The 163983-nt window shown below is 43.7% G+C and carries 137 protein-coding genes and 8 pseudogenes; 92 read left to right on the top strand and 53 right to left on the bottom strand.

All coding sequences use genetic code 11. The features are described 5' to 3' along the window. Positions 1-74: 74 nt before the first annotated feature. The 10 genes and pseudogenes from R8O11_RS09355 to R8O11_RS09310 all read left to right on the top strand — a co-directional run. A pseudogene (locus tag R8O11_RS09355) lies at positions 75-4469 on the top strand (RTX toxin); the annotation flags it as partial. Continuing rightward, complete coding sequence (locus R8O11_RS09350; RefSeq protein WP_225496828.1) at positions 4466-6637, top strand: type I secretion system permease/ATPase; 2172 nt, start codon at positions 4466-4468, stop codon at positions 6635-6637. The pseudogene R8O11_RS09355 and the gene R8O11_RS09350, both read left to right, overlap by 4 nt. Then, a complete protein-coding gene (locus R8O11_RS09345) occupies positions 6634-7947 on the top strand; it encodes an HlyD family type I secretion periplasmic adaptor subunit (protein ID WP_021033865.1) in 1314 nt (437 codons plus the stop codon). The genes R8O11_RS09350 and R8O11_RS09345 overlap by 4 nt, the downstream gene beginning before the upstream one ends. 15 nt (positions 7948-7962) lie before the next feature. Next, positions 7963-9276 (top strand): TolC family outer membrane protein, encoded by a 1314-nt coding sequence (locus R8O11_RS09340; RefSeq protein ID WP_064368370.1) that lies wholly within the window; start codon positions 7963-7965, stop codon positions 9274-9276. Then, complete coding sequence (locus R8O11_RS09335; protein WP_054574113.1) at positions 9269-9889, top strand: OmpA family protein; 621 nt, start codon at positions 9269-9271, stop codon at positions 9887-9889. The genes R8O11_RS09340 and R8O11_RS09335 overlap by 8 nt, the downstream gene beginning before the upstream one ends. After that, complete coding sequence (locus R8O11_RS09330) at positions 9879-10721, top strand: hypothetical protein (RefSeq protein WP_054574114.1); 843 nt, start codon at positions 9879-9881, stop codon at positions 10719-10721. The genes R8O11_RS09335 and R8O11_RS09330 overlap by 11 nt, the downstream gene beginning before the upstream one ends. 178 nt (positions 10722-10899) lie before the next feature. Continuing rightward, positions 10900-11673 (top strand): DeoR/GlpR family DNA-binding transcription regulator, encoded by a 774-nt coding sequence (locus R8O11_RS09325; RefSeq protein WP_025766712.1) that lies wholly within the window; start codon positions 10900-10902, stop codon positions 11671-11673. Between the two features lie 11 nt (positions 11674-11684). Beyond that, complete coding sequence (locus R8O11_RS09320) at positions 11685-12725, top strand: oxidoreductase (protein ID WP_005377752.1); 1041 nt, start codon at positions 11685-11687, stop codon at positions 12723-12725. Continuing rightward, the gene (locus R8O11_RS09315) at positions 12722-13192 is read left to right on the top strand and encodes a heme-degrading domain-containing protein (RefSeq protein WP_053306491.1); all 471 of its coding nucleotides are present in this window, start codon (positions 12722-12724) and stop codon (positions 13190-13192) included. The genes R8O11_RS09320 and R8O11_RS09315 overlap by 4 nt, the downstream gene beginning before the upstream one ends. 184 nt (positions 13193-13376) lie before the next feature. Next, positions 13377-14954 (top strand): sensor domain-containing diguanylate cyclase, encoded by a 1578-nt coding sequence (locus R8O11_RS09310; RefSeq protein ID WP_258483793.1) that lies wholly within the window; start codon positions 13377-13379, stop codon positions 14952-14954. Between the two features lie 51 nt (positions 14955-15005). Here the strand turns inward: R8O11_RS09310 and R8O11_RS09305 are convergent, their stop codons facing one another. Further along, entirely contained in the window at positions 15006-15563 is a 558-nt protein-coding gene (locus R8O11_RS09305) for a DUF3750 domain-containing protein (protein WP_258483792.1), read from the bottom strand. A 479-nt stretch (positions 15564-16042) separates the two neighbouring features. On the opposite strand from R8O11_RS09305, the gene R8O11_RS09300 reads away from it, so the two are divergent. From R8O11_RS09300 to R8O11_RS09280, 5 genes are all read left to right on the top strand, one after another. Next, positions 16043-16405, top strand: coding sequence for a hypothetical protein (locus R8O11_RS09300; protein ID WP_053350584.1), 363 nt, complete (start codon positions 16043-16045; stop codon positions 16403-16405). A gap of 35 nt (positions 16406-16440) precedes the next feature. Further along, complete coding sequence (locus R8O11_RS09295; protein WP_053350583.1) at positions 16441-16905, top strand: GNAT family N-acetyltransferase; 465 nt, start codon at positions 16441-16443, stop codon at positions 16903-16905. Positions 16906-17142: 237 nt separating this feature from the next. Next, positions 17143-18561 carry an SLC13 family permease gene (locus R8O11_RS09290; RefSeq protein WP_017634015.1) on the top strand — a complete coding sequence of 473 codons (1419 nt, stop codon included), beginning with the start codon at positions 17143-17145 and terminating at the stop codon, positions 18559-18561. Positions 18562-18564: 3 nt separating this feature from the next. Then, positions 18565-19902, top strand: coding sequence for an ATP-binding protein (locus R8O11_RS09285; RefSeq protein ID WP_005389108.1), 1338 nt, complete (start codon positions 18565-18567; stop codon positions 19900-19902). Next, a complete protein-coding gene (locus R8O11_RS09280; RefSeq protein ID WP_005377744.1) occupies positions 19889-20362 on the top strand; it encodes a response regulator in 474 nt (157 codons plus the stop codon). The genes R8O11_RS09285 and R8O11_RS09280 overlap by 14 nt, the downstream gene beginning before the upstream one ends. A 107-nt stretch (positions 20363-20469) precedes the next feature. On the opposite strand, the gene R8O11_RS09275 is transcribed toward R8O11_RS09280, so the two are convergent. After that, positions 20470-22173, bottom strand: coding sequence for a putative bifunctional diguanylate cyclase/phosphodiesterase (locus R8O11_RS09275; protein ID WP_005377743.1), 1704 nt, complete (start codon positions 22171-22173; stop codon positions 20470-20472). A 487-nt stretch (positions 22174-22660) separates the two neighbouring features. Between R8O11_RS09275 and R8O11_RS09270 the strand changes: the two genes are divergently transcribed. The 4 genes from R8O11_RS09270 to R8O11_RS09255 all read left to right on the top strand — a co-directional run bounded on the left by R8O11_RS09270 (position 22661) and on the right by R8O11_RS09255 (position 27365). Further along, positions 22661-23878, top strand: coding sequence for an HD-GYP domain-containing protein (locus R8O11_RS09270; protein ID WP_258482026.1), 1218 nt, complete (start codon positions 22661-22663; stop codon positions 23876-23878). A gap of 202 nt (positions 23879-24080) precedes the next feature. Beyond that, positions 24081-24704 carry a LysE family translocator gene (locus R8O11_RS09265; protein ID WP_025766704.1) on the top strand — a complete coding sequence of 208 codons (624 nt, stop codon included), beginning with the start codon at positions 24081-24083 and terminating at the stop codon, positions 24702-24704. 212 nt (positions 24705-24916) lie between these two features. After that, positions 24917-26461: a YjjI family glycine radical enzyme gene (locus tag R8O11_RS09260; RefSeq protein ID WP_053303108.1), complete on the top strand. Its 1545-nt coding sequence runs from the start codon at positions 24917-24919 to the stop codon at positions 26459-26461. 22 nt (positions 26462-26483) lie between these two features. After that, the gene (locus tag R8O11_RS09255; RefSeq protein WP_318194091.1) at positions 26484-27365 is read left to right on the top strand and encodes a YjjW family glycine radical enzyme activase; all 882 of its coding nucleotides are present in this window, start codon (positions 26484-26486) and stop codon (positions 27363-27365) included. A gap of 19 nt (positions 27366-27384) precedes the next feature. Here R8O11_RS09255 and R8O11_RS09250 read toward each other — a convergent pair whose 3' ends face one another. Further along, a complete protein-coding gene (locus R8O11_RS09250) occupies positions 27385-28323 on the bottom strand; it encodes a LysR family transcriptional regulator (protein ID WP_005377737.1) in 939 nt (312 codons plus the stop codon). A gap of 411 nt (positions 28324-28734) precedes the next feature. Between R8O11_RS09250 and R8O11_RS09245 the strand changes: the two genes are divergently transcribed. Both R8O11_RS09245 and R8O11_RS09240 read left to right on the top strand, forming a co-directional pair. Further along, on the top strand, positions 28735-29505 hold the full coding sequence (locus R8O11_RS09245; RefSeq protein WP_005377734.1) for a TerC family protein: 771 nt from the start codon (positions 28735-28737) through the stop codon (positions 29503-29505). A gap of 160 nt (positions 29506-29665) precedes the next feature. Then, the gene (locus R8O11_RS09240; RefSeq protein WP_005377733.1) at positions 29666-30268 is read left to right on the top strand and encodes a 2OG-Fe(II) oxygenase; all 603 of its coding nucleotides are present in this window, start codon (positions 29666-29668) and stop codon (positions 30266-30268) included. A 54-nt stretch (positions 30269-30322) separates the two neighbouring features. On the opposite strand, the gene R8O11_RS09235 is transcribed toward R8O11_RS09240, so the two are convergent. Beyond that, positions 30323-31588 (bottom strand): HD domain-containing phosphohydrolase, encoded by a 1266-nt coding sequence (locus R8O11_RS09235; protein WP_318194090.1) that lies wholly within the window; start codon positions 31586-31588, stop codon positions 30323-30325. A 629-nt stretch (positions 31589-32217) separates the two neighbouring features. Between R8O11_RS09235 and R8O11_RS09230 the strand changes: the two genes are divergently transcribed. From R8O11_RS09230 to R8O11_RS09195, 8 genes are all read left to right on the top strand, one after another. Further along, entirely contained in the window at positions 32218-33411 is a 1194-nt protein-coding gene (locus R8O11_RS09230) for an iron-containing alcohol dehydrogenase (protein WP_318194089.1), read from the top strand. Between the two features lie 161 nt (positions 33412-33572). Then, positions 33573-34778, top strand: coding sequence for an aromatic amino acid transport family protein (locus R8O11_RS09225; RefSeq protein ID WP_033905238.1), 1206 nt, complete (start codon positions 33573-33575; stop codon positions 34776-34778). 274 nt (positions 34779-35052) lie between these two features. After that, positions 35053-36177 carry an HD-GYP domain-containing protein gene (locus tag R8O11_RS09220; protein ID WP_054574122.1) on the top strand — a complete coding sequence of 375 codons (1125 nt, stop codon included), beginning with the start codon at positions 35053-35055 and terminating at the stop codon, positions 36175-36177. Between the two features lie 87 nt (positions 36178-36264). Beyond that, the gene (locus R8O11_RS09215; protein ID WP_005377723.1) at positions 36265-36483 is read left to right on the top strand and encodes a hypothetical protein; all 219 of its coding nucleotides are present in this window, start codon (positions 36265-36267) and stop codon (positions 36481-36483) included. Positions 36484-36807: 324 nt separating this feature from the next. Then, positions 36808-37572 (top strand): ABC transporter ATP-binding protein, encoded by a 765-nt coding sequence (locus R8O11_RS09210; protein ID WP_136977068.1) that lies wholly within the window; start codon positions 36808-36810, stop codon positions 37570-37572. Positions 37573-37583: 11 nt separating this feature from the next. Continuing rightward, a complete protein-coding gene (locus R8O11_RS09205; protein WP_005377718.1) occupies positions 37584-38468 on the top strand; it encodes an iron-siderophore ABC transporter substrate-binding protein in 885 nt (294 codons plus the stop codon). Continuing rightward, positions 38465-40441, top strand: a complete 1977-nt coding sequence (fhuB, locus tag R8O11_RS09200; RefSeq protein ID WP_136977069.1) for a Fe(3+)-hydroxamate ABC transporter permease FhuB — start codon at positions 38465-38467, stop codon at positions 40439-40441. Before R8O11_RS09205 ends, fhuB begins: the two co-directional genes overlap by 4 nt. Positions 40442-40641: 200 nt before the next feature. Next, on the top strand, positions 40642-42864 hold the full coding sequence (locus tag R8O11_RS09195) for a TonB-dependent siderophore receptor (protein ID WP_136977070.1): 2223 nt from the start codon (positions 40642-40644) through the stop codon (positions 42862-42864). A 42-nt stretch (positions 42865-42906) separates the two neighbouring features. Here the strand turns inward: R8O11_RS09195 and R8O11_RS09190 are convergent, their stop codons facing one another. The 6 genes from R8O11_RS09190 to R8O11_RS09165 all read right to left on the bottom strand — a co-directional run bounded on the left by R8O11_RS09190 (position 42907) and on the right by R8O11_RS09165 (position 50840). Continuing rightward, positions 42907-43455, bottom strand: coding sequence for a hypothetical protein (locus tag R8O11_RS09190; protein ID WP_085569861.1), 549 nt, complete (start codon positions 43453-43455; stop codon positions 42907-42909). A 250-nt stretch (positions 43456-43705) separates the two neighbouring features. Beyond that, positions 43706-45481: an ABC transporter transmembrane domain-containing protein gene (locus tag R8O11_RS09185; protein ID WP_136977071.1), complete on the bottom strand. Its 1776-nt coding sequence runs from the start codon at positions 45479-45481 to the stop codon at positions 43706-43708. Between the two features lie 3 nt (positions 45482-45484). Next, positions 45485-47224: an ABC transporter transmembrane domain-containing protein gene (locus tag R8O11_RS09180; RefSeq protein WP_136977072.1), complete on the bottom strand. Its 1740-nt coding sequence runs from the start codon at positions 47222-47224 to the stop codon at positions 45485-45487. Between the two features lie 271 nt (positions 47225-47495). Next, positions 47496-47987 carry a type II secretion system protein gene (locus R8O11_RS09175; protein WP_005389069.1) on the bottom strand — a complete coding sequence of 164 codons (492 nt, stop codon included), beginning with the start codon at positions 47985-47987 and terminating at the stop codon, positions 47496-47498. Between the two features lie 204 nt (positions 47988-48191). Next, complete coding sequence (locus R8O11_RS09170; RefSeq protein WP_213874456.1) at positions 48192-49535, bottom strand: sodium/glutamate symporter; 1344 nt, start codon at positions 49533-49535, stop codon at positions 48192-48194. Between the two features lie 426 nt (positions 49536-49961). Continuing rightward, complete coding sequence (locus R8O11_RS09165) at positions 49962-50840, bottom strand: LysR family transcriptional regulator (RefSeq protein WP_182039594.1); 879 nt, start codon at positions 50838-50840, stop codon at positions 49962-49964. 103 nt (positions 50841-50943) lie between these two features. On the opposite strand from R8O11_RS09165, the gene R8O11_RS09160 reads away from it, so the two are divergent. Further along, positions 50944-51231 (top strand): putative quinol monooxygenase, encoded by a 288-nt coding sequence (locus R8O11_RS09160; protein ID WP_025766691.1) that lies wholly within the window; start codon positions 50944-50946, stop codon positions 51229-51231. 11 nt (positions 51232-51242) lie between these two features. Next, positions 51243-52220: a Gfo/Idh/MocA family protein gene (locus R8O11_RS09155; protein WP_132936645.1), complete on the top strand. Its 978-nt coding sequence runs from the start codon at positions 51243-51245 to the stop codon at positions 52218-52220. An 84-nt stretch (positions 52221-52304) separates the two neighbouring features. Here the strand turns inward: R8O11_RS09155 and R8O11_RS09150 are convergent, their stop codons facing one another. After that, entirely contained in the window at positions 52305-52991 is a 687-nt protein-coding gene (locus R8O11_RS09150; protein WP_005377694.1) for a DNA-3-methyladenine glycosylase I, read from the bottom strand. Between the two features lie 86 nt (positions 52992-53077). On the opposite strand from R8O11_RS09150, the gene R8O11_RS09145 reads away from it, so the two are divergent. Then, the gene (locus tag R8O11_RS09145; RefSeq protein ID WP_005377692.1) at positions 53078-53272 is read left to right on the top strand and encodes a hypothetical protein; all 195 of its coding nucleotides are present in this window, start codon (positions 53078-53080) and stop codon (positions 53270-53272) included. 85 nt (positions 53273-53357) lie between these two features. Here R8O11_RS09145 and R8O11_RS09140 read toward each other — a convergent pair whose 3' ends face one another. Genes R8O11_RS09140 through R8O11_RS09130 form a run of 3 tightly spaced genes read right to left on the bottom strand, consistent with a single transcriptional unit; the run spans position 53358 to position 58820 of the window. After that, a complete protein-coding gene (locus R8O11_RS09140) occupies positions 53358-56168 on the bottom strand; it encodes an Hsp70 family protein (RefSeq protein WP_269334079.1) in 2811 nt (936 codons plus the stop codon). A gap of 55 nt (positions 56169-56223) precedes the next feature. Then, positions 56224-58188, bottom strand: coding sequence for an Hsp70 family protein (locus tag R8O11_RS09135; protein WP_213889363.1), 1965 nt, complete (start codon positions 58186-58188; stop codon positions 56224-56226). After that, positions 58188-58820 carry a DUF2760 domain-containing protein gene (locus R8O11_RS09130; RefSeq protein ID WP_017634945.1) on the bottom strand — a complete coding sequence of 211 codons (633 nt, stop codon included), beginning with the start codon at positions 58818-58820 and terminating at the stop codon, positions 58188-58190. Before R8O11_RS09130 ends, R8O11_RS09135 begins: the two co-directional genes overlap by 1 nt. A gap of 291 nt (positions 58821-59111) precedes the next feature. Here R8O11_RS09130 and R8O11_RS09125 point away from each other — a divergent pair, with 291 nt between their 5' ends. Together R8O11_RS09125 and R8O11_RS09120 are read left to right on the top strand one after the other, a co-directional pair. After that, positions 59112-60653: a sensor domain-containing diguanylate cyclase gene (locus tag R8O11_RS09125; protein ID WP_005377686.1), complete on the top strand. Its 1542-nt coding sequence runs from the start codon at positions 59112-59114 to the stop codon at positions 60651-60653. A gap of 83 nt (positions 60654-60736) precedes the next feature. After that, on the top strand, positions 60737-61267 hold the full coding sequence (locus R8O11_RS09120; protein ID WP_033905248.1) for a 3'-5' exonuclease: 531 nt from the start codon (positions 60737-60739) through the stop codon (positions 61265-61267). Positions 61268-61508: 241 nt separating this feature from the next. Here the strand turns inward: R8O11_RS09120 and R8O11_RS09115 are convergent, their stop codons facing one another. The 3 genes from R8O11_RS09115 to R8O11_RS09105 form a co-directional block, all read right to left on the bottom strand. Continuing rightward, a complete protein-coding gene (locus tag R8O11_RS09115; protein WP_017820644.1) occupies positions 61509-61949 on the bottom strand; it encodes a TerB family tellurite resistance protein in 441 nt (146 codons plus the stop codon). 189 nt (positions 61950-62138) lie between these two features. Continuing rightward, the gene (locus R8O11_RS09110; RefSeq protein WP_269334077.1) at positions 62139-64079 is read right to left on the bottom strand and encodes an alkaline phosphatase D family protein; all 1941 of its coding nucleotides are present in this window, start codon (positions 64077-64079) and stop codon (positions 62139-62141) included. 9 nt (positions 64080-64088) lie between these two features. Beyond that, on the bottom strand, positions 64089-64439 hold the full coding sequence (locus tag R8O11_RS09105) for a hypothetical protein (protein WP_005377676.1): 351 nt from the start codon (positions 64437-64439) through the stop codon (positions 64089-64091). Between the two features lie 235 nt (positions 64440-64674). Here R8O11_RS09105 and R8O11_RS09100 point away from each other — a divergent pair, with 235 nt between their 5' ends. Both R8O11_RS09100 and R8O11_RS09095 read left to right on the top strand, forming a co-directional pair. Beyond that, entirely contained in the window at positions 64675-65979 is a 1305-nt protein-coding gene (locus R8O11_RS09100; RefSeq protein WP_161445195.1) for a MipA/OmpV family protein, read from the top strand. Between the two features lie 164 nt (positions 65980-66143). Then, entirely contained in the window at positions 66144-66431 is a 288-nt protein-coding gene (locus R8O11_RS09095; protein ID WP_005389458.1) for a hypothetical protein, read from the top strand. A 94-nt stretch (positions 66432-66525) separates the two neighbouring features. Here R8O11_RS09095 and R8O11_RS09090 read toward each other — a convergent pair whose 3' ends face one another. Continuing rightward, positions 66526-67110: an FMN-dependent NADH-azoreductase gene (locus tag R8O11_RS09090; RefSeq protein WP_017634939.1), complete on the bottom strand. Its 585-nt coding sequence runs from the start codon at positions 67108-67110 to the stop codon at positions 66526-66528. Between the two features lie 185 nt (positions 67111-67295). Between R8O11_RS09090 and hrpA the strand changes: the two genes are divergently transcribed. The 5 genes from hrpA (at position 67296) to R8O11_RS09065 (ending at position 75118) form a co-directional block, all read left to right on the top strand. Then, a complete protein-coding gene (gene hrpA, locus R8O11_RS09085) occupies positions 67296-71282 on the top strand; it encodes an ATP-dependent RNA helicase HrpA (RefSeq protein WP_170893799.1) in 3987 nt (1328 codons plus the stop codon). 182 nt (positions 71283-71464) lie between these two features. Continuing rightward, positions 71465-71944, top strand: a complete 480-nt coding sequence (locus R8O11_RS09080) for an outer membrane beta-barrel protein (protein ID WP_021033871.1) — start codon at positions 71465-71467, stop codon at positions 71942-71944. Between the two features lie 199 nt (positions 71945-72143). Continuing rightward, on the top strand, positions 72144-72659 hold the full coding sequence (locus R8O11_RS09075; protein ID WP_005377661.1) for an outer membrane beta-barrel protein: 516 nt from the start codon (positions 72144-72146) through the stop codon (positions 72657-72659). Positions 72660-73021: 362 nt separating this feature from the next. Next, positions 73022-74602, top strand: a complete 1581-nt coding sequence (locus tag R8O11_RS09070) for a BCCT family transporter (protein ID WP_005377659.1) — start codon at positions 73022-73024, stop codon at positions 74600-74602. A 126-nt stretch (positions 74603-74728) separates the two neighbouring features. Further along, on the top strand, positions 74729-75118 hold the full coding sequence (locus R8O11_RS09065) for an ATP-binding protein (protein ID WP_005377656.1): 390 nt from the start codon (positions 74729-74731) through the stop codon (positions 75116-75118). A gap of 19 nt (positions 75119-75137) precedes the next feature. Here the strand turns inward: R8O11_RS09065 and R8O11_RS09060 are convergent, their stop codons facing one another. The 16 genes from R8O11_RS09060 to R8O11_RS08985 all read right to left on the bottom strand — a co-directional run bounded on the left by R8O11_RS09060 (position 75138) and on the right by R8O11_RS08985 (position 93547). Continuing rightward, on the bottom strand, positions 75138-75776 hold the full coding sequence (locus R8O11_RS09060) for a sugar transferase (RefSeq protein ID WP_005377654.1): 639 nt from the start codon (positions 75774-75776) through the stop codon (positions 75138-75140). Between the two features lie 10 nt (positions 75777-75786). Next, a complete protein-coding gene (locus R8O11_RS09055) occupies positions 75787-76977 on the bottom strand; it encodes a glycosyltransferase family 2 protein (RefSeq protein ID WP_054574132.1) in 1191 nt (396 codons plus the stop codon). Continuing rightward, positions 76970-78088 carry a glycosyltransferase gene (locus R8O11_RS09050; RefSeq protein WP_054579476.1) on the bottom strand — a complete coding sequence of 373 codons (1119 nt, stop codon included), beginning with the start codon at positions 78086-78088 and terminating at the stop codon, positions 76970-76972. Before R8O11_RS09050 ends, R8O11_RS09055 begins: the two co-directional genes overlap by 8 nt. Before the next feature lie 221 nt (positions 78089-78309). Further along, positions 78310-79743, bottom strand: coding sequence for a GumC family protein (locus R8O11_RS09045; protein WP_005377649.1), 1434 nt, complete (start codon positions 79741-79743; stop codon positions 78310-78312). Next, positions 79740-80864: a glycosyltransferase gene (locus R8O11_RS09040; protein WP_136977081.1), complete on the bottom strand. Its 1125-nt coding sequence runs from the start codon at positions 80862-80864 to the stop codon at positions 79740-79742. The genes R8O11_RS09045 and R8O11_RS09040 overlap by 4 nt, the downstream gene beginning before the upstream one ends. A gap of 115 nt (positions 80865-80979) precedes the next feature. Continuing rightward, entirely contained in the window at positions 80980-82344 is a 1365-nt protein-coding gene (locus tag R8O11_RS09035; RefSeq protein WP_005377645.1) for an O-antigen ligase family protein, read from the bottom strand. Beyond that, positions 82341-83771 (bottom strand): lipopolysaccharide biosynthesis protein, encoded by a 1431-nt coding sequence (locus tag R8O11_RS09030; protein WP_017820656.1) that lies wholly within the window; start codon positions 83769-83771, stop codon positions 82341-82343. Before R8O11_RS09030 ends, R8O11_RS09035 begins: the two co-directional genes overlap by 4 nt. After that, complete coding sequence (locus R8O11_RS09025) at positions 83764-84936, bottom strand: glycosyltransferase (protein WP_269334072.1); 1173 nt, start codon at positions 84934-84936, stop codon at positions 83764-83766. Before R8O11_RS09025 ends, R8O11_RS09030 begins: the two co-directional genes overlap by 8 nt. A gap of 11 nt (positions 84937-84947) precedes the next feature. Next, positions 84948-86132 (bottom strand): glycosyltransferase, encoded by a 1185-nt coding sequence (locus tag R8O11_RS09020; protein WP_025766676.1) that lies wholly within the window; start codon positions 86130-86132, stop codon positions 84948-84950. A 144-nt stretch (positions 86133-86276) separates the two neighbouring features. After that, positions 86277-87347 (bottom strand): glycosyltransferase family 4 protein, encoded by a 1071-nt coding sequence (locus tag R8O11_RS09015; RefSeq protein WP_258508884.1) that lies wholly within the window; start codon positions 87345-87347, stop codon positions 86277-86279. After that, positions 87322-88848, bottom strand: a complete 1527-nt coding sequence (locus tag R8O11_RS09010) for a sigma-54-dependent transcriptional regulator (protein ID WP_269334071.1) — start codon at positions 88846-88848, stop codon at positions 87322-87324. Before R8O11_RS09010 ends, R8O11_RS09015 begins: the two co-directional genes overlap by 26 nt. Positions 88849-89156: 308 nt before the next feature. Further along, positions 89157-89537, bottom strand: coding sequence for an Hpt domain-containing protein (locus tag R8O11_RS09005; RefSeq protein ID WP_005377636.1), 381 nt, complete (start codon positions 89535-89537; stop codon positions 89157-89159). A gap of 11 nt (positions 89538-89548) precedes the next feature. Beyond that, positions 89549-90235 (bottom strand): AAA family ATPase, encoded by a 687-nt coding sequence (locus R8O11_RS09000; protein ID WP_005377635.1) that lies wholly within the window; start codon positions 90233-90235, stop codon positions 89549-89551. Continuing rightward, positions 90235-92337, bottom strand: a complete 2103-nt coding sequence (locus R8O11_RS08995) for an SLBB domain-containing protein (protein ID WP_318148406.1) — start codon at positions 92335-92337, stop codon at positions 90235-90237. Before R8O11_RS08995 ends, R8O11_RS09000 begins: the two co-directional genes overlap by 1 nt. Further along, entirely contained in the window at positions 92334-93200 is an 867-nt protein-coding gene (locus tag R8O11_RS08990) for an OmpA family protein (RefSeq protein WP_017634930.1), read from the bottom strand. The genes R8O11_RS08995 and R8O11_RS08990 overlap by 4 nt, the downstream gene beginning before the upstream one ends. A 26-nt stretch (positions 93201-93226) precedes the next feature. Then, positions 93227-93547, bottom strand: a complete 321-nt coding sequence (locus R8O11_RS08985; RefSeq protein ID WP_017634929.1) for an STAS domain-containing protein — start codon at positions 93545-93547, stop codon at positions 93227-93229. A gap of 423 nt (positions 93548-93970) precedes the next feature. Here R8O11_RS08985 and R8O11_RS08980 point away from each other — a divergent pair, with 423 nt between their 5' ends. Beyond that, entirely contained in the window at positions 93971-94816 is an 846-nt protein-coding gene (locus R8O11_RS08980; RefSeq protein WP_017634928.1) for a DNA ligase, read from the top strand. A 15-nt stretch (positions 94817-94831) separates the two neighbouring features. Here R8O11_RS08980 and R8O11_RS08975 read toward each other — a convergent pair whose 3' ends face one another. Next, the gene (locus tag R8O11_RS08975) at positions 94832-95830 is read right to left on the bottom strand and encodes a DUF3080 domain-containing protein (RefSeq protein WP_053303081.1); all 999 of its coding nucleotides are present in this window, start codon (positions 95828-95830) and stop codon (positions 94832-94834) included. A gap of 133 nt (positions 95831-95963) precedes the next feature. Then, positions 95964-97334 carry an MATE family efflux transporter gene (locus R8O11_RS08970; protein ID WP_053303080.1) on the bottom strand — a complete coding sequence of 457 codons (1371 nt, stop codon included), beginning with the start codon at positions 97332-97334 and terminating at the stop codon, positions 95964-95966. Between the two features lie 392 nt (positions 97335-97726). On the opposite strand from R8O11_RS08970, the gene R8O11_RS08965 reads away from it, so the two are divergent. Then, positions 97727-98338, top strand: coding sequence for a riboflavin synthase (locus R8O11_RS08965; RefSeq protein WP_005377625.1), 612 nt, complete (start codon positions 97727-97729; stop codon positions 98336-98338). A 75-nt stretch (positions 98339-98413) separates the two neighbouring features. Here R8O11_RS08965 and R8O11_RS08960 read toward each other — a convergent pair whose 3' ends face one another. Further along, on the bottom strand, positions 98414-98608 hold the full coding sequence (locus R8O11_RS08960) for a CPXCG motif-containing cysteine-rich protein (RefSeq protein WP_047102257.1): 195 nt from the start codon (positions 98606-98608) through the stop codon (positions 98414-98416). 253 nt (positions 98609-98861) lie between these two features. Further along, on the bottom strand, positions 98862-99728 hold the full coding sequence (locus tag R8O11_RS08955; RefSeq protein WP_047102259.1) for a fructosamine kinase family protein: 867 nt from the start codon (positions 99726-99728) through the stop codon (positions 98862-98864). A 224-nt stretch (positions 99729-99952) separates the two neighbouring features. On the opposite strand from R8O11_RS08955, the gene R8O11_RS08950 reads away from it, so the two are divergent. The 3 genes from R8O11_RS08950 (at position 99953) to R8O11_RS08940 (ending at position 102424) form a co-directional block, all read left to right on the top strand. After that, the gene (locus tag R8O11_RS08950) at positions 99953-100927 is read left to right on the top strand and encodes a response regulator (protein ID WP_042523017.1); all 975 of its coding nucleotides are present in this window, start codon (positions 99953-99955) and stop codon (positions 100925-100927) included. Then, the gene (locus R8O11_RS08945; protein WP_005377621.1) at positions 100927-101889 is read left to right on the top strand and encodes a GGDEF domain-containing protein; all 963 of its coding nucleotides are present in this window, start codon (positions 100927-100929) and stop codon (positions 101887-101889) included. The genes R8O11_RS08950 and R8O11_RS08945 overlap by 1 nt, the downstream gene beginning before the upstream one ends. Before the next feature lie 190 nt (positions 101890-102079). Next, on the top strand, positions 102080-102424 hold the full coding sequence (locus tag R8O11_RS08940; protein ID WP_005377620.1) for a DUF3802 family protein: 345 nt from the start codon (positions 102080-102082) through the stop codon (positions 102422-102424). A gap of 44 nt (positions 102425-102468) precedes the next feature. Here R8O11_RS08940 and R8O11_RS08935 read toward each other — a convergent pair whose 3' ends face one another. Then, complete coding sequence (locus R8O11_RS08935; RefSeq protein ID WP_005377619.1) at positions 102469-102963, bottom strand: NlpC/P60 family protein; 495 nt, start codon at positions 102961-102963, stop codon at positions 102469-102471. A gap of 134 nt (positions 102964-103097) precedes the next feature. Between R8O11_RS08935 and R8O11_RS08930 the strand changes: the two genes are divergently transcribed. From R8O11_RS08930 to R8O11_RS08915, 4 genes are all read left to right on the top strand, one after another. Continuing rightward, a complete protein-coding gene (locus R8O11_RS08930) occupies positions 103098-105116 on the top strand; it encodes a methyl-accepting chemotaxis protein (RefSeq protein ID WP_017820668.1) in 2019 nt (672 codons plus the stop codon). A 270-nt stretch (positions 105117-105386) separates the two neighbouring features. After that, positions 105387-105800, top strand: a complete 414-nt coding sequence (locus R8O11_RS08925; RefSeq protein WP_025766662.1) for an NUDIX hydrolase — start codon at positions 105387-105389, stop codon at positions 105798-105800. Between the two features lie 210 nt (positions 105801-106010). After that, the gene (locus tag R8O11_RS08920; protein WP_025766661.1) at positions 106011-106391 is read left to right on the top strand and encodes a hypothetical protein; all 381 of its coding nucleotides are present in this window, start codon (positions 106011-106013) and stop codon (positions 106389-106391) included. A 48-nt stretch (positions 106392-106439) separates the two neighbouring features. Beyond that, complete coding sequence (locus R8O11_RS08915; RefSeq protein ID WP_318194088.1) at positions 106440-106658, top strand: hypothetical protein; 219 nt, start codon at positions 106440-106442, stop codon at positions 106656-106658. 103 nt (positions 106659-106761) lie between these two features. Here R8O11_RS08915 and R8O11_RS08910 read toward each other — a convergent pair whose 3' ends face one another. Continuing rightward, a complete protein-coding gene (locus tag R8O11_RS08910; protein WP_031777247.1) occupies positions 106762-107577 on the bottom strand; it encodes a sterol desaturase family protein in 816 nt (271 codons plus the stop codon). Positions 107578-107717: 140 nt separating this feature from the next. Here R8O11_RS08910 and R8O11_RS08905 point away from each other — a divergent pair, with 140 nt between their 5' ends. Continuing rightward, positions 107718-108467, top strand: a complete 750-nt coding sequence (locus R8O11_RS08905; RefSeq protein ID WP_053350551.1) for a tRNA-uridine aminocarboxypropyltransferase — start codon at positions 107718-107720, stop codon at positions 108465-108467. A 175-nt stretch (positions 108468-108642) separates the two neighbouring features. Continuing rightward, the gene (gene nagK / locus R8O11_RS08900; RefSeq protein WP_005377586.1) at positions 108643-109551 is read left to right on the top strand and encodes an N-acetylglucosamine kinase; all 909 of its coding nucleotides are present in this window, start codon (positions 108643-108645) and stop codon (positions 109549-109551) included. A gap of 185 nt (positions 109552-109736) precedes the next feature. Here the strand turns inward: nagK and R8O11_RS08895 are convergent, their stop codons facing one another. The 6 genes from R8O11_RS08895 to R8O11_RS08870 form a co-directional block, all read right to left on the bottom strand. Next, positions 109737-110003: a DUF2960 domain-containing protein gene (locus R8O11_RS08895; RefSeq protein WP_005377584.1), complete on the bottom strand. Its 267-nt coding sequence runs from the start codon at positions 110001-110003 to the stop codon at positions 109737-109739. Between the two features lie 74 nt (positions 110004-110077). Further along, on the bottom strand, positions 110078-111856 hold the full coding sequence (locus tag R8O11_RS08890; RefSeq protein ID WP_191116138.1) for a bifunctional molybdopterin-guanine dinucleotide biosynthesis adaptor protein MobB/molybdopterin molybdotransferase MoeA: 1779 nt from the start codon (positions 111854-111856) through the stop codon (positions 110078-110080). Then, on the bottom strand, positions 111853-112440 hold the full coding sequence (gene mobA / locus R8O11_RS08885; protein ID WP_005377572.1) for a molybdenum cofactor guanylyltransferase MobA: 588 nt from the start codon (positions 112438-112440) through the stop codon (positions 111853-111855). Before mobA ends, R8O11_RS08890 begins: the two co-directional genes overlap by 4 nt. Beyond that, positions 112418-113137, bottom strand: a complete 720-nt coding sequence (locus R8O11_RS08880) for an energy-coupling factor ABC transporter ATP-binding protein (RefSeq protein WP_025766658.1) — start codon at positions 113135-113137, stop codon at positions 112418-112420. Before R8O11_RS08880 ends, mobA begins: the two co-directional genes overlap by 23 nt. Before the next feature lie 50 nt (positions 113138-113187). Continuing rightward, on the bottom strand, positions 113188-113886 hold the full coding sequence (locus R8O11_RS08875) for an ABC transporter permease (protein ID WP_005389524.1): 699 nt from the start codon (positions 113884-113886) through the stop codon (positions 113188-113190). Between the two features lie 6 nt (positions 113887-113892). Continuing rightward, positions 113893-114711 (bottom strand): substrate-binding domain-containing protein, encoded by an 819-nt coding sequence (locus R8O11_RS08870; RefSeq protein ID WP_005389522.1) that lies wholly within the window; start codon positions 114709-114711, stop codon positions 113893-113895. Between the two features lie 334 nt (positions 114712-115045). On the opposite strand from R8O11_RS08870, the gene R8O11_RS08865 reads away from it, so the two are divergent. From R8O11_RS08865 to R8O11_RS08855, 3 genes are all read left to right on the top strand, one after another. Further along, positions 115046-116497, top strand: a complete 1452-nt coding sequence (locus R8O11_RS08865) for a sigma-54-dependent transcriptional regulator (protein ID WP_064353911.1) — start codon at positions 115046-115048, stop codon at positions 116495-116497. Further along, positions 116487-118526, top strand: a complete 2040-nt coding sequence (locus R8O11_RS08860; protein ID WP_005389520.1) for a cache domain-containing protein — start codon at positions 116487-116489, stop codon at positions 118524-118526. The genes R8O11_RS08865 and R8O11_RS08860 overlap by 11 nt, the downstream gene beginning before the upstream one ends. Before the next feature lie 217 nt (positions 118527-118743). After that, positions 118744-120336: an ABC-F family ATPase gene (locus R8O11_RS08855; protein WP_025766654.1), complete on the top strand. Its 1593-nt coding sequence runs from the start codon at positions 118744-118746 to the stop codon at positions 120334-120336. A 240-nt stretch (positions 120337-120576) separates the two neighbouring features. Here R8O11_RS08855 and R8O11_RS08850 read toward each other — a convergent pair whose 3' ends face one another. After that, positions 120577-121401: a formate dehydrogenase accessory sulfurtransferase FdhD gene (locus R8O11_RS08850; protein WP_318194087.1), complete on the bottom strand. Its 825-nt coding sequence runs from the start codon at positions 121399-121401 to the stop codon at positions 120577-120579. A 323-nt stretch (positions 121402-121724) separates the two neighbouring features. On the opposite strand from R8O11_RS08850, the gene R8O11_RS08845 reads away from it, so the two are divergent. The 32 genes and pseudogenes from R8O11_RS08845 (at position 121725) to R8O11_RS08695 (ending at position 153758) form a co-directional block, all read left to right on the top strand. Continuing rightward, positions 121725-122189, top strand: coding sequence for a DUF3305 domain-containing protein (locus R8O11_RS08845; RefSeq protein WP_017634910.1), 465 nt, complete (start codon positions 121725-121727; stop codon positions 122187-122189). Continuing rightward, entirely contained in the window at positions 122179-122808 is a 630-nt protein-coding gene (locus R8O11_RS08840) for a DUF3306 domain-containing protein (protein WP_258474870.1), read from the top strand. Before R8O11_RS08845 ends, R8O11_RS08840 begins: the two co-directional genes overlap by 11 nt. Before the next feature lie 308 nt (positions 122809-123116). Continuing rightward, positions 123117-124778: a 4Fe-4S dicluster domain-containing protein gene (locus tag R8O11_RS08835; RefSeq protein ID WP_017634908.1), complete on the top strand. Its 1662-nt coding sequence runs from the start codon at positions 123117-123119 to the stop codon at positions 124776-124778. A 9-nt stretch (positions 124779-124787) separates the two neighbouring features. Then, positions 124788-125414 carry a molecular chaperone gene (locus tag R8O11_RS08830; RefSeq protein ID WP_203346072.1) on the top strand — a complete coding sequence of 209 codons (627 nt, stop codon included), beginning with the start codon at positions 124788-124790 and terminating at the stop codon, positions 125412-125414. Between the two features lie 73 nt (positions 125415-125487). Then, complete coding sequence (locus tag R8O11_RS08825) at positions 125488-125688, top strand: twin-arginine translocation signal domain-containing protein (protein ID WP_005396171.1); 201 nt, start codon at positions 125488-125490, stop codon at positions 125686-125688. A gap of 10 nt (positions 125689-125698) precedes the next feature. Next, positions 125699-128554 (top strand): formate dehydrogenase subunit alpha, encoded by a 2856-nt coding sequence (locus tag R8O11_RS08820; protein ID WP_005377539.1) that lies wholly within the window; start codon positions 125699-125701, stop codon positions 128552-128554. Positions 128555-128565: 11 nt separating this feature from the next. Next, positions 128566-129174: a formate dehydrogenase FDH3 subunit beta gene (gene fdh3B / locus R8O11_RS08815; protein ID WP_005377536.1), complete on the top strand. Its 609-nt coding sequence runs from the start codon at positions 128566-128568 to the stop codon at positions 129172-129174. Positions 129175-129188: 14 nt separating this feature from the next. Continuing rightward, the gene (locus R8O11_RS08810; RefSeq protein ID WP_318111346.1) at positions 129189-130241 is read left to right on the top strand and encodes a formate dehydrogenase subunit gamma; all 1053 of its coding nucleotides are present in this window, start codon (positions 129189-129191) and stop codon (positions 130239-130241) included. Continuing rightward, a complete protein-coding gene (locus R8O11_RS08805; protein ID WP_012841836.1) occupies positions 130225-130641 on the top strand; it encodes a membrane protein in 417 nt (138 codons plus the stop codon). Before R8O11_RS08810 ends, R8O11_RS08805 begins: the two co-directional genes overlap by 17 nt. 422 nt (positions 130642-131063) lie before the next feature. After that, complete coding sequence (locus R8O11_RS08800; protein ID WP_318194086.1) at positions 131064-135461, top strand: RHS repeat-associated core domain-containing protein; 4398 nt, start codon at positions 131064-131066, stop codon at positions 135459-135461. After that, entirely contained in the window at positions 135454-136356 is a 903-nt protein-coding gene (locus tag R8O11_RS08795) for an immunity 49 family protein (protein WP_033905276.1), read from the top strand. Before R8O11_RS08800 ends, R8O11_RS08795 begins: the two co-directional genes overlap by 8 nt. Before the next feature lie 66 nt (positions 136357-136422). Continuing rightward, positions 136423-137468: pseudogene (locus R8O11_RS08790) on the top strand (type IV secretion protein Rhs); the annotation flags it as partial. Next, positions 137458-138360: an immunity 49 family protein gene (locus R8O11_RS08785; RefSeq protein ID WP_318194085.1), complete on the top strand. Its 903-nt coding sequence runs from the start codon at positions 137458-137460 to the stop codon at positions 138358-138360. The pseudogene R8O11_RS08790 and the gene R8O11_RS08785, both read left to right, overlap by 11 nt. Positions 138361-138388: 28 nt before the next feature. Continuing rightward, positions 138389-138865 (top strand): annotated as a pseudogene (locus R8O11_RS08780) (type IV secretion protein Rhs); the annotation flags it as partial. Then, the gene (locus R8O11_RS08775) at positions 138858-139757 is read left to right on the top strand and encodes an immunity 49 family protein (protein WP_033905282.1); all 900 of its coding nucleotides are present in this window, start codon (positions 138858-138860) and stop codon (positions 139755-139757) included. The pseudogene R8O11_RS08780 and the gene R8O11_RS08775, both read left to right, overlap by 8 nt. Positions 139758-139823: 66 nt before the next feature. Then, positions 139824-140769 (top strand): annotated as a pseudogene (locus R8O11_RS08770) (type IV secretion protein Rhs); the annotation flags it as partial. Position 140770: 1 nt separating this feature from the next. Next, positions 140771-141661, top strand: coding sequence for an immunity 49 family protein (locus R8O11_RS08765; protein ID WP_033905285.1), 891 nt, complete (start codon positions 140771-140773; stop codon positions 141659-141661). Between the two features lie 175 nt (positions 141662-141836). Next, positions 141837-142347 (top strand): annotated as a pseudogene (locus tag R8O11_RS08760) (type IV secretion protein Rhs); the annotation flags it as partial. Positions 142348-142363: 16 nt separating this feature from the next. Beyond that, on the top strand, positions 142364-143245 hold the full coding sequence (locus R8O11_RS08755; RefSeq protein ID WP_206971530.1) for an immunity 49 family protein: 882 nt from the start codon (positions 142364-142366) through the stop codon (positions 143243-143245). A 168-nt stretch (positions 143246-143413) separates the two neighbouring features. After that, positions 143414-144316, top strand: a complete 903-nt coding sequence (locus tag R8O11_RS08750) for an immunity 49 family protein (RefSeq protein ID WP_318194084.1) — start codon at positions 143414-143416, stop codon at positions 144314-144316. 28 nt (positions 144317-144344) lie between these two features. Continuing rightward, positions 144345-144741: pseudogene (locus R8O11_RS31800) on the top strand (hypothetical protein); the annotation flags it as partial. A 17-nt stretch (positions 144742-144758) separates the two neighbouring features. Continuing rightward, complete coding sequence (locus tag R8O11_RS08745) at positions 144759-145658, top strand: immunity 49 family protein (protein ID WP_033905289.1); 900 nt, start codon at positions 144759-144761, stop codon at positions 145656-145658. A 168-nt stretch (positions 145659-145826) separates the two neighbouring features. Continuing rightward, positions 145827-146729: an immunity 49 family protein gene (locus R8O11_RS08740; RefSeq protein ID WP_033905290.1), complete on the top strand. Its 903-nt coding sequence runs from the start codon at positions 145827-145829 to the stop codon at positions 146727-146729. A 63-nt stretch (positions 146730-146792) separates the two neighbouring features. Then, positions 146793-147006: pseudogene (locus tag R8O11_RS08735) on the top strand (hypothetical protein); the annotation flags it as partial. Between the two features lie 196 nt (positions 147007-147202). Further along, positions 147203-147421, top strand: a complete 219-nt coding sequence (locus R8O11_RS08730; protein WP_033905291.1) for a hypothetical protein — start codon at positions 147203-147205, stop codon at positions 147419-147421. 673 nt (positions 147422-148094) lie between these two features. Beyond that, the gene (locus R8O11_RS08725) at positions 148095-148994 is read left to right on the top strand and encodes an immunity 49 family protein (RefSeq protein WP_206971531.1); all 900 of its coding nucleotides are present in this window, start codon (positions 148095-148097) and stop codon (positions 148992-148994) included. A gap of 75 nt (positions 148995-149069) precedes the next feature. Then, positions 149070-149324: a hypothetical protein gene (locus tag R8O11_RS08720; RefSeq protein ID WP_226084321.1), complete on the top strand. Its 255-nt coding sequence runs from the start codon at positions 149070-149072 to the stop codon at positions 149322-149324. A 429-nt stretch (positions 149325-149753) separates the two neighbouring features. Beyond that, positions 149754-150308, top strand: coding sequence for an imm11 family protein (locus tag R8O11_RS08715; protein WP_033905294.1), 555 nt, complete (start codon positions 149754-149756; stop codon positions 150306-150308). Between the two features lie 88 nt (positions 150309-150396). After that, positions 150397-151289: pseudogene (locus R8O11_RS08710) on the top strand (type IV secretion protein Rhs); the annotation flags it as partial. Then, positions 151290-151541, top strand: a complete 252-nt coding sequence (locus R8O11_RS08705; protein ID WP_033905296.1) for a hypothetical protein — start codon at positions 151290-151292, stop codon at positions 151539-151541. Continuing rightward, positions 151517-152095, top strand: coding sequence for an ankyrin repeat domain-containing protein (locus R8O11_RS08700; RefSeq protein ID WP_225452442.1), 579 nt, complete (start codon positions 151517-151519; stop codon positions 152093-152095). Before R8O11_RS08705 ends, R8O11_RS08700 begins: the two co-directional genes overlap by 25 nt. Before the next feature lie 442 nt (positions 152096-152537). Next, positions 152538-153758, top strand: coding sequence for an ammonium transporter (locus tag R8O11_RS08695; protein ID WP_318194083.1), 1221 nt, complete (start codon positions 152538-152540; stop codon positions 153756-153758). Positions 153759-153790: 32 nt separating this feature from the next. On the opposite strand, the gene R8O11_RS08690 is transcribed toward R8O11_RS08695, so the two are convergent. After that, positions 153791-153964 carry a hypothetical protein gene (locus R8O11_RS08690; RefSeq protein ID WP_005377524.1) on the bottom strand — a complete coding sequence of 58 codons (174 nt, stop codon included), beginning with the start codon at positions 153962-153964 and terminating at the stop codon, positions 153791-153793. 118 nt (positions 153965-154082) lie between these two features. On the opposite strand from R8O11_RS08690, the gene cobB reads away from it, so the two are divergent. Beyond that, a complete protein-coding gene (cobB, locus tag R8O11_RS08685; RefSeq protein ID WP_005377522.1) occupies positions 154083-154814 on the top strand; it encodes a Sir2 family NAD+-dependent deacetylase in 732 nt (243 codons plus the stop codon). A gap of 88 nt (positions 154815-154902) precedes the next feature. Here the strand turns inward: cobB and R8O11_RS08680 are convergent, their stop codons facing one another. The 5 genes from R8O11_RS08680 to potA form a co-directional block, all read right to left on the bottom strand. After that, positions 154903-155940 carry an extracellular solute-binding protein gene (locus R8O11_RS08680; RefSeq protein WP_005377521.1) on the bottom strand — a complete coding sequence of 346 codons (1038 nt, stop codon included), beginning with the start codon at positions 155938-155940 and terminating at the stop codon, positions 154903-154905. Between the two features lie 249 nt (positions 155941-156189). Beyond that, positions 156190-157221, bottom strand: a complete 1032-nt coding sequence (locus R8O11_RS08675) for an extracellular solute-binding protein (RefSeq protein WP_064377376.1) — start codon at positions 157219-157221, stop codon at positions 156190-156192. Positions 157222-157323: 102 nt separating this feature from the next. After that, positions 157324-158094, bottom strand: coding sequence for a spermidine/putrescine ABC transporter permease PotC (potC, locus tag R8O11_RS08670; protein WP_005389180.1), 771 nt, complete (start codon positions 158092-158094; stop codon positions 157324-157326). After that, on the bottom strand, positions 158094-158954 hold the full coding sequence (gene potB, locus R8O11_RS08665; RefSeq protein ID WP_005377512.1) for a spermidine/putrescine ABC transporter permease PotB: 861 nt from the start codon (positions 158952-158954) through the stop codon (positions 158094-158096). Before potB ends, potC begins: the two co-directional genes overlap by 1 nt. Further along, the gene (gene potA / locus R8O11_RS08660; protein WP_064377378.1) at positions 158935-160050 is read right to left on the bottom strand and encodes a spermidine/putrescine ABC transporter ATP-binding protein PotA; all 1116 of its coding nucleotides are present in this window, start codon (positions 160048-160050) and stop codon (positions 158935-158937) included. The genes potB and potA overlap by 20 nt, the downstream gene beginning before the upstream one ends. Before the next feature lie 400 nt (positions 160051-160450). Here potA and R8O11_RS08655 point away from each other — a divergent pair, with 400 nt between their 5' ends. The 4 genes from R8O11_RS08655 (at position 160451) to ttcA (ending at position 163846) form a co-directional block, all read left to right on the top strand. Then, positions 160451-161248 (top strand): hypothetical protein, encoded by a 798-nt coding sequence (locus R8O11_RS08655; RefSeq protein ID WP_318194082.1) that lies wholly within the window; start codon positions 160451-160453, stop codon positions 161246-161248. Beyond that, the gene (locus R8O11_RS08650; RefSeq protein WP_017634900.1) at positions 161241-162077 is read left to right on the top strand and encodes a glucosaminidase domain-containing protein; all 837 of its coding nucleotides are present in this window, start codon (positions 161241-161243) and stop codon (positions 162075-162077) included. The genes R8O11_RS08655 and R8O11_RS08650 overlap by 8 nt, the downstream gene beginning before the upstream one ends. A 13-nt stretch (positions 162078-162090) precedes the next feature. Beyond that, a complete protein-coding gene (locus R8O11_RS08645; protein WP_025766641.1) occupies positions 162091-162753 on the top strand; it encodes a DUF2987 domain-containing protein in 663 nt (220 codons plus the stop codon). A gap of 199 nt (positions 162754-162952) precedes the next feature. Next, complete coding sequence (gene ttcA, locus R8O11_RS08640; protein ID WP_005377502.1) at positions 162953-163846, top strand: tRNA 2-thiocytidine(32) synthetase TtcA; 894 nt, start codon at positions 162953-162955, stop codon at positions 163844-163846. Positions 163847-163983 lie beyond the last annotated feature (137 nt).

The raw sequence follows: 163983 nt of genomic DNA, 5'->3' as shown, positions 1-163983 counted from the left end.
TGTGACTGAAGCATAGGAGTTCCCTCCAATCGTTGCCTACTTTAAGTATAACAACAGTTAAAGGGAACATAGCCTTTGTATTACAAGGCAATAACACGTTAAATGTTAACGTTTTACCGGTTGCAGATTTGCCAGAGTGGTCTAATGATTCGGACTTTTCTTATCAAAGTGTTGAAGATTCCGCTGAATCACTTTCGCTCAATATTGTCGCTGAAAAGTTTGACCAAGACGGTTCTGAAACGCTCCACTACCAAATTTCGAATATTCCAGATGGACTTATATTAACACTTAACGGAAGTGCTATTGAGGAAGGGAAAGCGTACAGCCAATCCGAGTTAGATCAAATTGAAATCACATCTAACGAAAACTTAGCCGGAAGATTTACTTTTGATGTAACGGCAGTAACGACTGAGTCGGGTAGTGTGTTTGCCGATGAGCAAGATAAAACAGCGGAGATCACTGAGCAAGTTGTTATCGATATATCTCCAGATGCCGATGTGCCTACGCTGACCGTTAAAAACATTCAGGGGCTTGAAGACCAAGCGATTGACTTAAAAGATTACATCCTAGGGCGGCTCACTGACACAGATGGCTCGGAGTCTCTTTCTTATCGCATAGAAGTTCAAGATGGTTGGACATTGCCTGTCGGAGCTGGGATTACGCTTATCGGTATTAATACCTACCTAGTGACCTCCAATGCTTTAGCCAATTCGGAGGCGTTACTTCAACCAAAATCGGATATCAGCTCATTTACTGAATCTCTATCCCTTCAAGTAACCGCCATTTCAACAGAGTCGACTATTGATGGCTTAGCACCTCTTAATGAAACCGCCGAGAGCCAATCTGCAACCATTGGCATTAAGCTAAAAGGCGTGGTCGATGAACCAATTGTCCTAGATGGTGGACAGGGGAATTGGCAATATGATCAAGCGACTAAAGTAATTAGTAATCTCTCTACGTTAGACGAAGATAACCTGATACAACTGGATTTTATCATCCAGACATCAGACGACGATCTATCAGAAGAAATTAATATCTTGCTTCAGAACATCCCTTTGGGAACACAACTGACAGATGTAAATGGTGACCCTATTGTTCTTCCAATTGCTTACGTGGACCCAATAACGGGGCCAGTTTATCAGGTCTCAAACGCTGTTCTTGAAAACACTTACCTCAAAACAGAGCAAGATTTTAGTGGAACACTGAGCATGGATGTTATCGTCGTTTCAACAGAGCCGGATGGTGATTCTGCTGAAACCCCTCTTAAAGTGGAAATGGAAATCTCACCTATTGTTGATCAAACTGACGGTCAAGAATTACAAAGCAATGGTATTGAGGACAATTTCATCACACTAAATCTTGAGCCTGTCGTTAATCAAGATATAGATTCTAGTGAGTCCTTGACAGGATACACCATTGTATCCATTCCAGATGGCTTAACGCTTTACTTTGATGGTAATGCAGTAGAGGAAAGTAACTTACCGTTAGAACTCAATGAACTACTTGATGGTAGCTCGGCAACATTATCTGAGTTGTTAAACAGTGGACGAATCACTGTAAAAGCTAATGAAGACCTAAGTGGGACATTTAGCCTGGAAGTTCAGTACGAAGTGACAGACACGTCTCCGACGATGGAGACTGATGTAAAGGCAATCAATGGCTCTTTGAGCGTCGTGGTTTCTGGCAAAGTGGATATTGGTAATGAAGATATTGACAAAACACGTTTAGAAGGCGCGACTGAAGTATTCACAAGTACGGATGGGTCTGCTGTCGACGTGAGTGGAGGCATTACATTTACAGAAGCGGATATTGATGGTTCAGAGTATCTCGATTACATCGTTTTACAGATACCGCAGGGTCAAGACCTCATTGTTACTCATCCGAATGGTGCTTCTCAAGATGCCGATGGGAACTGGCTGATTCCAATGGAAGGAATCACAAGTGATAGCGTGTTGGAAACCGCTCAAGATTTGCTTGCTAGCGCATCGATTTATAGCCCATCTAATACAGAGATACTTGATGTGAATGTGTTAGCGTATGTTCGAGATGGAACGGATGCTCAATACATCACAGGTCAGTTCCAAATTCAAATTACTGGCCATGAAGGAGATGGAGACCAGTGTGCTGATCCTGGTGAACCAGGAAGCGTTCAAAGTGGGGATATTGTAGGTAAAGAAGGTGAAGATGTCTCAATTGGGGCGTTTTTAAACCCTGATGTAGCGAGTAGTGATGGTAACTTAGTTTCCTTCTTTGTCGCTGCAGATTCTTTACCTGAAGGAGTCGAGCTTACTGGCGAAGGTGTGATACCTGCTTATGATAATGCGGGCAATCTGTTGGGTTATTCAATTTCTAGCGCTGGATTGTCTTCCTTGACGCTTACTGGCGTGGATGAGGACTTTGCTGGTTGCATTACTTTCAATTTAGAAGTAACAGAAACGGCCCCATGCGATGGTGACTCGAAAACAACCTCTCAGACCATTACGGTACAAATCTCTCCTGTTGTCGATGATATCGCGATAGCACCAAGCCAAGTTACGGTTCAAGAAGATACTATAACCAACCTGAATCTTGCTCTTGTATTGGGCGATAGTGAAGGACCAATGCAGTCCATTACTGGAGAAGGTGACGCAGCGACTGGCCTTGAAAGTGTCAATTGGGTTTCTTTATCGGTGTCTGACGAGAATGCGCGGTTTACTGCCGTGGACCCGAGCCTACTCATTGACAACGGTGATGGAACATGGGTAGTGACAGATGTTACGCGTCTAAACGAAATTCAGTTAATCCCACCTGAAAACTACAGTGGAGAGCTTGTTATTTCCGTTGACGCAAACATTACTGATGAAGTCACGGGAAGTTGTTTAAGTACTGACAGTGCGAAAGATACTCAAACTAAATCAACAGAAGTTACCGTTACCATTGCCCCAGTGGTTGATAAAGCGGTTCTGGAAACAGAAGACGTAGTTGGTAATGAAGATAATTATATTTATTTAGGAAACTTATCTGCATCATTAATCGATCAAGATGGTTCTGAGTCGATGTCTTTGGTCATGACAGGAGTGCCAGACGGAGCCGTGTTGGTTTGGGACAATAATGGGACGTTCGAATTACTCCCTGATAACGGTTCAACGGATGGTGAGAGCAAGGAGTGGCAGCTAACTCAAGCACAACTTGATAAGGTTTACTTTCTACCGCCACTAGATTTTAGTGGGGATATTTCATTAACACTGCAAGCTATTACCCAAGAGTCTGGATCAAACGACTATAACTATACCACTTCTCAGTTCAACGTCGGCGTAAAACCGATTGGCGATGATGTATCGTTGAATACAACCTCTAACACGTTCACTGGAGATGAAGGTGATTCCATTTCGATTGACTTTTTAGCGAGCGGTTTTGAAACAAATAGCAACGAATATATAGAAGTGTCGATGTTGATCAAAGCAAGCTCTGAACCCTCTGCATTGGAAGGCTTAGGTAGGATTCGTATTGGAACTCAATTCTCATCCTTTACCTTCGATGACGCGGGCAATGCCGTGGCGACGGTATTAGTGCGAGCAAATGAAGTGTCAGGTTTGGAGTTCGTTCCGAAGGATGCATTTGGAACGATGGATGTTGCTCTCAATGTTAGAACGTTTGATCAAGCGATAGTGTCAGAGACACTCGAAACCGATTTTGGAGATGTGCAAACTACCGATCTAACCATTGTTGTTACCCCTGAAGCTGATGAGCCAACACTAACGGCCGATTATCAGTCTATTGTGTCTGAAGCGTCTGGGAGTATTCCTTTGGGGTTGAGCATGAATTTAGTCAATCCTGCACCCGAAGAGTTTGGAAGTGTGGAGATTCGCGGATTACCAACAGATCTAGAGTTGAGTCATGGTGAAAGATTGAACGGCATTTATACTGTTGATCAAGAGGATGTCGCTGATCTTTCCATCGTTGGCGGGTTTAGCGGTGCAAGTGATTTTACGTTGTCGATAAAACCGATTGCAACACTGGGTGCTACAGTCGCAGAAGGTGCTGTTCAGACAGTCAATGTTACCTTAGTGGAAGAAGGGGGCCAAACATTACTTGCGACAGATGCTAATGATTTGCTTATTGGAGGAAGTGGCAGCGATGTATTCCAGTTTGACAGTTCAGGGCTCGGTAACGAGTTAAAGCCCTCGTACGATGTGATCAACGATTTCCAAATATCCGTTATTGGTGATGATAATGACATAATTGACATCGCCTCGATAATCACCGCTACCTCGATAACAGAAGTCGATAATAAGCTCGATTTAACAGAGAATGATGATGGCGTAACGCTTCACATAAAACCAGAAGAGACGGGGAAAAAACAACAGATTCTTATGCAGGGCGTCACTCTCGATCAGCTTTACAAAGGTGACTCGACCGGCGTAGCCGAAGAAAATGTCTTACAGAAGATGATTGATGACAACAACTTGCTAGTAGGTGGTATGTCATGAAGCATCACTCATCCTCATCAAGTGAGCTGACTAACGATCCTTGGGGGCAATCGTTAACTTGGTTGATGCGTTATTTTGAGGTTAGACACCATACAAAAAAGGTGCTTTCTGGATTACCTCTTGTTGAGGGTAGATTGGATAGTGACTTATTCATCAGAGCCGCTGAGCGAGCCGATCTTGAACTCACATTAATCGATTTAAAATCCACCGCAATGTTGAGCTTTCCATTGGTGGTAATCAATAGGAAGACGTTACAACCCGCTATTATATCTGAGCGACATAACAGCGATTATCAAGTCACGTTATTTAGTGAAGATCAAGGTGAAACGCAATACGTCACGAGCGAGGAGCTGCATAATCAATTCCAGCCTCAAGCATGGCAAGTTTCTATGCGTCCAGAGCTGGACAAACGGATAAGTTCTATTCAAGCGGATTATAATGAACATTGGCTTTTCGCCGTAGTGAAAGAAATGTCTCCGTGGTACCGAGATCTTTTGATTGCCTCTTTCCTTATCAATACGCTAGCGCTAGTTATTCCGCTTTTCACTATGAACGTTTACGATCGTGTAGTGCCTAATCAAGCTTTCAGTACATTATGGGTTTTGGTCGCTGGTGTCTCCGTCATCATTATTTTTGATTGGCTATTGCGTAAAGCAAGGGGAGTTGTCACTGATACCGCGGGTAAGTACATCGATAACAAGCTTTCTTCGATACTTTTTTCTAAAGTTATGGGGATGAAACTTGAACACCGTCCTGCATCAGTCGGTGCATTCGCTCGACAACTACAAGATTTTGATAGTGTTCGCGATTTTTTTACTTCAGCATCTCTTGTGACCTTAGTTGATCTCCCATTTACGTTATTATTTTTAGTCTTAATAGGTTGGCTAGGTGGGGCAATGATGTTCATACCTATTGCCGTCATGTTTACCCTGCTGATCCTTGGCTTTGCGGTAAAAGCAAAAATAGAACAATCACATACGGAAAGTGCTGCACTATCCATGAAGCGACAAGCTCACTTGTTTGATTCATTGTCCTCTTTAAAAGAGATTAAGCAAAATAACGCTACGGGAGAAGCACAAAAGCGTTGGGAGCAAACGGTATCCATGCTTTCTGATTGGCAAAATCAATCGCGAAACTATTCGAATATCGTTGCTTACTCCATTCAATCTAGCCAGCAGATAATTACCGTAATGTTACTTGTAATAGGCGTGTACAGAATTTCTGAGGGATTGCTCAGCATGGGGGGGCTCATTGCTATTGTCATGCTTAGCGGTCGTGCTGCAGGGGCGATTAACCAGTTAGCTATGCTGTTACTTCGCTATCAACAGACAAAAACAGCGGTTGAAGGCTTAAATTCTATCATGTCTTTACCTCAGGAGGTGCAACGCAGTCAGGTCATTACGTCTGCCGAATTTACAGGGAATATACGTTTAGAAAACGTGAGCTTCCAATACCCAGATGTTGATATGCCATGTTTGAGAGATATTAATCTTACTATCAAGCAAGGCGAACGCGTTGGCGTTATTGGTAGTGCAGGAGCAGGAAAGTCTACACTCCTTTCTATTATTACCAATCAACTCAGTACCTTACAGGGTAGCGTTTATTTTGATGACATTGACAGTCAGCTTTGGCCCGCCGAATTGATAAGAGAGAAAACGGGTTGGGTTGGCCAAGATTCGCATCTTATATACGGCAGCATTATGGAAAACATAGTATTAGGACATCATGTTATTGATCAAGAACGTTTACGCCGTGCGATAGAATTATCGGGTTTGAACCAGTACATGAGTCGCCTTCCTCATGGTCTAGAAACGCAAGTCGGAGAAGGAGGGCGTTATTTGTCGGGGGGGCAAAGGCAAGCTGTAGCGATTTCAAGAGCTTTTTATCGAAACCCAGCAGCATTAATTTTAGACGAGCCAACCAGTTCCTTAGACCAGCCAGCTGAGAATGCATTGTTTAATGCTCTCAAATCGTTGCCGCACTCGACGACGATGATTATTAGCTCTCATAAACATTCCTTATTATCGCTTTGTGATCGAATTGTTGTGCTTGATAAAGGCACAATTTTGAGGGAAGGAGCGCCCCAAGAAATTTTTGCTAAACAACAGTCTAACGCGAAGACGAACAGAGTACGCGCAGTATCAATTGTACGCGAAGGAGGTCAATGATGAGCACAGTTCGTTGGAGTAATGCTCATTTAGCAAACCGTTCGAGAACGTTGATTTGGTTGTCTGCCGCGTTAGTGCTGAGTGTGATTATTTGGGCCTCGTGGGCGAGGTTAGACGAAGTGGTTGTCGGCGAAGGAAAAGTTGTTCCTACTTTGTCTGTTCAGACGATTCAGAGCTTAGAGGGAGGCATTCTAAAGGAGTTACTTGTCATGCCTGGTGAAAGCGTCACTAAGGGGCAAACCATCGCCATTCTGGATGATACAAGGTTTAAGTCGACCTATTCGGAGACCTCTGAACAAGTTGAATCTTTGCTCGCCAGAAAGCAGAGGCTTCAAATTGAATTAGAAACGGTAAAAGTGAATAGCCTCCAACTGGATTGGAAACAACAAGTGAGTATCGAGCCTCAGCCATTTGATATTTCGATGACCGGCCACTCTGCCTATCTGAATGCCAAAGCAAACTATCTTGAGCGGTTGAGCCAACTGGAGTCTGAGCTGGAGGAGGCTAAATTGCGAATTGAGCAACAATCGCAAGCTTATCTAGATACCTTGAATACCATTCAAACACTAAAAAGCAGTCTGGTTATTGTCTCGAAAGAGCGAGATATGTTGAGAGAGGTGGTTTCTAGTGGCGCGGTGGCTGAAGTGGAATTATTAAAACTGAATAGAGACGTTATAAAGCTCAAAGGAGACATCGCGAGTTCACAAGCTGCTGCCCAAAAGCAAAGGGCTGTGTATTCTGAATCCATCGCAGATTATCGTGGTACTGCGCTTGCTTTTAGGGCAGAGGCACAAGGGCAGCTCAATGAAGTTGTGACGCAACTAGCGCAGCTCAATGAAAGTCGTCAGGCGATTGCGGATCAGTTGAATCGAACGCAGTTACTTTCTCCGGTCGATGGAACCATCAAAGATGTTTTTGTCAGAACCATCGGAGGTGTGGTTAAGCCGGGTGAGCCTATTTTAGAAATAGTCCCTCGTAATAGCACGTTAATCGTTGAAGCGAGAATTTCTCCTCAGAATATCGCCTTCATAAGGCCTGGCCTGCCGGCAACGGTAAAGTTGTCTGCCTATGACTTTGTCATTTACGGAGGCCTAGAAGGAGAAGTGACCTACGTAAGCGCCGATGCACTTCAAAATGAAGAGGGCAATGCCTACTACCGTGCCAACGTTACTTTCAAGGTTGATGATAAGTTTACGATCATCCCGGGAATGCAGGTTGTGGTAGACATTCTTACAGGAGAAAAAACAGTACTGAATTATTGGTTAAAACCTATATTACGTGCGAAAGAGAATTCGCTCAGAGAAAGATAGACATAAGGATATAAGATGCGGCTTAAATCAACGTTATTGGTCTTGTTTGCAGTATCATCGTCGCCAAACGCTTTGACTTTAGAGGAGTCAGTTACGTTATCTCTCGATAGCTCCCCCAGTTTGCTTGCTCGCTATTCTCGCTATGAGTCGATGGTACGAGACCGAAATGCCATAAATGGTTCATTTCTTCCTCAGGTTAATTTGTATGCAGCAGCAGGGTACGAAGGTACTCGATATAACAACGGAAACTACATCGACAGTGAAGATAGAACATTAGAAAGAACGGAGATGGGCGTAAGAATCTCCCAACTGTTATTTGATGGATTTAAAACAAGTGCTGATGTTGATCGCTTATCTTACGAGGCTGAAGCTGAACGCTTGGGCTTATTGGCATCTGCGGAAAATGTCGCATTAGATACTGTCAGAGCGTATGTGGATGTTTTACATGCCCGAGAGTTGATGAAACTGACAGAAAGAAACCTAAGTGAACACCAAGAGATCTACCGTTTCATTCTAGATAAAAAAGAAAAAGGTTTAACCAGCAACTCCGATTTAGCACAGGTTTCTTCGCGTGTCGCGACAACACAGTCCTCATTGATTGCCGCCCAAAACAATCTTTCCGATGCTAGAACAAGATTTGTACGTTTGGTTGGTCGAGCGCCGCAAAACTTAGTTGAGCCTGTTTACCCGCAGGAATTGCTTCCGAATAAGCTTGACGAAGCACTCAAACAAGCGGTTAGGCTGCACCCATCCATACAGTCGGCGATGAAAGATTTAGAGGCGGCTCGACATGAAGTAAAAAGAGAAAAGGGGGATTACTACCCAGAGCTCAAGCTAGAGCTGTCAGCCAACAAAACAGACAACGTGGATAATATTGAAGGCATTAACGAAGATGCAAAGGTTATGCTGACGGTCAACTACGATCTTTTTAACGGCTTTTCTACAGACTCCCGAGTGGAGTCATCAGCCTGGCGAGTAGAGGAGGCGAGGGCTATTCGAGCAAATGCAGAACTAGATGCGAATGAAGGTGTAAGGCTGGCATGGGACGCACATACATTGCTTCAACAGCAAATGGAGTTTTTAAAAGTCAACGTTGATGCGGCGAAAGTAACTGAATTAGGGTACATCCAGCAGTTCAATGTAGGGCGACGCAGTTTGTTAGATGTATTAGATGCCAAAGTTGAAACGTTTGTTGCGAGACGGAACTATACCCGAACAAAGTACGATCATTTGGTTGCCACTTACCGTTTATTCAACTCGATGGGGATTCTGACTTATGCGTTGCGAGTTGAGTATCCAGAGAACTGGAAGGAGAACAATAATGGATAAATTCGCAGTGACGAGTCTTCTAGTTTTTATGTTAGCAGGCTGTGCTGAATCACCGAATACGACGTTGACCACTTACCAGTACAACGACCTTAAAGACAATGATAGTGATGGCGTGATAAACCAACGAGATAACTGCGCAGATACGCCAAAAGGTGTCGTTGTTGACAGTGAAGGCTGTGCGAATTGGGTCAACGACTCGCAGACACACCTGATCAGTTTTTTCTTTGCGATGGATGAGCATCAGGTAACGTCATCTCATGATATGCCGCTAAGCGAGTTGAAAGCATTGCTTCAGAGTAACCCAAATGCGCAAGTCATACTGATAGGAGACACAAGCCCTGAAGCGTCACTCGAATACAACAAAGCGTTGGCAAAGAAAAGAACGGCAGCTATACGAGAATTGCTAGTGAGAAACGGCATTCAAGACAATCGAATTGAAGAGCAAGAGTTTTATCAGAATACGGCATTGACGGTACAACTAAAAAAACGGGAAAGGCGCACAATTGCTGTTGTAAACACGAAAGCTGAAAGTACTGAACAAGCGTGGACTATATTTAGTTCGGACAGCGAGTTGACACCTAATTCGAAGTTGGAGTTGAATTATGAAAATTAAAGTCTTGCCTTTCCTTGCTCTAACTTCATGTTTGATTTCACCGCTGGCATTTTCTGACTCTGAGGCTCGAACATCGATTTTTGTCGAACCAGAGATACTAGAAACGATAGAAACATTGATAGATGAGCCAAATGTAAATGTAGCGCTTGCATCTCAGTCTGGTGGTTTTAACGACATGCTAAATGACGGAACCTCTATTGCGATCACATCTAAGAAATGGTCAGATGAAAACATCTCCCGATTTCAACGAGAAAGAGGCCACAGGCCTACACGTTTGTTTTTAATGGCAAACGCTATTGTCGTAATCAATAGTCAAAAGAGTACGGTAGATAGTTTTTCCGTTAGTGAATTGAAACGCTGTGATGCAAATACGTATGCTTTCGGGGAGATGCGTTTAAGTAACCCAGATGTGAGCTCTAATGGTTGTCAATCATCGATTCAAATGCTTGATGAAGACCGATTGAAACGGGCTTTAAGCGACGACTTGTCAGCCAAAGCTTATATGCGATACTCCGATTTTAAATACTCAGAACAGTGGTCGAGCTACAAGGCTCTCTCTGTTCATCATAATGATGACTCATGCTCTTTGAGCACAGATTGTATCTATTCTCTTCGCTATCCATTTTCCGTGGTCTATTACGTTTATATAAATAAACAATTCGACACTAATCAGAAGATCAAAAAATCAAAGCTATTTGAACTCCTTACAACCGACCACAATACACAACAAGTACGAAATGCTGGGTTTATTCCACTACCAAAAGCGCTTATTAAAAGAAATAGAGTGAAGTTAGGGCTAGATGAGCCAGTTGTTTTAAATGGGTATAAATAAACTTCATACGCCTAACTATGTGGGCTTGAGTGAACGTACCGTCCTAGGAAGTTTTGCCTTGCTGCTCATTTATCTTTGGTTAACCTTTGGTCAATTGAGTTGGTTGTAAGTGGTTTTGTTGGTAATTTTTCTATTATTGTGGCAAGTTTACTTAAAACCACTTAAGTGAATTTAAGTTATGACACAAGAAGAAAGACTCGTAGCACTCAGAGCGAAGCTGGAGCAGCAAAACAAAGTAACGTTGTCTGAAGTTTGTGAGTACTTTGGTATCTCGCGAGATTCAGCTCGTCGAGACTTAGTTAAGTTGAGTCAGCAACCTGGGTTACAAAGAATACGAGGTGGTGTCATGCTTGCGCCGATCTCTTCCCATACCGAGGCATACGCGAGTCGACCCGTGAGTGACGTTAAACATCGACTAGCTCAAGCTGCCGCAGCGTTGTTGGATGAGCGCGACCATCTTGTTATTGATACCAGCACCATTTTGTCTCTGCTCCCACTCTATGCAGGAAAAGCACATTGTGGAGAAAACAAGCTCAACGTCGTCACTAACAGCATTGATGTACTGACCGCTGCTGAAACAAACGACACAATGGACGTTTATTTCTTAGGCGGACACTTTGACCCTTATGCCAGAGCAGTTTTAGGGGCGCAAGCAGAGCAGCAAATGCAGCAGTATCACGTGAACAAAGCGTTCATTGGCGTGTGTGCATTGACATCCCGAGGGCTGACAACAAATAGTTTGTTAGAAGCTACAATGAAACAAGCGATGATTGCTCAAGCTCAGCAGGTCATCGTCGTTTGTGAATCCCGAAAAATTGGTAGCGACAATTTCCACCACGTATGTGATTTGTCAAAGATCGACATCATTATTACCGATCATCCCCCTCAATCAGATTTTCAACAACTCCTCGATCACAATGATATTGAATGTATTGTTGTGTCACCGAAATAAGGAATCTTAGAATGGCTTACGATCCCGTAAAAACCGCTGTGATTGGTTACGGATATTCAGCAAAAACGTTTCATTTACCCTTCATTAAAGCGCTACCAAATTTAACGCTGAGCGCGATAAGCTCTCGTCAACAGGAGGCGGTTCAAAATGATTGGCCAGATGCCAAGTGGTTTTCTGATGCGAATACTTTACTCGATGATAGTGATGCAGAACTCGTAATCATTACTGCGCCAAATGACGTACATTACGAACTTGCAAAGCGTGCGTTGAACAATGGGAAACACGTCATCGTCGAGAAACCGTTTGTTACTCGTATAGAAGACGGTAATGAACTTATCGCCTTGGCGGAAGAGAAAGGTCTAGTGCTGAGCGTTTTTCACAATAGACGTTGGGATGGAGACTTTCTCACGGTTAAATCTCTTATCGAACAAGGTAAGTTAGGTGATATAAAGCTGTTTGAGTCACACTTTGACCGTTACCGCCCTGAAGTTCGTCAACGATGGCGAGAGCTAGCTCAAGATGGTGGTGGTATTCTATTCGACCTTGCTCCTCATCTTCTCGATCAAGCATTGGTGTTGTTTGGCTTGCCAGATGCGATAGACGCACAATGTCGAATGATGCGTCCGGGCGCGACGACGATTGATTATTACAACTTGATACTTCATTACCCTGAGCATATTGTGCACTTGCATTCAAACTTGTATAGCCCAGAGCCGAATCTCCGATACAAAGTATTGGGTACGGAAGCTAAATATGAAAAGTTCGGATTAGATCCTCAAGAGGGCTACTTAAAAGAAGGCCGTTTGCCGGAAAACGATGCTTGGTCGGAAGAAGATGAGGCGTTATACGGCGTCCGTTACGACGAAGACGGTGCGCAAACTATCAAAACGGAGAGAGGCGCGTACCAAGCTTACTTTGTTGGTGTGGCAGACGCCATTCGTTTGGGCACTGATAACCCGGTTCCTGCCGCTCAAGCAGTACAGAATATCGCTCTGATTGAGATGGCATTGGAAAGCAGTAAAACGGGTAAAACGATTCAGGTGAAACCATGAGTTTGACGCTTGAACTCGTGGCCCTGCAAGAGCATGAACTTCAGTTGGCGGAATTTAATCACCATATTGCGTGGTCTATCGGCCTCGCTCTAAAAGAAGAGGCTGAAGCTCGCGGCGCGGCTGTTGCTATTGAGGTTTACGGCTTTGGACAAACGCTATTTCAATACGCGATGGCAGGAACCTGCGCTGATCATGTAGATTGGGTCCGTAGGAAGCGAAACTCAGTATTAAGGTATGGCCACAGCTCTTACTATCTTTCTCTGTACAACAAGCAAAAGCAACGTGATTTCGAAAATCAGCCTCATCTCGATGCTCGTGAGTACTGTGCTCATGGTGGCGCGTTCCCAATTCGGCTTTCTGGGTCTGGTTTGGTTGGGGTTGTGACGGTATCGGGTTTACCGCAGTTAGATGATCATCAGCTAGTTGTGGATATATTAAAAACGATGACAGAGACAAAACCCTCTTAAACGCCAAATATGAAAGTAGCACGGTTCTTTATCGTGCTACTGAATTCTCTTTTTAGCTCAGAAAGTGTTCTTTAATGTGAGCAAATATTAACATTGATCCCAACTTACTACCTGAAAATAAAATCAATTTCATATAACCTATACGCTCATTTATATAGAAAGCCTTCAAAGTTGGCCATTGGCAATGTCTTTTAGAAGAAAAGAAAAACTCAATCTTAGAAATCTTATTGTCACCCTATGTGTGTTCAGTGTGCTTGTCACTTTGATCAACGCATTCTACTCGATTTATCGTGTTCAAAGGGATCTCATCATCAATAACACGTTAGAATCAAACCGTGTTTACGCCCAAAAAATGTCTGAAATGACAGACTCTTTCATAGAAAGCTCAATGTCGCAGCTAAAATACAGTGCGAACGTGCTAAAAGACAAGATGCATGACGCTCAGCTTCTTGATAAAGAGGCTGAGAGATTAAGAACGCAAACCAAATCATTTAACTCTGTGGTTGTCGTTAATGCAAAAGGGGTTATTATTTCTGTATCCCCTGAAACACTTCAGGTGAAAGGTGTAAGGTTAGTGGGTGAAAGAAAACGCCAGTCTTTAAACGCTCAAGCACCGGTTGTTACTGAACCATTTATATCGCCCGCTGGAAATTACTTGTTAACCATCTCATACCCTATATTTTCTCAATCTAATGAATATTTAGGTTATATCGGCGGCACTATTTATCTAGAAAAAGAAAATATTCTCGCAGAGTTACTCAGCCAGCACGCATACAAAGATGGTTCTTTCCTTTACGTTGTCGATGAGAGTAACACTCTGATTTATCACCCAGATCAATCGAGAGTTGGTGAAGTAATCGACGATAATGAGGCAATCAAAGCGGTGACGATGGGGCAGAGCGGTAACAAAGAAATTGTTAACTCTCGCGGCGTCGAAATGCTTGCTGGTTATGCACCAGTAAAGTCATCAGGATGGGGAATTGTTGCTCAGCGCCCGAAATCGATGACGTTATCTGTGCTAGATGAACAGATGTGGAATGTTTTCCTTAAGTCGATTCCAATTGGTTTATTAACTTTGTTGCTAATTTGGTTCTTGTCCCTTCTTATTTCTAGACCACTTTGGCAGTTAGCTGGTGCTGTGCGAGGTGTCGAAGAACATTCATCCTCTATCGAGGATCTCAAACTGGTTAAGTCTTGGTATTTTGAGGTCTCACATTTGAAGCTTAGCTTTCTTAAAGCATTTGGTATCGTGTCAAAAACCATTGATAAGCTGCAACTGGATACATTAACAGATTCGATGACTGGATTATTGAATCGACGTGGATTAGATAAAGTTCTTGGTTTGTTTAAGCAGGAAAATACCGCGTTCTCTGTTTTGGCGCTGGATATTGACCACTTTAAGAGCGTAAACGATAATTATGGCCATGACGTGGGTGATAATTTACTTAGAGAGTTTGCGCAGTTAATGAAAGACCAAGCTCGCTCTAATGATCACCTGTGTCGTTCTGGCGGTGAAGAGTTTATGATGTTTTTGGAAAAAACAGACGTAAACCACGCTATGGATGTTGCAGAGCGTATTAGACACAACGTGGAACAACATGACTTCCAGGTGGTTGGTAAGGTCACGGTTTCGTTGGGCGTTTCTCACTGGAAAGGCAATGACACACCAATTGAAGCAGTAATGAAAGACGCCGATAATGCACTTTATAAAGCGAAACATAATGGAAGAAATAGAACGGAGTTGGGTGACGACGCACAATAGATATTGCGCTTTATGCTGAACATAAAACGAGCCAGTGACTAACCTTTGCTGTTAATCGCTGGCGTAACCGCTACCAATTGCGCGAAACGGCAAGTTCAGCTCTAATTCTGGAATTTGTTTACCCACCCAAGCCGGAAATGTATTGCTATTTGGCCCTGGAAACAGCGTATATTCTTCAGCCCAAGGGTATTGGTTAATCACACTTTGTATTTTAGGGATAAGCTGGCGGGCCTTTTCACCTTGTATGGAGAGGATCTTTTCTGGTTTTGCACCATACCAATATCGATCTGGCGTCCCAGTTTGGTACTGATATAGAGCGGGTTGTCCGTGATTCACTCTCCAGCCGACTACTTCATACACTGTATATTCGTTCGCATTTTCAGGCTTTATTGCAAACCATGTATGAACGGCAAACCAGCCTCGCCAACCAAACGCGTCTGCGGCGTAAAACTCAATCACAGCATGCTTAACATTAGAAGGGTCGGGTGCGATACCCGCAGGTTCTCTGCTAGCAGTACGCCAATCTCCTTGAGTGCATCCACCCAGCATAACCGCGATTGACATGAACCCAATTTTTACAAGGTGAGTAAAGTTGAGAAGGTCTTTCATTTATTGCTCCTAGACCAACCGATGTTGGTAACGCTCTACTGATTTTAGCTATAAAAACGTGGCAAGCCTGATTGTTGAAATCCTCTCCTTATTAAAAGAGAGAGGGAAGTTAGTGCCATAATTCCAGTTCATACGTAATAATAAGGTAAGCCGATTTGTAACATGTGGCATAGACGATGCCGTATTTCTCGAACGATTCGTCTAGTTGCGTATGAAAAAGTAAGAGGTTGTATGTATTCCTTACACGGCCACATAAATTAAAAGCATTAAAAAACAGAGGTTTACAGTGGGTTTTGACTGATTGAGTGAGTTTGGGACCCTCACATTGCCTCACATTTGCTTGTTTTGGGCGGAATTTTCATCGCTCATCTTTTTGCGCGTTTAGAGTCAGCGTTCAGCTATGGCACAATAGGCGCTCACAGAACAAGTGCTGTTTGGTAATGCAAATAGCAGAAAAATAACTAGAAATAGAATAATTAATGTTTAAATCAAAAAGTATACTCGCATTAAGCGTGTTCGCATTTGGCTGTTTTGCCAATCAAGATAGCGAACCAACGTCCGTTGTGCTGAACTATGGTGATTCCTCCATCAGTACTGATATTCAAGCCAATCGAAAATTTCATGTTGTCCGAGACAATGAAAGTGAGCACGTAGAATTTTCCGGCGGAATCACAAAGGAGTATTCCGATTATATTGTGAATATTCATATCATAAGAAAAAGCAATATACGCAGATCAAGCCGTGAGCTGAATACTACCGTATTGATGAACAGTGATCAGATTGGGAAGCCTTTAGTGATTGGCATTGAAAATGATGAGTTCACTAGTATCACTTTGCGTTAATGCTTAGTATTTATTGAATAGGAATGAGGAAATTGATGCTCTCAATACGCTGTTATCGCACCGAGGATGCCCCAACACTGTGGGCACTCTTTTACCATACTGTGCGAATCATTAATCGTCGCGATTATACGGAATCACAAGTTTCCGCTTGGGCACCATCAGATTTTGACCTCGATGTGTGGCAACGAAAAATGGACGATATTCAACCATACGTCGCGGAGATAGAAGGGCAGGTCGTTGGCTATTGTGATTTGCAAGGTGACGGTTTGATTGATCATTTCTTTTGCCATCATGAATACCAAGGACAAGGTGTTGGTCGTGATTTGATGTCTTTTCTTTGTTCACAGGCAAAAGTACAGGGGATAAAACGACTGTATTCTGAAGTGAGTATTACCGCCCGACCTTTTTACGAGAAAATGGGTTTCACAGTTAAGTCTCGACAACGTGTTGAGGTTAGGGGAGAAACCTTAACTAACTTTATGATGGAAAAGTATATTTAACTTAAATAGTGAGCTTGAACACAGATATAAAATGTTTTCCAATGTGAAAACGAGTTCATTGATCTCGCACCAACGTTTTGTTTGAAAACAGTGTACATAATCTTCTCTGGAACGCCATTACCGCATTTCGTCTCTGAAGGCTTAAAAACAGTCTGAAAGTTTTGGTTTTGCGGCGGGTAATAGCGTTCCAAACGCCAAATGTGTCTGGCTAACCATCTCAGGAAGAGAAGTAGTACTATGCGCCCTTATCTCAAATACGTTGTTCCAACATTGATACCATTGCTTGTTTGGTTAATGCCTCTCTCTGCGTTCCCATTTGATGGCATTACTATCGTCCAGCAAAGAGTGATTGCAATCTTCTTGCTTGCCGCACTTTGCTGGGTATTCGAGCCAATTCCAATCTACGCCACTTCGGTTGTGATCATTGTCCTAGAGCTATTGCTTGTATCAAATAAAGGTATTGTGCTCTTTCGTTTGCAAGAAGGGCAGCCACATTTTGGTGAGCTATTACAATACAACGAGATAATGGCGACCTTCGCTAGTCCGATTATCATGCTCTTCCTCGGCGGTTTCTTTTTGGCTATGGCGGCGACAAAGTACAGGTTAGATGTCAACTTAGCCCGAGTGTTACTCAAACCATTTGGACAAAAACCAAAGTTCGTTATGCTGGGGTTGATGCTGATCACCGCTGTTTTTTCCATGTTTATGTCAAACACCGCAACAACAGCGATGATGTTGTCCATTTTAACCCCTGTGATAGCGGTTTTCGGGCCTAAAGACCCAGGTCGAATTGCATTCGCCTTGTGTATTCCTGTTGCAGCCAACATTGGTGGCATTGGTACTCCAATCGGCACGCCACCGAATGCCATCGCCCTAAAGTATTTGGTTGGTGACAACTTAATTACGTTTGGTGAATGGATGGTATTTGGTGTGCCATTCGTTATTGTGATGATGGCGTTAGCCTGGTTTCTGATTGGCTTTTTGTATAAAGCCGAACAAACCACCATCGATCTGAACATTAAAAGCAAGTTTTTGAAAACACCCAAAGCAATAATGGTTTACGTCACCTTTGCCGGCACGATTATTCTTTGGTTGATGGGTTCTGCACATGGAATGAATTCTTACACAGTAGCATTAATTCCGGTCGCAGTGTTCTCATTGACGGGCATCATTAACAAAGAAGACTTGAAGAAAATCTCTTGGGATGTGCTTTGGTTGGTGTCAGGCGGTATTGCTCTGGGCCTTGCTCTAGATAAAACCGGGCTTGCGAAGCTGGTGGTACACAGCATTCCGTTTGATCAGTTCTCGCCATATGTTGTCTTGTTTGGTGCGGCTTTCTTGTGCTTGTTAATGGCAAACTTTATGTCGCATACAGCCACCGCAAACTTGCTGATGCCGATAATGGCTGCGCTGGGTACTTCTATGGCTTCGCTAACGCCTCTCGGCGGTGAAGTTACTCTGATCTTGGTCGTGACATTTGCCGCTTCACTCGGTATGTCGTTACCAATCAGTACGCCACCAAACGCGTTAGCTCATGCAACAGGGCATGTCGAGAGCGGCCAAATGGCTCGTATCGGTGCCGTGCTAGGCGTGATTGGCGTATTACTCAGTTTTGTGATGGTGTGGATTTTACATACTGTTGGGCATATTGGATAACCCATGTACGAAACGAAGTTAGACGCGTTAGTACAACGCTACTTTAATCACCTTGAACGCCGATTAACGGTTCTATCCGGGTCGGTGCTTATTGAGCAAGCTGGCTACAACGATCGCTTGTACTATGTGCTGTCGGGAGAACTGGCGGGCTATTACGCGGAAGATGACAAGAAACCGATTCAGGTATTTTCTGCGTCTCAAGGTGCGTTTATTGGCGTACATAGTTTCTTTTCTGGTACGTGGACTGCCTCTTCGACAGTGATTGCTCAAACCGATGTTGAATTGGCTTGGATACAGCGTGATACGCCCGCCGTGGAAGAGGCGACATACGGACCATTGACGACACAATTTATGCCTGTGATGGTTAACGAATTATCTCGTCGTCAACGGCGCGCAATGCAAGAGGCATTGGCTAAAGAAAAAGCACTACAAAAGCTTCATACCGCAGAGCAAATGACAACGTTGGGGCAGCTTGCAGCGGGTATTGCTCATGAGTTGAACAATGCGATAGGCGTTGTAAGCAGTAAATCAGAACGGCTAGAGACAGTTATCATGGAACTGCTTGAAGAAGTTCATCCGGAAGCGAGTCAATTTTTTGATTTTGGTTTAATGCAAGGGCAGAAAGTCTCTTCTAGCGAAGCGAGAAAGCGGGGGCGCCACTTCGAAAAATACTACGGTTTAACCAAGGAGGTTGCTCGTGATCTTGCACGTGCCGTTCCAAATAACTTCCTTTCAGAACATTGGCTAAAAAGACCAGAAGAAGCGATACGTTTCTGGCAAATGGGGCGAGATCTGCATGACTTACGCATCGCTTCTAAACATACCGTTGGCATTGTGCGATCCGTAAAACAATTGGGGCGCACGGATATCGACTTGGATGAAGCGATTAACATCAATGATTCAATCAATCGCGCCTTGGCTCTATTGCAAAGTGACTTAAGACGAGTGAGTGTTCGTTTTAGCCCTGCGGATTTACCTGCTTTTATTGGTTCTCAAACCGAACTCGTCCAAGTTTGGGTAAATATATTAAAGAATGCGTGCGATGCACTTGGTGAAACGGAGAAACCCGGTATCGAAATACATACTCGGGAGAGTAAGGGTAAAATTTTGGTCACGATTGCTAACAATGGACCAGAAATTGATGAAGCGACACGTAGAAAAATTTTCCGGCCAAACTTCACCACTAAAAAAGGGGGATTGTCGTTTGGTTTAGGGTTAGGTCTGTCGATTGTGAAGCGCATTATCGCCGGATATAACGGCTCTATTGTGGTAAAGAGCGACAGTGAAAAAACGATTTTTAGAATCAAGTTACCAGTAGAGGGTGAGCATGGAGAAGCTTAATGTAATTTGCGTTGATGACCAACGAGAGGTACTAAGCGCGGTTCTACAAGATTTAGAGCCGTTAAATCAATGGTTGAATGTCGAAGACTGCGAATCAGCAGGTGAGGCTCTAGAACTGATGGATGAATTTGATGCAGAAGGCGAGATGATCGCATTGATTATTTCCGATCATGTGATGCCAGGTAAAACGGGAGTAGAACTGCTGACCGATGTATCAAAAGACGGTCGTTTTGGCTTTACGAGGAAAGTGCTTCTTACCGGGCAAGCGACGCACACCGATACGATTAATGCGATCAACTCCGCAGGTATTGATCGCTACTTTGAGAAGCCATGGCAAGCGAGCCAATTGATTGAGTGCGTTAGAAACTTGGTGACCCAATATATCTTTGATGTGGGCTTAGATTACACTCAGTATCACGAACATTTAGATCAGAGTGTGGTGTTTGAACGTCTACGTTAATCGGGAGACATTAAGCTTGTTTTCGTCACGGCCCGTTAGTGTCTGAAATCTATAGTGAATAGTTCAGCATGTTTAACGTGGCCGTGCGGAATATTGCTCTAGTATGCTTAACTCAACGAATAGCGGCTTGCACTGGCAACAGAAAGTGGCTTAGAGAACCAATAACCTTGCAGATAATCGACGCCCATTTCGGTAAAAAATTCACACATTTTGGCGTCTTCAATTCCCTCAATCACTACTTCAATATTATTTTCCTGGCACATAGTGATAAGAAACTTCAGATATTCTTGTGAAGAGCGGTTGGTTAGTGTTTTCCACGCCATCGACCTATCAATTTTGATTTGTGTCATCGGGAGGTCGAAGAAGCTATTTAATGAACTGTAACCAGATCCAAAGTCATCCAGAGAGAGTGCAAATCCTAGTTCCCTGAGGGTATTCAGAGGGGCAATGGCTGTCTGATTATTATCCAAAATAAACGTTTCTGTTAGTTCCAACACAATAGACTCAGGATCGACACCAACCTCATCCGCCATGGCTTTAATTCGCGCAGGGAATTCACTATTCATTAACTGAAGTACAGAAACATTCACGTTTACACGAACTTGGTTTTGGTAACGCTCACGGTAGTTTTTGATAAATTCACACGCTTTGGCAAAGACTTGATATCCGAGTTCGACAATCAAACCTTTGTTTTCTGCGACGGGGATGAATTCGTCTGGATAAATTTCGCCAAACTCTTTGCTACGCCAGCGAACCAGAGATTCGAAGCTCACTACTTTTGAGCTTTTGGCGTCAATAATTGGCTGAAACTTAACGCTTAATGTCTGTTTTTCAAGTGCACTTTTTAGACCTTGCTCAATAAAGAAATAACGGTCTACGGCATGCTGAGTTTTCTCACTGTAAACCGCAACACGGTCTTTATTCTGCTCGCTTGCGTACTGACAAGTTCGTGCTGCTTTACGTAATATTTCCTCTGCTGAGTGACTTGGATCTATGCAAGGATACAAACCAATACTAATGTTACTTCCTAAGTATTGGCCCTCTTCAATCACTGCCTCGTGGTAGGTTTCCTTTAAACTTTCGGCATAACTTTGCAGCGTTTCTACCGAGCATTCATCGTGAATCAAAATCGCAAAGTCATCATCATGTACGCGATATACAGAACTATTTGGAGAAGGTAGGTGACTGAGAGTTTGTAGCAATTTTTCCACTAACCCATCGACCAACTCGCTGCCATATTGATTTAAGTAAGATTTAATCTCTTCTATCTGAATGTAACAGATAGATGCACAAGAATCAGTGGCTCGCACACTATCTTCAATATCCAGCAAGAGATGGGCGCGATTAGCCATACCTGACGCATTGTCATGAAATGCGACTTGATGAATGTAGCTTTCCATCAGCTTGCGTTCAGAAATATCACGGTGGCTACCAACCATATAATGACCATGTTCTGTTTCTTTGGTCATGGCTACACCTTCAATCCAGACGTACTGTCCATTGGGTTTACGCACGCGGTAGGTCGTTGTGACCCTCGTGTTGTTGGTAATGATGTGAGCATCGACCCGAGTGGAGAGTCTTTCTCGATCGAGAGGGTGAACAAGGTCTAACCATTGCTCTAAGCTGATTCGACCAGCGTTGATACCAAGCTGCTCATAAAAGCCCTTGTTATAAAATACCATGGTGCCAAACTCATCCATGTAAAAGAGGCCTTCGTTAAATACATCGAAGATATGAATGAATCGTTCTTCGACGATTTTTAGGAACTCTCGGTCACTATCTGAGACTTGTTGGTCAAATATGGTGGTCAAGATATTTCCTCCTCGAGCCTTTTAGCATCAGAGATGAGTGTTGGGGTTGATAACATAGAGTTGATCTGCTGGCGTACATTACAATCACAAAAGTGTCAGTTCAAATTGTTTGGCTATCATTTTATGCGCTACTAGGTTAATAACATACTAAGATTAGGCGGCTAATCATCGACATTTATAAAAAATAGTCAACAGTAAAAATCATTTATAAAATACAGTTATTGATGCCGTCCGCAATCTATAAATATTTATGAATAATTATCCTAAAGTTATTTTCAGTTGTGTCGGTATCAATGTGCTGTTTTCTAACGTCATTTGTATATATGTTATCTTGGATAAAACCATAATAACAAAAAGGACTTAATGAGCGCGACCGATTATTAATTGACAGGATGCTCATTAATTGTAATCAATTCAAATTTATTATCACGCCAAGTAATCAAATCTCTTATAATGCGGACGTTAATATCGAGTAAGCCTTCTTTATATGCAGTACGATCCGAAAAATTCAATCAAAATTGCGCTCGCTGATATCGGCGTTGGTATGTTTGTTACCGCGATAGAGCACAACAAGCGCGTCAATTTAGCCAATGCAGGGCGGATATCTAGCCCTGAAGGCATTAAGAAGCTTGCTACAAGTGGCGTAAAGTATGTTTGGGTAGATCAAACATTATCTTCGCAGCAGTGTGTCTTCAAGCCTGTAGATGAATCAACTGATGCCACTAAAGAGACGCGAGAGCAGAAACACTCCGATTTTAAGAGGGATCAACGAGCTTATCGTTCGAGAGACATCCAACACAAGCGAGCCAAAAGGCTGATCGCCGAAGCAAAAGATTTGGCGCAAAAACTATTGAATCAAACTTTTGAAGGAAAAATCATAGAAGTTGATGAAGTAGAAGCTTGGGCTGACGATGTCATTGAAAGTGTTTTTATTGACTCAGATGCGTTGCAGTGTGTCTCTGCACTCCGAAAAAAAGACTCTTATTTATTGGAACACTCCGTCAATGTCGCTTGTCTTTTAGTGTCATTCGGTAAGTACTTGGGCTTGGATAAACCAACGCTAAAACAGCTTGCTGTAGGTGGCATTATTCATGATGTAGGTAAAATTAAAGTCGATGATAAGATCTTGCACAAGCCAGCGAAGCTAACGCCTGAAGAATTTGAACATATGAAGCTACATCAAGTGTTCGCAGGTGAGATTATCCTTCACGTAAAAGGGCTTAGTGACGTAAGCCGTGATGTTTGTTTGATGCACCACGAGAAGTTAGATGGCAATGGTTATCCTAGAGGCTTGAAGGGGGAGGAGATTCCAATTCACGGCCGTATGAGCTGTATTGTAGATATCTACGATGCGCTAACGGCTGATCGCTGTTACAAAAAAGGCATGAGTTCTGCCGAAGCGTTTAAAATCTTGTTGAGTCTAACGCCATTTCATTTAGACGCCGACTTAGTTTACAAATTCATTAATTGCATTGGGATGTACCCCGTAGGCTCTATTGTCGAGTTGAACGATGGGCGTGTTGGTATTGTTTGGTCTTCAAATGAATCTCAAGCATTAAAGCCAGAAGTGAAATGTTTCTACTCCCGCAAGTATAAACGATACATTGATGTCACGATGGTGGATTTAAAAACGAGTGCGTACAAAATTGAAAGAGCGATAGCGCCTTCATCGTTAGAGATCGATCCTAAGCCTTTTTATGATTAAGAGAAATAGATAAGCTTATACAACAGGCTTTACATCCTTGCATGTAGATCGTATTTTATTTGCATAACTATCTATTAATTTTTTCTAAGTTATTTAGATGCAAGATGGTTATTAAGACCTCGGCTTCATGGATAGAAACCGGGCGATAAAATAGTTCTATACACAATGGGCTATAAACCTCATTTTGCTGGAAGGGATGCCAATGCAAATAGATACATGGATTTTTTACACTCTTGCTATTCTCGTGCTCACAGCTTCACCAGGACCAAGCTCACTGTTGTGTTTAAGTAAAGGAGTGAGTAGTGGGTTTCGTATTGCTTTCATGACTGCACTTGGCAGTTTGTCTGCGATTACGATCATCCTTACGCTCTCATTTACCGGGCTGGGAGTTGTCATTGCTTCATCTGAGTTAGTTTTTAATATTATCAAATGGTGTGGCGCCGCTTATTTAATCTGGTTAGGTATTCAAGCGTTGCGCTCATCTCAGACAGATTTTAATAAAACGGCAACGACTCAAAGTTCCGCGACAGCGTTTAGCGCGTTCACTAGTGGTTTCATTGTTGGCGCTAGTAATCCCAAAGCGATAGTCTTTTTCACCGCTTTGTTTCCTCAATTCATAGAACCTTCCGCACCGCTACTGTCTCAATACGCGATTTTCGCGTCTACATTTGTGGTTTTTGAGCTTAGCTGGCTAACATTTTATGCATTGTTAGGGGTAAAAGCCTCCGATTGGTTGTTTGTCGCTGGAAGGGCGAAGTTGTTTAATCGTTTGACTGGGGGAGTATTTATTGGTGCAGGCGTGATGTTGTCGACGGCAAACCGATAAATAAGACAGACTTCGGTACGCAGTTAGGTTTTCCCATATAGTAAGTTGGAATGCGCTAATTTAGCTTTGTCTTATTTCCAGAATGGAAATAGACGTTTTGTTTATTTTCATTAGTGGCAACACCCAAGCAGGAGTAAAATCACGTTACTCTTTAGGGGTAGAGCTCGTATTTTGTCTTGTGGGCTTGTGGTTACTTTGTAGGAATATCTTAGATGACAAGCCTTTCTAAACTACAACAACGTTTTCTAGATATCGCGACCGACGTCCGTCTTTCTCCAAAACAGAAGTCGAGTTTTTTAGCTTTAGAGGCTGAAGCGTGCATTCCTTACATGACCGTATCTCCATCACTGAGACAAGCAATGGATGAAGGCATCATCTGCGATATGTTTGAAGGTCATGCACCGTTTAAACCTCGCTATGTGTTGCCTGATTACGCTAAATTTCTATCGCAAGGCTCAGACTATTTAGAGTTGTCTCCGGCTGATGATTTCGATGATGCGTTGAACATGCTGACCATCATTTACCATCATGTTCCTTCGGTAACGAACATTCCGGTTTACTTAGGCCAGTTAGATGATGTCTTGTTGCCTTACATAGGCGACCTAACAGAGAGCCAGATTTACAAAAAGTTAAAACATTTTTGGATCATGCTGGATCGCACATTGCCAGATGCGTTTATGCATGTGAATGTCGGACCGACAGACAACATTATTTGTCGCACTGTTTTAAAAGTAGATGCGGAGCTCAAGCAGATCGCACCGAATCTCACCTTTATGTACGACGAGACAGTTACGCCTGATGACTTACTTCGTCAAGCGACACAGAACATTTGTGAATGCAGTAAACCGCATATCGCCAATTACCCAATGCACGCGAAAGCCTACAACGGCTCACGCTTTGGTATTGTAAGTTGCTACAACTCGCTTCCATTAGCAGGTGGCTCGAACACATTGGTGCGAATGAATTTAAAAGAAGTTGCAAAACGAGCATCAGACTGTAACGACTTCTTAAACAGTGCGTTGCCTTCTTACCATCGATTAATGGTCGAGCTCATAAACGCAAGAAGCACGCACTTGCATGAAAAATCGAACTTCTTTCAAGGCTTTTTGACGCAAGAAGGGTTGATAAAAGAGTCCTATTTCGCGCCAATGTATGGCGTTTACGGCATGGCCGAAGCGGTAAACCTTCTATTTGAAAAAGAAGGGCAAATAGGGCGATACGGAAAAAATGATCGAGCAAATACTTTTGCTCATGATGTTTCAGCAACACTGGCTAAACTGGTGGACTCAACCCCGGTGAAATATGGTTTAGATGGCAAAGCGCTCTTACATGCACAAGGCGGCATTAGCTTAGATCATGATGTTACGCCAGGTGTACGTCTGCCTTATGGTGCAGAGCCAGACCCTGTCACTTATGTACAAGCAACGGCGAAGCATCATCAGTATTATCGTGCGGGTATCAGCGATATTTTGACGATTGATGAAACGGTGAAATCTAACCCAGAAGCGATGTTCAATTTATGTAAAGGGGCACTAAATGCTGGTTATCGTGAGTTTACCGCGAATGTCACTTCAAATGACTTAATTCGCGTGACAGGCTACATGATCAAACTTTCAGATGTCGCGAAATATGATAAAGAAGGTTCGAGAACCAACACGACGTTTCTAGGTGCAGAAGCAGCAAAAAATACCAAAATTTTAGAACGCTCGCCACGTGTGGTGAGTCATGAAGTAACACCGACTTACACGCAGGCATAAGTTCGGTTTAGGAAAGAACAAGATGTCTAGACGAAGTGGAAGCCTTTTGGCAAAAGTCACTCGTATCCTTCCTTTCTCTTGTGTTGATGGGCCAGGAAATCGTCTAGTCATCTTTCTACAGGGTTGTAACTATCAGTGTTTGAACTGCCACAATCCTCACACGATAAACCATTGTAATCATTGTGGTGAGTGTGTGAGTGAATGTTCAGCAGGCGCATTGAAGTTCGACGAAAACAACAACGTTGTTTGGCTTAAAGAGGAGTGCACCCACTGCGATCATTGTATAGAGATATGTCAGAACCAATCTAATCCAAAAATTACTGACTACTCTGTAGTAACAATGTTCGATTTGATACGCAAACATCGCTTTTTCATCAGTGGTGTTACTGTATCCGGTGGGGAATCTACCTTACAACTTCCTTTCATTATTGAGCTGTTTAAAGGGATAAAACAAGATCCTGAATTACGGCACCTCTCTTGTTTCATCGACAGTAACGGTTCTTTAGCGGTTGCTGGCTGGCAGCGTATTCTACCTTTTCTGGATGGCGCAATGATCGATTTGAAAGCGTGGCAGACGGAGACGCATCAGTGGCTAACTGGGCGTGATAATCATCGTGTATTTAAAACCCTTCAGTACCTTGTTGAGCACGAAAAATTGTACGAGGTCCGCTTACTGCATATTCCCCAAAAAAGTGATTTAGATATAGAAATCGTAGCAATTGGACGTTACTTGAGTACTCTTCCTGAATCGGTGATTATACGTTTAAATGCCTTTCAGCATCACGGAGTAGTGGGGGAGGCGTTAACTTGGGATATGTGCTCTCATCATGATATCGAACGCTTAAAATCAGAGCTTCGATGCTACGTGAGTAACCCTATCACAGTGCCGACAGTACTCACGTAGTACCGTTGTTTATCTATGCTTACGCATCACAGGCATCTAACATGGCGCAGGCGTCGAGTAATTGTTGCTGCAACCATTTTAAAGCGGGATCGTTTAAGCTCGCTTTGTTCCAAACGAGGCTGTAGGCTACCTGTCCGTAATCGAATGGAAGAGCTTGTTCAACCAAACCTTTTGCTTGCATTGCCGCTCTTGCCCAAAGCTTGGAGCATGTGAACAAGTAATCCGAGTGCTGACACATCACCGCAGCTGAACCAAAGTCGGCTACACGCATGGCCAAGTTTCGCTTTGAATGCCTTTGGGTGAGATTTTGCTCAAAATAAGGTTGTGACAGATCTTTATCATGAATACCGATGTGTCTTGCACAAAGGTAACTTTCAACAGATAAGGGTTGCTCAGCGAGTGGGTTCGATGCTCTCATTAAGCAAACCATTTCGTCTTTCAAAATGGTTTTCCAGACCAAGTCTTTATTTTGTGTGGGTGGTTGGCTGAGATCGTGAGGAAGCAACAAAAAATCCACTTGACCTCTTGCTAATGCATCGAAGCTCATTTCCTCTTTCGCATGGACATTCAAGTGCGCGTGGTTGCTCAGTTGTTGGGACAAGTGCTGTAGAACTGGCGCAAAGAGCTCAAATGAACTTTCACGCATTGCTAATGAAAAACTACCTTGATAGTAAGCCGGATTGAAAGAGCCTTGATGTAATAATCCATTCATACTGGAGAGTATGCCATGGATTGATGGGCCTATATGCAGCGCAAATGCTGTCGGCACTAAGCGAGTGCCATCACGGTAAAAAAGGTCATCCTTTAGCGTTTCGCGCAACTGTCCGAGCGTTTTACTGACGCTCGATGGTGTTACACACAAGCGTTCTGCCGCAAGTGTGACGCTGTGAGTGGTTAACAACATATGTAAAACAGTTAGATGTTTAAGGCTTATACGCGAAAGAGCAATGTAGTCCATAAATAGCATGGTTTCTTATGATTTTTGGCAGTATATCAGCATGAAACAAATTTTTACTATTGTTTATCTCGGAAACACGCCTGTTTCTCTTTGAGCTCAATGCATTTAATGGGTTGCATAAGGATTGATGGTGCTTATAAGTCTAGAAATTTATCTTAGTTTTGTTGGACTTTAATGCTTTCATTTATTCAATTCTAAAGCTTCTATGTAATTTTAATCAATTTGGAGGAGTTGATTGATTTGTACACGAATTAAACTTGTTCCTTGTTAATTAAAATAGATATTGTTTTGTTGATTGTTTGGTGATTTACTCATGATCCCTCAGTAACAAAGGTATAAATAATTAATGGACGACCCCTTTAGTCGACAAAACCCTTCACCATATGTCTTCTTATTATTGGAGACATGCTCATGCTAGAACTTTTTATGCAACCAGAAGCTTGGGCTATTTTCGCCACTTTGTTTGCGCTTGAAGTTGTCTTAGGCGTTGATAACGTCGTTTTTATCTCTGTCTTATGTGAAAGACTGCCGCTGCACCAACGTAAGCTGGCAAGAAACCTTGGTATTGGTCTTGCTGTTATTGCTCGTATTGGTTTAGTGTTTTCAATCTCTTGGATCATGCAACTGACTCAACCGCTATTTTCTTTGGCGAACCAAGCGTTTACCGGAAGAGACGTCATCATGATTGCGGGTGGTGCATTCCTCTTGGCTAAAAGCCTGAAAGAGTTGTGGAGTTGGTTAAATCACAACGAGTCGGCTCACTCAACTCACGCCCGTACTGGTTTAGCGGTAGTTCTGTTGCAGATTGTTGCCGTGGATGCTGTATTCTCGATGGACTCAGTGATAACCGCCGTTGGTTTGACAAGTGATGTCCCACTTATGGTCGCAGCGATTGTTTCGTCTGCTATCGTGATGGTCATGACAGCCGAAAAAATCAATAACCTAGTGTCGTGTTACCCTGGTTTTAAGACACTTGCTTTGTTATTCCTCGTTTTGTTAGGTGGTTTATTGATGGCAGAAGGCTTCGAAATTCATATCAACAAAGGTTATGTGTATTTTGCGATGGCATTCGGCTTAATTCTGGAACTTTGTCATATCCAGTTAAAAAACAAACAACGCCCGACTATTAAACGTCTTAGTCCGTTGCGAGTTCATCCAACCAGATTAGAAGCTCGTCAATAATAAAAGATATTGCCGCTCATATGAGCGGCATTTTTATATTCGTCATCACCTATTTTTACTCTCTTTTTATTTTGTTGTCGTTTCGACAAAAAATCGCATTTGTTGTGGGGTTGAAGATTTTTTATATAGACCGCCCAACTAATATGAGTGAACGACAATAATGGATAAAATGATCGATGCGTTAGCAACCCATGGCTACTACATCTGGGATGATTTTCTTTCTGAACAAGAAGTGGCTCAATTACGAGACTGCATTCCAAGTAACTGGAAAAAAGCGCGTATTGGTCGTAATGACGATGTGACACGTATCGAGTCAATTCGAAGTGACAAAATTCAATGGTTATCGCCCAATATGGGGCACGCGGTTACTTCTTACTTAGATAAGATGGAAGAAATACGCCAAGAAGTGAACCGTCACTTGTTTCTGGGGCTTTTTGAGTATGAAGCTCACTTTGCCAAGTACGAGGAAGGGGATTTCTACCAAAAGCATCTAGATTGTTTTAAGGGCAATGAAAACCGTCGATTGACAACCGTTTTTTACATGAACGAATCTTGGACGGAAAAGGATGCAGGTGAATTGGTGGTTTACGATCTAAATGATAATAAGATAGCAACCATCCCTCCTCAATCGGGACGCTTACTTTTATTCTTATCTGAGCAATTCCCGCATGAGGTTTTACCGACCAATGCTGAGCGTTTCAGTATTGCAGGTTGGTTCAGAATCAATGGTGTGCGAGACAATGTACTTGATATTGCAAAATGATTGGTTTGCAACCTGCACAAAATCAGCAAAGGGCGTAGATACGCCCTTTATCGATTAAACATTAGTTGATAGCTCGTAACACTCGGTCATGTTTCGCTCTAGCACTGCATAGACGTCAGAACAAAGTTCTTGTTTAGCGACTTGCTCGCCCATAATCGCGGCGATTTGTGCTTGAGCCATTCGTCCTCGGTAGGGACGGTCCTGAGACAGAGCTTGAAAAACATCGGCAACCGCGACAATACGCGATGGTACATCGAGTTCGTCTCCTGTTTTATGATAAGGATAGCCAGAACCGTCCAAACGCTCGTGATGATTAGAGGCCCACTCCGCTATTTTAGCGTTGGGAAACACTTTGTGTAATGCGAGCTGAGTATCAATTGTATGGCGTTTAATACGCGTATACTCTTGTTTATTAAGAGAGCCTTCTTTATGAAGAATCTCATCTGGTGTTTTTAACTTTCCGATATCATGCACCAACCCAGCAATAAATAGCATCTCTTGGTCGTGCTCACAAAACCCAAGCTTGATGGCTAGATACCGAGATAACTCCGCCACTTTTTGCGAATGTTGATAAGTAAATGGGCTTTTTGCGTCAACAATTCGAGCGATAAACATTCCCAAACTATTCATATCTTGGATGGTGAGCTGTTTTTGAAGCCAATCAATGCTTTTAAAGTTTAATCCGATGGTTTCTATATTTTCAGACTCCATCGCGAACCAAAATGCGTCGGTCATAACGAGCTTAACCATTGCCTTAGCCATGTCTGGATTAAACAAAGTTCCAGAGTTTGCCATGATGCATTCTGCAATTAGTTCTTCATGAAGTGTGACAATGTCACAGTGGCAGTTCATGACGTATTTGGAACGCATAAAATCGAGACGATCGGCTAAATAGAGTAGGGCAGCGACCTCTTTTTCAAAAGGCGGTAAATCAAGATATTTTAGTTCACTCCAATGTGTATGGTGGTAAAGAACAGGTGTCGCAAACTGACGCAACAAACGACACTGCTTGAGGCTTCGGTATCCTCTTAAGCAATGTGTTTTTACATCTTGTGGCACCAACTCCTCAAGTAACATTTTATGTTCTTGTGTTTCGGAGACCCCACAATCGTGGATCATCCCTGCGAAGTAGCAAAACTCCGCTTTTTCTGGTTCCCAGTTCATGACCCGAGCACATTGGTAAGCGATGTAAGCGACACGGTGGCTATGGTGCGTATCATCAACACCTACATAGTCGAGTGCTCGAGCAACCCAGATAAGTGCTTGTTTCAGATCGACTTCAAAGCCCATGTCCGTATGGGAATGGCAAGAATGATTCATGGTTTATACCGACATTGCTAATTAGCCCACGCTAAACCCAAATCAGAAGGTGATAGGAAAAATTGGGTACGACAGCGAATAGACCCCAAAAAGGTGGGCGTTTAGACATAGTTTTGATTGTGGGCGGGATAATAATCCTAGTTGCATAATAATATCACCTGAAGCTCATGGTTAAGAGTCAGATATTTGAACTAAGTATAAGTTTTGAAAGATTATTGTTGCTCTTGTTGACTTATTTGAAAACGACAATAAATCATGATGTAACGCATTCTTATTTTTATTTTTGTAAATCGTGTTCGGGCTCAACCAGAGACACACGGTATTGATGTGTGATTAACAGAATTTATATTGTTGTTCTTGAAGGCAAAAAATAAGAAGACTTCTTCGAGGCTTGCTCTGTAACTAACAGAGTATTAGGTAAAGCAGCTTGTTAACAACATGACAATAGAGCGTCGTTGAAAATATTTTCTCTGTAGCTCATGTTGTTGAGGAAAGATAATAAAATGGTACGGCTTCCCAGCGATGTTAGCCTTTTTGGTGAGATAAGTTTATTGAAAATGTGTGATTGCAAAGTAAGCATAGGTGGTAAAAGTAGCTAGAATGATAGCTCTAAATGAAAAGGATTTCGTATGTTGAAGCATCGTTTATATCGGACTTACACCGCAGGGTTAAAAATAGCAGCCCTTATCCTTCCTATGCCGAGACCAACCTTGTTTTCCGGCCCTGGTTCGATGAATGAGCTATTAGAATCGATGACCGAGCTGGGATTTAAACGCGTCTTGTTAGTTACCGACGAAGGGTTAGTCCAAGTCGGTATTGTAGATAAGGTGCTTGAGGCAGCAGCACAACTCGATTTACAGTTAGATGTTTTCTCGCAAGTTAAGCCCGATCCTACCTATGATCAGGTTGAGAGCGGTCTAGAGGCTTATCATCGTTTTCATTGTGAGGGCATATTAGCTTTGGGCGGCGGCTCTGCAATGGATTGTGCAAAAGTCATCGCTGCGAAAGTTACCAATAAACGGCCAATCAAAAAATTAGCTGGACTATTGAAGGTATGGCGAATGCCAGCGCCGCTTTTTGCTATTCCAACAACGGCTGGAACCGGAAGTGAAGTTACTATCGCTGCGGTCGTGTCAGATCCCTCCTCACACATTAAAACCCCTTTAATGGATCCAAAGTTGGTGCCACTAATGGCAGCTTTAGATGCGAATTTAATGATTGGTTTACCTCCTAAGATCACGGCTGATACTGGCGTTGATGCATTAACCCACGCTATTGAGGCCTATGTATCGAAAAACGCTACTCAAGAAACGATGGCTTATTCGGTTGCCGCTATTAAACTCATTTTTAAATATCTTCCTAGGGCTGTGATGCAAGGGGATGATGTCGAAGCTCGTCATAAAATGGCTATGGCATCCTATTACGCGGGTTTAGCATTTACCAAAGCGAGTTTGGGTTATGTTCATGCCTTTGCTCACACATTCGGTGCGAGATATGGAATACCTCATGGTATGGCAAACGGATTAGCCTTGTTACCTGTGCTGCGCTTTTCATTATCAGAGATAGAGCCTCAACTAAGAAAACTCGATGCGTTGACGGCCGAAGGGCAGTCAGGTGAGGCGAGTGCTCAACACTTTTTGACGCATGTGGAGTCTTTGTTTGCAAGCATTGATATTAAGCAGAAAAGTGCACTCATTCAGCGCGAAGATGCTGATGCGCTTGTAGATTTAATTCTGAAAGAGGCGCACTGGAATTACCCTGTTCCCAAGTTCATGAACAGGGAAGAATGCACACAGTTATTGTTAAATATCAGCAAGGCGTAAATTATAGTTTACATGTGTGGTTTTTTATCCTTACACTTTGCTTGATCTTCTGCTAAAGATCCTACAATATCGACGGCAATACAAATATGGTGTTGGTTTCGGTCCGCCGTTGCCCGATCTAATACTGATAATTTCTAATAAAGTGTAAAGATTAATATACAATGAGTCGTTCTAAAGTATTCGGTAGTACGCTAATTATTGCGGGCACTACAATAGGCGCTGGTATGCTAGCGCTTCCACTTGCCTCTGCCGGCATTGGTTTTTCAACTTCAATTATCATCATGCTAGGTTTATGGGCTCTGATGGCTTTCACTGCCTTACTTATGCTTGAGCTTCATCAACATGCGGAGAGTAGTGCTACACTTCATACTTTGGCGAAACAGATCCTAGGTCAAAAAGGCAAGTGGGTGGCAAGTTTTGCGATGTTGTTCCTTTTCTACTCGTTGTGTGCAGCGTATATCGCTGGCGGTGGTGCTCAGTTCGGAGACCGCCTTGCACAATGGTTTGACCTCGATATTTCAGGGCCTACATCAACGATAATCTTTACCTTAATTGTGACTTTAGTTGTGACGGTGGGTACCGGTACGGTCGATAAAGTAAACCGAGTACTGTTCGCGATGAAGCTCATTGCGATGGTTGCGGTGCTTTCTTTTCTTGCTCCAAACGTTACGGAATCTTACTTGTTAAGTATGCCAATCGAACAAGGCCTTGTTGTAGCGGCGATTCCGGTGATCTTTACTTCGTTTGGTTTCCACGGAAGTATACCTGCAATTGTGAATTACTTAGACGGTGACACTTCTTCTTTACGCAAAGCCGTTATTATTGGTTCGACGATTCCACTCGTTATTTATATCTTTTGGCAAATCGTGACGTTGGGTGTGGTTAGCCAAAGTACGCTTGTTGAGAACGGAGGGTTGAGCGCACTGATTGGTCAACTATCTCAGACAGTACACCAATCAAATTTGGGTAGCATTGTTGGTGTGTTTGCTGACTTGGCATTGTTGACATCGTTCCTTGGCGTGAGTTTGGGTCTATTCGAATTTTTGGGTGATACCATCAAAGGAAGTAACGATAAGCCTAATCGTTTGATTGCGGCACTAGTGACGTTTACTCCACCGCTAGGCTTCGCACTTTTCTATCCTCAAGGCTTTATTATGGCTTTGGGCTATGCAGCGATTGCCTTAGCGATTTTAGCCATCTTTTTGCCTTTGGTTATGGTGATCAAGGTTCGTAAATCGGATGATTTTACTGGGGAGTACCGCGTCGCAGGTGGTCAAGGTGCGCTAGTGATAACGGGCATCGCTGGCACTGGCATCGTATTCGCTCAGGTGTTAATTACGCTGGGTGTGCTTCCTGCTCTAGGCTAGTTGTTCAGAACGTTCTTTGAATAACCTCTAGTTACTGAATCCATCGTAATCAATCAGTATTGTTAAGCCAACGAGTTTTGCTCGTTGGCTTTTTTAATCTGGATCAAATTACCGTAAGATATCCGGTGAAAAAATTGGTAGAAATGTGCTTTTATTTCGTACACTTAAGTTGTGGTATATCGATAGTTTAAGTGGAGAAAACCGCTCAAAATACCATTGAATTTGCAACACAATGAGCTTTTCTTGTTTCTCTGCTTTGGTGTGGAGGTGAAGCATGGCGCACCGGAGTTTTTACCCGTTTGCAAAACCGCTTAACGAGCAACTGCAAACGCTAAAAGGCAGGATGCAGGCGCACTTGCCATGTATTGATAGGGTGTCATTTGCAAAATATCACCCAGACCAAGATGTGCTCAAATCATTTGCAGAAAGTGAGTTCGACACTTGGTGTCTAGCCCATCACGAATCAGCATTCCGTAAACTCCACCACCTCAATATTGCCTCTAAAAACGCGGTTCCTCGTATCGTCGAAGACCTTCATGATATTAATCACTGTCCTCGGGTTCAAATTTTACTCAAACACGGATATCAGTCGTCGGCTGCTATTCCTTGTTATGACAATAAAGCTTTTACTGGTTTTGTATTTTTGAACTCCACTCAACGTGATGCGTTTAGTTTAGAAGCGCTGAATGGTCTTAAACCTTATTTCGAAATGATTCGATTTGCGGTTGAATCAGAAACTCAAGTAGTCAATGCGATAGAAACGCTAGCGAACCGAATGCAATGTATGATGCCAGGCTATTCACCTGAGTATTACGCGCATACCAAACGCATGAAGTACTACAGTCAAATTATCGCAACGCAGTTAGCGGATCGTTATCACCTGAATGACGAAATGGTCGAAGATATTGGTATTTTTGCTCAGTTCCATGCGCTCGGTGATAGTCAGCTGCCAGTTGAAATTGCTAGCCGCCGAACAAATTACTCTCAAGAACAAGAGGCGATATTGATTCAACATATTGAGCGTTGTATCGATTCAGCGGATGACATAGTTGCCCGTATCGGAAATCCGGTTCACCCGAGTGTGACTTTGTTTTTGCAGATGGTTACTTATCAGTACGAAAACTTAAATGGCACTGGTTATCCTTATGGTTTAACCAATGATGATATACCAATCGCCGCGCAAATTACGGCTGTCGCGAATGCCTTTGATTTTATGACAACGCACCATCCGTATAGACAAGCGTGGTCCATCCCATACGCATTGTTAGAACTTGAAAAATGGGTATATCAGGGGTGGTTATCTCGAGAATGTGTTGATGCTCTGCGAGAGCATCAAGGTTATATAAAGCAAATCATCCACAAATATCCCGAGCACTATACAGGCTTGGGGTTAATGTGAAGAGCAGTAACAAAGTTGAAATGTTGACGAGGAGGAATATTTAAACAATACTGTTTTTATATACAGTAATAAGTTTGGAGGTGAAGTATGTTGTGGGAAACCCTTGAAAGAGTAAACCGCTTACGCCAACAAGCACTTGCAAATCCTGAGTTTGTTGAGTCAGCAAAAGAGCACGAACAAGCACTTCAGGAGCAAGAATACCATTATCAAACTAAGAAAAAGCGTTCAGCCAAAGACAAACAAGGTAAAAAGTCGCTGGCCGATATCTATAAAGAAGTAGAGTTTGGCGCTGACGCTCGTCATTAATGTATTCACTGCGGCATTTTTCATTTCTTCATACGCTGCAGTATTCGTTCAAATTTATGCGAGAGCAGTGGGAGACCGCTGCTCTCGTTGACCTGCCTATAATTTACTAATGAAGTTCAGCAGAGCAAATTATCACTAACACTTAGCAATTCTCTCAATGATCTTGTTTATGTAATGATAATGACAACGGTTTGCATTTGTATCTTTGTTGTTATATAAAACCTCCCTTATTAATCGCTCTGTTGAATAAGAACGGCAAACGTGATCAACGAATGAGAGCTTTGAATAACTGTTATTCGTAAATGGCTATTAGGTGAAGTAGGGATGTTGGAAGCTAAAGCACTCCAGTTTGAGATTGAAGGCAAGTCATTGCTAAAAGCGTTTGATGTGACATTTGAACCCGGAAAAACATACGCCCTTGTTGGACACAATGGTTCAGGAAAATCCACATTGTTAAAGTTGCTGGCACAGCAACAGCAATACACAGCTGGTGACGTGGTTCTGCATGGAACGAGCATTAACGATCTCTCAGCGAAAAAATTCGCCCAACATATTGCCTACTTGCCTCAGCATCTTCCAGTGACCGACAGTATTTTAGGTCGAGATTTAGTCGGTTTTGGTCGTTATCCATGGCATGGTTTACTTGGACGTTTGAGTCAGAAAGATCACGACATTGTTGAAGAAGCAATGGCGATGACAGGCACACTAAAATACGCAGATCGCTTAGTGGACACGTTATCTGGAGGAGAGCGTCAACGTGTGTGGCTAGCTATGCTGTTAGCCCAAAAAACCGAGTATTTGCTTCTTGATGAGCCTTTGTCTGCGCTAGATATCAGCCATCAAGTAGATATGTTGAAGCTTATCTCTAAACTCAGTCAAGAACTGGGTTTGGGCGTTATTATCGTATTGCACGACATCAACTTGGCTGCACGATTTTGCGACTACATCGTTGCATTACATCAAGGTGATTTGATTGCACAAGGCAATGTTGAACAGGTGTTTACTGAACCTAAGCTGAGGGACATATATGGGATAGAGATGATGATCTCTGACCACCCTGCGGGTTATCCGGTGGCGATGCCAAGCTAAAGGTTGGAATAATGAGCAGTACAAACACTCGACTTAAACATTTCTCTTTCGCTCTCTCACTTAGTGCGCTTTTGGTCAGTTCTTTTCAAGCACTAGCTGACGCATCACCTCGGGTGATGTCGGTTGATTGGACACAAACTGAAACGATGTTGGCTTTAGGGGTCGTACCTGTAGGCGTTGCTCAAGGGCAAGATTACGATGCTTGGGTAAAATCGCCACCGTTACCACCTCAAACGAAGGATGTAGGGTTAAGAACTCAACCCAATATAGAGCGCATTTACGAGCTCAGACCTGATCGTATTTTTATTGCCCCGTACTTCTCCTCAATGAAGCATCGCTTAGTTGATATCGCCCCGGTTACCACCATTGACTTATATGAAAGCGGGATTACGGATTGGTCGGTACTTACCAGTTTCACTCGGAGGTTTGGTGAAGAGCTGGGAAGAGAGGCGGAAGCAGAGGCGCTTATCCAACAATATGAAAAACGTTTGTCTTTATTAAAACAGCGTATAAATAAAGGCCAGCCGCCACTTCTAATGATTCAGTTTATGGATACAAAGCACGTACGTGTTTTTGGTCAAAATAGTCTTTACTCCCAGGCTATCGAAAAGATTGGGCTGAGTAATGCATGGAATGAAAAGACGAATAGCTGGGGCTTCAGCCTAGTTGGCATCGACAAGTTAGCTGGCATAAAAGCTCAAATCGTTATCGTAGAGCCATTACCTTATGGTGGAGCGGAGCAGCTCTCTCAAGACCCATTTTGGCAATATGTTGTTCAACAATCTGGTGAAAAGGTCATGCAAGTCGCGCCCGTTTGGAGTTTTGGTTCTATGCCTTCAGCACTTCGTTTCGCAGAGTTAGTTACGGCGAGTAAGGTCGAGGAGTTAACACAATGAAAACGATGCCTTTAAGCTTTGTGGTGTTACTTTCGGCATTTACCTTTTCTATTGGTGCTTTCCAATTGTACCAAGTAAGCTCATTTTCGTTAGCTCTAAGCAGTTTATGGGAGCCTAACTTTCAATCTATCGATTCTGTTTTACTTCACTTTAGCTGGTGGCCTCGAGTCTTCACCACGATTATATCTGGTGCTGGATTAGCGGTTGCTGGGGTATTAATGCAGCAAGTGCTGCGTAACCCTCTCGCTTCACCCACGACACTTGGTGTGGCGAGCGGTTCAAGTTTTGCTTTGATGTTAGCTACGCTATTCGCTCCTTGGATGTTGGATATTGCGCCTAATTTGGTTGCTCTCATCGGCGGTGTGATATCGATGGGGTTGGTGATGTTGTTGTCATGGCGACGAGCGTTATCTCCAACGGTTGTCGTCGTTTCTGGGTTAGTGATAAACCTGTACTTTGCATCATTAAGTACGGTTATTCTGATGATGAATACCGAAAAGCTGAATGGGTTAATGATATGGGGAGCCGGTTCGCTTGTTCAGAGTGGATGGGGAGATTTCTCGTATCTTGCCCCTCGAATCGCACTTGCTACGGTCGTTGCATTTGTGATTGCAAAGCCGTTAAGTCTGTTGGAACTCTCCGAGCAAGGTGCCAAGAGTTTAGGTGTCTCGCTAGCTAAGTTGCGTTTTGTCTGTCTTGGGCTTGCGGTGTTAATCACTTCTTGGGTGGTTTCTGCCGTAGGAATCATCGGTTTCATCGGGTTAGCGGCGCCAGCGATTACTCGATTGATAGGTATCAATAAAATCCAGCATAAGCTTTGGGTATCAATGCTGATTGGTGCCATGTTATTGACTTTAACCGATTTGGTTATTCAGCAACTGCCAGGGCTAATGGCGAGTTTTATACCAACGGGAGCAGCAACCGCTGCACTAGGCGCTCCGCTACTGTTATGGCTGTTACCTCGTTTATCACAAAAGACGCAGGGCCATACTCAAACAGTGTTAACTCGACACCGTCAACATGTTTACAAGCTAAACCCTAAAGCGATCTCATTGGCGTTGATCGGCACGTTAATTTCTGTTGTTCTTTTTGCCACGGTTGCTGTGCAAAATGAAGGGTGGACAAACTTATTTGCTAGCCAAAATTGGATTTTTTTGGAATGGCGCGCACCTAGATTATTTGCAGCAGCAATTGCGGGGGCAATGTTAGCGATTGCTGGAACCATGATTCAACGCCTAAGTGGAAACCCAATGGCAAGTCCTGAAGTGATCGGTATCAGTTCAGGGACAGCGATGGGATTGATCATCGCGATGTTTACTGGGTTTGGTTCGTCAATTTTCACTCTTTCTCTAGGCGGGTTCGTAGGCGCATTAGCGACGGTATTAGTCATTGTGCTGCTAAACCGTAAGTCAGGCTTTCAGCCGGAGCGTATTTTGTTGACTGGTATTGCGATAACCGCACTGATGAATGCAATACAGAGCTTTATTCTAGCCACTGGTGACCCAAGAAGTTATCAAGCATTGGCTTGGTTGTCTGGGTCTACCTACTATGTCTCGGTTGAAACGTTACTCCCATTGTCTTTATCTGCGCTTGTCTTTATAGGGTTGAGTTTTCTCTGCGTAAGATGGCTAGATATTCTTCCTGTCGGTGCCGCTTCCTCTAAAGCACTTGGAATTCGAGTTGATCGTTCACGCGCAATACTGCTTCTTTTAGTTGCTTGTCTCACGGTCAGTGCGACATTGGTTGTTGGCCCGATTAGCTTTGTTGGGTTGTTGGCTCCGCATTTAGCTCGCTTATTTGGTTTTAACAAAGCGTCACAACACATGTTATGCGCCGCGATACTGGGGGCAGGGGTGATGTTGTTGGCTGATTGGTTGGGACGACAGGTCCTTTATCCGCAAGAAATACCAACAGGGCTTATGGCGTCTCTCATTGGCGGTTTGTATTTAATGTGGGGTTTACGCCGCTTATAGAAATGAGCTAAGCCTCAACCAAGAAAGTACTTATACAAATAAGCACTCGTAGTGGCATTCGTAACCTATGCGAGTGCTTTATGCAAAACCTCTGGTTTGTCTTTTACGGAAACAACTGGCGATGCCGTAACTCGCTTTTCTTTCAGCGGTCGCTGAAGTCATGAAGGGTTGGTTTGGCTGCCGACAAAAAGGAGAAGAATATGACTCGGCAGTTTATGCTGACACCAACGTCGATGGCGGTTGTATTAGCTTTATCAACGCCAAATGTCTTGGCTCAGGAAGATGAAAATATAGTTGTGATTGGACAGCAGCAAGACAGTGCAGTTGGTCCTGATTTTAGTTATCTTGGAGCGAAGAGTCGGGCAGCGACGAAAACTGATATTGCCATCAATGAGACTCCAAGAGCGGTGTCTGTTGTTACGCGAGAGCAAATGGATGATCGTGCCTCTATTAGCATTTCTGACGCACTACAGTACACACCAAGCATTCAAACTAATTATTTCGGCGAAGATAACAAGCAAGATTGGTTTATTATTCGTGGTTTTAAACAGGCGAACAGTGGGTTGTATCAAGATGGTACCCGTTTATATTCTTCTGGCTTCTATAGTTGGCAAATAGATCCGTTTGCGTTAGAGAGGGTTGAAGTTTTACGTGGTGCAGCGTCTGTTCTTTATGGGCAAAACCCTCCTGGTGGGGTCATCAATGTTGTCAGTAAGCGACCTCAATTTGATGGGGGGTCAGGACTTGTATCTTTGGAGTACGGTTCTGAAGACCGTAAACAGCTTTCTCTTGACGTAAACTCTGAGGTGAGTGAGCAGCTAGCTTTCCGCTTTCAAGGGTTAGCGAGAAAAAATGGGACGAGAATTAGTGGGGTAGAAGCAGAGCGCATTCTTCTCTCTCCATCGATGACGTACAAATTTAATGAGGCGTCTGAAATTACCTTTCTAACGAGCTATCAAAAAGACGACTCAGATCCTTATCTGCAATTTTTGCCAGTTGAAGGAACGTTAACGCCAAACAAAAATGGAAAGATCAGTGATAGTTTAGCGATAGGCAATCCTAACTGGGAGACGTTTGAGCGTGAGCAGGTGTCTTTAGGCTATGAGTTTTCTCATGCATTTAATGATACCACTTCATTTATTCAAGCAGCTCGTTACAGCGAAATGGATGTTAAGCTAAGACAAATGTATTCGTACGTTTACTCGGCTGATGTGCCTGCGTTGGGGCCGGTTTTGGACCCATCACATGAACGCAAAACCATACTTCGGGGTGCTTCAACAGAAGATGGGTCATCTGATGCTTTTAATATCGATAATCGTTTGATGCACCAAGTAAATTGGGGAAGTGTTGAGCATAACTTGATGTTGGGCATAGATTTTCAAATGATCAGTATCGATGGTAAAGATTTTGCCAATGACCCTATAGTTGCTAATGGTAATGCATTATTAAACACACCAATGGGAGCTTTGCCCGATCCTAGGTTTAATGTATTTAATCCTACTTATTCGGATAACATAATGTTACTCGATCCGAATACGCTACAACCATTGAGCGAAACCGATAAGCAAAGAACGAAAATCGATAATCAGCAGCTCGGCGTCTACTTTCAAGATCATATGCTGATCAACGATAAATGGGCGATGTTATTGGGCGCCCGTTACGACGATACAAGTAATGAAGTACATAATGTTACCACGGGTGCTCGCACGAAAGTCGATAATGGAGAGTGGACGTTTAGCGTGGGAACGGCTTATATTTCTGATTCTGGCTTCACGCCATACTTTAGTTACTCTCAGTACTTTGATCCAATTATTCAAGAAGACAGCAATGGTAAGCCAGCGAAGCCTGAAAGCGGTGATCAATTTGAAATCGGTATGAAATACCAACCGGATTCATTTGATGGTTATTTCAATATTGCAACGTATCGGGCAACAAAAGAAAACTTGGCTCGTATCTACTTGAGTGAATTAACGCAAATAGGAAAAATAGAAAATAACGGCGTTGAGTTTGAAGCTGTAGCTAATGTGACACCATCCTTAACATTGATCGGGAACATTGCGTACGTTGATGCAGAGATAAAAGAAGACATCAATAAGGCATGGGTTGGCAAAACACCTTCCCAAGTGGCGAATACCGTATCATCAGCTTGGGCACATTATCGTTTCTTTGATGGACCTCTTGATGGCTTTGCTGTTGGCTTAGGCGCGCGCTATACAGGTGAGTCATACGGAGACAATGAAGAGAGACTAAAAGTACCAAGTTATTTCTTAATGGATGCGACGGTCAGTTATCGAATCGGCGATTACAAGTTACAAGTCGCAGCTAAAAACATCGCGGATAAAAAGTACATAGCGACATGTGATGGCTTTTGTTGGTATGGCGACCGACAAAATGTTATTGCAAGTTTAACTTACGACTGGTGAGTTAACGTATAAATAAACACCCCTAACTTTAGGGGTGTTTATTTAGAAATCGGCTTTACGGACAAAGTGCGGGTTTTTGTACTTTTTCTGCGGACCAAACGATGATACGACAAGTTTGTTCCATAATGTTTTGTCAAACTCACCCTTTGGAATCGAAGGGTAGAGGGTTTCCTCTTCTTCTCTTGCAAAGTTCATATATTGTTTCTTTTTAATTTGATTGTACTTTTTGGCGATCTGGTTATGTTTTCTTACCCACTCCAGCTTGTAATTGTGGAGCACTTTTTCACCTTCTTCGAGAGCCATTCGAGATAGGAACAGTCGCTTGTATGAGACCTTTCTGTCCAGCATTGTGCGCATAACGGTTTGGATATATTTACCGTGATGCGTAATGGTAATGTCGTTTTCATCAATAGGAGTGACACACCAGCCTTTAGGTAAAAAGTCTGGCTTCTTAAATTGCTTATTACGTTCCATTAGCGCCTGATGTAAAACTAAATCAGAGGTGCCGCGGAACGTCTTTTGCCATTTACCGATACGAATTTGAATCGAACCAGGCAAGCGATAGATGTTAGTAAACTTATCTTTGTCCATGGACTTGTGTCATGAGATTAATGTGCATAATTAGAAAGCGGAATTCAGTCCAATGCCACAGGCAGTAGACTTAAGTACCGTACGATTTTACAACGACCTTGCGCGATATAGCGAGGGGTTATGTCAATAATAGGTAAGAAATAGAAAATTAGTTCACATTATGAAGAAATTGGAAGCTAACAGGTTAAATTTTGAAGTTACACCAATTATGCCCATGCCGACTAAATAAAAAGAAGGCACGGGCATAAAATCACACCGCTTCTTCGAGTTGCTTGGTGTCTTCTTCAATCTGTTGTAGATGTCGGTTTGCTTGCTGTAACTGATACATTTGGGCATAGCGACCATTTTGCGTTAAGAGTGCTTTGTGTGTGCCTTTCTCGACTAACTCCCCATGATGAAGAACAATGATTTGGTCTGCATCTAGGATAGTTGAAAGCCGATGAGCAATAACAACGAGCGTCATGTCTTGTCTGAGTACCGCCAAGCTCTTTTGGATTAAAGCCTCTGTTCCTGAGTCAATATTTGCGGTTGCTTCATCCAATATCAATATCTTAGGTTTTACCACAAGCACACGTGCTAACGCCAAAAGCTGTTTCTGACCCGCAGATAAATTAGTTTCGCCTTGACCTAACTGCGTGTCTAGCCCGTTAGGGTAACGATGAATTTGTTCTGCCAAACCAACCTTGTCTAACGCATCCCATATTTGATTGTCATCAACTGCCCGACTGAGAGAGATGTTTTCTCTGACTGAAGCAGGGAGAATATGTGGATCTTGTTGAACCATTGCCACATCTTTGCGAAGTACGTCTTTCCCTAATGTTTTAAGTGGACGACCACCTATGAGCAGTTCACCACATTGCGTTGGATAAAAGCCCATTAACAGTGACGCTAATGTGCTTTTACCGCTTCCTGTATGCCCGACAAGCGCGATAAAGTCTTGGTGGTTGGCCTTCAACGAAATGTCTTTTAGGACGTCCTGTTTACCATCGTAGCTAAATGTGAGGTCTTTAAGTTCGATAGCACCTGACCTTAATGGTTGATGATCGCCCCCGTAAGTTTGTTCTTTCGCATCAATCAATTCAAAAACACGTTCGCTTGATACTAACGCCTGCTGAAGTAGAGCAAGTTGCTGAGTCATCTCAATTAGTGGTTCAGTAACTCGCGCAAGATAACTGATAAATGCATACAGTACCCCCACACCAATCAACTCAATACCATTAAAACCAAAGATCGCAACCAAGCAAAGCAACGCAAGACCAGCGAGTAAGTCCATTAATGGTCTTAGCAGATAGCCGTTTAGCCGAATCACTCGTTTAGATGCCACCAGATGCTCTGCGGTTAGCTCGTTGAACTGTTTATTAAAACGCTCTTCTTGTTGCATTAATTGAATGACACTCATCCCTTGAATGGATTCACTCAGATTCGCATTTATATCGGTCAATAGGTCACGCATCTTTCGGTAGCTTTCTGTACTTAGCTGCTTAAACAAGTACATAAAGCCGATGACGATCGGCAGCAATACAAGCACAACGAGTGTGAGCTTCCAGCTCATGAAAAACATAACGCCAAGCATTACGACAATCATGACCACGTTTTTCACCACGGTCGCGATCAAAAGCTCATAAAATTGCTGTAAAGATTCCGTATCGTTGGTGATTCGCGACACCAATTTTCCAGCAGGAGTGTAATCAAACGCAGATAACGGCTGCTTAATCACGCCAGAAAATACTTGCTTACGAATCGCTTTGATCGTGTTAGCCGCGACAATGCTAAATTGCAATGACTGAAAATACTGGAATGTTGCCGATACGATCTGAAGAGCGATATAACCTACTGCTAGCGAAATCAGAACACTTTGTGAATAGTCACCTTTAGCGATGTGCTCATCAATGAAATATTGAATCAACCAAGGGCCGCCGGCGCTAGCTAACGCTGCAATAAACAGCAAGGCGAGTCCTTTAATCATTGGCTTTGGTTGAGATAATGGGTAAGACATTAACCGTTTAAACGTGCTGGTCTGGTTCATTCATTATTCCTCCATCGCCTGTTCTAGTTTTTGGTACTCGAACATTTCGGCGTACCATCCCTGATGCGCTAATAAAGCGCTATGTTGCCCACGTTCAGTAATGTGGCCGTGATTCAAGACAATGATCTCGTCTGCTGCTTCCAATGCGGTGAGGCGGTGTGCAATAACGATTAGGGCTTGATCACGGTAGTGTGTTTCCAAATTCTTAAGGATTTGATGTTCGGTCCGTCCATCAACAGCGGAAAGTGCATCGTCCAAAACCAACACTTGGGCATTCAGCAGCATAGCGCGTGCTATCGCAATACGTTGTTTTTGCCCGCCGGAGAGTGTAATGCCTTTTTCACCAACTTCTGTTTGGTAGCCTTCAGGAAACTTCTCAATATCGTCATGTATACAGGCTAACTTTGCTGCTTTATAGACTTCTTCTTTCTCTGCATTAGGGTTGCCTAAGGCAATATTGTCGAAGATAGATTTGGAGAATAGAAACGGACTTTGGTTAACGACAGCAAAACGGTTGCGCCACTGTGGAAGTAGGGCATCCTTGATCTCGACATCACCGAATTTAATTGAGCCGTTTTCTAAATCATGTTGACGCAAAAGTAGTGTTAACAGGGTCGATTTTCCGCTTCCTACAGGCCCTGCAACTCCCAACATTTTTCCGGGTTCAAGTTCGATGTTTACTTCCGTCAAAGCGGGCGGTAAATCACTAGACCAGTGGAAATCGTCGATATCAATTTTCAACGGAAGTGGTTTATTTTCTATTGGCTTATTACCACTGATAATTTCTGGCTTTTCATCAAAGATCTCTTGTAGTCGGTTCCATGCAGCTGAGCCTCTTTCTAAAATGTTAAATAGGAATGCGAATGCCAGCATCGGCCATATCATCAACCCTAAATACATCGTAAATGCGGTCAGATCACCAAGCGTGATCTCACCTTTATCAACAAGGTAAGCACCAGCAGCGACACTAAGAAGGAAAGAAAGACCGATGGTTAACTGAATTGCCGGGTCAAATCTAGCATCGACTCTTGCAACAGCGATGTTCTTTTCGCCAGTATCATCCACAACCTCTTCAAAACGTTGCTGCTCTTGGTTTTCTAATCCGAAAGCACGCAGCATTCGCACGCCATTAAGTGACTCTTGTGTCATGTCTGACATGGTAGAAAAGGCTTCCTGAGCGACACGAAAGCGTTGATGTAGGATGCGCACAATAAAGAAGATGATGATGGCAAGAAATGGCATTGGAAGAAGCGCCATTACGGTGAGCTTCCAGCTTACTTGCGTTACCATAATGATTAAAACCGCAATACCAGTGATCAAAGAGTCTGCGGCGGTTAAAACCCCTTCGCCGGCTGTCATAACGATATTACGCACATCATTAGTGCCACGAGCCATCAGATCCCCCGTCTTGTAACGTTCAAAAAAACGAGGTGGCTGTGTCGATAAATGCCTATATAGACGGTTACGTAGAATGGTCCCGAGCTCCCAGCTTGCGCCGAAAAGCCAAATTCGCCATAAGATGCGACACCCATAAATGGTAAAGATCAGTACAGTTAACCCTGAGAGCCATAGAATCAGCGTATTTGTATCTAAAGTGTTGTCTACGACGCCGTCAACTATGATGCCAACTGCTTTGGGCGGAACAAGCTGTAGTGCTGATATCACAGCGAAAAGCAGAATGGATCCGACATAGTGCCTCCACTTTTGTTGGAAATACCAACGTAGCTGCCAGAATATTCTCATTACGCCTCCCGCTTTAAATTATTGAATTTGTTATAGAACTATTATTGAGCGAAATGATGAGTTTACAAGCACAAGTTATAGGCGGGTTTAAAAACGATAGATTGTTTCAATTATAGCCATGTGTCGGCGCAAATTACTGGTTTTATCTCTATGAGCTAACTGTGCGACGACATTATGTGAAATAGTTGTTAATGGTGGTTTTGGAGCCATTACCTTGCAATAACGATGAAGACACCAAAAGTAAAAGTGTTACTGCCACTCTCTATGGGAATTAGCAATCGTCAGTTTGTATTTTGTATTTCACTTGGCCACCAGGAGTTTCTGGGTAGTAAACTTCGACATAACACATATGTTCTGGACCAACAGGCTTGTTTGCAAAACCAATAAGGAAGTAGGGCTCGTCTGGACTGTCTACCCCGTACCAAGTGTTAATAGTGAGTTGTGGATCAAAGCCTGCTAGCTCTTTTGCTGGAATAACATTTTTGATAAATCCAAAGTAACCAATTAGGTCGTTATGGCCGTCATTATCTAGATCAATGTTATATTTTATGCCGCCATCTACTGTCTCTTGAGATTGAATCACTGCTTTGGTGTAGACAAAGTTGTTGGCGGTCATGAGTGCTTCTCTGGCTCCATATAGAACCGCTACTCTGGCATCTTTTTGTAAGTCAAGAAATTTAGGAAATGCAACGACGCTTACAATACCAAGAATGATGATGCACACAATGAGTTCAATAAGAGTAAATCCTTGAGAGCGACGCACAGCCTTTCTCCATGTTTTAGAAACGAATAGGCGGCTATTCTGATATAGAAACTTTCAGGTCAAGTATTAAAAAAGAATGATAGTAAGAGATCGGGATTGCAAATCTCAAATATAAAACAAGTTGCTTATTTTTGAGGTAGGGAGTGATTTTGAGAAAAACCAAGGAATGAACTCGAGAGGACAAAATCCTCCCGAGTAAAGCGACTATGATTCGTGTGTCAGAGCACTGCGGTTACGTTTAAAAATGAATCGCCAAATAAATAAGACAATTGCGATGTAACCTAATCCTACACCAAGCGCTTGCCAGTGCATGCCGTTATACATCGCGATTGGCATCAAAGAGATGATGAAGATGTCAGTGATTGAGCCTGGGACATAAGCGATGGCGTAATCATCAAGCACCTTGCTACGCATTTTTGGATCAACAATACGAAGCAACGCAATACCCATGGCAACCGTACCGGTTAACCAACCCCAAGAGAAAATGCCTTTCTCGAACCAATCTTCGCCCATGATGCGTGGGGCAACCCAGAAGATTAGCCATAGTGTGAAGGTGATACCGCCGATTGCAAGCACTACCATCGGCATTAAATACTGAGCTAAGACGGTAATCTTGATGGCTGAGATACCAAAGATAATCAAATAATCAGTACTGATGCCCGCAGCGTGTTTGAATGCACCGTCACAAAGATAGCGTGAAGCTTTCGTTTGTTTCGCGATGATTCGCACAAGCATGCCGCCAAGGAAGCCGGTTACGAACGTAGGAATTTGTACCTTATCGTGGAAAGAAGATAAGTAGTTAGCCGCTACATACGAGAAAGCCGTTACCACTACAACCAACGCCGCGTGAATCGCGAAAGAATCGACTGACAGGGAAGACATGGTGTCTTTCATTACCGGTTCTTGATCAACAGGCTTAACAAGGCCTTTGCGTTCGTGTTCATCCATGCTGTCGAAGGTCGTAAAGCTACGAATCCAACCCATCTTCAATGCGAATTGCAGCATGAGCATGCCGACAGAAATTGAAATGAAAATACCCACGGTTGCGAACGTTAAGCCAAGTGTGAAGCCATCTTCCCAGCCAAGCCCCGTGAAGATTTCACCAACAACAGATGCAGAGCCATGTCCGCCCATAAAGCCCGCAGACATTGTCACACCAAAGCCGGGATTAATCTCTGGCCAGAAGAAGGTTGTGAGAACTAGACCAAACATTGCCGCAAACAACCACTGAGAAACAGAAGCGATTTGGTTAAACGCCCACAATGAGCCAGCACGCTGTGCGACGGTTTTAGGTGATGGAACATCCGTTGCCAGACCTAACGCAGAAAAAAGTGCAGCAGTTAATAGGCTTGCGTTAGCGGTAAACGTATCGGTCCAAGGCAGTAAGTCTAACAGGGCTGGTCCAAAAATTAGACCGAATAATCCTGCGAGAACCGCCGATGGAATGTACATACGCTGTAGTAATGGCGCGTGAACGCGAATGACTTTTGCCAAAATCAATAGTAAGCCAGCGATGGCTAAGTCAGTCAGCATTAGACCTTTAGGCATCTTATCCTCCAGTAAATGCAGTCAAGGGGTAGCGTCCTTGTGACCTACCTTGAATAAAAATCTCTCTCAAGCCAAAAAGTCACATACGTGACTAAAAGCGTTGAGAAATCAATGTCGTTTTCATAAGCAAAGGAATGTGCTTATGCAATTTGAAATGAGTGTAAATGTTGTGATTGCACACGAACAGGAAGAGAAATTAGATTAAATTTCTCGATATTTTTTTGATAGTTCACTCAGGAAAGGCGGCAATCCTAGTCACTTTGTCAGAGCAATGCAATTGGTGTGAATCAATAAATTATGCCTAGTTAATGGGTGTCTCTGACTAACAACATGAAAAATAAAGACAATTAACAAGTAATAATATTTGTCATATCGAGAATAAAAGTTAATTAAATGATTAAATTGTCGCCGCTTTATGGGGTGACGTTATGGATTCACATGAGAAAGAATAAAATCGACCAAGGTACGGTTTTTAAGGGAAAGCTGTTTTGAACGGTAAAGCAGGTGGATCGGTTTTGGCTTGGGAGCATGTTGCTGCAGAATTTCTACCAAGGCACCAGATTGGATTTCCTGTTCAACTAAGATCTTTGGTTGCAGAAGAACACCAGAGCCTTTTAACGCGGCAAACTTAAGCACATCACCATTATTAGACGTTAATCGGGTGTTGCTGTTTCCAAAGGTATTAGATGGCATGTTCACCACCTGTTGGCTTTCCCCTTGGTGGTACTGAAATCCCAAACAATGATGATGTTCAAGGTCATCAAGCGATTGGATAGGGGCATGCAGCTTAAGATAAGAGGGTGAGGCGCAGTAAGTCATGTCGTATTGCCCGAGTTTTCTTGCAACTAACGATGAATCGACCAACTCACCAATACGAATAATCACGTCTGCTTCGCTTCGATATGGGTCAATCAAACTGTTATCCAACATTAACTCAACGTTCAGTTCGGGAAATTCTGCTAAGAAGTCAGCCACGATGGGCGCAATCACCTTTTTACCATAGGTAACTGGGCAGTTAACTTTTACTGTTCCAGTTGGGCGGTTGATCAGCGTCTGGATTAGGTTCTCTGCGTTGGTGATGTCTTCAATAATGCGGTGGCACTCTTGATAGTAGAGTCTGCCAGCTTCGGTCAAGGACTGTTTGCGCGTGGTGCGATGAATCAGCTGCGTACCTAAGCTTTGCTCAAGAAAGCTCATGTGCTTGCCAACCATGGTCGGTGAAATATCAAAGTGGTGTGCTGCATTACGAAAGCTGCCGTGTTCGACCACGTAAGCGAAAACTTTCATGCTTGTTAATTTATCCATTGCACACCCAAAGTTGATAAAGAAATAACTAAAGCAGAGTTTATCAATCAAATGAGGTTAATTACAGTGGGCGTATGATTAAGAATGGAGAAAGAGAGCCATCATGAGCGAGACGATTTTTGTTACCGCCGAACTGAAAATGAATGCCGATAAGCCAAGACAACAAGTGGTTGAAGCCATTGAACAATTTTGCCTTGATATGCAAAGCGAAGCGGGGTGCTTGCAAGCGAATGCGACCTACGATTCTAAAGCTCCACAACGTGTGATTCTTTGGGAGCGATATGAAAACCGCGCCGCGATTGAAGCGCATTTTGCTATGCCGCATACACAAGCGTTTATTGCGGCTGAAATGGCAGAGTTAGTTCAAGCATTCGAAACCCAAGCTCAATAGGAGACGTGAACATGAAATGGGGCATTTTAGGCACAAGCTTTATCTCAGGAGTCATGGCTGAGGCAATCCAAGGCGATGACAAGAGTGAACTGTACGCGGTTGCTGGGCGTTCGGAGCAGAACTTACAGGCATTCGCTGAGCAATATGGCATCGAGAATACGTTCAACGATTACGATGCGTTGATTGCTGATGAGCAAGTCGACATTATTTATATCGCATTGCCAAATCACCTTCATCATGACTTTATCGTCAAAGCGGCTGAGCAGGGCAAAGCGATCCTGTGTGAAAAATCACTTTCGGTAGATATGGAAAAAACCGAGCTGGCACTTCAAGCCGTAGAAGCGCACAAGGTATTCTTTGCTGAAGGCTTAATGTACTTGCATCACCCATTGATCAGTGAGTTGGTTTCGGTGCTTAAATCGGGAGAGATTGGTGAACTTCGCTCCATCCATACGTCTTATATTGCGTCGATTGCGCAGTTTGTTAATCCAGACAGCAAAGGTGCTTTGTATAACTTAGGTTGCTATCCAATGTCATTAGTGCATTTGGTGGTTAAAACCATGTTGGGTGAACAAACCTTTGAGAACCGTTCAATGAAAGCGATTGGCCGACGAGGTAATGATGGGAATATCTGCGAGTCGAGCTTGATGATGCAATTTGGTGAGCAACAAACGGTGAGCGTACATACTGCCGAAGATCATGGATTGAAACACCAGTTCACCATTCTGGGTAGCAAAGGCTGTATTACCTTAGATTCAAACCCATGGCTACCAACGCAAGATAACCAGTTTAGTGTGGAAATTTACGAGACGTCGAAGCGGGAAGTGTCTGTACCGGCAACTGGGGACGCTTTCTTCTATCAAGTGCGCAATATTCGCCAAGCGGTTGAAGAGGGGCGTACCTCGTTAGAAAACCCTTGTGCAACATGGGAAGACTCTCACCGTATTATGCAGCTACTGACTGAGTGGGAATCACTGGCTTCAAAGTAAGTGTGTACTTGAACCAATGAACATAAAAACGGCGCACTAAATCCAATGATCAGTGCACCGTTTGTATTTTGGGTTCAGTCTGGATTAAATGCGATTATCGCCGGTACTGAACGCAATGATTTGGCTGATCTCAGACAGGCTTCTACCACTTTCTTGCTGCCATTGAACAAACGCTTTGTTGGTTGCATCGAGCGATTTTTTCGTATCTTTGCCACCTTCAATGATCTTGCAATTACGCAGGTAAGCTTCCACGTCGCTAGACAAGATAAAGGTATCAACGCCCATTTGACGAAGTGTGTAAGGGCCAGTATTTCCGCCTAGGCGATTGCCGCGTTTCTTCAAATACGCCCATAGGTCGGTGATTTTCTCTTGCGGCCAATCAGCAACCATTTTGCCAAACGAGCCATATTCGATTTTTGCTTCGTGGATCATACGAGCGTTGGCAGGAATCGACATGACTTTAGTGAGGTGGCGAATGATGCGTTTGTCGGTTGCTTTGGTTTCCCATTGCTCATCTGACAGCATCAATAGCGGCTCAATCTTAAACCCAAAGAACACTTCTTCGAAGTTCGGCCACTTGTTGCGAACCACGCTCCACGAAATCCCACTTTGGAATACCTTCATCGAAAAAGCGGCTAGCCAACGGTCGTCGGGAATCGCTGCCAATTCTTCTTTGCTTAGTGGATGAGACAAAAGCGCTTCAAGTTGATCTTCACCACCTTTACGCTCGGCAGCGCGCTGATAAATCGCGTCAAATTTTTCGATACTCATAAAAGAAGTTAGTCCTAGTTTATGTCGATATTTGTGAAACATACTACGCTTAAGTGGCTGAATCGTAAATTGATGGAGTGTCACAAATGAAGAAGGTCACATTAACGTTTGTCGGGGAAGGTTCGGATCGTATTGCAGAAAAATTCTATGCGTGGATGACGGACGGTGGGTTAGAAGACAGCATGATTGAGAATTTATCTGACCGTGAAATCTCAGTTGTCGGCATCAGTGATATGGATAATGAAACGCGTGATGTGGTAATCAATACGGAAATGAACTAACGAGTCGACTATCGTCAGCAAGCAGAATCAGATAAAACAAAGCCCTTCACTCGAAGGGCTTTGTTGCGTTTATAAGCATGGGAGCTTAGTTGTTTACCAGCGTCAGACCGCTTGGCAGTGCATCACCGAAGATACGCTTCGATTCGCTCTCAGATAACTCTTTGACTTCTTCAACCAGTGATATCCAAGATTCAGGCACCTTGCTTTGCTTCAACTTAGCCAGCACTTGCTCACGGTAGTCGTCAGAGATATCGAATAGGCGGTCGCCCGTCTTACGACAAATCATTACGGCTGCGAACGCGATCATTGGTTCTTTCTGCCAGTTTTGTTCCAGTAATTTAGGTAGCCACTGTTCCGCTTGTTCACGAGGAATGACGTTGTGCTGGCTGCCATAAAGTGGCGTTCGCGATGCCAAGCGTCCCAATGCCCACCAGTGCGCTTGTTCAAACTGGTTTTGGTTGATGGCTTTGCTCAAGAACCACGTTGCCAATAGAACTTTGTCTTCGACTTCTAGGTGTTCAAGCGACGCCGCCAATCGAACCATGGATTCATAACCCATGTTTTGTGCCGCTTTAGCTGACTGTGGGTTTTTCATCGCGCCAGGGTGTAGGTATTTCGCGATGTCTGCCAAAATGGTTTCTTGTTGTTCTTGGCTTAGACCGCCCGCGATACGTCGCCAGAATACCCACCAGTCTGTCCAGCCTTGATGGTTTTTGAACTGAATATTTTGTTGATACAGTCCCCAAACTTGCTCAATACGCCAAGAGTCTGTTGGATCGCCAAAGCCCGGACGCAGTGCAAAGCCAGCCAAACGAAGCCAGTTTTTCTCGTGCTGTTCAGAGCGGCGGCGACGCTTACGACCTTGTGCAAAGGTATCAAAAAGTTGACGTAGGGTAGTGAAATCCCACTCGTCACGTTTGCCGAGCTTCTTCTCAAGATCTTTGGCTAAGGTTTTGATCTCTTTGCTTTCTGCGCTTTTCTTGTTACCGCTGTAAAGGCGAGCGATCAGCTCCTTACATTCATTCAGTTTAGGGTGAAGCTTAACTTGCTCGCTGTCATCGGTTTGCTTGTTACGAACTTCGAACTCCAGCTCCCAACGTTTGCTATCGTCTTCTGCGGTGACACATTCCATCTTAAGCGTACCGACTTCGGTCAACTGACACGCCAGTTGTACTTCTACACGCTCTTTCTGGTTGGCTTGCAGTTCAGCGCCTTCACCTTCAAGGGTAGTGATATAAGGTGGAAGAGGAGCAAACAAGTCAGGATCGACGTCCACCATCACACCGTTTTGAATAACGGTGTTATTGGTTAAGGTGTCGTGTGTAGAAGTCAGCAGGTTAAAGCGAACAGGTTCACCTAGGGTAAGCGAGAAACGACGACCACTTAAGCGGATCTCGTGTCCTTCTTCTGTACCTTTTGCAAGCAAACAGAGCGCTTTGCCCATCTTGTTCTTCTCTTGAAGGTGCAAGAAGTAAGAACGCGCCGCACCGCCACCAATTTTTAGCTGTGCTCCACGACGTGCTTTACCAAATGCAACAGCACCTAGTGCAACAGACCAATCTGGATGTGGGTTGTCTAATACCGTAACCGGAGCACCGCGCCAATCGGACAGTAGGGTAGTCACTCGCTCAGTCACAAGTTCACTATTGAACACACCACCGTTGAGTAGCAAACCGACTGGAATTGCATTTTGTTTGTCGTCTTCAATGCGAAGAGCGGCACGAGCAACTTGTTGGTGCTGAGTTAAGAACTCGGCTACGTGCTTGCTCACCGCTGGGTCAGCAACGTATGGAAGACCAAACTCGACAACGGCGCTGCGGCGTTTGTCCGGCACTTCACTGAAATCAGAAAGCGGGAAGAAGCCATCTAAAGCGATTTGGTGCACTTCTTGTTTGCTCAGCCCAATACTCTTTGTTCCGCCAAGAAGTTTCGAGCCGCTGCCCAGCATGGTGATCTTCACTTCTTCAGGTGCATTCGCTGAAAGCAGGTTTTCTTTCGCTTTACGCGTTTGCTGAATCAACTTAGTCAGGCTTGCGGCAGTGAGCTTCTTACTTTGGTTGAAGCGGCTTTCTGCAAGGTGTGCTAATGCTAAATCGAGGTTATCACCACCAAGCATCAAGTGTTCGCCAACGCCAATGCGGTCAAGGGCTAGCTCATCTTGAGAAGAGAAACTGGCTTCAATCAAGCTCAAGTCGGTAGTACCACCGCCCACATCACACACCAGAATCAGCGGTAACTCTTTGAGTTTATCAGCTGCGGTTTGCTGGTGGCGTGCGTACCAGTCGTAACATACGGCTTGTGGTTCTTCGAGCAGGACGATTTTCTTTAAACCAGCTAGCTGTGCCGCTTCAAGCGTGAGTTTACGAGCGGTTTCATCGAACGACGCTGGAACGGTCACAACCACATCTTGGTCTTCTAACTTATTGCTAGGATGACGGTAGTTCCATGCTTGGCGAATGTGGTTGAGGTAGCTTGCGCTGGCAATGACGGGAGAGACTTTATCTACGTCTTGCGCACCAGCCCAAGGAAGAATGTCTGAACTACGATCCACTGCTTGGTGCGATAGCCAGCTTTTAGCACTGGATACTTGACGTCCTTCCACCTTAGCGCCTAATTCACGAGCCCATTCACCCACGATCACATTACTAATGTCGCCAGATACAGGTTCGTTTTCCCAAGGAAGTGTTAGGTCAGAAGGGGAGATTTGACCAACCGCTGGGTGATAGCGGAAAGAGGGCAACAATGGCTTACGAACCACTTCACCCGGGCCAATCAATTGGTCGATGTCGAATAGGGATACTTCGGATTGTTCAAGGTTGTCGGTGATTTCACAGTACGCCACCACAGTGTTTGTGGTGCCAAGGTCAATACCAACAAGAAAACGAGGAGATGCCATACAAACCTTCGTGCATTTAAAAACGGCACCCGATTGGATGCCGTTTGATTTCTATTTATTCTTCTTCGTTTGAGTTGCTTTTCGCGTCTTCGCGCACATCGAACTCAACATGCCATTTTTGACCGTTATCAGCGGCAATGGCTTCTAAGTAAAGCGTACCAAGCTCTGTGACGCGAGAGGCTAGGGTTACCGGAACCACTTCACCTTCACGACGACCTTCAGATACAGGCAGCGTTACTTGAATTTCTGGTAGCTCTTCGAGCTCTTCTGGTGCCCAGTAGTCTAGGTGAGTACCTGCTAGGTCATCACGACGAACCGTTGAGCCGAAGAATTGGAAGTTAACCGGCTGACCGATGATCAAACCAAACTCTTGGCTTGGTACGTCAACGCTTGAACCTTCTTCCATACCAAATGGTGCAACACAAAGTGCTTCCATTGGAGGCGCCATGCCCGGAATCGCTGGCATCGCACTTTCGATACCCACGTAGTACGCAGAAGCAATACCACCACGGATACGAACACCTTGACCACGACGAACAGAGCCGTAGTAAGCCGCACCGCTAGCAACCGCAAGGTCTAGGTCTACACCTGTTAGGCGTTTAGCCATTTCCGCATCTGCTTCAATTAGCCATTCGTTGATCGTGTCTTCTAGACGAGATGCTAGAAGTTTCGATTTCAGAACACCACCGTTGAATAGGATTGCGGTTGGCTTGATGAAGTCAGCTGATTGCGCCGCATCCGCACCTGGCATACCAGGCATGTTAGCGAATGGGTTGAAATCTTGAGCTGCTGCTTCGCCGCCATTTCCTGAAGCAGAAAGGGCATTAGCTTGCTTAGACAAGAACGCTGCGATGTGACGAGTAATACCTGCATCTTGCGCGTAAGGCAGACCCATTTGCGTTAGTGCACCACGGTTACGTTGAACAGGGTGGTCAGTAATCGCAACTTGAGGGAAGAAGCCGTCAACCAGTGTTTGTTGTACTTCTTCTTGAGTCAGTTCTGTTTTCAGCGTTGCGCCAAGCAGTTTAGAACCACGGCTTGGTACTACGATTGACACTGACTGAAGTTCGCTGTCGTTCAATAGCGCTTCTTTCGCGTCGCGACATGCGTGTGTCATTGCCTGAACTTGCCATGGCTGTAGCTCTTTACCTTCTTGGGCTAGCTTCATCTTCAAGCGGTACGCAAGTGCAAGATCCATGTTGTCACCGCCAAGTAGGATGTGTTCACCTACCGCGATACGGTTCAGAGTTAGGTTGCCGTCGTCTTCAGTTACTTCAACCAAAGAAAGGTCGGTTGTACCACCACCGATATCGACCACAAGTACGATGTCGCCAACTTCAACTTCGTCGCGCCATTTGTCGTTGCTGTTATCGATCCAGTTGTAAAGTGCAGCTTGTGGCTCTTCTAGAAGCGTTAGGTGCACAAAACCAACGTTGCGTGCTGCTTCTGCAGTTAGATCGCGAGCAGCAGGATCAAAAGAAGCAGGAACCGTAATGGTTACGTCTTGATCGGCAAGGTTGTGATTTGGGTTCGCGTGATTCCAAGCGTCTTTTAGGTGCTCTAGGTAAAGCTCTGTCGCACGAAGAGGGGATACTTTTTCCACTTCTTCTGGGCTACCTGCTGGCAGGAAAGCATCACGACGGTTCACACCTGCGTGGCAAAGCCAAGATTTCGCACTTGCAACAAGACGAATTGGTGTTTTTGAACCTAGGTTACGTGCAATTGCACCAACTAGAGCTTTTGGCTTGCTCGACCACGGAAGAACGCGTGATTGCGGGTTCATTTCGTGTTCGTGCGGCTGGTAAAGGAAAGAGCCTAATTGGCTGCGAGTCTCTACCGTACCCGGCGCAGTCAACTGCGGGATAGGCATCACTTCAACGCGAGCGTCTTCGTCGTGAGTATCAACAAAAGACATCACACAGTGTGTTGTACCTAAGTCGATACCAACACTGAATTTAGGCGTCTGTTGAGTTTCAACAGACGCTTCTTGAGAATGGTTTTCTTGGTTCATGTGTTCCATTACAGCTCAACCTCAGCTGGAGCGATCACAGATGCGTCGTAGTTCTCAGCCAGTTTAGGCAACGTCATTGATGTTGCCTTCCAACCTTTGTGAACTAGCGTGCCGTTAAATGGCGCGCTGCCTGTTACGTTGCCAGTTAGGCGGATTTCTTGTGGGTTGAAGCCTTCTTCAACCGTAATGCGAGTTTCTTCGTCTTCGTTACGAACGTGCGCTAGCGTCACGTAGTCGTTCAGTACTTTCTGACCGCCAGTGTGGATTACGCGAGCAGCTGCGCCTACTTCTTCATCAGAGAATGACGTTAGGTCTTCTTTTAGGAAGTCAATCAGACGAGCTTCTTGTTGCATGATAGAAAGCAGCTGCATTGCAGAGTCCGTTGATGCGGTTGCAAGTTTTGATTCAACTTCTACAACACGCTCTACGACTTTCTCTACTTCCACTACTTTTTCTACTTCAACGATCTTCTCAACTGGTTTCTCAACCTCGACGATTTTCTCGACTGGTTTTTCTACCACTTTCTCGACCACTTTTGATTTGCGCGACACTGCAACTAGAAGAAGCAAAACGCTCGATGCGGTTAGGCCAGCGTGAAGCATATCGAACGTTTGAGGAATTAGGTTCAAATCAATGTTCATGACGTTTTTTCTCTTTCTATTGATTTATTGGTGCTCAGTATTGGCTCATATTTGTTCACTAAAACGATCGTCTTTGCGATCTTGCACCAAGTTTAGACATTAAAATGATGACGGATGGTAGCATATTCAAGGCTTAAGGCTGTAATAATTCGTGACTATACCGTACGAACAGCGTGAAAAATCGACGATCAGACTCCCCAATATAGGTTGTTGCTTGATGTTTGTGCATTGCTAACGCAGTATTTCAATAGATCCCGAAGTTTAACTTACGGAAGTATCAAAAATTACGATATGACACAAAGCACCGCTCATAAGAGCTTTATAAAACGACATTCAGACTCTATTTTAGCTTTTTTGGCGACTTTATGTGTCACTGCTGGTGTAGTTGGTGCTGCTTATACAATGCAGCAACGGTATACACAGACGACGTTTGATACTTTAGCCGACCGACAAGCAGAATCACTTAAAGCAAACGTCGAGAATGATCTAAAGTTCATTGGTGCGGGCGCAAACTTTTTCCATTCGATTGAGCGAAGCTATTGGCCATCGTTTCCGATGTATGCGGAACAAGTGATTAACAGCTCGCGAAGTCTCATTGGACTTCAATGGATGCAAAAGGTCGAATTCGAAGATCTTGATGAACATATTTTAAAGACCCGTCAAAAATTTCCAAACTTCCAACCGTTTACCGTTCCTAAAGATGGTCCCAAAACCTACGGGTACATTTTTGAACACAATGAGCCAATTTTTATCGCGTCGGATATCTACCCAAGAACACCGGAAAACCTTTCTCTATTGGGTTTCTATTTTTCGCGCAAACGCTTCGATTTAATCTTGGATGATATTTCCGAAAATGGGCGAGCGAATGTCTCGGATAAAGTTCGCTTACTGCAAGATGGTTATGACAAGTCCATACCTAAGACTGGGTTGCTGGTGTTCCATCCAGTGTTCGACTTCGAGAACAAATATTTATTAGGAGTAGTGACCGGTGTTATCCGAAGTACGGTTTACTTTGAGGATTTGATTACGAAAACCGCGACGGAGCTCGATATGTCGGTGCGCGTAGAAGATTTGGGATTCGACGCAGCAGATGACCCTGTTCTCTTTCAAAGTGCTAGCTGGGATAACATTCGAGGAACCGTTATAAGCCGAACCATTCAACTGCCTAACCGTGAATGGCGTATTGACTTTAAACTTTCTGACGCAGTCTCAGCTTGGGAGCGTTCTATTTTAGCGGGCACGACGCTAGCCGGATTGGTAATCGCCTTTTTGATCAGTTGGATTGTGAATTTACAGTCTCGAGAAAAAGAGCGCTTAGCGGTCATGTTGGAGCTCAAAACCGTTGAATTAAAAAGAATGGCAGAGCGAGACCCTCTAACTCAACTACTGAATCGCCGAGCATTCAACGATCACTTGCTTAATCAGATAAACAAAGGTGTTAACTTCGCCTTGGTTGGTTTTGATATCGACCACTTCAAAGTGATTAATGACAAACACGGCCATTTAGGTGGAGATGAAGCGTTGCAACATGTCACTAAGCTGGTCAGTGCTAATTTAAAACCGGGAGATAAGTTTTACCGCGCTGGTGGTGACGAGTTTTGTATTATTTCTAAAGTCATTGATAGAGCAGTGCTAGAAGCTTACCTAGAAAAGTTACGGAGTGTTGTGGCAAGTACGGCTTTTGATTATGGTGATGCGTCAATCATCTGTACGTTGAGTATCGGTGCGGTTATCCATAAAGAAGAAGATCCTGAGAGCTTGTATCACAAAATGGACAGTCAACTCTATTTGAGTAAAAAAAACGGCCGTAATAATGTGTCGATCGGCGATTAAATGGGCGCACAAATTCGAGTTTTACGCCTTGTTACGATAGAATCGCACGCTTTAAATTTTTATGTTAGGAACCAAGGCAAACTATGAACCATAACCGTATTGTATGCTTCGATTTAGAAATGTGTTGCTGGAACGAAAATGGCGTCGGCAGCACGGGTGAAATTATCGAAGTGGGGTTAGCTGAAATAGATTTGTCTAAAGGTGAGATAGTCAAGCGTGCTCAATACTACGTGAAACCAGAACACGATGAAGTGTCTCTGTTTTGCGCTGAGTTAACGGGCATCACACCACGTAAGATTGAAAAACAAGGACGCCCACTAGAAGAAGTGCTTAAATCCATGGTTAAGAACTTCGGTGGTCGCAACAAAATCTTTGCATCTTGGGGGCGAGATGACCTCATTCTTCTAGAAGAGTGTAAGCAAAAAGGTATTGAAGCACCGTTCACAGAGTTCATCAACTTAGCGACACTCTACCGTATTCAAAATCGTCTTAAAGATAGACGTATAGGCCATCGAGCCGCTCAAGAAGCAAAAGGAATAGACTGGGAAGGGCGTCAACACTCTGGCTATGTAGATGCATACAACTTAGCTAAGCTTGCTTTGACCATGTTTTAGTTATTCGAACCTAGCTAGCTTGTAATTAAATAATCATCCAACCATTGTTGTTTTGTCATGCAGTCTGTTTAGTGTGGAAAGAGCTAAACACATACCTTGACCAGTATTTTAATAACAATGTCGTTGGCTTATTGAAAAACGCGCAGAGTGCGCGTTTTTTTATGGCTACAGAAGCGATATCTGTTGTCATTCTAGGGGTAGCTTAGAGTTAGCCAGCGACTTATATACTCATCTCGTCACTTTACTGAGACTGTAACTTCGCTCGAATGAACTCGCTGTGATCAACATAGAGTAGCTCTGCTGTTTTACGGATCACCGCGTCTTCTAGCGGGTCAATTTCGCCGTCTGCGTAAGCGACTTCCCACATGCTTTTGATTAAGTTGTAACGAGTTTCTTGAGTCAGTTCTCTTAGTTGAGAGGTAAAGTCGTACAGCGAAGCGGAATCTTTTATTTTCTGTTGCGCTTGCTCTAACAAAGTATTTGATTCTTCTTCATTTAACGAAAGCAGTTTCATCAATAAAGAGCGCTTTGTTTCTTGTTCTCTATCATCGACACTATGGTCTGCGCCAGAAACTTCACAAAGCAAACACGCGATAGCCATGTTAGGGGAAAGTGTGTTGGTTTGGCTTAAATCAGAGCCATCAATGAGTTGTTTAAATAATGATGTGAGAGAATTAAACATAATGAACACCGAGCTATTGTTTATTTGGTTAACATGGTAATAAATACGGAAGATCTCAAGGTGCGATACCAAATTTAGCACGCCGTTGACATTTAAGAACGGCCACTTTCTCCCCAAAAAAACTAAACTCCTGAGTTAGTTCAAGGTGACTTGCCTCTTACAAAGGGCAAGTCATTTTGGGATTGATACTCAGCTTTCAGCACGTGTCGGTGGAAAATGAACTTCGTCACCATCACTCGTCAGAATACTAATTTGACTTGGTTTGCCTTCATCATCAAGGCGTAGCTCACCAATGGCACTATGGTTAACCAAGCGATAAAAGTTGTGCGTACTTGGTGCGCGTTTGTAAATCTTGAGTCGTTTACGTTTTGTGAACCAGTTTAAAGGTGAGCGAGGGCTGTATAGCAGTCTATCTAGGCCATCACAAATATTGAGCAGTTGTGTAGGGAACTGATTTTTAATTCCACTACAGGTGATTTGATAGATATTCGGACTGTTTTTTCGATAGCGGAGCTTAATATCGTATGCAAAAGAGTAGTGTACGTCGCCAGAGAGAATAACAAAGTTAGTTGGTGTCTTTGTGTGTGTGAAAATACTAATAAGAGTATTCGCACTTCCGGGGTGAGCCATCCAGTTTTCAGCATCAACCATCAATGGTTTACCAAGCATGGTCACCACACGTTGTAGTGCTTCGATAAATTTCACACCAAACATTGGCGCGGCAGAAACAATAACAACTTTGTCTTGGTGCACGAGTTCTTGGTGGAACTCAATCATCGCTTCCCAGTCCATTAAGCCAGAAGGTTTGTTCATTTTAGACTCAGAACGCCAGCGTCTGGTTCGTGTATCTAGCACGACAACTTTTGGTGTCGTAGGAATGGTGTAGTGCCAATTCTCAAAGCGATACAAATATTGAATAAATGCATCTTGGGTTTGCGAGGTTCGCTCATCGATAAAGCGTTGAGCGAGGCTCATAAATTCATCATTGAATTTTTCTGGCGCATTTCCCCAACCTTGGCAAACCCAGTAAGCAATCAAGCTATTACCGATAATGCGTTTTGCAAACGTGTTGCTGTATGCGGCTTGTTCCCAGCCTATGGTGAGATTCCAATCGTCGGTGACATCGTGATCATCAAAAATCATATAGGTTGGAATGTGAGCGAGTAAGCGTTGAACCTTGTCCAGACCTGCGACGAATTTATCAATTTGTTTTTTTTCTTCGCGCCATTGCTGCTGCCATTTGGGTTCAAGAACTTCTCCGCCGACAGTAAATTCGTTTTCTAATAAACGATCCGTTCGAACAAGCTTCCACAAGGCCGGAGACCAAACCAATAAGTACATTGCAAAGCACTCAGCAAAGCTTATTAGGTGATTCTCACACTCTTTGGCGCTGAATATTGGTGTCCCTCGGTGTGGAAAAAACTTACTTAGTAAACTGTCATCACTCACATAATGAGGCAACAATTTATCTCGACCATAATAGCAAGCAGGGTGTTGGTAGAGCTCATTGGTATTTTTTATCGGAGCTTGATCGAATTCTTCGCCTGGCAAACCCAATAAAGCTATGACTTGCTCAATGGCATCGAGAGTGGGGCCTGCAACATGGTCTGCATAGATTTGATCACCACTCATGATGAGCATATCCGGTCTTTCTTCAATGGATTGAGACGCGATTTTATGATCCGCAGCGACCAATGTATCATCACTGAAGTGATGGGGATTACGGCAAGAGCCATGTAAGAGATAATCCGCTTTTTCACTAACGAGGAACTCAATACCCAAGTTTGGCGTATTATCTCGCTCATAAGTTAGGTGAGGGAGCAGTTCCGTCACTAAGCCATATTGCGTTTTTATTTGATAGCGTAACGCTTGATGGGTTGGAAACTCGCCTTCTAATTTAAGTAAGCAACACCACGCATTGAGGCCGATTTGAAGCTGTTCTTTTTGTTCACTTAAAGGGGCTTGATAAAGGATGGAGGCATTTTCATCCGTAATTTGCACCATACCCTCCAAGCGTTGGGTGGTGACTAGCCAAATATTGATTTCAGTTGCGGTCACTTTACGTAGGATCGGACCTGCAACGACAAGAGGAAGTGAAGAAATTTCAGTCGTGTTCATCAATGCTGGCAAAACGGCTCCTTATGTGTCAGCTTCTTCTTCTAATATTTCGATAACTTGCGAGCTACTAAGTTCATGTCCCATAAGGAACAAACCAAGCATCGCATCGGCTTTTGACGCGTTATCACTGTCTTCATCCAAAATTTGCTGAAGCCGAGTTCTAATTAGGTCGATTTCGTGTTCGACGAAGCCACGCCCTTCTTCGTCACCTTGACCATCTTCTGGTGCATTATCAAAGTGCAAAAACAACATGTCACCATCGAGTTGAGTCCCTATCAACCTCTCTGGCAGCCATGCTTCTCCCATCACAATGTCTGGGTCTGTATCTGCGGGTAAATGATTCAAGGTAGAGATGAGTTCTGATGCTTTCACTTTTTACTTCATTATGTTTGATTTAGAACTAAGCTAGAGTTTAAGCGCTTGTTGTGATGGTAAAATATTCGCAAACAAGCTCACCTAGTCGTGCAATATTAATATGATCTTGGGACTCAAACTGTCACGAGGATGACAACATTTGCCATTGTAACGGCTATCATCAGCAGAACATAAGCTTTTAATGGCAAATCATTGATGTTTGCCTGCTTCTCAACCAACATTTTTCGAACTCATGAAGAGATTAATTCTAACAACACTCGCTTTACCTTTAGCTGCGGCAGTTTCTTCTGCGCATGGTTCAGAAGAACAAACGTGGGGGATTGCTGCGATGTATCGCACAGCATCGATTCCGTTTTATACCGCCGATAATGACTCTACGGTGAGTACATTTGTACCAATGATGTTCTTTGAAAACCAACATGTGTATATCAATGGCATTGAAGGTGGCGCTTTTTTGTATAACGAGAGTGATTCCGACTGGCGCGCGAGCGCACTCATGCGATTGAGATTTGTCGATATTCCCATGTCGCTACAAAATGCTAATGAAGGGGACAGAGTCGATTTCGGTGGGCAAGTGCGTTATAGCATTAACGACAATTGGCGCGCAGAAGTAGAGTTGATGACGGACGACGAACTCCAGTTTCACTCTAATTACCGCCTTGCTGCCAATTATGTATTTGGTGATTGGGAATTAGAGCCATCGATTACGATTCGATACAAAGACGCTGATTTCAATAGTGAATACTATTCCTTTAAGGATATTACTGGCGAGAGAATTGGAGCTGGACTTGACACCAATCTTGGTATTAAAGCTCGTTACCATGTAACTTCAAATTTGTATTTATTGGGTGAGACGAGTGTTACTCGCTTAGATGATAACGCCTACAACAGTCAGCTTGTAGAAGATCGATATCAGGGAGAAGTGTTTGTCGGTTTTGGCTTTTTCAACGATAAAAGCAAAGCTCCGAAACCGACACTGAGCAATAAAGCATATCTACGTATTGCGCATGGTTGGGCGACGCCTTCGAACATCGGTGAAATATTTAGCTTTGAGAGAGAAAAAGACCCATACGACAATCAACTTACTTCATTGTTTTATGGGCATCCATTAACGGATGAGCTGTTTGGTTTTCCTCTTGATATTTATTTAACGCCAGGGTTGGTTCATCACTGGTCGTCCAGTGTTCAGTCTGCGAGCACAGAATACGTCATGGCGATTAAGGCTTATTGTACGGTTAATTGGCCTACGACTTGGCGATTTGGTGTAGCGGAAGGTGTGTCATACATTGATAGCATTACCTATATTGAAGGCACAGAAATGGAAGACAAGGGTTATACACCAAGCAAGTTGCTCAACTACTTAGATTTCTCGTTTGATGTCAATGTAGGCGATCTCTTCAACCAAAAGAGCTGGAACAATATGTGGGTGGGCTATTCATTGCATCACCGCTCGGCGATTTTTGAAAGCGCTTCCCAGTTTGGGCGAATTAAAGGTGGGAGTAACTACAATACTATTTATTTCCAGTTCGAGTTTTAGCGCATCGCGAGATGCATATAAGTCGGATTTGCAACTGACTTATTTATCGCCCATTATGAGTAATGATGAATAATACTATGCTGCTTTCAACGAGAAATTTCGTATATCGTGCCAGAGTTAAGGCTGTTTGTGATGCATCTGATGAATCGGATGGGATGAGCACCATGAGTATCGACTCCTCATTCAATCTTCAAATTGAAGCGATAAATTGTACCAACGCTGAATTTGCCAAACGCTTTTTTGCCATTCACGGAGAAGGGCACTTGGAGGGCGATGAATGGTTGGTGTTGTACGTCAACTCTCTTGACGTTAAGGCGGGAGACAATATAGAAATCCGTAGCGATGTCGCGTTTAATGCGATGATCGAGAATATGATAAGCGAAGCTGAGCGGTCTTTAGAAAAAGTCTACCTCGATGCAATACGCAACTTGGAGAAAGTGAATCGTTTTTGACGATGTAAGAGACCCTATAAATACGATCAAGGCATCAGGATCCAAAAAGGGATTGGCGCGAACCAATCCCTTTTGTATTCTGGTTTATTCTAACTTACGCCATTGTTGCAAGTTGGCTTTGCGCTTCTGAAATGCCTTTTTCAGCCGCATCTTCACCCATGTTTAGCGCTTCTGCGTAAACAAATTCCACATCAGTGATTCCTACAAAACCCAGCACAGTGCGTAGGTATGGCGTAACGTTGTCAGTTGGTGAATCTTTATGAATACCACCACGAGTCGTTACTACAATCGCCTTTTTACCTTCAATCAAACCTTGAACGCCGTTTTCTGTGTATTTGAATGTCACGCCTGCACGAGCAATCAAATCAATCCAGTTTTTAAGCTGAGTCGGGATGGTGAAGTTGTACATTGGAGCGGCAATAACCAAAGTGTCTGCGGCCTTTACTTCTTCAATAAGGGTGTCAGACAAGTCGACCACCGCTTGCTGTTCTTGTGAAAGATCTTCCGTAGCGCGCAGTGCAGTCGCAACGGCGAAGTCCAAAACAGGTAGCGGGTTTGCAGCCAAATCACGAACAGTAAGCTTGTCTTGGTCTACATTTTTGATGAAGTCTTCAACCAATTTGTTTGATTGAGAGTAATCGCCAAGGATGCTTGATTTTAGAGCTAGTACACGAGACATAATGGTTATTCCTTAAATAAGTGCTTTCGACTATGGGAGCCATTATAAGCAACGTAAGTGAGTTCAAAAGCCTAGCGATTCGCTGAACATGTTCGAAAAAATTGAATGAGCTTTCGGTTATCTTGTTACAGATCTTGTGTGATACAATCCGCGCAGTTTTTGTAATGAAAAGAATAGGAAACGCTTTGACTTCGTCACAGCCCCCAAAAAAGAATCTAGCTGAAGAGCAAGCGACACCGTCAAATGGTGCGCAAAAAGCGACAGCGAAACAAGCTCAAACACCTCAGGCTCAAGTGAATAGTGCTGCATCTCTGCGTAAAGCGCTGAATCAGTGCATGATGCGCGACCGTTTCCGCTTGAGTAAACGTATTTCTGGTGCAAGCAAAATTAAGAAGGACGCAGCGCGTAATGCTGTGTTCGACGAAATCGCATTAGACATCGCAAAATCCATGATGGTTGCAGAGCAGCGCAGCAACTACAAACCAACGATTGAGTACCCAGAAATCCTGCCTGTAAGCCAAAAACGTGACGATATTGCGAAAGCGATCGAAGAAAACCAAGTGGTTATCGTCGCGGGTGAAACCGGTTCTGGTAAAACCACTCAGCTACCAAAAATCTGTGCTGAGCTTGGTCGCGGTAAATTTGGTCTGATTGGTCATACTCAGCCTCGTCGTCTTGCAGCGCGTTCGGTTGCTAACCGTATTGCCGAAGAGATGGAAACCAAGCTTGGTGAGTTTGTTGGTTACAAGGTTCGATTCAACGATCAGATCTCTGAAAATACCCAAATCAAATTGATGACGGATGGTATCTTGTTGGCTGAAATTCAGCATGACCGTTTCTTGAATCAATACGACACCATCATTATCGATGAAGCGCACGAGCGCAGCCTTAACATCGATTTCATCTTGGGTTACTTGAAAGAGTTGCTGCCACGTCGTCCTGATTTGAAAGTGATCATCACGTCGGCAACCATCGACCCAGAACGCTTCTCAAAACACTTCAACAATGCACCAATCATTGAAGTATCGGGTCGTACTTACCCAGTAGAAACACGTTACCGCCCACTAAGCGGTGATGACGACAATGATCGTGACCAGCTTGAAGGCATCTTCGAAGCGGTAGATGAACTGTGCGATGAAGGTTTAGGTGACATCCTGATTTTCATGAACGGTGAACGTGAAATCCGTGATACCGCAGATGCATTGTCCAAACGTAATCTGAAGAGCACGGAAATTGTGCCGCTTTACGCGCGTTTGTCGGCAGGTGAGCAGAATAAGATTTTCCAACCTCATACTGGTCGCCGAATTGTACTGGCAACCAACGTGGCAGAAACCTCGCTAACTGTTCCGGGCATTAAGTACGTTATCGACCCAGGTACGGCGCGTATCAGTCGATACAGTTACCGTACTAAGGTTCAGCGTCTTCCAATCGAGCCAGTTTCTCAGGCGAGTGCGAACCAGCGTAAAGGTCGTTGTGGTCGTGTGGAAGAGGGTATCTGTATTCGTCTGTACTCAGAGGAAGATTTTGAGTCACGCCCAGAGTTTACTGATCCTGAAATCCTACGTACCAATCTAGCGTCGGTTATCTTGCAAATGACGGCACTTGGTTTGGGTGATATTCAAGCGTTTCCGTTTGTGGAAGCACCGGATAAACGTAACATCCAAGACGGCGTGCGTTTGCTGGAAGAGCTTGGTGCGATTAACTCTGAGGTAAAAGATCCGAAAAAACGCCTGACTTCCATTGGTCGCCAATTAGCGCGTTTGCCAATCGATCCGCGCTTGGCGCGTATGGTATTGGAAGCGCCAAAATATGGTGCGCTTAAAGAAGTGATGATCATCGCAGCTGCCTTGTCGATTCAAGATCCACGCGAACGTCCTTCAGACAAACAACAATCGTCAGACGATAAACATCGTCGCTTCTTCCATGAAGAGTCGGACTTCCTGACATTTGTGAATTTGTGGGAATACATCCAAAAGCAGCAAAAAGCCTTGTCTAGCAATCAGTTCCGCAAACAGTGTAAGCAAGACTATTTGAACTACTTGCGCGTTCGCGAGTGGCAAGATGTGTACTTCCAAATTCATCAGTCGATGCGTGAGATGGAATTCAAGCTTAACGATGAGCCCGCTTCTTACCATGGCGTACACAGTGCCATTTTGGTTGGTTTGCTGTCGCACATCGGCATGAAAGACCAAGAAAAGAATGAATATCAAGGCGCGCGTAATGCTCGTTTCCATATCTTCCCTGCATCAGGTCTATTCAAGAAACAGCCTAAGTGGATCATGTCTGCTGAGTTGGTGGAAACCTCAAAACTTTGGGGTCGTATCATCGCAAAGATTCAGCCAGAATGGATTGAGCCGTTAGCTAAACACCTTATTAAACGCAGTTACAGCGAACCACATTGGTCGAAGAAACGCGCTGCGGTGATGGCGCACGAAAAAGTGATGCTTTACGGCGTACCAATCGTACCGAAACGCTTGGTCAACTACGGCAGTATCGATTCGACCGTAAGTCGCGAAATCTTCATTCGTAGTGCATTGGTTGAGGGTGAATGGGAAACCAAACACGCGTTCTTTAAGCAAAACCGTAAGCTTCTGCAAGAAGTGGAAGAGCTTGAGCATAAATCTCGTCGTCGAGACATCTTAGTGGATGATGATGAGCTGTTTGATTTCTATGACCAACGCGTTGGCACCGAAGTGGTTTCTGGTAAGCATTTCGATACGTGGTGGAAAAAGGCATCTAAAGAAAATCCGGAACTGCTGAACTTTGAAAAAGAGATGCTGTTCAAGGGTGATGCTAGCCATGTGACCGATTTGGATTACCCGAACTTCTGGCATCAAAATGGTTTGAAGCTCAAATTGAGTTACCAATTTGAACCAGGCGATGATAGTGACGGTGTCACAGTGCATTTGCCGTTGCCGATTTTAAACCAAGTTGAACCAGCGGGCTTTGATTGGCAAATCCCTGGTTTGCGCCATGAGCTTGTGGTCAGCTTGATTAAATCGTTGCCAAAGACAATTCGTAAGAACTTTGTGCCTGCGCCAAACTATGCCGATGCATTCTTAGCACGCGTCACGCCAATGGAAGCGCCGCTGCTAGATTCATTAGAGAAAGAGTTGCGACGCATGACGGGCGTAGAGGTACTGCGTGAAGACTGGAACTTGGAACAAGTACCTGAGCACTTGAAAGTCACGTTCCGTGCGGTTGATCATCGAAATCGTAAACTGAAGGAACATAAAGACCTTCATGAACTGAAAGAAAGTTTGAAAGACAAAGTTCAAGAAACGCTTTCCAAAGTTGCGGATGACGATATCGAACAGCAAGGTCTGCATACGTGGAGTTTTGGCGAATTGCCGAAAGTGTATCAACAAAAACGTGGCGGCTACGATGTAAAAGCGTATCCGGCGCTTGTTGATACCAAAGACAGCGTTGAAATCAAACTCTACGAAACGGAGTACGAGCAGATAACGGCAATGCGTGCTGGTCAGCGTCGTTTGATTTTGTTGAATGTGCCGTCTCCAATTAAATATTTGCACGCTAACTTACCGAACAAATCGAAGTTGGGGTTGTATTTTAACCCTTACGGCAAAGTGCTTGATCTGATAGATGACTGCATTGCCTGCGGTGTCGATAAGCTTATTGAAGAGCAGGGTGGTTTAGTTTGGGAGCCAGAGAAGTTCGAAGCGTTGAAAGAACACGTTCGTGCTGAATTGGGTGACACCGTTGTAGAGATCGCTCAACAGGTTGAGACTATTCTGACCACGGCGTTTAGCATCAATAAGAAGCTAAAAGGCAAGATCGACTTCACAATGGCGTTTGCTCTGTCCGATATCAAAGCACAAATTGAAGGCTTGATCTTCAAAGGCTTTGCAACGGAATGTGGCTGGAAGCGCTTGCCGGATATTCTTCGCTACATGCGCGCGATAGAGCGCCGTATGGAGAAGTTGCCTATCGATCCAAACAAAGATCGTTTACATATGCTGAAGATTGAATCTGTGACTCAAGACTATAAAGAGTTGCTGAACAAGATCCCGAAAGGTGTGGCTATTCCTGAAAATGTAAAAGAAGTGCGTTGGATGATTGAAGAACTTCGCGTGAGTTACTTTGCTCAACAATTAGGCACTCCTTATCCTGTTTCTGATAAACGAGTCAAAAACGCGATTGATGCTTGCTAATCAACCAGTAAAATAGTGTCAGATTTGTAATTATCGCTTAAGAAGTTGCTGGTACACTAATTGCTGGTAACTCAATAAGCATTATTTTTTAGTTCCGGGAGGCAATAGTTCGCCTCCCTTTATCTGTAGTACCAACGACTGAGTTATGCAGGCGTGGGAATAATAAAGAGTAAAGGTAGATGATGAAAAAAACTCTATTAGCAGTGGCGCTACTTGGCGCATCTTCTGCGGCAATGGCGGATTCTTGGATTTACGGTGGTGCAACAGTAGGTCAGTCTGACTACAAAGGTGAGACGGACACATCATACTCTGTTCACGTTGGTACAGGCATTCTACCTATCATTGGTGTTGAAGCTGGTGTAACACAGCACGGTGAGTTCAACGTAAATGGTCAAGACACTAAGCTAACTTCTTACTACGCAGCACTTAAGCCAAGTATCGACTTCGGTCCGCTACACGTGTACGCAAAAGGTGGTTTCCATCAGTGGGACAAAAAAGTGAAAGGCGGCAAAGACGATGACGATTTGGACCTAATGTACGGTGTGGGTGCTGAGTACTTCATTTTTGGCCCAATGTCTGTTGGTGCTAGCTACATGAACTACACTGCTGGTAAAGACGATATCAGCACGTTCTCTGTTAACGCAACACTACATTTCCTATAAGCGTCAAGCTTTCTAACACCATATGAAACACACCGGCTTTATGCCGGTGTTTTTTTGTCTGGAAGTCACAAAACAAAAGTTGAACATAAATTATTCACTTTTAGAGTCTTAAAATGCCTATGCTTTCCAATATATAGTGGCGATTAAATGCGCATATTTGCGTAATGTTTCGCTTAGGAATCGATCAGGAAGGGATAGTATGAAAAAAACACTCTCGTTATTCGCTCTAACGTTGTGCTCAACATCAGCTATGGCTGACTCTTGGATTTACGCTGGTGGCCAAATTGGTCAGTCCGATATCGACAGCGAAAATGATACAACTTATGGTATTCATGTCGGTACTGGTATTTTGCCGTTCATTGGCATTGAAGCAGGCTACTTTAACCACGGCAAAGTGGATTTATCTTTGAGTGGCAGCAGGGGTAGTGCTGATTTTGATTCATTCTATTTAGCGGCGAAACCTAGTATCGACTTCGGCCCGTTACACGTTTACGCAAAAGGCGGCATCAATGCATTCAACGTTGATTATGACGGTGGACTGAGAAACTTAGACAAAGATGATGGCGTCTCTTACATGTATGGTGTTGGTGCCGAATACTTCTTGCTTGACAATGTGTCTGTGGGCGCGAGTTATCAAGCGTTTGGCGTGGATATTGAAGGCGATAGCGATACCGTTAGCAGCGTAACAGGGAACATCACCTTCCATTTCTTATAACGCTCGCTGGATGAAAGGTTTGCTGATTTGGTTTCGTCGTTAATTGTGAAACCAAATCAGCGCAGGTCTTCTCTATTTGCGCAGTGACTGGCTATGAACTTAAGTATTTCTTGTGTCTTTTCTAGTCTACAACCTACGACAAAGTCAATCGTTAGACCTCATAATTTTTGTGTTGATATTATTTCCCCTTCATCTGTCTCGAATTGAGCTTAAAATGCAATAAATCACGACTTTTTGCAAAAATATGTGATTACTGCTAAAATTCGTCCCGCTTTAAAACTTTAGAGTTCAAATTAATGGAGGGCGGTATTGGAGTTCTTCTCACCTGAGGGGCGTTTCAAATTCACGTTAAATTTGTATTTATGGATAATGCATTTAAAAAATATAGTATTGATACAACCGATTATCAGGTTGGACAGGATAACGTTCAAAAGTGGGGATTCGATATACATAACCCGGTTTTTGGCATTAGTGCGGGGCTCGTTGTTTTCTGTCTGATTTCACTTCTTCTTGTTGAGCCAACCACTGCTCGAGACGTATTAAACGGTCTAAAAAACGGAATTATCGAACAGTTTGATGCGTTCTTTATGTGGTCGACAAACTTCTTCTTATTGTTCGCCGTTGCTCTTCTTTTTTCTCCGCTAGGTAAAATCCGCTTAGGAGGCAAAGAAGCAACGCCGGATCACTCAACCGTTTCTTGGTTGTCGATGCTTTTCGCCGCGGGTATGGGTATTGGTCTTCTGTTCTGGAGTGTGGCTGAGCCGACCGCGTATTTCACTGATTGGTGGGGAATGCCACTTAACGCAGTACCATACACCGAAGAAGCAAAATCCCTCGCGATGGGTGCCACTATGTTCCACTGGGGTGTACATGGTTGGAGTATTTACGCACTCGTTGCACTAGCATTAGCGTTTTTTGCCTTTAACAAAGGTTTACCACTTTCATTGCGCGCGGCGTTCTATCCAATTTTTGGTGACCGTGCATGGGGTTGGTTAGGTCACGTTATTGATATCCTTGCCGTTTTGTCGACGCTATTTGGTCTTGCAACGTCGCTAGGTCTAGGTGCTCAGCAGGCGACCAGTGGTATTAACCATGTCTTTGGTCTAGAAGGCGGCATTGGTACACAAATGATTGTGATCACCTTCGTTACCTTTATCGCGGTGCTATCAGTGATTCGTGGTATTGATGGTGGTGTTAAGCTACTGAGTAACGTCAATATGGTGGTTGCGTTTGCGCTGCTTATTTTCATTACCTTCATCACGTTTGATACGGCGTGGAGCTCGCTACGCGACACAACAATGGCTTACATTGAAAATATTATTCCATTGAGTAACCCTCACGGTCGTGAAGATGAAACTTGGATGCACGGCTGGACGGTATTCTACTGGGCTTGGTGGGTATCTTGGTCACCGTTTGTTGGTATGTTTATCGCGCGTGTGTCTAAAGGTCGTACGGTTCGAGAATTCTTATTCGCAGTCATCGTTATTCCTACAGTTGTTACTTTGATTTGGATGTCTGTGTTTGGTGGTATCGCGCTTGACCAAGTGGTGAATAAAGTTGGTGAGCTAGGTGCAAATGGCCTAACTGATATTTCATTGACTCTGTTCCATGTTTACGATGCGCTTCCGTATAGCTCAGTGATTTCAATGCTTTCTATCGTGCTGATTCTGGTATTCTTTATTACATCGTCAGACTCTGGCTCGCTGGTTATCGATAGTATTACCGCCGGTGGTAAGATTGATGCACCAGTACCGCAACGCATTTTCTGGGCGTGTATTGAAGGTGCAATTGCAGCCGTAATGCTTTGGGTTGGTGGTAAAGAAGCCCTGCAAGCATTGCAATCAGGTGTTGTTGCAACAGGATTACCGTTTACTTTTGTTCTGCTGTTGATGTGCGTAAGTTTGGTGAAAGGGTTAAGAACAGAACTGCCAGCTTACAAATAAATACAACACGATCCATGATTGAGTTTAAATGCCGAGCCTAATGTGCTCGGCATTTTTTATTTCTACTTTTCTTTTCCAATAATTTCGTTACAGTTTAGGCTTATTCCCACCTCATTAAACTGCATTATGTCACTGGCTAAACTCATTCTTATTCGTGGACTTCCGGGTTCAGGTAAAACAACCTTAGCAAAACAACTAGCGATAGAGCTTGGTGCTAAGCATTTTGAAGCTGACATGTATTTTGAAAATGATGAAGGTGATTATCACTTTGAACCAGTTCAATTACCTCAAGCGCATGAGTGGTGTTTTCAGCAAACTAGAAAGTGGTTGAACAAAGGGAGAGTCGTGATTGTGAGCAATACGTTTGTTCGACATTGGGAGATGAAGCGTTACATGGACTACTGCATGAAGAAGCGCATCGAGGTGGAAATTAAAGTGTGCCACGGAGCGTATCAAAGCATTCATGATGTACCACCAGCGACGATAGAAAAGATGCGACGCCAGTGGCAAGAATGACCGTTACCAGAACCGGAAGTTATTGACCTCGTCCGTCAATCATCACAACGAATGTTTTGCTCATGATTGAAAGGTCCATTGAAATCCAAGAGTAAAACGAACCTAAGCTTAGTGCGTAACTGTGGTCAAACCCAACTTTGCGTCTTACATCCTCAATGCATGCATCATAGCCTTGGTTAACCTGAGCTAAGCCTGTGATACCTGGTAACACGCCATATGTGCGCTCTACAAAATAGGGGATTTCATCTTCCAATTTCTGGTAGAAAGCTGGGCGTTCTGGGCGCGGCCCAATCATCGACATTTCACCTCTCAACACATTAAACAGTTGAGGTAGTTCATCTAAACGCGTTTTGCGTAAAAAGCGTCCTACTGGCGTGATGCGGGGATCATTTTCAGTTGCCCATACTGCGCCAGAGCGTTGCTCTGCATCAATATACATGGTGCGAAACTTCATGATTTGAAAAAGATCCATTTTTTCTGGTGTGCAGCGTCCTACTCGCAATTGGCGATAAATCACAGGGCCTTTCGATGTGGTTTTGATCGCTAGCGCGATAAATGGGAATAGTGGTGCAGTGACGACCAAAATAAGCATTGCAACCAGTACATCAAACGTTCTTTTTGCGTGGCATACATTTGAATCGTAGCGTGAGTTTTTCATGATGCTTTCCTTATTGGTTGACGCGTTTCCAACGTCCATTTTCCATTCCGAGCAAATACTTCATACCGCCGATAAAGTTGGCGAGATGACCAATGACGATGTAGCTAATCAGCTTAAAAGGTTTAATAGTGTTAAGTGCTGGCATTAAGTAAGTAATAAGCGCGATGCTGTAAATACCAACTTGTGCGAACAGCATTACTTGAAACAGCGGATTGTGTGCCAGTAGTAGTGAGCAAATAAAGCAAACAATCATCAAATAGGGTGTTGCTAAGCGCAGAACCTTTCCCGATAGAAATGCAAAGGCAGTGCCACGATAACGAGGTAGCAGTAATTTCTTTAATTGCATGAGCTGCTGCATGTTACCCGCTGAAATTCTTAGGCGTCGTTTGAAATCTGCGTCGTCTGAGCTTTGTTCGAGCTCAAGAGCCAGCATGTTTGGCTCGTAAATAGCGCTATAGCCTCGCAAAACGATTCTCATAGGGAGAATAAAGTCGTCATTAATGGTGCTGACTTCCAGTGGTTCAAATAAGTGAGTTCTGAAAGTGTAAAATGCACCGTGGGAACCAATCGTTGAACCTAACAAGGATTCTTGATGCTTTACTCGAGACTGGTATCGCCAATACGCCGCTTCACCTTGGTTATTAGTACTCATTATTTGATATGTTGCGTTAACCACTCCAACGTTCTCATTTTGATAATGCTGACTAGCTAGCAACAGAGAATCGCAAGAAATCAATGCCGACGTGTCACTCAGTGCGGTAATGTCCGAGCTAACATGACGCATTTCTTCGTTGAGTAGGGCAACTTTACCGCGATTGATTTGGTGATCATTAATAATGAACAGAGTATCAGAGCAGATTGCTTCTTGAATTGTCGCTTGAGCAATCTCGGCTGTGTTATCTGTGCAGCCATCACATGCGATCACTACTCTTAACTTATCCCTTGGGTAATCTAGGCTCGCAAGGTTACGGATCTTCTCTGCTATCCATTGTTCTTCATTGTAGGCGGGCACGATGACAGTAATAGAGGGTAGCTGGCTGTCTGTTTTGGAGGCTTTGTAAGCTCGCTCTACAAATGGTGCTTTGGTTTCGGCTTGCCGTTTTAAAGGAAGCCATTTAAGGAGCAGTGGGTACCCAACGTGATGATAGACAATCAAAAACGTGGATAAACCAAACCCTATAATCCAAAGTAAATCATTCATAGCTAGCCTCCTTGGCCAAACGTGAGTAGCGACTCACCATGTCTCTGATATCAAAGTGTTTGAGAATAAAAGTTCGAGGAGAGCGGTGTGATGATTCCAGTTGTTGTGATAACGCTTCGGCCAACGAAAACACGCGATTTGCTTCAACCAGTGTGCTGTTGTTCGGACAGAGCGTCTCTTTCACGCCGCCAACATCCGTTGCGACGCAAGGAATGTCACATGCTTGAGCCTCGAGGGTTGAGAGAGGAAAGCCCTCTTGAAGTGATGGTAAGCAAAACAAGTCTAGGCTTTGGTAAAAGCTGGGCATATCGTCCACCAAGCCTAAAAAGGTTACTCGATCTTCAAGTTTTAACGTTCTAACTTGTGCTTCCAATTGAGTTCGCTGAGAACCATCACCTGCGATTGCTAGGTGTGTGTTTGGCGTAAGATGAGAGAAGGCTTCGATAAGCACTTTATGGCCTTTAACTGCTTCTAGACGCCCGGCAACGCCAATCACGATTTTGTCGGTTGGAAGTTCAAACAAGTGTCTTGTTGCCGTTTGGTCACCGCTTTTAAACTTCTGACAGTCAATCCCGTTATGGATAGTACAAACTTTGCGATACTTTAACTTAGTCTGTATTTGATGGGCGACAAAGTTAGCATCGGCAACTACTTGCGGGCGAATCATCGTTAGCAAAAGGGACTGTAGTCGAGCTGATTTTTTGTTATTAAGGTGCCATGCGTCGTGCTCGGTATGAATCACTACAGGTACGTGCGCTAAACGTGCAGCAATACCACCATACAGAAGTGGGCCGATATGATGTGTGTGGACCACGTCAGGCTTAAGTCCTTTGAGCATGGAAGTCAGCGTACTGATGGTTTTTCCGCTGAATCCAGGTTTCTTATTAAGAAAGTGCAGTTGGCCTTGGTAGGGCAATAGTTTTTGCCAGCCTTGTAGTGCATGTTCTTTGCTTCCTTCTAAGCTCACGACAAAAACGGAATGGTTTGGCTGCGCAAAACGAAGCATTTCTAGTACGAGCGTTTCTAAACCACCAGGAGCTAAGTGTTGCACGACGTGTAATATCACTTTTTTGCTGTGCTTAGTGTTATTGTGTTTTTGTCTGAATTCCATTTTCAAACCCTCGTTGAGTTCTTTGTTTATTTAGGAGTTGCAGACTGCGTGCCAAAAAATTAATCATTTAAAAACAATAGGTTAATATTGATGCTTGTGAGACTTTATGTTTATTCTCAATTTGAGATTCATATTAGTGGACATGCTATGAGGCTGTATAAGGCAGTAGTAAAAGAAAAGCACTCGCCGACCGAGTGCTTGTAAATGAGTTCTTATGGCGGTTAGTTTCCGTACACTACGTTAGGTAAAGTGGTGATGACAGGAACACCAAGGTGTTTTTCTAATGCTCTTTTAGAGCGGATAGAGTTATCGGCTAACTCTAGTATCGTCGCTAATCCAATGCCTAAACCAGCGCCACCAATAAATCCTAAAATGACAAATACAAAACTAGGTAAGTTAGTTGGAATCGTTGGCGTGAACGGTTCATCAATGATTTTTACGCGCTTATTCTCTTCAAATTCTCCCAAAGAACCCGTTAGTTGGGCCATCTCATAGCGTTCGACGAGTTCATCATACATTTCTCTCTTCACTGCGACGTCACGAGCTAAGCGGTTGATTTCTGTCGCTGTGCTCCCAAATTGGTGCGCATTTCGCTCTAATTCTTGGATCATGTCTCGCAAGCTGTTGGTTTCTTCCGTAAGTGCTTCAAAACGTCCGCGCATCATTTGTAATTGATGTAGTTGGGAGACAAGTAGAGGCTGTGCTTCGCCAAGACTGTTTACTGTGGTATTGCTCGCGATATCCCATAGTTGAGCACTGTTTAGTTCTGGTTGTTTAGAGTTCAAGAGTACCGAGCGTTCCTGCTCCAACCGGTTTAATTCTCGCAACTTACCTTGCACCAAACTATGCGCCTCTGTGTATTTAGCGCGAAGCAGGGTAAGTTCACTACGAATGTCGATGATTTGCTCTTCCAGTTTACCGATAACCGGGTTCGTTTTGGATAGTTGTTGATCCAAACTGCCTAGACTTCGTGAAACACCAGCAAGCTCCGCTTCCTTTTCGGCTAGCGTTTGTTTGAGGCTAGCAAGGCGAGTAAGGCTTTGAGCTTGCATTTCGGGCGTCGCGTCTGAGTAAGTATTTTTATATTCTGCAAAGGCTTGCTCTGCCTTGTCTAGTTCTTCCCTGCGTTTGTTGATATGGATAGTCAAAAAATGGCTCGAATCTTTAATCGAAGAACGCTCAGGTGCCAAAAGCTGTTCGACAAAATGCTCTCTGACAGAGAGCAGCATCGACTCCATTCCTTCTGATTTACCACTTTGCAATTGAATTTGAATGAAGTCTTTACCGAGTGGCTGAACAGACAGGCGCGACGCAAGATCTTTTATGATGAACTCTTGCTCTTTTGCACTCATCTCGTCATTGATCAGCGATTGTTCTTTTGCGACAGAATACAAAACGTGTCGGCTTTTTAGCAGAGTACTGAGTGCGCTCAATCGGTCTTTAAGCATTGTTGAGACGGCAAGGTCTTGAAGGAACGGGTTCATTTTCGCTGTCTCTTGAATAAGCATGCTGGTATGAGCAACATAAGTCGTCGGAACCAGTTTACTTACGATGAAACCCAGCACAGGCAAGACAAGCATAGGAATAACGATCATGTAGCGACGTCTCCAAGCTCCATGTAACAGTACGCTGAGGTTTTCTCTTAAATCGTTCATAGCGCCCTCACTAATTTATCAACTTGGTTGGCTCTTGCTTCCCAGCTTTGCTGTTGAACAAATGACTTTGAATCTGTCGGTGGCGGTAGGAGGTGATCGAGACTGGCACGCACGTCTTCGACATCTTGAACCACATGAAGCATATGTTTGTAGGGCATTAATGCAGGAAACGGTGTGCTGATAACAGGGGTTCCTGTTGCCAAGTACTCAAGAAGTTTAAGCGGATTACATGCCTTGATTTGAGCGTTATCAACAAAGGGCAACCAACTGGCATCCCAGTGTTGAGAGTAGCTTGGCAAAGTGTGATGAGCTCTTGGGCCGAGATAGTAAACGTTACTTCTTTGAGGTAGCGGATTGTCACTGAGTTCGTTGGGGCCGATGAAAACCAGATCCCAGTCAGGTGCTTGGTCTGCGACTTGGGCAATTAAGTCGTAATCTAACCATTCAGACAAACTGCCATAAAAGCCCAGCACTTTGCGACCATTATTAGGAAAATCTTCAGCCTTAGGTGCTGGCTCAGAAAACAGACTAACGTCGACACCGTGAGGCAAAGTGACGGTTTTACCAGATGGAAATTTGGTGGAGAGTGTTTCGCTTGCCGTAAAGATAACGCTGGCCGCATTAACAAGAGTACGTTCGTGCTTGGCCACCGTGTCGTGGTCAACACCAGCTAAAGCGCTAAAGTCATCGCCACAATAGTAAATCAGTCCACGTGGGTTCATTTCTGCACAAAGATCGGCAGCAGTCGGGAGCGACGTCCAAAATACAGGCTTATCAAAACCAAGAGCTTGTAATTGTTTGTTGAGTTGGTGTTTCATCATCTTAGCGGCCACTTTTCTTGCTAATGCAGAACTAGGGGCAGGAATGGTGAGCAAGTTGATGATGTGAATGTTTGGGTTTGTTTCAGAGTCCAATGTTGGCTTGTGTGAGCCTACGTTATGAAATACACGAGTGAGTTTGTTTAACGCACGCTGTATGTCTTTAGAATCCAGCTTAGGTTGACGAAGGCCAATGGAGTTCACCCAAAGGATTCGATGGTTCGCTGCTAGTTGCTTGACAATATGCTGAGTGGAAGAGGGTAACCCACCAAAATCTTCTCCAAATACTACGATGTCCGTCATGTGGCTCTCCTTGAGTCTTGGTTATTTGATTACTAATTAAGTGAGTAATCACAATGCGTGCCAAGGAATTAGCCATTTTAAAACAGTGAGTTATGGGTTTTGTTTATGTTTGAAACTAGGATTTCTCATTTTGACAGTCACTTTGAACAATTCGGCTAACGACAACTGTTAATGCCGCTAGAATGTAAATTGGCCAAGTGAAACCTTGAGTCAGAAACGTACCTGATACGATGGTACCGATAAGCCCACTTAACACGGCGTTTGCACCAACAGAGAGGGTGTAATCTGATTTTGGTGTCAACAATGAGATGGAATGCAAAGAGGTGCGGATCAATGACACAATTAAAGTAATGAACACCGCGAGCCCGACAAAACCCGTTTCTGCTAACACGCCAAACCAAGTGCTATGGACGGCGTGGTTGATACCATCCCAGTGTGGGCTGTAGAAATAGTAATTAAAGTAGAAGTTATCTAGACCTACGCCAGTCAACGGGTGATGCAGCGCCATTTTAAATGCCGCTTCCCACGCATAAAGTCGCCCCATCGCAGAGGCATCTATACCATCCTCAGCGGCTCCCCCCGATTCTCGTCCTGAAATACCAGCGAATGCGTAGAGTACGATCGCTGCGATAGCGCCTAATACCAAGACTAATGTTTTGCTTTTGATGTGTTTAAAAGCAAAGTAGGCAAATACAGACAGTGAACCTAGTAACCCCCCGCGGCTCTGCGTCTCAATGATCGCAAAGAACAAAACCAAACAGGTGATAAGGGCAAAGAGCCTGAGATGCTTGGGGGAATGCTTCTCCATCAATTGACTAACGGTAAAGGCAAGGGGAAACATCAGCACTAGTGCCAAATCGTTAGGATCGCCAAGTACTGAACCTATGGATCGTCCTATCGACACGCGCGTCCCTTCAACCAAATCAATGCCATTCGCAGCGTTTTGTAATGCCACTAAGCCAATCAATAATCCGGCGAAAATAATTGCTTTTGACATCTGTGCGAGCTGTGAAGGTTTAGTAATAAGCCAGGTGATGGCCAACGTCATAATGATGATTTTCCAATAGGTGTTTTTGAACACCGTTATTGCGATATCACGACTGGAAGCGAATATGATTCCGATGATCACCAGACCCCAAAATATACACAGCCACTTTAATGAAGGGTGCCAAAAAGCTGTAATCTGGCGGCTTATAAGAAGGTGAAAAGCGAGTGCGGCGAGTGCCCCCAATGATAACAGTAATGGGATCTTGAAGTTATAGATAACAGGAAAGGCTTCGTGAATACGAAAGAATGAAAAAATAACGAACAGTGTGACAAGCCAAAACGTTTGATTGAGAACAAACAGTAACGCGAGTGGTGCGAAACACAACGCAACAATCAAAATGGGATGAGGCATAACAATCCAAAGCAGGCCGATACAGACTGTAATCGTCAGTGCTGCGATGGACTGTTTTGTTCTCACCTTGGTTTCATTCATAACGAGTATCTCTTCACCTGTCCACGCCGTTTCACTATGTATCGAGTGAGAGCATTGAGCGTCTCTTTACTCATGTAGCGAGTGGCTATCCCTGCCAGCAAACTGCATGTCAAAATGCAAATTGCGATGGCGATTCCTATTGATTGTGAAGAGTGAAGCAGGAACAGTGCCACACCGGATATAATCTGTAATAAAACCATCAGACTGAGGTGAAAAGGCAACGTCATACATTGTTGGCCTACTACATAAGTCAGGCCCAACTTACACAGTTGTGCGTAATAAAGCGCAATGAACACCCCATAAATACCCAGAGAAGATAAGCCAAACAGCAAAGCAATCGCAACGCACGCAGAGACGACATTTATACCCAGTAGCCAGCGAGTACGACGCTTGTACAAAATGGAGATGTTAATCAACTCACTCCATTCTTTTAACATGGCGATAGGTAGCAAGAATAAGCTGAATAGTACCGCCTCATGATAGGTTTCTGGCAGTAAGTAGGTGATCATCACCATTGCTAATGTGCCGACCACTACACTCAAACCTGTAATGTAAATCATACCTAAGTGTGTGATGCGCACTGCTTCAGTGCTCTTGCGCCCTTCTAAGTAGTTAAATCGACGTGGCATCCACCACATGCCAAACGGCTGCACTAAAATACACATGCCCACTGCAAATTTTACCGCTATCGCGTAAATCCCTAACGTCGCAAGAGAAGTGTTGGCACCAATGAACCAGCGTTCAGCGCCATTGAGACAAAATGCTACTAAACCGGCCATCATCATTGGTAGGCAGTAGTTTAGGTATTGTTTTGCCAATGTCAGCTTAGGAAGGGTGACATTGTAACGGTTAACGATGTGCAGCCAAACAAATTGAGTAATAGCAGCCAACAAGCCCCCCCACAAAACAGAAATAACATGGGGATGAACAGACAGCGCCGCGACGATAAAAATGACCTGAAAAATGGTGGTAGTGACCATGACGTTAAGCAGTGTTCTTGCTTTGTCGTCTTGTGTTCTTAACCAGGCAGTGCCGATTGCAATACTGCCTTCTAGAACGATGGCAAACATAACAATAGCAAATTCGACTCGCGTAAAAGGCGCGGGAATGGGGGCGATTAAAATGATAGTGAGCAAGCTAAGAGCGACGACGCCAGCGATGAGTAAAGCAAGTGAGTACAGCTGGTTTAGTAGGCTTGTGCGCGTATTTTGATCCTTTTCAACGCCGACGAATCGATAAAGCGCTTCATGCAAAGCGAAACTGACAAACAAGGTCGTAACAACACCAAAGGTTGTTAGAAGCTCAAGCTTGCCCATTTGTTCTGGTGAGAGAAAGTGGGGCAATACAGGCAGCATGATTAGGCTGATGCTTTTATTGATCACTAAGGCGATAGCAAATAGCGTCATGTTGGTCATTGCTTTAGACATGATCATATCCTTTGATGTCTCGCGGTGTCTTGAGTGTGCAATCATTGTTGGTAGCAATTTCGGCAGCAAGGTGCTGGGCGATTGGCAAATAACAACGTTCGGCTGTGTATAGTTGAGAAACATTGAGTGCTTCGATACCCATCGTTACTTTCATCCACGGCGATTCATTCAAAAGGCGAATTGCGTTGTGTAACGAAGCCACATTGTTAGGCGTGTATTTAATACAATTTCGGCCGTGAGTTAACACGCGGTCCCAATAACTATCATCATGTGGAATGACGACACACATACCTGCAGCGAGCGCTTCCAAAATAGATAACCCAAAAGGTTCGTTGAGACTGGTGGAAACAAACACACCACACTGTGAACGCAATTCATCTAAGTTGTTTGGGCACTCATGCCATTCAACACCTTGTGTGTTGAAGTCCGGTGTTGAATATTCCACACCTGCCACGTTAGGTTTGATGTAACACACGGTGGATTTGATCTTTTTCGACTCATCAAGTGTTAAAGCATCAAGCAAAAGATCGATGTTCTTCCATTTTAGTAAGCTAGCTGCCCAGAAAACGCGGCTTGAAATCGGATTCGCTTGTTTTGGCCAGCGATCTTTCGATAATCCATTAACAAACGTAGATGTATTCAAACCACACCAATAGCGTTCGGTGGCAGGCTTCTCTGTTTTGAGGTAGGCCTGTAATGCTTCTACCATTGATTCGCGGGTGTTTGCCAAGTGGTAAATTGCCGATGCTTTTACTAAGCAGTAGCCAGCAGATCTCGATCGTCCAATAGGACCATGAACCATCTGTACCACAGGCTTTTTGCTAATTAATCGTAGTAAGTACAAAGGCATATCATTACTTGGGCAAGATAGGCCCAAAAAGCTATCTATTTTTGGCAGCTTCATGCACGCGTAGAGAAGTTGGAGAAAGTAGTAAGCGTTCATCAACCAGTAGGTCAGGCCATGAGTCGAGTTAAATGGTGATGGTTTTATTTTTATAACTTGCACACGCGGTGTATCACTAAGCAGTGACGCCCAATGCTCTGGATTTGTAGTGAGTAGATAACCAATCACGTTCAGCTTATCGCACTGCTTAAGGAGCTCTGCATTCGCGATTTTGGATCCACCTTGCATTGGGATGGCGTCGAACATCAATACACGTTTCATGACCGGGCTCCTCAATTGATGCTCAACCAGCGTGAAAGAGGCTTCATGCAGTGAGTCATTGGCATTGGTGTAATGGCGTTATTATTAAGTTCACCTTCGTAAATACGTTCAATAGCGTTGATAGATGCAGTCGTCGTTAAGTGCTGGCTAGCATGTAGGTAAGCGTTTTCCGCCAGCTTGTTTCTTAATGCCGCGTCTTGCATGACTTGTTGAATCGCGTTTAACAGGCTCGCCATTCCACTGTTCTGGTACAGCAATGCAGAGTGATTATGCTCGAACAACTCAGGAATGCCTCCCGTTTTAGGAGCCACGATGGGCAGTTGAGCTAAAGCCGCTTCCCCGAGCACGAGACCAAAGGCCTCTTCATAGGCGCCGCTAATAAAAGCGTCTGCATTACCACACATCCACGCTCCAGCATTGTGTTGCTCTCCGACAAAGTGCACTCGTTCTTGGATACCAAGATCTGCGGCAAGCTGTTGCAATGCTTCTCTTTCTTCGCCGTCACCAACAATAACAAGGTGAGGGTTGTGGTGGTGGTAGTTGTGCATGCGCATTGCCCGAATAAGGCGGTCAAACCCTTTGCGCTTAATCAGCGAACCCACCGACAGAAAGGTAAAGGCCTGTGATGGGATTCCGAGGCGATCTTTAATGTCGATGGGTGTATCCACGCCTTGAAGTGACACGCCGTTGTGTACGACATGAAGTTGGTTTTGCGGGTAGCCGTCCTGAAGAATTTCGCGTCCAACATCTTTGCTAACGCAAATCAATTTTGGAGAGAGGTGAAGTCCGAGAGAGAAGCGATCGCGCAATGTATAATGGCAATGAAGTTGCGTGACAAGTGGTATATGATTCATGCGAGCAGCCAAACACATCCATTGACAAGGGCCGCCGCTATTGACGTGTACCAAGTCGATGTTGTGCTTTTCGATCAATGCTGAGCCTTGTTTGATAAGGCTATTCCACCCGCTAATATCCCAGCGCGGAGCGCTCCAACCACCCACCAAATTGAAGGTTGAATGTTCCGCTTCAATTCCGAGCGATTGGCACTTATCGATTAATGGTTGGCAGTTGGACCATACGAATGGCTCAAACTTATCGCGGTCGATTCCTGAAATGAGATCCAGAAGCACCACTTCACTGCCGCGAATCCAATTATCACCATAATGAACATATAGAATGCGTTTTGGCGTAGTCATAAGTCACCTCTGTCTCATCATTAATCTGCGTTAACTGCTGAGCTGCAATAGAGATGCCAAAATATGCCATTAGTTTATGTGATTGAATCTTATATGATATTTATGTTTGGAACTCATCATTCTCATATTGAGAACCAATATGGATTAGTGATCCGTTTCAATTTGATATTTTTGTAGCAATACGGGAATCACACTTTGCGCTGAGAAATCATCAATGATGGTTTGTCGAGCATTCTGGCGAATGAGTGATTGTTGCGCTTCACCAATCGATATCCAGTCATGAAGACATTTGGCAAGAGAGGGAATGTCTTCGACGATAAAACCATTTTTACCCGTTTGGATAATATCTGGAAGACGACCTACACGTAAGCTCATCACGGCAATGCCTCTCGACATGGCTTCAAGCGCCGCCATTGGAAGCCCCTCATAACGAGAAGAGATGATAAGTACACTGATATTTTCCCAAACACCTTCCATATCGGTTTGATGGCCGAGGAAAGTCACGTTTGAAGGGGCAGTTTGATTAAGCGACTCTTTTTCTGGGCCATCACCGTACACACTAAACTGTAATGTTGGACAGAGCCTCGCTACCTCAATAAATTGATCGGCGCCTTTTTCCTGACTCAATCGGCCGACAAAAGCGATCTCCTGATAGGCGAGTTGACTGTTGGGAATCGAAACAAAGTTATTCAGCAGTTCTGAAGAACAAAAAACTTTGCGCTGAATACTTGGACTGACAGCAAAGCAATGGTCAGATAGGCTGCCTGAGCTTCTATCAAGCCAATCGTATAGCCATAGTTTCCCTGAGGACGATTCACCAGCATGATAAGTTGAAATCAAACGAGGAAACGTACGGGTGAGCAGTTTGGCGCAGCGCGACAAAATCGACGCTTTATAACCATGGGAGTGAACCACTGAGGGTTGGTGATTGGCGACGGCGCTTGTTAGGTGTTTAATTTTTAAAGCTTTATTGGGCTCGCCAGACAAATAGTTTAAGTAACTCACAGGGATCGCGACTTCTTTTGCCTTCTGTACAATCTGAGCGGCTGGTGAATACTCAGTGGTTAGCACAACTCGAGCTTTGTGTCCAAAGGCGATTAATCCCCGAGCTAGCTCGATAACGTGACTTTCAATGCCACCGAATAGACGGCTATCAAGCAAGATCCAAATTTCACCAATGGCAGGTTTATCAAGATTGTTCGAGATTAATTTCATCCGCTTCCCACGCTTGTTTTTTTCGGTAAACCGTAGATGGGCTTAACTCCAGCATGACAGCGGCGTTGAGGACGTTGCCATCACAGTACGCGATTGCGTTTTGAATTGCCTCACGCTCTACTTGCCACATAGGGCGAATGGTTCCATCAGAGTTAAAGTACGGTGAGGTAGCAGCAGAGGACGGTGTACCAGGCTGCTCCGCTGCGGTAATCGACGGTTCGACCGCAGAAGGTGAAGGTTCCTCAGTATAACCAGGTGGTGGTGTGATTGGTGCAATGTTTGCTGACTCTTGAGCAACATGCGCAGGCGTCGTTGTTTTCGTCACTTTAGACTTTTTAGTGAGTTGAGCGGGTAGGTGGCTCACCGTGACTTTTTCGTCGTTATTAAGCACCACAATGTTACGTATGATGTTTTGTAGTTGCCTTACATTACCCGGCCATTCGTAATGCTTGATGATATGTTGAGCTTCACTGTCGATTGTTGAGAATTTCTTTTTGTCCTGTTTGGCGTAAGTGGTCAAGAAGTGCTTGGTAAGCGTGACGATGTCACTTCCTCGTTCACGTAATGGGGGCATATCAATAGGTATAACGTGCACACGGTAGTATAAGTCTTCACGAAAACGACCTTCTTCTACTTCTGTTAATGGATCTCGGTTAGTGGCACAAATGATTCTCACATCCACTTTCATTTCTCGAGTGCCACCAAGAGGGGTGTAAGTGCCCGTTTGTAGAAAGCGGAGCAACTTCTTTTGCATCTCAAGTTCCATTTCACACAGCTCATCAAGAAAAAGCGTACCACCATGTGCCAGCGTCGCCGCACCTTTTCGATCTGTTGTCGCTCCAGTAAAGGCTCCTTTAACGTGACCAAAAATCTCACTTTCCATCAAATCTCGTGGAATAGCCCCACAGTTAATTGCAATAAAAGGCTTGTCTTTACGGTCGCTCTGGCGGTGGACGGCTTCAGCACAAACTTCTTTACCTGTGCCGCTTTCTCCCACAATAAACACACTGGCAGAAGTTGGCGCAACAGCATCAATGGTCTTGTATACCGCCTGCATCGGGAGACTTGAACCGATGAATCCGTGATAGTTGTGGCGATCAAACTTGGACTGAATATTTTCCACCAAATCTTCCAATTTGGCGCGTTTAAGGTGCAATGCAACTGACGTTTTTAGGCGATCAGCGTTTATGGGCTTTTCTAAGAAATCTTCCGCACCTTTTTGAATTAGATTAACGGCTAAGTCGACGCTGCCGTGCGCCGTAGCAATAATAACGGACGTAGGAATGTCATTCTGGTTGATCCAATCCAGCACGTCTTCGCCAGACATGTCGGGCAGTTTCAAATCGAGAATGATGAGCTGAGGTTTGCTTCTTTCAATAAATTGAATCGCTTCGCGACCTGTCTCGACATGAAAAATGTCATAAGGTTCGTCTTTAACATACTGCTTATAAAGTATGGCTAGTGAAGTAGAGTCCTCTACCAGTAACACCCTTGGTCTCATAGTCCCATCCCAACGTAGTTTGTTTCATTTTTTATGATTTTTGTCAGCACTACTATTTGGCGTTATGAGTGGTTTATTGCTCTCTAGTGCTGAAAATTCTCAATTTGAGAAAAGCGTTATTTAAGTATTAGCACAAGGTAGGAAATTTGCGAAAAATCCATACTTTTTAATTGATTAAGTTATGCCCAAATAATTTCAAGGTGTGTGGCTTGGCGAGGGTGACTGAATTTGGAGTCTAAATTTCTGAGATGATGTCGGCATCGCGCTTTATCAAACGCGATGCTTCGCTAGGGAGTAAGACACTGATACTACTCAAACCCTTGAGCTTTTCGCTTTTCTAACGCATCAAACGATTCATTGGCGAGTTGAGGAAGTGTTTCACAAAGCTCCAATGCTTTTGGTATTTTTCCTTCGACACAGTACTTCTCAATCATTCTTGCTTGTCTTGAAAGCGTTCGATTGCCTAGAGCGAGAGCAGAACTGCCCAGTGTGTGAACCTCGAACTCTAATGTTTGAAGATCTTTTGTGCTTAATGCTTGCTCTATTTTCTCCATGCGATCACGTGACTCTTCGACATAGTGATCAATCAAGGTAGGGATGATTTCGGCGCACGTATCTTTGATCATTTGCTGAAGAATATGCTCATCCACTAATTCTTGCTCGATAGTCAATGTGTTATTTATCGTCATAATAGCGCTCCCTATAACATAAACAGTTCGCTTTTTTTAATTTGCTGAGACAGTTTTTCTTTCCACTTTTTTGGTAAGAAACGCAGCTTGGAAACTTGGCGGATTAACTCATCTTTCAGGCTTGGAGTGTGCTTCATGTTCAGTACAGAACCAATCAAGTTCGCATCGCTAGCATCGAGTAGCTTTTTGGCTTGCTCGAGCTGGGTTGCAGTCGTAGAGCCATAATGCGCTACTAACAAAGTAGCATCACATACGCCAGCAATCACTTGAGGCGCAATATTGCTTCGGTTGACACTAAGAAGTGGTGATGTATCTATCACGACGCGCTCGTACTGCGTTAACCATTGTGCAATGTTTTGTTTCAGCGTTGTTGGGTCTCGGTACGCTAACTGAGTACTGGCGAGAGATGGAGCTGGGAGGCCGACTAAAGTTTGATGTGTATTCTCTCGTGTGATCAAATGGCCAACCTTCTCGTCATCATCAAATTCGTGAACAGTGTGATAAGCGGGTTTGAATAAGTTGAGGTCTACATACAAAGTATTGTGGCCTGCTAAAACCAAGCGCTCTGCAAGAGATGAAGCCACGGAAGTGACACCATCTTCAGATTTACAACCCACAACACAAATCGTTTTGTGGCCTTTCTGTTCACTCTGAAGATAAATTTGTTCAATCTCAGCGTGAGTTGCAGGAATAGTCATTACAACGCTCCTATTAACACGATGGTTGTGGTGATTTGTAAAATATCTCTTAATCCGGCCCTCGCTTTTTCAATAAAGCTTTCGTCTTTATGGGGAATGTAAATCGTGTCGCCTGCGCGAATGACTGGCAGCTCATAAATGTTGGCTGTTTTACTAAAGTTCACCAAATCAAATGTTCGGGCTTGGCCCTGGCAGCAAGACATATTGACCACACTGATCTTTTCAAGGTAGGCATTGTCAGTTGGTCCTCCTGCTTCCGCTAACAGATCAAGCACAGTCATGTTGTCATTGAATACGTATCGCCCTGGGTCTCTTACTTCACCTAATACGCGTACCGTGGACTCTTTTGAACGATCTAACCAGTTTTTGTTTTTTTCTGGAATGTAAATGGTATCACCAGGACGAACGTGGGGCAGAATTGATTCATCACCTGTTTCAAAGTACATCGATAAATTCAATTTACTCACTTTGGCATAACCTAGGCCTCGGTGTGTGACACGGATGTTGTGAATATCTGCATCCATTGTCGGTCCATCGGCGGCAGACAAAATATCCAGAAAATGCATATCTTCAGTGAAACGATAGCGCCCAGGTGCATTGATTTGCCCGAAAACGTATATCGATGCGTCAGAGCTTTGGCTTACCCATTGCGATTTATTATCGGATGGGTCGTCAGGCAATGCATGTACCCTTACGACTGTACCAGCGGAAACTTGAGGTAGACTTGATGTTGGTGAGCCATCCAGAATGTATTGGTCTAAGTCAAATTGTGTCATTTGACCGTTATTGGCGACTTCAATTTTGGTGGTATCAGCTCGTCGAGTTGGGCCTCCAACGTGTGCAAGCAGATCAATCAAATCCATTTCGTCTGACCACTCGATGCGTCCAGGGCGAACAACTTCTCCCATCACTGCGACCGCTCGACTAGGTGCTACTTTTAACCAAGACTTCTCATTGAAATCGGTTTTCTCCGGCACGAAAATCGCGTCTCCCGGTCCAACATTTGGTGGTCTGGCTGAAGATAGTCCTTCTGTATGCGCGGTAAGATCGAATTTGATGACTTTGCCATCGGCTTTTATAACGCGAATTTGGCGAGATTCTGCGTAGCGAGTGGGCCCGCCAGCGTTGGCGAGGATATCCATGAAGCTAGCGCCTTGCTTGCCTTCGTATGCCCCAGGATGGGCGACTTCACCCATCACGTAAACCACATTTGCACCTGCTTTGATTTCTTCTTCCTGTTTTGGGACAAAGATGGTGGCACCTGGCAGGATCTCTGGCAGTAGGCTTTGGTCTCCAGTATCAAGGTACTTTTTCAGGTTAAACATGGTTGGGTTATTGTTTGTTATCACTCGAATTTGCTCAACACTGGCATATCGTGTCACGCCGCCAGCTCGCATTACGACATCAACTAGCGTGGTGTTTGGCTTGTATGAGAACGAGCCAGGTGCGTTGACTTCACCAAAGACTTTGATTGCACGAGCGGAATCTGCGCTGTCACCTGAATTCGCGAGTTTTGCTGCATCAAACTCTTGCTCAATATTCCCAACGAGTGGGGAAGCGGGGACAAATAAGACATCCAGTGATTCTAGTTTTGGCAGCTGGCTATTGTCACCCGTATCAAGGAAGCGTTTGTAGTCAAATTCAATGTTTTTATTTCCACGTTTCACGATCATTTTATCAAGCTGAGCCCCTGCGCGCAGGCCGCCAGCCTCGTACACAAACATTTGAATGTTGGACCCAGAAGGTAAGGTATATTCACCGGGTTTGACCACGTAGCCTTGAACGGACACTAACAACTGTTGCTGTTTAATAAAAACTCGAGCGTTGTTAACGTCACGATACACGGTCTTTAGCCTGTCGATAATCACGTCTTGGAGTTGTTGTTCATTGTAGCCGGCCACTAATACAGGGCCGACTTCTGGTAAATTAATTCGTCCACGACGATCAACCTGAAACCCTTGGTTTAACGACGCCTCTCCGGGTAAGTTAATCTGTATTAAATCACCGACCTTAACAGTATTGCTCTCATCTGCTATGGAAGATGGTACCCACGCGACCAGACACAACAACATTAAGAGGATAAATGGTTTCATCGTGTTCATAGCGCGCCTCCTGCCGTTGGGTTGCGGTTTATTGAGGTATCGCTATCTGAATTAGGGCTAATAACCTCGATGCTTACTCGACGATTAGTTAAACGCACGGCAGATGTTTCACCTTCATAGAGTGGCAGGTTATCTCCGACAGATTTGGTAGTGACTCTCTCTGAAGTGATACCAAATACGGTTAGGTAACGCTTTACTTGTTCCGCACGCGCTTGAGCAAGTTTCTGGTTGTAATCGGGTGTTCCAGTTGCATCCGCATGCCCCGTTACTACAAGAGATAGGTTAGGGTGGTCACGTAAAATGTAGGCTGCTTCTGCCAAATGTCCCATGTACTTCGGGTTGATTTCTGCTGAATCGACAGCAAACTGGTTGTCGATATTAAGTAGTGCATAGATATCCGAGACTATGTTTAGGTCGCTACGTAGTGCTTCAATATCATCGGGCGGTGTGCAAGTGGTTTGGCTCAGTACGTAGTCGAGTTGTTGTTCGAGCTGGTTTAAGCGTCGACGCTGAATCACAAGGTCGTTGGCAGCGTCGAGTAAAAGCCCACCTTCTAACTCGCGCGCAATTCTATTTTGTTTTTCAAGGGCCTGAACAACTGCCGCAGGAAAACACCAGCGCGCGCCCTCTTGGATTAGTGCGTCTAGATGTAACTTGGTCAATTGCCAATCAAACCTTAACCCATGTTCTGGACCTAAAGGCTCGTCAGGCATTACTGGGGAAAACTGATAATTCTCGATCGAGATATCTTGATAGCTTTCCGCCAAGCCACCTTTCCCGTGTTCTGGGTAGTCAAACGACGAACAACCAAACATGCCGACAACAAGACCGCTTACTGCATATCGTCGTAAAAGATTTACCATGCCAACCTCCGTTTAAACCGGTATTTTTAGTGTCCTTTTGAGTTAACGGGAATGGCATGGTTGATACGAAGCAAGCTCATGATTTCTAAAGGTTGGCCTGATACGTTTTCAATACTCATGCTTCTTTCACGTTCAACTAGACGCTTATATAAGTAAACAATGGCACCAATCCCTGAAGAATCAAGAAATTGGACGTGCTGTAGGTTAATTTCGACTTCTTTGTGATGATTGTTGTGAATTACTTCATCAATGTGATGTTGTGCTTGTCGACAGCCGCTTGCGTCTAAGTCACCAAAAAACTCAATGGCTAACTTGTCTTGATTGATTTCTAGTTTGCGTAATTCCATGACTCTGTCTCCGTTTGTTTTTCTAATTGGATATAGAGCAGGTAACGTGCCAATTTGAAATTAATGAAAAATCAAACAGTTAAATATTGTTAATGATATTGTTCAATTTGAGAAAGGACTGATTCTCAAATTGAGAATCAAAAACGCACAGAGAAATGGTTTGCTTATAAGAGATTTTGAGCCGAAAGAAGTCGTTAGACCGGGGGAGGCACGTCATGATTAGATTCCAACTCGATTGACGAGCCATCCGCCTTACGAGAATAATGTGTAACGACTAAATGCAAAACCTGTCTAAAGTTTATGATTATCTTTGCAAATTATTACTAATGTTGATTGTTATGAGTCGAAGAATAACTAGTAATAAATAGGTCATCGAGAGGACTTACGTTTCAATAAAGGCGATTTTTTGTACAAGGTCTTCTTATGCCATTAAAAATGACATTAATTGCGCTGGCTGTTATGGCAGCGTCTTCACAGCCTCAAGCGGATACTTCTCTCGCACCACCAGTTTCTCTTGCACAAAGCTATCAGGATGGCATTGATGTGTCTGAATATTGGTATAGCGAAAAACTTGATGGTGTTCGCGCTTATTGGACTGGGCAACATCTCGTGACGAGAAATGGTAATCGAATCTACGCCCCAGATTGGTTTACAGGACCTTTGCCTGATTATCCGTTGGATGGTGAACTTTGGGCTGGGAGAGGTAACTTTCATCTTGTTCAGCAAACGGTATTAGATAAAACTCCTGTAGAGTCTGCTTGGCGACATATCGACTTTATGATCTTTGATATGCCATATTCCGCTGGTGATTATCGGAAGCGTTATTACAACATCAAAGATTTAGTGCTTGAAGTCGACCAGCCTCATATCAAATATGTCGAGCACCGAGCCATTCAAAATGAAGCTCATCTGTTTACACAGTTGGATAAAATTTCAATATCCGACGGTGAAGGGGTGATGTTGCGGAAGGTATCAAGCCGCTATCAGGCTGGACGCGGTAGTGATTTGCTTAAACTAAAACGATACGCAGATGATGAAGCGTTAGTTGTGGGTTATAAGCCAGGAACAGGGCGCTTATTAGGTATGATGGGAGCAATGTTAGTTCGCTTACCAAATGGCATTGAGTTTTACATCGGTAGCGGATTTACCGATGAAGTGCGTCGCCAGCCTCCGAAAATTGGTTCAACCATTACATTTAGATATAACGGTTTTACACATACTGGTAAACCACGTTTTGCTCGATTCTTGCGTGAAAGGTTGAAGGAATAGAACGCTCTGCACTTACTAGTTGCCAACGGTTACGCCACATCGTTTGAAGAGACCCTGCCAAAACTGAACGTGGTTTAGGGTTTCTTGCCTAAATGTCCTATGTGCCTCAATGATGCCATACTGGTGACCATGGAGTTGCATACGGTTCTCCACCAAAGTGGCACCATCATTAAGTTGTTGATAGGTACTGTCTAAATAAGCCAAATAAGGTTGCACTTCTTCAACGTAAATGGATTGAAAGACATTTCTTAAGTAGCGGAACTGAGTGGTGTCTCTGTTCGGCCCGCACAATACATTGCTCTGGTTCTGCTCAAGTAGCTGAGTTGTCGCTTTTAACCAAAGGGATGTATTTACCATTGAATAGTAAAGTCGTCCGAGTAAACGAGATTTCTCTAACTCTTCTTGATATTGCGTAACTTCCACATCGGGTAGACGTGAGACCGCGCGGTGGGGTAAATCATACATTTCGCTGAAAATACGATAGACATCGTTAATGCGTGCAATATCATTCGTCGTGTCTTGAGATAGCCAATCAGAGGCAGTTAGTTGCTTTTGCATGGCATCACTTACGAGTAGTAAGTTGTCGAGATGAATGTCTAAATGTTGCCACTTGGTTGCGTAAAGCTCTGTCAATGTCGCGCGTTCTTCATCGCTAAGTGGAAATTCGGATAAACATCGATTCATGACTCTTAAAAGGGCAGTTTGATAATCAAAATCATGAAAGGCATCCTGCACCTTTCCAAGTTGTGAGTTTTTCTCGGCAAGTAAATTAAAGAGTCCGCACTGTCGTAATTGATAGCTCTCTAGCAGGCCAATAGATAGCCTTGGCAATGGCTCGAACAAAACGCGTTTCGCAGGAATCGTTACCGTAGACTGTAATGTTATTGGAATAGCAGGAGCTTCCAATACATTGGCTACACGTTGATGATACTTATCAAACATGGCGTTCTCTGGATTAAACCAGTTATCACAACCATTAAGAATCAAGATTAAGAACAATAAAATAGACCGCACAAATATCCTTTTTTATAACTTCGTATCCGTTGTCTAGAGAGCAAAATCAACCGCTTCGTAATCTTGTTATAAGTATACTCAACCGTGTGATTATTCGATCAAAAAAGCCAGCGGATGCTGGCTTTTTTACTTTTTATTGAACTGAAAAGTTCAATTGCACTTCTGGCTCTTGGCGATGCATCCAACGCATTCTGACGCCTAACAGAAAGGCCGCAGAAGATAGGCCGATGATAAAACCAAGCCAGAAGCCTTGTGCTCCCATTGGCTCGACAATCCAGTCTGTACGGCCAAGGACGTAACCAATTGGCAGCCCAAGAATCCAATAAGCAATAAAAGTACGGTTGAAGATAGCTCGCATGTCTTTATAGCCGCGTAATGCACCAGCTGCGATCACTTGAACCGCATCCGTACATTGATAAACAGCGGCAAATACGAGCAGGTGCATCGCTAGAGTGATTACCTCTGGGTTGCTAGTGTAAAGCTCGGCGATCCACTCACGAGACAAGACGGTTAAAATCGCTGTGAGAACGGACAATGCTAGACCAACCATAATGCCGACTCGTGACGCTACGCGCGCGCCATCTACGTTTTCTTCACCAAGTCGATGGCCGACACGAATGCTTACTGCTGCACCAATACTCATTGGTAGCATAAATACCAACGAGGAGAAGTTAATCGCGACTTGATGCGCTGCCACAATGATAGGACCCAGTGGTGAAACGAGCAGTGCAACGACAGCAAACAGTGTTACTTCAAAAAACAGCGCTGCTGCAACAGGAAAGCCGAGCTTGAATAGACGAACTTGCGCTTTCCATTGTGGGCGATGCCATTCTCCAAATAGGTTGATGCTTTTCAATCGCTCTGATGTCATCACATACAGCAATAGCATGGCAAACATGACCCAGTAAACAATCGTGGTTGCTACACCACAGCCAACACCGCCTAATTCAGGTGCACCAAACTTGCCGTACACGAAAATCCAGTTTAGAGGAATGTTGAGCAGCAAACCGATAAAGCCAATAACCATTGCCGGTTTCGTCAATGACATACCATCCGTAAAGCTTCTAAGCGTTTGGAAAAGTAAAAAAGCGGGTACTGCTAATATAACGGCATGAATGTATCCCACCGTTTTTTCAGCCATCAGTGCTTCAACATCCATCAGCCCGAGAATAAACTGGGTTTGAAGCAGGACTGCAATTATCGGCACACTGATCAGCAATGCCAAAACGACGCCTTGCTGAATTTCAAACGGGATTTTCACTCGACGACCAGAGCCATTTAACTGTGCGACAACAGGGACCAATGCCATTAATAAACCCACCCCAAACAAAATGGATGGTAGCCAAATACTTGAAGCGACAGAAACCGCAGCCATGTCGGTGGCGCTAACGCCGCCAGCCATTACGGTATCAACAAACCCCATACCAGTTTGAGCGACAGATGCGATCAATACCGGGGTCGCCAATTTGATAAGACTTGATGCTTCTTCTTTATAGCGATGCACGAAAAATACTCCAGAGCGGAACAATAAGTTGAAAGAATGAGAGTACTCGAGGGCAAAAGATGTGGTGAACGGATCTGATGATTGATTTTAGTCACGATAAGGTGAAAAAATGCCTCGGAGAAACTCCGCGCAAATGATAAACAATTGTATGTTCATATTCCATAGCTAGGTAGCGAATAGTCGATAACACTGACTGGACGCTCTCCACGCTAAGGATACGCTTTTACTGAGAACAGCAGCGAATCATGGTAATGTTGAAGCATGCATGAGAACAAACCAGTGTTCATTAAGCCATGGCTTTATCGTCTGCGGTCTTTATTTCCGACCTGTAGCGCAGTGTTTAGGGCTTAGTCTTCGACTACAGTTGGTATTAAATCAATAGGTAAAAAGAAATGTTTACAGGAATAGTTCAGGGTACGGCGAAGGTCGTTAAAATTGATAAAAAAGAACGCTTTCAAACGCACGTTGTCGAGTTAAGCGATGAACTTTGTAAAGGGTTAGAAATTGGTGCATCCGTTGCACACAACGGATGTTGTCTAACTGTGACTAAGATCGAAGGCAACCTTATCAGTTTTGATTTAATGCAAGCGACATTGGCTCTTACTAATTTAGGTCGGCTGGTGGAAGGGGATAGCGTAAACATTGAGCGCGCGGCTAAGTTTGGTGACGAAATAGGCGGGCATAGCATGTCTGGTCATATTAGTTTAACGGCAGATATTGTCGATATCATCGATACGCCCAATAACCGCACGATTTGGTTCCAACTGCCGCAAGAATCAATGAAATATGTATTAGCGAAAGGTTACATTGGTTTAGATGGCTGCTCGCTAACTATTGGTGAAGTTGAAGCGTGTCGTTTTTCGGTACACCTAATTCCAGAGACCTTGCAGCGAACGCTTTTCGGAGTGAGACAAGTAGGGGAGCGTGTTAATATTGAGTTTGATCCTCAGACTCAAGCAATTGTTGATACTGTTGAGCGCGTTCTTGCAGCAAAACAGCTTTAGAATGAGAAAAAGGAGCCGAGTGCTCCTTTTTCATTTAAGCGTTTTTATATTTCTGATGTTCACATGCTCGAGCTGCTATTCGTAATTGTCATCGATAAATAGTTCGACCTTGTCTTGTAGCTCATCCACTCGCATATTTAGGTGGATAGCGTGGCAACAAGCTGGGCAATCATCATAAAATTCTTGGTCACCATTGCTTGCATCCAATGTAATGCTGATAGAATGTCCGCAATGCGGGCACTTTACATACCTTTCGGTATAATTTTTCATACAACAACTCCTAATCTCGCAGGGCTTTTAAACACACTATTCATCAAGGAAGTACAGCCCTTTACTTACTTTGCCTACAAGGAAAATAGGCACAATCCAAAGTTAAGTCTCCTTTGATATTAGGTCGAGTTGTTGCTAATTGAGTCGAAATAAGTACAAAACTTGACCCCAAACTCAACCTTGAGCTTAGGGTGATTTTCTGTAGTGATGTGCCTCGAGATTTTACATCTTGAAATATGCAGTGGCTTCCAAATTAATAAGAAATGATTTTATTAATAACCAGTTGAGCCTGTTCCAAGTAATGGCCGCCAAACAAATTACAATGGTTGAGAACATGGTAAAGGTTATAGATATCTTTACGCTCTTCATAGCTTGAAGAAAGTGGTATAACCGATTCGTAGCCTTGATAAAATTCTGGTTGAAATCCACCAAAAAGCTCTGTCATCGCAATATCACACTCCCTGTCCCCCCAATAGCATGCAGGATCGTAACAGATAGGACCGAATGCAGTGAGTGCCGCATTTCCATTCCATAAATCGCCATGCAACAAAGAAGGTTCCGGAGCATGGTTTGCTAGCCGCTGTTTTACGACGTCGATAAAGTCATCGATATCAACCAAGGTGACGCCTTTTTCTTTAAGGAGCTGTAATTGCCATCCTATGCGTTGCTCAGCAAAGAATACACACCATTTCTTGTGCCATTTGTTGGGCTGTAGAGTCGAACCGAGATAGTTGTCGGTATCAAAACCAAACTCTTTTTGCTCGCCCCACTGGTGTAGGTGAGCTAATTGCTGCCCAAATTTAAAGCTGTTGGGACCATCTTCTAATGGTTTCGTTGGAAGGTAGTTAAGAATTAGGAATGAGGCATTTTTGGTTTTACCAACCAATACCACCTCAGGTACAAATAGGGTTGATGTTTCACGCAAAAGATGCAGGCTTTCAGCTTCTACCTCAAATTTAGACAAAAACTCGCGATCGTTAATTTTCACAAAATAACGTTGCTCGCCATCATTGATCATGTAGCTTTCACTGATATCCCCACCAGACAGCCTTACTTTTTCCGTGATCTGGTAATCGAACAATAAAGTATCAGAAAGCTGTTGCGATATTGCTTGCCACATACAAAACCTCGCGAATCTATTTGACCACCAATAGTTTAGGATAAATAGCAGGGAGTTGGCGCTATGTTGAGCATACTTAGTAAAGAAACCTTCCTCTTAGTGTAGTCAATTTGTATAAATGTGAATCAAATCGCTTATAAGCCTCTGATTTGTTGGCTTAGCATATGGAGATGAACGTTTACAACAGGTATTATGATTTTTTTGACGTTAGTTCCATTGGTGGCATGAAAATACTGATATGTGATGACTCAGCTGTTGCAAGAAAGCTTATTGCGCGTTCTATCGTACAAGATACATCATTGCATCTTATTGAAGCGCAAGATGGTTATGAGGCGCTTAATATTCTTGCTGAGCAAAATATCGATATTTTGTTTCTCGATTTAACGATGCCTATAATGGATGGTTTTGAGGTCCTCGAATCATTACCTGTTAGTCAGTACCCGACCAACATCGTCATTATTTCTGGAGATGTTCAACAAGAGGCAAAACAGCGCTGTCTCGATCTTGGTGCTCAAGCTTTTATCGCTAAGCCTCTGACAGAAGAGCAGGTGCTCCCACTATACGAACAATTAGGACTGCATTATGCGTTCAAACCTAGTCATTCGGTTGATTCTAAAAACCAGGGTTGCGAAGAGCTTTCCTTACTAGCCAAATTCCGTGAAATTGCGAACATTGCCCTTGGTAAAGGGGCTGCGATTATGGCCGACCATTTACATGAGTTCATACAACTTCCTGTTCCTCATGTTGGACCGTTGTCCTACGGCGAGCTTCATATGACACTGGTTGATGTGGTTGGGCGTGACAGTTCCGTTGCGGTAGCGCAGAGGTTTGTCGGTGGTGGTATTCACGGAGAGGCACTGGTGTGCTTACGTGGTAGGGATATCAATCAGATTGGGGAAAAATTAGGTTACCTCCTTGAGTTTACGCCTCATAATGAAATCATCTTGAATATCTCTAACCTACTGGTTTCGTCATTTCTCACATCATTGGGCGATCAACTCGACAAGCAGTTCTCACTTCGTCAGCCAGGCATTGTGGATACCTTAACACCTTATTGTGAAGAGCAAGGCGAGTTGGGTGAGCTCTTTACTATCGAATACACCTACATGGCAGAAGCGCTCGATTTCGAGTGCGAGGTACTGTTTTTAATTGATAAGCCATCCGTAGAAATAATCTATGAAATCATGGAGCTAATCTAATGTCCGATATCACGCTGGACATAGCAGACTTTCATTGGGTCACACAAATTCTCGATACGATGGATTCAGGGCTTATTGTTTTGGATCAAGAGTATAAAGTGTGTGTGTGGAACAGTTTTATGCAGTCATACAGTGGCATTCTATCACAAGAAATTCTTGGTGAATGTTTATTTGAGCATTTTGAAGAGCTGCCAAGAACTTGGCTAGAAACCAAGATAAAAGCTGCCGCCGATCTGGAAACTCGTTCTTTTTCTAGCTGGGAAAACCGACCGTATCTTTTTAAGTTCAACAATTTTTCTCCGGTTTCAAACAGCAGTGATTTTATGTATCAAGATATCGTGATCACGCCGTTAATTGGGCTCTCAGGAGAGGTCAGCCACATAGCGATTCAAGTCAATGATGTTTCTGAAACTGCGAGAAATCGCATTCATTTGAAAGAAACAAATCAACATTTGTCGGAAATCAGTCGCAAAGATGGTTTAACAGGTTTATTTAATCGCGCTTATTGGGAGCAATCATTGAAAGATGAGTTTGCTCACTTAAAAGTTATCGACGGACCATGCTCATTAGTAATATTCGATATCGACCACTTTAAGAAGGTGAATGATACTTATGGTCACCCGACAGGGGACGAAGTCATTCGTCGAACCTCTGCCTTGTTGAGAAAAACAGCAAGAAGCAGTGACATCTGCGGTCGTTTTGGTGGTGAAGAGTTTACCGTACTACTTCCTCACACAAACCAGGAGCAAGCTTGCTATTTCGCAGAGCGTTTGCGCAAAAGAATTGAGCAAGAGATCGTGAAAGTGGAAGATTTTTTGATTAATTACACGATAAGTATTGGTGTTTGCGAGTATAAGCCTTATTTTGAAACTCACACTCAATGGTTAAAGAGTGCCGATGCTGCGCTGTATCGTGCAAAAGAAAATGGTCGTAACCAAACCTGTTTGCATGAAAATGGCTGAAATATAAAAAGGTTTGAAGAAACCCTGTATCCGAATTCAGTGAAGCAAAGCTCAATTGTTTGAAAATCATCCAGTTGGTTCGTGAATGTTTGTTAATATGAAATAAGTTAATGAAATTTTCTCGGCATGTCTTACTATTGAAACTATTCTGCTTTCAGCTTCGAAGGCTTGCAATAAACGGAGAAAAACAGTGGTTTTAGAAACCGATGGATATCTCGCTCTTATCGAGCACTTGTCTCTAAATCTAGATATTTTTACGACCGAAATTGGCGACACTGGATCCGAAAGCATCGAAGATGTTGTCACCGATATGGTGGCTTCAAACATCATGGCGATTTTTGAGCAAAATCCAGAACTTCACTCGAGCGTACGTTTCAAATTGTTGAAAGAGGCTGATGCAGTTGTTGAAGATCTTGGTGAGATATTGGCTGGGGTATGGCATAAAAAAGCGACCAATGAACAGATCACGTTCCTTGATGAATACATCGCTCTGGTCAAAAATCTGTTCGATAATGCTGTTGCGACTTACGACTGATATTGTTTTAACTTACAGCAATGTCCGGTTAAGAGTAAGAAGAGTTACATTGTAACTCTTCTTATTTGCCAAAACTTAGATGCCCAGTATGGGTTGTCGATTCTTGAAATAATCACACCTCTAGACGTCGATGCATGCATGAACTGCTTGTTACCCAAGTAAATTCCGACATGATAAGTTGTACGTCTTGTTTTAAAAAACACTAGATCCCCTTGCTTGGCATCCGTCCAACTTAACTCCACACCTTGCGTTGATTGCTGCCTCGTTGTCCTTGGTAACGAGAGCTGATAAGCCTCAATAAACGCTTTTTGTACAAATGCTGAGCAATCAATTCCAGATTTCTGTGTCCCGCCTAAGCGATAAGGCGTGCCGTGCCACTCTGTGTAAAACTCGAACAAGTCGGGGTTGTCCGACAATAGCTGATTTGTAGGTGCTGTCACTTGAGCTTGCTCACTAGGCTCAGGCCCAGAAGAGCAGGCGCTTAGTAGCACACTGATTATCAAAGGAAAATATACTCGACGCAAATCACCACCTGTCATCTCTATGACTCACAACTGAAATATTAGTGTCATAACCAATCCATAGTATGGGCTGCAAATCACGGTTTTGTCTCACAAATGTGACGGAATCACTGCAGAACCGATTCAACCTTAAGAAAGAATAAAAATTGATTATGGCAAAGCGAAAACGCTCACGCACATCACTTTCACTGATTCAGGCTGTCAGTGCAACATTTTTAACTATCATTGCTCTTGTTATAGCCCTTTCTGTCTCAAGTTTCAAAGGAATGGAACAGGTAGGGGAACAATTTGAAGACTTGTCGCAAAAAGCATTACCAATCGCGATGGCAAACGCAAAGTTAACCAGGAATGTATTGGAGATGGTTAAGCTACTCAACCATGGTATGCAGATTACTGAGCCGAAAGAGTTGCCTCTCGTAAAAGAGCAAATCGACTCTCTTGCAACTCAAAGCACAACTTTGGTTGTGAAAGCGTCTGGTGTAGCTCAGCAACTCTCGGAGGAGTTAGACACCAAACTAGCGCGTTTACATAACATCACGCAGTCCATTTTGTTGAAGCAATCTTCGGTGATACAAATTCAAATGGATATTGATGCCGCTGTTGGTGGTTTTCGCTATGGGCTTAGCTCTATCGGCCCGGAAATGAATCGAATCAGTTCGTTCCTTAGTGCTGATAATCCTGAGTCGAGCGATGCCGCTAACCGTTTCATTGCTTCTGCAAGCTCAATGGAAAGTACGTTCTTAGTCATGATGATGCACTCAGAATTAAACAAAGCCGAAAAAGAATACCGAGAAATGCGAAATCGCATAGCAGGTATTAAACTCGCCTATGAAGACTTCCAATCTTTCCATCCTGAAGTAAGTGAATATGCAAGCTTAACCGCACCATATGAGATGGTGAAACAAGGCTTTAGTGAAAAGGGCGTGCTGCGTTTGATCCTCGCCAAACTAGAACAAGGGGAATTGCAACGTTCAGAGTTTAAACAGGCTTCGATGCTTGCGGATGAAACCATGCGGTTACTTGATCAAATCTCCCAAACCGCTGGTCAGTTGATCGATGAAAAGGAGCGGGTGGTCAACGAGACCATTGAATCGGTGAGCGTTGTGCTCGTGTTTGCGGCGTGTGTGATTTCTTTTATTATTCTTGTTACTTGGTTTAGTCTCAAGTCATGGACAAACCGAGGGTTAAGGAATGTACTAACGCGTCTTTCAGCACTTACCGAACATGATTTTCGTGACAAGGCAGAAGAAGTTGGCCCCTATGAGCTGAAAGAAGTAGCACGAAAGTTGAATCAAGTAATCGATTCCACACATGACTCCATTCAAACGGTGACGCGCAATTGTGAAACGCTTTATCAGACGGCAGAAGTAAGTCACAGTGCAGCCGAACAAACAAGTGATGGGTTGGCAACACAAAATGAAGCGTTGTCGAGTATGATCACGACCATAACGCAGCTTGAAGCCTCTATTCGTGAAATAGCAATGGTGACAAATGCATCTTCACAGGACTCGCTCCTTGCAACCCAACACACTGAAAAAGGGGTTCAAGTCGTGGAACAAAACCGCGAACGTTTGGAGTCATTAGAAAGCTCTTTGGATGTAAATGAACAGTCAATGTTAGAGCTAGACCAGCGTGTTAAACAGATTCGTGAAATGGTGGATATGATCAGTGGGATCGCGGACAACACCAACTTACTTGCTCTCAACGCGGCAATAGAGGCTGCCCGTGCTGGTGAGCAAGGGCGTGGATTTGCGGTTGTCGCTGATGAAGTTCGCAAACTTGCAAGTGATACCTCTCAACAAACTACGAACATCCGAGAAATGATGAGCGAGCTTATTACTGCCGCAGAGCGCTCGCGCCAAGCAGTTAATGATTCAAGAGAAGAAATGACCCACGCGCTACAGTCCAGCAATGAAGTGAAATCGACATTCTCTGATATCAACCTCGCGGTTAAGCACATTCAAGAACGTGTTGAGCAAATCTCAGTTGCTACAGAAGAACAAGAACGAGCGACGGCAGATGTATCTCAATCCATCACACATATTTCTGATCTTGGCGAACGCACAAAGCTGCAGCTTGAGTCTATGGTTGAGAGTTCTGAGCAAGTGGCGGAAATTGCTGGGCACCAGCAAGCAATGCTGCACAAGTATGAGCTTCATCAGACCAAGTAAATGAGATGTTTCCACCGACAAAAAGCAGAACCTCGGTTCTGCTTTTTTGTTACGGCTACTCATTTAATGGCTCCTATTTGCATCGCAAAAGTGAGTTACATCTCATCTCGTTCATTTCTAAAGGGTTTAGTTATCACAACGTGATGTTAATGCTTTGTTCGAGGGACTCGTTGACTAGAATGTCGCCAGAATTCAAAGGAATGAATCATGCAGCTTCATGCGATTTTTTTATATCCAGAGAAAGCTAAAGCCATAAGAAGGAGTGGTTTTGTGATCGATAAAGTTTGCCCCGTCGTTCTACGTAATCAAAATCAAGAGATCCTACTTTTTAAACATCCGTTGGCGGGTGTTCAGCTCGTCAAGGGCACTGTTGAAGTGTTTGATGAAAGTTACATCATAGCGGCCAAGCGGGAGCTCGCTGAGGAGTCTGGTATCACACATGTTCGTTCCGCACGATATTTATGCTCATGGGACAGTGGCTTTCAAAATCAAGCATGGCATTTTGTTTTGTGTGAGTGTGCTGATCTCGCTAATTCATGGCTGTTTCATACGCAAGACGATGGTGGACATGATTTCGCGTTCTTCTGGCACGATGTCGAGAGCGGCCTTCCCGCGAATGCACATACTGTGTTTCAGCGCGGGCTGGAAAAGGTACGAGAGTTGCTAAACCAAGGCGTGATTTAAAGGAGGATTCTGTCGTTGCATTGGCGGATTTGGGACAATGACAAAGCAAACACTATGCTTCTACTAGAAGCAAATAAAGAAGGTAGAGTAGCCGTTACTGTTCTCATCGTGTTGATAATGGCACTGTCGATCTCAAAAATGGCGATGAGATTACAAATGTTTAAGTGACTTCTATATGCTTTGCTCATTCATTCAGATAAGGAAACGGTAATGGATAAATTCGTCTTGTTTCTCTTATGCCTTTTTATGACAGTTGGCGGAGTGGTTCATCTTTATGACAACATTGTTGGTGGCTTTTTACCTTACGATTTTGCGCCACGCTGGTTGAATATGTATTGGAGCGCTTTGGGACTATTGGACTTATTAGCAGCGTATCTATTGGTCAAGCATCGCCGCTCTGGCATAGTCGTTATGTTATTGATTCTTATAACCAATGTTATCTTTAGTTCCCACGCTCACTATACATTAGAAATATTAGATAACAACGTCGCCCTACAAATGAAGACACTGTTTTTAGGGTTCTCATTTGGGGTATCTATCTGGTTATGGAATGCGCGAAAACATAGTCAATCGCGCCAAATATTTCGTTAATTATTATTTTCACAACACTCGATTAAGGATTGTAAACAGGGACTCGTTATGAACGATTTTAAAGACTTGGCCAGTTTTGCTGGTTTCAGCGTACTGACAGGTTTGAGCTTTGCCACCACTTTCTTCAGCCTTGCTTTTCTATACAGCTCAATAGAGGCACAGCAAGTAATGAACACCAATGCTTTGGCATGTGCAGTGCTTGGTGTTGTTGGTTTATTTGTTGGTATTACTCAGTTAAACAAAAAGCGTCAGCTAGCAGAAACCTAATCTGTTCTTACACATCATGAGGATGAAGTAGTGTTTAACAGGGGTTTAGGCTTGGTCTATTCGTTTTGTTGACATACTTCATCCAACAATATTTTTTCAACCATTACTTCTTCTCTTTATTGTAGCGAAAGGGCTGCGTTAACAGCTTATCTAATCTTTGCTCTTCTTCGTCTCTAATTTCCGGCACACCAATAACAACATCTTCATGACCCAACTTAGGCTGAGCTCGGTATGTCCCAAAAAAGCGGTCCCAAACTGAAAGGAAAAAACCAAAGTTTGAGTGGGTCTCTTTTACTATCACTGAATGGTGCACGCGATGCATGTCTGGTGTAACGATGACGTTTCGCAGTTTTTGGTCCATAGATAAAGCCAGTTTTGCATTACTGTGATTAAACATCGCGCTCGCATTAAGCACAATTTCAAATACCACAATTCCGATAGGTGAAACACCTAAGATAAACACGGCTGCAATTTTTACTCCCATTGAAATGATTATTTCGAAGGGATGAAAGCGTGCGCCTGTGGTGACGTCTATGTCGAGATCGGCGTGATGCATTCGGTGAATCTTCCACAGCGGTTTTACATGATGAAAGACAACATGCTGAGCGTAAATGACGAAATCAAGCAAAATGACGGTTAGAAAAATATTTAACCAAGCGGGGAGGGACAGAATATTCAGCAGCCCCCATTGTTGCTCCTGAGCTATGACCGCAGCTTGAAAGGCGGCGATAGGCATGATTAAAGCAATAACTAGGCTGTTAAAAGCAACCAATGACAAGTTATTGACCCAACGAAACCTGCGCGAAGCGGTCAGTGTTTTTCTAGGCAATTTGTTCTCCCAAATGGCACAAAGCAATAATACGCCAAGGAAAAAGCCTAATCTGAGCCATGAGGGTTCTTGAAATGTCGTTTCTGTCACTGTCATTCCCTTATTTATTTCTTTATCTATGACCGAGATAAGAGTGAAATTATTTCAACACACTGCTGATGGGCTTATCTTGAGGCGAAACCATAATATCAGTAGAATCGCGCTCTACTTTTTACTTGGCATTACTTACCATGAGAATTCACGCTTTCCACCGTTTATATCAGTACCGACAATCTATCTCAACCAAGCCTTTCAACGCGCGTGGATGTAAAGTGGTTCGTTGCCAATATTGCCAGGTTTCTGAGCAACACTGTTTGTGCGACCTTCAGCCAAACATCAAGGCCAATATTGCATGTATGTTGATTGTTTCTGAAAACGAAGTGTTTAAGCCAAGTAATACCGGTCGTCTAATCGCTGATACGATTCAAGAGACTTACGTGTATCAATGGAACCGAACAGAACCGTCTGAAGAGATGCTAGCGCTACTACAGGATGACAGTTACCAACCGGTGATTGTATTTCCTGCAGACTATGTGGATGATCCCTCTCGTTTAATTGAAGATCTAGAGCCAGGGCGATTGGTAAAAGAAGATGTCGAGAACAAAAAATGGTTGCTGATCTTTATTGATGGTAGCTGGCGTGAGGCGCGAAAGATATTCCGTCGTTCTGATTTTCTTAAATCTTTGCCTGTGCTTTCCATTGAGCCGGAATCTCTGTCTGAATACATCATGCGCCGCTCCGAGAATGATCAGCATCTTTCAACCGCCGAAGTCGCGACATTAGTTTTAAAACAAGCTGGTGAGCCTAAAGCTGCGGAATGCCTTCAATTGTGGTTTGAAGCCTTCAGAGAAACTTACATGCTGAGCAAGACTCGAGTCAAAAACGACCCTAACCAGCCACACTTGAAACGTTTCAAAGAGTGGATGAAAACCGAGAGCTGACTCTAAGGAATGAGCTTTTGTTGATGGTATGTTGTTCAACTGGCTTCGGTGAGGGGATAAATCTGCATTCGGTCACGGTTTGCAGGCGTACAGATATGGATAATGCCATCAGTTTATACTTTTGACTCTAGCCATTTTTGAGAGTCGTTTGAAGCATTTTTTAGGAGAGAAATACATGTATTACGGCTTTGATGTCGGTGGCACTAAAATTGAATTTGGTGCATTTAACGAGAAGCTTGAGCGTGTAGCGACGGAACGTGTACCTACACCAACAGACAACTACGAGCTGCTGGTTGATACCATTGCGGAATTGGTGAATAAATACGATACAGAGTTTGGCTGCGAAGGTACGATTGGTCTTGGCTTGCCAGGTATGGAAGACGCCGATGATGCAACGGTACTAACAGTTAACGTTCCTGCGGCAAAAGGCAAACCACTTCGTGCTGATCTGGAAGCTAAAATCGGTCGCAGCGTAAAAATTGAAAACGATGCAAACTGTTTCGCGCTTTCTGAAGCGTGGGACGAAGATCTTCAAGATGAACCATCTGTACTAGGTTTGATCCTTGGTACTGGTTTTGGCGGTGGCTTTATCTACGAAGGTAAAGTATTCTCTGGCCGCAACCACGTAGCGGGTGAGGTGGGTCACACACGTCTTCCTATCGACGCATGGTTCCACCTGGGTGAAAACGCACCATTACTTGGCTGTGGCTGTGGCAACAAAGGCTGTTTAGATAGTTACCTATCTGGTCGTGGTTTCGAGCTTCTTTACGCGCATTACTACGGCGAAGAGAAGAAAGCGATCGACATTATTAAAGCGCACGCAGAGGGTGAAGAGAAAGCAGTAGAGCACGTCGAGCGCTTTATGGAGCTGCTAGCAATCTGCTTTGCAAACCTGTTTACTGCAACAGACCCACACACCGTTGTACTTGGTGGAGGCTTATCTAACTTCGAATTGATTTACGAAGAGATGCCAAAACGCATCCCTAAACACTTATTGTCTGTGGCTAAGTGTCCTAAGATCATCAAAGCAAAACACGGTGATTCAGGTGGTGTACGCGGCGCTGCGTTCTTAAACATCAAGTAATGACTTAAACCTTACTCGATATAAAGTAAGAAGAAATTTAAAGCCCCGTTTAGACTTTCAAGGTTAAACGGGGCTTTTACTTATATACCTAAGTAATTTCGGTATGCTCGGGTATAGATCATGAACAAAAGTAGCATGCATAAAAAACTCACGACGAATCGTGAGTTTTCTGTTTGCAGCTAAGCTTATTTGTTCTTTTTGCCTACGCCTAGGTTTTCTTTTTGAGCTAGGGTGATTTTACTAAAGCCTAATTTTCTGAAGTAGTTGTCGCGGTAGTTGCGCACTGCTTTAGTGTCAGACACTGCTTCGATTTGTTGCTCCATCTTTAGGAACTCAGTGATATCGATACCTTCTGCCTCGGCAACTGCTTCTTGAATGTTGCGGTGTTGCTGGTATGAGAATGTCAGTTCTTTGTCTTGGTCTTTGTAAGTGTAAAGAATGGTGCGAGCCATAGCTGTCTCTCTGAAAAGGTTTCTGTATTAAACAAAAAGGCCAGACTCGCTGACCTTTGAATTTCTAGTTTGAGCTAGATTCTGCCTTGAAGTGGGATAATTGTCACGCTTTCTCCCGCTTTTACTGTATCAATAGCTGGGGAGATTTCGATCAAACAGTTTGCCTCACTCATTGAGCGCAAAATACCAGAGCCTTGCTTGCCTGTTGTACGAACGGTTAAACGGCCAGTTGCATCCAGTTCATAGACGCCACGGCTAAACTCGGTACGACCTTGTCGAGAGCGAAGGTTTTCAGTCGCGATGGCATTCACTTTCAGAGGCTTCCAGCCTTGTTCGCCTTGCATCTTACGCAGTGCAGGCTCGACAAAGTTAATGAAAGAGACCATCACGGCAACAGGGTTGCCCGGCAGACCAAAGAACGGCTTGTTGTTGATTTGACCAAACGCGAGTGGACGTCCCGGACGCATGTTGATTCGCCAAAAATCGATTTGACCAAGTTTATCCAAGGCAAGTTTGATGTAATCCGCATCACCAACAGATACGCCACCAGAAGTCATAACCACGTCCGCTTGCGCCGATGCGTTTTCCAACGCTTCAATCATTAACTGTTCGTTGTCTTCCAGAATACCGAAATCCAAGATCTCGCAGCCGAGCTTTTCAAGCATGCCCATGATGGTAAAACGGTTGGAATCGTAGATAGAATTCGCTTTTTGCTCTGTTCCCGGTGCTTGTACTTCGTCACCGGTGGAGAACACGGCAACTTTCAATTTGCGGAATACATTCGCTTCACCAAAGCCAAGCGAAGCGATCATGCCCATCTCTGGAGAGGCGAGGCGAGTACCTGCGGTAAAGACGTCACTGCCGATAGCGAGATCTTCACCTGCTTGACGAACGTTTTGGCCTGCTTTGATATTCGCACCGTTAAAAGTGACCTTGTCACCTTCTTGAATGGCTTGCTCACGCATGACCACTGTATCGCCGTTACGTGGTGTTGGTGCGCCAGTCATGATCTTAACTGCTTGACCAACTTCCAGAGGCTGCTCGTAAGCATGGCCCGCCATCACTTCAGCAACCACTTGGTAGCTATCACGGTCAACATCATCACTGCGGATGGCATAACCGTCCATCGCGGAGTTGGTGTATTGCGGCACATTTACTGGTGAAACGATATGTTCCGCAAGAACGCGGCCATAGGCGTTTTCAATCTTGCATGCTTCTATTTCCGAAACCGTGTTCACCAAAGAAAGGATTTTCTCTTGGCCTTGAACCACAGAAAGGAAAGCAGGAGAAAGGGTATCGCAACATGCGGCTTCTTTCTCTTTGTTTTTTGGTACTTTCGCTTCTTGAACATACTGAATAACGAACTGAGCAATCGCTTCAAGATCATTGATGTTCATTTGTGGCAGTTCAGAGTCCAACTCGCCGCCGTCTGAAGCGATAGCGATGATGTTTTCATCGTTTGGATAAAGCCAAGGCTTGCCGACTTCTTCACGGTGCAATTCGATTTTAGGAAACGCGATGTTTTTGCAGCCTTCGACCAAAACCACATCAAGCATGTCTTCATCAAAACGTGTTAATAGGTATTCAAACTCCGCTTCGGCTTCTGGCGTTTCTGTCATTAACGCAAAACGGTTGCGAGAAGCAATCAGCATTTGAGATGCGCCAGCTTTGCGTAAACGGTAGCTGTCTTTACCCGGCTTATCGACATCGAAGTTGTGATGAGCATGTTTTAGCATGCCAATGCGCAGGCCCGCTTCAGTTAGCTTTGGCAATAGGGCTTCAAGCAGTGTGGTTTTGCCTGTGCCTGAATAAGCCGCAAAACCAAGAATAGGAATGTTTAGCGTGTGTTTCATGATTCTAATTGTCCAAATTGCGCCAGTTCTTCCGGAGTGTTCAAGTTGACGAAACAGTTTGGTGAGTCGCTAAAGTCAACGTAACTGGTGTTGCACTCTTTGTAGAGCAGAATGATTTTGCGGTCGCCACGTTCTAAAAACGCGGTGAGTTTTGGCAGTACGCGCTTGTGGTAGAGCGTAAAAACAGGTTGCTGATGGTCACCATCATGCGCGACCAAAATATCGCTGTCTTCTTTGACAAACTGGCAGAAACGCTCGACAAGGTCGGTGTTAATTTGTGGACTATCGCAAGGTACAAATCCGACCCAGTCAGTTTCAGCATGCATCAAACCCGCGTGAATACCGCCCATAGGCCCAGGGAAATCTTTGAATTGATCACTAAATACGAAACCAAATTTGCTGTACGCATCTTGGTTTCGGTTGGCATTAATTAAAATGCGTGGAGTTTGTGGAGATAAACGTTCAATAACGTGTTCGATGAGTGGCTTCTGATTTAACTCAATCAGACCTTTATCTTTTCCACCCATACGGCTGGCTTGGCCACCAGCCAAAATGACCCAACTAGTTTGTGTTGGTTGAAGCATATGCATTCTCTTGGGATGTTTCTTTTGGTATGACATACAACAGAGGAGACTCTATCAAAGTCTTGTCTTTAATCCACCACTGTTTTTTACATAAGTCGGTCAGTGCGTTGGCCTGATGGCTTGTCACCACGATACTGGAACCACGATCCAAAAGATCTTTCGCCATCACCACCAATCGTTCAATGGATTCTTGGTCTAAAGACGCACTTGGCTCATCCATCAACAAAATCGACGGTTTTAAGATCCAAGCCCTTGCCATGGCAACGCGCTGTTTTTCACCGCCGGACAACACGGAAATATGTTCGTCCGCTAAGGTTTCTAAACCTACCATGCGCAGCGCGTGAATAACTTGAGCTCGCTTATCTTTTTGCGTGTCTTGTTGATATTTCACTCCATAGACTACGTTTTCATATACAGTGCCGTCAAAAAGGTAAGGGGATTGGTGGAGATAAATCACATCGACACGACCATTGCGACGCGTCAGTCTTTTTAGCCACGTATCTTTTGGCGCAACAACATCACCAGTAGAGGGTTTGAGCAAGCCAGCAAGGATTTTGAGTAGGGTAGTTTTGCCCACACCATTGTCACCCTTGAGATAAATGGCATCATTTGGGCCGATGGCTAACTCAGGGATGTGGAAAAGCACACGCTCTTTAAAGCGCATGGATAACTGTTCGGCGGTGATTTTTATAGTCATAATTCGCCTCGACATGGGGTTAATGGTGAGTCGTTTGTTTGCTTCATGTTCTATGTTCTGAGGTAGCCTTTGCCTCTCATGCTTGATAAGAAGAAGTTTAGAGCCAACGCTAAAGATAGTAATACAATTCCTAATGCAACTCCTTGCGCAAAAGCACCTTTACTGCTTTCCATTGCGATAGCCGTGGGAATATTTCGCGTCACGCCCATAATGTTCCCACCAACCATCATTGAGCAGCCCACCTCGGTCACGATACGTGAAAACCCTGCAATGATAGCCGCAAGTAGAGGAAAGCGGGTTTCCCAAATCATCGTAGCTGCCAAGCGCGGAATGGAGACGCCCAGCGTGATGGCAGTTTCCACTGCACGACGGTCGCTAGATTGTAATGCACCATGCATCATCGATACCAAAACAGGGAAGCAGATCACCATTTGGCCGAAGATCATTGCCTTCTGAGTGAACAGCATTTGCCAGTCTCCCCAAGGGCCAGCACGCGACAGCAACATGTACAGCAACAGGCCAATCACCACGGTAGGGACCGCTTGCAGCGTATTTACGATCGACAACAAAAACCATTTACCGCGAAAGTCGGTATACGCCAGTACAAAGGACATCAAAATAGCCGGCAATACCACTAGGGATATTGCCGTGATAGAAACACTAAAGGAGACCGCAACGATCTCCCATAGGTCTGCATCAAAATTCACCAGTAAGCGAAGCGCTTCCAGTGTTGTATCAGCAAGATTCATATTGCGTTATTTGCTCTCAGCATTCGCAACAAACAGTTGTTTACCGTTTAGGCGGAAACCATTGATAAGTTCCTGTCCGCGAGGGTTTACCAACCAATCACTGAATGCCTTCGCACCTTGGTAGTTAATCGTTGGGTAACGCTCAGGGTTAACAAGAATAACTTGGTACGGGTTAAACAGTTTTTCATCGCCTTGGAACAGAATTTCTAGATCCAATTTGTTTTGGTAAGCCAGCCATGTGCCGCGATCCGTCATGGTGTAGCCTTGCATTTCAGACGCCATGTTTAGAGTTGGGCCCATACCTTGACCTACGCTACGGTAGCCACCAAAGTTCGGTTCGATTTTAGTTTGAGCCCAGAAGCCCATTTCTTTTTTGTGTGTACCAGAATCATCGCCGCGAGAGATGAACGTTGCGTTTTTGTTTGCGATCTCTTTGAATACATCTAACACGCCTTCGTCATTTTTGATTGTTGCTGGGTCAGCTTTCGGGCCTACAATCACAAAGTCGTTGTACATTAGCTTGCGAGGTAAAACGCCGTAGCCTTTCTCAACAAATGCGCCTTCAGCTTTTGGTGCATGTGTCATCACCAAATCTACGTCACCGTTTTCGCCCATTTTTAAGGCTTTACCAGTACCTGCAGCAATAACATCGACTTTGTAGCCCGTGTCTTTTTCAAATTGTGGAAGCAGGTAATCAAGTAAACCTGAATGGTAAGTACTGGTTGTGGTTGCAAGGCGAACATGTTCTCCGTCTTGAGCAGAAAACGCAGAGTAACTTACAAGCGTGATAGACGTTGCAGCCAGAGTTAGCGCAATTTTTTTCATTTTTATGTGTTCCTTTCCAATGATTCTTTGGAATCTCTCCAGGTTTTAGGGAGAAGCCTTTTTGGACGAGAGCGATTAGCGTAATACGCAAGTTGTCTTAGGGTGTTGGAATAAGCAAACATCAACATCCTGAGATCACTTAAATGCGCTCCGTATCCACCTTATAGCAAACAAGATGCCAACCTTTTACAAGCTTAAAGTGCTTGGTTTATGCACTAAATCATGGGGTTATTTGCATAAAAGTTTGCGTTGGTACAAAATGTCGCACTTTTTGTAGGGTATCTCTGTTTAAACTTGGTACACTCTGTCCCATCGAAATCCATCTGGGGTAAATATGTCTACTCAATCCCATCTTAGTACAAACCAACAATATAGCGCCTTTTCCGTACTGGTCGTCGATGATGAATTAGGCATGCAAGCCATCTTGAAAAAGGCATTGGGTAAGCTTTTTTCACATGTCGATACAGCTGGTAGCATCGAAGAAGCAGAACAACTGCGTAATTCTCGACATTATGATCTGATCTTACTGGATATTAATCTGCCAGGGCGTTCTGGAATTGAGTGGGAAGAAGCGTTTGAAGATGATGACAAACGTGCCGATGTGATTTTTATGACGGGTTATGCGGATTTAGAAATTGCCATTCGAGCGCTACAGCTCGGTGCTTCCGACTTTATCCTCAAACCATTCAACCTTGAGCAGATGTTAAAAGCGGTCAGTCGCTGTATGGATCGCCGTTTGAACGAACGCATGCAGTACGCCATGACACGCGATTACCAACGTCACAATACCTCAGAGATCATCGGCGGCTCAGAAAAAACGCGTCTGCTTAAGCAACTTATTAACCAATTTGCACCATCACGCGCTTCTGTTTTGGTGGAAGGTGAGTCGGGTACGGGTAAAGAACTAGTTGCACGAGGTATCCACCAGGCGAGTGGGAGAACGGGCCCGTTTGTGCCAATCAACTGCGGCGCGATTGCACCAGAGCTTTTAGAAAGTGAGTTGTTTGGTCATACATCGGGCGCGTTTACCGGTGCAAAAAAATCGCGTGAAGGTTTGTTCCGTGTTGCGAACGGTGGCACCTTATTTCTTGACGAAATCGGGGAGATGCCACTTGCAATGCAGGCATCATTATTACGTGTGTTAGAGCAGCGTACGATTCGCCCTGTCGGTTCAGAAAGAGAGATCAGTATTGATGTCCGTATTGTTGCCGCCACCAACCGTAATCTGCAAGAAGAGGTCAATCAAGGTAATTTCCGCAGTGACCTCTATTACCGTTTAAACGTTCTGAAAATTGAAGTGTGTCCGCTGCGAGAGCGCAAAACCGACTTATTTGAGTTGGTGCCATTTTTCAGCAACATGCTGACGCGCGAGCTCGGTATGCCTGCGCCCAAATGGGCTCACGAGGATATGGAAGCCATGAGTGAGTACGATTGGCCGGGAAACATTCGTGAGCTCAAAAACTTGATTGAGCGTTGTATCTTGCTTGGCAAACCACCTGCACACTATTGGCGAGAGCTGAATGGCGGGCATTCACTGCCTAATGTATCGATTACTGTTTCTCACTCTGCTGAGTTACCAACCTTTAGAGAAGGCAAAGAATTTACTGGCGAAGGCTATCCAAACAGCTGGACGTTAAAAGAAGTCGAGAAAGCACATATTAAACAAGTCGTTAACTTGCATGAAGGCAATAAGTCTGCTGCTGCTCGTGACTTGGGCGTAGCTCGCAAGACCTTAGAACGTAAGTACAAAGAATGGGATTCTGAGGGTGAGGAATATGCCGACTAACGGCCCACAGCACAAAGGATTGTCAAAATGGACGCACCGTTTTAAAACCATGGTGCGTTATCGCTTGTTATTCTTAACCTCTGCGCCGATTTTCCTCACATTGTTAGCTCTGATCGGCATTACCATTTATTGGTCTATTCATTACACGTGGCAAAATGCGCTGCTTGATGTCTCGGAACGTCTTGGTGTTGCAAATAACAGTGTAACGTTGTTACAGCAAAAGCAAGCCAATTACGTGCGGGCGTTTGCCGATTCGTACGATTTCCGTATTCGCATTAATAAAGGAACGCCACAAGGTGACCTGCAAAAGTGGGTCACAGAGCAGAAGAAAAGATATGCTTTAGATTTTCTCTCTTTCCAACGCGTTAATTCCATGGAAAACAAATTCCGCTTTATGGATCTCACCAAGCGCGAATCGTTTTTTGATGTACTCAATAAAGAAGAACTCGAACGCCTCGATCCTGAACTCGCCAAACGAGCAGAAGTGCCTATTCTTGCTGATGGTGACAGGGAGGCGCGTGGGTTAGTCAGTCGAACCGTGATTCCGGTATACAGCCAAGCGAACGATTTGATCGGCTTTCTTGATGGTGGTTTGCTCCTTAACAACAGCACAGTGCTGGTGGATCAAATCCGCGATCTCATTTACTTAAGTGATAATGACCGCCTTCGCCCTGTGGGTACGTTGACGGTATTTCTCGATGATTTGCGTGTGAGCACCAACGTTCCTTTAGACAGCGATCATAGACTAGGGCGCGCTATAGGCACTCGCGTGAGCGCCGAAGTGTATAACCAAGTACTTTCTAAGGGTGAACAGTGGGTTGATCGCGCTTATGTGTATGACGCTTGGTATATTACGGCGTATCAACCAATCAAAGACCAATACGACAATGTTATTGGTATGCTTTATACCGGTTACCTCATGTGGCCATTCGTTAAAGCCTACATGACCAACATTGCCGAAATCAGCTTGATTACGGTTATGTTATTGCTGGTTTCTGGCGTGATGGTATATCGCGGTTCTTATGATCTGTTTCGACCGATCGAACGCATTCACAAAGTGGTGAAGCAGGTCCAACAAGGTAAAGAAAAACGGATTGGCCCGTTAGGATTAGATGCCGATCATGAACTTGCGCAGTTAGCCAGACAGTTTGATGATATGTTAGACGCGCTAGAAGAGCGCAAAATTGAACTGAAAAACTCCGCAGCTCAACTTGAATGCAAAGTTCAAGAGCGTACGGCAAGCCTGAGAGAAAAAACCCAAGATCTTGAACTGCATATTCAATTGCTCAACCAAACCCGCGACAAACTCGTTGTTCATGAAAAACTGGCAGCGCTGGGAGAACTCACCGCGGGGATTGCTCACGAAATTAATAACCCAACCGCCGTGATTCTTGGCAACGTAGAATTGATCCATTTTGAATTGGGTGACGATGCAAGTCGAGTACAAGAAGAAATTGATGCGATTCACGCGCAAATTGATCGTATCCGCAATATCACACGCAGTTTATTGCAATACAGTCGCCAAGGCGGTGTTCAAGATGAAATCACTTGGCAACATGTCAATCCTATTATTGATGAAAGCATCACCTTGGTTAAAACTGGCACCAAGAAACGCGACGTTGAGTTTGTGACTGACCTACAAGCGCATACGTCCGTTGAGATAAACCGTCACCACTTGCTACAAATCTTAGTTAATTTGCAAATGAACGCCATTCACGCAATGAGCGGTAAAGGAACTTTAACAGTAGTCAGTGAAGACTGGATTGAAGAGGGTGAAGTGAAAGGAGCTGCGATTCATGTTATCGATGAGGGCTGCGGTATTAAACCAGAAAACTTGAGTCGAATCTTCTCGCCATTTTACACAACGAAACGAGAAGGCACAGGGTTAGGGCTATCGGTCTCCCAAAGTATTCTCAGCCAAACGGGTGGTGAGTTAAAAGCAGAGTCTGAATGGGGAACAGGCAGTAAATTCAGTATTTATTTACCTAAAAAAGCCGAACTGATCCTAGAGGTGACGAACATCGCTTAGTCACTTTTTTTGAAGCATTAATGGAAAAAGAGCCACTGACGATAGTGGCTCTTTTTTGTATTTAATGACGCATTTATGTTTACGCTTTTGCTTCTTAGAAACCTTACAATGATTTCACTTGGAGTGAATTAATAAAAACAACACTTGCAGTATGTAGCATGAACAAGTACCGTTGCCCGGTTTTTCTAAATACACCCCAATTGCTAAGGTAAAGGTTTTGATCTCCACAGCGAATATTACTCAACAATTCGGCGCTAAGCCGCTATTCGAAAACATTTCAGTTAAGTTCGGCGAAGGCAATCGCTATGGCTTAATTGGAGCTAACGGTTGTGGTAAATCAACCTTTATGAAGATCCTCAGCGGCGAGCTTGAGCAAACCAGTGGTAACGTAAGCTACGATCCAAACGAGCGCGTTGCAAAACTGAACCAGGACCAGTTCGCTTACGAAGAATTTACGGTAATCGATACCGTTATCATGGGTCATAAAGAGCTATGGGAAGTGAAGAAAGAGCGTGACCGCATCTACTCACTTGCTGAAATGAGCGAAGAAGACGGCATGAAAGTTGCTGACCTAGAAGTTCAGTTCGCGGAAATGGATGGTTACATGGCAGAAGCAAAAGCGGGTGAGCTTCTTCTTGCTGTAGGTATCCCAATGGAGCAACACTTCGGTCTAATGAGTGAAGTAGCACCAGGTTGGAAACTTCGTGTGCTTCTAGCGCAGGTTCTATTCGCAGACCCAGATGTGATGCTTCTTGACGAACCTACCAACAACTTGGACATGGACACAATCCGTTGGTTGGAAGACACGCTAAACGCGCGTAACTGCACAATGATCATCATTTCGCACGACCGTCACTTCCTAAACTCAGTATGTACACACATGGCTGACTTGGACTACGGTGAACTACGTGTTTACCCAGGTAACTACGACGAGTACATGACGGCGGCTTCTCAAGCTCGCGAACGTCTACTAAACGACAACGCTAAGAAGAAAGCACAAATCGCTGAGCTACAAACTTTCGTTGCGCGTTTCTCTGCAAACGCATCGAAAGCAAAACAAGCGACATCTCGTGCGAAGCAAATCGACAAGATCAAATTGGACGAAGTGAAAGCGTCTAGTCGTCAAAACCCATTCATTCGTTTTGAACAGTCTAAAGAGCTGTTCCGTAACGCTCTGATTGTAGAAAACCTGAGCCAAGGTTTTGAAGAGGACTTGTTCTCAGACTTCAATGCAATTTTTGAAGTGGGAGAGCGCGTTGCGATCATCGGTGAAAATGGTGTGGGTAAAACAACACTTCTAAACACGCTTGCTGGTGTACTTGAACCGCGTGCTGGTGAGTTCAAATGGTCTGAAAATGCAAACATCGGTTACTACGCGCAAGACCACGCGCATGACTTTGCAGAAGATATGAATCTAACGGATTGGATGGGTCAATGGCGTCAAGAAGGTGATGATGAGCAAGTCGTTCGTGGTTTCCTTGGTCGTATGCTGTTTGGTCAAGATGACATTAAGAAGTCAGTAAAAGTACTGTCTGGTGGTGAGCAAGGTCGTATGCTGCTTGGTAAGCTAATGATGCACAAGCCAAACATGCTGCTAATGGACGAACCAACCAACCACATGGACATGGAATCAATTGAATCTTTGAACACCGCGCTTGAGCAATACAAAGGCACGTTGTTCTTCGTCTCTCACGACCGTGTATTCGTAGACTCGTTAGCAACGCGTATTATCGAAATCCGCGATGGTAAAATCACAGACTTTAAAGGCACTTACTCTGAGTTCCTAAAATCTCGTGGCGTTGACGCGTAATTACTCGCAAAGCGTTTAAAAAGCAAAAGCCTCGCTATTTAGCGAGGCTTTTTTGATATTTGGCCTTAATCCTTAAACTGACCGGTTATATACGCATAGAGCCCGACCACGCCAAAGGTAATAATCATAGAAAGCATGATACCGCTGGGCGTAAGCAGAAAATTCCACAATTGGTCATTATTCATAGTCCACATCCTCTGTGAATCCGCATTATTGGTTTTAGTTTACACTGAAAAGGTGTTATTGGTTGCCTTTTACATCAAATTCAACCTTGTCGGCTCCTGTAAACACTTGGAAGCGCAAACCTTTCGCACGCGCAATGGTCGTAATACCAAATTGCTTCGCTAGATCTAACCCCATTTGAGTAACGCCAGAGCGAGAAAGCAGAACAGGAATGCCCATTTGAGCCACTTTAATCACCATCTCTGATGTAAGGCGACCAGTTGTGTAGAAAATTTTATCTTCACCGGTTTCTTGGTTAAGCCACATTTCACCCGCAAGCGTATCAACTGCGTTGTGACGACCAACATCTTCCACAAAAGACAGTACTTCGTTGCCTTTACACACTGCACAGCCATGCACAGCGCCCGCTTTTTTGTAGGTATCGTTGTAATGCGTCAACGCTTCAAGCGCCGCGTAGATTTCAGATTGCTTTAAAGGCACTTGTGGCACTTGGTAATCTTCAAGCTGCTTCATCACGTTGCCGTACATAGTGCCCTGACCACAGCCAGACGTCACCGTCTTCTTCTTCAGCGCGCCTTCTAAGTGCTCAGTATTTTCTTTGGTGATAACCGCAGCTGAGTGTGTTTCCCAGTCAATAATGACCGATTCAATCGCTTCAGGATCAGACAAGAAGCTCTGGTTCTTTAAATAACCCAACACAAGTGCTTCAGGACGCGAACCTAGCGTCATGAGCGTGACCACTTCTTTCCAGTTCAGCATGACCGTAAGAGGACGCTCGCAAGCGATTTGCTTCGTGAGCTTTTCGCCGTACTCGTCGTACACATCGACTTCAATGGTTTGCAGGGGATTTTCATTGGTTTTAATAATATTTGGTTTCAGCACAGTCGTGTCCTAGTGATTAAGAGCGTTAGGTTGCTACGCATTTTAGCTTGTTAAGTGGCTAGCAAATCTCATTCCAAAATAGCGGTTCCCAAAGAAATTGCGAGGTTTTATGTCAACAATGCATTAAAACTGCGAGTTCGCAGTAATGACACATCAATACATTTGAGTTTCGTCTAGTTTGGTACTTATAGCCTGAGGGAGTATATAGACTAAGTTATATCAGCTTGGCGCGTTTATTGCTTCGAAGACAATAAAAATGGTCGAAAACGGGGGCAAAATGTCCTGTGTGTTTTCAGACCAAAAATAGAAAGACTGGGTGAGTTATGTCGGATAAGAAAGATTTCGAAAAAAATTACGAAAAGACTGAGGATACATGGCCAATCGGCGTAGAGCTTGTTGAGCATGAGATCAGTACAGGGATTTGGGTGACAACCCAATGGCAGTTGACAGGATTTGCGCTGAATCCGACGGAAGAGACTCCAGATGTTTGTCCGTTGCAATTACATAAAGATGAACGTACAGACTACCGCTTTAACTTAAGCTCTCTGCAACCTAAACTCTTTTTAGTGATGGATAACGTCGAGTCTGGTGAAAAACCAGCGATACAGTTACTGACGGCTTCACAATCTGTTGCGGCGCAATATATGGATGGTGATAACCTTGTACTATCTAACGATATGCCGTTAGCCGTTCAGGCTTGGATGGAAGCCTTTATCGGTCGCCACGGTGAGTTGTTAGAAGTAAGACGTAAGAAACGCAAAGGAGCGGGCAGAGCAAATGGCAACTAGTTTTTTAAGCCGTTGGTCGAAACGTAAGTTAGAAGAATCTTCCCAACATGATGAAGAGATCACGCCGATAGCAGAGACGGCGCAATCCGAAGATAGTGTCACAGCGCTTTCAAACGCTGACGAAAGCTCAGATGCTTTGAACGTCAATGAGGATAGTCAGGCTCCAGACATTACCGCGAGTGTAGAGACTGAAAAAACCGAAGAAATGTCTGTGGCGCAACTGCTGGTTTCTGAAGCCTCAGAAAGCGTCAAGAAAGCTGCGCTGCGCAAAATGTTCTTGTCCGAAGAATTTAACGTGCGTGACGGCCTAGACGATTACGATGATGATTACAGTAACTTAAAGTCACTTTCTCAAGACGTCGCTGAGACGCTGCGTGATTGGGTTAAAGACAAAGTGGAAGACGAACCAGACGCTGAAACTGCGCAAGGGGCTGAGCTTAACGTTAACGATATCGCATCTGGGGTAGTTGAAGACGCAGAGTCAAACACCGACAAAAGTGGCCAAATTACTCAATATGAAAATGAACTGTATATAAATACAGTTCCTGGCGAAAGTGATACTTTTGCTGAAGAATCACAGCCTAACGAGGTGAGACAAAATATACCACACAAAGAATAGGTACATTTTGACTAAACACTCAATGAGCCGGCTGAGACAAAATGTCTCAACCGGTTTTTTTATCCCTACTATTTGTCAGTAAAATTGATAACCTATTGATTTTTAGTTGATATTTTATTGGCATGACACTTGCTATCTGTTGCTCAATACCAATCTGGTTGAAGTTAGTACGGACGCACTGCGTAGTATTCATCGCCTATAGATGGCGGAATAAGAATGCTCATTGATAAGTTAATCAGCAGAATCTCCGGCGCTAACTACACTAAGAGATGGAAAAGACTATCCATGTTCATAAATGGAATTGAGCAATGCTGAAACAATTATTAGAACAAGCAACTTCCAATAACGGTAAAGCGAGGCTGTACGCTTTCGAAAATACCGTAGAGTTGACCAATCTTATTCCACCAACCGTAAGCTATGAAAGCGGTGGTAATACTTTGATTGTGGGCCCAACAGCAATCATCGAAAGTGCGGCAGCGCAATTGTCGCAAATGAACAGCCTAACGCTGCTTTCTACCGATGGCGAAAAGGGCACAAATCCCGAGCTTTATTACGCCAATTCGGTTCAGGTTTCAGGGTTCTTAGGTACGTTTGAAGTTCTGATTGAAAATCATGGTTCGACCAACAATCTTGCCAAGGTCGCGATCAATAGCGATTGTTTCGATATCGTACTCGATCTTTGCCTTAACAGCTGCATGTCGGAAGAAGTCCCAGTACCGGGCTACTACCCAGTAGGTCGTGGCTATCCGAAACTGGCTGAAGCGTTGGAAGAGATTCCAACCTTAATGGGGACGTTCGATAAACCGAAATTCTTCCGTTTAGATACCGATTTATGTGCACACAGCTCTCGTGGCGTAAAAGGTTGCGAACGGTGTGTGGATGCTTGTCCGGCAGGGGCACTATCGAGTGAAGGCAGCGACAAAACGGGCCATCGCATCGAGATCAACCCATACCTATGTCAAGGCGTGGGTACTTGTGCTACAGCGTGTCCGACAGAAGCGATTCATTACGCACTGCCAAACCCTGAAGATACGCAAAAGTTTATTGAACGTACGCTCGCCAACTATGAGCAAGCGGGTGGTTTAGATCCTATCGTATTGATTTGCAGTTCTCGCCACGAGAGCTACAACGTGATGGCACTAAAAGCACTGCCAGATAATGTGATTCCAATTGTGGTGGAAGAACTGCCTTCGGTTGGTATTGATACTTGGTTCGCCGCGCTTGTGAATGGTGCTACTCAGGTGCTGTTTGCGGCTTCACGTTTTATGCCTCAAACCATTATTCGTGTGCTTAATAGCGAAGTAGGTATTGCTCAAGAGCTGCTCGGTCAGCTTGGTATCGCCAAAGAAACCATCGACATTCTGTATCTAGAGTCACTACGTGAAGGTGCTCCGACACTTTGTACTGAGTCTTTTGATTTGGCATTAGGTGATTTGCAAGGTAACAAACGTCAGCGTCTATTTACGGCCTTGGATGCGTTGTCCGCATCACGTATTCCAGTTGAGAACATTGTTGAACTTCCAGCGAACGCACCTTACGGCACAGTCTCTTGTGAAAGTAAAGGTTGTACGTTGTGTATGAGCTGTGTGGCGGTGTGTCCAACACGTGCATTGCATACGGACGGTCGATCTCCGTCGCTTAAATTCGTCGAGCAAGACTGCATTCAATGTGGGCTGTGCGAGAAAGCGTGTCCAGAGAAAGTGCTGACGCTTACTCCTCGTATGAACTGGGTGAAAGAAGAACGCCAGAAAGCGGTTGTGATTCATGAAGAAAAGGCAGCCGAGTGCATTCGTTGTCACAAGCCTTTTGCTCCGCAATCGATGATCGACATGCTACAAAACAAGTTACGCGGTCACTCTCATTTCTCTGATGAAGCGGCGATCAATCGTATCGCGATGTGTGAAGACTGCCGTGTGATCGACATGTTTGAGTCGATGGCAGAAGACCCAATGAAACAACTGAAATACTAGGAGCTCGCAGTGGACACACAACAAGAACAAACACTGAGAACAGACATTTATCTCGTTCTATCTGCACTTTTTCGTAGTGCGCCTAGTGATGAAATGCTGACGTTCCTGAAATCGCTAGAAATTGAACCGTCTGAGAGCGCGATGCAAAAAGCTTGGCTCGCACTGCAACAAGCCGCGAACGAAGCGCAGCGAGAAGCGTTAGAAGAAGAATATCAAGATCTGTTTATTGGCATTGGACGTGGTGAAGTTGTGCCATTCGGATCTTGGCATCGCACTGGCTCGATGATGGAAAAACCGTTAGCGGAAATTCGTCGCGATTTGGATCTTTTAGGCATCGAACGAGAAGAGAACGTGAAAGAGCCTGAAGACCATATTTCTGCACTGTGCGAAGTGATGGCAATGCTGACGGGTGAAGAGGAAGAACTTCAACAAGCGGTGTTTAACAAACACATCGCCCCTTGGTTCCAATCTTTTACGCGCCAACTAGAGAACGCAGAAAGCGTGAACTTCTACAAGCCAGCTGCACAGCTTTGCGATGCGTTTTTAACGTTAGAGCAAGTGCGCTTTAGCGTGAACACCAAAAGCAGTAAGAACAAATTAAAAATTGATGTGAAAAACGTCACTGATTACGAGTAATCGAGCAGTACTTGGTCATATCGATAGAGAGGCATGAGTCTCCAAAGATCTACCGTAAGGTAAGGAAGCAATGATGAAAGATAATAAAGAAATAAACACAAGCCGTAGGGATCTCCTAAAAGGCTTCACAACCGCTGCCGTTGCTGGTGCTGTTGTTGCGGGAACCACGAAAGTGGCCGTTGCTTCAGAAACGGTTGAGCCTTCTGAAAAAGACGTGAAGAAGAAAGGGTATCGTGAAACACAACACATTCGCGATTACTACGACACACTTTAGGAGATAACGGATGAAACTTGTCAAACGCTCCGACAGTGTGAGCAAAGAAACGAACCAGCTTGGCGTATCTCGTCGTGCATTCATGAAAAACACTTCGCTTGCCGCTGGTGGTGCAGTGGTTGGTGCTAGTCTATTCGCACCGGGAATGATGAAAAAAGCGCAAGCAAAATCAGTCGATCCAGAAGCGAAAACAGAAGTAAAACGTACTATCTGTTCTCACTGTTCAGTGGGTTGTGGTATTTACGCAGAAGTTCAAAATGGTGTTTGGACGGGTCAAGAGCCTGCATTCGACCACCCATTTAACGCCGGTGGTCACTGTGCAAAAGGCGCAGCACTGCGTGAACATGGCCACGGTGAGCGCCGTCTTAAATACCCAATGAAGCTTGAAAACGGTAAGTGGAAAAAGCTTTCTTGGGATCAAGCGATCGAAGAAATCGGTAACAAGGTGATGGACATCCGCAAAGAGTCTGGGCCTGATTCGGTTTACTTCTTGGGAAGCGCAAAGCACAGCAACGAACAAGCGTACTTGTTCCGCAAAATGGCATCACTTTGGGGTACGAACAACGTTGACCACCAAGCGCGTATTTGTCACTCAACAACCGTGGCGGGTGTAGCGAACACTTGGGGGTACGGTGCGATGACCAACTCTTTCAATGACATGCACAACTGTAAGTCGATGCTATTCATTGGTTCAAATCCAGCTGAAGCACACCCAGTAGCGATGCAGCACATTCTGATCGCGAAAGAGAAGAACAACTGTAAGATCGTCGTAGCGGATCCTCGTCGTACACGTACGGCAGCAAAATCGGATCACTATGTATCACTTCGTCCTGGTTCTGACGTAGCATTCATTTGGGGTGTGTTGTGGCACATCTTCGAAAACCAATGGGAAGATAAAGAGTTCATCCGTCAACGTGTATTCGGTATGGATGAGATCCGTGCTGAAGTGGCGAAATGGACGCCAGCAGAAGTTGAGCGCGTAACAGGCGTAAGCGAAGAAGACGTTTACCAAACAGCAAAACTGCTTTCTGAAAATCGCCCGGGCTGTATTGTTTGGTGTATGGGTGGTACTCAGCATACTACTGGTAACAACAACACACGTGCTTACTGTGTGCTTGAGCTAGCGCTTGGAAACATTGGTAAATCAGGCGGCGGTGCAAACATCTTCCGTGGTCACGATAACGTACAAGGCGCAACCGACCTTGGCGTGCTCTCTGACACGCTACCGGGCTACTACGGCCTTTCTGAAGGCGCTTGGCGTCATTGGTCAAAAGTGTGGGAAATCGATTACGAATGGATCAAAGGTCGTTTCGATGACAACGCTTATAGCGGTCAGAAACCAATGCACAGTGCAGGTATTCCTGTATCTCGTTGGGTTGATGGTGTACTGGAAAACAAAGACAACATTCGTCAACGCGAAAACATCCGTGCAATGTTCTACTGGGGACACGCAGTGAACTCTCAAACACGTGGTGTTGAGATGAAAAAAGCGATGCAGAAGTTGGACATGATGGTGATTGTGGACCCATACCCAACGGTTGCTGCGGTAATGAACGACCGTACCGACGGCGTTTACCTGCTTCCTGCAACAACACAGTTTGAAACACACGGCAGCGTTACCGCTTCTAACCGCTCTCTACAATGGCGTGATCAGGTGATTGAACCTTTGTTTGAATCAAAACCAGACCACGAAATCATGTACCTGCTTTCGAAGAAACTGGGCTATTCCGATCTTCTGTTCAAAAACATCCGTGTTGAAAACAACCAGCCGGTGATTGAAGACCTAACGCGTGAATTCAACAAAGGCATGTGGACGATTGGTTACACAGGCCAAAGCCCAGAGCGTTTGAAAGCGCACCAACAAAACTGGCATACGTTCCACAAAACCACATTGGAAGCGGAAGGTGGCCCTGTCAACGGTGAAACCTATGGTCTACCTTGGCCATGCTGGGGCACACCAGAAATGAAACACCCAGGTACACACATTCTGTACGATACGTCAAAGACGGTTGCAGAAGGTGGCGGTAATTTCCGTACGCGCTTTGGTGTGGAATTTGAAGGCAAGAGCCTTCTTGCAGAAGACAGTTATTCGAAAGGCTGTGAGATCAAAGACGGTTACCCAGAGTTCACTGACAAGTTATTGAAACAACTTGGTTGGTGGGACGACCTAACTGCTGAAGAGAAAGTGGCAGCAGAGGGTAAAAACTGGAAAACAGATCTGTCTGGCGGTATTCAGCGTGTCGCGATCAAGCACGGTTGTATTCCATTTGGTAACGCGAAAGCGCGTGCGATTGTTTGGACGTTCCCAGACCGTGTGCCACTGCATCGTGAACCACTTTACACACCACGTCGTGACCTTGTAACGGATTACCCAACTTGGGAAGACAAAGATGCAATCTTCCGTGTACCTACGTTGTATAAATCCATTCAAGAGCAAGACAAATCGGGCGAGTACCCAATCGTTCTGACTTCTGGCCGTCTGGTTGAATACGAAGGTGGTGGTGAAGAGACGCGTTCAAACCCTTGGCTTGCCGAGCTTCAACAAGAAATGTTTGTTGAAGTGAACCCGAAAGACGCGAACGATCTTGGCTTTAGAGATGGTGATGATGTTTGGGTTGAAGGTGCAGAGAAAGGACGAATCAAGGTGAAAGCGATGGTAACACGTCGTGTGAAACCTGGTTTGGCGTTCATTCCGTTCCACTTTGGCGGTAAGTTCGAAGGTGAAGACCTACGCCCTAAATACCCAGAAGGTACACAACCTTACGTTGTTGGCGAATCGGCTAACACGGCAACCACTTACGGTTACGACCCGGTTACCTTGATGCAGGAAACCAAAGTAACCCTATGTAACATTCGTAAAGCGTAAGGAGTCTGACAATGGCACGAATGAAATTTCTATGTGACACCAAACGCTGTATCGAGTGTAACGGCTGTGTTACTGCATGTAAGAACGAAAACGACGATGCGCTTGAATGGGGCATTCAACGTCGCCGCGTGGTAACACTAAACGACGGTGAAGCTGGTGAAAACTCTATCTCTGTTGCTTGTATGCACTGTACCGATGCGCCTTGTATGGCAGTTTGTCCAGCTGATTGTTTCGAACATACCGAAGACGGCATCGTTCTTCACAATAAAGATCTGTGTATCGGTTGTGGTTACTGTTTGTTTGCTTGTCCGTTTGGCGCACCTCAATTTCCTAAACAAGAGGCGTTTGGTGAACGTGGCAAAATGGATAAATGTACTTTCTGCGCGGGCGGCCCAGAAACAGAGCCTGGCTCTGAGGAAGAACGTCAAAAATACGGTGCGAACCGTATCGCAGAAGGCAAGTTACCTATGTGTGCATCGCTTTGTTCAACCAAAGCGCTGCTTGCGGGTGACGCAGAGAAAGTCTCTGACATTTTCCGTCAACGTGTGGTAGAACGCGGCGCGAAAAACGCAGGTTGGACAGACGGAAACGATCTTTCTTACGATGCGACGAAAAGCTAAGTAAGGAGAGGCACATGTTAAACACGCTTAAACGTGCATCTCTAGCAATGCTGTCAATGATGACGGCATTGCTGCTGACTTTCGCAATGCCTGCTTCAGGAGAGGAACAATCTTCTAAAGTTATTCAACAGGAGATCACGCAACTCGCCGGGGCAGACTATTGGCGCGAAGTCAGAGAGGGGCAAGAAGGCTACACCACGTCCCAATCGCCAGAACATGGCGTATTGATCAGTAAACCTGGTGAGACTTGGTACATTCTAAAAGAGAAATGGATGTCTCCTGCTGGTGCTGTCGCGATTTTCGGCAGTATCGCGATGGTTATCATGGCTTACATATTCGTTGGTCCTTTGATGCTTAGCAAGCCGCGTACTGGTAAAAAGATGAAGCGTTGGTCTCGTTTAGACCGCGCGCTTCACTGGAGTATGGCGTTTACATTCTTAACGTTGGCATTCAGTGGTTTGATGCTGGTTTACGGTAAGCACTTCTTAAAACCGTACGTTACTACTGAGTTCTGGGGCTTTATCGTCATGTTGGCGAAGCAGTACCACAATTACATGGGACCATTGTTCTTCATTTTGCTGATGCTCGTGCTCTTTAAATGGTGGCGCAAGTCGATTCCAAACATGACTGATGTTCGTTGGTTCATGAAAATGGGCGGTATGGTTGGTAAACACAAAGGCACACATCCGTCAGCTGGTTTCTCAAACGGTGGTGAGAAGGCAATCTATTGGTTATTGATCTTCTTTGGTGCTATCGCGGCAGTGAGTGGCTTAGTTCTGGACTTTCCTATCTTTGGCCAAACTCGCCGTGACATGGAGCTTTCTAACTTAGTTCATGCGATTTCGGCGCTGATTCTAATCTGTGGCTTTATCTTCCACATCTATATTGGTCTATTCGGTATGGAAGGTGCGCTAGAAGGCATGGTGACAGGTGAAGTTGATGAAACATGGGCGAAAGAGCATCACGATCTTTGGTATGAAGAAGTGAAATCCAAAGAAGCAATGGGCGAAACAGATACGGCACAAACGGAAGTAAAAGGAGCGAAAGCGAATGAACAAACCTCATAACGGGATTTGGGTTGCGTACATCCTGAGCTGTCTGACCCCGTTTACGTTTCTGATCTCAGGCGTTATCGCAATTATCTATGCGGGTTACCGATTAGATAAGGGAGAAGACAGCGACGTAGTGATTTCTCATTACTACGGTTTAATTCGTACCTTCTTTCTATACCTGACGTTTTTTGTTGTGTTGATCGTCACCGTCGCGACTTCTAATGGTGTACTCGTTGGCGTGAGTGATTATTGGTTGCATAGTACTTTACTTGAAACCATCGCTTACTTTATTCCTTGGGTAGGGATGGTGTTTGCTGCATTAGCCATCTTGGTGTGGTTTATGCGAATGTTTCAAGGGATGCAGCAACTGCGCAATAACCAACCACACAGACCATCGACAGGTCCAAACCTTTAATCAATATTCTTTAAGCAAAACCGCCGTAACAGGCGGTTTTTTGTTGCTGTTTTGTCTCAAATATGAAGCACTTAGTCGCAGGGGTGATACTTGATGCAACTTATTGAGTGAATTTACGTAACTGAGCAGGAAATCATAGTTAAGTAAGAAACATGTAAAAAAATCGCGTCACGATGAGACATTAGTCTCACTCACGCTATTGTTCATTTACTCAGGATTCATCGTCCCGTTAAAGTACGCTGCGCTCAGAAATTCAAAGAGTTGCATACGTGAAAATTGCCATCAATACATTCAGTCTACGCATACAGAGGAATCTCTATCGGAGGATGTTTGATTAAGGCATCTTGCTCTCACAAATAAAAAGAGCGAAACGAGCATTAAATGATGTGGCAAGGTAAGAAAAGGACAAACACGTTACGGCTATGATCCCTCAATTCGTAATTCCTATCACGAATCGCTTTGGTGAAAGTTATCACTTCTCTGGTCAGTTACTTACTAGCGGCGAACCTAAAACATTCGTGACCAAACAAGAGGCAATAGAGTTTCTTGAGAGCTTTGGTGAGCTTGACCTTCGCTCTGTCGAGGACTTGTTCTATGCGATTGGTCAATTCAAGCCAAACATACCTGACGGTGAGCTTACTTCCCAACACTATAATTCAACGTTTGCCAATGCTTTGGTGAACGGTGACTTGCATGTCGCTCGAATTGTACCTACCGGCGAAAACTACGCACTCTCGTCAGCGGTTACGCCTCCACCGACTCAAAATACCGTCAATGCAAAACCATCGAAGGGAAAGGGGAAGTCGAATAAAAAGAGGGGCAGAAGTGCCGCATCCGACAAGCCTCAGCAACAAAGCAGCGAAAAACATGAGAAAGCTGGTGATCCTGTATCACTTGTGACGGGTGAAGAAATTCTCGAACTCTATGATATCGAGCTACAACAAGGTACTACTTGGCAGCGTACTTACCGCTCTTCGCAGTCGGATGTAAATCATGGAATGGGCTTTGGTTGGCGACATGCATTTCAGTTTGAATTACGCGAAAAGACGAACGAGAAAGACAATGTGATCGCTTGGGAGTTTGTTGACGATAAGGCCGATATCACAGAATTTGAGCCAGTAGATATTGGAGCAACAAGTTACCAGATATACGCTGGTGCGAGCTGTTATTTCCTAAATTCAGCAACTCGGATCGTGACGCTCGCTAATGGGCATCAATATCGATTTGAACAGAAAGATGATCGTTGGCTTGTTAAACAAGTCAGAAATGGCACGTTTTCAACGTTTCAACTGCAGTATTCTCGAAACCATCGATTGATCGAGATCGCATATAACAAGCGTTCGGTTCTTGAATGTCAATATGATAAGCAAGGACGCCTTGTAGAACTGCTTAATGCAAAGTCCCAAAAAGTTCTGACAACTTATACCTATGATGAGCACGATGATTTGGTCAGTGCAACTAATCATTTGGGCTTAAAGGAACAATATCAATATAGCGGTCATTTAATTGTTAAGCGTATACGACCAACTGGCTTTACTCATTATTTTGCATGGGATGGCGAAGGTGCAAAAGCGAAATGCATCAGAAACGTTGGGGACGCAGGAATTTATGACTATCGCTTCCATTATCAAGGAAATCACTCTTCTTATTCTGACTCGTTAGATCATCAATGGTCTTTCTTGCATGACGAGCAGGGTAACTTACTCGAGAAAATAAGCCCCACAGGTAAAACTTGGCGATGGCAATATGATGAATTAGGACGAAAAGCACAAGCTATCTATCCTGATCAGTCAACGGTCAATTATCAATATAATCAGCATGGTCAATTAGTTTCTAAGTTTCATTCCTCTGGCAAAGAAATTCAATATGGTTATGACGGCTTAGGTAAGTTAGTTAAAACGGTTTCACCTGACGGGGATATCGAGAAGGCTTACTACAATAGCCTCGGTCAAAGAGTTTGGGATACCGATCAGTTCGGCTGTGTCACGGAATATGATTACGATAAACACGGTCAAGTCGTCAAAAAAGAGTCTGAAGATGGTAAGAAAAGTCAGTGGTGGTGGGATGAACAACAAAGACTTATCGCGAATGAAATAGACGGTACATTACTTCGTTACAGCTACAACGAAGAAGATCTAGTGAATGGCGTCGCTTATCCCGATGGGTGCATTGCTCAACTCGCTTATGATCAATTTGGCAGGCGTACATCGGTTAGTTATTTTAACGACGAAGACAAAGTCGGTTATAGCGAAGAATATTCTTACGATGAGCACAGCCGTGTTGCTCAGATTCGAACTCCAGCAGGCATTACCTCGTATCAATGGGGAGCACTCGCGCAACAAGAAGCAGTCATCTTCCCCGATGGCAGCCATATTTCTTACGAATACGATCAACAACGTAACCTGACTAAATTAGTTCGGAGTGACGGCTTAGAATTCGAATTCCTGTATGACGATGAAGGCCAGCTGTCAGGAACTGTCGGGTTTGATAATCTACAAAGCCAATTTGATTATGATCATATGGGGCGAATCCATCGTAAGCAAGTCGCAGATAGGACGGTGCTGTATCGCTATGACGCTGCGGGTTATCTCAAGCACGTCAAAGCAGGAAATGGTAGCAGTATTGTAGAGAACCACTTCAATTATACGCTTGGTGGGAGACTTACTTTCGCATCCAATCGCCATCACACATTGCAATACCAATACTCTTCATTCGGGCATTTAACAAAGCGCATTCAAGGCCAGTTTGAGATAGCGCAGGAGTTTAACAGAGTTGGCCAACGCGTATCTCAGGTACTGCCAGATAATACGGAGCTGAACTTCTCTTATGATCGATATGGGCGTTTTTCAGCGATTCGGTTTGGAAACCTAGATTTACCTCAAATCAAATTTCATTACGATGAAATGGGACGAGTTTCCCAAATTGAAACGGCACATTTTAATGAGCGCATCATTTATGATGGTGTTGGTCGTTTGGTCGAACAACATTGGCCGGATAGAGAGAAAAAGTACGTTTACAATGCGCAAAACCGTATTTCATCAATCATTAATAATATGGCAGGAGCAACGCACTATCAGTACGATACCTTAGGGCAACTGAAACGAGTCAATGCTTCCGGAGAAGTGACTAAGTTTGAATACGATAGTTTTGGCAATCCTACTTTGCCATCTTCAGAGGTATTCGCTGATCGTATTGAAGTACACGATGATGTCCGGTTCAAATATGACGCGCAAGGAAACCAGACAAAACGTGAAGGGCAAGGACACGTTCAGACTCGCGTATTTGATGCGTTAAATCAGCTCATTGAAGTTCACACCGACGATGGTATCAGTCAATATGAATATGATGCATTAGGGCGCAGAACGAAGAAAATTACACAACAAGGCGTTACAGAGTTCCTGTGGGAAGGTGAACGTTTAATTGGTGAACGTTCTTCAGGTGCTTTCCGTTGGTATCTATATCAACCAGAAACCTACACGCCAGTGGCACTGCTAGAAAATGACGTTATTTATTGGTACCAGTGCGATCAAGTTGGTAAACCAGAGCGACTGATCGATTGCGAAGGGAATGTTGTATGGAGTGCCAGCTACGATGCTCACGGCTTTGCTCATGTACATATTGAAAAAGTAGTAAATCCATTGCGTTTTCAAGGACAGTATTTCGATCAAGAAACCAACTTACATTACAACCTCGCTCGGTATTACGACCCTAAGCTAGGACGTTTTATCCAACAAGATCCGATATCTATTGCTGGTGGTATTAATCATTACCAATATGCAGTCAACCCTATCCAATGGATTGACCCAACAGGTTTCCTATGTGAAGAAGGGCTAAAACGCTTGGGTCAAATGTTGGCAGAGTATCAGGCGCAAAGCGATGTTCCCCAAGAGGTTTGCGATCAGATTTTAGAAGCAGCAAAAGAGTCATCCGTCGGAGAAGATGGCGTTCGCTCGCAAGTCAAAATCCGCAAACCCAAAGGTAAAAATCATATTCGATATGAGTACGATTTAGACCATATTGATTGCGAGAAGAACGAGATTACTTTTTATCGCCACATTAATCATTCTGACGGAAGCAAACATGAAGTGCAGTACGTAGTCGGGATAGAAGAGTTTGTTAATGCTCACGTGTTTGATTCAGAGAAGGTCGGTGGCGATAAGACCTGCACCATCTTCACCGAGGACCTAGTGCTGAATAAAGCGGATTACAAGGATAACTCAGAATTCGAATTCAATAATAAGGATGAGGATGAGAAATACAAACTTTCTGAAGAATGCAAACAAAAGGTTGATGAGTGTTTAGCAGAACGTCAAAAGGCAATGGATGCGCGTAGCGGCGAAGAAGGGCATAACGCCCAAATTGCTAAAATTAACCAGCAGTCAGCAAAAATTGGTGAGTTGGTCGCGGATGACTTTGTTCGGAATATACGCCCTAATGCTAAGTTGATCCATCCCAAAGACCTTGCAACTTCGGGATCGAAACCAGGTGATTTCGATATGGTGTACCTCTCAGATGATCCTGAAGAAATCATCATCGTCGAGGCTAAGGGTGGCAGCAGCCCGCTCGGCAGTCGTAAAATTGGAAATATGGCATATCAGCAAGGGACAACTGAATATACAGCAGCAATTATTGGTGAGATGTCTAAGCAAGAACAAGGTACAACGGAAAAGATTGCTGCAAATCACATCAAATCCGCTATCAAAGATGATATTCCGATTCGTTATATTCATACACAAGCAGAAATATCTTCAGATGGTAAAGTCTCGAAAATTAAAGCGAAAGAATTTGATATAGACATGGGAGAATTTGGAAATGTTTGATGCCAAGGAATTAAAAAAGATTGAGCGATTGGCTCATATTAGTCTAACTCAAGCGGCAATAGATGCTTACAGAGAAGAAGTAAAAGAGAACTTAGATAAACGAAAAAGGCGCATTGCGATAAAAAGAGAAAACTTGGTTTATTTGAGTGATGATGTGTCTGAGCAAATTCGCCTGTATACATGGCTACCTCCATTAAATGATGATGAGAGAACCGGCACACTATGTCTATATGAAGCATCATTAATGCGTGCATTTTATCATCAGCTCGCCATGAGACCTGACGAGCCTCAAAGTATTCAATTACCTGGATACCCGGAAGTAACCTGGAAAGGTGAAGGTATTTTAAAAACGGGGTGTTTACACCCTAACCGATGGCTTGATGCTTATTTCACTTCGGTGATCGTGCGTGACAGGCCAAGTATGGACGTATTGGCGAGCTTTCCGGTTTCTCTGATGAAACAAAGTTCTACGAAGGCTGGTGAGCTTTCTTACATGCTGGTGGATGTGATTCAGTCATTCCACAACCGCACATCGGATTACCCCGATAAGCTAGTCGCAGCAATGGACGCTGCAGTTGCTCAGGGTGATGACTGGGCATTAGAAATCGCCATGGGCATTTTAGAAACCTTTGCCGCCCTGACAACCGATATTGATTATGACTTTGAAGAGGTACTCATTAAGAACCTGCAGTTCCAGGAGCAATATCAAATGCGCTTGGATGCTCCTAAAAAATTGATTTCAATCGAAACCTTCATCTCTTTCCCTCTGCTTGGCATGGCTTGTATGTGGTACGACAAAGGTAACTGTTTATCTGTTGAAACCGGTTGGCTTCCTCCTTATCTCGTTGAAGGGCGTTGGCTAGAAGATGTAAAAGTAGGGAAGATCACACGATAAATTATCATTTATATAGAAATTCAGTATATAAGCCACCTTTCACGAGGTGGCTTATATGTTTACCGATATTCAATCAACCCCATCCAGTGGATTGACCCAACAGGTTTTCTTTGTGAAGAAGGGCTAAAACGCTTGCAGAAAATGCTGGCTGAGTATCAGGCGCAAAACAACGTTCCCCAAGAGGTTTGCGATCAGATTTTAGAAGCAGCAAAAGAGTCATCTGTCGGAGAAGATGGCGTTCGTTCGCAAGTCAAAATCCGAAAACCCAAAGGTAAAAACAATATTCGATATGAATACGATTTAGACCATATTGATTGTGAGAGAAACGAGATTACTTTTTATCGTCATATCAATCATTCAGATGGCAGCAGACACGAAGTGCAGTATGTTGTTGGGATTGAGGAATTTGTAAATGCGCATGTTTTTGACTCAGAGAAAGTTGGCGAGGAAGAAGGTTGCACGATCTTCACTGAAGATCTTGTGCTGAATAAAGCAGAGTATAAAGAAAACTCAGAACTCAATATGAGTGATTATGAGCTAACAGAAAAAAACAAAGCAAAAATTGATGAATGCTTGAAAGAGCGTCAAGAGGCAATGGACGCTCGAACTGGCGAAGAGGGATATAATGCTCAAATTGGCAATATTAACCAACAGTCTGCAAAAATTGGTGAGTTAGCCGCGGATGACTTTGTCCGGAGTAAACGTCCTAATGCTAAGCTGCTTCATCCCAAAGATATTGGAACCTCAATTTCGAAGCCGGGCGATTTTGATATGGTTTACGAGGTGGAAGAGCCGCCACCAGGTGAAATTATAATTGTTGAGGCCAAAGGGGGTAGCAGCCCGCTGGGTAGCAGAAAAATTGGAAATATGGCATATCAGCAAGGGACAACGGAATACACTGCCGAAATCACCAACCTAATGTCTGAAAAAAGGAAGGAACGACTGAAAAATTAGCTGCCGACGAAATTCAATACGCCGCTTTATCCGGCAGAACTATTCGATATATACATACTCAAGCGAATATCCCTGAAAGTGGTAAGGCCTCAGATGTAAAACTAGAAGTGGCAGAGTTTAAAATTGATTCAAAAGGATTAAGTCAAAATGCAAAGTAAAGAATCGGTCAAATTTTTAGAGCGAAAAGCAAATCCTGAACTTGACACACAAGCCATTGTGAATCGGAAAAAATTTATAAACCGGGTTTTAGATAACAGAAAAGAAGGCCTTAAAATCAGGCGGGAAAATCTGGTCAGTCTTGGGGATTTTGCCATTGACCAGGTTCGCTGGTATACCTGGTTTCAAGCCTCTCATGAAGACGAACAAATTTGTACATTACGCCTTTATGAAACTTCTTTAATGGGAGCCTGTTATCATCAACTTGCTATGAATCCCAATGAAGAATTAACTATCAAGATCCTTGACTATCCTGAAGTAAAGTGGGGTGGTGAAAGCATTTTAAAAACGGGGTGCATAAATCCTAATAGATGGATCGATATGTATTTTATATCGACAGTTGTGCGTGACAGGCCAAGTTTAGACGCATTGGCGAACTTTCCGATTTCTTTGATGAGACAGAGCTCTACCAAATCGGGTGAGCTGTCTTATATGTTAGTAGACGTCATACAGTCGTTCCATAACCGCACATCGGATTATCCTGACAAGCTCGTCGCAGCAATGGACGCAGCGGTAGCCCAAGGGGATAACTGGGCGTTGGAAATTGCGATGGGGATCCTAGAAACCTTCGCGGCGCTCACTACCGACATTGGTTATGACTTTGAGAAAATGCTCGTTAAAAACCTACAGTTCCAAGAGAAATACCAAATGAGGCTTGATAAGCCAGAGGACTTGATTTCTATAGAAACTTTCATATCTTTCCCTCTTCTTGGCATGGCCTGTATGTGGTACGACAAAGGCAACCGTTTATCAGTTGAAACTGGTTGGCTTCCTCCCTATCTCGTCGAAGGATGTTGGCTAGAAGAAGTAAAAGCAGGGAAGATCACTCGATAAACCCCTTTAGTTAGCAATTCAGTATAATAACTTTCAAATCGCCAAGATTAATCGGCAATCTGCAGAAATTGGTGAGTTGGCCGCAGATGACGTTGTCCGGAGTAAGCGTCCTAATGCTAAGCTGCTTTATCCCAAAGATATTGGAACCTCAATTTCGAAGCCGGGCGACTTTGATATGGTTTACGATGTGGAAGAGTCTCCACCAGGTGAAATTATCATTGTTGAGGCTAAAGGGGGTAGCAGCCCGCTGGGTAGCCGTAAGCTCGGAAATATGGCATATCAGCAAGGGACCACTGAATATGCGACAGAAATAGTATCTTTGATGGACAGTAAGAAATATGGGACTACAGAAAAGGCAGCTGCTAATAGCATTAACTCTGCTATTCAAGATGGTATACCAATACGTTATGTACATACGCAAGCAGAAATATCTTCTAGTGGTAAGGTTTCCAAGTTCATAGCAAAAGAGTTTGATATAGATATAGGAGAGTTCAGAAATGGTTGATAACTCAAAGGTAAAAAAGGTTGAACGAGTAGCTCATGTTGAACTAAGTGATTTTGAAAGAGAAGCTTATCGAGAAGAGATAAAAGAGAGCTTAGACAAAAGGAAAAGGCGCATATCTATAAAACGAGAAAACTTGGTTTACTTGAGCGATGGTATTTCTTATCAACTCCGTTTGTATACATGGTTACCTCCATTAGATGATGATGAGAGAATCGGCACACTATGTCTATATGAAGCATCATTAATGCGTGCCTTTTATCATCAGCTCGCCATGAGACCTGACGAGCCTCAAAGTATTCAATTACCTGGATACCCGGAAGTAATCTGGAAAGGTGAAGGTATTTTAAAAACGGGGTGTTTACACCCTAACCGATGGCTTGATGCTTATTTCACTTCGGTGATTGTGCGTGACAAACCCAGTATGGACCTGTTGGCGAACTTTCCGATTTCTCTAATGAAGCAAAGCGCCACTAAGGAAGGTGAGCTTTCTTACATGTTAGTGGATGTCATTCAGTCATTCCACAACCGCACATCGGATTACCCTGATAAGCTGGTTGCAGCAATGGACGCAGCGGTAGCTCAAGGGGATAACTGGGCGTTGGAAATTGCGATGGGGCTCCTAGAAACCTTCGCAGCGCTCACTACTGACATTGGTTATGATTTTGAGGAAGTGCTCGTTAAAAACCTACAGTTTCAAGAGAAATATCATCTTAGAGAATTAGGACCAGATAGGATAGGCATCCGAACTTTTATTAACTTCCCTCTGCTTGGCATGGCTTGTATGTGGTACGACAAAGGCAACCGTTTATCTATTGAAACCGGTTGGCTTCCTCCTTATCTCGTCGAGGGGCGTTGGCTAGAAGAAGTAAAAGCAGGGAAGATCACTCGATAAATTATCATTTAGTTAGAAATTCAGTATATAAGCCACCTTTCACGAGGTGGCTTATATGTTTACCGATATTCAATCAACCCCATCTAGTGGATTGACCCAACAGGTTTCCTCTGTGAAGAAGGGTTAAAATGCTTACAGCAAATGCTGGCAGAGTATCAGGCGCAAATAACGTTCCCCAAAAGGTAAAAATCATATCCGATATGAATACGATTTAGACCATATCGATTGCGAGAGAAACGAGATTACTTTTTATCGTCATATTAATCATTCAGATGGCACCAGACACGAAGTGCAGTATGTTGTTGGGATTGAGGAGTTTGTCAATGCGCATGTTTTTGACTCTGAGAAAGTTGGTGGGGAGAAAGGTTGCACGATCTTCACTGAAGATCTTGTGCTGAATAAAGCAGAGTATAAAGAAAACTCAGAACTCAATATGAGTGATTATGAGCTAACAGAAAAAAACAAAGCAAAAATTGATGAATGCTTGAAAGAGCGTCAAGAGGCAATGGACGCTCGAACTGGCGAAGAGGGATATAATGCTCAAATTGGCAATATTAACCAACAGTCTGCAAAAATTGGTGAGTTAGCCGCGGATGACTTTGTCCGGAGTAAACGTCCTAATGCTAAGCTGCTTCATCCCAAAGATATTGGAACCTCAATTTCGAAGCCGGGCGACTTTGATATGGTTTACGAGGTGGAAGAGCCACCACCAGGTGAAATTATCATTGTTGAGGCCAAAGGGGGGAGCAGTCCTTTGGGTAGTAGAAAAATTGGAAATATGGCATATCAGCAAGGGACAACGGAATACACTGCAGAAATCACCAACCTAATGTCTGAAAAAAAGGAAGGGACGACTGAAAAAATAACAGCAAGAAAAATTCAACATGCAGCTTCGTTCGGTATACCTATTCGATATATACATACTCAAGCAAACATCCCTGAAGGTGGGAATGTCTCAGATGTAAAAGTAGAAGTGTCAGAATTTAAAATTGATTCCAAAGGACTAAGTTAAAATGCAAAGTAAAGTTGTAGAACGCAAAGCAAACCCTGAGTTGAGTGAAAGTGGGGTTTCTTCTGAGAAAGAATTTATCAATAAAATATTAGATAAAAGAAAAGAAGGCCTTAAAATCCGGCGGGAAAACCTGGTCAGTCTTGGTGATTTCGCCATTGACCAGGTTCGCTGGTATACCTGGTTTCAAACCTCGCATGAAGACGAACAAATTTGTACATTACGTCTTTACGAAACTTCTCTAATGGGCGCTTGTTATCATCGACTTGCTAGGAATCCCAATGGTGAATTAACTATAAAGATTCTCGACTATCCTGAAGTAAAGTGGGACGGGGAAGGTATTTTAAAAACGGGGTGCATAAATCCTAATAGATGGATTGATATGTATTTCATATCGACAGTTGTGCGTGACAGGCTAAGTTTAGACGTATTGGCGAACTTTCCGATTTCTTTGATGAGACAGAGCTCTACCAAAGCGGGTGAGCTGTCTTATATGCTAGTAGACGTCATTCAGTCGTTCCACAATCGCACATCGGATTATCCTGATAAGCTGGTTGCAGCAATGGACGCAGCGGTAGCTCAAGGGGATAACTGGGCGTTGGAAATTGCGATGGGGGTCCTAGAAACCTTCGCAGCGCTCACTACTAATATTGGTTATGATTTTGAGGAAGTGCTCGTTAAAAACCTACATTTCCAAGAGAAATACCAAATGAGGCTCGATAAGCCAGAGGACTTGATTTCTATAGAAACTTTCATATCTTTCCCTCTTCTTGGCATGGCCTGTATGTGGTACGACAAAGGCAACCGTTTGTCAGTTGAAACTGGTTGGCTTCCAGCTTATCTCGTCGAAGGACGTTGGCTAGAAGATGTAAAAGCAGGGAAGATCATTCGATAAACTCCTTTAGCAAATCAATATACAAGCCATCTCTCATGGGGTGGCTTTTACGTTTGAGGTGGGGAGCTTGTTGTTTGTTGAACGCTCCATCATTGGTGGCATTACCAATATGCAGTCCACCATATCCAGTGGATTGACCCAACAGGTTTGGGGCAGCCAATACTGGCATAGTATAAAAAAGTCTGAACTCAATACGAGTGATTATGAGCTAACAGAAAGAAACAAAGCAAAAATTGATGAATGCTTGAAAGAGCGTCAAGAGGCAATGGACGCTCGAGCTAGCAAAGAGGGATATCACGCTCAAATTGGTAATAATTAACCAGCAGTCTGCAAAAATTGGTGAGTTGGTCGCGGATGACTTTATTCGGAATATACGCCCTAATGCTAAGTTGAGCCATCCCAAAGACCTTGCAACTTAGGGATCGAAACCAGGTGATTTCAATATGGTGTACCTCTCAGATGATACTGAAGAAATCATCATCGTCGAGGCTAAGGGTGGCAGCAGGCCGCTCGGCAGTCGTAAAATTGGCAATGAAGCATATCAGCAAGGGACAAGCAAATATGCGGCGGAAATCGTTAAATTAATGTCTGAACAAAAAGCTGGTACAACAGAAATTGATGCTTCAGATGGCGTATCTAAAGTGAATGTAAAAGAGTTTGATATTAGCCTCGAAGAATTAGGTTAAGGGAAGTAAAGTTAGTATGAAAAAGATAAATAGAAAAGCAGCCTACGAGTTGAATACTGAGGAACTTAATTACTATACAAAACAAATAGAAAAAAACTTAGAGAAAAGAAAACATCGTATCACAATAAAGCGCGAAAACTTGATATATCTAACAGACGGGGTTTGGGAGCAAGTTAGGTTATATACTTTGTTTCCAGTGTCTGAACTAAATGACCGAATAGGAACGCTGCGTCTATTTGAAGCCTCGATAATGCAAGCTAGCTATCATCGACTAGCTCAAAAACCTGAAAGCCCTTTGACGGTTAAGGTACCTGATCATCCTGAAATAACTTGGAAAGGCGAAGGTATTTTAAAAACAGGTTTCATTTGTCCTTCAATGTGGCTAGATGCGTATTTTACCTCTGTCATCGTTCGTGATAAACCTAGCTTGGACGTATTGGCGAACTTTCCGATTTCTTTGATGAGACAGAGCTCTACCAAAGCGGGTGAGCTGTCTTATATGCTAGTAGACGTCATTCAGTCGTTCCACAATCGCACATCGGATTATCCTGATAAGCTGGTTGCAGCAATGGACGCAGCGGTAGCTCAAGGGGATAACTGGGCGTCGGAAATTGCGATGGGGATCCTAGAGACCTTCGCAGCGCTCACTACTAACATTGGTTATGACTTTGAGGAAGTGCTAGTCAAAAACCTACAATTCCAAGAAAAATATCATCTTCGAGAATTAGGATCAGATAGGATAGGCATCCGCACTTTTATTAACTTCCCACTGCTTGGCATGGCTTGTATGTGGTACGACAAAGGCAACCGTTTATCTGTCGAAACTGGTTGGCTTCCTCCCTATCTCGTCGAAGGGTGTTGGTTAGAGGATGTAAAAGCCGGAAATATAATTCGCTAAGCTTTAAAGGGAGCTAGGTCATCATTTCTGACGTTTTGTTGCGTTACACTTGGCATTATGTGTCCTTTTTAAAGATACCTAAGCCCTTTTACTCGAATAGCTTGAAGCGCTCAGACGTAGTAGTAGAAGTAGCAGAGTTTAAAATTGATTCCAAAGGACTACGTTAAAATGCAAAGTAAAGGAACAATCAAAATTGTAGAACGCAAAGCAGATCCTGAGCTGAGTGAAAGTGGAGTTTATTCTGAGAAAGAATTCATCAATAAGATATTAGAACAGCGAAAAGAAGGTCTTAAAGTCAGGCGAGAAAACTTGGTTAGTTTTGGTGATTTTGCCATTGACCAGGTTCGCTGGTATACCTGGTTTCAAACCTCACATGAAGACGAACAAATTTGTACATTACGTCTTTATGAAACTTCATTAATGGGGGCTTGTTATCATCGGCTGGCTATGTTTCCGAATGAGCCATTAACTGTTCAGATACTCGGTTATCCAGAAGTAACATGGGATGGTAAAGGTATCTTAGAAATGGGCTTCATTTGTCCTTCAATGTGGCTGGATACTTATTTTATATCGGCAATTGTGCGTGACAGGCCAAGTATGGACGTATTGGCGAACTTTCCGATTTCTCTGATGAGACAGAGCTCTACCAAAGTGGGTGAGCTGTCTTATATGTTAGTAGATGTCATTCAGTCGTTCCATAACCGCACATCGGACTACCCTGATAAACTGGTGGCCGCGATGGACGCGGCAGTTGCTCAGGGTAATGACTGGGCGTTAGAAATCGCCATGGGTATTTTGGAAACTTTTGCTGCCCTGACAACTGACATCGGTTATGACTTTGAAGAAGTATTAGTTAAAAACCTACAGTTCCAAGAGCAATACCAAATGAGGCTCGATAAGCCAGAGGACTTAATTTCTATAGAAACCTTCATCTCTTTCCCTCTGCCTGGCATGGCTTGTATGTGGTACGACAAAGGCAACCGTTTATCTGTCGAAACTGGTTGGCTTCCTCCATATCTCGTCGAAGGGTGTTGGTTAGAAGAAGTAAAAGCAGGGAAGATCACACGATAAAACCCTTTAGTTAGCAATTCAGTATAATAACGTTCAAATCGCCAAGATTAATCAGCAATCTGCAAAAATTGGTGAGTTAGCCGCGGATGACTTTGTTCGGAGTAAACGTCCTAATGCTGAGCTGCTTCATCCCAAAGATATTGGAACCTCAATTTCGAAGCCGGGCGATTTTGATATGGTTTACGAGGTGGAAGAGCCGCCACCAGGTGAAATTATAATTGTTGAGGCCAAAGGGGGGTAGCTGCCCTATGGGCAGCCGTAAGATTGGAAACGAAGCGTATCAGCAAGGGTCTAGCAAATAAGCTGAAGAAATCACTAAGCTAATGTCTGAAAACGAAGATGAAACGACAGAAAAAATAGCTGCGAAAAAAATCAGAGATGCATCAGATATAAAACTAGGAATAGCTGAGTTTAAAATTGATTAAGAAGGGTTAGTTCAACAATGCAAGGTAAAAAGCCAGCCAAAATTATAGAGCGTACAGCAAGGCCCAGGTTAGATGATAATAGCATTGCTTCTGAGAAAGATTATATCAATCGAATCTTAGATAAAAGAAAAGAAGGGCTCAAAATTAGGCGAGAGAACTTGATTAGCTTTGGAGATTATGCATTCGAGCAAGTGCGCTGGTTTACGTGGTATCAAGCTTCATGTGAAGACGAAAAAATTTGTACATTACGCCTTTATGAAACTTCGTTGATGAGTGCTTGTTATCATAGCCTTGCAATGCATCCCAATGATAAATTAACCATAAAGATCCTCGACTATCCTGAAGTAACATGGAAAGGCGAAGGTATTTTAAAAACAGGCTTCATTTGTCCTTCAATGTGGTTAGATGCCTATTTCACCTCTGTCATCGTTCGTGATAAACCCAGCATGGATGTATTGGCGAACTTTCCGATTTCTTTGATGAGACAGAGCTCAACCAAAGCGGGTGAGCTGTCTTATATGCTAGTAGACGTCATTCAGTCGTTCCACAATCGCACATCGGATTATCCTGATAAGCTGGTTGCAGCAATGGACGCAGCGGTAGCTCAAGGGGATAACTGGGCGTCGGAAATTGCGATGGGGATCCTAGAGACCTTCGCAGCGCTCACTACTAACATTGGTTATGACTTTGAGGAAGTGCTAGTCAAAAACCTACAATTCCAAGAAAAATATCATCTTCGAGAATTAGGACCAGATAGGACAGGCATCCGCACTTTTATTAACTTCCCTCTGCTTGGCATGGCTTGTATGTGGTACGACAAAGGCAACCGTTTATCTGTCGAAACTGGTTGGCTTCCTCCATATCTCGTCGAAGGGTGTTGGTTAGAGGATGTAAAAGCCGGAAATATAATTCGCTAAGATTCAAAGGGAGCTAGGTCATCATTTCTGACGTTTTGTTGCGTTACACTTGGCATTATGTGTCCTTTTTAAAGATACCTAAGCCCTTTTACTCGAATAGCTTGAAGCCCTCAGACGTAGTAGTAGAAGTAGTAGAGTTTAAAATTGATTCAAAAGGATTAAGTCAAAATGCAAAGTAAAGAATCGATCAAGATTGTAGAGCGCAAAGCAAATCCTGAACTTGACACACAAGCCATTGTGAGTAAAAAAAATTTTATAAACCGGGTTTTAGATAACAGAAAAGAAGGTCTTAAGGTCAGGCGAGAAAACTTGGTTAGTCTTGGTGATTTTGCCATCGACCAGGCTCGCTGGTATACCTGGTTTCAAACTACGCATGAAGACGAACAAATTTGTACATTACGTCTTTACGAAACTTCTTTAATGGGAGCCTGTTATCATCAACTTGCTATGAATCCCAATGAAGAATTAAGTATCCAGATACTCGGCTATCCAGAAGTGACATGGGATGGTGAAGGTATTTTTAAAACAGGCTTTATTTGTCCTTCAATGTGGCTTGATGCTTATTTTACTTCGGTGATTGTGCGTGATAAACCTAGCATGGATGTATTGGCGAACTTTCCGGTTTCTTTGATGAGACAGAGCTCTACCAAAGCGGGTGAGCTGTCTTATATGCTAGTAGATGTCATTCAGTCGTTCCATAACCGCACGTCGGACTACCCTGATAAACTGGTGGCCGCGATGGACGCGGCAGTTTCTCAGGGTGATGATTGGGCATTAGAAATCGCCATGGGTATTTTGGAAACTTTTGCGGCCCTGACAACTGACATCGGTTATGACTTTGAAGAAGTACTCATTAAGAACCTACAGTTCCAAGAGCAATACCAAATGAGGCTCGATAAGCCAGAGGGCTTAATTTCTATAGAAACCTTCATATCTTTCCCTCTGCTTGGTATGGCATGTATGTGGTATGACAAAGGCAACCGTCTATCTATTGAAACCAGTTGGCTTCCTCCTTATCTCGTCGAAGGGCATTGGTTAGAAGATGTAAAAGCAGGGAAGATCACTCGATAAATCCTTTAGTTAGCAATTCAGTAAATAATCCACCTTTCACGAGGTGGATTATATGTTTACCGATATTCAATCAACTCCATCTAGTGGATTGACTCAACAGGTTTCCTCTGTGAAAAACGCTTACAGCAAATGTTGGCAGAGTATCAGGCACAAAATAACTTTCCCCCAAGAGGTTTGCGATCAGATTTTAGAGGCAGCAAAAGAGTCATCCGTCGGAGAAGATGGCGTTCTCTCGCAAGTCAAAATCCGAAAGCCAAAAGGTAAAAAACATATCAGAAGCTCTAGTCAAAATTCCAGTCAATGAATTAATAAAACTAACGGTATCTCGCCCTTTTTGGGGGCATTAAGCGTTGGATGGGAGCCTACGAGCGATTTTTACCCAGCAGTCGGTGAAGGTGGAGTTAATCAATTTCTAGGAGAAACTAAAAGTTGGGACGATAGCTAGGTTATCCCATTACAAAGTTGAGGATAAAATGAATTTTGAAGATGATCTTGTGACTATACTCATAAATTTCAGAGATAACATTATTAATGATATGGCTCTTAAAAAGTGGGTTACTAATAATGAGTGCGATTTAAAAGCCTTGCTAGGAAAGTCAGGGCTTACTTTGAAAATAAATAATGGTGATAGAAAGGCAGTTACGTCTGTAATTGCTCAATATAGTGGCTCGGAAAAAACTTATTTTATATAAGGAGGGCCCCTTCAAAGGCTTGACCGACGTTGAGTGCTGTGAAACAGCAATTGCTATGGCAGTTTATAATGGAATTCTAAAAAAGTGCCTCAACCTCATTGGTTTCAGCCGTCCACTAAAGAGATCGGGGCCGCCGAGTTTTACGAATCTATAGGCAGTAAATCTGTTTGGAATCTGGTAATCCCAGAGCGAGCATCTAGAGGGTACTGGAAAAAATAGGTTAGATCTCTATTTTTGGCGTTCATGTTTCGTGACACATGGCATTTTATGGCTAAGACTCAACGGTATGTCACTTAACTAGGAGTTGTCCCCTAAAAAATAATGGCGTGTTTTCTTACAACCAGGAGACTACGGTATGGCCTACCTTGTAGAAGAACCCAAAACCCAGGGAAATTATTCTCGTAGACGTTAAGAGGTATTAGCCCACTAGACAGCCGTAAGGTTGGAAATATGGCATATCAGCAAGGGACAACTGAATATGCAACTGCAATTACTGATCTAATGGCTCAAAAGGACAAAGATACAACCGAATAGAAAGCGGCCAGAAGTATAAAAAGCATTGAGAAAAAAAACTCCTGTTAGATATATTCACACCGCAGCGGCTATTTCTGATGCTGTAGAGGTTTCTTCAGTTAATGTAAAGGAATTTAACGTAGAATTAGGACTGGATTAAATGTCTGATAATAAAAAGAAAGTTAGCATGAAGAGAAAGGCGGAACCTCAATTGACACCAAATGATGTCGCTGACTACCAAATGTATATCAATGAAGATTTAGATGAGCGCAAAGAGCTAATAGCAATCCGCAGGGAGAACTTAGTCGCTCTTAGCGACGACGTTTCAGAACAAGTGAGGTGGTATAGTTGCTTTCCATCTTCAATAGAAACTGAACAAATCGGAACACTTTGCCTTTATGAGGCATCATTGATGCGTGCTTTTTACCATCAACTTGCCATTAAACCAAATGAACCTCAAAGCGTTAAATTACCTGATTATCCAGAAGTAACATGGAAAGGCGAAGGTATTTTAAAAACAGGCTTCATTTGCCCCTCAATGTGGCTAGATGCGTATTTTACCTCTGTCATCGTTCGTGACAAAGCTAGCATGGATGTGTTAGCGAACTTTTCGATTTCTTTGATGAGACAGAGCTCTACCAAAGCGGGTGAGCTGTCTTATATGCTAGTAGACGTCATTCAGTCGTTCCACAACCGCACATCGGATTATCCTAATAAGCTGGTTGCAGCAATGGACGCAGCGGTAGCTCAAGGGGATAATTGGGCGTTGGAAATTGCGATGGGGATCCTAGAAACCTTCGCAGCGCTCACTACTAATATTGGTTATGATTTTGAGGAAGTGCTCGTTAAAAACCTACAGTTCCAAGAGAAATATCATCTTAGAGAATTAGGGCCAGATAGAATAGGGCTCCGCACGTTCATTAATTTCCCTCTGCTTGGCATGGCTTGCATGTGGTACGACAGAGGCAACCGTCTATCTGTTGAAACCGGTTGGCTTCCACCCTATCTTGTTGAAGGACGTTGGCTAGAAGATGTAAAAGCAGGGAAGATCACTCAATAACACCCTTTAGTTAGCAATTCAGTCTATAAGCCATCTTTCTCTTGAAATGGCTTTATATTTATGGTGGGGAGTTTGTTGTTTGCCGAACGACCAATCATTCGTGGCATTATCAGAAAACCCAAAGTTAAAAATCATATTCGATATGAATACGATTTAGACCATATTGATTGCGAGAAGAACGAAGTTACTTTTCATCGTTATATCAATCATTCAGATGGTAGTAAACGCAAAGTTCAATATGTTGTAGGTATAGAGGAAATTGTCCAAATCATCCCCTTAAATAAAACTCAAAGGAGGGGAGTGTTGCGAATTATTATGGCGGTTCTTTAAGAAGAGGTTGTGGGCTCAAGTTAAATAACGAAATAGTTGGCGGGTTACCTGAAAACCATGCTGGAAATCACCAAATTAGTATCAATATTGCTCAGGAATATCCGGTCATGCATAGAGCTACCGAACTTGATTATAACATTAACAGAGGTGCAAATGGGATTGCACTTCCAACTAATATTAAAACATCTGTCGAAATAGGCCTTCCCTGACACGTGGGTAGACATCTAAGTGCTAGGCACCAAGGTTCTCAGGTGCTTTAGTTCGACGAGAAATGAGAGCGTTGTAAACTAAGTATGGTCGTGGTTTGATCGATGATATGATTTTTGTAGATGAAATTGGAAAAACAGAAAGTAACATTAGGAATGCTCTGGAAAAGAATGAAGCTCGATCGCAATTGGATGATCCGCAATGGAAAAGTAGGAAGTAGTAATGACACTTAAAATTTGGACCAACAAGGTAGATAGAGACTCCGATTTTACTCAAGGCAAAGTAACGCAGTCTAGTGTATTAATAGGATTGAATCTGACAGGAGGCGTTGCCCTAGGAGACAAATGGCCAAAAGTTACTATTGATGTCATATCAGATGACAAGCCTGCGGATAGTTTTCTTAGTGGTCCTTTATTAATCGTGAGTCGACGGTTATCTGATTTAATTTCTAAGCACACACAAACGAGTGAAGTTGAATTCCTACCGATTGAGGTTAATTACCAAGGTAAAAGTTTTGGTGAATACTATTTTTTAAATGTTCTTGCGATTTGCGATTTACTGGATAGAAATCATTCAATATTTAGTGAGTTTGATGGAGAGGTTGATTCAATTGATCGAGTTGTCCTTAAGAAAGATATTGAAATGCAGAAAACTATATTTCAACTGGATGCTATCGAGTGGTTATTATGTGTCGATGAAAAACTGGCTGAATTAATCGAGAACAAAGATTTTTCAGGAGTGGTATTTAAGTCAGAAAGTGAATGGCGTCCTTTTTAGAGCTCCTCGGGTATTTTTTTAGCCATCTCTTACGAGGTGGCTTTTATATTTATGATTGGGAGCTTGTTAGTTGAACTGTCAATAGTGGCATTACCAATATGCAGTCAATCCTATCCAGTGGATTGACCCAACAGGCTTCTTGTGTGAAGAAGGGCTAAAACGCTTGGGTCAAATGTAGGCAGAGTATCAGGCCCAAAGCGATGTCCCCCAAGAGGTTTGCGATCAGATTTTAAACGCTGCAAAAGAGTCATCCGTCGGAGAAGATGGCAGCAGACACGAAGTGCAGTATGTTGTTGGGATTGAGGAATTTGTCAATGCGCATGTTTTTGACTCTGAGAAAGTTGGCGGAGAAGAAGGTTGCACGATCTTCACTGAAGATCTTGTGCTGAATAAAGCAGAGTATAAAAAAACTCAGAACTCTATATGAGTGATTATGAGCTAATAAAACGAAACAAAGCAAAAATTGAAGAGTGTTTGAAAGAACGTTAAGAGGCTAGGAAGGCTCGAACTGGCGAAGATGGATATAACGCTCAAATCGCCAAGATTAATCAGAAATCTGCAAAAATTGGTGAGTTAGCCGCGGATGACTTTGTCCGGAGTAAACGTCCTAATGCTAAGCTGCTTCATCCCTAAGGTAAATTTAGAAGCCGGGCGATTTTGATATGGTTTACTAGGTGGCAGAGCCGCCACTAGGTGAAATTATAATTGTTGAGGCCAAAGGAGGGAGCAGCCCGCTGCGCAGCCGTAAGATAGGTAACATGGCATATCAGCAAGGGACAACTGAATATGCAACTGTAATTACTGTTCTAATGGCTCAAAAGGACAAAGATACAACCGAATGGAAAGCGGCCAGAAGTATAAAAAGCATTGAGAAAAAAAACTCCTGTTAGATATATTCACACCGCAGCGGCTATTTCTGATGCTGTAGAGGTTTCTTCAGTTAATGTAAAGGAATTTAACGTAGAATTAGGACTGGATTAAATGTCTGATAATAAAAAGAAAGTTAGCATGAAGAGAAAGGCGGAACCTCAATTGACACCAAATGATGTCGCTGACTACCAAATGTATATCAATGAAGATTTAGATGAGCGCAAAGAGCTAATAGCAATCCGCAGGGAGAACTTAGTGTGGGCTCCAAATCGGATTCAAGGTCAGTATGATATTTATGCGTTGCGGCAGGTTGTTGATACTCTTAAAGTGACAGATAAATGTTGGGTAAACGCGGTGATATAGTTAATGCTTTAAAATTACTGGTTAAAACCGCAGCTGAGGAGATAAATATGGCAGGTGAGCATAGCGCAAAAGATGTAATGGCCGCGATTAGATCCGGTGACGTGAGTGAGGTTGAAAAAATTCTCTCAGGAGATGACAAATTACTTCATCTAATTACGCCTCTGGGTTCTTGGTTGCATATCGCAACGGAGCAAGGGCAAGATAAAATTGTAGAGCTTCTGGTGAATCTAGGTATTGATGTAAATGTTAAGGGGGGGCCTTCAGGTGTAACTCCTTTAAATACAGCTGCATATGAAGGTCATTTAGACTTACTTACCTATTTTCTAGAAAGAAATGCAGTGATGGATATATCTGAACCAGACCGCAACCCATTGTTTGCTGCGATCCATGCAGGTCATAAAAATATTGTGGAGCTATTACTAAAAGCTGGTATAGATACAAAGGTAAAATATACTGGTAACTCTATGAAAGACATGGACGCTATAGCGTTTACTTATGAGTGGGGACGCAAGGAAATCGCAGAAATGATTAAAGAGCACAATAGGCACGCTTAGTAGAAGTTAATATGGTACGACAAAGGCAACCGTCTATCTGTTGAAACCGGTTGGCTTCCACCTTATCTTGTTGAAGGGCGTTGGCTAGAAGATGTAAAAGCAGGGAAGATCACTCGATAAACTCCTTTAGTTAGCAATTCAGTATATAAGCCACCTCTCATGAGGTGGCTTTTACGTTTTGTTGAGCTATATGGTGCGCATTATGTTGGTGCACTAAAACCACATTGGTGCATTTATTAGCATGTTAAACACCATTTCAAGAATACCTAATTTTATTAAAGTTCATACAAAACAATAAATTAAAGCGTAAGTGTTAGACATATAAATTATGGAATGAGAATTGCTCTGTTAGACGCTCTATAAATCAAGTTCACCAAATTGGTGATGAGCCTAACTTTGATGCACAGGATAAGTGCGCTACAGATCAATGGAGACAATTATAATGAGTGTAACTGCCAATCAGGTACACGGCGCTGTACAAACTCTCACGCAAAGTTCCGACACACTTTTCTTACTACTTGGCGCAATCATGGTTTTTTTGATGCATGCTGGTTTCGCTTTTCTTGAAGTAGGAACCGTGCGCCAAAAGAACCAAGTTAATGCTTTAGTTAAGATATTGGTTGATTTCGGTATATCCGCCATCGCGTATTTTTTTATTGGATACTGGGTCGCTTATGGCGGCACCTTCTTTGCTGATGCTGAGACATTATCTCAAGGCAATGGTTACGAGTTAGTGAAGTTCTTTTTCTTGCTGACCTTCGCTGCAGCGATTCCCGCTATTGTTTCAGGTGGTATCGCAGAACGAGCTCGTTTTTATCCGATTCTAATCGCAACATTTTTCACTGTCGGCATCGTATACCCGTTATTTGAGGGAATGATCTGGAACGGAAACTTTGGTGTTCAAGCTTGGTTTGAAAATACCTTTGGTTATGGCTTCCACGATTTTGCAGGTTCAGTCGTTGTACATGGTGTTGGCGGCTGGATAGCGCTTGTTGCCGTCGTGTTTTTGGGCATGAGAAAAGGCAGAGTTCGAGCAGGAAAGCACACCAACTTTGCACCTTCGAATATTCCTTTTTTGGCCTTGGGAGCTTGGATCTTATGTGTGGGGTGGTTTGGCTTCAACGTCATGTCAGCTCAAACTGTGTCAGGCATAAGTGGCTTGGTGGCTATGAACTCATTGATGGCAATGGTCGGAGGCATTGTCGCGTCATTGTTGGCTGGTAAGAATGACCCTGGCTTTATTCATAACGGCCCACTGGCTGGCTTGGTTGCTGTATGTGCGGGCTCAGACTTAATGCATCCTATCGGTGCTTTAGTGACAGGTGCGATTGCTGGCGTGCTATTTGTTTATCTTTTTACCCACCTACAAAACAAAACCAAGATTGATGATGTGCTGGGTGTCTGGCCTTTACACGGTGTATGTGGCGCTTGGGGTGGTATTGCTGCGGGGATCTTTGGCCAAAGCTCGTTGGGTGGGCTAGGGGGCGTGAGCATTATCGTTCAGCTTCTAGGAACGCTTTGGGGCATTTCCATCGCTGTGCTTGGGGCGCTTGCAGTCTACGGCGCGATTAATACCAGTATGGGACTAAGGCTTTCAGAAGAAGACGAATTCAATGGCGCTGACCTAGCCATTCATAAAATATCTTCGACCAACGAGGATTGAGGCCAATATGGGAGCGGCATAAAGCCGCTCTTTTAGCAATTGTCTTTCTTGGCTTGGCCCGGAGGACAGAAATTACCATTACCTCGATGGTCATCATCATTGGTGCTGACTCTCACCTTTACATCATCGACTTCGCCTTCAACATTGGTAAGTTGACAGCCTGCCAAAGTCAGAAGCAATGTAAACGTTAGAGATACTTGTCTCATTGCTGTTCCTCTTAAATTGTAATTCTAATAGTGACCATTACGACTATGGTCTAATCCATATTACTACTGTTGCTATTCTTTCAGTGTTAAGCTAATGAAAAAACAGCAAGGATGAGTTATGAATTTCCCTTATAGAAATATTGTAGTACTTACTGGTGCAGGTATCTCGGCCGAATCTGGTATTCAAACATTTCGTGCGCAAGATGGCCTATGGGAGAATCACCGTATCGAAGATGTAGCAACGCCTGAAGGGTTTGCTCGCGATCCGGACCTTGTTCAAGATTTTTACAACCAACGCCGCAAGAAACTTCAAGATAATGCGATAAAGCCTAATGCAGCGCATGAAGCATTGGGTCGTTTAGAGGCTGAGTTAGAAGGTAAAGTGACGGTCATCACTCAAAATATAGACAACCTTCACGAACGAGGCGGCAGTCAGAATGTGATTCACATGCATGGTGAGTTGCTCAAGGCCCGCTGTAGTGAATCTAACCAAGTAGTAGAGCACAATGAGGACATTAAGACCGGCGAGCTTTGTCACTGTTGTCAGATCCCTTCACAAATGCGACCACATATTGTTTGGTTTGGTGAAATGCCATTGCGAATGGGGGATATCTACGCGTCATTAGAAGAAGCAGATTTGTTTATTTCTATTGGGACTTCTGGCGTTGTGTATCCCGCAGCAGGTTTTGTTCATGATGCAAAAATGCACGGCGCACATACCATTGAAATTAACCTAGAACCTAGTGCGGTAGAAAGTGAATTTGAGGAAAAACGCTACGGAAAAGCAAGCGTTGAGGTTCCAAAATTAGTTGACGAGATACTGGCTCTAGAAGGAAAAGAAAGAGCGTAATAACTTCAACAGGAAGAGTTTTTGTCTTGTCATTAAGAACAAAAAAGCGGCTCATGAGCCGCTTTTTCATATCTTTAAAACTAACGAATTAGTTGTTCACTTTTAGCTTTTGGAAGTACTCATCGTACATTACGCTCGCTTCGCCAACTTCATCTTGCCAAGTACCGCTGTCCATCACTTCTTGTGGTGGGAAGATGCTTGGATCATTAGCAAATTCTTTCGGTAGCAGATCGTGTGCCGTTTTAACTGGCGTAGGATAACCAATCTCAAGTGCAATCTTAGCTGCGTTCTCAGGGCGCAGTAAGAAGTCAATCATCTTATGAGCCGCATCAACGTTCTTCGCACCAGCTGGAATTGCTAGGCTGTCCATCCAGAAGATAGTGCCTTTTTCTGGCCAGATGATGTCGATGTTCGCGCCTTCTTGACGAGCCATGTATGCAGAACCGTTCCAAAGCATGCCTAGTGAAACTTCACCCGCAAGGTAAGGGTTTGCAGGAAAATCTGAGTTAAATACTAATACGTTTGGCATTAGCTTTTTCAGTTCTTCGTAAGCGGCTTTGATTTCTTCTGGGTTAGTCGTGTTTGGTGAGTAACCAAGCTTAGTCAATGCAATGTGGAATACTTCGCGAGAATCATCCATCAGCATTAGTTGACCTTCCCACTTGCTATCCCAGAAATCATCCCATTTAGAAACCGATGACTTGTCTAGCATGTCAGCATTGATACCAATACCGGTCGCACCCCAAATGTATGGGATAGAGTAGTTGTTGTTCGGATCGAACGGTTTGTTTAGGAAGTTAGTATCAAGATCGGCAAAATGAGATAATTTCTCTTTGTCGATCTGTTGTAGCATGCCTTCTTTACGCATTTTAGAGACGAAATAGGTAGACGGTACTACCAAGTCGTAACCAGAACCTTGAGTTTTTAGTTTTGCATACATACTCTCGTTAGATTCGTATGTAGAGTAAATAACTTTGATTCCAGTTTCTTTTGTAAAGTCTTCAAGAACTTCGTTTGGAATGTATTCCGACCAGTTGTAGAAATACAGTTCTTGATCAGCAGCCATTGCAGGGGTAGCGATGAGCGTCGCTGCACATAGAGCGCTTGCGTAGAATTTACTTTTCATTTGTTTTCCGTTTTGTTTCGCGATTGGACAAGTCAATACTAGTTGGAGTTATCAATTTGAGCCAAATCACAGTAAGCACAAATATGTTCATTTAGCTTGAATATCGTTGTCTCCTTGTTATGAGACGATAAATCTATGATACCAAGACAAATAAACCTAGCAACGCGCGATTATATCAGCCTAAGACAAAAATAGGCAGCGTATTGCTGCCTATTTTCCTATGGTTGATGACTTGTTACACAAGCTAGATTATTGTCCCGCTTTCAGATTGAGGAAATAATCTTCGTACTTAACGGTTAGATCACCAACCGCATCTTGCCATTCAACGCGGTCAAGGTCTTCTTGAGAAGGGAACAGTGGGGCAACGTCTTTAAACTTAGCATTCGATTCTTCCACCGCCGTTAGGTAGCCAGTATCACGAGAGATTTGCTCTGCGATTTCTGGGCGCAGTAGGAAGTCAATCATCTTGTGAGCGGCTTCTACGTTCTTCGCACCGGAAGAGATAGCGAAGTTATCAACCCAGCCGATACCGCCTTCTTTAGGAAAAACGAGTTTAAGGTTCAGGCCTTCACTTTGTGCCGCTGCGGCGCTACCGTTCCAAAGCATACCAACGCCCACTTCACCAGACATGTAAGGTGCGCCAGGGTTGTCAGAGTTGAAAACTAAAACGTTAGGCATCAACTTTTGTAGCTCAGCGTACGCTTCATCGATTTGCTTAGGGTCTTTTGAGTTACCTGAGTAGCCAAGTTTACGCAGAGCGATATGGAACACTTCACGAGTGTCGTCCATCAACATTACTTGACCTTCAAGCTCAGGCTTCCATAGGTCAGCCCAGCTTTGGAAGTCGTTTGGATCGTACATATCTGCGTTAACCGCTAGGCCTGTAATCGCAACAACGTGTGGGATAGAGTAGTCGTTACTTGGATCGTAAGGCTTGTCTAGGTAGTTTTTATCTAGGTTGCCGAAGTTTTTCAGCTTAGTCTTATCGATCTTTTGTAGCATGCCTTCGTCACGCATCTTCGCCACGAAGTACGTTGAAGGTACTACTAGGTCATAACCTTGGTTATGGGTTTTTAGCTTTGCATACAAAGTTTCGTTCGACTCGTAAGTCGAGTAGATCACTTTGATGCCAGTTTCTTTAGTAAATTGCTCTAGGATATTACTGTTGATGTAAGGACCCCAGTTCATAAATACTAGTTCTTTATCATCCGCTGTCGCTGTACCAGAGAACAGAGAAAGCGCACATGCACTACCAGCTAATAGAGTAGCCCATTTTTTCATTGACGTTAGCTCCAAACCAAACGTTGTCCAATTTTGGACGATAGATAGAAAAACAGAATGGCATGTAACCATTCTGTTTCGTGATGTTAACAGGTGCGGATTCTACTTCACTTTTTCTCTTGCTAGCAACTGAGAAATTACTACCAAGACCAAAGAAACAATCAACATCACCGTTGCTAGGGCGTTCACTTCCGGTGAAATGCCCACCTTAACCATGGAGTAAATCTTCAATGGTAAGATTTCGTATGTTGGACCCGTTACAAACGAGCTGATGATCACATCGTCCAAAGACAGGGTAAAGCTCAGTAGCCAACCTGCAGCAACCGCTGGTTTAGCAAGAGGAAGGATGATCTGTTTCAAGATTACCCATTCGCTTGCACCAAGGTCTTTTGCAGCTTCCAACATTTTCACATCAAAGCCATTTAAGCGGCTGTACACTGTTACCACAACGAATGGTAGACAGAAGGTGATGTGAGCAATCAATAGAGTAAAGAAGCCAAGCTGCGCGCCTAATACTAGGAACAGAGCAAGCAATGAAATCGCCATAACAATATCTGGAGACATCATCACGACAAACAGCATGCCGTTTACCGCACCTTTACCTTTGAACGAGTAACGGAATAGGGCAACGGCCGTTAAGCTACCAATGATGGTTGCTGCTGTCGCTGAGAATACCGCTACGTTCAATGAATGCCATGCAGCTTGCATTAGGCTGTCGTTATTTACTAAGGTTTCGTACCATTTCGTGGTGAAACCACCCCATTTCATACCAAATTTGTTGGCATTAAATGAGTTAACAATTAAGACGATGATTGGCAGATACAAAAATGCATACACCAGCGCCATAAAGCTAAATCTAACTGTGCGTCCCATTAGTCTAGCTCCACTTTCTTATTCAATAGTTTGCCTGCTCTGTAGTAAGCGTAAAGCATCACAGCCATTGCGAAGGTGAGGGCGATACTGGTCGCAGCACCAAATGGCCAGTCACGAGCGTTCAATACTTGGCTCTTAATAACGTTACCAATCAGTAGGTTCTTCGCACCACCAAGAAGGTCAGAGATGTAGAACATACCTAGTGCTGGTAGCAGAACCAACAAACAACCACCGATAATGCCAGGCATTGTAAGAGGTAGAATCACTTTCGTAATGGTTTGGAACTTGTTCGCACCAAGATCTTTCGCCGCCTCGATATAAGTGTTGTCCAACTTCTCGATTGCCGAGTAAAGCGGCAGAATCATAAATGGAAGCAGGATGTACACAAGACCAATCATTACTGCTGTTTCGGTGTACATAATACGTAATGGCTTATCGATGATTTCCATCGCCATTAATGATTTGTTCAAAATACCTTGTGTACCCAGAACAATCTTCAGGCCGTAAGTACGGATAAGAGAGTTTGTCCAAAAAGGTACGATAACTAAGAACAACATGAATGGGCGCCATTTCTCTGGCATTTTCGCTATGATGTAAGCAAATGGGTAACCAATTACTAAACACAACAACGTCGCCACAATCGCCATGTAGAACGAGTGCATCAGCACTTTCGCATACAAGGGGTCGAGTAGACGTAAGTAGTTGTCGAAAGTAAATGTCATTTCGATTAAGTTTGCTTCATCACGCGTTAAGAAACTCGTACCGATAATCATCACATTTGGTACCAACACGAAAAGTGTTAACCAACCGACGATTAAGGTAATGATCGCGTTTTGAAGATTAATCTTCTTGCTTATCATTGAGGACTACCTCCCAACTCTCAACCCAAGTGATAGCGACTTTCTGGCCAAGTGAGTGGTCCACATCAGGATCATCTTCGTTAAAGAATTCGCTAACCATTACACGCATGCCTGAATCCAATTGGATAACGGAATCAAGCGTCATACCTTTATAGGTACGCTCTGTTACGTGACCTACGATGCCTTTTTCTTCAGACTCTTTGATCTCTTCGATACGTAAGTCTTCTGGGCGAAGTAGTACTTGCAGTTTTTCACCTGCTTGCGCTTCGTGATCGTAGTAAACAACAGACTCGACACCTTCGATTTCTGCACGGATACGTTTCTCGTCGATACGCTCTAGCATGGTTGCGTTGAATACGTTGATCTCACCGATAAAGCGAGCAACAAATAGGTTCTTCGGCTCTTCGTAAATCTCACGTGGAGAACCATCCTGCTCGATAACACCGTCGCGCATAACAATAATGCGGTCAGACATCGATAGGGCCTCTTCCTGATCGTGCGTAACGAAGATAAAGGTAATACCAAGTTGACGCTGAAGCTGTTTAAGCTCGATTTGCATTTGCTTACGCAGTTTGTAATCAAGTGCAGATAGAGATTCATCTAGCAGCAGTACTTTTGGTTTGTTAACAACCGCACGCGCAATGGCGATACGTTGTTGCTGACCGCCAGAAAGCTGATGAGGCTTACGCTGAGCCATTTTTTCTAGGCGCACCATGCGTAGCGCTTCCATTACTCGTGGTTCAATGTCCGCAGTAGGCGTTTTCTGCATACGAAGACCAAAAGCGACATTCTCATATACGGTCATGTGTGGAAACAATGCGTAACTTTGAAATACCGTGTTGACGTGCCTTTGCTCTGCAGGAACCTGTGTTACATCCTGGTCATCCAAAATAATTTGACCGTTATCTGCCGTTTCAAAACCTGCAATCATGCGTAAAACTGTTGTCTTACCACAACCAGAAGGCCCGAGAATCGTCAGAAATTCACCATGATTAACATCCAGATTTAAATTACCGATGATTTCCTTACCATCGAAACTTTTACTAATACCAGATAAACGAATAACTGGCTTTCCTGCTTGCGGTTTTGCGTTCAACGTCTGTATTTCCCCCACGTTCAAGCCGGGATTATCCCAGCTGATGTGACACTAACCATTCACTTTTGAGGCGCGCATCATAATAACCAAAAGTGTGAAATTAAAGCATTTTCTTATCTTGAAACAGAAATAATTTTGCAGGAAAAAGCCATCATTCCTTACCATACTGTTTTTATGAGATTAATTGGCATCTAGACACAGTTTGATAGCACTAAACTTTGTTCAACAATTGTTTCAATTTCATGACCTTGAAAGTGGTTAATTATCAACCATACAGTTGAGATTGCAAGGATTGTAGGTGAGTTGTGATGTTAGATGTGGAAAGATTTCTTTATAATGACGATTACATTAATTGACTGGAATTCCAGTCAAAATTTTACAAGTTAGTCTTGGATAAACTATGAACGACGATTTTGAGAAAGATTTCAATCTTGGGGGGAGTGTAGAGCGAGCTTTGTCTGGCAACTACGAGCTTAAAGCTGGCGTGGTTTTTAACGAAGCTTGGCGAGCAACCATCCAGCACTTTTTATCATTTTCTCCTGCCATTATTGTATTGCTTTTTGTCCAGTTAGGTATTTTCTATATTGCATTAAAACTGCAGTTGGGCGATTTGAGCGTTATTCTTGATGCATTTGAGAACCCAGAGTCGTTCACAAACGATATTGTGTCTTCTATTTATGTCGCGAATTTCAGTTATGAGGTGATTAGCGCACCAATTTATGCGGGGATCAGCTTGATGGCTATGAGCCATGTCGCCGGCCTGAAGACTAAGTTGCGCCATGTTGGAAAGGGGTTGCAGTTCACCATTCCTGTTATTCTAGCAACGCTCATGAGCTTAATGCTACAAGGTGTGGTTGGTATGATTTTTCCTTTACTGTCGCTGTATCTTTCCTTGGCATTTAGTCACTCTATTTTGTTGATTTGTGAGAAAAGGGTGCCACCAATGCAAGCGTTGCTGTTATCACTTCGCGCAATCAACAAGAAGATTTTTGTGGTCGCGGGGCTTTACTTAGGCGTGATGTTAATGTTTATTATTGCAGCAATGTTCTACGGTATTGGCTTGATTTTTGTGCTGCCATTCTTCTTCCATTTGAAAGGCATACTCTACCGCGAAATGTTTGGAATTAAGCTTAAGATCGTTACAACACAGAAAAACGATAATGATCACGATGGTAACTCACAGGTGTTTGATGCCTAATTCTTTGAAATCAATAAGTTTACGAGTGGCGGCAACCTGTATAGCCGCCACTTTTATTTCTATAGGCCCATATTTACACTACGAGAAACAGTTTAAATATGTGGAAAATCCTGACGTACTCTCTGGCAAGATTAAGCATGTCGATTTATCACACTTGCCATACATCGGTGATATCCCAGACTTCAATTCAATAAAAGATACGAAAGAGAAAAAAGCTGCTTTTTTTGATTTTTTAAGGCCTAAAATTGCTCTTGAGAATCAACGAATTCGTCATGAGCGGGCCTTTCTTACCTCTTTAAAGGTGGGACAAGTGACGCAAGAACAACAAGAGTATGCTCAGCGGTTATCATCTCTGTATTCGTTGCCCTTGAGTAACGATAAGATTGATCAAGCATGGCTAGACGAGATGCTTGTGCGAGTGAACGTCTTACCTGAAGCCTTGGTTCTAACTCAAGCGGCAAATGAATCTGCGTGGGGCACTTCTCGTTTTGCTACTCAAGCAAACAACTTGTTCGGCCAATGGTGTTATAAAAAGGGCTGTGGAATTGTTCCAGCGCAACGTGGCGCTAACAAAGTTCATGAAGTTGAAAAATTCGATTCTGTACAACAGTCTGTTCATGGCTACTTTATGAATGTTAATCGAAACCCAGCGTATGCAGACCTGCGTGAAATCAGAACATCTCTGGCTGAAAAGAACAAGGGCTTGTTAACGGTTGCAACCGCGTCAGAGTTAACGCATGGGTTGCTAGCCTATTCTGAACGTGGCATCGCCTATGTACACGATCTTCGCGCTATGATTCGTCATAACAACGCCTACTGGACGCAATAAAATAACGGATAAAATGAAAAAGTTAAGCCTAAGTCTGTTGGGAAGTGCGGCGCTAATTCTTGCATCGCCGATAACCCAAGCTCAAGAGTACATGTTCACGTACTCAAAGTTATATACTCAACTAAAAAACAACAATAAAGAAGGGCATGACGATGTGAAAGTTGGTGTCTTTTTTGTGGACGCAAAAACTAAACAAATTTGTATGATAGAAAAAGCTTGGATGGAAAAAGAAGAGCACTATGAAGAGTTTGTTATCCCTGCTTCACAAGAGTTGCCTTTACCTGTTGATAAAAACTTAAAGTCAGCGAATCCGTTGGTTTTTGTCGATACCCCAAAAGATACACGTTGCGATTACTCACTTGTCGTGATGACCAAAGAACCATTACAGGGTAACGTTTCTTACGACCAACTTAAGCCTCTTCTACCTCAAATGCAGACGATGCTGGAAGATTTAGGCGGTATGTTTGCGGGTTGGTTTACACCGGAGGTTCAAGGTGTGACGATGGAGTTTGCAAATCAACTGAATGATAAAGTGATTTTCTCAAACGGAACCGAAAAGCCAATTGTCAATGGCAAGATACAAGTCGCACTAAGTGAAATAGGGCAAGGTGGCACAATGACACTACCAGAACCGACGATGCGAGTGTTACCTTATCTACCTAACGCAAAGAAATGAACACTGAACGTTTAGAAAGGGCTGCAATCGCAGCTCTTTTTTCATTTGTGACCGTAACTAAAGTATCTTTCACACTCTTTTCTTAAAGACTCAATAAGACAAGCATTTAATCCTGTGTAAAAAGCTCGTATAATCCACGCCCCAAAGAAACCCATGTTAGGAAGTCCTAGTCGATTTATCGGCGATGTGAGAGCCCGCAATGAACCAAATAGATACAAGAAAAGAAACCCTAGAATTCAACAAGCTTCAGAAACGCCTGAGAAGACATGTTGGAAATGCCATTACTGATTACAACATGATCGAAGAAGGCGATGTTGTGATGGCATGTATTAGCGGTGGTAAAGATTCATTCGCGATGCTTGATATCCTGTTGAATCTTCAAAAAGCTGCGCCAATCAAATTTGAAGTGGTTGCAGTAAACCTAGACCAAAAACAACCGGGCTTCCCTGAGCACATTCTGCCAGAGTATTTCGAAACACTGAATATCCCTTACTATATTGTCGATAAGGACACGTATTCCGTCGTAAAAGAGAAGGTACCAGAAGGCAAAACCACTTGTGGTCTTTGTTCACGCCTGCGACGTGGTACGCTGTATTCATTTGCAGAGAAGATTGGTGCAACTAAGCTTGCGCTAGGTCATCACATGGATGACATCGTCGAAACAATGTTCTTGAACATGTTCCACGGCTCTCGCCTTAAAGCGATGCCACCAAAGCTACGCTCTGATGATGGTCGTAACGTGGTCATTCGTCCATTGACTTACTGTCGTGAAAAAGATTTGATCAAATACGCTGAGCACAAGGATTTCCCAATAATTCCGTGTAACCTTTGTGGCTCTCAAGAGAACCTTCAGCGTCAATCTATAAAAGCAATGTTGATTGAATGGGATAAGAAGACGCCAGGGCGTGTGGAAGCAATTTTTAAATCAATTCAAAACGTAAGCCCAAGCCAACTAGCAGACCGCGAATTGTTCGACTTTGTTAACTTACCGCTAGATCGTGAAGGTAACCGCGAAGAGTATGAATTTAATGAGGCTGTCGTTTCTTCGACGAATATTGATGAATCAATGTTCATCGATGTTACGAACATCTAACTCGTAAAAAAGGAGGTCAATTAGACCTCCTTTTTTGTACCCAACGCTTTAACTGTTCCCAAGTAAATTACCACCTTCTAAAGAAGGTGGCTTTGTGTGAGCCCCCTAAAAGGGGGCCTTTGTTTAGTCCAGCGCCA

It is taken from the genome of Vibrio sp. 1288, from assembly GCF_033344475.1.
This window is presented reverse-complemented; position numbering and strand designations above follow the sequence as displayed.

Excerpts from the sequence above, each read along its gene's own strand:
- R8O11_RS08645 (WP_025766641.1), top strand. The coding sequence starts at position 162,091 with ATGAAAAAGTTAAGCCTAAGTCTGTTGGGAAGTGCGGCGCTAATTCTT.
- R8O11_RS08895 (WP_005377584.1), bottom strand. The coding sequence starts at position 110,003 with ATGGCTCGCACCATTCTTTACACTTACAAAGACCAAGACAAAGAACTG.
- R8O11_RS08985 (WP_017634929.1), bottom strand. The coding sequence starts at position 93,547 with ATGGAATTACGCAAACTAGAAATCAATCAAGACAAGTTAGCCATTGAG.
- R8O11_RS09235 (WP_318194090.1), bottom strand. The coding sequence starts at position 31,588 with ATGAATCATTCTTGCCATTCCCATACGGACATGGGCTTTGAAGTCGAT.
- R8O11_RS08905 (WP_053350551.1), top strand. The coding sequence starts at position 107,718 with ATGAGAATTCACGCTTTCCACCGTTTATATCAGTACCGACAATCTATC.
- R8O11_RS08655 (WP_318194082.1), top strand. The coding sequence starts at position 160,451 with ATGAACGACGATTTTGAGAAAGATTTCAATCTTGGGGGGAGTGTAGAG.
- R8O11_RS09185 (WP_136977071.1), bottom strand. The coding sequence starts at position 45,481 with ATGAACCAGACCAGCACGTTTAAACGGTTAATGTCTTACCCATTATCT.
- R8O11_RS08920 (WP_025766661.1), top strand. The coding sequence starts at position 106,011 with ATGGATAAATTCGTCTTGTTTCTCTTATGCCTTTTTATGACAGTTGGC.
- potB (WP_005377512.1), bottom strand. The coding sequence starts at position 158,954 with ATGATAAGCAAGAAGATTAATCTTCAAAACGCGATCATTACCTTAATC.
- R8O11_RS09270 (WP_258482026.1), top strand. The coding sequence starts at position 22,661 with ATGCAGTACGATCCGAAAAATTCAATCAAAATTGCGCTCGCTGATATC.
- R8O11_RS09280 (WP_005377744.1), top strand. The coding sequence starts at position 19,889 with ATGGAGAAGCTTAATGTAATTTGCGTTGATGACCAACGAGAGGTACTA.
- R8O11_RS09025 (WP_269334072.1), bottom strand. The coding sequence starts at position 84,936 with ATGAAACGTGTATTGATGTTCGACGCCATCCCAATGCAAGGTGGATCC.
- R8O11_RS09050 (WP_054579476.1), bottom strand. The coding sequence starts at position 78,088 with ATGGAATTCAGACAAAAACACAATAACACTAAGCACAGCAAAAAAGTG.
- R8O11_RS09240 (WP_005377733.1), top strand. The coding sequence starts at position 29,666 with ATGGATAAAATGATCGATGCGTTAGCAACCCATGGCTACTACATCTGG.
- R8O11_RS08715 (WP_033905294.1), top strand. The coding sequence starts at position 149,754 with ATGACACTTAAAATTTGGACCAACAAGGTAGATAGAGACTCCGATTTT.
- R8O11_RS09290 (WP_017634015.1), top strand. The coding sequence starts at position 17,143 with ATGCGCCCTTATCTCAAATACGTTGTTCCAACATTGATACCATTGCTT.
- R8O11_RS09055 (WP_054574132.1), bottom strand. The coding sequence starts at position 76,977 with ATGAATGATTTACTTTGGATTATAGGGTTTGGTTTATCCACGTTTTTG.
- R8O11_RS09130 (WP_017634945.1), bottom strand. The coding sequence starts at position 58,820 with ATGAACATTGATTTGAACCTAATTCCTCAAACGTTCGATATGCTTCAC.
- R8O11_RS08690 (WP_005377524.1), bottom strand. The coding sequence starts at position 153,964 with ATGAGACAAGTATCTCTAACGTTTACATTGCTTCTGACTTTGGCAGGC.
- R8O11_RS09315 (WP_053306491.1), top strand. The coding sequence starts at position 12,722 with ATGAGTTTGACGCTTGAACTCGTGGCCCTGCAAGAGCATGAACTTCAG.
- R8O11_RS08930 (WP_017820668.1), top strand. The coding sequence starts at position 103,098 with ATGGCAAAGCGAAAACGCTCACGCACATCACTTTCACTGATTCAGGCT.
- R8O11_RS09155 (WP_132936645.1), top strand. The coding sequence starts at position 51,243 with ATGAAATGGGGCATTTTAGGCACAAGCTTTATCTCAGGAGTCATGGCT.
- R8O11_RS08795 (WP_033905276.1), top strand. The coding sequence starts at position 135,454 with ATGTTTGATGCCAAGGAATTAAAAAAGATTGAGCGATTGGCTCATATT.
- R8O11_RS08650 (WP_017634900.1), top strand. The coding sequence starts at position 161,241 with ATGCCTAATTCTTTGAAATCAATAAGTTTACGAGTGGCGGCAACCTGT.
- R8O11_RS09080 (WP_021033871.1), top strand. The coding sequence starts at position 71,465 with ATGAAAAAAACTCTATTAGCAGTGGCGCTACTTGGCGCATCTTCTGCG.
- R8O11_RS09090 (WP_017634939.1), bottom strand. The coding sequence starts at position 67,110 with ATGTCTCGTGTACTAGCTCTAAAATCAAGCATCCTTGGCGATTACTCT.
- R8O11_RS08800 (WP_318194086.1), top strand. The coding sequence starts at position 131,064 with ATGATCCCTCAATTCGTAATTCCTATCACGAATCGCTTTGGTGAAAGT.
- R8O11_RS09045 (WP_005377649.1), bottom strand. The coding sequence starts at position 79,743 with ATGAACGATTTAAGAGAAAACCTCAGCGTACTGTTACATGGAGCTTGG.
- R8O11_RS09250 (WP_005377737.1), bottom strand. The coding sequence starts at position 28,323 with ATGGACTACATTGCTCTTTCGCGTATAAGCCTTAAACATCTAACTGTT.
- nagK (WP_005377586.1), top strand. The coding sequence starts at position 108,643 with ATGTATTACGGCTTTGATGTCGGTGGCACTAAAATTGAATTTGGTGCA.
- R8O11_RS08945 (WP_005377621.1), top strand. The coding sequence starts at position 100,927 with ATGTCCGATATCACGCTGGACATAGCAGACTTTCATTGGGTCACACAA.
- R8O11_RS09345 (WP_021033865.1), top strand. The coding sequence starts at position 6,634 with ATGATGAGCACAGTTCGTTGGAGTAATGCTCATTTAGCAAACCGTTCG.
- R8O11_RS09075 (WP_005377661.1), top strand. The coding sequence starts at position 72,144 with ATGAAAAAAACACTCTCGTTATTCGCTCTAACGTTGTGCTCAACATCA.
- fdh3B (WP_005377536.1), top strand. The coding sequence starts at position 128,566 with ATGGCACGAATGAAATTTCTATGTGACACCAAACGCTGTATCGAGTGT.
- R8O11_RS08835 (WP_017634908.1), top strand. The coding sequence starts at position 123,117 with ATGCTGAAACAATTATTAGAACAAGCAACTTCCAATAACGGTAAAGCG.
- R8O11_RS08805 (WP_012841836.1), top strand. The coding sequence starts at position 130,225 with ATGAACAAACCTCATAACGGGATTTGGGTTGCGTACATCCTGAGCTGT.
- R8O11_RS09330 (WP_054574114.1), top strand. The coding sequence starts at position 9,879 with ATGAAAATTAAAGTCTTGCCTTTCCTTGCTCTAACTTCATGTTTGATT.
- R8O11_RS08775 (WP_033905282.1), top strand. The coding sequence starts at position 138,858 with ATGGTTGATAACTCAAAGGTAAAAAAGGTTGAACGAGTAGCTCATGTT.
- R8O11_RS09020 (WP_025766676.1), bottom strand. The coding sequence starts at position 86,132 with ATGACTACGCCAAAACGCATTCTATATGTTCATTATGGTGATAATTGG.
- potC (WP_005389180.1), bottom strand. The coding sequence starts at position 158,094 with ATGGGACGCACAGTTAGATTTAGCTTTATGGCGCTGGTGTATGCATTT.
- R8O11_RS09160 (WP_025766691.1), top strand. The coding sequence starts at position 50,944 with ATGAGCGAGACGATTTTTGTTACCGCCGAACTGAAAATGAATGCCGAT.
- R8O11_RS08695 (WP_318194083.1), top strand. The coding sequence starts at position 152,538 with ATGAGTGTAACTGCCAATCAGGTACACGGCGCTGTACAAACTCTCACG.
- R8O11_RS08755 (WP_206971530.1), top strand. The coding sequence starts at position 142,364 with ATGAAAAAGATAAATAGAAAAGCAGCCTACGAGTTGAATACTGAGGAA.
- R8O11_RS08820 (WP_005377539.1), top strand. The coding sequence starts at position 125,699 with ATGAAACTTGTCAAACGCTCCGACAGTGTGAGCAAAGAAACGAACCAG.
- R8O11_RS09300 (WP_053350584.1), top strand. The coding sequence starts at position 16,043 with ATGTTTAAATCAAAAAGTATACTCGCATTAAGCGTGTTCGCATTTGGC.
- R8O11_RS09125 (WP_005377686.1), top strand. The coding sequence starts at position 59,112 with ATGACACAAAGCACCGCTCATAAGAGCTTTATAAAACGACATTCAGAC.
- R8O11_RS08890 (WP_191116138.1), bottom strand. The coding sequence starts at position 111,856 with ATGAAACACACGCTAAACATTCCTATTCTTGGTTTTGCGGCTTATTCA.
- R8O11_RS09215 (WP_005377723.1), top strand. The coding sequence starts at position 36,265 with ATGTTGTGGGAAACCCTTGAAAGAGTAAACCGCTTACGCCAACAAGCA.
- R8O11_RS08990 (WP_017634930.1), bottom strand. The coding sequence starts at position 93,200 with ATGGTAAATCTTTTACGACGATATGCAGTAAGCGGTCTTGTTGTCGGC.
- R8O11_RS08740 (WP_033905290.1), top strand. The coding sequence starts at position 145,827 with ATGCAAAGTAAAGAATCGATCAAGATTGTAGAGCGCAAAGCAAATCCT.
- R8O11_RS09035 (WP_005377645.1), bottom strand. The coding sequence starts at position 82,344 with ATGAATGAAACCAAGGTGAGAACAAAACAGTCCATCGCAGCACTGACG.
- R8O11_RS08870 (WP_005389522.1), bottom strand. The coding sequence starts at position 114,711 with ATGAAAAAAATTGCGCTAACTCTGGCTGCAACGTCTATCACGCTTGTA.
- fhuB (WP_136977069.1), top strand. The coding sequence starts at position 38,465 with ATGAAAACGATGCCTTTAAGCTTTGTGGTGTTACTTTCGGCATTTACC.
- R8O11_RS09145 (WP_005377692.1), top strand. The coding sequence starts at position 53,078 with ATGAAGAAGGTCACATTAACGTTTGTCGGGGAAGGTTCGGATCGTATT.
- R8O11_RS08765 (WP_033905285.1), top strand. The coding sequence starts at position 140,771 with ATGCAAAGTAAAGTTGTAGAACGCAAAGCAAACCCTGAGTTGAGTGAA.
- R8O11_RS09120 (WP_033905248.1), top strand. The coding sequence starts at position 60,737 with ATGAACCATAACCGTATTGTATGCTTCGATTTAGAAATGTGTTGCTGG.
- R8O11_RS08700 (WP_225452442.1), top strand. The coding sequence starts at position 151,517 with ATGTTGGGTAAACGCGGTGATATAGTTAATGCTTTAAAATTACTGGTT.
- R8O11_RS08840 (WP_258474870.1), top strand. The coding sequence starts at position 122,179 with ATGGCAACTAGTTTTTTAAGCCGTTGGTCGAAACGTAAGTTAGAAGAA.
- R8O11_RS09005 (WP_005377636.1), bottom strand. The coding sequence starts at position 89,537 with ATGACGATAAATAACACATTGACTATCGAGCAAGAATTAGTGGATGAG.
- R8O11_RS09305 (WP_258483792.1), bottom strand. The coding sequence starts at position 15,563 with ATGAAAGACCTTCTCAACTTTACTCACCTTGTAAAAATTGGGTTCATG.
- R8O11_RS08750 (WP_318194084.1), top strand. The coding sequence starts at position 143,414 with ATGCAAAGTAAAGGAACAATCAAAATTGTAGAACGCAAAGCAGATCCT.
- R8O11_RS09210 (WP_136977068.1), top strand. The coding sequence starts at position 36,808 with ATGTTGGAAGCTAAAGCACTCCAGTTTGAGATTGAAGGCAAGTCATTG.
- R8O11_RS08915 (WP_318194088.1), top strand. The coding sequence starts at position 106,440 with ATGAACGATTTTAAAGACTTGGCCAGTTTTGCTGGTTTCAGCGTACTG.
- R8O11_RS09095 (WP_005389458.1), top strand. The coding sequence starts at position 66,144 with ATGAGTATCGACTCCTCATTCAATCTTCAAATTGAAGCGATAAATTGT.
- R8O11_RS08675 (WP_064377376.1), bottom strand. The coding sequence starts at position 157,221 with ATGAAAAAATGGGCTACTCTATTAGCTGGTAGTGCATGTGCGCTTTCT.
- R8O11_RS09225 (WP_033905238.1), top strand. The coding sequence starts at position 33,573 with ATGAGTCGTTCTAAAGTATTCGGTAGTACGCTAATTATTGCGGGCACT.
- R8O11_RS09030 (WP_017820656.1), bottom strand. The coding sequence starts at position 83,771 with ATGTCTAAAGCAATGACCAACATGACGCTATTTGCTATCGCCTTAGTG.
- R8O11_RS08705 (WP_033905296.1), top strand. The coding sequence starts at position 151,290 with ATGTCTGATAATAAAAAGAAAGTTAGCATGAAGAGAAAGGCGGAACCT.
- R8O11_RS09115 (WP_017820644.1), bottom strand. The coding sequence starts at position 61,949 with ATGTTTAATTCTCTCACATCATTATTTAAACAACTCATTGATGGCTCT.
- R8O11_RS09180 (WP_136977072.1), bottom strand. The coding sequence starts at position 47,224 with ATGAGAATATTCTGGCAGCTACGTTGGTATTTCCAACAAAAGTGGAGG.
- ttcA (WP_005377502.1), top strand. The coding sequence starts at position 162,953 with ATGAACCAAATAGATACAAGAAAAGAAACCCTAGAATTCAACAAGCTT.
- R8O11_RS08725 (WP_206971531.1), top strand. The coding sequence starts at position 148,095 with ATGTCTGATAATAAAAAGAAAGTTAGCATGAAGAGAAAGGCGGAACCT.
- R8O11_RS08965 (WP_005377625.1), top strand. The coding sequence starts at position 97,727 with ATGTTTACAGGAATAGTTCAGGGTACGGCGAAGGTCGTTAAAATTGAT.
- R8O11_RS08680 (WP_005377521.1), bottom strand. The coding sequence starts at position 155,940 with ATGAAAAGTAAATTCTACGCAAGCGCTCTATGTGCAGCGACGCTCATC.
- cobB (WP_005377522.1), top strand. The coding sequence starts at position 154,083 with ATGAATTTCCCTTATAGAAATATTGTAGTACTTACTGGTGCAGGTATC.
- R8O11_RS09265 (WP_025766704.1), top strand. The coding sequence starts at position 24,081 with ATGCAAATAGATACATGGATTTTTTACACTCTTGCTATTCTCGTGCTC.
- R8O11_RS08810 (WP_318111346.1), top strand. The coding sequence starts at position 129,189 with ATGTTAAACACGCTTAAACGTGCATCTCTAGCAATGCTGTCAATGATG.
- R8O11_RS09260 (WP_053303108.1), top strand. The coding sequence starts at position 24,917 with ATGACAAGCCTTTCTAAACTACAACAACGTTTTCTAGATATCGCGACC.
- R8O11_RS08960 (WP_047102257.1), bottom strand. The coding sequence starts at position 98,608 with ATGAAAAATTATACCGAAAGGTATGTAAAGTGCCCGCATTGCGGACAT.
- R8O11_RS09320 (WP_005377752.1), top strand. The coding sequence starts at position 11,685 with ATGGCTTACGATCCCGTAAAAACCGCTGTGATTGGTTACGGATATTCA.
- R8O11_RS09150 (WP_005377694.1), bottom strand. The coding sequence starts at position 52,991 with ATGAGTATCGAAAAATTTGACGCGATTTATCAGCGCGCTGCCGAGCGT.
- R8O11_RS08730 (WP_033905291.1), top strand. The coding sequence starts at position 147,203 with ATGAATTTTGAAGATGATCTTGTGACTATACTCATAAATTTCAGAGAT.
- R8O11_RS09350 (WP_225496828.1), top strand. The coding sequence starts at position 4,466 with ATGAAGCATCACTCATCCTCATCAAGTGAGCTGACTAACGATCCTTGG.
- R8O11_RS09295 (WP_053350583.1), top strand. The coding sequence starts at position 16,441 with ATGCTCTCAATACGCTGTTATCGCACCGAGGATGCCCCAACACTGTGG.
- R8O11_RS09190 (WP_085569861.1), bottom strand. The coding sequence starts at position 43,455 with ATGGACAAAGATAAGTTTACTAACATCTATCGCTTGCCTGGTTCGATT.
- R8O11_RS09070 (WP_005377659.1), top strand. The coding sequence starts at position 73,022 with ATGGATAATGCATTTAAAAAATATAGTATTGATACAACCGATTATCAG.
- R8O11_RS09325 (WP_025766712.1), top strand. The coding sequence starts at position 10,900 with ATGACACAAGAAGAAAGACTCGTAGCACTCAGAGCGAAGCTGGAGCAG.
- R8O11_RS08860 (WP_005389520.1), top strand. The coding sequence starts at position 116,487 with ATGCCGACTAACGGCCCACAGCACAAAGGATTGTCAAAATGGACGCAC.
- R8O11_RS09060 (WP_005377654.1), bottom strand. The coding sequence starts at position 75,776 with ATGAAAAACTCACGCTACGATTCAAATGTATGCCACGCAAAAAGAACG.
- R8O11_RS08935 (WP_005377619.1), bottom strand. The coding sequence starts at position 102,963 with ATGACAGGTGGTGATTTGCGTCGAGTATATTTTCCTTTGATAATCAGT.
- R8O11_RS09310 (WP_258483793.1), top strand. The coding sequence starts at position 13,377 with ATGTCTTTTAGAAGAAAAGAAAAACTCAATCTTAGAAATCTTATTGTC.
- R8O11_RS09135 (WP_213889363.1), bottom strand. The coding sequence starts at position 58,188 with ATGGAACACATGAACCAAGAAAACCATTCTCAAGAAGCGTCTGTTGAA.
- R8O11_RS08880 (WP_025766658.1), bottom strand. The coding sequence starts at position 113,137 with ATGACTATAAAAATCACCGCCGAACAGTTATCCATGCGCTTTAAAGAG.
- R8O11_RS09285 (WP_005389108.1), top strand. The coding sequence starts at position 18,565 with ATGTACGAAACGAAGTTAGACGCGTTAGTACAACGCTACTTTAATCAC.
- R8O11_RS09000 (WP_005377635.1), bottom strand. The coding sequence starts at position 90,235 with ATGACTATTCCTGCAACTCACGCTGAGATTGAACAAATTTATCTTCAG.
- R8O11_RS09170 (WP_213874456.1), bottom strand. The coding sequence starts at position 49,535 with ATGCCTAAAGGTCTAATGCTGACTGACTTAGCCATCGCTGGCTTACTA.
- R8O11_RS09040 (WP_136977081.1), bottom strand. The coding sequence starts at position 80,864 with ATGACGGACATCGTAGTATTTGGAGAAGATTTTGGTGGGTTACCCTCT.
- R8O11_RS08785 (WP_318194085.1), top strand. The coding sequence starts at position 137,458 with ATGCAAAGTAAAGAATCGGTCAAATTTTTAGAGCGAAAAGCAAATCCT.
- R8O11_RS08995 (WP_318148406.1), bottom strand. The coding sequence starts at position 92,337 with ATGAACACGATGAAACCATTTATCCTCTTAATGTTGTTGTGTCTGGTC.
- R8O11_RS08865 (WP_064353911.1), top strand. The coding sequence starts at position 115,046 with ATGTCTACTCAATCCCATCTTAGTACAAACCAACAATATAGCGCCTTT.
- R8O11_RS09340 (WP_064368370.1), top strand. The coding sequence starts at position 7,963 with ATGCGGCTTAAATCAACGTTATTGGTCTTGTTTGCAGTATCATCGTCG.
- R8O11_RS09220 (WP_054574122.1), top strand. The coding sequence starts at position 35,053 with ATGGCGCACCGGAGTTTTTACCCGTTTGCAAAACCGCTTAACGAGCAA.
- R8O11_RS08980 (WP_017634928.1), top strand. The coding sequence starts at position 93,971 with ATGCCATTAAAAATGACATTAATTGCGCTGGCTGTTATGGCAGCGTCT.
- R8O11_RS09205 (WP_005377718.1), top strand. The coding sequence starts at position 37,584 with ATGAGCAGTACAAACACTCGACTTAAACATTTCTCTTTCGCTCTCTCA.
- R8O11_RS09230 (WP_318194089.1), top strand. The coding sequence starts at position 32,218 with ATGTTGAAGCATCGTTTATATCGGACTTACACCGCAGGGTTAAAAATA.
- R8O11_RS09065 (WP_005377656.1), top strand. The coding sequence starts at position 74,729 with ATGTCACTGGCTAAACTCATTCTTATTCGTGGACTTCCGGGTTCAGGT.
- R8O11_RS09245 (WP_005377734.1), top strand. The coding sequence starts at position 28,735 with ATGCTAGAACTTTTTATGCAACCAGAAGCTTGGGCTATTTTCGCCACT.
- R8O11_RS08955 (WP_047102259.1), bottom strand. The coding sequence starts at position 99,728 with ATGTGGCAAGCAATATCGCAACAGCTTTCTGATACTTTATTGTTCGAT.
- R8O11_RS09140 (WP_269334079.1), bottom strand. The coding sequence starts at position 56,168 with ATGGCATCTCCTCGTTTTCTTGTTGGTATTGACCTTGGCACCACAAAC.
- R8O11_RS09015 (WP_258508884.1), bottom strand. The coding sequence starts at position 87,347 with ATGAAATTAATCTCGAACAATCTTGATAAACCTGCCATTGGTGAAATT.
- R8O11_RS09335 (WP_054574113.1), top strand. The coding sequence starts at position 9,269 with ATGGATAAATTCGCAGTGACGAGTCTTCTAGTTTTTATGTTAGCAGGC.
- R8O11_RS09195 (WP_136977070.1), top strand. The coding sequence starts at position 40,642 with ATGACTCGGCAGTTTATGCTGACACCAACGTCGATGGCGGTTGTATTA.
- mobA (WP_005377572.1), bottom strand. The coding sequence starts at position 112,440 with ATGCTTCAACCAACACAAACTAGTTGGGTCATTTTGGCTGGTGGCCAA.
- R8O11_RS08845 (WP_017634910.1), top strand. The coding sequence starts at position 121,725 with ATGTCGGATAAGAAAGATTTCGAAAAAAATTACGAAAAGACTGAGGAT.
- R8O11_RS08825 (WP_005396171.1), top strand. The coding sequence starts at position 125,488 with ATGAAAGATAATAAAGAAATAAACACAAGCCGTAGGGATCTCCTAAAA.
- R8O11_RS09165 (WP_182039594.1), bottom strand. The coding sequence starts at position 50,840 with ATGGATAAATTAACAAGCATGAAAGTTTTCGCTTACGTGGTCGAACAC.
- R8O11_RS09100 (WP_161445195.1), top strand. The coding sequence starts at position 64,675 with ATGAAGAGATTAATTCTAACAACACTCGCTTTACCTTTAGCTGCGGCA.
- R8O11_RS09255 (WP_318194091.1), top strand. The coding sequence starts at position 26,484 with ATGTCTAGACGAAGTGGAAGCCTTTTGGCAAAAGTCACTCGTATCCTT.
- R8O11_RS09010 (WP_269334071.1), bottom strand. The coding sequence starts at position 88,848 with ATGAGACCAAGGGTGTTACTGGTAGAGGACTCTACTTCACTAGCCATA.
- R8O11_RS08745 (WP_033905289.1), top strand. The coding sequence starts at position 144,759 with ATGCAAGGTAAAAAGCCAGCCAAAATTATAGAGCGTACAGCAAGGCCC.
- R8O11_RS08875 (WP_005389524.1), bottom strand. The coding sequence starts at position 113,886 with ATGAATCTTGCTGATACAACACTGGAAGCGCTTCGCTTACTGGTGAAT.
- R8O11_RS08950 (WP_042523017.1), top strand. The coding sequence starts at position 99,953 with ATGAAAATACTGATATGTGATGACTCAGCTGTTGCAAGAAAGCTTATT.